Annotated in this window: 158 protein-coding genes and 4 pseudogenes (1 of these 162 running past the window's edge); 85 read left to right on the forward strand and 77 right to left on the reverse strand. The window is 71.8% G+C overall.

Features of this window, described 5'->3' with window-relative positions; all coding sequences use genetic code 11:
• From B7C62_28780 to B7C62_28805, 6 genes are all read left to right on the forward strand, one after another.
• Positions 1-1860 carry the 3' portion of a DNA-binding protein gene (locus B7C62_28780; protein ARF75813.1) on the forward strand. It extends 189 nt beyond the left edge of the window, so 1860 of the gene's 2049 nt are visible here — the last part of the coding sequence; its start codon lies off the left edge, out of view; the stop codon is at positions 1858-1860.
• 109 nt (positions 1861-1969) lie between these two features.
• Positions 1970-3298: an RNA methyltransferase gene (locus B7C62_28785; protein ARF75814.1), complete on the forward strand. Its 1329-nt coding sequence runs from the start codon at positions 1970-1972 to the stop codon at positions 3296-3298.
• Positions 3299-3546: 248 nt separating this feature from the next.
• Positions 3547-3885: a hypothetical protein gene (locus tag B7C62_28790; protein ARF75815.1), complete on the forward strand. Its 339-nt coding sequence runs from the start codon at positions 3547-3549 to the stop codon at positions 3883-3885.
• The gene (locus B7C62_28795) at positions 3875-4531 is read left to right on the forward strand and encodes a hypothetical protein (GenBank protein ARF75816.1); all 657 of its coding nucleotides are present in this window, start codon (positions 3875-3877) and stop codon (positions 4529-4531) included. Before B7C62_28790 ends, B7C62_28795 begins: the two co-directional genes overlap by 11 nt.
• A 2-nt stretch (positions 4532-4533) precedes the next feature.
• Positions 4534-9297 (forward strand): type IV secretion protein Rhs, encoded by a 4764-nt coding sequence (locus B7C62_28800; GenBank protein ARF75817.1) that lies wholly within the window; start codon positions 4534-4536, stop codon positions 9295-9297.
• Positions 9298-9310: 13 nt separating this feature from the next.
• Positions 9311-10060 (forward strand): hypothetical protein, encoded by a 750-nt coding sequence (locus B7C62_28805; GenBank protein ARF75818.1) that lies wholly within the window; start codon positions 9311-9313, stop codon positions 10058-10060.
• Positions 10061-10452: 392 nt separating this feature from the next.
• Here B7C62_28805 and B7C62_28810 read toward each other — a convergent pair whose 3' ends face one another.
• Positions 10453-11814, reverse strand: coding sequence for a 3-deoxy-7-phosphoheptulonate synthase class II (locus tag B7C62_28810; protein ID ARF77414.1), 1362 nt, complete (start codon positions 11812-11814; stop codon positions 10453-10455).
• A 254-nt stretch (positions 11815-12068) separates the two neighbouring features.
• On the opposite strand from B7C62_28810, the gene B7C62_28815 reads away from it, so the two are divergent.
• Positions 12069-13619 carry a 2-amino-4-deoxychorismate synthase gene (locus B7C62_28815; protein ID ARF75819.1) on the forward strand — a complete coding sequence of 517 codons (1551 nt, stop codon included), beginning with the start codon at positions 12069-12071 and terminating at the stop codon, positions 13617-13619.
• Positions 13616-14260 (forward strand): aminodeoxychorismate/anthranilate synthase component II, encoded by a 645-nt coding sequence (locus tag B7C62_28820; GenBank protein ID ARF75820.1) that lies wholly within the window; start codon positions 13616-13618, stop codon positions 14258-14260. Before B7C62_28815 ends, B7C62_28820 begins: the two co-directional genes overlap by 4 nt.
• Here the strand turns inward: B7C62_28820 and B7C62_28825 are convergent.
• A complete protein-coding gene (locus B7C62_28825; protein ARF75821.1) occupies positions 14247-15638 on the reverse strand; it encodes a GntR family transcriptional regulator in 1392 nt (463 codons plus the stop codon). The two genes, B7C62_28820 and B7C62_28825, sit on opposite strands and share 14 nt — an antisense overlap.
• A 150-nt stretch (positions 15639-15788) precedes the next feature.
• Between B7C62_28825 and B7C62_28830 the strand changes: the two genes are divergently transcribed.
• On the forward strand, positions 15789-16853 hold the full coding sequence (locus B7C62_28830) for an anthranilate phosphoribosyltransferase (GenBank protein ID ARF75822.1): 1065 nt from the start codon (positions 15789-15791) through the stop codon (positions 16851-16853).
• A gap of 96 nt (positions 16854-16949) precedes the next feature.
• On the opposite strand, the gene B7C62_28835 is transcribed toward B7C62_28830, so the two are convergent.
• The 10 genes from B7C62_28835 to B7C62_28880 form a co-directional block, all read right to left on the reverse strand.
• Complete coding sequence (locus B7C62_28835) at positions 16950-17759, reverse strand: indole-3-glycerol phosphate synthase (GenBank protein ID ARF75823.1); 810 nt, start codon at positions 17757-17759, stop codon at positions 16950-16952.
• Positions 17756-19387: a hypothetical protein gene (locus tag B7C62_28840; GenBank protein ARF75824.1), complete on the reverse strand. Its 1632-nt coding sequence runs from the start codon at positions 19385-19387 to the stop codon at positions 17756-17758. Before B7C62_28840 ends, B7C62_28835 begins: the two co-directional genes overlap by 4 nt.
• Positions 19384-20043: a hypothetical protein gene (locus B7C62_28845; protein ID ARF75825.1), complete on the reverse strand. Its 660-nt coding sequence runs from the start codon at positions 20041-20043 to the stop codon at positions 19384-19386. Before B7C62_28845 ends, B7C62_28840 begins: the two co-directional genes overlap by 4 nt.
• On the reverse strand, positions 20040-21314 hold the full coding sequence (locus B7C62_28850) for a flavin-dependent oxidoreductase (protein ARF75826.1): 1275 nt from the start codon (positions 21312-21314) through the stop codon (positions 20040-20042). Before B7C62_28850 ends, B7C62_28845 begins: the two co-directional genes overlap by 4 nt.
• Positions 21311-22462: a monodechloroaminopyrrolnitrin synthase PrnB gene (locus B7C62_28855; GenBank protein ID ARF75827.1), complete on the reverse strand. Its 1152-nt coding sequence runs from the start codon at positions 22460-22462 to the stop codon at positions 21311-21313. The genes B7C62_28850 and B7C62_28855 overlap by 4 nt, the downstream gene beginning before the upstream one ends.
• A gap of 101 nt (positions 22463-22563) precedes the next feature.
• Positions 22564-24285 carry a hypothetical protein gene (locus B7C62_28860; protein ID ARF75828.1) on the reverse strand — a complete coding sequence of 574 codons (1722 nt, stop codon included), beginning with the start codon at positions 24283-24285 and terminating at the stop codon, positions 22564-22566.
• 83 nt (positions 24286-24368) lie between these two features.
• Positions 24369-25286, reverse strand: a complete 918-nt coding sequence (locus B7C62_28865; GenBank protein ARF75829.1) for an NmrA family transcriptional regulator — start codon at positions 25284-25286, stop codon at positions 24369-24371.
• 92 nt (positions 25287-25378) lie between these two features.
• Positions 25379-26833, reverse strand: a complete 1455-nt coding sequence (locus tag B7C62_28870) for an MFS transporter (protein ID ARF75830.1) — start codon at positions 26831-26833, stop codon at positions 25379-25381.
• Positions 26820-28322, reverse strand: a complete 1503-nt coding sequence (locus B7C62_28875; protein ID ARF75831.1) for a 4-hydroxyphenylacetate 3-monooxygenase — start codon at positions 28320-28322, stop codon at positions 26820-26822. The genes B7C62_28870 and B7C62_28875 overlap by 14 nt, the downstream gene beginning before the upstream one ends.
• A 68-nt stretch (positions 28323-28390) precedes the next feature.
• Complete coding sequence (locus tag B7C62_28880) at positions 28391-29686, reverse strand: hypothetical protein (GenBank protein ID ARF75832.1); 1296 nt, start codon at positions 29684-29686, stop codon at positions 28391-28393.
• A gap of 121 nt (positions 29687-29807) precedes the next feature.
• Here B7C62_28880 and B7C62_28885 point away from each other — a divergent pair, with 121 nt between their 5' ends.
• The gene (locus B7C62_28885) at positions 29808-30743 is read left to right on the forward strand and encodes an AraC family transcriptional regulator (protein ID ARF75833.1); all 936 of its coding nucleotides are present in this window, start codon (positions 29808-29810) and stop codon (positions 30741-30743) included.
• A gap of 166 nt (positions 30744-30909) precedes the next feature.
• Here the strand turns inward: B7C62_28885 and B7C62_28890 are convergent, their stop codons facing one another.
• From B7C62_28890 to B7C62_28910, 5 genes are all read right to left on the reverse strand, one after another.
• Entirely contained in the window at positions 30910-32166 is a 1257-nt protein-coding gene (locus B7C62_28890; GenBank protein ARF75834.1) for a cytochrome, read from the reverse strand.
• Complete coding sequence (locus B7C62_28895) at positions 32097-33287, reverse strand: hypothetical protein (protein ARF75835.1); 1191 nt, start codon at positions 33285-33287, stop codon at positions 32097-32099. Before B7C62_28895 ends, B7C62_28890 begins: the two co-directional genes overlap by 70 nt.
• Positions 33284-33811: a regulator component gene (locus B7C62_28900; protein ID ARF75836.1), complete on the reverse strand. Its 528-nt coding sequence runs from the start codon at positions 33809-33811 to the stop codon at positions 33284-33286. Before B7C62_28900 ends, B7C62_28895 begins: the two co-directional genes overlap by 4 nt.
• A gap of 258 nt (positions 33812-34069) precedes the next feature.
• Entirely contained in the window at positions 34070-34525 is a 456-nt protein-coding gene (locus B7C62_28905) for a Secondary metabolite protein (protein ID ARF75837.1), read from the reverse strand.
• A 260-nt stretch (positions 34526-34785) separates the two neighbouring features.
• Positions 34786-35019 (reverse strand): hypothetical protein, encoded by a 234-nt coding sequence (locus tag B7C62_28910; GenBank protein ARF75838.1) that lies wholly within the window; start codon positions 35017-35019, stop codon positions 34786-34788.
• 164 nt (positions 35020-35183) lie between these two features.
• Here B7C62_28910 and B7C62_28915 point away from each other — a divergent pair, with 164 nt between their 5' ends.
• On the forward strand, positions 35184-35810 hold the full coding sequence (locus B7C62_28915) for a TetR family transcriptional regulator (GenBank protein ARF75839.1): 627 nt from the start codon (positions 35184-35186) through the stop codon (positions 35808-35810).
• Positions 35811-35950: 140 nt separating this feature from the next.
• Here the strand turns inward: B7C62_28915 and B7C62_28920 are convergent, their stop codons facing one another.
• Positions 35951-37696 (reverse strand): ABC transporter, encoded by a 1746-nt coding sequence (locus B7C62_28920; protein ID ARF75840.1) that lies wholly within the window; start codon positions 37694-37696, stop codon positions 35951-35953.
• Complete coding sequence (locus B7C62_28925) at positions 37693-39453, reverse strand: ABC transporter (GenBank protein ID ARF75841.1); 1761 nt, start codon at positions 39451-39453, stop codon at positions 37693-37695. The genes B7C62_28920 and B7C62_28925 overlap by 4 nt, the downstream gene beginning before the upstream one ends.
• Positions 39454-39548: 95 nt before the next feature.
• On the opposite strand from B7C62_28925, the gene B7C62_28930 reads away from it, so the two are divergent.
• The 4 genes and pseudogenes from B7C62_28930 to B7C62_28945 all read left to right on the forward strand — a co-directional run bounded on the left by B7C62_28930 (position 39549) and on the right by B7C62_28945 (position 43498).
• Positions 39549-40604 carry an ABC transporter substrate-binding protein gene (locus B7C62_28930; protein ARF75842.1) on the forward strand — a complete coding sequence of 352 codons (1056 nt, stop codon included), beginning with the start codon at positions 39549-39551 and terminating at the stop codon, positions 40602-40604.
• 8 nt (positions 40605-40612) lie between these two features.
• A complete protein-coding gene (locus B7C62_28935; protein ID ARF75843.1) occupies positions 40613-41716 on the forward strand; it encodes an ABC transporter permease in 1104 nt (367 codons plus the stop codon).
• Positions 41713-42592: pseudogene (locus B7C62_28940) on the forward strand (histidinol phosphatase). The gene B7C62_28935 and the pseudogene B7C62_28940 overlap by 4 nt, the downstream one beginning before the upstream one ends.
• Positions 42593-43063: 471 nt before the next feature.
• A complete protein-coding gene (locus B7C62_28945; protein ARF77415.1) occupies positions 43064-43498 on the forward strand; it encodes a helix-turn-helix transcriptional regulator in 435 nt (144 codons plus the stop codon).
• Between the two features lie 99 nt (positions 43499-43597).
• Here the strand turns inward: B7C62_28945 and B7C62_28950 are convergent, their stop codons facing one another.
• On the reverse strand, positions 43598-44656 hold the full coding sequence (locus B7C62_28950) for a methyltransferase (GenBank protein ID ARF75844.1): 1059 nt from the start codon (positions 44654-44656) through the stop codon (positions 43598-43600).
• Between the two features lie 4 nt (positions 44657-44660).
• On the reverse strand, positions 44661-46232 hold the full coding sequence (locus tag B7C62_28955; protein ARF77416.1) for an FAD-linked oxidase: 1572 nt from the start codon (positions 46230-46232) through the stop codon (positions 44661-44663).
• A 279-nt stretch (positions 46233-46511) separates the two neighbouring features.
• On the opposite strand from B7C62_28955, the gene B7C62_28960 reads away from it, so the two are divergent.
• Both B7C62_28960 and B7C62_28965 read left to right on the forward strand, forming a co-directional pair.
• Positions 46512-48095 carry an aspartate aminotransferase family protein gene (locus B7C62_28960; GenBank protein ARF75845.1) on the forward strand — a complete coding sequence of 528 codons (1584 nt, stop codon included), beginning with the start codon at positions 46512-46514 and terminating at the stop codon, positions 48093-48095.
• 33 nt (positions 48096-48128) lie between these two features.
• Positions 48129-49154, forward strand: coding sequence for a methyltransferase (locus B7C62_28965; protein ARF75846.1), 1026 nt, complete (start codon positions 48129-48131; stop codon positions 49152-49154).
• An 86-nt stretch (positions 49155-49240) separates the two neighbouring features.
• Here the strand turns inward: B7C62_28965 and B7C62_28970 are convergent, their stop codons facing one another.
• Both B7C62_28970 and B7C62_28975 read right to left on the reverse strand, forming a co-directional pair.
• Positions 49241-50629, reverse strand: a complete 1389-nt coding sequence (locus B7C62_28970) for an aldehyde dehydrogenase (protein ARF75847.1) — start codon at positions 50627-50629, stop codon at positions 49241-49243.
• Position 50630: 1 nt separating this feature from the next.
• Positions 50631-51740 (reverse strand): phenazine antibiotic biosynthesis protein, encoded by a 1110-nt coding sequence (locus tag B7C62_28975; protein ID ARF75848.1) that lies wholly within the window; start codon positions 51738-51740, stop codon positions 50631-50633.
• Positions 51741-51982: 242 nt separating this feature from the next.
• On the opposite strand from B7C62_28975, the gene B7C62_28980 reads away from it, so the two are divergent.
• Positions 51983-53182: an oxidoreductase gene (locus tag B7C62_28980; protein ARF75849.1), complete on the forward strand. Its 1200-nt coding sequence runs from the start codon at positions 51983-51985 to the stop codon at positions 53180-53182.
• 154 nt (positions 53183-53336) lie between these two features.
• On the opposite strand, the pseudogene B7C62_28985 reads toward B7C62_28980, so the two are convergent.
• From B7C62_28985 to B7C62_28995, 3 genes and pseudogenes are all read right to left on the reverse strand, one after another.
• Positions 53337-54566, reverse strand: a pseudogene (locus B7C62_28985) (amidohydrolase).
• A 4-nt stretch (positions 54567-54570) separates the two neighbouring features.
• Positions 54571-56250, reverse strand: a complete 1680-nt coding sequence (locus tag B7C62_28990) for a 2,3-dihydroxybenzoate-AMP ligase (protein ARF75850.1) — start codon at positions 56248-56250, stop codon at positions 54571-54573.
• Complete coding sequence (locus tag B7C62_28995; protein ARF75851.1) at positions 56247-56480, reverse strand: hypothetical protein; 234 nt, start codon at positions 56478-56480, stop codon at positions 56247-56249. Before B7C62_28995 ends, B7C62_28990 begins: the two co-directional genes overlap by 4 nt.
• A gap of 513 nt (positions 56481-56993) precedes the next feature.
• Between B7C62_28995 and B7C62_29000 the strand changes: the two genes are divergently transcribed.
• The 6 genes from B7C62_29000 (at position 56994) to B7C62_29025 (ending at position 72282) form a co-directional block, all read left to right on the forward strand.
• On the forward strand, positions 56994-58271 hold the full coding sequence (locus B7C62_29000; GenBank protein ID ARF75852.1) for an aminotransferase DegT: 1278 nt from the start codon (positions 56994-56996) through the stop codon (positions 58269-58271).
• Positions 58268-59437 (forward strand): FAD-dependent oxidoreductase, encoded by a 1170-nt coding sequence (locus B7C62_29005; GenBank protein ID ARF75853.1) that lies wholly within the window; start codon positions 58268-58270, stop codon positions 59435-59437. The genes B7C62_29000 and B7C62_29005 overlap by 4 nt, the downstream gene beginning before the upstream one ends.
• A gap of 196 nt (positions 59438-59633) precedes the next feature.
• Positions 59634-67124 carry a non-ribosomal peptide synthetase gene (locus B7C62_29010; protein ID ARF75854.1) on the forward strand — a complete coding sequence of 2497 codons (7491 nt, stop codon included), beginning with the start codon at positions 59634-59636 and terminating at the stop codon, positions 67122-67124.
• Between the two features lie 58 nt (positions 67125-67182).
• Positions 67183-70398: a non-ribosomal peptide synthetase gene (locus B7C62_29015; protein ARF75855.1), complete on the forward strand. Its 3216-nt coding sequence runs from the start codon at positions 67183-67185 to the stop codon at positions 70396-70398.
• The gene (locus B7C62_29020; protein ARF75856.1) at positions 70395-71570 is read left to right on the forward strand and encodes an acyl-CoA dehydrogenase; all 1176 of its coding nucleotides are present in this window, start codon (positions 70395-70397) and stop codon (positions 71568-71570) included. The genes B7C62_29015 and B7C62_29020 overlap by 4 nt, the downstream gene beginning before the upstream one ends.
• A complete protein-coding gene (locus B7C62_29025; GenBank protein ID ARF75857.1) occupies positions 71563-72282 on the forward strand; it encodes a thioesterase in 720 nt (239 codons plus the stop codon). The genes B7C62_29020 and B7C62_29025 overlap by 8 nt, the downstream gene beginning before the upstream one ends.
• A 73-nt stretch (positions 72283-72355) precedes the next feature.
• Here B7C62_29025 and B7C62_29030 read toward each other — a convergent pair whose 3' ends face one another.
• The 4 genes from B7C62_29030 to B7C62_29045 form a co-directional block, all read right to left on the reverse strand.
• Positions 72356-74008: a pyruvate, phosphate dikinase gene (locus B7C62_29030; protein ARF75858.1), complete on the reverse strand. Its 1653-nt coding sequence runs from the start codon at positions 74006-74008 to the stop codon at positions 72356-72358.
• 33 nt (positions 74009-74041) lie between these two features.
• Complete coding sequence (locus tag B7C62_29035; protein ID ARF75859.1) at positions 74042-74674, reverse strand: transcriptional regulator; 633 nt, start codon at positions 74672-74674, stop codon at positions 74042-74044.
• Positions 74675-74865: 191 nt separating this feature from the next.
• Entirely contained in the window at positions 74866-75255 is a 390-nt protein-coding gene (locus B7C62_29040; protein ID ARF77417.1) for a cold-shock protein, read from the reverse strand.
• Between the two features lie 118 nt (positions 75256-75373).
• A complete protein-coding gene (locus B7C62_29045; GenBank protein ARF75860.1) occupies positions 75374-76021 on the reverse strand; it encodes a lysine transporter LysE in 648 nt (215 codons plus the stop codon).
• A gap of 186 nt (positions 76022-76207) precedes the next feature.
• Between B7C62_29045 and B7C62_29050 the strand changes: the two genes are divergently transcribed.
• The gene (locus B7C62_29050) at positions 76208-77545 is read left to right on the forward strand and encodes a GntR family transcriptional regulator (protein ID ARF75861.1); all 1338 of its coding nucleotides are present in this window, start codon (positions 76208-76210) and stop codon (positions 77543-77545) included.
• Positions 77546-77559: 14 nt separating this feature from the next.
• Here the strand turns inward: B7C62_29050 and B7C62_29055 are convergent, their stop codons facing one another.
• Positions 77560-79167, reverse strand: coding sequence for a transcriptional regulator, PucR family protein (locus B7C62_29055; GenBank protein ID ARF75862.1), 1608 nt, complete (start codon positions 79165-79167; stop codon positions 77560-77562).
• Positions 79168-79391: 224 nt separating this feature from the next.
• On the opposite strand from B7C62_29055, the gene B7C62_29060 reads away from it, so the two are divergent.
• The 5 genes from B7C62_29060 to B7C62_29080 all read left to right on the forward strand — a co-directional run bounded on the left by B7C62_29060 (position 79392) and on the right by B7C62_29080 (position 86526).
• A complete protein-coding gene (locus B7C62_29060) occupies positions 79392-80219 on the forward strand; it encodes an FAD-binding molybdopterin dehydrogenase (protein ARF77418.1) in 828 nt (275 codons plus the stop codon).
• Positions 80216-82960 (forward strand): aldehyde oxidase, encoded by a 2745-nt coding sequence (locus tag B7C62_29065; protein ID ARF75863.1) that lies wholly within the window; start codon positions 80216-80218, stop codon positions 82958-82960. The genes B7C62_29060 and B7C62_29065 overlap by 4 nt, the downstream gene beginning before the upstream one ends.
• 337 nt (positions 82961-83297) lie before the next feature.
• Positions 83298-84353, forward strand: a complete 1056-nt coding sequence (locus tag B7C62_29070) for an iron ABC transporter substrate-binding protein (GenBank protein ARF75864.1) — start codon at positions 83298-83300, stop codon at positions 84351-84353.
• A gap of 50 nt (positions 84354-84403) precedes the next feature.
• Complete coding sequence (locus tag B7C62_29075; protein ARF75865.1) at positions 84404-85459, forward strand: iron ABC transporter permease; 1056 nt, start codon at positions 84404-84406, stop codon at positions 85457-85459.
• Entirely contained in the window at positions 85456-86526 is a 1071-nt protein-coding gene (locus B7C62_29080) for a ferrichrome ABC transporter permease (protein ID ARF75866.1), read from the forward strand. Before B7C62_29075 ends, B7C62_29080 begins: the two co-directional genes overlap by 4 nt.
• Here B7C62_29080 and B7C62_29085 read toward each other — a convergent pair.
• The 4 genes from B7C62_29085 to B7C62_29100 form a co-directional block, all read right to left on the reverse strand.
• On the reverse strand, positions 86523-87326 hold the full coding sequence (locus B7C62_29085) for an alpha/beta hydrolase (GenBank protein ID ARF75867.1): 804 nt from the start codon (positions 87324-87326) through the stop codon (positions 86523-86525). The genes B7C62_29080 and B7C62_29085 overlap by 4 nt on opposite strands.
• Before the next feature lie 68 nt (positions 87327-87394).
• Entirely contained in the window at positions 87395-88090 is a 696-nt protein-coding gene (locus B7C62_29090; GenBank protein ARF75868.1) for a TetR family transcriptional regulator, read from the reverse strand.
• On the reverse strand, positions 88087-89859 hold the full coding sequence (locus B7C62_29095; GenBank protein ID ARF75869.1) for an ABC transporter: 1773 nt from the start codon (positions 89857-89859) through the stop codon (positions 88087-88089). The genes B7C62_29090 and B7C62_29095 overlap by 4 nt, the downstream gene beginning before the upstream one ends.
• Positions 89856-91712: an ABC transporter gene (locus tag B7C62_29100; protein ARF75870.1), complete on the reverse strand. Its 1857-nt coding sequence runs from the start codon at positions 91710-91712 to the stop codon at positions 89856-89858. The genes B7C62_29095 and B7C62_29100 overlap by 4 nt, the downstream gene beginning before the upstream one ends.
• A gap of 218 nt (positions 91713-91930) precedes the next feature.
• Here B7C62_29100 and B7C62_29105 point away from each other — a divergent pair, with 218 nt between their 5' ends.
• Positions 91931-92479, forward strand: coding sequence for a hypothetical protein (locus tag B7C62_29105; protein ID ARF75871.1), 549 nt, complete (start codon positions 91931-91933; stop codon positions 92477-92479).
• A 28-nt stretch (positions 92480-92507) separates the two neighbouring features.
• Here the strand turns inward: B7C62_29105 and B7C62_29110 are convergent, their stop codons facing one another.
• On the reverse strand, positions 92508-93164 hold the full coding sequence (locus B7C62_29110) for a hypothetical protein (protein ARF75872.1): 657 nt from the start codon (positions 93162-93164) through the stop codon (positions 92508-92510).
• A 193-nt stretch (positions 93165-93357) separates the two neighbouring features.
• Here B7C62_29110 and B7C62_29115 point away from each other — a divergent pair, with 193 nt between their 5' ends.
• The 11 genes from B7C62_29115 to B7C62_29165 all read left to right on the forward strand — a co-directional run bounded on the left by B7C62_29115 (position 93358) and on the right by B7C62_29165 (position 106043).
• The gene (locus B7C62_29115) at positions 93358-94155 is read left to right on the forward strand and encodes an alkaline phosphatase (GenBank protein ARF75873.1); all 798 of its coding nucleotides are present in this window, start codon (positions 93358-93360) and stop codon (positions 94153-94155) included.
• A gap of 203 nt (positions 94156-94358) precedes the next feature.
• Positions 94359-94763, forward strand: coding sequence for a cell division protein SepF (locus B7C62_29120; protein ID ARF75874.1), 405 nt, complete (start codon positions 94359-94361; stop codon positions 94761-94763).
• 71 nt (positions 94764-94834) lie between these two features.
• Positions 94835-95194, forward strand: a complete 360-nt coding sequence (locus B7C62_29125; GenBank protein ARF75875.1) for a nucleotide pyrophosphohydrolase — start codon at positions 94835-94837, stop codon at positions 95192-95194.
• 124 nt (positions 95195-95318) lie between these two features.
• Positions 95319-95819 carry a hypothetical protein gene (locus B7C62_29130; GenBank protein ID ARF75876.1) on the forward strand — a complete coding sequence of 167 codons (501 nt, stop codon included), beginning with the start codon at positions 95319-95321 and terminating at the stop codon, positions 95817-95819.
• Positions 95820-95913: 94 nt separating this feature from the next.
• The gene (locus B7C62_29135) at positions 95914-96837 is read left to right on the forward strand and encodes an LLM class F420-dependent oxidoreductase (GenBank protein ID ARF75877.1); all 924 of its coding nucleotides are present in this window, start codon (positions 95914-95916) and stop codon (positions 96835-96837) included.
• Between the two features lie 39 nt (positions 96838-96876).
• Complete coding sequence (locus B7C62_29140; GenBank protein ARF75878.1) at positions 96877-97794, forward strand: homocysteine S-methyltransferase; 918 nt, start codon at positions 96877-96879, stop codon at positions 97792-97794.
• Between the two features lie 59 nt (positions 97795-97853).
• Positions 97854-99332 carry a 3' terminal RNA ribose 2'-O-methyltransferase Hen1 gene (locus B7C62_29145; protein ID ARF77419.1) on the forward strand — a complete coding sequence of 493 codons (1479 nt, stop codon included), beginning with the start codon at positions 97854-97856 and terminating at the stop codon, positions 99330-99332.
• Complete coding sequence (locus B7C62_29150; GenBank protein ID ARF75879.1) at positions 99329-101908, forward strand: polynucleotide kinase-phosphatase; 2580 nt, start codon at positions 99329-99331, stop codon at positions 101906-101908. Before B7C62_29145 ends, B7C62_29150 begins: the two co-directional genes overlap by 4 nt.
• Positions 101909-101974: 66 nt before the next feature.
• Positions 101975-103207 (forward strand): arginine deiminase, encoded by a 1233-nt coding sequence (locus B7C62_29155; GenBank protein ID ARF75880.1) that lies wholly within the window; start codon positions 101975-101977, stop codon positions 103205-103207.
• 168 nt (positions 103208-103375) lie between these two features.
• Entirely contained in the window at positions 103376-104380 is a 1005-nt protein-coding gene (locus B7C62_29160; protein ID ARF75881.1) for an ornithine carbamoyltransferase, read from the forward strand.
• Between the two features lie 175 nt (positions 104381-104555).
• Entirely contained in the window at positions 104556-106043 is a 1488-nt protein-coding gene (locus tag B7C62_29165; GenBank protein ARF75882.1) for an amino acid permease, read from the forward strand.
• Here B7C62_29165 and B7C62_29170 read toward each other — a convergent pair.
• Entirely contained in the window at positions 105994-106443 is a 450-nt protein-coding gene (locus tag B7C62_29170) for an ATP-binding protein (GenBank protein ID ARF75883.1), read from the reverse strand. The genes B7C62_29165 and B7C62_29170 overlap by 50 nt on opposite strands.
• Positions 106444-106816: 373 nt before the next feature.
• On the opposite strand from B7C62_29170, the gene B7C62_29175 reads away from it, so the two are divergent.
• Positions 106817-107644: an enoyl-CoA hydratase gene (locus B7C62_29175; protein ARF75884.1), complete on the forward strand. Its 828-nt coding sequence runs from the start codon at positions 106817-106819 to the stop codon at positions 107642-107644.
• Between the two features lie 128 nt (positions 107645-107772).
• A complete protein-coding gene (locus B7C62_29180; GenBank protein ARF77420.1) occupies positions 107773-110034 on the forward strand; it encodes an oxidoreductase in 2262 nt (753 codons plus the stop codon).
• Here the strand turns inward: B7C62_29180 and B7C62_29185 are convergent.
• The 3 genes from B7C62_29185 to B7C62_29195 form a co-directional block, all read right to left on the reverse strand.
• A complete protein-coding gene (locus tag B7C62_29185; GenBank protein ID ARF77421.1) occupies positions 110021-110464 on the reverse strand; it encodes a hypothetical protein in 444 nt (147 codons plus the stop codon). The genes B7C62_29180 and B7C62_29185 overlap by 14 nt on opposite strands.
• An 85-nt stretch (positions 110465-110549) precedes the next feature.
• Positions 110550-111371, reverse strand: coding sequence for a PaaX family transcriptional regulator (locus tag B7C62_29190; GenBank protein ID ARF75885.1), 822 nt, complete (start codon positions 111369-111371; stop codon positions 110550-110552).
• A 9-nt stretch (positions 111372-111380) separates the two neighbouring features.
• Positions 111381-113075, reverse strand: coding sequence for a 2-aminobenzoate-CoA ligase (locus B7C62_29195; protein ARF75886.1), 1695 nt, complete (start codon positions 113073-113075; stop codon positions 111381-111383).
• A 145-nt stretch (positions 113076-113220) separates the two neighbouring features.
• On the opposite strand from B7C62_29195, the gene B7C62_29200 reads away from it, so the two are divergent.
• The 9 genes from B7C62_29200 (at position 113221) to B7C62_29240 (ending at position 122477) form a co-directional block, all read left to right on the forward strand.
• Positions 113221-114387 carry an acyl-CoA dehydrogenase gene (locus B7C62_29200; GenBank protein ARF75887.1) on the forward strand — a complete coding sequence of 389 codons (1167 nt, stop codon included), beginning with the start codon at positions 113221-113223 and terminating at the stop codon, positions 114385-114387.
• A complete protein-coding gene (locus tag B7C62_29205; GenBank protein ID ARF75888.1) occupies positions 114384-114785 on the forward strand; it encodes an enamine deaminase RidA in 402 nt (133 codons plus the stop codon). Before B7C62_29200 ends, B7C62_29205 begins: the two co-directional genes overlap by 4 nt.
• A 294-nt stretch (positions 114786-115079) precedes the next feature.
• Complete coding sequence (locus B7C62_29210; GenBank protein ARF75889.1) at positions 115080-117983, forward strand: Na+/H+ antiporter subunit A; 2904 nt, start codon at positions 115080-115082, stop codon at positions 117981-117983.
• Positions 117980-118600, forward strand: coding sequence for a Na(+)/H(+) antiporter subunit C (locus tag B7C62_29215; GenBank protein ID ARF75890.1), 621 nt, complete (start codon positions 117980-117982; stop codon positions 118598-118600). The genes B7C62_29210 and B7C62_29215 overlap by 4 nt, the downstream gene beginning before the upstream one ends.
• A complete protein-coding gene (locus B7C62_29220) occupies positions 118597-120249 on the forward strand; it encodes a Na+/H+ antiporter subunit D (GenBank protein ARF75891.1) in 1653 nt (550 codons plus the stop codon). Before B7C62_29215 ends, B7C62_29220 begins: the two co-directional genes overlap by 4 nt.
• On the forward strand, positions 120246-120872 hold the full coding sequence (locus tag B7C62_29225; GenBank protein ARF75892.1) for a Na+/H+ antiporter subunit E: 627 nt from the start codon (positions 120246-120248) through the stop codon (positions 120870-120872). The genes B7C62_29220 and B7C62_29225 overlap by 4 nt, the downstream gene beginning before the upstream one ends.
• The gene (locus tag B7C62_29230) at positions 120869-121228 is read left to right on the forward strand and encodes a hypothetical protein (GenBank protein ID ARF75893.1); all 360 of its coding nucleotides are present in this window, start codon (positions 120869-120871) and stop codon (positions 121226-121228) included. The genes B7C62_29225 and B7C62_29230 overlap by 4 nt, the downstream gene beginning before the upstream one ends.
• Positions 121225-121614 carry a Na+/H+ antiporter subunit G gene (locus B7C62_29235; GenBank protein ARF75894.1) on the forward strand — a complete coding sequence of 130 codons (390 nt, stop codon included), beginning with the start codon at positions 121225-121227 and terminating at the stop codon, positions 121612-121614. The genes B7C62_29230 and B7C62_29235 overlap by 4 nt, the downstream gene beginning before the upstream one ends.
• Positions 121615-121745: 131 nt before the next feature.
• Positions 121746-122477, forward strand: coding sequence for a CDP-alcohol phosphatidyltransferase (locus B7C62_29240; GenBank protein ID ARF75895.1), 732 nt, complete (start codon positions 121746-121748; stop codon positions 122475-122477).
• On the opposite strand, the gene B7C62_29245 is transcribed toward B7C62_29240, so the two are convergent.
• Positions 122446-122895 carry a cytidyltransferase gene (locus B7C62_29245; GenBank protein ID ARF75896.1) on the reverse strand — a complete coding sequence of 150 codons (450 nt, stop codon included), beginning with the start codon at positions 122893-122895 and terminating at the stop codon, positions 122446-122448. The two genes, B7C62_29240 and B7C62_29245, sit on opposite strands and share 32 nt — an antisense overlap.
• Before the next feature lie 153 nt (positions 122896-123048).
• Here B7C62_29245 and B7C62_29250 point away from each other — a divergent pair, with 153 nt between their 5' ends.
• Genes B7C62_29250 through B7C62_29260 form a run of 3 tightly spaced genes read left to right on the forward strand, consistent with a single transcriptional unit; the run spans position 123049 to position 127237 of the window.
• The gene (locus tag B7C62_29250; GenBank protein ID ARF75897.1) at positions 123049-124311 is read left to right on the forward strand and encodes a glycosyltransferase WbuB; all 1263 of its coding nucleotides are present in this window, start codon (positions 123049-123051) and stop codon (positions 124309-124311) included.
• Entirely contained in the window at positions 124308-125996 is a 1689-nt protein-coding gene (locus B7C62_29255; GenBank protein ID ARF75898.1) for a lipopolysaccharide biosynthesis protein, read from the forward strand. Before B7C62_29250 ends, B7C62_29255 begins: the two co-directional genes overlap by 4 nt.
• Positions 125993-127237, forward strand: a complete 1245-nt coding sequence (locus B7C62_29260) for a hypothetical protein (GenBank protein ARF75899.1) — start codon at positions 125993-125995, stop codon at positions 127235-127237. Before B7C62_29255 ends, B7C62_29260 begins: the two co-directional genes overlap by 4 nt.
• On the opposite strand, the gene B7C62_29265 is transcribed toward B7C62_29260, so the two are convergent.
• Complete coding sequence (locus B7C62_29265; GenBank protein ARF75900.1) at positions 127206-128747, reverse strand: hypothetical protein; 1542 nt, start codon at positions 128745-128747, stop codon at positions 127206-127208. The two genes, B7C62_29260 and B7C62_29265, sit on opposite strands and share 32 nt — an antisense overlap.
• Positions 128748-128857: 110 nt before the next feature.
• Here B7C62_29265 and B7C62_29270 point away from each other — a divergent pair, with 110 nt between their 5' ends.
• Positions 128858-130021: a glycosyl transferase gene (locus tag B7C62_29270; protein ID ARF75901.1), complete on the forward strand. Its 1164-nt coding sequence runs from the start codon at positions 128858-128860 to the stop codon at positions 130019-130021.
• Between the two features lie 13 nt (positions 130022-130034).
• Here the strand turns inward: B7C62_29270 and B7C62_29275 are convergent, their stop codons facing one another.
• The 5 genes from B7C62_29275 to B7C62_29295 are packed head-to-tail and all read right to left on the reverse strand — an operon-like array spanning position 130035 to position 137697.
• Positions 130035-130874, reverse strand: coding sequence for a glycosyltransferase (locus tag B7C62_29275; GenBank protein ID ARF75902.1), 840 nt, complete (start codon positions 130872-130874; stop codon positions 130035-130037).
• On the reverse strand, positions 130871-131629 hold the full coding sequence (locus B7C62_29280; protein ARF75903.1) for a hypothetical protein: 759 nt from the start codon (positions 131627-131629) through the stop codon (positions 130871-130873). Before B7C62_29280 ends, B7C62_29275 begins: the two co-directional genes overlap by 4 nt.
• 4 nt (positions 131630-131633) lie before the next feature.
• A complete protein-coding gene (locus B7C62_29285; GenBank protein ID ARF75904.1) occupies positions 131634-133895 on the reverse strand; it encodes a hypothetical protein in 2262 nt (753 codons plus the stop codon).
• Positions 133892-136687 carry a hypothetical protein gene (locus B7C62_29290; GenBank protein ARF75905.1) on the reverse strand — a complete coding sequence of 932 codons (2796 nt, stop codon included), beginning with the start codon at positions 136685-136687 and terminating at the stop codon, positions 133892-133894. The genes B7C62_29285 and B7C62_29290 overlap by 4 nt, the downstream gene beginning before the upstream one ends.
• The gene (locus tag B7C62_29295) at positions 136684-137697 is read right to left on the reverse strand and encodes a GDP-mannose 4,6-dehydratase (GenBank protein ARF75906.1); all 1014 of its coding nucleotides are present in this window, start codon (positions 137695-137697) and stop codon (positions 136684-136686) included. Before B7C62_29295 ends, B7C62_29290 begins: the two co-directional genes overlap by 4 nt.
• 116 nt (positions 137698-137813) lie before the next feature.
• On the opposite strand from B7C62_29295, the gene B7C62_29300 reads away from it, so the two are divergent.
• The gene (locus tag B7C62_29300; protein ARF75907.1) at positions 137814-138797 is read left to right on the forward strand and encodes a GDP-fucose synthetase; all 984 of its coding nucleotides are present in this window, start codon (positions 137814-137816) and stop codon (positions 138795-138797) included.
• Positions 138798-138868: 71 nt separating this feature from the next.
• On the opposite strand, the gene B7C62_29305 is transcribed toward B7C62_29300, so the two are convergent.
• The 9 genes from B7C62_29305 to B7C62_29345 all read right to left on the reverse strand — a co-directional run bounded on the left by B7C62_29305 (position 138869) and on the right by B7C62_29345 (position 153836).
• On the reverse strand, positions 138869-140377 hold the full coding sequence (locus B7C62_29305) for a glycosyl transferase (GenBank protein ID ARF75908.1): 1509 nt from the start codon (positions 140375-140377) through the stop codon (positions 138869-138871).
• A 417-nt stretch (positions 140378-140794) separates the two neighbouring features.
• The gene (locus tag B7C62_29310; protein ARF75909.1) at positions 140795-143092 is read right to left on the reverse strand and encodes a hypothetical protein; all 2298 of its coding nucleotides are present in this window, start codon (positions 143090-143092) and stop codon (positions 140795-140797) included.
• A 78-nt stretch (positions 143093-143170) separates the two neighbouring features.
• Positions 143171-143710 carry a hypothetical protein gene (locus B7C62_29315; GenBank protein ID ARF75910.1) on the reverse strand — a complete coding sequence of 180 codons (540 nt, stop codon included), beginning with the start codon at positions 143708-143710 and terminating at the stop codon, positions 143171-143173.
• A 133-nt stretch (positions 143711-143843) separates the two neighbouring features.
• Positions 143844-146420: a protein phosphatase gene (locus tag B7C62_29320; GenBank protein ARF75911.1), complete on the reverse strand. Its 2577-nt coding sequence runs from the start codon at positions 146418-146420 to the stop codon at positions 143844-143846.
• Positions 146421-146555: 135 nt separating this feature from the next.
• Positions 146556-147185 (reverse strand): alpha-ketoglutarate-dependent dioxygenase AlkB, encoded by a 630-nt coding sequence (locus B7C62_29325; protein ID ARF75912.1) that lies wholly within the window; start codon positions 147183-147185, stop codon positions 146556-146558.
• A gap of 103 nt (positions 147186-147288) precedes the next feature.
• On the reverse strand, positions 147289-148869 hold the full coding sequence (locus B7C62_29330) for a choline oxidase (protein ID ARF75913.1): 1581 nt from the start codon (positions 148867-148869) through the stop codon (positions 147289-147291).
• 14 nt (positions 148870-148883) lie between these two features.
• A complete protein-coding gene (locus B7C62_29335; GenBank protein ID ARF75914.1) occupies positions 148884-150458 on the reverse strand; it encodes an amino acid permease in 1575 nt (524 codons plus the stop codon).
• Complete coding sequence (locus tag B7C62_29340) at positions 150455-151924, reverse strand: betaine-aldehyde dehydrogenase (GenBank protein ARF75915.1); 1470 nt, start codon at positions 151922-151924, stop codon at positions 150455-150457. The genes B7C62_29335 and B7C62_29340 overlap by 4 nt, the downstream gene beginning before the upstream one ends.
• A 235-nt stretch (positions 151925-152159) precedes the next feature.
• Positions 152160-153836: an MFS transporter gene (locus B7C62_29345; GenBank protein ID ARF75916.1), complete on the reverse strand. Its 1677-nt coding sequence runs from the start codon at positions 153834-153836 to the stop codon at positions 152160-152162.
• A 312-nt stretch (positions 153837-154148) separates the two neighbouring features.
• On the opposite strand from B7C62_29345, the gene B7C62_29350 reads away from it, so the two are divergent.
• The 7 genes from B7C62_29350 (at position 154149) to B7C62_29380 (ending at position 163821) form a co-directional block, all read left to right on the forward strand.
• Positions 154149-157538, forward strand: a complete 3390-nt coding sequence (locus B7C62_29350; GenBank protein ARF75917.1) for an AfsR family transcriptional regulator — start codon at positions 154149-154151, stop codon at positions 157536-157538.
• Between the two features lie 317 nt (positions 157539-157855).
• Entirely contained in the window at positions 157856-159016 is a 1161-nt protein-coding gene (locus B7C62_29355) for an FAD-dependent oxidoreductase (protein ARF75918.1), read from the forward strand.
• A 71-nt stretch (positions 159017-159087) separates the two neighbouring features.
• On the forward strand, positions 159088-159372 hold the full coding sequence (locus tag B7C62_29360) for a proline dehydrogenase (protein ARF77422.1): 285 nt from the start codon (positions 159088-159090) through the stop codon (positions 159370-159372).
• The gene (locus B7C62_29365; GenBank protein ARF75919.1) at positions 159365-160888 is read left to right on the forward strand and encodes an FAD/NAD(P)-binding oxidoreductase; all 1524 of its coding nucleotides are present in this window, start codon (positions 159365-159367) and stop codon (positions 160886-160888) included. The genes B7C62_29360 and B7C62_29365 overlap by 8 nt, the downstream gene beginning before the upstream one ends.
• A 9-nt stretch (positions 160889-160897) precedes the next feature.
• A complete protein-coding gene (locus B7C62_29370; protein ID ARF75920.1) occupies positions 160898-161794 on the forward strand; it encodes a dihydrodipicolinate synthase family protein in 897 nt (298 codons plus the stop codon).
• A 1-nt stretch (position 161795) separates the two neighbouring features.
• The gene (locus B7C62_29375) at positions 161796-162797 is read left to right on the forward strand and encodes a proline racemase (protein ID ARF75921.1); all 1002 of its coding nucleotides are present in this window, start codon (positions 161796-161798) and stop codon (positions 162795-162797) included.
• Between the two features lie 25 nt (positions 162798-162822).
• Positions 162823-163821 carry an ornithine cyclodeaminase gene (locus B7C62_29380; protein ID ARF75922.1) on the forward strand — a complete coding sequence of 333 codons (999 nt, stop codon included), beginning with the start codon at positions 162823-162825 and terminating at the stop codon, positions 163819-163821.
• Between the two features lie 194 nt (positions 163822-164015).
• On the opposite strand, the gene B7C62_29385 is transcribed toward B7C62_29380, so the two are convergent.
• Positions 164016-164726 (reverse strand): GntR family transcriptional regulator, encoded by a 711-nt coding sequence (locus B7C62_29385; protein ARF75923.1) that lies wholly within the window; start codon positions 164724-164726, stop codon positions 164016-164018.
• Between the two features lie 423 nt (positions 164727-165149).
• On the opposite strand from B7C62_29385, the gene B7C62_29390 reads away from it, so the two are divergent.
• On the forward strand, positions 165150-167444 hold the full coding sequence (locus tag B7C62_29390; protein ID ARF75924.1) for a protease: 2295 nt from the start codon (positions 165150-165152) through the stop codon (positions 167442-167444).
• A 190-nt stretch (positions 167445-167634) separates the two neighbouring features.
• On the opposite strand, the gene B7C62_29395 is transcribed toward B7C62_29390, so the two are convergent.
• On the reverse strand, positions 167635-167907 hold the full coding sequence (locus B7C62_29395) for a DNA-binding protein (GenBank protein ID ARF77423.1): 273 nt from the start codon (positions 167905-167907) through the stop codon (positions 167635-167637).
• 8 nt (positions 167908-167915) lie between these two features.
• A complete protein-coding gene (locus B7C62_29400; GenBank protein ARF75925.1) occupies positions 167916-168680 on the reverse strand; it encodes a hypothetical protein in 765 nt (254 codons plus the stop codon).
• A gap of 683 nt (positions 168681-169363) precedes the next feature.
• Between B7C62_29400 and B7C62_29405 the strand changes: the two genes are divergently transcribed.
• Entirely contained in the window at positions 169364-172111 is a 2748-nt protein-coding gene (locus B7C62_29405) for a hypothetical protein (GenBank protein ID ARF75926.1), read from the forward strand.
• A gap of 30 nt (positions 172112-172141) precedes the next feature.
• On the opposite strand, the gene B7C62_29410 is transcribed toward B7C62_29405, so the two are convergent.
• Positions 172142-173137 (reverse strand): hypothetical protein, encoded by a 996-nt coding sequence (locus tag B7C62_29410; protein ID ARF75927.1) that lies wholly within the window; start codon positions 173135-173137, stop codon positions 172142-172144.
• On the opposite strand from B7C62_29410, the gene B7C62_29415 reads away from it, so the two are divergent.
• From B7C62_29415 to B7C62_29445, 7 genes are all read left to right on the forward strand, one after another.
• Positions 173085-174650 (forward strand): hypothetical protein, encoded by a 1566-nt coding sequence (locus B7C62_29415; protein ID ARF75928.1) that lies wholly within the window; start codon positions 173085-173087, stop codon positions 174648-174650. The genes B7C62_29410 and B7C62_29415 overlap by 53 nt on opposite strands.
• On the forward strand, positions 174614-175795 hold the full coding sequence (locus tag B7C62_29420; protein ARF75929.1) for a hypothetical protein: 1182 nt from the start codon (positions 174614-174616) through the stop codon (positions 175793-175795). Before B7C62_29415 ends, B7C62_29420 begins: the two co-directional genes overlap by 37 nt.
• Entirely contained in the window at positions 175788-179282 is a 3495-nt protein-coding gene (locus B7C62_29425) for a hypothetical protein (protein ARF75930.1), read from the forward strand. The genes B7C62_29420 and B7C62_29425 overlap by 8 nt, the downstream gene beginning before the upstream one ends.
• 97 nt (positions 179283-179379) lie before the next feature.
• The gene (locus B7C62_29430; protein ID ARF77424.1) at positions 179380-182073 is read left to right on the forward strand and encodes a hypothetical protein; all 2694 of its coding nucleotides are present in this window, start codon (positions 179380-179382) and stop codon (positions 182071-182073) included.
• Positions 182074-182130: 57 nt separating this feature from the next.
• Positions 182131-186666 (forward strand): hypothetical protein, encoded by a 4536-nt coding sequence (locus B7C62_29435; GenBank protein ARF75931.1) that lies wholly within the window; start codon positions 182131-182133, stop codon positions 186664-186666.
• Positions 186667-186823: 157 nt separating this feature from the next.
• The gene (locus tag B7C62_29440) at positions 186824-187978 is read left to right on the forward strand and encodes an arabinose ABC transporter permease (GenBank protein ID ARF77425.1); all 1155 of its coding nucleotides are present in this window, start codon (positions 186824-186826) and stop codon (positions 187976-187978) included.
• Positions 187975-189078, forward strand: a complete 1104-nt coding sequence (locus B7C62_29445) for a sugar ABC transporter permease (protein ARF75932.1) — start codon at positions 187975-187977, stop codon at positions 189076-189078. The genes B7C62_29440 and B7C62_29445 overlap by 4 nt, the downstream gene beginning before the upstream one ends.
• On the opposite strand, the gene B7C62_29450 is transcribed toward B7C62_29445, so the two are convergent.
• Entirely contained in the window at positions 189065-190279 is a 1215-nt protein-coding gene (locus B7C62_29450) for an acyl-CoA dehydrogenase (GenBank protein ARF75933.1), read from the reverse strand. The genes B7C62_29445 and B7C62_29450 overlap by 14 nt on opposite strands.
• Positions 190280-190422: 143 nt before the next feature.
• Between B7C62_29450 and B7C62_29455 the strand changes: the two genes are divergently transcribed.
• Both B7C62_29455 and B7C62_29460 read left to right on the forward strand, forming a co-directional pair.
• Positions 190423-192225, forward strand: a complete 1803-nt coding sequence (locus B7C62_29455; protein ID ARF75934.1) for a CoA transferase — start codon at positions 190423-190425, stop codon at positions 192223-192225.
• Positions 192222-193901: a pentalenene synthase gene (locus B7C62_29460; protein ARF75935.1), complete on the forward strand. Its 1680-nt coding sequence runs from the start codon at positions 192222-192224 to the stop codon at positions 193899-193901. The genes B7C62_29455 and B7C62_29460 overlap by 4 nt, the downstream gene beginning before the upstream one ends.
• Before the next feature lie 55 nt (positions 193902-193956).
• Here the strand turns inward: B7C62_29460 and B7C62_29465 are convergent, their stop codons facing one another.
• From B7C62_29465 to B7C62_29495, 7 genes are all read right to left on the reverse strand, one after another.
• Positions 193957-194760 carry an ABC transporter substrate-binding protein gene (locus B7C62_29465; GenBank protein ID ARF75936.1) on the reverse strand — a complete coding sequence of 268 codons (804 nt, stop codon included), beginning with the start codon at positions 194758-194760 and terminating at the stop codon, positions 193957-193959.
• Positions 194718-195542 carry an ABC transporter gene (locus B7C62_29470; GenBank protein ARF77426.1) on the reverse strand — a complete coding sequence of 275 codons (825 nt, stop codon included), beginning with the start codon at positions 195540-195542 and terminating at the stop codon, positions 194718-194720. The genes B7C62_29465 and B7C62_29470 overlap by 43 nt, the downstream gene beginning before the upstream one ends.
• A 175-nt stretch (positions 195543-195717) precedes the next feature.
• Positions 195718-196353, reverse strand: a complete 636-nt coding sequence (locus B7C62_29475; GenBank protein ARF75937.1) for an ABC transporter — start codon at positions 196351-196353, stop codon at positions 195718-195720.
• Between the two features lie 249 nt (positions 196354-196602).
• Complete coding sequence (locus B7C62_29480) at positions 196603-197472, reverse strand: chitin-binding protein (protein ID ARF75938.1); 870 nt, start codon at positions 197470-197472, stop codon at positions 196603-196605.
• A 215-nt stretch (positions 197473-197687) separates the two neighbouring features.
• The gene (locus B7C62_29485; protein ID ARF75939.1) at positions 197688-198275 is read right to left on the reverse strand and encodes an RNA polymerase subunit sigma; all 588 of its coding nucleotides are present in this window, start codon (positions 198273-198275) and stop codon (positions 197688-197690) included.
• 138 nt (positions 198276-198413) lie between these two features.
• Positions 198414-199193, reverse strand: a complete 780-nt coding sequence (locus B7C62_29490) for a hypothetical protein (protein ID ARF75940.1) — start codon at positions 199191-199193, stop codon at positions 198414-198416.
• 92 nt (positions 199194-199285) lie between these two features.
• Positions 199286-199501: a transporter gene (locus B7C62_29495; protein ARF75941.1), complete on the reverse strand. Its 216-nt coding sequence runs from the start codon at positions 199499-199501 to the stop codon at positions 199286-199288.
• Between the two features lie 281 nt (positions 199502-199782).
• Here B7C62_29495 and B7C62_29500 point away from each other — a divergent pair, with 281 nt between their 5' ends.
• From B7C62_29500 to B7C62_29510, 3 genes are read left to right on the forward strand one after another with little or no spacing between them, the layout of a single operon-like run.
• Positions 199783-200007, forward strand: a complete 225-nt coding sequence (locus B7C62_29500) for a hypothetical protein (GenBank protein ARF75942.1) — start codon at positions 199783-199785, stop codon at positions 200005-200007.
• Positions 200007-202334 carry a copper-translocating P-type ATPase gene (locus B7C62_29505; protein ARF75943.1) on the forward strand — a complete coding sequence of 776 codons (2328 nt, stop codon included), beginning with the start codon at positions 200007-200009 and terminating at the stop codon, positions 202332-202334. The genes B7C62_29500 and B7C62_29505 overlap by 1 nt, the downstream gene beginning before the upstream one ends.
• Entirely contained in the window at positions 202331-202828 is a 498-nt protein-coding gene (locus tag B7C62_29510; protein ARF75944.1) for a hypothetical protein, read from the forward strand. The genes B7C62_29505 and B7C62_29510 overlap by 4 nt, the downstream gene beginning before the upstream one ends.
• 78 nt (positions 202829-202906) lie before the next feature.
• Here the strand turns inward: B7C62_29510 and B7C62_29515 are convergent, their stop codons facing one another.
• The gene (locus B7C62_29515; protein ARF75945.1) at positions 202907-203401 is read right to left on the reverse strand and encodes a hypothetical protein; all 495 of its coding nucleotides are present in this window, start codon (positions 203399-203401) and stop codon (positions 202907-202909) included.
• A gap of 396 nt (positions 203402-203797) precedes the next feature.
• On the opposite strand from B7C62_29515, the pseudogene B7C62_29520 reads away from it, so the two are divergent.
• From B7C62_29520 to B7C62_29535, 4 genes and pseudogenes are all read left to right on the forward strand, one after another.
• Positions 203798-203977, forward strand: a pseudogene (locus B7C62_29520) (hypothetical protein).
• A gap of 93 nt (positions 203978-204070) precedes the next feature.
• Positions 204071-204991, forward strand: coding sequence for a hypothetical protein (locus B7C62_29525; GenBank protein ID ARF77427.1), 921 nt, complete (start codon positions 204071-204073; stop codon positions 204989-204991).
• A 782-nt stretch (positions 204992-205773) separates the two neighbouring features.
• Entirely contained in the window at positions 205774-206226 is a 453-nt protein-coding gene (locus B7C62_29530; protein ID ARF75946.1) for a hypothetical protein, read from the forward strand.
• Between the two features lie 230 nt (positions 206227-206456).
• The gene (locus B7C62_29535; protein ARF75947.1) at positions 206457-207545 is read left to right on the forward strand and encodes a hypothetical protein; all 1089 of its coding nucleotides are present in this window, start codon (positions 206457-206459) and stop codon (positions 207543-207545) included.
• Positions 207546-207627: 82 nt separating this feature from the next.
• Here B7C62_29535 and B7C62_29540 read toward each other — a convergent pair whose 3' ends face one another.
• The 8 genes from B7C62_29540 to B7C62_29575 all read right to left on the reverse strand — a co-directional run bounded on the left by B7C62_29540 (position 207628) and on the right by B7C62_29575 (position 228624).
• Positions 207628-209769 (reverse strand): ATP-dependent helicase, encoded by a 2142-nt coding sequence (locus B7C62_29540; protein ID ARF75948.1) that lies wholly within the window; start codon positions 209767-209769, stop codon positions 207628-207630.
• A gap of 68 nt (positions 209770-209837) precedes the next feature.
• Positions 209838-211190, reverse strand: a complete 1353-nt coding sequence (locus tag B7C62_29545) for an ATP-binding protein (GenBank protein ARF75949.1) — start codon at positions 211188-211190, stop codon at positions 209838-209840.
• Between the two features lie 70 nt (positions 211191-211260).
• Positions 211261-214182 carry a phage resistance protein gene (locus B7C62_29550; GenBank protein ARF75950.1) on the reverse strand — a complete coding sequence of 974 codons (2922 nt, stop codon included), beginning with the start codon at positions 214180-214182 and terminating at the stop codon, positions 211261-211263.
• Complete coding sequence (locus B7C62_29555) at positions 214182-218084, reverse strand: phage resistance protein (protein ARF75951.1); 3903 nt, start codon at positions 218082-218084, stop codon at positions 214182-214184. The genes B7C62_29550 and B7C62_29555 overlap by 1 nt, the downstream gene beginning before the upstream one ends.
• 26 nt (positions 218085-218110) lie before the next feature.
• Positions 218111-221884 carry an SAM-dependent methyltransferase gene (locus B7C62_29560; protein ID ARF75952.1) on the reverse strand — a complete coding sequence of 1258 codons (3774 nt, stop codon included), beginning with the start codon at positions 221882-221884 and terminating at the stop codon, positions 218111-218113.
• 67 nt (positions 221885-221951) lie between these two features.
• The gene (locus B7C62_29565) at positions 221952-226664 is read right to left on the reverse strand and encodes a protein kinase (protein ARF75953.1); all 4713 of its coding nucleotides are present in this window, start codon (positions 226662-226664) and stop codon (positions 221952-221954) included.
• A gap of 339 nt (positions 226665-227003) precedes the next feature.
• Positions 227004-227213, reverse strand: a complete 210-nt coding sequence (locus tag B7C62_29570) for a hypothetical protein (protein ARF77428.1) — start codon at positions 227211-227213, stop codon at positions 227004-227006.
• Positions 227214-228144: 931 nt separating this feature from the next.
• A complete protein-coding gene (locus tag B7C62_29575) occupies positions 228145-228624 on the reverse strand; it encodes a hypothetical protein (protein ARF75954.1) in 480 nt (159 codons plus the stop codon).
• A 358-nt stretch (positions 228625-228982) separates the two neighbouring features.
• On the opposite strand from B7C62_29575, the gene B7C62_29580 reads away from it, so the two are divergent.
• Together B7C62_29580 and B7C62_29585 are read left to right on the forward strand one after the other, a co-directional pair.
• Positions 228983-229285: a DNA-binding protein gene (locus tag B7C62_29580; GenBank protein ARF75955.1), complete on the forward strand. Its 303-nt coding sequence runs from the start codon at positions 228983-228985 to the stop codon at positions 229283-229285.
• 83 nt (positions 229286-229368) lie between these two features.
• Positions 229369-230588: pseudogene (locus B7C62_29585) on the forward strand (site-specific integrase).
• Positions 230589-230686: the final 98 nt, after the last annotated feature.

Here is a 230686-nt window from a genome sequence, read left to right on the forward strand (position 1 = left end):
CACTTCAGCCCCTGGATCGCGCTGGCCGTCGTGGTCCTCATGTTCACGGTCGTCGCCTCCTACCGGCAGAACGTCCGCGCCTATCCGAGCGGCGGCGGCGACTACGAGGTCGCCACCACCAACCTCGGCCCCCGGGCCGGACTGACCGTCGCCAGCGCGCTGCTGGTCGACTACGTCCTCACCGTGGCCGTGTCGGTCTCCGCCGGGGTGGAGAACCTGGGCTCCGCGGTCCCCTTCGTCATCGAGAACAAGACCCTCTGCGCCGTCGGCGCGATCGTCCTGCTCGCCCTGATGAACCTGCGCGGGGTCAGGGAGTCGGGGAAGCTGTTCGCCGTCCCCACCTACCTCTTCGTGGCGGGCGTCTTCGCCATGATCCTGTGGGGCGGGTTCCGCTCCCTGGTCCTCGGCGACACGATGCACGCCCCGACCGCCGAGTTCGAGATCAAGCCCGAGCACCAGGGCCTGGCCGGTTTCGCCCTGGTCTTCCTCCTCCTGCGCGCCTTCTCCTCCGGCTGCGCCGCCCTCACCGGGGTCGAGGCGATCAGCAACGGGGTGCCCGCCTTCCGCAAGCCGAAGAGCCGGAACGCCGCGACCACGCTCGCCCTGATGGGCCTGCTCGCCGTCACCATGTTCTGCGGGATCATCGCCCTGGCCATGGCCACCGACGTCAAGATGGCCGAGAACCCGGCGAAGGACCTGATCCGCGACGGCGTCCCCGTCGGCGAGGGATTCACCCAGGACCCGGTGATCGCCCAGGTGGCGGAGGCGGTCTTCGGCCACGGATCGTTCCTCTTCATGGTCCTCGCCGCGGCCACCGCGCTGGTCCTCTTCCTGGCCGCGAACACCGCGTACAACGGCTTCCCGCTGCTCGGCTCGATCCTCGCCCAGGACCGCTACCTGCCGCGCCAGCTCCACACCCGCGGCGACCGGCTCGCCTTCTCCAACGGCATCGTGCTGCTGGCCGGGGCCGCCGTCCTGCTGGTCTGGATCTACGGCGCCGACACCACGCACCTGATCCAGCTGTACATCGTCGGCGTCTTCGTCTCCTTCACCCTCAGCCAGACCGGCATGGTCCGGCACTGGAACCGCCTTCTGGCCGCCGAACGCGACCCCGCCCGGCGCCGCCACATGGTCCGCTCCCGCGCCATCAACGCCTTCGGGGCCTTCTTCACCGGCCTGGTCCTCGTGGTCGTCCTCGCCACCAAGTTCACCCACGGCGCCTGGGTCGCCCTGCTCGGCATGGTGATCTTCTACGGCACGATGACCGCGATCCGGAAGCACTACGACCGGGTCGCCGCCGAGATCGCCGCGGACGACGCCTCCCCGGACGAGAGCGCCCGCCCCTCCCGCGTCCACGCGATCGTCCTGGTCTCCAAGCTCCACCGCCCGACCCTGCGCGCCCTCGCCTACGCCCAGCTGATCCGCGCCGACCACTTGGAGGCGCTCTCCATCAGCGTCGACCCGGCCGAGACGAAGGCGCTCCGCGAGGACTGGGAGCGGCACGGCGTCAACGTACCGCTCAAGATCCTCGACTCGCCCTACCGCGAGGTGACCCGCCCGGTCATCGAGTACGTCAAGGGCCTGCGCCGCCGCAGCCCGCGCGATGTGGTCAGCGTCTACATCCCGGAGTACGTGGTCGGCCACTGGTACGAGCACCTGCTCCACAACCAGAGCGCCCTGCGCCTCAAGGGCCGCCTCCTCTTCACCCCCGGCGTGATGGTCACCTCCGTCCCGTACCAGCTCCAGTCCTCCGAGGCCGCGAAGAAACGGGCCCGCAAGCGCGCGGACTGGAGCGCGCCGGGTTCGGTACGCCGGGGCCCGGTGGAACGTCGGCACAAGGAGCCGAACCGCAAGGGGTGAGGGCGCCGCGGCTCCCTGGCCGTCACCCCGGCCGGACCCACGTAGACTGGTGGGCTGTTGTCCGGCCGCGTTCCCGCCCCACCCCCCTTCCTCCCTGGAGCCTCCCCTCATGCAGAACGAACCCACGTCGTCGCTGGTCGGGGAGGAGTACGAGGTCGAGGTCGGGCCCGTCGCACACGGCGGCCACTGCATCGCCCGTACGGCGGAGAACCAGGTCCTCTTCGTCCGCCACACGCTCCCCGGCGAGAAGATCATCGCGAAGGTCACCGACGGCGACACGGACTCCCGCTTCCTGCGGGCCGACGCGGTACGCATCCTGGAGCCGTCCAAGGACCGGATTCAGGCCCCCTGCCCGTACGCGGGCCCCGGCATGTGCGGCGGCTGCGACTGGCAGCACGCCAAGCCCGGCGCCCAGCGCCGCCTCAAGGGCGAGGTGATCGCCGAGCAGCTCCAGCGCCTGGCGGGCCTGACGCCCGAGGAGGCCGGCTGGGACGGCACGGTCATGCCCGCCGACGGCGACAAGCTCCCGGCGGGCGAGGTCCCGGCCTGGCGCACCCGGGTCCAGTACGCGATCGACGCGGACGGCCGGGCGGGCCTGCGCAAGCACCGCTCGCACGACGTCCAGCCGATCGACCACTGCCTGATCGCCGCCCCCGGCGTATCCGAACTCGGCGTCGAGAAGCGGGAATGGCCGCAGATCGCCGCCGTCGAGGCGATCACCGCCACCGGCTCGAACGACCGCCAGGTCATCCTGACCCCCCGCCCCGGCGGCCGGCTCCCCCTGGTCGAGCTGGACAAGCCGGTCTCCGTACTCCGCGTCGACGAGAAGGACGGCGGCGTCCACCGCGTCCACGGCCGCGCCTTCGTCCGCGAACGCGCCGACGACCGCACGTACCGCGTCGGCTCCGGCGGCTTCTGGCAGATCCACCCGCAGGCGGCCAACACCCTGGTCCGCGCGGTCATGCAGGGCCTCCTGCCCCGCAAGAACGACACGGCCCTCGACCTCTACTGCGGCGTCGGCCTCTTCGCCGGAGCCATCGGCCAGCGCATCGGCGAGAAGGGCGCGGTGCTCGGCATCGAGTCCGGCAAACGCGCGGTCGAGGACGCCCGCCACAACCTCAAGGACCTGGACCGCGTCCGCATCGAACACGGCAAGGTCGACCAGGTCCTGCCCCGCACGGGCATCACCGAGTGCGACCTGATCGTCCTGGACCCGCCCCGCGCGGGCGCGGGCAAGCAGGTGGTCAAGCACCTGGTGTCGCTGGGGGCGCGTCGTATCGCGTACGTGGCCTGCGACCCGGCGGCGCTGGCCCGGGACCTGGCGTACTTCGCGGAGGGCGGGTACCGGGTGCGGACGCTGCGGGCGTTCGACCTGTTTCCGATGACGCATCATGTGGAGTGCGTGGCGATTCTGGAGCCGGTGAAGAAGGACGCCTGACCTGGGGGTTTGAGCGGGCCGGTCCCTGAACCCGTGGTCGCCACGGGTGCAACGCGTTCTCGTGTCCGCTTGCCGCGCCGTGCTCACCTTCACAGGAACTGCTGCTCCATCAAACGCGTCTCGACGTACGAAGCCGAGTTCGCGATGAGAGCGGGGGAGGGGCCGTGGAGCAGGCAGGAACAGCGCTCGCCGAGCGCATCGCCGAGCGGAGAAGGGGAGTCGGTGACCCTCGTGCGCTGGTCGGTGAGATGCGGCGATCGGGCCTTCTGGTGCCGACTACCGGCAGCGGCCTCTGGTCGGCGCGGTCGGGCGGGGTGCGGTGGATCTGCGGGTTCACCGACGAGGCCGCCCTGGCCCGCTTCGCCCTGCTGCACGCACCCGGTGACCGGCCCATGGAGTATGCGGCGCTGCTGGGCGCGCGCATCGTCGACGAGATCCTGCCGTCCCTGGACGAGCCCGCCGGCCTCGCCGTCGACATCGCCACCGAGGGCGGGTCGATGTTCTTCCCGCCGGTCGTCGGCATCGTTCCGGACGGCGTCGCCGTCGACTCCGCTGAAGAGATGGAGAGGCGTGGCCATGGGGGGTGACGGGGCTGACCTGCGATTCGACAAGGTGTCCGTCGCGAAGTTCACGCAGGGTGTGGGGTCGACGATCGACCAGCTCGGTGACCTCGGCGGGGCGACCGGCTCGAAGATGGGCAAGGGCTTCTCGGCGCTGTCGATGACGGGGATGGAGGCCGGGTCCCACGGGCTGTCGGCCGACTTCGAGGACTTCTGCGAGCGCTGGGAGTGGGGCGTGCGCGCCCTGGTGAACGACGCCAGTGCGATCGCCAACCGTCTCGGCCTGGCCGCGGGCACCCAGTGGGAGCACGATCAGTACGTGCAGGGCACGCTGAAGGTGGGCGTCAACTCCGTGATGGGCGGCAGCCCGCACGCCACGGAGGAGGAGATCATCCAGCAGGGCTGGGGGGAGGTGTTCACGCCCGACTACCTCACCCCGGACTGGAGCGCGGAGTCCTTCGAGCAGGCCGGTCAGGAGATGGGCCAGACGTGGAAGGACACCGCCCGCACCGTCCTCACCGAGGGGCAGGGCGGCCAGCGGTCCGAGATACTCAAAGACAAGCTCGGCATCTCCGACGACCAGTGGGACCGGGCGCTGGACGACACCTTCGGCCCGTCGCCGGAGGAACGCGCCCGGCAGGCGCGGGAGCAGGGTGAGTCCGGGGGGAACTGACCATGGGAATCGGCGACTTCATCAAGGACATCACGCCCGACGCGGTAGAGGACGCGGTCGAGGACGGCGTCGAGTGGGTCGGGGACCGGGTCGAGGACGCGGGGAACTGGACCGCCGACCGGCTGGACGACGCCGGGTGGGAGTCCGGTGCGGACTGGGTGCGTGAGCAGTCCCGTTCGGTCGCCAACCGGATGGGCGCCGAGGTCGACGAGATGGACCTCGGGCAGACCGAGGACAGGACCAAGCTGGTCTACGGGAGTCCGGAGAAGATCCGCTCCACGGCCAAGCAGCTCCGCGCCTTCCAGCAGTCCTTCGACAACGCCGGTGAAGGTCTCAAGGGCCTGGACTCGTCCCGGCTCAAGGGTGAGGCAGCCGAGGCGTTGCGGGCCGCCGTGCGCACCCAGCCGCCCAAGTGGTTCACCGGCGCCGACGCCTGCGAGAAGGCGGCCGCCGCGCTGGAGGGTTTCGCCTCCACCGTCACCTGGGCGCAGGGGCAGGCACAGACGGCGATCGACAAGTGGAAGGAGGGCGTCAAGGCATCCGAGGACGCCGCCGATGCCCACCGCAAGAAGGTCGACGCTTACAACAGCGCGGTGGATCGCTACAACGCTCAGCCCGCCGACGAGCGCAACCCTTCCACCCTCCCGCCCCGTCCCGCCTCGACGTTCGCCGACCCCGGCATGAAGCTGATGCGGGAGGCGCAGGAGATCCTTGCCGAGGCCCGTAAGCAGCGGAACACGGCCGCGGAGACCGCGCGCACCGCAGTCCGCGCCGCCCGCGACGAGGCCCCGGAGAAACCCTCGTACGCCCAGCAGTTGGGTGACGGGGTCCAGGAACTGCGGTACATGGGCGACCACATCGGCGGCGGCGCCGTCAAGGGCACCGCGGGGCTGCTGAACTTCGTGCGCCAGGTCAACCCCCTGGATGCGTACAACATCACGCACCCGGCCGAGTACGTCACCTCCCTCAACAGCCTGGCCGCAGGGCTGGTGGTCGCCGCCAACGACCCGGTGGGCACCGGCAAGCAGATGATCAGCGACTTCATGAAGGACCCGTACGAGGGCTTCGGCCGCCTGCTGCCCGACGCCGCGCTGACTGTGGCCACCGGCGGGGGCGGCGCGGCGGTGAAGGGCGTACGCGTCGTCAAGGAGGCCGCCGACGCCGCGAAGGCCCGCAGGCTGGTCGACGACTCCCCGGACGGCACCCACAACACCCCGGACGGCGACCGCGACGCCGGGGGCGACCCGGTGGACTTTGCCACGGGCCGGATGTACCTCCCCCAGACCGATGTCGAGCTGCCCGGCATCCTGCCGCTGGTCTTCACCCGCCGCACCGAGTCCGGTTGCGCGGTCGGCCGGTTCCTTGGGCCCGCCTGGACGTCCACCGTCGATGAGCGGCTGGAGATCGACGCCATCGGCGTCGTCCACGTCACCGCCGAAGGGCTCCTCGTCCCCTACCCGCACCCGGTGCCCGGCGCCCCCACCCGGCCGGAGACGGGCCGGGCCCGTACCCTGCTGGCCCGCGACGCCCACGGCGACTACACGGTCACCGACCCCGACAGCGGCCTGGTCTTCCACTTCACCGCCCCGTACGGCAGCGGGCCGGGCGGTGACGGCGACGCCTGGCTGTCCGGGATCAGCGAACGCAACGGCCACTCCCTCACCGTCGACCGTGCCGAGGACGGCCTGCCGCTGGCGCTGGTCCACTCGTCGGGCCGACAGGTGCGGCTTTCGTCCGCCGACGGCCTGGTCACCGCGCTGTCCCTGACCGGTGCAGGGGAGGGCGGCGCGGACCTGCCCCTGATGAACTACGGCTATCAGGACGGCAACCTCACCACCGTCACCAGGCCCTCCGGCGCCACCACCACCTTCGTCTACGACGACCGCCGCCGTGTCATCGCCTGGATCGACTCGAACAACAGCCGCTACGACTACGTCTACGACGACCGCGACCGTGTCGTGGCGGAGGGCGGCGAGGCAGGCCACGTACAGATCACTCTCGCCTACACCGACCCGGACCCCGAGACCGGCCACCACGTCACCACCGTCACCACCGCCGACGGGCACACGGCCCGCCACCTGTTCGGCCCCGGCTGCCGTCTCCTGGCCATCACCGACCCGCTCGGCCACACCACCCGGTTCGCCCACGACCCGCGCGGCAACCTCCTGAGCCGTACCGACCCGCTGGGCCTCACCACCGTCTTCTCCTACGACGAGCACGACCGTCTCATATCCGCCACCCGCCCCGACGGAAGCGAACTGCGCACCGTACGCGGCCCGTTCGGCCTTCCGGTGGAAGTCCTCGGGCCCGACGGCGCCCGTACGGTCCACGAGTTCGACGAGCACGGCAACCGTACGGCGGTCACCGATCCGGCGGGCGCGACCACCCGTTACACCTACGACCGCTCCGGTCGGCTCACCTCCGTCACCGACGCCCTCGGGGCCACGGCACACGTGGTGTGCGACGCGGCGGGGCTGCCCGTCGAGGTGACCGGTCCGGCCGGGGCCACCACCCGCACGGAGCGCGACGCCCTGGGCCGCCCGGTCCGCGTCACCGACCCGGTGGGAGGGGTCACGCACCTGGAGTGGAACGCCGACGGCCTCCTCGCCCGCCGTACGGGCCCCGACGGCGCCACGGAGTCATGGACCTACGACGGCGAGGGCAACCGGCTCACCCACACCGACGCGTCTGGTGGCGTCTCCCGCTTCGAGTACACCCACTTCGACCTGCCCCTCGCCCGTGTCCAGCCCGACGGCGTGCGCTACGAGTTCGAGCACGACGCCGAGCTGCGCCTCACCCGCGTCATCAACCCGCAGGGGCTGACCTGGACCTACACGTACGACGCCGCGGGCAACACCGTCTCCGAGACCGACTTCGACGGCCGCACCCTCACCTACCGGGTGGACCCCGCAGGCCGGCTCGCCGCCCGCACCGACGCGCTCGGCGGAACGATCTCGTTCGAGCGTGACCGGCTCGGCCAGGTGATCCGCAAGGATGTCGACGGCCAGGTGACGGCGTACGCCTACGACAAGGCCGGACGCCTGCTGGAGGCGGCCGGACCGGACGGCGAACTCCGGTACCAGTACGACCGCCGCGGCCTCACCAAGACGGAACTGGTCGACGGCCGCCCCATCGTGTACGCGTACGACGTCCTGGGCCGCCGTACGCGCCGCACCACACCCACCGGCCATGTCACCTCTTACGCCTACGATGACAGCGGACAGGCTCACCGCCTCACCACCGGTGACCGGCGCATCGACTTCACGTACGACGCCGCCGGACGCGAACTGGCCCGCGCCCTCGGTGACACGATCACCATGACCTCCGCCCGCGACGAGGCCGGAAGGCTCTCCGAGCAGCACATCACCGCCGCAGGACGCACCGTCAACAGCCGCGCCTACTCCTACCGCGCCGACGGCCAGCTGACCTCCGTCGCTGACCGGCTGACGGGCACTCGCACCTTCGACCTTGACGGGGCGGGCCGCGTCACCGCCGTCCACGCCAAAGGCTGGACGGAGCGGTACGCCTACGACGACGCCGGCAACCAGACCTCGGCGTCCTGGCCGTCCGGCCACCCCGGCCATGAAGCCACCGGGCCACGCACCTACACCGGCACCACCGTCACCCGGGCCGGCGATGTGCGCTTCGAGCACGACGCCCTCGGCCGGGTGATCCTGCGTCGGAAGGCCCGCCTCTCCCGCAAGCCCGACATCTGGCGCTACACATGGGACACGGAGAACCGCCTCACCTCCGTGACCACCCCCGACGGGACCCGGTGGAGGTACCGCTACGACCCGCTGGGCCGACGCACCGCGAAGCAGCGCATGGCGGACGACGGTGAGAGCGTGGTCGAGGAGGTCCGGTTCACCTGGGACGGCCTAACCCTGTGCGAACAGACCAGCCACGGACCCGACCAGTTGAGCACGGTCGCCCTGACCTGGGACCACCGCGGCCACACCCCCCTGGCCCAGACCGAGCGCCTCCTCACCGCCGACGATCGGCAGAACGAGATCGACCGCCGCTTCTTCGCCATCGCCAGCGACCTCATCGGCACTCCCACCGAACTGGTCGACGAATCCGGCGACATCGCCTGGCGCTCCCGAGCCACGTTGTGGGGCACCACGGCATGGGCCCGCGACGGCAGCACCTATACCCCTCTCCGCTTCCCGGGCCAGTACTACGACCCTGAGACCGGCCTCCACTACAACTACCTCCGGCACTACGACCCGGAGACCGGCCGCTACACCTCCCCCGACCCCCTCGGCCTCGCTCCCGCCCCGAACCCCGTCAGCTACGTGGACAACCCGAACACCGAGTCGGACCCGCTGGGGCTCATGCCCAAATACCCGAAGGAGGAGAAAGCACAGAGGCGGATCGACAAGGTTCTGGACGGGATCGCAGAGAGGGCAGAGAACGGTGAGATCAACAAGCATCCCAAGTACCACGGGGACACCCGACATGCCTTCACCGACGAACGGGTCCTGGACATCCTGAAGAACCCCGATGCTGTGTACCACTCGTCGGGCACGGCAGGTAACTTCATCTTCCGGAAGGACAACGACATCGTCGTGGCCTACGGGCCCGGCTCCAAGCAGGGCCAGGCCATCACGGCGTACGGAGAGTCGGGTATCAAGGGTGACTCCGGCGCGCAGGCGCTCGGTGGCAAACCGACGGATCCCGGTAGGCCGGTTACCCATGAGGACATCGTGGAGGGCAGGATTCCGACCGATGGCGGCTACTTGGCCCCAGCACAGCAAATCAGATGAGGCAGGAATGGCCATGAAGCTGTCGTTTGACGGAGGCTGGTGTGCGACGGTGACGGACGATCCGCTGCATATCACCCCCCGCTTCACGGGCGACTCCCTGGACGTGGCTCAGTACGTGGGCGTGAAGGAGCGTGAGCGGTTTCTCTCGCACACCTTCGGTAGCCAGGACTGGCTGTGGGACGCCCCCGACGTCCTCCGGTTCGATCCGGACAGCCGGGAACTGGCCGGGACCGAATTCCGGATGCCGTACGTGTCCGCGAACGCCGAGACCGTGCCTCACGTTCCCGTCCTGCCCGAGGTTCGTCCGGGCGGACTCCGTGCGGACGAGGTCCGGGACTTCCGCCACGAGATGTGTACGGTGCTGTGTCGGGCTCCCGGCGATGCCGTTCTGGCCTGCTTTCGTGACCTCGATGTCCTCGATAGACCCCTGGATGCCTGTGTCGGCATCGCACCCGATGTGGCGCTTCTCGTCCAGGACGGTACCGTCGTCGGCTGGAGCATCACCGACCCCGCGCGGTACCTCACCGCCGCGCACACCGTTCCCGACTCGGGCTCGCCTTCCGCGGCCACCCGTCGGCTGCTCACGGAGTGCCTGGACCTCGTCACCTCGCCGCTGGTGGACGACCTGGTGGAAGGCGAACCGGCCGCCCTGACGCGCCTCCGGGTCGCCGACGAGGCCCTGCGCGTCCAGCGCGAGGACCGGCACCGGGCCGACGCCCTGCTCAGCCTGATCGCCACGTACGTGGAGGACTACGCAACCTGATGGTGAACCGGCCGGGGATGGATGTGTGCGCGTCGCGGAGTACGCGGACGTGAAGGAAAGGCAACAGTCCCTCGGGGGACACCTTCAACGGCCAGGAGCGACTGTGGGGCGGCCTCGACGGGCTCCGGTCGGACCCGGACAGCCGGGAACCGGTCGCTGCCGGGTTTCCGCCTGTCCACGAGGCCGTCGGCACCGAGGGCTGTGACCGTGTTCCCGCCCCTGCCGTGACGCTCGTCCGACGCTCCGAGCCCTGGAAGCCCGCTTGCAGAGCCGAACAGACGCATCCGGCCTGCAGTTTCTTTCGCGTCGACTGTCGGCGACGTCTTTCCGATGACGCATCATGTGGAGTGCGTGGCGATTCTGGAGCCGGTGAAGTAGGGAGCACCTCGGTATCAACCGGTGGGCGGTCGGCGGTACATGTCGGCCAGGCGGAAGGCCAGGTCGATCGACTGCTCCTGGTTGAGTCTCGGATCGCATGCCGACTCGTAACGCCTTCCGAGGTCCTGCGCGCCTACCGGGCGGCCGCCCCCGAGGCACTCCGTGACCTCGCTCCCGGTCAGCTCGACATGGATGCCTCCCGGGTGGGTGCCCAGGGCCCGGTGGACCGCCATGAATCCGCTCAGCTCGTCCAGGATCGTCTCCACGTGGCGGGTCTTGTAGCCGTCCGGCGTGGTGAAGGTGTTCCCGTGCATGGGATCGGACAGCCAGCACACCTGGGCGCCCTCGGCGGAGACCTTCTCGACGAGGAGCGGCAGTACGTCACGCACCCGGTCCGCGCCTGCCCGCATCACGAAGGTCAGACGGCCGGGCTCCCTGTCGGGGTCGAGTCGGTCCAGATAGCGGAGCACGGTCTCGGGGCCCACCGTCGGGCCGAGTTTGACCGCGATGGGGTTCCGGACCCGGGAAAGGAATGCGATGTGGGCGCCGTCCGCCTCCCGGGTGCGTTCGCCCGCCCACAGCAGATGCCCGCTGGTGGCGTACAGCCGTCCCGTCCGCTCGTCCACCCGGGTCAGCGGAGTCTCGTAGTCGAGCAGCAGGGCCTCATGGCTGACGAAGAACTCGGTGGTCGCGAGCGGGGCCGTATCGCCGCCGCAGGCTCGCAGAAAGGCCAGCGCACTCTCGATCTCGTCGGTCAGCCGTCGGTAGCGTTCGCCCGCGGGCGACGAGGCGACGAACTCCCGGTTCCACGTGCGGACCTCGGCCAGGTCCGCGAAACCGCCGGTGGTGAGCGCGCGGACAAGATTCAGGGTGGCCGCCGACGCCTCGTACGCGCGGTTCAGCCGGGAGGCGTCCGGTGTCCGGGAACCGCTGGAGAACTCCAGCCCGTTGACGGCGTCCCCCCGATAGGACGGGAGCCGGACACCGCCCCGTTCCTCGAAGGCGGTGGACCGCGGCTTGGCGAACTGGCCCGCCATGCGGCCGATCTTGACCACGGGCAGCGAAGAGGCATGGGTCAGGACGACCGCCATGTGGAGCAGAGTCCGCAGGGTGGCGCGCACCGTGTCCGCGCCGACCCCGGAGAAGGTCTCCGCGCAGTCCCCGCCCTGCAGGACCAGTGCCTCGCCCCGCGCGACCGCCGCCAGACGGCGGGTCAGCAGATCGCACTCGGCCGGCAGGACCAGCGGAGGTGAACCCGCCAACTTCCGGCCCGCTGCCCGGAGCGCGTCCGGGTCCGGCCAGTCCGGCTGCTGCGCGGCCGGCAGCCCGAGCCAGGGGGCCGTGGAAAGGCCGCCGTCAGCGGCTTCTGCGGTCATCTCGGAATTCCACCCGTTCTCGCTCGTACCGAACACCAATGCCCGAGCGTGAACCTCTCGTGTGCTCCGGGCTTTTCCCCTGCCAACTTCAATTCGCGGCGCGGGGCCGCGTCAAGCGATTCGGGATTGGTCCGCTTCAGCCGTTCCCGATTGGTCTGGTGCCGGCCCGGGCCCGCCTGGTTCGCTGGGGGAGGCGACGTGGAGTGAAGCGTGGCCGTGAGACCCATCGCAGATAAACGACAGGGGAATTCTTCATGGTGGGTAATGTTCCGCTTCCGGTCACGGTGACCCGTACCGAATTGGCACCGCACGACCCGCTCGACCTCTACTCGGCGCTGCGCCGCACCCTGCCTGCCGACGGGGTGTTCCTCTTCGAGAGCGTCGAGGGAGCCGACGAGGACCGGCGTTTCGCGGTTGTCGGATTCGGCCGCCTCGCGGAACTCCGGGTCTTCGGGGGTGACGGCCGGGCCGGGCGCATCGAGGCGGAAGGGCCGCCCGTGCTCGTGAGGGCGATCGAGGCGGAGGCGCGACGGGCGGGCCTGACCGTGGCCGGACCCGAGGGGGCACCGCCGGGCCCCGGAACGGCAGCCATGGAATTCGTCGGCAACGACGCCCTGTGGACCGTACTGGACTCGGTGCGGGGGCTGTTCACCGTCGAGACCGATGTGCCACGGACCACGTACGCCTTCGGGTTCCTCTCCTCCTTCGCCTACGAGTCGATGTGGAACATGGACACGCCGGGGCGGCGGACGAAGCCGTCCCAGGCGCCCGACATCACGCTCACCCTCTTCCGGGACACCCTCTGGTACGACCTGGGAACGGGCGCCGTCCGCCTGCACCACGCGGCGAGCCCGGCCTTCACCGACCCGGCCGGGCCACCCGCCGACGCGCTCCCCGACGTCCGGGCCCTGGCCGAGGAGGCCGCCCGCGCCGACGGCCCTCGCCCGGAGATGCCGAGCGCGCCGCGGCCGCACTGGGTGCGCGACAGTGTGGACCGGGACACGTTCCTGCAGTGGGCCGACCGCTGCCTGGAGCACATCAGGGCCGGGGACATCTACCAGATCCAGATCGGACACCGGCTGGACGTGCGGACCGACTTGGCGCCCGAGGACGTCTACCGGCGGTTGCGCCGACGCAATCCCTCGCCCTACATGTACGTGATGCCGAGTGCCGGGCAGTTGCTCATCGGCGCGAGTCCCGAGCTGTTCCTCCGGATCGAGGACGACACGATCGTCATGCGGCCCATCGCCGGAACGGCCCGCCGGGGCCCGGACGACGAGGAGAACCAGCGGCGGATCAAGGAGATGCGCGAGAGCACCAAGGAACAGGCCGAACACATCATGCTGGTGGACCTCTGCCGGAATGACATCGGCAGGGTCAGCCGCCCCTCCACCCGGCCGGTCGACGAGCTGATGGCGGTGGAGACGTTCTCCCATGTCTTCCACCTGGTGTCGACGGTCAGCGGCCGCCTCAGGAGCGGGACCAGCCCGCTGGACGCCGTACGGGCCACCTTCCCGGCCGGGACGATGACGGGAGCCCCGAAGCTGCGTGCCATGGAGATCATCGACAGTCTGGAGCAGGAGCCGAGGGGCAGCTACGCCGGTGCCGTCGGGCTGATGGACGTCCGTGGCTGGACCGAACTCGCCCTGTGCATCCGGACGATCGTCCACGACGGGACGGTCTACTCCACCCAGAGCTCGGCGGGCATGGTCGCCCAGTCCCGGCCCGCGGACGAGTGGCAGGAGACGCTGGCGAAGATGGGAGCGGCCCACTGGGCCCTGACCGGTGAGGAGTTGCTGTCATGAAGGTGCTGTTGATCGACGCGTACGACAGCTTCGTGCACATCATCGACCAGTACGTGCAGACCCTGGGCGCCGAGACGACCGTCGTACGCTCCCGTACGCGGACCCCCGCCGAACTCGCCGCGCTGGAACCGGACGCCGTCGTCCTCGGTCCCGGCCCCGGTCATCCCGCGGACTCCGGACACGTCGAGCTGGTGCACCACTTCTCCGGCGTGGTGCCCGTGCTCGGTGTCTGCCTCGGCCATCAGGCCATCGCCCTCGCCCACGGCGGCACGGTCGAGCGGGCCGAGCAGGTCATGCACGGCAGGGTCAGCGCCGTCCGGCACGACGGTGCCGGAGTGTTCCAGGGGCTCGGCAACACCCTGGAGGCGACCCGCTATCACTCCTTGATCGTCGGGGACCCGCTGCCCGAGGAACTGGTGACGACCGCGGTCTCCGTCGACCACGGATACGTGATGGGCCTGCGTCACCGCACGCTGCCCGTCGAGGGCGTGCAGTTCCACCCGGAGAGCATTCTGACGACGGGCGGGCTCCAGCTCTTCCGTAACTTCCTGGGATTCGCACAGGGCGCCGACGTACGATCCCGTCCGGACGTGAACATCGCGGAACCCCGGCCGGACGTCACCGCGGTCACCTCCCGCTGAGTGCGGCCCCCACCTCCCGGACGGCCTCCGTCACACCGGACTTGGGGAGATGCGCGAAGCCGACCACCAGGCCGGCGTCGCCGGGGCGGGGGAGAGCGCGATAGCCGCCCCCGCCCCGGACCAGCACCGAGCGACGCAGCGCGCCGCCGACCACGGCCGTCTCGTCGGTGTGGGGCGGCAGCCGTACATAGGCGTGGACCCCGGCGGCGGAGCCCAGCACCGCGGCGCCGGGCAGATGACGGCGCACCGCCTCGTCCAGGGCGCTCCGTCGGGCCGCACAGGTCTCCGTGAGCCTGCGCAGATGCCGGTCGAAGAGGCCGCTGCCCAGGAACTCCGCGAAGGCCGCCTGGGTGAACGCGTCCGTGCCCAGGTCCTGGCGGCCACGCAGACGCAGCAGCCGGTGGAGCAGCTGTTCCGGTCCGGCCAGCCACCCCAGCCGCAGCCCCGCCCCCAGCACCTTGCTCGCCGTCCCCGCGTAGACCACATGGTCGGGAGCGAGCCGCTGGAGGGCGAGGGGGCGCGCCGCCCGGTCGTACCAGAGGGCCCCGTCGTAATCGTCCTCGATCACCAGCCCGTCCACGTCCCGCGCCCAACGGGCCAATGCTTCCCGACGGGACGCGGAGAGCGTGTACCCGACGGGGAACTGGTGCGCCGGAGTCACCAGCACGGCCCGCGCGGAGGTGGCCGCGAGCGCTTCCACATCGATCCCCTCGGCGTCCACCGGCACCGGGACCGGCCGCAGTCCGTTCTCCGCGACGAAGTGGCGCTGCCCGGGGTGCCCGGGCTCCTCCACGGCCAGCTCCCGCTGTCCCGACGCGACCAGGTCGGCGCAGAGCAGGCTCAGCCCCTGGGCGAAACCGGCCGTCACCATCACCTGGGACGGAGTGGCGCGCACACCCCGTAACCGTCCCAGATGACGGGAGAGTTCGGACCGCAGCTCGGGCACGCCGGCGAGCGGCGGATAGCCGTCCGGCACCGCCCCGGGCGACCGCAGCACCCGCTGGTACGCGGTGAGCCACTCCTTGTGCGGAAAGGCCGGAGCTCCCTGCCCCGAGACCCGCAGGTCCCAGCGGGCGACCGGAACGTCCGAGGAGTCCAGCAGGCACGGCACGACGGGCTCGCGGGGCAGGTGGCGGACCACGCGCGTGCCCGCGCCCCGCGCGGCTTCCAGGAACCCCTCGGCCACCAACTGCCCGTACGCCTCCACCACCACGCTGCGGGAGACCCCGAGGTCCGCGGCCAGTTGGCGGCTGGAGGGCAGACGGGTACCGGGCTGAAGAATTCCCCCTTCGATCTCTTCGCATATCGACGTTCTTATCTGCGCATTCAGGGACTGTTCCGCTGAGCGGGAAATCGCGACCGACAGATGCAGGGGCATCCGCTCCTCCTCACGACGATGTGGACTGCAATAAAGGGCACGAAGTGGTCTGTCGGCGAGATCCGTTGCCGCGAACAATGAGGCACGACAGCCGCACGTGCCCTTCCGGCACACACATTCGGGCACCCGGACTCGGGAAAGGAAAAACACATGTCCGCGAAACCGCCAGAACTCCGTTGGCCCGCTCTGATCAACACCCTGGTGGCAGGCCGGGACCTGACCTCCGACGAGGCGGCTCTGGCGATGGAGGACATCATGACGGGGGCCGTCGGCGGCCCCCGTCTCGCGGGATTCCTGATGGCGCTGCGGTGCAAGGGCGAGACGGTCCAGGAGATGGAAGGGCTGACCCGCACCATGCGGGCGCACGCGGTGCCGCTGCGGATACCGGGCCCCACCCTGGACATCGTCGGCACCGGTGGCGACGGCTCGGACAGCGTGAACATCTCCACCATGTCGGCGATCGTGGCCGCCGGGGCCGGGGCACGGGTCGTCAAGCACGGGAACCGTTCAGCCTCCTCGCAGTGCGGTTCGGCGGACGTGCTCGAGGAGCTGGGGGTCACGCTCGATCTGCCGCCCTCGTCGGTCGAGGCCGTCGCCCTGGACACCGGGATCACCTTCTGTTTCGCTCCCGCCTTCCACCCCGCGATGCGCCACGCCGCCCCGACCCGAAGGGAACTGGGCGTGCGCACGGCGTTCAACCTGCTGGGCCCGCTCTCGAACCCGGCGTCCCCCACGGCACTGGCAGTCGGGGTGGCCGATGCCGATGCCGCGCCCCTGATCGCCGGTGTGCTGGCCCGCCAGGGCGTGTCGGCACTCGTCTTCCGGGGCGACGACGGGATGGACGAGCTGACGGTCACCACATCCTCCACGGTCTGGTCGGTCGGCGACGACGCCGTGCACCAGGAGGTCTTCGACCCCCGCGAGCTGGGAATCCCCCTCGCCGCACCGGACGCGCTGCGCGGCGGCGACCGGAGACACAACGCCCGGATCGCACGGGAACTGCTGGCCGGAGCACGCGGGCCGGTACGGGACGCGGTCCTGCTCTCCGCCGCCGCCGCGCTGGCAGCCGCGACACCGGTCGCGGGGCGGAGCCGGGTGGCCGAACGTATCGCCGCCGAACTGCCCCGAGCGGCCGAGGCCATCGACACCGGTGCGGCGGCCGACGTACTGGAGCGCTGGGCCGCGGTGAGCACCAAACACGCCGCAGGCGGCTGACCCGCGTGTGCCCCGCCCCGTGCCCGACGCACACAGGCCAGGGCCACGCCCGGTGACCCGGAAGCGATCCGGGTCACCGGGCCCGCACCACCGGCCTCAGCGAGATCCGGGGCACCCGGCACGGCTGCCCGCCGCGATCAGCCCGGCCACGGCAGCACGCGGGTCACCGCTGGTCACCAGGGACTCACCGACCAGCACCGCGTCCGCCGACGCCTCCCGGAGCCGGGCCGCGTCGGCCGGCGACGCGATACCCGACTCGGCGACCCGCACCACATCGGCCGGTATCCGCGGGGCGAGCCGGCCGAACACCGTGGGGTCCACCTCCAGCGTCCGCAGATCCCGTGCGTTCACCCCGATGACCCGGGCCCCGGCGGCCAGCGCCCGGTCCACCTCCGCTTCGTCGTGCACCTCCACCAGCGGGGTGAGCCCCGCATCCGAGGCCACGGCCAGCAGATCCGTCAGCCGCGCCCCGTCCAGCGCCGCCACGATCAGCAGGACGAGGTCGGCCCCGTGGGCCCGCGCCTCCCACAGCTGGTACGGCTCCACGACGAAGTCCTTGCACAGCACCGGCACCGACACCCGCGCCCGTACGGCGGCCAGGTCCTCGACCGAACCGCCGAAACGGCGTCGTTCGGTCAGCACGCTCACCGCGGTGGCACCGCCCGCCTCGAACTCCACCGCCAGAGCGCCCGGGTCGGTGATCGGGGCGAGGGCGCCCCTGGAAGGGCTGGCCCGTTTCACCTCCGCGATGACATGCAGGCGCCCCTTCACCCCGAGCAGCTCAGCCGCCGGGAGCGGCGGGGACGCGGCCGCGGCCAGCTCCCGCATCTCCCGCTCGGGGAGAGCCGCACGCCGTCCGGTGAGTTCGGCCCGCACCCCTTCGATGATCCCGTCGAGTACGGTCATCGCCTGCCTCCTCGGAGGCCGGGCAGCTCCACCGAGAGCGCGTGCCGGAACACGTCCCGTGGGTCCCAGCGCTTCTTGACCTGCTGGAGCCGGGGGTAGTTGCCGCCGTAGTAGAGCTCCTGCCATCCGGTGCGGGACCGGTTGCGGGAGGTGTCGCGCAGGTCAATGTCCGGGTAGTTGATGTAGGCGCCCCCGGTGGAGGCGCCGGGAACCGGCACCCCGCCGGTCGGCGCGTACACGTCCTCGTACAGGTCCCGGAGAAAGGCGATGTGCCGCTCGTCCTCGGCCGGGTCGGTCCACTCGCTGATGTACATCAGCATCAGGGCGCTGTCCCGGTGGACCAGCGCCGTCGCGTCCGCCGCCACGGTGTTGACCTGCCCCCCGTAAGGCGCGATCAGCACACCGCTGCCCGGGTGCGCGTAGTCGGTGCGGGTCAGGTGCCGGTACAGCGCGGCGGTCTGAGGCGCGTCGAACGTCCGCCGGTGGTAGGCGGACTTGCCCTTGATCCGCTTGCCGGTGGGCCGGTCGGCGAAGCCCGCCCACTGCGTGGACAGGAGCCACGGGAACCGGCCGCGTTCCACCGTCTTCGGCGCGACGCCCACCCCCCGGCCCACCTCCGCGAGGAACCGCTCCAGCCGCCGTTCAGGATTCCCGCGTTGCGTGGACAGCTGCACGTTCAGCGCCACCGCGCCCCCGGAGCGGTGGAAGACGGCGAGATGGCTGTAGAGATCGCTTTCGGGATCGCCCGCTCCGTTGTGGGCGACGTGCCAGGCACCGTAGTTGCGCAGCAGGCGGCTGAACGAGGACTCGTCCAGGGCGTCCCACGGCCAGACCACGCTGCTGACGAGCAACTCCTTCGGAGGGACGGGCAGGAGCCGGCCGGCATCGGCACCCGCCGCACCGGGAGAACGGAACCAGTAACGGGTCACCACACCGAAGTTGCCTCCGCCACCGCCGGTGTGCGCCCACCACAGATCCCGTCGCGGATCGTTCTTGTCACGGGTGGCGATCACCGCCCGTGCCCTGCCCGAGCTGTCGACCACGACGACCTCCACGGCGAGCAGATGATCGACCGTCAGGCCGTGGAGCCGGTTCAGGGGGCCGTAGCCGCCCCCGCTGATATGACCACCGATGCCCACCGTCGGGCAGGCACCCGCCGGGAGCGCGACGCCCCAGCGTTTGAAGAGCTGCTCGTTGACCTGGCCCAGCCGCGCGCCCGCACCCACGGCCAGGGCACGCCGCCGTGGGTCGTGTTCGACGGAGTCCAGGGCGGACAGGTCGATCACGGCGCGCACGCCCGGGCCCGACACGAAGTCCTCGAAGCAGTGCCCGCCGCTGCGCACCGCGATCCGGCGGCCCGAGTCGACCGCCTTCTGCACGGCCGCCACGACCTGCTCGGTGGTGCGTGGCACCCTGATCCAGTCGGGGGTTCCGGCCCAGCGCCGGTTCACCCCCCGGGAGAGATCCTCGTACTGCACGCTGCCGGGGACGACCGGAGGCCCGGCATCGGTGGCCGCAGGGCCCCGGCCCTGTGCCGAGGAGGCGGTGGCACCGGCGACACCGGTGGCCGAGGCCGCCCCCACCAGCGCGGTCGTGCCGAGGAACCGTCGCCGCGTCGTGGAGTTCATTCCTGGTCCTTCCTGGTGGTGCCGGCCGTATCGGATGTGCGCGCGAGTGCGCTGCGGTACACCTCGGGGTCCTCCTGCGCCCCCTCGACGCGTCGCGCGCCGCCGAAGACGATCAGGGGGACCTGGGTGACGCCCGCGGACCGGGCCGCCCGGATCTCCTGGCGGACCTCGGCCAGCCCCTCGTCCGAAGCGAGCAGATCCGCGGCCCGTGCCCGGCCGAAGCCGGAGCGCACCGCGCGGTCCAGGAGCAGAGCCGGGTCCGAGACATCGCCGTTCTGCGTGAAGTAGGCCGCGAAGAGCAGCTCCTCGAGCCGGCTCTGCACGCTGCGGCCGTACTCACGGCCCGCGTACCACAGCATCCGGTGCGCCTGAAGCGTGTTCGCCGCCAAGCCCGTGCGATTGCGGAAGGCGATGCCGTGCCGGTTGCCGGCCTCGGTCACCTCCTTGCTCATCGTCTCGGCCGTCTCCCGCCCGTACTTGCCCGCCAGCCAGTCGAGCATCGGCATCGGCTCGGCCGGCCGCTCCCCGTCGATCTGGTACGGGTGCAGCACGATGTCGAGATCGTGACGGCCTGCCGCCGCCAGGCCCAGTTCGAAGGTGCGCTTGGTGATGTAGCACCACGGGCAGGAGATGTCCGACCAGATGTCGACTCTCATCGGTGAGCCCTCACTCCTGTCGCCGCGCCCGGCGGCATCGTCGTGTTCACGGCGTTCGGATCGAAGCCGCCCAGCCGCGCGAAGCCGGCCGAGATGTCCTCCAGTTCGGTGCCGGGGAAGACCTCCCGTACGTCGGAGAATCCGCCCGGCGCCCGCTCGTGCGCCAGATCGATCACGACCTCGGGCCCCCGCCTGCGCGTGCTGTGCTGGAGGCGGGTGAGCACCGGCAGCCGTTCGGCCTCGTACGCGGCGAACGCCTCGGTCACCCCGGCCCGGGCCAGATGCCCCGCCAGCACCCGGGCGTCCACGATGGCCTGGGTCGCTCCGTTGGACCCCATCGGGTACATGGCGTGAGCGGCGTCGCCGATCAGGGTGACCGCCCCGTGGCTCCACCGGGGGAGAGGGTCGCGGTCGACCATGGGATAGACGTACGCCTCGGTCGCCGAACGGATCAGCGCGGGCACATCGAGCCAGTCGAAGGCCAGATCCTCGAAATGCCCGACGAAGGACTCCGGCGGCACGGACCGGTTCCAGTCCGCGGCCTCGAACTCGGCATCCGGCTCGGCAGCCTTGGCGACCGCCCAGTTCATCAGGGTCAGGCCGCGCTCGTCCGCCGCCGACATCGGGTAGACGACGGCACGGCGCCGGTCGTCACCGGCGATCACCATCGACCGGCCGTCCAGGAAGGGCGGCGCCCAGGCCGTGCCCCGCCAGACCACCAGACCGTTCCACGGCGGTGGCCCCTCGCCGGGGCCGAGCACCGCGCGGACCGCGGAGTGGATGCCGTCGGCACCGATCAGTCCGGCCGCGTCGACCGTCGACACCGTGCCCGCCACCGGGTGACGAGCCATCACCCGCACGCCGCCGTCGGTGGGGACGACATCCACGACCCTGGTGTCGGTGACGACGGCGTCCGGCCCCAGTCGCTCGCGGACGGCCTCGGCCAGCACCGCCTGGAGCCGGCCGCGGTGGATGGAGAGCTGCGGCCATCGGTGGCCGGCGGCCCGGCCCCGCGGTTCACGCCAGATGAGCTGGCCGTGGCGGTTGTAGTAGCTCAGGTCGCCGGTGGCGACCGAGACTTCGGCGAGTCGCGACAGCAGGCCCAGCCCGTCGAGTTCCTTCACGGCGTTGGGAAGGATGTTCAGGCCGACGCCGAGCGGACGGATCTCGGGTACGGCCTCCAGGACGCGCACATCCCTGATGCCCTCGGCATGCAGGCTGAGGGCCGCGGTGAGACCGCCGATGCCACCACCGGCGACGAGGAGCGTCACGCGGTCCTCCCATGGGCGTACGCGGCCTCGCCCTTCGGCGCCTGGCCGTCGGGCGGCCGGTGGCCCTGGCGTGTGCCGGTGAGCCGGGCGGTGGCACGAGTCAGGTCGATGATCTGCTTCAGCAGGTCGACACTGGCCCCGCCGCTGCCGACCGGGAAGAGGCGCAGGTCGGCGTCGTACGCCTTGCGCGCGATGCCCAGATGGCGGCCGCGGAACACGACGATCACCCGCAGCAGCCGGGCGAGCGCCTCGGCTCCGTCCCGGAGGTCGGGCATCCGGCGTTCGGCCTCGGCCGGGTCGTCCCCGTACGCCTCGACCAGCCGGGACACCACCGACGGCACCCGGGTCCAGTCCTCGTACAGTTCACGCCAGCGCGGCAGGCTGTACGGCACCGAGTCGCGGACGAACTCCTCGTACGAGGGCTCGCTGAGGTCCGATGCCCAGATGGCCTGGTCGATCAGCCACAGCGGGACCTGGGCCGCGGCCGGTCCCAGCAGGACCTCTCCCCCCACGGTGATCTCGTCGAAGTAGGCGCGCAGTTCCCGGGCGAAGAACTCGGGTGTCACGTTGGCGACCACCATGCTGATGGAGGTCACCATGGTTTCCACATGGTCGGTCAGCGCCTGCGTCAGCAGGGCGAACTTGGGGTCGTGGACCTCGGTCCGGCTGAGGATGGCGCACAGTTCGAGGCCCTCGCGCAGATGCGGGAAGACCATGCGGACCGATTCCTGGAGGTACGCCTCCTGCACATCACCGAGATACATGCGCTGACGGCCGCCCGTCGGGTTCCAGGTGCAGTAGTGGTGCACGACGTCGCGCGGCACCATGTCGGTGCGGTGCCCCAGGATGCGCAGGACGGGCAGGACCTCGGGGACCAGCTCCAGCGGCTCCGGTCCGTGGCGCTTGATCGAGCCGAGGAACATCCCCAGGTCGCGCATGGCCGCGACGGACTGCTGCGGGTCGAATCCCTCGGCGGTGTCCAGACGCGGCACCAGCCTGCGCAGTTCGGCGGCCATGGCCGGGACGTCCGCGCGCGCGTTCTGCTCGCGCAGCACGAAGCAGGCTCGGTCGGCGGCCAGCGGGTCGAGTTCCCGGATGGCCGCCACGCGTATGGAACTTCCCAGATCCAGGTCGGTGATCATTGTCATTGCTCTCTCCAGCTGTACGGGCCAGGGGTATGGCACATGGACACGGCGAGGTCCGGCAGGTCTCGGGGACATGCCGCCGCCGTGCGCGTGGGAGTGGTCTGTCAGTGGTCCGTGGAGTTGATCAACGGGTGGCGAACGGGCTGCCAGGGATGAGCGGGCAGGCTCACGACCGCTCCGGCCGCCGGGAAGGCGGCCGCGATGTCCTCGGCGCTCGCTTCCGCGGACGCCGAGACCCTGTCGTCCGGTGTTCCGAGCAGGCTCAGCAGGGCGCCGCGCAGCTCCGCGTGATCGCTGCCGTGCACGGTCAGCCGGTGGGCGTGGCGCGTGCGGCGGGTGGTGGCGGTCCAGCAGATGTCCCGCGTCCGGTCGTGCCGGCCTGCCCCGTCGGGTGCGAGATGGGCGATGTACGACCGGACGAGGCCGTCGAGCGCGGCACGGCTGGGCGCGGAAAGGGTCAGCGGCCATGGACCGTCGTCCCGCGCCGCGCCGTCCGGTGTGTTCGGCGTGTCCAGGCGGGTGAGCACGACATGGGCGTTGACCCCGGAGATGCTCTGGCCGTTCACCGCGGCCGTCGGCCGGCGGCCCGGCGTGCCGAGCGGCTCCACGGAGGTGGGAACGGCCAGCGGGACCCGGGCCCAGTCCACGCCCGGCGACGGCTTCTGGAAGTGCAGGCTGGGCGGGACCTGCCCGTGCTCCAGACACAGGACGGTCTTGATGACCCCGACGATTCCGGCCGCGGCCTCGGTGTGGCCGATGTTGCTCTTCGCCGAGCCGACGAGGCAGCGGTGTCCGGGGCGGCGCCCCTCGGCGAGGACGTCGCCGAGCGCACCGAGTTCGACGGCGTCGATGCGGGTTCCCGTGCCGTGGGCCTCGACGTAGTCGACCTCCCCGGGGGCTACGCCCGCGTCCTCGTACGCCCAGCGCATCGCCCTCGCCTGGCCGACGCGGGACGGGTCGAGCAGGTGGCCCTTGTCCGCGCCGTCGTGGCTCAGCGCGCTGCCGAGAATCACCGCGCGCACCCGGTCGCCGTCGGCCAGCGCCCGGTCCAGCCGCTTCAGCACGGCGACGGCGACGCCGTCGGAGCGTACGAAGCCGTCCGCACCGGCGTCCCCGAAGGCGCAGCGACCGGCCTCGGAAAGCACTCCGGCGCTGTCGAACATACCGGTCGCGTCAGGCCCCAGGATCAGGTTCGCGCCGCCCGCGAGGGCAAGCGCCGACTCGCCTGCCCGCAGACTCAGGCAGGCCAGGTGCAGGGCTGCCAGCGAGGATGCCTGGGCCGCGTCGACCGTCACGCTCGGTCCGTGCAGACCGAGGTGGTACGAGAGCCGTCCCGCGAGCATGGACCTCTGATGGGTGCCGACCAGGCAGCCCAGGTCGAGGGAGCCGCCCCGGCCGTCCCGTGTCCGGTCCCAGTTGTCGCCGTGTGCCTGGCCGACGTAGACGGCTGTCCGGGCCCCACCCCACTCGGCGGGCAGGATGCCCGCGTCCTCCAGCGCCTCCCAGGCCACCGGCAGCAGAATGCGCTGTTGCGGGTCCATCACCTCGGCGTCCTGCGGCGCGATGCCGAAGAAACCGGCGTCGAACGATTCGACGTCGTCGAGGAAGCCGCCGCGCCATGTGTCGTACGCGGGCCCCTCCGCACCGGAGAAACGATCCTCCGGGACGCGGCGGATCGCGTCGGTGCCGCCGAGCAACTGCTCCCACAGAGCCTCCGCCGAGTCGGCCCCGGGCAGTCTGCATCCGATGCCGACCACGGCGATCGGGGTGTTCCGTTGCTGTGAGTCCTCTGTCCAGGGCAGCGCGGAGCCACCGAAGTACGTCATGATTCATTTCCCCCGTGGTGCACATCATCTTCGTTGACAGCCAGCGGGAGGGCACGCGCTCGTGTCCTCCCGCCGGGCGTGTGTCAGGCGGCGCCGCCCGACCAGATGTCCCAGTTCCGCGTCTTGACCCACTCGACCGTGGACGTCAGCCGTACGCCGAAGACGCGCTCCGTCGTCGCGGGTTCGGCTGCCAGCAGCTCCTGGTCACCGGCTGCCACATGGTGGTAGATGCCTGCCACCCCGGCCGCCGATTCCGCGCCGAGCAACTGGCCGAGACCGGCCTCGAAGTCCTCGACGGCGAGCGGGAGATAGCGGACCTCGCGTCCCAGCGCGTCGGCGAACACAGCCGCCAGCTCGGGGCCGGTGAGGACATCGGCGCCGCCGACGTCCACCGCCCGCCCCACGAGCTCCTCCGTCTCCGCCGCCGCGGCGAGCACCTGCGCCAGGTCCGTGTGCGACATCCAGGCCACCCGCTGTCCGGCGGGCAGCGGGTAGGCCAGCACGCCGTCGTTGACGAGCGCCGGGCCGTTCCACGGGCTGAAGAGGTTGTCGAGGTAGACGGGCGGCCGGACCGACACCGTGGGCACCGCGCTGTCGAGGAACACCTGCTCGGCCAGGCGCCGGGTCTCGAACCCCGCACGCTCGGTCCGTTCCACCGGCAGAGGCGTGTTGACGTTGTAGACCAGGCGGCTCACCCCGGCCTCGTGGGCGGCCTCGACGATGTTGCGCGCATAGGCGAGCACGGTGTCCGCCTCGTAGACGAGCGGCAGGGTGACCACCGTGTGCGTGACGCCCTCGAAGGCGTGCCGCAGGTCCTCGGCGCTGCCGAGGTCGCCCCGGACCGGGGTCCAGGCGCGTCCTTCGTCGCCCGCCGGCCGGTCGGCGTCGCGTACCAGACCACGCACCTCATGCCCGCGCGCGGCGAGCAGCCGGGCCACGGCCCCGCCCTGGAAACCGTTGGCACCGGTGACCAGGTACCGCTTCGGCTGGTCCTCACTCATATGGCGTCTGCCTCTCTGCGTTCATTGCTTCGTCCGTGCCACATCGCTCGGCACGGTGGGGGCGGCCGCGGCGGGTCGTCCGCCGGGCCGGTTCAGGGGAGGGCCGGGTCGCGGTCAGTGCTGCGGTCGTCGGCGCCCGTGCCGCCCGGCCCCTTCTCGGGGGCGGGCGCGGCCGGTACGACCAGCCGCAGTGCGAGCAGGGCCGCCACCCCAGCGAGGGCGGCACCGGCCAGGAACGCGGCGCTGAACCCTTCGGTCAGCGCGACATCACGTGGCCCGGAGACCGCTGAGGTCCGGGCGGCCGCCACACCCGACAGCAGGGCCAGTCCGATCACGGAGCCGAACTGCTGACTGGTGTTGACGAGCCCGGAGGCGAGCCCGGTCTCGTCGCGTTCCGTGCCGAGGGTCGCCGCGACGGCCGTGGTGACGGAGACCAGCGGCAGGGCGATACCCAGCAGCAGACTCGGCGGCAGTACGTCGGCGACGAACGAACCCGACGGCGAGAGCAGCGACTGCCACACCAGCCCGATCGCGACCAGCACGAACCCGGCGCACATCACCGTCCGCAGACCGAACCGGCCGATCAGCCGGTCGGTCGTGGACGCGACCAGGACGACCACGACCGACAGCGGGAGCAGCCCGAGACCGCCCATCACGGGTTCGTACCCCAGTACTGCCTGGAGGTAGAGACTCACCAGGAAGAACATGGGGAACAGGGACATCTGCCACATCCCCGCCAGCACATTGGCCAGCCGCAGGGTACGTCGGCGGAAGATGGCGGGCGGGACGAGCGGATGCCGCACCCGGCGCTCGACGAGGACGAACACGGTCAGCAGGACGACGGCCAGGGCCCCGGTCACCAGCGTCACCGGGTCCCGCCACCCGGACTCGCCCGCGTTGACCAGGGCGTACGCCAGCAGTGCCAGCCCGCCGGTGACGGACACGGCCCCCGGCAGGTCGAAGCCGCCCTCGTCCCCGGTGCGGCTCCCGGCGGGCAGGAGCCGACGGGCCGGGAGGATCAGCCCGAGCCCCACGACGACGTTCAGCGCGAAGGTGGACTCCCAGCCGAGCCAGCTGGTGAGGACACCGCCGAGGACCGTACCCGCGGCACCACCGGCCCCGGCCATCGCGGCGAAGATACCGAGCGCCTTGTGGCGTTCCGGGCCGTCGTCGAACAGCGACAGCAGCAGGGCGAGCGCGGCGGCGGCCGCCATCGCGGCGCCCATGCCCTGGACGACGCGTGCCGTGATCAGGAGCTGAGCACTGCCGGCCAGCGCGCCCAGCAGTGAGGCGGCGGCCAGCGTGCCCAGACCGGCGACGAAGAGTCTGCGCCGGCCGATCAGGTCAGCCGCCCGGCCGCTGAGGAGGAGCAGCCCTCCGAAGGAGACCAGGTAGGCGTTGGCCACCCAGGAGAGTTCGGCGGGCGAGATGTCGAGGTCACTGCCGATCGACGGCGCCGCGACGTTGATGATCGAGGTGTCGAGGATCAGGACGAACTGGGTGCAGGCGAGCAGCGCGAGCGCCCTCCAGCGGTCAGGCGCTGCCATCTGCCGTCCCCCGCTCCATGAAAGGCTCTTCGTCGAGCTGATAGCCGTCCAGGCAGGACTGGGTGAAGGCTGCGAGCAGATCCGGATTGCCGTCGCGCACGATGCCGGGAAGGTAGACGTGCGGAGCGCCGTGGTAGAAGCGTTCGTACTGCTCGTGCCGGGAGGCGAACTCGGAGCCGAGGGCGTCCCAGGCGAGCTTCATCAGCTTGATCCGCTGCTCGGCCGGGTGCCCGGGTGAACGGACGTACTTGGCGACGAGAGGCCCCAGTTCGGGGTGGGTCAGGTCGTATCCGGAGGCGGGCAGCTGAATCAGCCCGCCGCCCGCCAGCATCTTGATCTCGGCCAGAACCTTCGGATAGAGGTCGCCCGCCATGGCGCGGTGGGCGGAGGCGATCTCACGGTTGATCTGGACGACGCCGCCCGAGCCCGGAACCTCCTCGTGCGCGGCCTCGGCCGCCAGCACCATCGACTTGGCGATGTTGAGCCAGCCGATGAGCCGGCCCAGCTGCATCCGCACGGGCGGCAGGTCGTAGGTGTTGTTGGCCCGGGCGATCAGGATGGCGAGCCCGGTGAGGAACTCCAGCTTGGTCCAGAACCGGGTCGCGGCCTGATGGACGAAGTTGTTGTACGTCGGGGTGAGCCACCACATCCCGAACGTCGACTCGACATTGCGGTAGGTGAGGACGTTCTCCCACGGTACGAAGACGTCGTCGCAGACGAGCAGCGCGTCGTTCTCGTCGAAGCGGGAGGAGAGCGGATTGTCGAACACGCTCCGCGCCGAAGCCTCGTACGAGGTGCGGGAGATGAACTTGAGCCCGGGAGTGTTCACGGGGACCGAGAAGCACAGGGCGTACTCGACGTCCTGCGGGGCCAGCGGCTCGATGGTGCCGACGATGATCTCGTCACCGAACACCGCGGCTGTGCCGATCATCTTCGCTCCGCGGACGACGATGCCTCCGTCGAGCTCCTTCACCACGCGGACGAAGAGGTCGTCCTCCTCCTGCTCCGCCGCGGACTTCGTACGGTCGATCTGCGGGTTGGTGATGGTGAACGACTGGTACAGGCTGCCCTGCGTCATCCGGCGGTAGTACGCGTCGAGATTGGCCCGGCCGTCGAACTCCGCTCCGGCGAAGACATCGGGGGCGCTGACGAATCCGGCGATCCCGGCGGCCATGTAGTCGGGGGAACGGCCGAGGAACCCGAAGCTGGCCTCGGACCAGGTCTTGAACCCACGTCGGCGCGCGACCAGCTCGGCATGCGAGCGCGGCGCGTGGAACGCGCGGAGCACCGGCTCCCCGGAGCCCTCCGGCCGCACGGTGAGCGCCTCCCGGTGCTCGCCCTCACACGCCATGTCGTACAGACGCGCGATGGAGCGCGCGGTGTTGCGGAACGCGGGATGCTCGGTGATGTCGTCCACGGGCTGACCGTCTATCCAGACGGCCCGCCCGTCGCGCAGTGCGTCGAGGTAGTCCTGGCCGCTGCGGTTCATGTCTCTCCTGAATCAGAGGGGTGAGATGCGTGAAGGTGTGCGGACGGCGATCCGGGGGACGGCCCGGCTCAGCCGTGGACGGCTCGGCGCGATCCGCGCAGGCCGAGGCCGCCGTCGACGGTGTAGGGCGAGGGCCGGTTGACGCTCGCCCGGTCGGACCCGGCGGCACGGGCGTAGGAAGCGGTCACCCGGGCCAGGTCCGCCGCTGGTACGGCCCGCCGGGCCCGGCAGGTCGTACCACCGGCGGCGCGCCCGTGCGCCATGTCGATGACGACCTCGGGGCCCTTGGCCCGGTTCAGCACCTGGAGCCTGTTCATCGCGGGCCGCCGCCGCCGGTCGTAGGCGGCCAGAGCGCGGACGGGATCGGGATCGGCCGCGAGCGCGTGGGCCAGCGTGCGGGCGTCGACGATGCACTGCGTGGTGGCGTTCGACCCCATCGGGGCCATCGCGTGGGCCGCGTCGCCCAGCAGCGTGACCCTCCCGAAGGACCACCGGGGGAGGGGATCGCGGTCGATCATGGGGAACTGCCGCACCCGCTCCTGACCGGCCAGCACCTCGGCGAGCGCGAGATCCCCGCAATGCCAGTCGGGCACAGGCCCCAGCTGACGGCCGGCCGCGGCGTCCGCGCTCCGGGCTTCGCCCGATGCGGCGGACTCCCGGGACACGGCCCAGTTCACCGGCACCGTGCCGTCGTCATCGGGCCGGTCGGCGAGCGGGTAGACGACGGCCTTCCAATCGCCGTCACCCATCACGACCATGGAGCGTCCGCCCAGGAACGGACGGCAGCGGGACACTCCCCGCCACACCACCGCACCGCTGGACGACGGCGGGCCCTCCTGCGGGTAGAGCAGGCCGCGCACGGTGGAATGGATGCCGTCGCAGCCGATCAGCACATCGGCCCGGAGCTCCGTCGGCAGGGCGCTCTCCCGGTGCGAGAAGCCGATCCGCAGCTCCGGCCCTTCGGCCTCGCCGAACGAACAGAGCCGGGCGTCCGCGGTGACGGCGTCCGCACCCAGCCGGTCACGCACGGCCTGCGCCAGGATCATCTGGAGGGCGCCGCGGTGCACGGCGAGCTGGGGCCAGTCGTAGCCGGCGGGCAGCCCACGGGGTTCGGTCCAGATGTCCTCGCCGAGGCCGGTGAGGTATCCGAGCCGTTCGATCGGTACGGAGACCGCGGCCACGCTGTCGTACAGCCCGAGGGCATGGAGTTCGCGGACGGCGTTCGGCAGCAGGTTCACACCGGCGCCCATCGGGCGGATGGCGGGTGCCGCCTCCGCCACACGTACAGCTGTGAATCCGGCGGCATGGAGGCACAGCGCTGTCGTCAGCCCGCCGATACCACCTCCGGCGATCATGATGTTCATCGGAAAAGCTCCCCCGTTGTTGCTCTGTGCCGTCCCGTCCCCGGGACGACTCAGCACAACTGTCCGACACGCAGGAACTACGATCAATTAACGTCCAACCGTCCTGGCTTAAGGATCGTCTGTGGCTGATGACGTGCTGAGTGAGCTGCTGCGGCCTCTGCGGCTCAGCGAGATCTTCTACAGCCGGTGGGAGGCCGGCGGTGAATGGGGTGTCCGGGGAGAGGAGGACTCCTGCGCGGTACTCCACTACATGCTGAGCAATGAGTGTTTCGTCGACTTCCACGACGACTCGCCGCTCATCCGCCTGGGCACGGGAGACCTCGCGGTCTTTCCCTACGGCACCGCGCACACCTTCGCCAGCCGGCCGGATGCGGTGGCCATCCAGCCCTTGAAACTGGTACTGCCGGAACGCGCCCCCGGTTCCTCGGACGTCGTGACGATCGGCAGCGAGCCGGCCGACACCGAAATGCTCTGCGCGAGCCTGCGCTACGACAAGGCGGGCGAGCCTGCCCTCTACCGCGCCCTGCCCCGGGTGATCGTCCTGCGCCGGGAGATGCTCACCGAGGAACCGCTGCTGCACGGCACCCTGTGCTCCCTCGCATCGGAGATCGCGCGCACGTCCCCCGGATCGGGACTGGTCACCCTGCGCGCCTTCGAAATGGTCTTCGTCCTGGCGCTGCGTACCGCCCTGGAACGGCTCACGGAACTCTCCCCGGCCCTCCAGGCCCTGCGCCACCCCGGCATCAGCACGTCCTTGGTGGCGATCTACCGCGACTACGCCCGCCCGTGGTCGGTCGAGGCACTCGCCCGCATGGCGGGTATGTCACGGTCCGCGTTCTCCGAGACCTTCAGGGCACTGGTCGGCGATTCGCCCGCCCACCACCTGACGGTACGTCGGCTCCAGGAGGCCCGTGCGCTGCTCTCGGACGGCTCGGTGGCTCTGGCCGACATCCCGGCCCGGGTCGGCTATCAGAGCAACGTCGGCTTCCACCTCGCCTTCCGCCGTGAATTCGACACCACACCGGGGGCCTACCGCCAGGCGCTCAAGTCGGCCTGAACCCCTGGGCGTCGGCACACGCGGTGTGCGAGGCGGCGGGGCAGAGACGTCCGCTTCGCGTACGGCGCCCTCGGCCGGGTCACCCTGCGCCCCAGGACCCGGCTCTCCCGCAAGCCGTATGTGTCCGCAAACGCCGAGACCTTCGCAGCCGTTCACCCCCTGCCGCTCAGGCGAGCCTGAGCGGCAGGGCGGTCAGGCCGCGGGTGAGGCGGGTTCGGCGCCAGGTCAGGGAGTCTTCGGGGACGGCCAGGCGGGTGTGCGGGAAGCGGGTCAGCAGGGTGCGGAGGGCGATTTCCGTCTCGGCGCGGGCCAGGGGGGCACCCGGGCAGCGGTGGATGCCGTGGCCGAAGGAGAGGTGGGCGGTGGCATCGCGGTCGAGGTCGAGGCGGTCCGGGTGGGGGAAGGGGGCCGGGTCGCGGTTCGCGGCTCCGGGGGCGATGAGCACCGGGAAGCCCGCCGGGATGTCGAACCCGCCGATCCGCAGGTCCTCCGTGCTGTACCGGAAGGTGGCCACGCCCACCGGGGAGTCGTAGCGGAGCAGTTCGTCGAGGGCGCCGGGGATCAGGTCCGGGTCCCGGCGCAGCCGGTCGAACGCCTCGGGGTGCCGGAGCAGGGCCAGGACCGCGTTGCCGATGAACTGGGTGGTCGTCTCGTGCCCGGCGACCAGGAGGAGGGCGGCCAGGGAGACGGTCTCGTCCCGGTCGAGGCCGCCCTCGTCGCAGTCGCGCAGGAGGGAGTGGAGCGGGCCGTCGCCGGGGGTGGCGCGGGCCGTCTCCACGAGGTGGGTCAGATAGTCGCCGATCCGGTGCGATGCGGCGTCGACGCGGTGGGTGTCGGTCGCGTCGAAGAGCTCGTGGGACCAGCCGGTGAGCGTGGCGCGGTCGGATTCCGGCACCCCCAGCAGCTCGCAGACGACGGTGACGGGCAGGGGCACCGCCAGTTCCGCGACCAGGTCCACCTCCGTGCCCGGCCGCCACGCGGCCATGAGGCCGTCGACGACCCGGGTGAGGTACGGGCGCAGCTCCCGTACGCGTCCGGCGGTGAACAAGGGCGTCGCCACCCGCCGCTGGCGGGTGTGCGCGGGCGGGTCGCTCGTCAGCATGGTGCGGGAGACCGCCGGGTGCAGGTCGCGGTCGGAGGGCCGGTCGGCGAAGAAGCGGGCGGTGTCCTTGGACAGGCGGGGGTCGGTGAACGCCGCGCGGGCCTCGGGGTGACCGGTGATCAGGTACGCGCTGTGCCCGCCGGAGCCGGTGGGGACGCGCTGGACCGGGCAGCCCTCGCGCAGCCGGTCGTAGGCGGGGTAGGGGTCGGCGAAGAAGCGCGGGTCGCGCAGGGGGTCCTGCCGCGGGGCGCTCACGAGGCCGCGCCCGCGTTCTCGGGTGCCGGACGGAGCACGTACGCGTCCGCCACGAGCAGCAGCCACGCGGTCTCCGCCGGGAGGTCGCCCTTGCGGGAGCCGGTGCCTGCGGCGGGCGGGGCCTCGTCGCCGTCGACGGGGCGTCCGGCGCGCTTCGCGGCGACGGCCGCGGCGATGACCGCCGCCTCCACCTCGGCCTCGCCCTCGGGGGTGCCTGCGGTGCCCCGCCGCGCGGCCTCGGCCGCCGCGGCGTCCCGTACCGACGCCTGCCGGTACGGGCGCAGGGCCAGTACGCAGTCGTTGATCTCGATGACCCGGCGGTGCAGGTGGAAGTCGAGGTCGTGGGCGTCGACCTCGGTGCCGCCCGGGTCGAGGACGACCTCGGGGACCGCGGAGGTGACCTCCCGCCACAGGGGCTCCAGCGCGGTGAACGACTTCCGTTCCCAGCGGCGGCGGCGCAGCCGGCTGAGAGGCCAGAGCAGGGCGGGGAGAGTGAGCCCGACGGTGATGAGGAGGACGGAGACGGCGGGCGCGGTCACGCTGAACGCGCAGCGGAAGGGGGTCAACGGGCTTGAGCACCGGGCGTGGTCGGGAACGAGCCCCAGACCGAGGCCGATGGAGACCAGGGCGAACAGCTTGTACGCGGCGTAGACGAGGGCGAAGCCGCAGCCGACCGAGGTCGTGCGCAGGCCCCAGCGCTGGCTGCGGCGGGTCGACCGCTTGGAGTGGGCCCAGGTCTGAAGGAGGAAGTCCTTGGCCGTGTACGCCAGGTAGGAGATGTAGATGAGTACGTAGCACGCGTACAGCACCGGGTTGCGTCCGGTGAGTTGCTCGGCGACGAAGAAGACGGTCATGCCCGCGACGGAGATCGCGAGGGCGATGACGCGCAGCCGGATCTGCCGACGGGCCCGTTCGCGGTCCAGATTGAGCTGGAAGAGGAAGGCGAGGACCGAGGTGGCCGCCGTCAGGGTGAAGGTGTTGCTGAGGAGCCGGGCGACGTGAGGGACCACCGATTCGACCGCGCGCTCCACGGCGGGGGCGTAGGAGGCGAAGGCGAGGGCGAACGAGGTCAGCAGCGCCGCCACCGCCCAGGTGCCCGTGGGGCGGTGTCCGCCGCGTCCTCGCACCCAGTAGGCGGCGAAGCACAGCAGCACGACAGCCGTGCCCGTGAACAGGATGTTGATCATTTCCGGTGGCGTTTCTTCCTGTGTGGCTCGGCGAACAGCGCGTCCCAGCTCTCGGCGCCGCTGGCGGGCCGGCTCGGCGGGCCTTCGCGCCCCCGGTACATGAACTGCCGGATCACGCTGGCCATCACCTCGGCCTCGCGCTCGTCCTCGCTCGTGTAGCTGGTCCGGCCGGACATGCGCTGGACGAGGGTGGGGTCGAACCCGATCGCGCGCAGGGTGTCCTGGTCCAGTTCCAGGCTGCCGGGGTGGTCGCAGATGATGTGGCTGATCTCGTGGGCGAGGATGTGGTTCTGGTGGAGGGGGGAGGTGGCCTCCTCGTAGAACAACAGGTCGGCGTCCTGGGTCTCCAGACGGATGCCGCACGGGGCGTCCAGGGCGCCCAGGGTGCTCAGGGGGCGCAGGATGATGGGGCGTCCGCGCTGTTCGGCCACGGCGTCGCGGAGGTCGCGGGTGCTGAAGCGGTGCGGGAGCCGAAGCGCCTCGACGCGCGCCTCGCACGCGGTGCGAAGCTGCTCAAGGTCCATGTCCTCACTCTGGTGACGCCGGTCGGGGGTGGTCGGCCGTGGCGGATCTTCCCCGGCAGCCCGGTGCGAGCGCCTCAATGCTGGCATGTCCGCGACTCTGCTTCGAGGGCGGGGTACGGCCGCGCGGCGCCCTGCGGACCGGGGTGCCCGGCTTTGTCCCGGGAAACGCCCGATGCCCCCCTGGAGATGAGCGGTGAGCGGTCACAGGGGGGTGTTGTGCCGGGGGAGGGGGCGTACGTCCCCGCTCGGTGCGCGGTATCAGTCGTCCAGGTTCAGGTCCTGCGGGCTGTCGTCGGTGGTGAGCCCTTCGAGCCTCCGGGCCTGTTCGATCACGGTGGACAGCATCCTCAGGCTGTCCACGCTCAGCCCGTTGGCGCGCAGGGCCACCTTGCGGACGTCCTGGTCACGCATGGCGGCCAGGAGCCCGATCTCCGCCTTGGTGCGCTCGGCAGCCGCACTGTCGACGAAGTAGCCCGCCGGTACGCCGAAGAAGTCGGCCAGGGCCTTGATGGTGTGCCGGGTCGGGTTCCGCTTGGCGCCGGTACGCAGCTGCTGGATGGCGCTCGCCGTCACCCCGCGCCCCTCTCCGGTCGATGCCTTACGGATTCCCTCGGCGACCTCCGCGTAGGTGTAGGGGCCCCGGGAAGGGGGGTGCACCTCGCGGAAGAGGTGGTCCAGGAGCTGGGCGAAGCTGGGTGACTGGTCATCCTCCATGCAGTACGACCTCCTTGATGTGATGCCGAGCCTTGGCCCACCACAGTGTTTCTCGAAGCTCATCGGGTCGGCCCCGGCAACACTTTGGTTGACGAGGGGCAGCCACTCTGGTGTACGTTACCAATGCTCCGTCGCCACTGAAGTGTTGAGGGGTGGGGTGTGGCGGCAGCGGGGCCGGGGTCGAGCTTCACGGGGGTGAGCTCGGCCCCGCTCGAGGCGGGATGTGCCGCTCCGGCTGTGCCGTTGGGGACGGGCGGAGCTCAACGGGACTGCTCCGACCGGTCCTCGGCCGTGGCCCGCATCAGCTCGCGCGGCCGGTAGGAGCGCCCGGCGGACCGCAGAGCGTTCGCCGCCACCGGCCGGGCGATCCCGTCGAGCCAGGGCAGGCACTCGCCCCTGACCTCGTGCCGCCCGCGCCACGCCGTCAGATACGCCTCCGACAGCGCGTCCTCGGTGGGCTGGGCCGGGAGCCTGCGGCGCGGAATGCGCAGCACGGGAACGGAAGCGAGGGCCGGGAGTCGGCGTCGGCGGGCAGGCGTCCGCGTTAAGTGCCCCGCTTCCATAGGCAGTTGGTGAGCGTTCTTCCGGGGCGGGACCCGGTGGTGAAGGCGCCACCCCACTGGCACCCCGCGCCCGCCCCACACGTAGAATCCCTGGAATGAGTGTGCGCCGATCCAGCCCTGGCCGCCCGCGAACCAAACCCGCCGAGGAGCGGCGCGCCGACCTTCTGGACGCGGCCGAGAGCGTGTTGGCCGAGCGGGGAATCGACGCTGCTCGGATCGATGAGATCACGGAGCGCGCGGGTGTCGCGATCGGCACCTTCTATCTGCATTTCAGCTCCAAACGCGACCTCATGCTGGCTGTTCAGGCCCGCTTCATCGACCGGCTGGTGGAGCGTCAGGAAGCGGCGGTGCAGCGCCTGCCCGCCGATGACTGGATCGGGCGCGTGGACGCCTGGCTCAGCGACGCGGTCCGGGTCTATGTGGAACATGCCGAACTGCACGATGTGCTGTACGGCCACACTCCGATCAACGCCAAGACGGAGATCCAGGTCAGCCCCGAGAACGCGCATGTCGAAGCGTTCCGGCGGCTCATCACCGAGCGGCCGAACCCGCCGGCGGACGCCCCGAACCCGGCCATGGCGGCGAATCTGATCTACAGCGCCTGGTACGGCGCCACCCACGCGCTGCTGCACCACGAAGCCGAGGACATCGACCGGCTCGCCGATGAGCTCATCGCCGACATCACCGACCTCGCCCATCGCTACCTGCGCACCGAGAGCTGAGCCCGGCCGCACCGAGCCTGCGCTGAGCCGACCTGCGCTGAGCCGGGACTGCCGACGACCCTGGGTGCGGATCGTCGGCAGTGGAGTGACGCGGAGTGTTTCGGTGGTGCCTGTCTCCCGTCAGCGGTATCGGTCGCCCGTCAGCCGCTCATATCGGCGATCCGCCAGTGACGGGCCCGCTCGTACTGTGAGCTCAGACGCGAGAACGCCCCGCCCGTGAGCAGCAGTTCCTCTCGCGTGCCGGTCTCCATGACCCGGCCGTCCTCGAGCGAGACCACGTGGTCCGCGGCGGCCAGGGTGGCGGGGCGGTGGGCGATCACGATGACCGTACGGTCCGGGTCGTCGCCGAGGTTGGCGATGGCGCGGGTGATCGCGGCCTCGTTCTCCGGGTCGAGAGCTGAGCTGGCCTCGTCGACGAGGACGATGCGTGCCCGCTTGAGCATCGCCCGGGCGATCGCGACGCGCTGGCGTTCGCCGCCCGACAGCTGCGCGCCGCCCTCACCCACCCGGGTCTGCCAGCCTGCGGGCAGCCGCTCGATCACTTCGTCGAGCCGTGCCGCCGTGGCCGCTTCCCGCAGCTCGTCCCAGGTCGCCTCCGGGCGCGCCAGGCGCAGGTTGTCCTCGATGGTGTCGTCGAACAGGTAGACGTCCTGGAAGACGATGGCGATCTCGTCGAGCAAGGTGCCCGGGTCGAGTTCGCGCACATCGACGCCGCCGACGCGCAGCGCTCCCGAGTCGATGTCGAAGAACCGGGCGATGAGCCGGGTCACCGTCGTCTTCCCGGACCCCGACGGTCCCACCAGGGCGGTGGTGGTGCCCGCGCGGCAGTGCAGGGACACCTCCTTCAGGGCGGGGGTGTCGCCGCCCGGGTAGGTGAAGGTGACGTCCGAGAACTCGACGTCGGCCTCGGCGATCCGGCGTACGGGCTCGGCCGGAACCGGCAGTGTGGGCGTGGACAGCAGCTCCTCGATGCGCGCGATCTGGTTCCGCAACGCGCGCAGGGCACCGATGAGTTCGATGAGGTTGCCGAGCGGCTCCAGGAAACGGGCGGCCAGCACGAGGAGCACGATCGCCGTGGCGGCCTCGACGCGCCCGCTCAGCATGAGCTGGGCGGTCAGTGCGAGCACCGCGACGAAACCTGCCATGATCACACCGGTGTAGACGAAGAACGGCTGCCGTGCGCGGCGCATGCCCTCCCGGTAGGTCTCGCGGTGGTCCTCGAGCGCGGCCCGCATCCGGGGCGTGCCCTCGGCGTGACCGGCGGCGCGCAGGACCGGCTGGGCCTGGCCGAGCTCGATCGCCCGGCTGGCGACCCCGGCCGCCGCCCGCTCCAGCTCGATCTCGGAGATCTCGGCGATCCGCGCGGCCCGCCGCAGGGCCAGGTAGGCCACCAGCGCGATCGCGCACAGCAGCAGCGCCATCCGCCAGTCGACCGTGAACGTCACGATGACGACCGTCGCGGGCAGCAGGGTCGAGGTGATGACGGGCCCGCCGATCGTCACGGCCAGGTGTGCGGCGCTGCCCACGTCCGCCGTCACGCCCCGGGCGAGCCGGGCCTTGTGCTCGGCGGTGAACCAGCCCAGCGTCAGCGTGCTCACGTGGTGCATCAGCTTCCGGCGCAGCTGCGCCGCGAGCGCGCCCGCCGCCGCGAAGCCCACCGGGGTGGCGATGACGCTCAGCACCGCGTACAGCAGCGCGCCGGCCGCGCCGAGCACGAGCCACGGTGTGGCCGCGCCGATGTCCGGTTCGGGGCGCACGAGGGCGTCCAGAATCGGGATGAGCAGAGCGAGCAGCAGGCCCTGGAGGACGGCCTGCCCCGCCGTGAGCAGCCACAGCCGGGCCAGCAGCTTCGGGTTCGGCCAGAGCCGGTACAAGCGGCGGATCACGCGAGGACCCCTTCCTGAGCGGCCCACATCCGGGCGTACAGCCCGTCGCGCGCGAGCAGTTCTTCGTGGCGGCCCTGTTCGACCAGCCGTCCGTTCTCGAGTACGAGGATCTGTGCGGCGCCCGCGATGGTGTGCAGCCGGTGGGCGATCACGATCACCGTCTTGCCCACCGCCAGGTTGGCCAGCGCCTCCTGGACGGCCGACTCGCTGTCGGCGTCCAGTGCGGCCGTCGCCTCGTCCAGGACGACGATCGGCGCCCCGGACAGGATCGCCCGGGCGATCGTCAGCCGCTGGCGCTCACCGCCGGACAGACTGCCGCCGCCCGCGTCGAGCAGGGTGTCGTACCCGTCGGGCATGGACTCGATCACATCGTGGATGTGCGCGGCGACCGCCGCCTCGCGCACCTCCGCGTCGCTGGCGCCGGGCCGGCCGATGCGGATGTTCTCCGCCACGCTGTCACGCAGCAGGGTGACGTCCTGGAAGACCAGTGACATCGATGCCAGCAGCTTCGCGGAGGGGATCGAGCGCACGTCGACACCGCCGATCCTGAGCGATCCGCCGGTCACCTCGTAGAAGCGCGGCAGCAGGCTGGCGAGGGTCGTCTTGCCCGCGCCCGACGGACCGACGATCGCCGTCACCCGGCCCGGCGGGCAGACGGCGGTGATCTCCTCGACGGCGTTGGTCTTCCCGTCGTAGGAGAAGGAGACCCGGTCGAACTCGACGCCGTGGTCGACGGGCGTCTGCGGGTTCTCCGGCTCGGGCAGCGGGGTGCGGGCCAGCAGCTGCTCGATGTTGGCCGCGCCCATCCGGCCCTTGCGCACCCCCTGGGCGGCGGTCACGGCGGGGAGGACGGAGTTGGGCAGGCCGATGGCGACGACCAGGAACGCCACCAGGTCCGCGACGCCGAGCGACCCCCGGTCGACGAGGAACAGCCCGACGGCCGCCACGGCGGTGAGGACGGCCATCTCCGAGCCGAACAGCCGTGAGGCCGCCGAGCTGTAGCGCACCTCGGAGACCCAGACCCGGAACGCCTCGGTGTGCTCGTCCACGGCCTCGTCGAAGCGGCGCAGGACGCGGCCCCCGGTGCCGAACGTCTTGACCACCTGGATGCCGTCGGCGTACTCGACGCTGGCGGCGCTGATCCGGGCGTCGGCGGCGACCAGCCGGTTCATATGGGTCGTCATGGACCGCATCGAGACCCGGAAGAAGATCCCCATCAGCAGAAGGACGCCCAGCACGACGAAGGCCATGCGGACATCGACGAAGAGCAGGTAGCCCGTCGCGACGGTCATCACGGTGACCGCCCCGACCAGCTGTCCCAGGGCGTGCGCGATGACCTCGTGCATCTCCTCGAGGTCGCCCGTCATCGCCCGCTTGACCTTGCCCGAGCCCGTGGCGCGGAACCAGCCGAGCGGCAGTCTGCCGAGGTGGGTCACGATCCGCACGCGCATGTCGTGCAGGATCGCCGCATCGGCGTAGTGCCCCACCCGGGAGGACTGCACGAACAGGACGAGCCAGATACCGGCTCCCGCGGCGCCGATGCCGACCCAGGTCCAGATGGCGGTGTGTGACTCCGCGGGGTTGTCGAGCATGAGCCGCGCGATCTCGGCGACGGCGATGTAGGGCACGATGCCCGCCGCCGCGCTCAGGCACGACAGGGCCGCACAGATGACGAGTTGGGTCCGGATCGGGGCCAGCAGGCGCAGTAACGCGCCTGGTCCGGCCAGCCCCGGAGTCTGCGATGTTGATGGTTTCATTAGGGTACCCTAACATGGCGACTGAGGCTCATTCAATAATGCCTGCGCCGCCCGGTGGTGCCTATCAAGACGTTTACTGAAGGGAACTTCTGCCCATGTTCCAGCCGCATCCTGACCGTCCGTCACCGCGTCGTGGATTAACTGCTGTTCCGAACCGGCCCCGGGCCGCCGTGCTCAGCACCCTCGTCGCGCTCGCGGCCGTCGGGGTGACCGGGTGCGGCGGCACCGACGCGGGCTCGCGCCAGGAGAGCGGGGCGAGCAGGATCACCTTCGAGTCCTGTAGCCGTACGGTCGAGCTCGACCGGGTCCCCGAGCGCGTGGTCATCACCACCGACGCCATAGCCGACACCCTCTTCGCGCTCGGTGTCGGCGACCGGATCGTCGCCAAGACACGCGGCGAGTCCGCCCCCGCGCCCGAGCTGAAGGACCGTCTCGCGGCGCTGCCCAGCCTCGGGACGCGCAACCCGAGCGTGGAGGCCCTGGTCGCCGCCAAGCCCGATCTCCTGATCACCGATCAGGTCGAGAAGGTCTCCGGCAAACTGGGCAGCCCGAGCATCGCCGAACTGAAGAAACTGGGCATCGCCACCTATGTGGTCGGCGGCGGCTGCGCGGCCGACCTGCGCTCGGACACCTCCGGGCTCGACGCGCTCGACACCGACATCCAGCAGCTCGGCACGATTTTCGGGGTGAAGGCCGACGCGCGGAAGCTGGCCGACAAGCTGCGCGGCAGCCTCGACGACGTACGCCGCCGGACCGCCCAGGAGCCCCGGCAGGAGGTCGCCGAGATCTCCCAGGTGGCCGGTCAGCTCTACGTGACCTCCGGCGGCCTCTCGAACGACGTGCTCCAACGGGCGGGCGGCAAGAACGTCTTCGCCGACCTGCCGGGCCAGTTCGCCCCGGTCAGCCCCGAACAGGTCGTCGCGCGCAACCCCCGGGCCATCATCGTCGACAACTTCACGGCGACGACGAAGGGCCGGAACGAAGCGGTCGCCTTCCTGAACCGTACGTTCCCCACCGTGGACGCGGTCAAGGAGGGACGGGTCCTCGTCATCGACGCGGCCAAGACCGGCGCGCGCGGCAGCACGAGGCCCGTGGAGGGCGTCACCGAGATAGCGCGCTTCCTCCACCCGGGCGCCTTCCGCACTCAGTAAGGCTGGCGATGCACAAGCAAACACCCACCGCCGTCGCCGCCCGTGCCGAGGAGCGCCCACCGGGCGGCCGCCGGCCGCCACGGCTCCGCGGCGGCCGGCACGCCCCCCTCTCCCTCATCGCGCCGCTGCTGTTCGCCGCCCTCCTCGTGACGGTCTGCGTGGCCGTGTCGGTGGGGTCCGTCAGCGTCCGGCTGGAGACCGTCACCAGGGTCATCGCCGACCATCTGACCGGCGCCGGGACGTCCGCCAGTGTCATGGACGACCAGATCGTGTGGAACCTGCGGCTGCCGCGCGTTCTGCTGGCCGCCGTCGTCGGCGCGGGGCTCGCCCTCGTCGGTGTCACCCTCCAGGCGACCGTCCGCAATCCGCTCGCCGACCCCTATGTGCTCGGTGTCTCCGCCGGTGCCGGGCTGATGGCCTCCATCGTGATCACCCTCGGGTCGGTGGCGGTGGCCGGTCTGTCGACATCGGCCGCCGCCTTCGTCGGAGCGCTCATGGCGATGGTCGCGGTCCTCGGGCTGTCGCGCCGCGCAGGCCGTGTCGTCCCGGGCCGTCTGATCCTCGCCGGGGTGACGCTCTCCTATCTGTTCAGCGGCGCCACCAGCTTCGTCATCTTCCGCAGCGGCAACGCGGAGGCGGCGCATTCGGTGCTGTTCTGGCTGCTGGGCTCCCTGTCGGAGTCGTCGTGGTCGAACCTGGCGCTGCCGGCGGCGGCCGTGCTGGTCGTCGGCGTCCATCTGATGGTGCAGACCCGGACGCTCAACGCGCTCGCGGCCGGTGACGACGCGGCGCTCTCGCTCGGCGTCTCCGTGCACCGCGTCCGTATCCGCCTCCTGGTCGTCGCCTCCCTCCTGACCGGCGTCCTCGTCGCCGTGTCCGGCGGGATCGGCTTCGTGGGGCTCATCGTTCCCCACCTCGTACGCCTGGTCGTGGGCCCGGACCACCGCCGTCTGCTCCCCATCGCCATGCTCGTCGGCGCGATCTACCTCGTCGTGGTCGATGTGCTCTGCCGTGTTCTCGTCCGCCCCGAGGAACTCCCCATCGGGATCATCACCGCCGTGCTCGGCGCGCCGGTCTTCCTGTGGCTGCTGCGGCGCTCGGAGGCGTCATGAAAGTCGAACTGTCCGGTGTGAGCGTCCGCATCGGCTCCACCCCGATCGTCGCTGACTGCGACCTCACCGTGAGGGACGGCGAACGCGTCGGCCTCGTCGGCCCCAACGGCAGTGGCAAGACATCCCTGTTGCGTACGATCTACCGCGCGCTCGACCCCTTCGCCGGCCGTGTCGCGCTCTCCGGCGACGATGTGACGACGCTCGGTCAGCGCGAGGTCGCACGGCGCGCCGCGCTCGTCGCCCAGGACAGCACCCCGGACTTCGACTTCACCGTGGAGGAGATCGTCGCCATGGGGCGCGGGCCGTGGCTCCGGACCTTCGAGTCGGCCACCGGCCGCGGGGACGCGCCCATCACCGCCGCACTGGAGCGGGTCCGCCTGGCGGATCACCGCAGACGCAGGCTCTCCACCCTGTCCGGCGGTGAGCGGCAGCGCGCCCTGGTGGCCCGCGCGCTCGCCCAGGAGAGCCCGCTGCTCCTTCTCGACGAACCGACCAACCACCTCGATGTGTACGCGGCCCTCGAACTCCTGGAGCTCGTACGGGATCTGGGGCGCGCGACGCTGTGTGTGCTGCACGACCTCAATCTCGCCGCCACCTACTGCGACCGGATCTATGTCCTGCACCGGGGGCGGATCGTCGCGGACGGCCCGCCCGCGGAGGTGCTCAACCCCGAACTCGTCGAGACCGTCTTCGGAGTCGCCTGTACGCATCTGACCCATCCGGCCACGGGCGGTCTGCTCCTCGCGTTCTCCCCGCGACAGACCGCCCCGGTCACCGCGCTCGGTGAAGGGACGAAACGATGAGCGGCCGTGCCCCCGTCGGCCGGAAGTCCATGGCGGTCAATATCACATGCCGTCGGCCCGGCCATCGGGGTAAGAATGACGAGGGAAAGCGGGTGTGATCGAAAGGTCCTGACCAATCCCGCCCGTCCATGGCTGCCGCCAAGAATTCCATTCGCATGAGAACTATTCGCATGGTGGCTACATGTATTTTCTCCGCGGTCAATCGTGGTCAATCGCGGAGGCGGCGGGCGGCTGAGTGACGGAACGTCACGGCCGCCCCGGTCGGCCGCTGTCGCAAAATCGTTTCACTGGTTGACGGCGGCCGGGACCGCGGTAACAATCTCATATAGGTGCCGGACTCATATTTGGATGAATATCACCGCATTGACCTTCGGGTGATCGTCAGATTTCGCGGCGCCATCGGCATCACGAAGCGACCCCCCGGAGTCAGCAGCGCTCGTTAAATGCCTCGTCCAAGCGAAAGGCGAATCACCCGGTGATTGATCGTGTGAATGTCATGCCGTTAACGGAACGCCAGGATGAAGACGAAGCCCAGGCGGCCATCATCCAGATCGACGAAGTGCTGACCCTTTTGCAGGAGCTCGGCGATGTCGCGCGCCGCGCACGCAAGAACCTGGTCGCCCCGCGACACCGGAGCGCCCGTGGCGTCCCGGCTCAGACAGCGGCGGCGGTACCGCGCACTCCGGCGCGCTCCGAGGACGACTCCGTCGGCGAAACCGGCGCCCGGGACGCCCGGCCCGGTGGCGCCCAGAAGCCCCTGCCGCTCACCCGGCGCCAGAAGGAAGTGCTCAACCTGCTGGCCCAGGGTCTGTCCAACCGGCGGATCGGCCGCGCCCTGCACATCACCGAGCAGACGGTGAAGGCCCATCTGCACATGGTCTACCACAAGCTCGGTGTGGCGGACCGTACGGAGGCCGTGGTCATGGCCATGCGCCAGGGGCTGGTCCAGCAGCAGCGCCGGGAGGACCCGTCCTCCTGACCGGCCCGCACGCCGTGCGTGGCTGAGCGCGTGCGGGCCCGGCCCAGGGGCGGTGGGCCGGACCCGCACGCGGTCGCGCCACGCGGTCGCGCCACGCGCTCAGGCCACGGTGTCGGGTACGACCTCGATGAGCGAGGCGTTGAGCTCCTGGGCCAGCGGCACGACCTCGGTGACCCGCAGCCCGGCCCGCGCGCAGAGCGCGGTGTACTCCGCCCGGGTGCGCTGCCGGCCGCCGATCGTGACCAGCATGTGCAGATCCGTCAGATACGGGTTCTCCAGCGCCGCGTGGTTGATGGTGTCCGCATCGGCCGTGTCGGGCAGCACCGGCTCGGCGATGAGCAGCCTTCCGTGGTCGGGCATCGCCGCCCGGACCCGGCGCAGAATCGTCCACGCCCTCTCGTCGTCCCAGTTCAGCACGACGTTCTTGATGAGATACAGGTCGGCGCCCTTGGGCACTTCGGCGAAGAAGTCCCCCGCGACCGCCCGGCACCGCTCCTTCAGCCCGGACGCGGCGATCGTCTCCTCCGCCCGTGCCACCCCGGCCTCGGTCTCGAACACGGTGCCCGTCAGATGCGGGTACCGGTCGAGGAACGCGGCGAGCAGCGTCCCGTCGCCGCCGCCGACATCGACGACCGTGCTGAAACGGCCCAGGTCGTAGGCCGCGGAGATGGCCGCGGCCATCTCCAGCGGCAGATGGCGCTTGCTCATGGCCGAGTGGAACAGGGCGGCCAGCTCCGGCCGGTCCGACAGATAGTCGTACACCGGCTCGCCGAACTCCGTGTCGAAAGCGGGCCGGCCGGTGCTCAGCGACTCCTCCAGATTCAGCCAATTGCGCTGGAAGACGTCATGGGTGAGGAATTTCGCGAAGGCCAGCAGCGACGCCGGGGTGTCACGGCGCAGCAGCGCCCCCGCCGGGGTGAGCGCGAACCGGCCGGGCCTGGGCTCGGCACACAGGCCGAGCGAGGCCAGGGCGCGCAGCAGTCTGCCCAGCTGCTCGGCGGGCATACCGCAGGCGAGAGCCAGTTCGTCGGTGTCGGCCTCGCCGTCGCCGATACGGTCGGCCAGCTCCAGCCGCGCGGCGGCGCCGACGGCCTGGGTGGCCAGTGTCCCGAAGATCGCTGATATCACGGTGCGGCGGGCGTCGGCCTCGGTCGCCATGAACTCACCATTCCTTCTGTGTCGGTGTACGGGGATGCGTTACGGACAAGGTGTGGTGGAAGATGTTCAACGGGTCCCACCGCGCCTTCACTTCCTGCAGCCCGGGATAGTTGTCTCCGTAGTACAGCGCATGCCAGGGAACGCCGGACGTATTCCATTCCGGGTCCGCCAGATCGACATCCGCGTAATTGATGTAGGCGCCGGTGTTGACGTCGTTCGGCACCGGTACCCCGCCCGTCGAGGAATGCATGTCCCGGTACAGCTCGCGAATCCACCGCATATGCCGGTCGTCCTCGGCGGGGTCCTGCCAGGTGACCATGTAGAACGTTTTCAGCAGGGCGTCCCGAGGTATGGCCGTGGCGGTGGAGGGTACGGTGTTCACCTTTCCGCCGTACGCTATGTACTCCACCGCCGCATAGGTGGCCCGGTAGTCGTCGCCGGTGAGATGGCGATAAAGGGTGGCGCGCTGTTCCGGGCTGTGCGGGGCGCGCAGATCCGCCGACTTGACCTTGCACCGCAGCCCGATGGCGGTCGGTCCGGTGTCGGGCACCGCCAGATACTGGCTCGCCGCCAGCCACGGCAGGGACTTCCGCCGGACGGCCGGTGCGGTGGCGACGCCGACGCCGAGCGCTTCGAGGAACGCGTCCATACGGGCCCCGGAGTCCGGTGCCTCCACGGGCACTTGGGCGTGGAGGGTGATGTTCCCCGCCGAGCGGTGCAGACAGTCGAGCAGGGCGTACAGATCGGCGTTCGGGGAGCCGGGCGCGCTGTTCGCCAGCTGCCAGTCCATGAAGTTGCCGGTCAGCCGGACGAAGTCCGCCTCGGTCAGCCGGTCCCACGGCCAGCTCACCTCCGCGATGTCCAGGGCGCCCGGAGGGCGGGGCAGCAGGCCGGCCGGGTCGGTGCCGGACGCCTCCGGGGACCGCATCCAGTACCGGGTGATCACCCCGAAGTTGCCCCCGCCGCCCCCGGTGTGCGCCCACCAGAGGTCTCTGTTCGGGTCGGACTCCTCACGGGTGGCCACCACCGTCGACACGTTCCGGTCCTGGTCCACGACCACCACTTCGACCGCGTACAGGTGGTCGACGCTGAGCCCCAGCATTCTGGAGAGCGGCCCGTAACCACCGCCGCTGATGTGCCCGCCTGCGCCCACGCCCATGCAGAAGCCGACGGGGACGGTGACCCCCCAGCGGCGGAAGAGGGCACCGATCATCGTTCCCACGGAGGCGCCCGCCTCGACGACGAAGGCGTTGCGCTCCCGGTCGAAATCGACGCGGGACATGGGGGAGAGGTCGAGAATCACCTGTACGTCGGGCGCGGCCACGAAGTCCTCACCGCAGTGCCCGCCCGAGCGCACGGTGATCCGCTTTCCCGCCGCCACCGCCTCGCGGACCGCCTCCTCGGCCTGCTGCGGTGAATGAGCGAGACGGAAATAGTCCGGCTGCGCGATGAACCGGTAGTTGTAGGCGTGGCACAGGTTGTCGTAGCGAATGTCGTCGGGCGTGACAAGAGTGGAAACCGGCGCCGAACGGGCCGGGTTATTTTCTTCTTCACCATAACTGACGTCATGTTTCATGAACTTGTCCGTCATCTCTGCTGTCCGGTCCGCACGGTTCAGCGGCCGTGAACGTGAGCGGTCGCCCTGAACGTACCTCTGGTCGTCCGGCGACCCTACCCCGGAACTGAGGCCCGCCATGGGGAACATAAACGAAGGTTCGAGCCGATTAGACCCCGAGGTTTAGACCCGTTGCCGGTGCCGGATACGCGCCTGTAAAGTCGGGCACCACAAAAACAAAAAGGCGCTTGCACGCCCCCGGAGCGGGATTCCTCGACAGTTACACGAAAGAGGCACGGTATGAGCAGTGCAGCCAGCGAACCCATCTTTGCGGACCGCCTGCTGAACGACTGGCTGGCCAGTGTGGGGCTCGGAATCGAGTATTCTCGGGCGGAAGCCAACACACTGTACTTCCGGGACGGGAGCGGTCGGGAAGTCCCGGTGCTCGACCATGTCTGCGGATTCGGTTCGCTGATCTTCGGCCACAACAACCCGGACATCATCGAGCACGCCAAGTCCGTGCTGGACGAGCAGATTCCGGTGTACGTCCAGCTGTCCCGGCAGTCGCACGCCAATGCCCTGGCCACCGTGCTCAACGCGATACTGCGGCGGGAGACGCCGAGCGGGGACGGCGACTACGCGGCGATATTCGCCAACAGCGGGGCCGAGGCCGTCGAGATCTGTGTGAAGCACGCGGAGCTGGAGCGCCGGGCGCGGATCGTGCGGCTCACGGACGACGTCCTCCGGCATGTCGAGGAGGCGCGGGAGGCGGTCGGCGCGGGGCGGGCGACCGTCGCCGAGACCCCGTACGTCCAGGTCGGCGCCGCACGCGACGACCGGGAGAAGCTCGAGCACCTGATCGCGGAGATCGGCCGCAGGAACGCGGAGCTGGTCGCGAAGGGGCCGGTCCATCTGGCGCTGGAGAACGCCTTTCACGGCAAGCTGGTCGCCACGGTGCAGCTCACCCAGAACCCGCACTGGCGGATGCCTTTCATCGCGCTGTCCTCCTCGACCCGTTTCCTCCGCGCGGACCGGCCGGAAGAGATGAAGGGGGCGATCGAGGATCTCCGCGAGAGCCTGCTCGACATTCTGGTGGCCGACGGTGCGGTGACCGTGGTGGAGCGGGACTTCCCCGTCATCGGCGCCTTCTTCGTGGAACCCGTTCAGGGGGCGAACGGTATGCGGCCCCTGACCGAGGCGGCGGCCCGCGAGATCAGGGCGGTGTGCGACGCGGTCGGCTGCCCCTTGATCGTCGACGAGATCCACAGCGGCATGGGGCGGACCGGTGCGTTTCTCGCCAGTTCGCACATGGGGTTGCAGGGCGACTACTACACCCTGGCGAAAAGCATCGGCGGAGGAATCGCCAAGAATTCGGTGGCCCTCTTCTACCAGGACCGCTTCCGCCCGGAGTTCGAGGTCCTGCACAGCTCGACCTTCGCCAAGGACGGATTCTCCGCGGCCATCGCCATGAAGGTGCTGGAGATGCTGGAGGCCGACGACGGCCGGGCGTACAGGGTGGCCGCCGAGCGGGGGGAACGGCTGATGGAGATGCTCAGCTCGGTCAAGGCCGATTTCCCCGGGGTCGTGGACGCCGTCGACGGTATCGGCCTCATGGTCGCGCTGGAGTTCACGGACCAGACGCGGGCCACCTCCGACCTGATCCGGGAGAAGGCCGGCTCGGGCATGCTCGGATACGTCGTCGCGGGATACATCCTGCGCGAGCACAGGATTCGTGTGCTGCCGGTCGGGCCCGCGGGAAATTCGGTGCGGTTCGAACCCTCCGTCCATCTGACCGACGAGGACATCGCCCGTACGGAATCCGCGCTGCGCGATGTCTGCGCGATCATCCGGGACCAGGACGGAGACCGTCTCGCTCCCCGATGACCGTCCCGCGCCCGATGAGAGAGGTGTCCGATCATGAGCAGTGCCATGCCGAGCGAGTCCCTGGTGTCGGACGTGATGGAGCACGCGCTCAGCGCGGCCTGCGCGGCCTCGGTGCGCGCGGCCGTGACCCTGGGCCTGGCCGAGGCCCTCGGCGACGATCCCGCGACGGCCGATGAGCTCGCGACGGCGGTCGGCGCGCATCCGGCGGCCCTGCGGCGGCTCCTGCGGTCGCTGACGTCCTACGGGGTCTTCGCGGAGAAGCCCGCGGACTTCTACGTCCACACCGAGAAGTCGCTGGCCCTCCGCGAGGACGCACCGGACAGCGTCAAGTACCTGGTGCTGTGGTGCACCGAGCCATGGCTCTGGCCGCTGTGGGGGGATCTCGGCGAGTCCGTCCGTACCGGGAGCGAGGTCTTCACCAGGACGCACGGCCGGAGGTTCTACGAGCAACTGCACACCGAGTGGCCGGAGTCCGCGCGGATATTCGACCGGGCCATGACCCAGCAGACCCGGCTCTCCGCCACGGCCGTCGCCGACATGCTCCCGCTGTCCGGGGCCGCCACGATCGCCGATGTCGGCGGAGGGCAGGGGCTCGTCCTCGGTACGCTGCTGGAACGCCACCCGGAACTGCGGGGGTTCCTGCTCGACCTCCCCGATGTGGTGGCGAACGCCGACGCCCGGCTGCACCCGGGCGGTGAACTGGCCGACCGGGTGCGCCTGGTGCCCGGTGACTGCCTGAAGGAGGTCTCCGCCGAGGCCGACGTCTACCTCTTCAAGAACATCCTGGGGGTGGACGACGACGCCTCGGTCCGCATCCTGCGCAACGCGATGAAGGTGGCACGGCCGGGAGCCCGGATGGTCATCGTGGAGAACTTCGTCGACGACGGCCCCGGAAGGAAGCTTGCCGCCGCGATGGACCTCCGGATGCTGCTCGTCATCGGCGGGCAGAAGCACACCCGGGCCGGGCTGTTGAAGGTCGTGGAGCGGGCCGGTCTGACCGTGCGGAGCGTCCGCCCGGTGGACTCCTCACTGCACATGATCGAGGCCACGGAAATGTGACGGACAATCAGAGAGCTCCTTGAGCGCATGTGTTGGGCCTCCGGCATCAGATGCCGGAGGCCCAACACATGTGGATACGCCTACGGTCAGTTGACGATGACCGCCTTGGTCTGCATGAGGAACCCGCCGAGATATCCCTCGTGCGGAAGGCCGGGCCGCGTCCAGGTGGTCGGATGGTCCCCGACATGGATCTTGTTGATGGTCGGCTCGGCGACCAGCGATTCGATGAGCTCGGCGTCGTCGGTGAGAGCGGTGAGCGACAGGGTGTCGCGCAAGGGCGCCATCCAGTCGCCCTCGCGCCGCCACGGCAGCACCCATACGCAGGGGAAGCCCATCTCGATACGGGCCTGCGGGGCGTCCGGGCGGTCGAGGAGGAACACCGCCGGACGCAACACCGCCGAGCCGTCGCCGAGTTCGTCGACGATGGTGTCCGCGCTCAGCAACGCCCGGGCGTCGCCCGCCTCGGCCCGCAGGTACCGGTCCAGGGCGCGCGCGGTGGCGGTCAGGCGGACCGGCAGCCTGGCGCGCTCGTCACCCGGCGGGAGCGAGGGCAGCCTGCCCAGCCGGTCGGCGATGGCCTCGGCGACCGGCTCGGGATCACCCTCCACGAACACCGCGGTTGCGTTCACACAACCGGTCCCGGCGTGACCGGCGACGGACTCCGTGATGGTGTCCAGGTGCCGCCCGGCATCCACACCCGAGGTGAGGAGGATCTTCGACCGGCCGGGCCCGAACGGCATGACGAGGGTGCTGGACCCGTACTTCCGGGCCACCTCGTCGGAGCCGAACGCCAGGGCCACGTCCGCCTCGGCGACCAGCCGGTCGGCCGTCGGGTGGTCCGTGGGCAGCAGGACGACCTGGTCGTTGTCGTAGCCCACCTGGCGCAGGGCCGAGACCAGCCTGTGGGCGGTGAACGGCTCCCGCTGCGACGGCCGCACCGCCACGCGGTACCCGAGGGCCAGGGCGTCGAGCCACGCGGTGTGCACCACAGGGGAGTTGGCCGGGGCGTGGACCATCAGCACCTCACCGCGCCGGGTCCACACCCCCGAGCCGCGCCTGGCCCGCTGGTCGCGCCAGCTGTCCGCCGCCCCGACCGGGCGCGCCTGGCTCACGCTCTCGTACGCGGTCGCGGCGTACTCCCCGACCTGCTGGGCCAACTGCCGTACGGTGGACACCGGGATGCCCGACACCTCGGCCACGGTCCGGTGGTAGGAGTCGGGGGAGACCCCGTCGACCGAGCCGCTCGCGAAGAGCCAGCCCGCCCGGGTCAGGAGCTTCCTGCGCCGTTCCGGGTCCGGCGGTGTGGCCCTGCGCAGCGCCCGGATGTTCCGCTGGGCGAACAGCCAGGGAACCAGGCTCAGTTCGGCCACCGGTTCGCCCCGGACATCGCAGACCACTTCCTGGTTACGGCTCCGGTAGGGCCCTGCGGCACCGAGCGCGTGGAGCCCCGCCGGTGCGGAGGATGTGCCCCGCACGTCAGTAGACCCCTTCGACGACGGGGGCCGCGCCGAATTCCCGTACGGGCTTGAACTCGGCCACCGCGTCGCCCGGGAGGCCCAGGCGGTGCGGGTGGCGGACCCCGGTGTCCCGGTCCAGGTTGTTGGGCAGGAACAGGTTCCGGGTGATGTGGTGGGTGAGGACCTGGCCCCGTTCCCCGTACGCCACGTTCCTCCCGGTCTCGGGGTCGATCACCGAGAACATGGAGAACGGCGACGGCGGGTCGAAGACCGGGGACTCGTCGGCCGGTGTCCCCGGCCGTTCCGGCATCGCGCAGAAGATCATCGTGCTGCCGAAGATGCTGACGAAGTCGATCTGCGGGAAGAGCTCGGTCCGGAACAGGTGGCGCGTGTCCTCGTCCATCGACGTGCCGCCGTAGATGACCGTGTTGACCTTCTCGTTGATGAGGTCCACCAGGTGGTCGCGCCGGCAGACTGCCTCCAGGAGCGGCGGCGTGATGACCATCACCCGGATGTCCTGGCTCCGCAGAATCCATTCGATCTGGTCGACCAGGTGGGTGATGTAGCCCTTCGCCTCGTCGACGGCGCCGCGGCCCATGAGGAGTTTCGCCCAGCGGGGGTCGAAGTCCACGGTGTAGAAGATGCTTCCGAACCGCCGGGCGGTGTCCTGGGCCAGGATGCCGGCCATGTGCGGACCGGCCGGCATGATCCCGAGCCAGCTGTCACCCGCCGCGATGCCGTGCTCCAGCAGCCTGTTGTAGTACCAGGCCCACGACTGCTCCCGGACATCGGGCAGGACGAACACCCGCTTGGGCGCCCCGGTCGTTCCCCCGCTCTCGCCGACCACCGGCGGGACGGGCAGCCGGTCGACGCTTCCGTAGCCCCGGGGGACCAGGTCCTCTATGCGGGTGTCGCGCAGTTCGTCCACGATGTTGGGGAACAGCGACAGGTCTTCCACGGTCCGCACGTCCGTACGCGGATCGAAGTCCAGTTTTCTGCTCTGCTCCTGCCAGAACGGCGATCCGGTTTTCGGGTCGAAATGCCATGCCATGGCTTCCTGGATGAGTTCCTGCGCCTCCGGCGGACTGTCCCACGGAGTATCGAGTGCGGATGCGGAACGTGAGGTCATGGCCTTGCTCCTCGGCATTCTCTTTCGGCGGTCGGCCTTTCGAAGGTACAAGGCCGGATGCTCCCCCGGCCATACCCGCCCTCTCATCCGATGGGTTGCCTGGTTTTACAACCGTGGATCTAGTCTCATTGCCGCCCGGCTGAGAGCGTGATTAGTCTCCTGGCTGCTGTTCCGATTTCCGCCGGATGTGCGAACGGACTCCATCCGGTGAACCGTCACATGAGTGCGGGCAGGAGTGGGCGATGGGCAAGAGCCGCTATGACGTGATCGTCGTGGGTGCGCGGTGCGCGGGGGCGCCGACCGCGATGCTGCTGGCGAGGAAGGGGTACCGGGTGCTGGTCGTGGACCGGGCGACCTTCCCCAGCGACACGCTGTCGACCCATCTGATCCACCCGCCGGGCGTCGCGGCGCTGCGCAGGTGGGGCCTGCTCGACAGACTCGTGGCCACGGGCTGTCCGCCCATCCATACCTACGAGTTCGACTTCGGCTCCCTCGTCCTCCCGGGCGCCCCGGGCACGCCCGCCGAACCGTACGCGTACGCGCCCCGCCGGACCGTCCTGGACGAGATGCTGGTGGGCGCGGCGGTGGCGGCGGGGGCCGAGGTCCGTGAGGGGTTCACGGTCTCCGGGCTCGTCCTCGGCGAGGCCGGCCGGGTGGTGGGGGTCCGGGGGCGGGGGCCCGACGGCGCGGAGGTGACCGAGCGGGCGTGGGTGGTGCTGGGCGCGGACGGTCTGCATTCGCTGGTCGCGCGTGCGGTGGGTGCGCCGCAGTACAACGAGAATCCGAAATTGATGGTCGGTTACTACAGCTATTTCAGCGGGCTGGAGATGGACGGTGTCTTCAAGGCCCATTCCCGTCCCCACCGGAGTTTCGGTGCCTGGCCGACGCACGACGGTCTGACCCTGGTCGGTGGCTGCTGGCCGTTCGCGGAGTTCGGTGAGATAAAGAAGGACATCGAGGGGAACTATCTCAAGAATTTCGAGCTGGCACCGGCCTGGGCGGAACGGGTGCGCGGTGCGCGGCGTGAGGAGCGCATCGTCGGCGCGGCTCTGCCGAACTTCTTCCGTAAGCCCTTCGGTCCCGGCTGGGCGCTGGTCGGTGACGCCGGTTACTGCAAGGACTTCTTCACCGCGCAGGGCATCAGCGACGCGTTCATCTCCGCCGAGCTGTGCGCCGGGGCCCTCGACGAGGCGCTGTCCGGGCGGCAGCCGTTCGACACGGCGATGACCGGCTACCAGTCCGCCCGCGACCGGCATGCGCAGCCCGTCTACGACTTCACGCTCCAGGTCTCCACGCTGGAACCCCTCTCCCCGGAGTTCGAAAAGCTCCTGGAGAACATTGACGGGAATCAGCGGGCCATGGACGCCTTCGCCCAGGTGAACGCGGGCGTGCTGCCGATGGCGCAGTTCTTCTCCGACTGGGACCCTTCCCGCACCGGCTGAGGGAGCCGGTGCGGAACGAAGGGGAACCGTCCGCGACCGAGCGGACGGTTCCCCTTCGGCCGTTGCGGCAGGCCGCCGTCCGGACCGCTCACCCGGACCGGACGGCGGCCTCACCGGCAGCGGGGGCGACGGGGGCGACGGCGGAGCCCCGGTGCACGAGCTCCCCGGACTTCCACACCCGCGTGATGCGGGCAGGGTCGGCCAGCACGGTGATGTCCGCCAGCGGGTCCCCGTCCACCGCCAGGAGGTCGGCGTCGTACCCGGCTGCCAGCCGGCCGGACCGGGGCGCCCGGGGGCCGAGCGTGCCGGGGCCGTTGGCGGTGGCCGCCGTGATGGCTTCCAGCGGGCTCAGCCCCGCGGCGGTCAGATGGGCGAACTCGCTCGCGTGCCCGCCCCAGGAGAGCGGGCCGCCCCGGTCGCTGGTGCCCAGATCGGTGCCGAGCGCGATGGTGACACCGGCCCGGTGCGCGATGCCGATCGCCGTGAGATGCCGTTCGGCCATGACCTCGAAGCGGTCCCGCCAGGCCGGGGGCAGCGCGGCGGCGTTCTGCCGGAACGCCTCGTAGATGGTGCGCGTGGGCACCAGCGTCATGCCCCGCTCGGCCATCAGGTCCGCGGTCTCCTCGTCGATCTCCGTACCGTGCTCGATCGTGTGGCAGCCCGCGCGGATCGCGGCCAGGATGCCCGCCCGGCCGTGGCAGTGCGCCGCGACGATCCGGTCGGCCCGTGCGGCCTCGCTGACGATCGCGTTCAGCTCCTCGCTCCGGTACTGCTGGTGCACCGGGTTGTCCACCTCGCTCAGCACACCGCCCGAGGTGCAGATCTTGATCAGCTCGGCCCCCGCCCGGAGTTGCAGGCGTACGGCCCGCACGCACTCGTCCACCCCGTCGGCGATGCGCAGCGTACCGCCGCTCCGGCAGGGGTCGGTCACCCAGCGGTAGGGCAGGCGGTGCGCGTCGCTGTGCCCGCCCGTCTGCCCGATGACCTGGTTCGCGCTGTAGATGTTCGGACCGGTGAAGGTCCCCTCCCGGACGGCCTCCGCGAGGACGCAGCCGTGGCCGCCCATGTCGCGCAGGCTGGTGAACCCCGCCCGCAGCGCCGTCTCGGCGTCCTTGACGCCGCGCGCGACGGCCAGCGTCTCGGGGGTGAGCATCAGCTCCTCGGTGCTGACCCGGCCGCGGATACCGGCGAAGTGCACATGGCAGTCCCACAGGCCCGGCAGCAGGGTGGTCACCCGCGTCGGCTCCAACGCCCGGTGCGCGTCGCTCAGTTCGGCCGTCGGCCCGGCGAAGCGGATACGGCCGTCCGCGTGCACGACACTGCCGTTCACGGTGGGTTCGCCGGAGCCGGGGACGAGCAGGTCCGCGTCGATACGCCTTTCCATGTGCCTATGCCTCCACGGCCGTTCGTCGCGCGATGTCGGCGCGGAGCGCCTTCTTGTCGATCTTGCCGATGGCGGTGGTCGGCAACTCCGTCACGGTCTCCATCAGTTCGGGCAGCTTCCAGGCGGCCAGCCCCAGTCCGCGCAGGAACCGGCGCAGCTCCAGCAGGGTGGGATCGTGGCCCGGCTCCGGGACGACGTACAGGCAGACGATCTCGCCGTACAGTTCGTGCGGCGCGCCCACGGCGGCGGAGGCGCGCACACCGGGATGCCGTGCCACCGCCATCTCCAGGTCCTCGGCGGGGATCTTCTCGCCGCCGCGGTTGATGATGTCGCGCACCCGGCCGTTGACCACGAGACCGCCCCCGGGCGTCCGGGTCGCCAGATCGCCCGTGCGGTAGAAGCCGTCCGGTGTGAACGCCTTCGCGGTCGCGGCCGGGTCCCGGTAGTACCCCGCGACGGTGTAGGGCCCCCGGGTGAGGAGCTCGCCCGTGGTGCCGTCCGGCACCGGCCGGCCCTGTCCGTCCACGATGAGGACCTCGTCCACCGGGGAGGCGGGGCGGCCCTGGGTGCCGACGATCACCGTCTCGTCGTCGTCGAGACCCGTGTAGCAGAGCAGGCCCTCGCTCATCCCGTAACACTGCTGGAGGGTCGCCCCGAGGACGGGGCGGATGCGGCTCGCCAGCTCCGGGGAGGGGCGGGCGCCACCGGTCTGGAGCACCCGCAGGCTGCCGGTACGGCTGTCCGCCCCGGCGGCGGCCAGCCACTGCATGGCCACCGTCGGGACGACCGCGCAGTGCGTCACGCGTTCGCGCCCGATCAGTTCGAGGGCCTGCCGGGGGTCGGTGGTGCTGCCGAGCACGACCGTGCCGCCCTGGGCCAACGTGCCCAGAACGCCGGGGCAGTTGAGGACGAATCCGTGTGCGGCAGGCATCACGGCCAGATAGACCGAGTCGCGTGAGACCTCCGCGATGTCGCAGGCCGTCCGGATCATGTACGCGTACCCGGCGTTGCCCCGGGGGATCACCTTCGGCGGACCGGTGGTGCCGCCGGACAGCAGGAACACGGCGGCGTCGGTCATCGCGGAGCCGCGCACCGGCCGGTCCGCCCCGGCGGGCCCGAGCGGTCCGTCCCACGGCGCGTGCGGGTCGCACAGCGCGGCGAGGTCGACGTCATCGGCCGTGACATCGCCGAGGGAGAGGACATGGCCGAGGGACGCGTGCTCCTTCCGCAGCCGCCGGGCCGACTCCACCGGGCCCGCCGCCCTGCCACCGGCACTCACCGCGAGGGCGACCGGCCGGGCGGCGCGCACCACATGGCCCAGCTCGTAGTCGCCGAACCCGGGCAGGACCAGGACCGGCGGCGCCCCGATGTCGAGCAGCGCCAGCACCAGTACCACGAACTCCGCGCAGTTCGGCAGCTGCACCACCACCCGGTCCCCGGGCCGGACACCGAGCCCCGCCAGCCGCTGCCCGGCCACGGTGACGGCCGTGTGCAACTCGCCGTGCGTCAGCCGTACCGTCCCGCTCACCACGGCACAGCGGTCGGGGGAGCGCAGCCGCGCGGCGCGCAGCAGATCGGCGATCCGCTCCTCGCGCCACAGCCCGGCCCGCACATAGCCCTCGGCCCGCTGCCGGTCGATCACGGGTACGTCCGGATCGAGCGGCCGGGCGCCGGACCGGCTCATCGGGGCGTCTCCGGTATACCGCCCGCCAACTGCTCCACCGTGTAGTCCACCTTGTCCCACAGATTGACCCTGATACCGAATCGTTCGCGCAACTGAATCTCCAGATCGGTGGTCTCGACCGAGCTGAGGCCGAGATCGGCACGGAGCCGGGTATACGGTTCGATCTCGGTCAGCGTCTGCTCCGCGATACCGATATCGAGCAACAACTGCTTGAGTACGTCCACGGACACGGCGGCTCCTTGAATTCTGGTGACGAGGATTCCGGGTGGGTGGCGTTTTCGCGGTGGTGTTTCCGCTTTTCTCGCGAAACCCCTGTCGCGGAAGCCCCGTTGCGGCGGCGCAGGCCGAGGCTAATCGACGCCTCTCGGCCTGACAATGGACTAGTACGTCGGTACTAACCGCCCGGTACGGGACCGCCCCGCGGCCGGAAGCGGGTTTTCGGCGGGACCGCCGGGGGTGCCTCATCTTCCGGGTACGGACGGTCCGATGGTCTTCCACCCCTGGTACAGGTCCGTTGTGCCGAAGTCGTACAACGGCGTTAGAACAAGCGTTGTATTCCCGATGCCGGTGGGATTTGAGAGTGTTGCGCCCATGCCGGACGAATATCGAAAGTCTGCGGTGCGCAGAGGCGGCCGCAGAAAATTCGAGCTGGTTTTCAGGGCGGTACTGTCCCGGATAAGCGCATCGATGCCCGGACTTTCGGGTGACATGGTGTTTCAGGCGGTCGGGAGTCTTGGAGGTGGATGGTGGAGAAGTCGTACGAGATTCCCTACCCGGAACTCGGGTCCGTGCTCGGTGAGCAGGAGATCGGCGTGCTCACCCGGCTGGTCAACTCCGGTGAGAACCTGTCGGGGGGACGCTGCCGGGAAGAGTTCGAGCGATGTTTCCGTGAGTACCTCGGCGTACCGCACGCGCTTTCGGTGACCAGTGGGACCGTGGCACTGGAGATCGCGATACGGCTGCTCGACCTGAACGACGGCGATGAGGTCATAGCCACCCCGCAGACCTACAAGGCCAGTGTGCAGCCGCTGCTGAACTACCCGGTGAAGGTCCGCTTCTGCGATGTCGAGCCGAACACGCTGAACCTCGACCCCGGGCACTTCGCATCGCTGATCACCAGCCGTACCAAGGCGGTGATCCTCGTGCACTACGGCGGTCTGCCCTGCGACATGGACGCCATCATGCCGATCGCCCGTCGGCACGGAATCACGGTGATAGAGGACTGCGCGCATGCGCTCGGCGCGGATTACCGGGGGCGCAAGCCCGGTGCGCTGGCCGATATCGGCTGTTTCAGCTTCCACTCCAGCAAGAACATCACCACCCTCGGCGAGGGCGGAATGATCACGCTGTTCGACCGGACGCTGGCCGAACGGGCGGACCGTATCCGGTCCAACGACGCCGACGCGGTCTACCGCGAGCAGGCACGGGCCATCGGGGAGAGCACGAGCGCGCATCCGTGGATGATGCACCCCGGTTTCGCCTTCACCCATGACTGCTCGGCGATCCGGTACGGCGGTACGAACGCCACCCTCGCGGAGCCGAACGCGGCGGTGGGCACCGTACAACTGGCCAAACTGGAACGGCTGGTGAGCAGACGGGCGGATATCGCGGGCGCTTATACGGAGGTGCTCAAGCAGTACTCCGGGGTACGGATGCACGGCGGCCCCGAGCCGGTCCGCCACGGACACCATCTGTACACGTTCTTCGCCGACCCGGCCGACGGCATCCTGCGGGACCGGCTGGTCTCCCGCCTCGACGCCCTCGGTGTCCAGATGCAGCTGCGCTACTTCCCCATGCACCTGCTCGCCGAATGGCGGGCCAGGGGCCACCACGCCGGGGAGTGCCCGGTCGCCGAGCGCATGTGGTTCGAGCAGCAGGTCAACCTGCCCTGCCACCCGGGCATGACCGACTGGCAGGTCGACCAGGTCGCGTCCCGGCTGGACACCGTCCTCGGCCAGGAGGTCCGGGGCACACCGATCGCGGCGGGAACGGCGCGGAAGACGAAGGGCTGGACCCAGTGACCGAGACGGAGCACTTCGACATCGTCGTGATCGGCGGCGGCCCGGTCGGGCTCGCCTCGGCCTGGCACGCCGCCCGCCGGGGCCAACGCGTCGCGGTCTTCGAGCAGTTCGCGTTCGGCAACGAACAGTGCGGCACGAGCGGGGCGGAACGGCACTGGCGGTTGCAGTACACCGAGCCGGACCTGTGCCGGCTGACCGGGGAGGCCCTGCCGCTGTGGCGCGAGCTCGAACGGGCCACCGGACACCAGCTCCTGCACGCGTTCGGCAGCCTCTGGTTCGGCGATGTCGACGTGGCCACCAACGAGGGGAAGATCTCGGCGACCGCCCGGACCATGGACGACCTGTCCATCCCCTACGAGTGGCTCACCGCCGCCGACATCGAGCGCCGCTACGGCTTCACCCGTCTGCCCGGCCACTTCGAGGGGTTCGTCCAGCCCGACGGCGGGGCCGTCGATGTGCGGGCCACGGTGGACGGCCTGCTGCGGCTGGCCGAATCCGCCGGTTGTGCGCTGCGGCCGGGGGAAGCGGTGCTGGAGCTCGTACCCGACAGCGACGGCGTACGGCTGCGCACCCCGCGCGGCTGGTGCCGGGCGGGCAAGGTGGTCCTGGCCAACGGCGCGTACGCCAACACGCTGCTCGAACCGCTCGGTACCCGGCTCGATCTCCAGGTGTTCGAGATGGCGCTCGTGACCATGCGCCAGCGCGATCCCCGGGTGCGCTACCCGTTCTGGTTCGTCTTCCAGGAACCCACCGAGGAGGACACCAACCTCTTCTACGGGTTCCCGCCCAACGCCTGGCAGGACACCGACCAGGTCCGGGTCGGCCCGGTGTTCGAGGTCAACGCACTGGCCGACCCCGCCCGGGCGACCGGTACGGCCGATCCGCGCCATGTGGCCAGGATGTCCGAGTGGGTCGAACGGCATCTGCCCGTCGTCGACCCGCGGCCGCTGGCCCGCGAGACCTGCCTCGCCGTGCTGCCGTCCGACCCCGAGCGGCAGTTCTTCCTCGGCACCGCCGAGGGCCGGTTCCACGGCGGGGAGAACGTCGTGATCGCGACCGGCGGGTGGGGGTTCAAGTTCGTCCCGCTGCTCGGCAAGGTCTGCGCCGACCTGTGCGTGGACGGCTCGACCGGCTACCGCGTCGACCGTCTGATGCTGCCGAAGTGACCCACCGTAAACCCCCGAAGTGACCTGCCCGTAAGGGGTGTTCACCCGTAAGACCCGAACCCGCACACCCGTCGGGGGTGTCCGGCGATCCCGCACGGGCGGACGACGCCCGCCGAGCCGCGCGGAGTCGCCGGACACCCCTGGACGATCCCCGCCGACGCGTGGCCGACCCTTCCTCTGCAAAGGAGATTCCCCGGTGGTTTCCGAAGTGCCCGCCTCGGGTGTTCATCACGACGGTCCGTCCGTCGACATCGCCGTCGTCGGGATGGCGGGCCGTTTCCCCGGCGCCCCCGACCTCGACGCCTACTGGCACAACCTGCGCTCCGGCACCGAGTCGGTCGAGCGGCTGACCGAGGACGAACTGCTGGCCGAGGGGATCGGCCGGGACGTCATCGACGCGCCCGGTTACGTACCGGCCGCGCCGACCCTCGAAGGGATCGAGCTCTTCGACGCCAGGTTCTTCGGCTTCACCGCCCGGGAGGCGGCGCTGCTCGACCCGCAGCAGCGGCTCTTCCTGGAGAGCGCGTGGCACGCGATGGAGCACGCCGGGATCGATCCCGGCCGGTGCGGGAGGGCCGGGGTGTTCGCGGGCGGCAACATGCCCGCCTATCTGATGTCCAACCTGCTCGGCGGGGCCCGGATCGTGCTCGACTCGACGATGTTCGAGCTCCAGATCCACAACGACAAGGACTACCTGGCCAGCCGCACCGCCTACAAGCTCGGTCTGACCGGGCCCGCGGTGAACGTGCAGACGGCCTGCTCCACCTCGCTGGTGGCCGTGCACCAGGCCGCCGCCTCCCTGCGCTCCGGCGCCTGCGAACTCGCCCTCGCCGGAGGAGTGTGTGTCCGGGTGCCGCACCGGGTCGGATACCGCTACGAACAGGGCCTGATCTACTCACCGGACGGGCGGTGCCGCCCCTTCGACGCCGAGGGCGCGGGCACGGTCTTCGGCAACGGGGTCGGCGTGGTCGTGCTCAAGCGGCTGGCCGACGCCCGCCGCGACGGCGACCGGGTCCTCGCCGTGCTCAAGGGCTCCGCGGTCAACAACGACGGTGCCGACAAGGTCGGTTACACCTCCCCGAGCGTCAGCGGACAGGAAGCGGTGGTCGCCGCCGCGATCGCCGACAGCGGGGTGCCCGCGCGGTCGATCACCGCGATCGAGGCGCACGGCACGGGCACCCACGTCGGCGACCCCATCGAGATCACCGCGCTCACCAGGGCGTTCGGACAGCACACCTCGGACACCCAGTTCTGCGCGGTGAGCTCCGTCAAGTCGAACATCGGCCACCTGGAGTCGGCGGCCGGTATCGCCAGCTTCATCAAGGCCGTGCTCCAGTTGCAGCACCGCACCCTGGTGCCCAGCCTGCACTACCGGCGCCCCAACCCGCGTATCGACTTCGCCTCCACCCCGTTCTTCGTCAACGCCGAACTCCGCGAGTGGCCCGAGGGGGATTCCCCCCGCCGGATCGGGGTGAGCTCGTTCGGTATCGGCGGCACCAACGCCCATGTGGTGCTGGAACAGGCGCCGGACCCGGAACCCACCCCCGACCGACCCTCGGGCGGGCCCGAGCTGGTCGTCGTCTCGGCCAAGTCCCCGGCCGCCCTGGACGCGGCGGCCGAGGCGCTCTCGGAGCGGCTCACCGGACTCGGCGGGCGCCCGCTGGCCGACATCGCCCACACCCTCCAGACCGGCCGTACCGCCATGCGCTACCGCAGGGCCGTCGTGGCCGCCGACACCGCCGAGGCGGCGGCGCTCCTCGCCGGGGCCGACCCGGGCCGGGTGCGCAGCGCCGACGCGGGCAACAGCCCGGCCAAGGTGGTGTTCCTCTTCCCCGGCCAGGGGGCGCAGTACCCCGGGATGGGCCAGGGACTGTACGGGAGCGAACCGGTCTTCGCCGACGCCATGGACGAGTGCGCCCGCCTGCTGGCCGGGCCGCTCGGCCTCGACCTGCGGACCGTGCTCTACCCCGACGTACCCGCCGAGGACGGGCTGACCCACACGACGCTCGCGCAGCCCGCCCTGTTCGCCACCGAGTACGCGCTGTCCAGGCTGCTGCTGTCCTGGGGCGTCGAACCGGACGTCATGGTCGGGCACAGCATCGGTGAGTTCACCGCGGCGGCCCTGTCCGGGGTGCTCTCCCTGGCGGACGCGGCACGCCTGGTCGCGGTCCGGGGCAGGCTCATGCAGGACCAGCCGACGGGGGCCATGATCTCCGTCGCCGCCGCCGCGGCGGACATCGAGCCGCTCCTGCCGCCCGGGGTGTCCATCGCCGCCGTCAACTCCCCCACCCTGTGCGTGGCCTCCGGGCCGCACGAGGCGGTGGCCGCGTTCGGCGCGCTCCTGGCGGACCGGGGGATCACCGTCCGCCCCCTGCACACCTCGCACGCCTTCCACTCGGCCATGATGGACCCGGTCGTCGAGCCGTTCACCCGGGCCGTGACCGAGGCCCAACTCGCCGCCCCCACCAGGCCGTTCGTCTCCTGCGTCACCGGGGAGCCCATCACCGCCGGGCTGGCCGCGGACCCGGAGTACTGGGGCACGCACATGCGCCGCCCCGTGCGCTTCGCCGACGCGGTGCGTACGGCGGTCGGCGACGGCCCCGCCGTCCTCGTGGAGGTGGGCCCCGGCAACACCCTGAGCACCCTGGCCCGGGCGGGCACCGGGACCGGCGGACCCCGTGCCGCCGCCGTCACCACCCTGCGCAGGCCGGACGAGTCCGCCGAGGACGGCCGGCTGCTGCGCACGGCGGTCGGGGACATCTGGCTCTTCGGCGGCGCGGTGGACTGGCCCGCCCTCCACCAGGGCCCGCGCGACCGGGTGGAACTGCCCGGGTACCCCTTCCAGCGCGACCGCTACTGGATCGAACCGCGCGGCGCGGCGACCGGTGCTCCCGCGCTGTCCCAGGTCCCCGAGCACGAGGAGCCCGAGGACGGGCAGCTCACCCGGGCGACCCGGCCGAGCACCCTGGTGACCGCCTACGTGGAACCGGCGGACGAGCTGGAGCGCACGATCGCCGGGATCTGGGAGGAGATGTTCGGCATCGCGCCCATCGGCACCCAGGACAACTTCTTCGAGCTCGGCGGCCACTCGCTCCTCGCCATCCAGGTGCTCAACCGCCTCCAGGACACCTCCGGCGTTACCGTGGAGCTGGGCAGGCTGCTGGCCACCCCCACCATCGGCGGCATGGCCGGGCAGCTGCGCGCGGCCGGAGCGTCGGCCGGGGCCGGGGCCGGGGACCGGCTCGCCACCGTCGTCCCCCGGCCGGACCAGCGGTACGAACCGTTCCCGCTCACCGAGATGCAGCAGGCCCAGTGGATCGGCCGGCTCTCCAGCTTCGACATGGGCGGGGTCGCCCCGCACCTGTACTTCGAGTTCGACAGCCGCACCATCGAGACCGGCCGGCTGGAGCGGGCCTGGCAACGGGTCGTGGAGCGGCACGACATGCTGCGCATGGTGGTCCTCCCCGACGGGCGGCAGCGGGTCCTCGAAGAGGTGGAGCCCTACCGGTTCGAGGTGCTCGACCTGCGCGATACGGAGGCGGGGGAGGCCGGACGCCAACTGGCCGAGATCCGCGACCGGATGGGCACCGAGGTGCGCCCCGCCGATGTCTGGCCGCTGTGGGAGGTACGCGTCAGCCTGCTGCCCGACCATCAGGTGCGGGTCCACATCAGCTTCGATCTGCTGGTCGCCGACGTCTCCTCGTTCTTCTACCAACTCCTGCCGCAGTGGCGCGAGTTCTACCACGAGCCCGGGCACGACCCCGCGCCCCTGACCCTCACCTTCCGCGACTACGTCCTCGCCGAGGAGGAGCTGCGGCAGACCCCCCGGTACGAGCGTTCGCTGGATTACTGGCGCAAGCGGGTCCGCGAGCTGCCCGCCGCACCCGAACTGCCCACCGTGCAGGCCACCGGGGGCGGCGAGCGGCTGGGCTTCGTCCGCAGGCACGCCCGGCTGGACGCCGAGCTGTGGGGCCGGATCAAGGCCAAGGCGGGCGAGTTCGGCGTCACCCCCTCCAGTGCCATGCTCGCGGCGTTCGCCGTCACCATCGGCACCTGGAGCAAGTCCCAGCGGTTCACCCTGAACTTCACCGCCGTCAACCGGCTGCCGGTCCACGAGGAAGTCGACGACCTGGTGGGCGAGTTCGCCTCCTTCGACCTGCTGGAGGTGGACGCGGTCTCGGCCCTCGACTTCGCCGAGCTGGTGCGCGAGCTGCAACGGCAGAGCTGGGCGGACTTCGACCACCGCTACGTCAGCGGCGTACGCATCCTGCGCGAGCGGGCCCGGGCGCGCGGCGGCGCCGGGGACGTCATGCCGGTCGTGTTCACCAGCGCGCTCGGCAGCGATGTGGACGGCAAGCCCGCGCCGTCCCCGGTGGACTGGCTCGGTGAGCAGAGCTACTTCATCTCGCAGACCCCGCAGGTGACGATCGACCACTTCCTGCTGGAGTTCGGGGGCAACCTGGAGCTGGCCTGGCACGCCGTCGACGGGCTCTTCCCCGAGGGGATGATGGCCGAGATGTTCCAGGCGTACCAGGACTTCGTGGTGGGACTGGCCGAGACCGAGGGCTGGCACCGCCCCCCGGTCCTCGACCTGCCCGCCGCGCAGCTCGCCCCCCGGGCCGCCGCCAACGACACCGCCGGAGAGCTGCCCGACGACGTGCTGCCCGCCCGGGTGCTGGCCCGGTCCGGCTCCGCCGAACCGGCGGTGATCACCGAGGACCGTACGCTCGACTTCGCCGAACTCACCGGCCGCGCCGTCGCGCTGGCCCAGGAGCTGACCGGGGCGGGCTTCGGCCGGGGAGCCGTGGTCGGCATCGGACTGGCCAAGGGGTGGCGCCAGACCGTGGCGGCCCTCGCGGCCTCCGCCGCCGGGTGTACGTACGTACCCCTCGACCCCGGCCTCCCCGAAGCCCGCCGCCGCTGGCTGGTCGAACAGGCCGGTATCGCCTGCGTCCTGGCCGAACCGGACACGGAGGCGCACTGGCCGAACGCGCCGCGGGTGCTGCCGGTCCCCGAGGACGCGCGGTGGGACCCGGCGGACGTGCCCGCGTGGACCTGCCCCGCCCGGCCCGACGACACCGCCTACGTCATCTACACCTCCGGCTCCACCGGGACGCCCAAGGGCGTCGCGGTCAGCCACCGGGCCGCGCTGAACACCCTGGTGGACATCGAGGAGCGGTTCGGCATCCGGCCGGGCGACCGGGTGCTCGGGCTGTCCGCGCTCAACTTCGACCTCTCCGTCTTCGACGTCTTCGGGATGCTCGCGGCGGGCGGGGCCCTCGTGCTGCCCGGGACGGCGGACCGCCGCAGCCCGGACCGCTGGACCGAGCTCTGCCGCCGCCACGGGGTCACGGTGTGGAACTCGGTGCCCGCGCTGATGCAGATGCTGGTCGAGCACCTGGAGAGCGCGGGGGACCGGCTCCCCGCGCTGCGGCTGACCATGCTCAGCGGCGACTGGATACCGCTGTCCCTGCCGGACCGGCTGCGGGCGGTGGCCCCCGCGACCGAGGTGATCAGCCTCGGCGGCGCGACCGAGGCCGCCGTCTGGTCCATCGCCCACCCGATCGGCGAGGTCTCTCCCGACTGGTCGTCCATCCCCTACGGACGCCCCCTGCGCAACCAGCGCTTCCACGTCCTCAACGACCGGCTGCGGCACGCGCCGGTCTGGGTGCCGGGCCACCTGCACATCGCGGGAGCCGGTCTCGCCGAGGGGTACTGGAACGACGAGCAACGCACCGCCGAGTCGTTCATCACGCACCCCGGGACGGGGGAGCGGCTCTACCGCACCGGCGACCTCGGACGGTATCTGCCCGACGGCACCATCGAGTTCCTCGGCCGCGACGACTTCCAGGTCAAGATCGGCGGCTACCGGATCGAGCTGGGCGAGATCGAGCACGTACTCGGCGGCCACCCCGGCCTCCACAGCGCCGTGGTCTCCGCACTCGGCCCGCGCACCCAGCAACGGCTGGTCGCCCATGTCGTCCCCGCCGACCCGGCGATGCGGGACGACCCGGACTTCGCGGGCCGGTTGCGCGCCCACCTCGCCGACACGCTGCCCTCGTACATGATCCCGTCCGACTTCGTGCTCATCGACGAGATGCCACTGAGCGGCAACGGCAAGGTCGACCGCTCGGCCCTGCCCGACCCCCGGCGGGCGGGCAGCGCCGAGACGGTTGCGAAGGCGCCGGACGACGACGGGGAGGAGGCCACCGGGGCGCTGCGCACCCTGCTGGTCCTGGCCGCCGACCTCCTCGGCGTGGACCGGCCCGGGGCGCGGGACAACTTCTTCGAGCTCGGCGGCGACTCCATCATGGGGGTGCAGTTCGTCGGCAGGGCCAACGCCGAGGGCATCCCGGTCACCCCGCAGAGCCTCTTCGAGAGCGCCGACTTCCTCGAACTGGCCCGGGCCGTACCCGCCGACGCGGGCATCGGTGACATCGGCGCGGCGGTGGCGCTCACCCCGCACCAGTCGCTGGCACACGCCCAGACGGGCTCGGTGCTGCTCGACGTACCGGACACGTTCGACCCGGTACTGGCAAGCCGCGCGCTGAACGCCCTGGCCGACCGCCATCCCGCCCTGCGCACCCGGGTGCGCACCGAGGACGGCCGGCGGTTCGCCGTACGGCCGGACGGCGGCGAGGACCTCGATGTGCCGGAGATCGACCTCGGCGCCCTGCCCGACGACGTACGGGCCGAGGCGGTGGAGCAGATGCTCGGCGAGATGGCCGGGGAGCTGGACACCGAGGCCGGGCCGACCGTCAAGCTCGCGGTGTTCCGGCTGGGGGAGCGGGGCAGCGCGCTGGGCTGCGCGGTGGCCCAGGGGCTGATGGACGACGCGTCGGTCCTCCTGCTCTGCCGCGAACTGGCGCTGACGTACGAGCGGTTGGCGGCCGGGCGGCCGGTGGTGTGGAGCGCGGGCGCCGGTTCGCCGCTGGCCTGGAACCGGGGGCTGCGCCGGGAGCTCGCGCACCCGGCGGGCCTCGCCGGGACCCCCGGGGCGCCGCGGGCCCTGCCCCTCCGGCGGACGGTCGAGCTGGACGCCGTACGTACCGCCGAACTGTTCTCCGCCGCCGCGGGCAGCCACCACCTGGACCCGGCCGAGGTGCTGGCGGCGGCGGCCTCCGCCGCGCTGGGCAGGGCGCTGGAGGAGCCGCCGCAGCTTCTGGTGGAGCGTTCGCTCCGGGACGACCTGGCCGCGGGCGACGAACCCGCCGGACGCCTGGTGGGCCGGGTGACCGAGCTGCGGACCGTGGAGCCGACGGCGGCAGAGGCACCGCTCGGCGACGCCCTGAGCCTGGTCAAGAGCAGGCTCCGGACCGGGGAACCGCTCCCGGTGCGCGGGGCGACGGTCGCGGTCAGGGAGCTGGTGACCTGGGACCGCACCGAGGGCGCGATCGGGGTGCCCGCGGACTTCACCGGGGTGACCGGGGCCGCGGGCTGGCACGAGGGGGCGGTGGGGCAGCTGAGCGCCGCCGTGGTGGACGGCGCGCTGCGGGTCCGCTGGCAGCTGGACGCCTCCGTGACCGAGGACGGGGCGACCCGCCTGGCCGACGCGTTCGGCGCGGTGCTCGGGGAGATCGCCGAGCACTGCCGGGGGGCCGAGGAGGGTTCGTACGAACCGTCCGACTTCCCCCTGGCCGACCTGTCCGCGGAGGAACTCGACGCGTTCCTGGACGAACTGCGATGACCGGTGACAACGGCGGACGGGGCTTGGTGATGACGGACAACGGCGGACGGGGCTTCTGATGACGGACAACGGCGCAACCGGGCGGCCTGTCCGCGATATCGCGGACATCTACGAACTCTCGCCGATCCAGCAGGGCCTGCTCTACGAGCAGCTGGCTCAGCCGGGGCTCGGTATCTATGTGGAACAGCTGGAGCTGGAGTTCTCCGGGACGATGCACCCGGAACACTTCGAGCGGGCCTGGCAGCTGGTCGTCGACCGGCACCCGATCCTGCGCACCTCCTTCCACTGGCGCAAGAACGGCACCGCCGTGCAGGTCGTGCACGGCTCCGCCGAACTGCCGCTGGAGACGCTCGACTGGCGCGATCTCGACGGACGGACCCAGCGGGAGAGGCTGCGGGCCTCCCTGGACGCCGAACGGGCCGAGGGGTTCGACCTCGCCGATGTGCCGTTGATGCGCAGCACGCTGATCCGGCGGGCCGACGACCGGTGGACGTTCTCCTGGCGGTTCTCCCACCTGCTGATGGACGGCTGGTCGTTCACGCTGGCCATCCAGGACTTCATCGACCACTACCGGACGCTGTGCCGGGGAGGGCGGCCCGCCCCGCCGCCGGGCCGCCCCTACCGCGACTACCTCTCCTGGTGGCGCGACCGGGACCCCGAGAAGGCACGGGAGTTCTGGCGCGAGGAGCTGGCGGGCTACCGGCCGGTCGAGCAGGTGGACCTGGGCGGGACCGACGTCCCCCCGGGCGAGCCCACCCATGCCCACTTCGAGCACGTCCTCGGCGATCTGGCTCCCCGGCTGACCGCACTGGCCCGCTCGGAACAGCTGACACTCGCCACGCTGGCCCAGGGCGCCTGGTTCGTCGTCCTGGGCCGCTTCCTCGGCCGTACGGATCTGGCCTGCGGGATCACCATGGCGCACCGGCCCGCCGACCTGGTCGGCTCCGAGGACATCCTGGGGCCGATGATCGCCACCCTGCCGCTGCGCCGGAGGCTGGAACCCACGGCGGTGCTGCGGACCTGGCTGCGGGAGTTCGGCACGTACGTCATGGAGGCGAGCGGACACAGCGCCGTCCCGCTCACCGAGATGCAGTCCCTGCTCGGTACGGACTCCGCGGTCCCGGTCCTCCAGAGCAGCGTCTCCTACGAGAACGTGCCGATGCCGGACTTCGACCTCGCGGACGTCGGGGCGGAGATGACCGGACTGAGCTACGACGGCAGGCCCCATTTCCCCATCACCATGGTGATCATGCCGGGCGCCGACATGCCGCTGCGGGTCGTCCACGACCGCCGGAAGGTCTCCGACGAGATGGCGGAGCGGTTCGCCGCCGAAGTCGTCGCCGTACTGACGCAGATGATCGAACGCCCCGAAGTGACTCTGGGAGAGCTGACCTTCCTCAGCACCCCGGAGCCCGCGACCACCCCTCTCACCGAGCCGGGCACCGAACCCCTCCACGAGACCTTCCGGCACCACGCGCGGCTGCGCCCGGAGGCGGTCGCCGTACGCTGCGGAAGCCGTACGCTCACCTACCGGGAGCTCGACGCGTACTCCGACCGGATCGCCGCCGCCCTGCGTGAGCGGTGTCCGGACGCGGCCCGCGTGGGCCTGTGCCTGCCCCGCTCCGCCGAACTGGTCGCCGCCATGATCGGGGTGCTCAAGGCCGGTGCCGCCTACGTCCCCCTGGACCCGGAGTACCCGGCGGACCGGCTGGCCGACGTGCTGGCCGACTCGGGGGCGGAACTGGTGCTCACCGACGGCGCGCCGGACGGCTCGCTCACGACGGGCGGGGCCCGGGTGGTCACCCTCGCCGACGTGGACCGGCAGCCGTCCGGTGACGTTCCACCGGTGGCCTGCGGCCCCGGCACGCCCGCCTACCTCCTCCACACCTCGGGCTCGACCGGACGGCCGAAGGGCGTGCCGATCACCCACCGCCACGTACAGAGCCTGCTGGCCGCGGGCCGCGAGGTCTTCGGCTTCACGGCGGAGGACGTGTGGACCTTCGCGCACTCCTTCGCCTTCGACTACTCGGTGTGGGAGATCTGGGGCGCGCTGGGCAACGGCGCCTCGCTCGTCGTGGTGGACCGGGAGACCGGACGCGATCCGCGCGCCCTGGCCCGGCTGGTCGCCGAGGAGCGGGTGACGGTGCTCAGCGAGACCCCCTCGCTCTTCGAGCACCTGGTGCCCGAACTGCCCGACGACACCGCGCTGCGCCGGGTCTTCCTCGGCGGCGACCGGCTGGACCCCGCGCTCCTGCGGCCCTGGTTCGCCCGGTCCGGCGGCCGGGACATCGAGCTGTACAACCTCTACGGGGTCACCGAGGCCACCGTGGTCTCCACCTACCACCTCGTGCGCGAGGAGGACGTACGGACCGACCGGCCGGTCCCGATCGGCCGCGCGCTGCCCAACCAGCGGGTGTACCTCCTGGACGAGCACGACCGCCCCGTACCGGTGGGCGCCACCGGCCAGTTGTGCGTGGCCGGTCCCGCGGTCGCCGCGGGCTACCACGACCGGGACCGGCTCACCGCGGAGCGTTTCGCCGTCGACCCGCTGAGCGACCCGCCGACCGGCCCCATGTACCGCACCGGTGACCTCGCCACCACCACCCCTCAGGGGGAGCTCCGCTTCCTCGGCCGCGCCGACGCGCAGGTCAAGGTGCGCGGCTTCCGCGTCGAACCGGGCGAGATCGAGGCCGCGTTGCGCGAGGCGCCGGGGGTGCGGTCGGCGACGGTGGCCGTCCACGGAACCGGTGGAGCACAGCGGCTCGTTGGTTACGCCGTACCTCATGGCCCGCTCCAGGAACCGGACTTGGGCCCGGACCGGAGCGACGGACGTGACCCGGACCGGGCCGCCGGTCCCCGGCTCGCCGAACCGCTGCGGGAGCTCCTGCGCGCACGGCTGCCCGAGCACATGGTGCCGGTCGCGGTGTACTGGATCGACCGGATTCCCACCACCCCGGGCGGCAAGGTGGACATCTCCGCCCTGCCGGTACCGGACACCGCGACGGCCGCCCGGTTCATCGCCCCGAGGACCGGGACCGAACGGCTGCTCACCGGGCTGCTGGCGGAGCTCCTCCAGATCCCGGACGTGGGCGTGGGCGACGGGCTGGGCGAGCTGGGCCTGAACTCGCTCGGCGCGATGCGGCTGACCGCCCGGCTGCGCGGTGAGCACGCGCTCGACCTGGCGGTGAGCGATCTGCTGGCCGCCCGTACGGTCGGGGAGCTGGCGCGTGCGGTGGAGGCCGTACGCCCGGTCGCGGCGGAGGAGGCCCGGTGAACGCGGCACCCGGACAGCCCGCGACGGACCACCCCGGCAGCCCGGAGAACCAGCGGTGGCGGGAGCGGGTCCGGCGGTTCGCCGAGGAGGAGATCGCCCCGCTCTCCGCGAAGATGGACCGGACGGCCGCACTGGACGCCACCCTGCGCGAACGCCTGTTCTCCGAGGGGCTGATGTCGGTGGAGATCCCGCGCGGCTACGGAGGTACGGGCGGGACCCTGTGCCAGCTGATCCTCACCGTCGAGGAGGTGGCCCGGGTCGATCCCGGCGTCGCCGTCGGGGTCCATGTGCACAACGTCCTCGTCGCCGGAACGCTGCTCCGGCACGCCTCGGGCGACCAGCGCAGGCAGTACCTCCCGCAGCTGGCCACCGGGAGGATCGGCGCCTTCGCCCTCTCCGAGGAGCAGGCGGGCAGCGACGCGTTCGCCCTGGCCACCGTCGCCCGCCAGGAGGGCGCGGGCTATGTGCTCAGCGGCCGCAAGCGGTGGACCAGCAACGCGCGCAACGCCGATCTGCTCCTCGTCTTCGCCCTGGCCGACGACGGCGGCCCGACGGCGTTCGTGGTCCCCGCCGACGCGCCCGGGGTCTCCCTGGACCACCGGGTGGAGCAGATGGGGGTGAGGGCGGCGGCCACATCGGACGTGGTCCTGGACCGGACCCCGGTCCGTACCGCCCAGCGCATCGGCCCGCCCGGCGGTGGCCAGACGGTGGCGATGGCCGGACTGGACCTCGGGCGGCTCGGTATCGCCGCGCAGATGGTCGGGCTCGCCCAGGGCGCCCTGGACGTGGCGGTCGGCTACAGCAGGGTCCGCGAGCAGTTCGGCAGCCGGATAGCCGACTACCAGGGCGTCCAGTTCCCGCTGGCCGATGTGGCCAGCAGGCTGGCGGCGGCCAGGGCGCTGCTGTACCAGGCGGTCGGCCTCTGCGGCCGGGGCACCGACCCCGTCGAGCTGATGCGGCTGACCGCCATGGCGAAGTACATCGCGTCCGACGTGGCCGAACGGGCGGCCTCGGTGGCCGTGGAGACCCTCGGCGGGAACGGCTACACCGACGCCTACCCGGTCGAGCGGTTCTACCGGGATGCCAAGGCCGGAAAGATCTACGAGGGCACCTCCAACGTCCTGCTCCGCACCATCGCCTCGATCATGACGGGGGTGAACCCGGGTGACTGAGCCCCTGCGCCTGCTCTGCTTCCCCTACGCGGGCGGCAACGCCCAGACGTACGTCCGGTGGCGGCGGCACCTGGGGCCGGACATCGAGGTGTGCCCCATGCAACTGCCCGGCCACGGCGAGCGGATCGGCGAGACGCCCCGGCACCGCTGGGACGATCTGCTGGCCGACGTCCGGACCAGGCTGGCCAGTCGGACGGACCGGCCGGTCGCGCTGTTCGGGCACAGCCTCGGCGCCCTGCTGGCCTTCGAGTGCGCCCGGATACTGGTGGCCGAGCACGGCATCCAGCCGGTGCGGCTGCTGGTGTCGGGCCACCGGGCGCCCCATCTGCCCCTGCGCGAGGAGGTCCTGCACCACCTGCCGGACCCGGAGTTCCTGGCGAGGCTCAGTGAACGGTCGCGCACGCTAAGGGCGTTGACCGACCCCGAGTTCCGCAAGCTCCTCCTGCCCATGCTGCGGGCCGACTTCACCGCCTCGGAGACCTACGCGTACGTGGAGAGACCGCCGTTGAGCTGCCCGGTCACCGCCCTGGGCGGTGAGCAGGACGCGGATGTGAGCCTGGCGGAGCTCTCCGCCTGGCAGCGGCACACCACGGGCCCGTTCGAGCTGGCCGCGTTCGAGGGGGACCACTTCTTCGTCGACGACGCCTGGAAGACGGTGGTGGCCACGGTCGGCGACCGGCTGAACCCCCGCACCGGGAGCACGCGGAGGTGAGGGGCGGGTGGCCGGGGGCCGGGCGGCCCCTGGCCGTCCGGAGCTGCCCGGACGTTCCGGGCGGCCCGCGCGGTCACCCCGGGGACGTGGACCCGTGACCGGTCCGCCGGAGGACGGCCTGTGCCGAGGCGAGGCGTTCGGATGCCTCGCGGCCCGGGGCCGTATCGCCCGTGACGTCGTCGGCCCAGGCCAGCAGCCGGTCCAGCTGTGCGTCGGCCGAGGACGCGGCGATGCGGGGTGTGCCGACGACGACCTCCCCGCCCGTCCCGTCGAGGGCGATCAGCGTGCCCTCGGCCAGCGTCCGTCCGCCCGCCCGGACAGAGCCGGCGGCGGCATCGACCGTGAGGCCCGCGGCACCCACGACGGCGGGTTTCCCCATCGACCGCGCCACGACGGCCGCGTGGCTGGCCGGGCCGCCGCGCGCGGTGACGACCCCGGCGGCGGCCGCCAGGCCGTGCAGGTCGAGCGGGGAGGTCTCGGGGCGCAGCAGGACGACCGGGCCGCCCGCCGCCAGCCGCACCGCGCGGTCGGCGGTGGTCGCCAGCCGGCCGACGGCGACACCGGGGGAGGCGCCCAGCCCCCGGGTGAACAGGGCGCCGGGTCCGACCGCCGTGATCCGGGGCGTACGTACGTGGGCGAGGTGCCCCGGTGCGACGCGGAGCAGCGCCTCGTCGCGCCCGATCGTGCCCGCGTCGGCGAGGTCGACCGCGACCCGGACCCCGGCGCGCCCGGTGAACCGCCCGGGCCGCACCTGGAGCAGCCACAGTTCGCCCGCCTCGTAGGTGAACTCGACGTAGCACGCGTCGTGGTGGTGCTCCTCCAGCCGGTGCAGGGCGGACAGCAGACGGTCCCACACCGCGGGTTCGCGGACGGCCAGTTCGCCCAGCGGTTCGGTCAGTGACGCGCCCGAGACGACGTCGCTGCCCTGGCGGCCGAACAGGGCCTCGCCGTAAGGGACATGCTCCCCGGTGGTGGGATCACGGCTGAACGCGACGCCCGTCCCGCTGTGCCGGTCGCGATTGCCGAAGACCATCGCCTGTACGGTCACGGCGGTGCCCAAGTCGTGCGGTATGCCGTGCAGTTCGCGGTAGGTCCGGGCGCGCGGGGTGTTCCAGGACGAGAACACGGCCGCGACGGCCAGCTCCAACTGCCGGGCGGCGTCGTCGGGAACGGGGGCGCCGCCGTGCTCCGCGACGATCCGCCCGACGTCCTCGATCGCCTCGGCGAGGCGGTCCGTGCCAGTGTCCGGTCCGGCGGGCGTACGGTCGACGCGCGCCAGGCTCTCCGGGCCCACCCCGACGACCTCGGAGGCGAAGCCGGTCAGGAACCTCAGCCGTGCGTCGAGCGCGAACCGCGGGTCGCCCGTCTCGTCGGCCAGGGCGGCGGTCGCGGCGGTGGTGAGCCCGAGGTTGAGGACGGTGCTCATCATGCCGGGCATCGACACCCTGCCGCCCGAGCGGACGGACACCGCGAGCGGCCGCCGGAGGCCGCCGAGTCTGCGCTGCGTGGCGGTTTCGAGAGCGGCGACGGCCGCCGCCAGTTCGGCGCCGAGGCCGTCGGGCAGCCGTCCGGTACGGAGGAAGGCGCGGCACGCCCCCGTACCGATGACGAACCCCGGCGGCACCGGCAGCCCCAGGCGGCGGAGCGCGATCAGCCCGTGCGCCTTGCCGCCGAGGACGTCCGCCGTCTCCTCGACCTCGGCCGAGAGCGGGTGAATCCAGGTCATGGCGCGGTCCTCTCCGGGGGGTGCGGGCGGGAGTCAGTGGCGCGGGATGCCGAGCGTGGCCAGCAGGTCCTCGTGCAGGTGGAACCAGACGGTGTGGTACGAGGAGGTGCTGTCCGCCACCGCCGCCGGCTCGCCCGCCCGCGCGCGGGCCAGGGCGTCGGCGAGCCGGACGGGGTAGCGCCCGAAGCGGGCCAGCGCCCCGGACAGCTCGGCGCAGACCGGCTCGGCGCGCCGGTGGAACTCCGTGAACAGGCCGAGCACCCGGGCGTCGTAGGACGGGTCACCGTGGTCGTTCATCGTCAGGGCGCCGTCCACGGTGCGGGTCTGCCAGGCCGTGCAGAGGTCGAGCAGCTCGGGGTTGAGCACCATGAACCGGTCGAACGCCGAGGTCAGCCGGGTCCGGACCCCGGCAGCCGCCACCTCCTGGGCGATCCGCCCGGCGTCCGCCGCCCGCCCGGCCTCCGTAAGCCCCCATCCGCCGAAGTCCCCGGCGGTACGGGTGACGAGTCCGGCCACGGCGAGATCGATCAGCTCCGATTCGACGTCGGCCTCGGGGAGCCCCGTCGCCCCGGCCACCCCGGCGATTCCGGAGAAGCCGATGCAGCGGAGGGCGTGCAGGACCAGCAGGTCGGTGCTGGTCGTACGGGGCGGAACGGACTGGGTCATGGCGCGGCCCCATCGGGTGCGAGAGATGCGAGAGGTGCGGGATGTGGAAGAGAGGCGGGAGAACGGGGGCGGCCGGAGGTGGCCGCATCGCCGCTCGACGTACAAGATACACAGAACATCTGGATGACGAGAACATCTGAATGTGGGCGGACGGGTCCCCTTCCCCCGGAAGGGAAGAGGGGGCCCCTGACTCAGTCCTCGGTCCAGCCGTGGTTCTTCGCGAACTGGGCCAGCCCGCTGCGGACCTGGAGGATCTGCTGCCCGGTGAGCGAGGGCGCCGCCGCGAGCAGGGCCTCGGTGACCTCCCGCGTGAACTCCGCCGTGCTGAGCACATCGCAGAGCGAGTCGTCGTACGGGGCGGCCTGCCTGCCGCTCTCCCCGGGGGCGAGGCGGACCTCCGACGCCTTCGGGCCCCGCTCGCCCTCCTCGATCCGGAACTCCACCATCACACCGGCACTGATCAGTGCTTCGGGCACCTGCATATCGTTCACGTGCAGGAATACATCGTCCCCACCGGTTTCGGGGGCGATGAACCCGTACCCCCTCGTACTGTCGAAACGCACCACACGACCAGTCACCATGCCGACCCCCACCGGGAAACGCTCACTGTCCACACCCGGGCACCTCGCCCGCCGCATCGGGTCGAGCGTAGCCGTGAGAACACCGGGGAGGCGACCCGTCGCGGCGGGTCCTCCGGCCTCAGGCCGAACGGGCCGGGGCCGAGGTGTCCATGGCGACCGAGACCGCGAGCAGCCCCAGTGCCGTGCCCATCAGATAGCGCTGGACCCTGAGCCAGGAGGGGCGGCGGGCGAGGAAGACGGCGATGGTCCCGGCGGCCAGGACGATGGACAGGTTGACGGTGAGGGCCACCACGATCTGGACGGAACCCAGCACGAGCCCCTGGAGCAGCACGTTCCCCGACTCCAGGGCGATGAACTGGGGGATGAGGGAGAGGTACATGATGGCGATCTTCGGGTTGAGCAGATTCGTCATCAGGCCCATCGTGAAAAGTCTGCGCGGGGAGTCGTGCGGCATGTCCTGAGGGGCGAAGACGGAGACGCCGCCGGGCCGCAGGGCGCTCCACGCGAGGTACGCCAGATAGGCCGCGCCCGCCAGTTTCACCGCGACGTACAGCTCGGGCACCGCGATGAAGACCACCGACAGGCCGAGGTTCGTCGCCAGCAGGTAGACCAGGAAGCCCACGGCGACACCGCCGAGGGAGACGACCCCGGCCCGTCTGCCCTGGGTGATGCTGCGGGAGACGAGATAGATCATGTTCGGGCCGGGGGTGAGCACCATTCCCAGGGCCACCATCGCGACCCCCAGCACTCCGGCCGGCTCAACCATGACGGGGTCCGCTCTCTGTTCGTGATGCGTACGGAAGGGGCAGGGGTGCACCGCGTACGTCGGGGCAATGCGAGTGTATGTTCCTCTCCAGCTCGGTTCAATGTGAATATTGAACTCGGTGCAATAGGATGGTGTGCTCGATACCGACGGATACGGCCGGTACGGCGGGTGCGAGGGGTGAGACGTGTGAAGGAGTACCGCGGCGTTGCCGACACGGTGGCGGAGGAGATCGATGCGGGCAGGCTGAAGGCGGGTGAACGGCTGCCCACCCAGAGGGAGTTCGCCCGCGAGTACGGCATCGCCAACTCCACGGCCACCCGGGTCTACCAGGAGCTCGCCCGCCGGGGTCTCGTCGTCGGCCACGTGGGCCGGGGCACCTTCGTGCGGGACATCTCGGAGAGCGCCGCCCCCGCGCTCTCCGAACCCGCCGACAGCCGGGTGGACCTGGAGCTCAACTACCCGGTGGTGCCCGGCCAGGCCGAGCTGCTCGCCGCCGGGCTGGGCAGGCTGGCCCGCCCCGGCGCTCTGGAGTCCGTACTGGCCCCGGTCGGAGCGGCCGGGACCGCCGCCACCCGCGAGGCCGCCGCCGATCTCCTCGCCCGGGGCGGCTGGCGCCCCGATCCGGCGCGGATTCTCTTCGCGGGCGGCGGCCGTCAGGCGATCTCGGCGGCCGTCGCGGCGCTGACACGGCCGGGCGCGCGGCTGGGCGTCGAGGAGCTGACGTACCCGGTGCTCAAGGCGATCGCCGCCAAGCTCGGCGTCACCCTGGTGCCGCTCGCCATGGACGCGGCCGGGCTTGTCCCCGAGGCGGTGGAGGAGGCGCACCGGGCGGAGCCGCTGCACGCCGTCTACGTACAGCCCGTGCTGCACAATCCGCTGTCGCTCAGCATGCCCGCCGACCGGCTGGACCGGCTGGCCGATGTGCTGCTGACGTACGGCATCCACGCGGTCGAGGACGCCGTCTGGTCCTTCCTCCGGGGTGATCTGCCGCCCCTCGCGTCCCGTGCGCCGGAGCGGACGGTCCTCGTCGACAGCCTCTCCAAACGGCTCTCCCCGGGGCTCTCCCTCGGGTTCGCGGTGACGCCCGCCGCCGTGACGGGCCGGGTCGCTGCCGCGCTGCGCTCCGGGGGCTGGATGCCGATGCGCTTCCCCCTGGCGGCGATGGCCCAGTGGCAGGCGGACGGTGCCGTCGAGACGCTCGTACGGGCCAAGCGGCGGCAGGCCGAGGCGCGGCAGGGGATCGCGCGGAGCCACCTCGGCGACTTCGTGACCCGTGCCGACTCCGCCTCGTACTACTGCTGGTGGGAGCTGCCGCGCCCCTGGCGGGCCGACACCTTCGTCGCCGCCGCCGCGCGGCAGGGCATCGCGGTGACCCCGGCCGCCGCGTTCTCCGTCGGCCGCCACCGCACACCGCACGCCGTCCGTATCGGCCTGGCCTCGCCCACGGAGCAGACCCTCACCCGCGCCCTCGCGACCCTCGCCGATCTCGCCCGGTCCGCCCCGGACGATCTCGCCCAGGACTGATCCCCGGGGACGCCCTAACGGCAGAGCAGCGCCGCCTTGAGGTCCAGTTTGTGGTCCAGGCGGGCCAGATCGCGGCCGGTGAGCAGCTCCACGCGCTGGATGCGGTAGTGCACGGTGTTGACGTGCAGATGCAGGGCCTCGGCCGTCCGCGCCCAGGAACCGTTGTGCGTCAGGAAGGTGTCGAGGGTCTCCAGCAGCATCCGGTGGGAGGGGTTCGCGGCATCGGCGAGCGGGCCGAGCGCGTGGATGCCGAAGGCCGTCCGTACGTCGTCGGGGACGCCCGCGAGCAGGGCGCCGAGGGTCGTGAGCTCCTCGATCGCTGTGAGCCGCGCGCCCCCTGACCTCCCGGCGGCCGTCAGCGCGTAACGGGCCTGCACCAGCGCGCCGTTGAGCCCGGCCGGGGTGGCGGCCGGAGCGCTGATGCCGCCGTGGGGGAGGGGTGCGGCCCTGTCACAGGCGTGCAGCGTGGGCCAGAGCGCCTTGAGCACGGCGACGGCCGCGTCCGATGACTCCGGGCCCGTGGAACCGGTCGCGCCCGCAGCCGCCGGGGCCGCCGGAGCCGTGGCGGCGGACGCATCCGCGCGCTCCGGGGCCGGGGCCGGGGCGATCACCGCCACGGATTCACCCCCCGCCGACCGCGCCACCGCGAACCGGCACCCCGTCAGATGCCGCAGCACCTCCTCCAGCGCCTCCGTGCCCTCCTCCGCCCCCGCCGACAGGGCGATCACCGTGTACGGGCCGTGGTCCGGGAGCCCGCAGGCGCGCAGGGCCGCCGGGAGCGGCGCGGAACCGGCATCCGGGGCGTCGAGCAGGGCCAGGAGCTCGCCCGCCGGACCGCGCGCGGCGGCCTCGCGGCGCAGCAGCCCCTGCCGGTGCTGGGCGAACACCTCGGCTATCTCGTGCAGCATGCGCGGCGGGGCGTCCACCGCCTCGGGCAGATGCAGGAACCACTGCCCGTACGGGGACGCGTCCGGGTCCACCCGCAAGGTGGTCGACGGCGGGGAGGGCGCCGCCGCCCGCAGCCGCCGGGCCGCCTGCGGTGCGGGCAGCGGCCGGGCGGCGGGCGTGCGGGCGACCGTCCGGCCGGTGGCGCTGAACACGTAACAGGGCGGCGCCCCCAGATGGCCGGTCGCCCGGGTGAGCAGGGTGTCCGCGTCCGCGCCGTCCGCGAGGAGGCGGCTGAGCTCGCCCCGTACGTTCTCCGGCAGCGCGTAGTGGTCGGCGGGCCGTCTGCTGAGGTCCCCCCACTGCCGCAGGTACACCGTGTCGGTGACGGCCCGGAACGAGGTGTGCACCGGGACCGAGAGCAGCGCGATGTCATGGCGGCGGCACGCGTCCACCAGCACGTCCGGAACCCTCCCGTGCGTCTCCTCGCCCGCCAGCAGCGCCGCCGCCCCGGCCTCCCGCAGGGCCGCCACGAACCGGTCCGCCGTCGCCTCCTCGTCCGCCGCGCTCCACCACACCAGGCCGCTGAGCACGATCTCGCCCCGCTGGAGGAACCGCCCCGGGTCCTCCAGATCGGTCGCGGTGACCCCGCTGATCTCCCGGGCCAGGAGCGGCGGGCCGCCCCAGAGCAGGGTCAGGTCCAGGGACTCCAGCCGGAGGAGGTCTTCGACGTGCATGAGCGGTCTCCTAGGGCCTTGCTTCTGGATCATGCCGGGGCTGCCGGGCGCCACACTCGCCGTAGCGCATTCACGAGGTCAATGCGTGTTACCGCATCGTAAATGCCAGGCTGGAAGAGGAAAACACCTCTTGGTTGATCCTCCAGTGTTACGGCTTCGGCCTGGTGTATTTCCGTACGGTGAACCAGTCGTGCGGGCCCCCGCCCCGGCGCTTCACTGACGCCATGGACCTCAACACGGTGCTCGAAGTGCGGGACGCCCGCAGCCGCGTTCCCTGGCGGCCGGGCGACGCCTGGCTCGGCGGGGGCACCTACCTCTTCTCCGAACCGCAGCCGCACCTGCGGCGGCTGGTGGACCTGAGCCGGACGGGCTGGGAGCCGGTGCGCGAACTGCCGGACGGTTCGCTGGAGCTGGCGGCGACCTGCACGATCGCGCGGCTGTCCCGGTTCGGGCGCGCCTGGGGCGCCCCGGCCGCCCCGCTCGTCGAACAGTGCTGCCGGGCCTTTCTCGCCTCCTTCAAGATCTGGAACATGGCGACCGTCGGCGGCAACCTCTGCAACGCCCTGCCCGCCGGACCGATGATCTCGCTCACCGCCGCCCTGGACGGCACCTGTCTGCTGCGTGCCCAGGACGGTTCGCTGCGGCGGGTGAAGGTGGCCGACTTCGTCCTCGGCGCGGGCCGGAAGGACCTGGGCGAGGGCGAGCTGCTGCGCTCGGTCACCCTGCCCGCCCGCGCCCTCGCCTCCCGTACGGCGTTCCGCCAGGCGTCCCTCTACGGGCTCGGGCGCTCGGGGGTGCTGGTCATCGGGGCCCTGGACCCGGCCGACGGTTCGCTGGCCGTGACGGTGAGCGCGGCGACGGTCCGGCCCTTTCGCCTCTGGTTCCCGCTGCCGCCGGACCGGGACGCGCTGCGCGGTGCCGTCGACTCCGCGGTCGGCGCCGACGGCTGGTTCGACGACATCCACGGACTGCCCGCGTGGCGGCGGTACATGACGCTCCGCTTCGCGGAGGAGATCCGCCGGGAACTGACTTCGGGGGGAGCGGCGGGATGAGCTACGGCATCCACATCAACGGCAGGCCCTTCGCGGACGAGCCGCGCGCCGGTCAGTGCCTGCGCACCTACCTCCGCGAGCGCGGCTGGTTCGGCGTCAAGAAGGGCTGTGACGCGGGGGACTGCGGGGCGTGCACGGTCCATGTGGACGGGGAGCCGGTGCACAGCTGCCTCTACCCGGCCGTGCGCGCCGAGGGGCGAGCCGTCACCACGGTCGAGGGGCTGGCGGACGAGGACGGCGAACTCCACCCCGTACAGCGGAAGTTCCTCGAAGCGCAGGGCTTCCAGTGCGGCTTCTGCACCGCCGGGTACCTGATGACGACGGCCGCCCTGGACGACGAGCAACTGGCCGATCTGCCCCGGGCGTTCAAGGGCAACATCTGCCGCTGTACCGGCTACCGGGCCATCGAGGACGCGGTGCGCGGCGTACGGCACACCGAGGAGCCGGACGCCGGACGGGCCGTCGGCCGCAACCTGGGCGCCCCGGCCGGGCCCCAGGTGGTGACCGGGACCGCGCGCTACACCTTCGACCTCGACGTCCCCGGCCTCCTCCACATGAAGCTCCTGCGTTCCCCGCACCCGCACGCCCGCGTCCTCGCCGTCGACACGGCCGCCGCCCTCCGCGTCCCCGGCGTCCACCTGGTCCTGACCCACCACGACGCCCCCGAACGCCTCTACTCCACCGCCCGCCACGAACACCCCACCGAGGACCCCGACGACACCCGGCTGCTCGACGACACCGTGCGGTACATCGGCCAGCGCGTCGCCGCCGTGGTCGCCGACAGCGAGGCGGCGGCCGAGGAGGGGTGCCGCCGCATCGAGGTGACGTACGAGCAACTCCCTTACGTCACCGACCCGGAGGAGGCGATGGCCCCCGGCGCACCGGTCGTCCACGACAAGGGGCCCGAGTCGCGCATCGCCCGCCCCGGGAACAACGTCGTCGGTGAGGTCCACGGCGAGATCGGCTCGGTGGCGGACGGCTTCGCCGAGGCGGACGCCGTCCACGAGGAGACCTTCCGCACCCAGCGCGTCCAGCACGCCAGCCTGGAGACGCACGGCGCGGTGGCCTGGTACGAGAACGGGGAGGACGGTGAGGAACGGCTCACCGTACGCTCCAGCACCCAGACCCCCTTCCTCACCCGCCGCGCTCTCTGCGCCCTGTTCGGGCTGGAGCTGAAGCAGGTACGGGTGCTGGCGGGCCGGGTCGGCGGCGGCTTCGGCGGAAAGCAGGAGATGATCGTCGAGGACATCGTGGCGCTCGCCGTGATGCGGCTGCGCCGCCCGGTCAAGCTGGAGTACACCCGCGCCGAGCAGTTCTACGGGGCCACCACCCGCCACCCCTTCACCGTCCATGTCCGGGCGGGCGCACGGGCGGACGGCACGCTGACCGCGCTCCAGCTGCGCGTGGTGGCGAACACCGGGGCGTACGGCAACCACGGCCCGGCCGTGATGTTCCACAGCGTCGGCGAGTCGATGGCCGTCTACCGCGCCCCGCACAAGAAGGTGGACGCCTACTCCGTCTACACCAACTCCGTTCCCGCGGGCGCCTTCCGGGGCTACGGCCTCGGCCAGGTCGTCTTCGCGGTCGAATCGGTGATGGACGAACTGGCCCGGCGCACGGGCGTCGACCCGCTGGTCTTCCGGGAGCGGAACATCATCGGCCCCGGCGAGCACATGGTCAGTCCCGGCGGCGAGGAAGAGGACCTGGAGATCGCCAGTTACGGTCTCGACCAGTGCCTCCAGGTCGTACGGAACGCCATCGAGCAGTACGGGGACGGGCCCGGCGACGACGTACCGGAGGGCTGGCTCGTCGGTCAGGGCACCGGCATGTCGATGATCGCCACCGGTCCGCCCGGCGGCCACTTCGCGGACGCCACGGTGAAGTTGCTCCAGGACGGCACGTACGACATCGCCGTCGGCACCGCCGAGTTCGGCAACGGCACCACGACCGTCCACCAACAGATCACCGCCGGGGCCCTCTCCACGGCCGTCGACCGGATCGCGATCCGCCAGTCCGACACCGATGTGGTCCGGCACGACACGGGCGCCTTCGCCTCGGCCGGAACGGTGGTGGCGGGCAAGGCGGTGATGAAGGCCGCCGATGAACTCGCCGTACAGATACTGGACTTCGCGGCGCACCATCTGGGGGCGGCGGTGGGCGACTGCCGGCTGACGGCGGAGGCGGTGGAGTGCGCCGGACGGGAGGTCAGCCTCAAGGAGCTGTTCCAGGCGGCCCGTTCGGCCGGGCGGGAGCTTCTCGCGGACGGTCACTGGGGCGGATCGCCGCGCTCGGTGGCGTTCAACGCGCAGTGGTTCCGGCTCGCGGTGGACCCGGGCACGGGGGAGATCCGCATCCTGCGCAGCGTGCACGCCGCCGACGCGGGCAAGGTGATGAACCCGATGCAGTGCCGGGGCCAGGTCGAGGGCGGGGTGGCGCAGGCGCTGGGCGCCACGCTCTTCGAGAACGTACGGCTCGACGGGCGCGGCGAGGTGACCACGGCCGCGTTCCGCCGCTACCGGCTGCCGCAGTTCGCCGATGTGCCGCGCACCGAGGTGCACTTCATGGAGACCTCGGACGCGATCGGCCCGCTGGGCGCCAAGTCGATGAGCGAGAGCCCGTTCAACCCGGTCGCCCCGGCCTTCGCCAACGCGCTGCGCGACGCCACCGGGATCAGGTTCACCGAACTCCCGCTGACACGCGACCGGGTGTGGCTGGCGCTGCACGAGGCCGGGAGGGGGTGAGGGCCGCTTCCGGCGGCGCGTCGGCGGAGGGGCCGGGAGGCGGCGGGCCGACCGGAACGCGGGCCCCCGGGAGGTCCGGCGTCGCGAAGCGCGGCGGAAGATCGGGGGTGAGCAGTGATCGCGTCTGGGTCATGGGTCCCACCTGCCGTGCGACGGGAGTCCGGACGGGCTCTCACCAGTGATTCGGAGCCGCCCGGCGGGAGGATTGGCCGCGGCCCGGGGGCCGTGGGCCGTGCGGCTCTTCCGAGGCGGTGGGGGAGGGGGGCGTGGCGAGCCCCCGCACGTTTAGCTTAGGCTTGCCTAACTCTCACTGCTCGTCCAACCATGAGGAACACCCATGCTCGGCTTCACCCGCGTGCGTCGCCACACCCTCGCCGCTTCGGCCACCGCCGTCGCCCTCGCCGTCGTCCTGACCGGCTGCTCCTCGGACGGCGACAGCGGCAAAGACGCGGACGCGGCGAAGGACACGGGCAAGAGTGCCGGCGCCTTCCCCGTCTCGATCAAGAGCTCGCTCGGCACCGCGAAGATCGAGGAGCAGCCGAAGCGCATCGTGACCCTCGGCCAGGGTTCCGCCGAGACCGCGATAGCCCTCGGCCAGACCCCCGTCGGCATCGAGAGCTACCCGTGGGGCAGCGACAAGTCCGGCTACCTTCCGTGGATCAACGAAGCCGTGAAGAAGTCCGGCGACAAGCTCCCCAAGCAGTTCACGGGCGGCGAGGAGATCGACTTCGAGGCCATCACCGAGCTGGAGCCGGACGTCATCCTGGCCCCCTGGTCGGGCATCACGCAGAAGCAGTACGACGTCCTCAAGGACATCGCCCCCACGGTCGCCTACCCGGACCAGGCGTGGAGCACCGACTGGGACCAGCAGATCGACATCATCGGCAAGGCGCTCGGCCGCACCAAGGACACCGACGCCCTCAAGACGAAGATCGAGAAGCAGCTCTCCGACGCCGCGGCCACCCGGCCGAACTACAAGGACGTCACCTTCTCCTACATCTACAACTCGGGCCCCGGCACCCTCGGCGTCTTCAAGCCCGAGGAGCAGCGCGTCAAGATGGTCTCCTCGCTCGGCCTGAAGGTCGACCCGGTCGTCAACGGCTTCAAGGAGACCCCCGGCACCGACTCCGCCCTCATCGGCCTGGAGAACGCCGAGAAGCTCAAGGACAGCGATGTGATCTTCACGTTCTACACGGACGCGAAGAACCGCAAGGAGATCGAGGGCCAGAAGCTGTACGGCGCGATCCCCGCGATCAAGAAGGGCGCCGTCGTCGCGAGCAACGACAACTCCTTCGTCACCGCCTCCTCGATCATCAACCCGCTGACCGTGCCGTGGACGATCGAGCGCTACCTGCCGATCATCGACGAGGCCGTCAAGACGGCCGGCAAGTAACCCCGGCCGGGTATCCGGACCGCCGAGGTCACCAGGCACACTTCACTCCCATGGCAACCACCACGGCCGCACCGCCGAGCGGCGCCGGAACCTCCCGTTCCGGTGCCGCTCGGCCGGCGTTCCTCCTGCTCATGACGGTCGCGGCGGTCGCCGCACTGGCGGTCGCGCTCTGCGCGAGCGTCATGTTCGGCAGCCGCTCCACCTCGTTCGGCGATGTCCTCGGCGTGCTCGGCCTCTTCGGCGGAACCGCCGACGACAACGTCACCACCATCATCGAGAGCCGCTACCCCCGTACCGCCCTCGGTGTCCTCGCCGGACTCTGCCTCGCCGTCGCGGGCACCCTCATGCAGGGCGTCTCCCGCAACCCGCTGGCCGAACCGGGCCTCCTCGGCATCAACGCGGGCGCCTCCGCGAGCATCGTCGCCGCGACCGCCTGGCTCGGCGCCTCCGGGGCCACCGACACCATGTGGTGGGCGCTGCCCGGCGCACTGATCGCCGGAGTGCTCGTCCATGTCATCGGCTCCGCCGGTACGGGGACGAGCGTGGTGCGCCTGGTGCTCGCCGGGGCCGTGCTCACCGCCGTCCTGATGGCGTTCATCCAGGCGGTGACCCTCAGCAAGCCGCAGGTGTTCGACAGCTACCGCTACTGGGTCGTGGGGGCGCTCGGCGGCCGGGACTTCGACGTGTTCTGGTCCGTGCTGCCCTTCGCCGCCGTGGGCTTCCTCCTCGCCCTGGCCCTCGGCCCCGGCCTCAACGCCCTGGCCCTCGGGGACGCGACCGCCGTCGCCCTCGGCTCCAACCCGGCCCGCACCCGGGGCGGCGGGCTGCTCGCCGCCACCCTGCTCAGCGCCGCCGCGACCGCCGCCGTCGGCCCGATCGCCTTCGTCGGCCTCGCCGTGCCGCACGTCGTACGGGCCCTGGTCGGCGTCGACTTCCGGGTCCAGCTCCTCTTCTCCGCGCTGCTCGGCCCGACCCTGCTGCTCCTCGCGGACGTGATCGGCCGGACCGTCATGCGCCCCACCGAGCTGATGGTCGGCGTCGTCACCGCGTTCATCGGCGCACCCGCGCTGCTCATCGCCGTACGCAGGATGCGGGGCACGACATGACCGTCACCACCGAACCCCTCCGCAAGCCCGTCAAGGCGCCCCGCGGCTATCTGGTCGTCGGCCGCGCGGTGGCCGTGCCGATGCGCCGCGCCTCCGTGTTCGCGTTCGCCGGGCTCCTGGTCCTCCTGCTGGCCGCCGCCGTCGCCACGCTCACCTGGGGGCGCCTCGGTCTCGACCTCGCTGACCTGCCCGCCGCCCTCCTCGGGGACGCCCAGGGCAAGGACCGCTTCGTCTTCAACCGGCTGCGCGGCCCCCGGCTCACCGTCGCCATCGGGGTCGGCGCCGCGCTCGGCCTCTCCGGCGCGCTGTTCCAGTCCGTCACCCGCAACCCGCTCGGCAGCCCCGACGTCATCGGGCTCTCCGCCGGAGCCGGTGCGGGCGCCGCGATCTGCGCGCTGATGTTCCCCGGCACGGTCCCGGTCGCCGTCGGCGCGCTCATCGGCGCGGTCGCCGCGATGGCCCTCGTGTACGTCTCCACGGGCACCGGCTTCCGCAACCCCGTCCGGCTCGTCATCGCCGGTATCGGGGTCGCCGCGATGAGCGCCGCCGTCACCCAGTACGTCGTCTACGCCCTGGAGCGCGACAAGGCATCCGTGCTCACCGCCTACGTCAACGGCAGCCTCACCGCCCGCTCCTGGGCCGACGCCACCACCATCTGGCTGGTCCTGCTCGCCGTCGCCCCGCTGACCGCGCTGATCTCCCGGCGGCTCGACATCGGCGAGATGGGCGACGACATCTCCGAAGGGCTCGGCGCCGAACCGAAGAAGGCCAAGACCCTCGCCGTGGTCCTCGCCATCGCCCTCTCGGCCGCCGCCGTCAGCGTCTCGGGACCCATCGCCTTCATCGCCCTGACCGCCCCCCAGATCGCCAGGCGCCTCACCCGGGGGTCGGGCCCCCACCTGCTGCTCTCCGCCCTCACGGGCGCTCTGCTGCTGGTCGCCGCCGACCTCTGCGCCCAGCAGCTGCCGCTCTTCGAGGACCTGCCGGTGGGCATCTACACCATGGCGATCGGCGGTGCGTACCTCGGCTATCTGCTGATACGGGAGTGGCGCAAGGGAGTGCTCTAGAGGCTCGCGGCCTTCAACTCCCCGAACAGCTGCCGCAAGGTCTCCTCGCTCGGGAGGTGGTCCGGCGCCTCCTGCTTTGTCAGCCGGGCCGCCGGGAGGAGCGCGGCGGTCGCCTCCGCCGCCGGGAACGGAACCTCCCCGTCCCCCGGTGCGTGCCACAGCCGTACGGGCTGCGCCACCTCGCCCGGGACGAACCCCCACGGGCGGGTCTGGAGCCGCACCTCCCGGGCGGGCCCCCGCCAGCCGTGCGCGGCCAGGCCCGGCAGCGAGGCGAGTACCCAGGGCGACCCGGCGAACACCTCCGCCATCCGCTCGGCCGCCCCCGCGAACCGGGCGACCACCTCGGCCTCGGGCGCCTCGCGGTAGAACGTCCAGACGGGCTCGGCCTCTTCGGGGTAGCGGTGGCGGACCGCGTCGTCGGGGACGTACGGCAGCCCGCTGAGCACCCACACCCGCCGCACCCGCTCCGGCAGACCGGCCGCCAGGGCGTACGCGTACGGCGCCCCCGCCGAGAGGCCCAGCACATCGAACGCGTCCACCCCGCACGCCTCCAGCACCGGCAGCAGATGCCCGGTCCAGTCGCCCACGGCCGACATCGGGGCCGGGTCGGACGCGCCGTACCCGGGGCGCTCCACCGCGATCAGCCGGACGCCCGCGTCCCGGGCCAGGGTGTCCCAGACAGCGGGCAGCCCCGCGTCCCCGAGCAGCCCGTGGTGCATCACCACCGGCCGGCCGTGCGGATCGCCGTACTCCGCGAGACCGCGGGCCAGGGAGTCGAAGGTCAGGACCGTACGGTTCACACGTTCTCCTCAGGGGGGTGCGCGGCGCCTACAAGGGGCTGCGCGGTGACTTCAGGGGTGCGCGGGGTCTACAGGGGGGTGCGCGGGGTCTCAGGGGTGATCCGGGTGGCCAGGCCGTCCAGGAAGATGGCGAGCTTGTCGTCGAACCAGCCGCGCCCGTGCCAGGTCTCCTCGGCGGCGAACTCGGCCTCGAACGGGCGGGCCCCGGGCGGCGCCGCCGCCCAGGCGTCCCGGTACTGCTCCCGGGCCGTGCGCGGGGTGCCCGCCGCGTCCGGCACCGTACGGTCCAGGCCCCGCATCGCCACCGCCGAGGAGAGCACCAGGTCCCCGACGAAGTCCACGGCGACCGCCGCGTCCCGGGTGGAGAGCCCCGCCCGGACGAGCGCCACGCCGTACCCGCCCAGCCGGTCGACCATCACGGGCGGCGCGGCCGGGGTGGTGAGCAGCACCTCCGCCAGCCCGGGGAACGCGTCGCAGGCCGCCCACACCGCGTCGGCGAACGCGGTGAGCAGCTCGCGCCAGGGCAGGTCCGCCGGGGGCCAGCCGGTGCGCGCCGCGGCCCGCTCGATCGCGGCGCGCACCAGATCGTCCCGGCTGTCGACATAGCGGTACAGCGTCGAGTGGCTGACCCCCAGCCGGGCCGCGACCCCCGGCATGCTGAACACCGCCAGGCCCTCGGCGAGCGCCGCCTCGGCGACCGCGTCCCGGGTCAGCGAAGGGGCCCGCCCGGGACGCCTGCCGGGCCTGCCGGGGGTCTGTTTCATGAGGTGCCGCTGCCGTTTCCACCGGCGGTGGTCGCGATTCGCCAGCCCAGCGCGCGGCGGCGCTCGTTCCAGAACCGGGCGTACCGCCCGTCGAGGGCCATCAGCTCCTGATGGGTCCCCCGCTCCGCCACCCGTCCTTCGTCCAGGACGACGATCTGATCCGCACCGGTCACGGTGGACAGCCTATGGGCGACGACCAGCAGCGTGCTCGTCGCCCTCAGCGCGTCCATCGACCGCTGGACGTACGCCTCGTTCTCCGGGTCCAGCGCGGCCGTCGCCTCGTCGAGCAGCACGATCGGCGCGCCCTTCAGCAGCGCCCGCGCGATGGAGACGCGCTGCCGCTCCCCGCCCGAGAGCGAGGTCCCCGCCTCCCCGACCCGGGTCTCCCAGCCGTCGGGCAGCCGTTCCACGATCTCGTCCACCCCGGCGAGCCGGGCGGCCTCCAGCACCTCCTGCTCGTCCGCGTCCGGGCGGCCCACCCGGATGTTGCCGATCAGGGTGTCGTCGAACAGGTAGACGTCCTGGAAGACCAGGGAGAGCTGCTCCATCAGCGCGGCCGTGGACTGGTCGCGCACGTCCACCCCGCCGACCCGTACCGTCCCCGCGTCCACGTCGAAGAACCGGGCGATGAGCCGGGTCAGCGTGGTCTTGCCCGAACCGGACGCCCCGACCAGGGCCGTCACCGTACGCGGGGCGACCGTGAACGAGACACCGTCCAGGACCACGTCACCGGACTCCCCGCGGCCCGGGTAGCCGAAGCGCACCCCGTCCACCTCCACCGCGCCCGGGACCGTCACCGGCGCCGAACGCTCCGGCTCCGGCAGCGGCGGCTCCTCCAGCACCGCCCGCACCCGGCCCATGTCGTTGCGGGTCGTCCGCACCACCGCCGCGAGCTCCCCGACCTCCGCCAGCGGTCCGGCGAAACGGGCCACCAGGGCCAGCAACGCCACCAGTTCGACCGGGTCCACCGCACCGCGCAGCGCCAGCGACGCACCCACACCGATCAGCGCCGAGAAGCACATCTGCACCGCGAAGCCGCCGAGCAGCATCCCCGGCACCGACATCCACACCTGCTTCCGGGACGCCGCCCGCTGCCTCTCCAGCGCGGCCTCCAGCGGCGCGTAGCCGTCCGTGGTCCGGCCGAAGGCGCGCAGCACCGGCTGGTTGCGGGCGAACTCCAGCACCCGGCCGGAGGCTTCCACCCCGGCCGCGTCGTCGATCTCGTCCATCCGGTTCAGCAGCCGTACGGAGAGCCGGGCGGCGAACAGGATCAGCGGCGAGCACACCAGGGCCGCGAGCCCCAGGCGCCAGTCCAGGAAGAGCATCACCACGACCACCGCGGCCGGGGTCACCACCCCGGTCACCAGCGGTTGCAGCAGATGGGCGCAGCTCCCGGCGATCGACAGCACCGACTTGGTGCCCATCCGGGTCAGCCGCCCCACCGTCGTCCCGTCGAACCACCCCACCGGCAGGGACGCCACATGGTCGCCCAGCCGGTGGTGGAGCGTGGTGAGGATGACGAGCGCCACCCGGAAGCCCAGCATCGCCTGCACGTAGTGCAGGCCCAGCGTGACGAGGACCGCCCCCGCCAGCCACGCGGTCCAGCGGGCCGCGCCCCCGGTGTCACCGGTCAGGAGGTCGCCGAGGACCGGCACCAGGAGGGCGACGGAGAGCCCCTGCGCCACCGCGTAGGCGAAGAGGGCGGCGAGATAGCGGAAGAGGACGGCGCGGTGGGCGCTCCCCAGGACCGCGGTGAGGTCGCGGATCATACGACTGCCCTTTCGTGCGTGGCCCACATCCGGGCGTAGAGGCCGTCCTCGGCGAGGAGTTCGGGGTGGCGGCCGAGTCCGACGAGCCGGCCCTCGCGCAGGACGGCGATCAGGTCGGCCTCGACGATCGTGGGGAGCCGGTGCGCGATCACCAGGACGGTCCGGCCCCGGACCAGCCGGGCGATGGCGTCCTGGATGGCGGCCTCCGACTCGGGGTCCGCGAAGGCGGTCGCCTCGTCCAGGACGAGGACCGGGGCGTCGGCGAGCAGGGCACGCGCGATGGAGATCCGCTGCGCCTCACCGCCGGAGAGGACGGCCTCCTCACCGACGACGGAGTCGTAACCGCGGGGCAGTGCCTCGATCCGCCGGTCGATCTGCGCGGCGCGGGCGGCCTCGCGCACCTCCTCCTCGCTCGCGTCCGGCCGGGCGAGGCGGATGTTGTCGCGGACGCTGGTGCGCAGCAGCTGGACGTCCTGGAGGACGAAGCCGATGTGCCGGTAGAGCCGTTCGGACGGGATCTCGCGCACATCGGCGCCGCCGATCGTGATCCGCCCGCCGGTCACATCGTGGAACCGGGTCACCAGGGAGGCCAGCGTCGACTTCCCGGAGCCGGAGGGCCCGACCAGCGCGGTGACGGTCCCGGGGGTGAGGCGCAGGTTCACCCCCTTGAGGACGTCGGCGGTCCCGTCGTAGCTGAACGACACGCCCTCCAGCACCACTTCGTGCCCCTCGGGCTCCCGGGGGCGGACCGGCTCGGGCAGCACGGGCGTCTCCAGGACGGCGGCGATCCGCCGTGCCGCCGCCGTGGCCTCGCGCCGGGCCTGCGCGCCGAAGCCGAGGGTGACGAGGACGCTGGGGATGACGAGCGCGACCATGGAGGCGGTGAGCACGTCGACGGGGGAGACCCAGCCCGCGTGCACGAACCACACCCCGCCCGCCAGGTTCACCAGCAGCACCACCGGCGGCGAGACCGCCATCGAGGAGTACGCCTCCAGCTTCAGCATCGGCCGCACCCATCCGCTGTAGTGCTCGCCGAACCGCGTCGCCGCCTCCCGGTACCCCGCGTGCGCCTCGCCCGCCCGGCCGAAGGTCTTCACGACCCCGATACCGGCGACGAACTCGACGATGGCCTTGTTGATCGCGGCGATCCCCGCGTTGAGCCGGCCCATCTGCGGCGCGAAGTCCTTCATCATGTACGCGTACGCCCCCGCGTAGACCGGCAGCGTGGCCAGGGCCAGCAGGGCGAGCCGCCAGTCGAGCCAGAAGAGGTAGCCGAGCCCCACGACGGGCACGGTGAGCGCCGCCGTGGTCTCCACCGCGCTGTGGGCGACCAGGTAGTGCAGGTCGTGCACGTCGTTCTGGGCCGCCTTGCGGACGGTGGCCGAGGAGTTGGCGGTGAACCAGCCGAGCGGGGCGCGCCCCAGCCGCTCCACGATCCGGCGGCGCAGGGACGCCTGGAGCGCCACGTCCGCGAAGTGGGTCAGCGCGAGCGCCACCCCGCCGAACAGGGCCCGTACGGAGAGCCCGAACACCGCGATCAGCACGGCCGCGCGCACCGCGTCGGCGTCGGTGGGGCCGGGGGCGAGCAGCGCCTTGGCCAGCTCCGCGATGGCGATGTACGGGACGACGGTGGCCGCCGCACCGATGATCTGGAGCCCCATGGCGAGGCGGGTGCGCGCCCGGACCGGCGCGAGCATGGCGGCGAGCGCGGCCCGCCCCCGCGCCTGTTCCTCCTTCTCCCGCTTCCTGTCCGGTTCCGGCTCCTGCTTCCTGTCCGGCTCCGGCTGTCCCTTTTCGCCGTCAGGTCCCGGTGCCGGTCCCGGTTCCCGCTGCGGACCGTCGTCGTGTTCCATGCGCACGCGCCTCCTCCGGGCATGCTTCCGCACAGCCCCGTTACAGACAGGCTGTCTTAATTAGGTGAGCCTAACCTTAATTATCTGTGTGTGGGCAGAGCTTTCTCCCGTTCAAAGGAAGGGAGTTCGGCCGCGGAGCGTGGAAGAGGGGACCGGAACGCGGTGCCGGAGACGGTGACGACTGGTCACGTACAGGTTCGTGGACCATACTGCCCGCCGTGGAGCAGAGCATAGATTCGAACAAGAAGCCCGAGTTCGCCGCAGGCATCGACCCGGCGTTCATCCCCCTTCCCGGCCTGACGGCAGCCGCCGGGCCCCGGAAGGCCGAACCGGAAGCGGAGGCCGGACCGGAGACGGACCCGGAGCTCGACGAAGCTCCCGAAGCGTCCGAGAAGGCAGACGCGGCGGCTCCCGGTGCCGACGCCGATGCCGACGCGGAAGCGGAAGCAGGCACCGAAGCGGAAGCGGAGGAGAAGGAAGCCGGGGAGGGGCCGGTCTTCGAGGTCAGCGACCGTCGCGGCTCGATCCGGGTCGCCGCCGAGGGCATCACGTTCCGGCTGGACGACCAGGAGGCCGAGTTCGGCTGGGACGAGATCGGGGCGGTGGAGATCACCCCGGCCCGCTTCGGCCGCCGGTTGACCGTGACCGTGCACCTGCCCGGCCCGCGCTGGTTCAACGCCGAGGTCGAGGCGGAGAGCCGGGCCCGGCTCAAGGAGTGGCCGGCCGAGCTGGACGCCGTCCTGGACGCCTACTTCGAGGAGTCCTGAGCGCCCGTCCCCGGCTCCCGGCACCGCCTCACTCGCGGCGCCGGGAGCCGTCGCGGCCCCGGACGCGCATCACCACGTAACAGATCAGCGCCAGCGCGGCGAGGCCCAGCACGACCTTCGACATGATGCCGATGTACGTCCCGACGACGTCCCAGCGGTCGCCGAGCCAGTAACCCGCCAGTACCAGCACGGTGTTCCACACCAGGCTGCCCACCGTCGTCAGCCCGACGAACAGCGGCAGCGGCATGCGCTCCACACCCGCGGGCACCGAGATCAGGCTCCGGAAGACCGGCACCATCCGGCCCAGGAGCACCGCCTTGGTGCCGTGGCGGGCGAACCACTCCTCCGTACGCACCAGGTCGGAGGGCTTGACCAGCGGCAGCCTGGCCCACAGGGCGTGCATCCGCTCCCGGCCGAACACGGCCCCGAGCCCGTACAGCGCGACCGCCCCCACGACCGAGCCCAGCGTCGTCCAGAACAGGGCGGAGGCCAGGCTGAGCACGCCCTGCGCCGCGGCGAACCCGGTCAGCGGCAGGATGATCTCGCTCGGCAGCGGCGGGAACAGGTTCTCCAGGGCGATGGCCAGGCCCGCGCCGGGCCCGCCGAACGTCTCGACCAGGTCGGTGGCCCAGCCCGCGATGCCGCCCTGCGGTTCCTCGGCGGCGGCTGTCAGTGCGAGCTGCATGGGGGGTCTCCGGCGGTGCTGGTCGGGTGCGCGGAGGGAGGGCAGGCCGCGTCCTGCCCGTCCATGATCCCTCAGGCCCCGCCGGGCACCACCGGCCGGGCTCCTGTGCGAGGCTTGCGGCGGTCCGGCCACCGGCGACCGCGTTCCCGGGAAGCGTGGCGCCCGGCACCGGACGGCGGAGGAGGAGACGCACGTGGCCAGGGACGCCCGGTGGGACGCGCTGCTGGAGCTGGTCGGCAGGCACGGCAGGGTGGAGGTCGAGGAGGCGGCGGCGGAGCTCGCCGTATCGCCCGCCACCATCCGCCGCGACCTCGACCAGCTCGCCGAACAGCACCTGCTCACCCGCACCCGGGGCGGGGCGGTCGCGCACGGGGTCTCCTACGAGCTGGCGCTGCGCTACAAGACCGGCCGCCACGCCCCCGAGAAGCAGGCCATCGGCCGCGCGGTCTCCGGACTCGTCGCCGTCGGCGAGGTGGTCGGCCTGACCGGCGGTACGACGGTGACCGAGGTGGCCCGCGCGCTGGCGGTACGCCCCGACATCGTCGGCGAGACGGCGGTGGCGGGCGGCGCGCCGACGCTCACCGTCGTCACCAACGCGCTCAACATCGCGAGCGAACTGGCGATCCGGCCGCAGATCAAGATGGTCGTCACGGGCGGGGTGGCGAGGCCCCAGTCGTACGAGCTGACGGGCCCGCTGGCCGTCGGGGTGATGAACGAGATCACGCTCGACGTCGCGGTCCTCGGGGTGAACGCCATCGATATCGAACGCGGCGCCTACGTCCACCACGAGGGCGAGGCGAGCGTCAACCGGCTGCTCGCGGAGCGGGCGCAGCGGGTGGTGGTCGCCGCCGACTCCTCGAAGATCGGCAAGCGGGCCTTCGCCCGGGTCTGCGACCTCGGTCTGGTCGACGTCCTGGTCACCGACTCCCATGTCACGGCCGAGGCGAGGGACCGGTTCGGGGAGGCGGGCGTCCAGGTGATCACGGTGTGAGTGATCATGGTGTGGGTGATCACGGGTTCCGGGTGACGGCGGTCCGTGTGATGACGGTCCGTGTGATGACGGTGTGAGACCGACCCGATCCGGTCCTTCGCCGTGTCGTTGGTACGCCGAACGGGTGAGGGGCGAGAGGATTGGCCGATGAACAGTGAGTGCAGCCGGCGCGGACCCGCCCGGCTCGACGACGGGGTGGCCCTGTGAGCAGGTACGACAGGTACGACAGATATGACGCCACCGACGAACAGTGGGAGGGGCTGGCCCAGGTCGTACCCCTGCGCGGCCGCGACGAGTGGCCGTCCCGGATCGACCACCGCACGGTCCCGGACGAACGTGCGGCCGAGCAGCGCCGCCTGGTGGTGCTGCGGGTGCAGGTCTTCGCGGACGCCCGCGAGGTCGCGGAGTACCTGGTCGCCCAGGTGCCGGTGCTGCTCGACCTGACGGCGGCGGAGACGGACGTGGCCAAGCGGATTCTCGACTTCAGCAGCGGTGTGGTGTTCGGGCTCGGCAGCGGTATGCACCGCGTCGACCGGAACGTCTTCCTGCTCGCGCCGGAGGGCATGGAGGTCGAGGGGGTCACCCCCGCGGGCCTCACCCAGGCGTAGGACTCCCGGTGCCCCTCGCCTTTCCGGACGCCCCTCGGGGCGTCCGGGGCGGCGGTGGTAGACCTGGGGCCGTGACAGAACTCGATGTGGCAGAACTCCAGCGGCGGCTGGCCGCGTTCGCGGCGGCACGGGACTGGGGGCAGTACCACACCCCGAAGAACCTGGCGGCGGCCCTCAGCGTCGAGGCGTCCGAACTGGTGGAGATCTTCCAGTGGCTGACGCCCGAGCAGTCCGCGCGGATCATGGACGACCCCGAAGCGGCCCACCGCGTCGCCGACGAGGTCGCCGATGTGCTCGCCTACCTCCTCCAGTTCTGCGAGGTGCTGGGCATCGACCCGCTGCGGGCGCTGGCGGCCAAGATGGACCGGAACGAGCGGCGCTTCCCCGTGCCGAACCCTCCGGAACCCCAGGATCGTCACTCTTCGGAGTGATCAACTTATCCACAATCGACTTGGTGTCCACAGATTTCCGATTTCCTCTGGCCTGACGGTGCCTTATCCCTCACTGTGGGTAATGAATGAGGTGAGCGGGTTTTCGTACGGACGGGGGAAACGCATGGAAGCGGAGCGACTCATCGAGACGGGGCGGCGGGCCCTGGCGGAGAGCCGGGGCGCGCTGGACGTGATGGCGGAGGCATGGCAGGCGCAGGCCCTCGCCCGGACGGTCGGCAGCAGGCTGGCCCTGGACGGCCCGAGGGAGTTACGGGGCGAGGCGCGGGCCCTGGGGGAGATCGGCGGCGGCTGCTCGGCGCCGGACCACCCGGCGGTCCTCTCCCGGGGCGCGAGGGCGGCGCAGCTCTCCGGGATCGCCGATGTGCGGGCGGCCCTGACGGGGCTCGCGCTGCTGCTCGGCGAGGCCGGGATCGCGCTCGTCGGGGTGGCCTGCGACACGGGGGAGGACGGTCTCTACTGGCAGTGCATCGAGGCCATGGACGCCGCCGACGAGTCGCTGGACCGGGTGCACGGGCTGCTGAGACGGCTTGCCGAGCGGGAGAGGGAGCGCGACGGACCCTACGGCGGGATACGCGGCCCCGCCGCGTCGGCGACGGGGCTCTGAGGCGGGACCCGCCGCTGAGCTCCGAGGGAAGGACCGCTGTCGGGGAAGGCCCGTGCTGAGGGAGGACCCGCCGGTGAAGGGGCAGGATGGGGGCATGGATCTTCGCATCTTCACCGAGCCCCAGCAAGGGGCCGACTACGACACCCTGCTCACCGTCGCCAAGGCCACCGAGGACCTCGGCTTCGACGCCTTCTACCGCTCGGACCACTACCTCCGCATGGGCTCCGGCGACGGTCTGCCCGGACCGACCGACGCCTGGATCACGCTGGCCGGTCTGGCGCGCGAGACCCGGCGGATCAGGCTCGGCACACTGATGACGGCGGGCACGTTCCGGCTGCCCGGCGTGCTCGCCATCCAGGTGGCCCAGGTCGACCGGATGTCCGGCGGCCGGGTCGAACTGGGGCTGGGCGCGGGCTGGTTCGAGGAGGAGCACAGGGCCTACGGCATCCCGTTCCCGAAGGAGAAGTTCGGCCGCCTGGAGGAGCAGCTGGCGATCGTCACCGGCCTGTGGGCCACGGAGATCGGCAAGACCTTCAGTTACGACGGCACCTACTACCAGCTCACCGACTCGCCCGCGCTGCCGAAGCCTGCCCAGGCCAAGGTGCCCGTCCTGATCGGCGGCCACGGCGCGACCCGCACCCCGCGCCTGGCCGCGCAGTACGCGGACGAGTTCAACATCCCCTTCGCCTCCCTGGAGGACAGCGAGAAGCAGTTCGGCCGGGTCCGGGCGGCGGCCGAGGCGTTCGGGCGGCAGCCGGACGACCTGGTGTACTCCAACGCCCTGGTCGTCTGCGCGGGCAAGGACGACGCGGAGGTGGCCCGGCGGGCGGCGGCCATCGGCCGGGAGGTGGAGGAGCTGAAGGCCAACGGGCTGGCCGGCTCGCCCGCCGAGGTCGTCGACAAGATCGGCCGGTACGCGGCGATCGGGTCCTCCCGGATCTACCTCCAGGTCCTGGACCTGGACGATCTGGACCACCTGGAGCTGATCTCCTCACAGATCCAGTCCCAGCTGAACTGACACCGCGTCCGGCCCCGGCAGGGGCGAGGAGGAGATGACATGAGCTCCGGCCGTACGCTCGCCGAAGCGCTGGCGGAGGGACCCGTCCTGCTGGACGGCGGCCTCTCCAACCAGTTGGAGGCACAGGGGTGCGACCTCTCCGACGCGCTCTGGTCGGCCCGGCTGCTGGCCGACGCGCCGGAACAGATCGAGGCCGCCCACCTGGCGTATCTGCGGGCCGGGGCACAGGTGCTCATCACCTCCGGCTACCAGGCCACGTTCGAGGGGTTCGCGCGCCGGGGCATCGGTCCCGAGCGGGCCGGGGCGCTGCTCGCCCGCAGCGTGGAGCTGGCCCGGCGGGCCTCCGCGGCGGCCCGCCGGGCCGGTCCCGGGCGGGAGGTCTGGGTCGCCGCGTCGCTCGGCCCGTACGGGGCGATGCTCGCGGACGGCAGCGAGTACCGGGGACGGTACGGGCTCACCGTCCGGGAGCTGGAGCGCTTCCACCGCCCCCGGGTGGCCGCGTTCGCCGGGGCCGGGCCCGATGTGCTGGCGCTGGAGACGGTGCCGGACGTGGACGAGGCCGAGGCGATGGTGCGGGTGGCCGAGGAGACCGGGCTGCCGTTCTGGCTCTCGTACAGCGTGGCGGGCGGCCGGACCCGGGCCGGGCAGCCGCTGGAGGAGGCGTTCGCGGTGGCCGCCGGGCGGGAGGCGGTGGTGGCCGTCGGGGTCAACTGCTGCGATCCGGCCGAGGCGGAGGAGGCCGTGCGGACGGCGGTGGCGGTCACGGGGAAGCCGGCCGTGGTCTACCCGAACAGCGGGGAGGGCTGGGACGCCGGTGGCAGGGGGTGGACCGGGCGGAGCACGTTCGACCCGGGGCGGGTGCGGGCCTGGACGGAGGCCGGGGCGCGGCTCGTCGGAGGCTGCTGCCGGGTGGGGCCGGACCGGATCGAGGAGCTGGCGGCGCTGCTGGAGCGCTGAGCCGGAGGGCGTCGAAAATGCCTGGTGAGGGGTGGGAGGTGGAGACCATACTCGGACAGGTGTTCCTGACCATCAGTACGACCGGCATCCCTGAACGTCCCGCCACGGACCTCGGTTTCCTGCTGCACAAGCACCCCGACCGGGCGCAGACGTTCTCCACTTCCCACGGCACCGCGCACGTCTTCTACCCCGAGGCGTCCGCCGAGCGCTGCACGGCCGCACTCCTGCTGGAGGTGGACCCGGTGGCTCTGGTGCGGCGCGGCAAGGGCAAGGGCCGGGGCGGCGCCCCCGACGCGGCGCTCGCGCAGTACGTCAACGACCGCCCCTACGCGGCCTCCTCGCTGCTCTCGGTCGCCCTCGCGGCCGTGTTCAAGTCCGCGCTGGGCGGGGTCTGCCGGGCCCTGCCCGAGCGGGCCGGGGCCCCGCTGCCGCTGCGGATCGAGGTGCCCGCGCTGCCTGCCCGGGGCGGTGCGGAGCTGGTGCGCAAGCTGTTCGCGCCGCTCGGCTGGGAGCGGGTCGAGGTGGCGGCGGTGGCGCTGGACGAGCGGTTCCCCGAGTGGGGCGACTCCCGCTACGTACGCCTGGAGCTGGCGGGGGAGCTGCGGCTCGCCGACGCCCTGCGCCAGCTCTACATCCTGCTGCCGGTGCTCGACGACGCCAAGCACTACTGGGTCGCGCCCGACGAGGTGGACAAGCTGCTGCGGGCCGGTGAGGGCTGGCTGGCCGACCACCCCGAGCGCTCCCTCATCACCCGGCGCTACCTCTCCCACCGCTGGGGGCTGACCCGCCAGGCCGACCAGGCCCTGGAGCTCGTCCGGCTCGCGGAGTCGGACGACCTGGACGTGGAGAGCGTCGACAACGCGGTGGACGAGAGCACCGACACCGAGGAGAAGCCGGTCCCGCTCGCAGAGCACCGGCGCACCGCGATCCTCGAGGCGCTGCGTACGGCCGGGGCGCACCGGGTGCTCGACCTGGGCTGCGGCCAGGGCCAGTTGGTGCAGGCGCTCCTCAAGGACGTGCGGTTCACCGAGATCGTCGGCGTCGACGTGTCGATGCGCGCCCTCACCATCGCCTCGCGCCGGCTCAAGCTGGACCGGATGGGGGAGCGGCAGGCGGACCGGGTGACCCTCCGGCAGGGCTCCCTCACCTACACGGACAAGCGGCTCAAGGGGTACGACGCCGCCGTGCTCAGCGAGGTGATCGAGCACGTCGACCTGGACCGGCTGCCCGCCCTGGAGTACGCGGTCTTCGGCTCGGCCCGCCCGCGCACGGTGCTCGTGACCACGCCCAACGTGGAGTACAACGTCCGCTGGGAGACCCTCCCGGCCGGGCATGTGCGCCACGGGGACCACCGCTTCGAGTGGACCAGGGCCGAGTTCCGCCGGTGGGCGGGGAAGGTCGCCGAACGCCACGGCTACACCGTCGCGCACCTGCCCGTCGGCCCGGACGACCCCGAGGTCGGCCCGCCCACCCAGCTGGCCGTCTTCACCCTGACCGACACGGAGACCTACAAGAAGAAGGAGGCGAAGGCCGCATGACGAACGACGACAGCACCAGCACCGACACCACCACCGGCACCGCCTCCCGCACCCTGCCCGTGCCCGACCTCTCCCTCGTCGTCCTCATCGGCGCCAGCGGATCGGGCAAGTCCACCTTCGCCCGCAGGCACTTCAAGCCCACCGAGATCGTCTCCTCGGACTTCTGCCGGGGCCTCGTCGCCGACGACGAGAACGACCAGAGCGCCAGCGGCGACGCCTTCGACGTGCTGCACTACATCGCGGGCAAGCGCCTGGCCGCCGGGCGGCTCACCGTCGTCGACGCCACCAGCGTCCAGTCCGAGAGCCGCAAGCAGCTCGTCCGGCTGGCCCGCGAGCACGACGTGCTGCCCGTCGCCATCGTCCTCGACCTCCCCGAGGAGGTCTGCCTCGCCCGCAACGCGGCCCGCCCCGACCGCGCGGACATGCCCCGCCATGTCGTCCGGCGCCACCGCAGCGAGCTGCGCCGCTCGCTGCGCGGCCTGGAGCGCGAGGGCTTCCGCAAGGTGCACATCCTGCGCACCGAGGAGGAGGCCGAGCGCGCCGAAGTCGTCCTGGAGCGCCGCTACAACGACCTGCGCCACCTCACCGGCCCCTTCGACATCATCGGCGACATCCACGGCTGCCGCTCCGAGCTGGACACCCTGCTCGGCAAGCTCGGTTACGTGGACGGTGCCCACCCCGAAGGGCGTACGGCCGTCTTCGTCGGTGACCTGGTCGACCGGGGCCCCGACAGCCCCGGTGTGCTGCGCCGCGTCATGTCCATGGTGGCGGCGGGCACCGCCCTCTGCGTCCCCGGCAACCACGAGAACAAGCTCGGCCGCTATCTCGCGGGCCGCAAGGTCCAGCGGACCCACGGCCTCGCGGAGACCATTGAGCAGCTGGAGCGCGAGGACGCCGAGCACCCCGAGTTCCGGCAGCAGGTGCGGGAGTTCATCGACTCCCTGGTCAGCCACTACGTCCTGGACGGCGGCGACCTGGTGGTCTGTCACGCCGGGCTGCCCGAGAAGTACCACGGCCGCACCTCCGGCCGGGTCCGCTCGCACGCGCTGTACGGGGACACCACCGGCGAGACCGACGAGTTCGGCCTGCCCGTGCGCTACCCGTGGGCCGAGGAGTACCGGGGCCGCGCCGCCGTCGTCTACGGCCACACCCCTGTGCCCGCCACCTCCTGGATCAACAACACCATCTGCCTGGACACCGGTGTCGTCTTCGGCGGGAGGATGACCGCGCTGCGCTGGCCGGAGCGCGAACTCGTCGACGTACCGGCCGAGAAGGTCTGGTACGAGCCCACCCGGCCGCTGACCACCGAGGCGCCCGGGGGCCGGGAGGGCCGTCCGCTGGACCTCGCGGACGTGCAGGGCCGCCGGTTCGTGGAGACCCGGCACATGGGCCGGATCGCCGTGCGCGAGGAGAACGCGGCCGCCGCGCTCGAAGTGATGAGCCGGTTCGCCGTCGACCCGCAGCTCCTGCCGTACCTCCCGCCCACCATGGCCCCCACCGCCACCTCCCGCGAGGACGGCTTCCTGGAGCACCCGGCCGAGGCGTTCGCGCAGTACGCGGCGGACGGCGTCGGGCGGGTCGTGTGCGAGGAGAAGCACATGGGCTCCCGGGCCGTCGCCCTGGTCTGCAAGGACGCGGCCGCCGCCACCGCCCGCTTCGGCACGGACGGTCCGGCCGGTGCCCTCTACACCCGTACGGGCCGCCCCTTCCTGGACGACCGGGCGATGGCCGAAGGCGTCCTGGACCGGCTCCGTACGGCCGTCACCGCCGCCGGGCTCTGGGAGGAGTGGGACACCGACTGGGTGCTGCTCGACGCCGAGCTGATACCGTGGTCGCTCAAGGCCGGTGGACTGCTGCGCTCGCAGTACGCCGCCGTCGGCGCGGCCTCCGGCGCGGTCTTCCCCTCCGCCCTCGCCGCCCTGGAGACGGCCGCCGCCCGTGGTGTCGACGTCGGCGACCTCTCCGTACGGCAGCAGGGCCGGGCGGCGGACGCGGCCGCGTTCACCGAGGCGTACCGGCGCTACTGCTGGACCACCGAAGGACTGGACGGGATACGGATCGCCCCGTTCCAGGTCCTCGCCGTCCAGGGCCGCTCGCTGGCCGCCGTCCCCCACGACGAGCAGCTGGCCTGGCTGGACCGGCTCGCCGAGCACGACCCGACCGGGCTGCTCCAGGTCACCCGCCGGCTCGTCGTGGACCCCGCCGACGAGGCGTCCGTCCGCGCGGGCACCGACTGGTGGCTGGAGCTGACCGGGCGCGGCGGCGAGGGCATGGTCGTCAAGCCGCTCGGCGCCCTGGTCCGGGACGCCAAGGGGCGGCTGGTCCAGCCCGGCATCAAGGTGCGCGGCCGGGAGTATCTGCGGATCATCTACGGCCCCGAGTACACCCGCCCGGAGAACCTGGAGCGGCTGCGCTCCCGCTTCCTCGGCCACAAGCGCTCGCTGGCGCTGCGGGAGTACGCGCTCGGCCTGGAGGCGCTGGACCGGCTGGCGGAGGGCGAGCCGCTGTGGCGGGTCCACGAGGCGGTCTTCGCCGTCCTGGCCCTGGAGTCGGAGCCGGTCGACCCCCGGCTCTGAGGCAGCGCTGCCAACCCATGGGCGGTTCGCGGGGTGAACGGCGCTCCGCCCGGTGAGGATGAGGACATGGGATTCCACGTCGACTCCGAAGCCGGGCGGCTGCGCCGCGTCATACTGCACCGCCCCGATCTGGAACTGAAGCGGCTGACCCCCCGCAACAAGGACGCGCTCCTCTTCGACGATGTGCTCTGGGTGCGCCGGGCCCGGCAGGAGCACGACGGGTTCGCCGACGTCCTGCGCGACCGGGGCGTGGAGGTGCACCTCTTCGGCGACCTTCTCCAGGAGGCCCTGGACATCCCCGTCGCGCGGCGGCTCGTCCTCGACCGGGTCTTCGACGAGAAGGAGTACGGGCCGCTCGCCACCGAGCATCTGCGCGCCGCCTTCGAGGAGCTGCCCTCGGCGGAGCTGGCGGAGGCGCTGGTCGGCGGGATGACCAAGCGGGAGTTCCTGGAGCGGCACAGCGAGCCCACCTCGGTCCGCTTCCATGTGATGGACCTGGACGACTTCCTGCTCGGCCCGCTGCCCAATCACCTCTTCACCCGGGACACCTCGGCCTGGATCTACGACGGGGTCTCCATCAACGCGATGCGCTGGCCCGCCCGGCAGCGCGAGACCGTCCACTTCGAGGCGATCTACCGCCACCACCCGCTGTTCACCGGACCGGAGGCGGGGGTCTTCCACCACTGGTCGGAGGGGCAGGACGACTACCCGTCCACCATCGAGGGCGGGGACGTCCTGGTCATCGGGCAGGGGGCGGTGCTGATCGGGATGAGCGAGCGCACCACCCCGCAGGCGGTCGAGATGCTGGCGCGCGGCCTCTTCGACGCCGGTTCGGCGCGCACGATCGTGGCGCTCGACATGCCCAAGACCCGGGCGTTCATGCACCTGGACACGGTGATGACGATGATCGACGGCGATACGTTCACCCAGTACGCGGGGCTCGGCATGCTCCGCTCGTACACGATCGAACCGGGCAGCGGCCCCCGGGAGCTCAAGGTCACCGACCATCCGCCCGAGCACATGCACCGGGCCATCGCCGCCGCCCTCGGCCTCGACGCGATCCGGGTCCTCACCGCCACCCAGGACGTGCACGCGGCCGAGCGCGAGCAGTGGGACGACGGCTGCAACGTGCTGGCGGTCGAGCCGGGCGTCGTGGTCGCGTACGAGCGGAACGCGACCACCAACACCTATCTGCGCAAGCAGGGCATCGAGGTCATCGAGATCCGGGGCAGCGAGCTGGGCCGGGGGAGGGGCGGACCGCGCTGTATGAGCTGCCCGGTGGTGCGGGACCCTGTGTAGTACCAGCACTTTCGGGACAGGGGGGGGCGACGGTTTCCGGCCCGAGGGGGCTGTATAGGGATGCGGTTATGTGTATAGACTTCCATTGCTGATCGCCGCCCCCTCGGCAGATCCGCGCATCCTGCCGCCCTGCCCCGTCCCACCCCGTCCCACCCTGGAGCAGTCATCATGGCCATCGACCTCACCGGCCGCCCCTTCCTCAAGGAGCTGGACTTCACCGCCGAGGAGTTCCTCGGCCTGGTCGCGCTGGCCGGAGAGCTGAAGGCGGCCAAGAAGGCCGGGGCCGAGGTCCAGCGGCTGCGCGGGCGGAACATCGCGCTGATCTTCGAGAAGACCTCGACCCGTACGCGCTGCGCGTTCGAGGTCGCCGCCGCCGACCAGGGCGCCTCCACCACCTATCTGGACCCCTCCGGCTCCCAGATGGGCCACAAGGAGTCGGTGAAGGACACCGCCCGGGTGCTCGGCCGGATGTTCGACGGGATCGAGTACCGGGGCGACAGCCAGCAGGTGGTCGAGGAGCTGGCCGCGTACAGCGGGGTCCCCGTCTTCAACGGGCTCACCGACGACTGGCACCCCACGCAGATGCTCGCCGACGTGCTGACCATGACCGAGCACGGCGGGCGGCCCGTTGCCGGGACGGCCCTCGCCTACCTCGGCGACGCCCGCTTCAACATGGGCAACTCCTACCTGATCACCGGCGCCCTGCTCGGCCTGGACATCCGGATCGTCGCCCCCGAGATGTACTGGCCGGCCCCCTCCGTCGTGGACCGGGCGAAGAAGCTCGCCGCGGTCAGTGGCGCGCGGGTGACGCTCACCGACGACATCGCCGAGGGCGTCCGGGGCGCCGGGTTCGTCGCCACGGACGTCTGGGTCTCGATGGGGGAGCCCAAGGAGGTCTGGGACGAGCGCATCGCCGCGCTGGCCCCGTACGCCGTGACGATGGACGTGCTGCGGGCCACCGGTAACCCGGACGTGAAGTTCCTGCACTGTCTGCCCGCCTTCCACGACCTCGGCACCCAGGTCGGCCGGGACGTCCACGCCGCCCACGGCCTCACCGAGCTGGAGGTCACCGACGAGGTCTTCGAGTCGGCGCACTCGGTGGTCTTCGACCAGGCCGAGAACCGGATGCACACGATCAAGGCCGTGCTGGTGGCGACGCTGGCGGGGGAGTAGCCGCCCCCTCGGGCCGGGGGTCCGTATGGCCATTCGCCCGATTGGGTGAACATGCGAGGTGGTGGCTACGATGTCGCCTCTGGTGGGGTTCGGGCACGCCCGGACCCCTTTCCCGTGCCGCCCGCGCGCACGGGGCCGTCCCCCCACTGCACCACCAGAGAAGAGAACGTCCCGCATGAGCACCGGTCTGCCGTCCTCCGGCACCCCGAAGCGCCCCGGCCCCGCCCGGCCCGGTCTGCGCCGCAAAAGCCCCGAACAGCTCATCGCCGAGTCCGGCGGCGACCTGGAGGGCCACGGCCTGAAGCGGACGATGGGACTCTTCCAGCTCGTCTGCTTCGGCGTCGGCGCGATCGTCGGCACCGGTATCTTCGTCGGCCTCTCCGACACCGTCGCCGAGGCCGGGCCCGCCGTGGTCATCTCGTTCGTCCTGGCCGCGATCACCTGTATCTTCACCGCGTTCTCCTTCGCGGAGCTGGGCAGCGCCATCCCGGTCTCCGGGAGCTCGTACTCCTTCGCGTACGCCGCCCTCGGCGAGCGCACCGCGTTCCTCGTCGGCTGGTGCCTGATGCTGGAGTACGGCGTCTCGGTCTCCGCCGTCGCGGTGGGGTGGAGCCAGTACGTCAACGAGCTGCTGAACAGCCTGATCGGCTGGCAGCTGCCCGCCGCCCTGTCCGCCGGGCCCGGTGACGGCGGCGTGATCAACCTCCCGGCGGTCGTCGTGATCGCCATGGCCGCCACCCTGCTGGTGCGCGGCGTCCGGGAGAGCGCCGGGGCGACCGCCGCCATGGCGGTCCTGAAGATCGGCATCCTGCTGGCGTTCTGCGTGATCGCGTTCACCGCGTTCCAGGACGACAACCTCGTGCCGTTCGCCGGTCACGGGCTGGGCGGGATCACGGCGGGCGCCTCGCTGGCGTTCTTCTCGTACATCGGCTTCGACGCCATCACCACGGCGGGCGAAGAGGTCAAGAACCCCCGCCGGAACATTCCGATCGCCATCCTGATCTGCATCGGCGTCGTCACGCTGCTCTACTGCGCGGTGGCGCTCTCGGCCATCGGCGCGCTCGGCGCGGACGCCGTGTCCGACAAGCCCGCGGCCCTCTCGCTGGTCGTCAACCAGGTCACCGAATCCTCGGTGGGCGGGGGCATCATCGCCTTCGGCGCGGTCGTCGCCATCGCGTCCGTGGTGCTCGCCGTGATGTACGGGCAGACCCGCATCCTGATGTCGATGTCCCGCGACGGGCTGATCCCGCGCGTCTTCGAACGCGTCTCGCCCCGGACCCACACCCCGGTCGCCAACACCTGGATCGTGGCCTGCGTCTTCGCCGTACCGGCCGCCTTCGTCTCGCTGGACGTCGTCGTCAACCTGACGACCATCGGCACGCTCGCCACCATGCTCGCGGTCAACGCGGCCGTCATGGTGCTGCGCCGCCGCAACCCCGAGCTGGAGCGGTCCTTCCGGGTGCCGCTCTACCCGCTGAGCCCGCTGCTCGGCATCGCGTTCTGCCTGTATCTGATGTACGGGACCGGCTGGACGACCTGGCTCCAGTTCGCGGTCTTCCTCGCCGCCGGTTCGCTGCTCTACGCCGGTTACGGCCGTAAGCGCTCCCGGCTGGTCAGCTCTCCGGAGACGGACCCGGCTGGGACGGTATCGCCGGAAGCGTGAACCAGACGGCCTTGCCGTGCTCCGTGGTGCGGTGACCGCAGGCGGAGCTGAGGGTCCGGATCAGCAGCAGACCGCGCCCGTGCTCCTGCCAGGGGTCCACCTCGAAGCCGGGCTGGGGCCGGGACAGATCGCCGGGCGGAGCCGGGTCGTGGTCGTGCACCTCGACCTGGCAGCCGGTGGGCAGCAGCTCCACGACCAGCTCGATGGGCTCGCTGCTCACCGTGTGCTCGACCGCGTTGGCCACCAGCTCGGCGGTGAGCAGCTCGGCGGTGTCGCTGTCCGCCGGGGCGTCGATGTCCGACAGGGCGGTACGGACGAGAGCGCGGGCGATCGGCACGGCTGCCGTGGAGTGCGGCAGGGCGATGCGCCAGGAGGCGGGAACAGGTGGGTCGGGCGGCACGGCGGGGTTCCGTTCAGGTGCGGGACTTCCTTGTTGCGGGACTTCTCGACTCATCGGGGTCACTCGACTTGTCATGGGGGTCACTCGGCCGGTCGTCGAGCTCTCCCGAACCGTCGTCGGGGTCTCTCGGCTCACTCGGCTCTCTCGACTCATCGGCATCGCGTATCGAGACTTCCTGGGGTCAACCTTACGAACCGCACGGCGCTCGCCATAGAGGCGGTCGGCCGGTGCAAACAGGACTTTCGACACAACGGTCTCATGGTCGGCGTATCGCGACCTCGTGACGACGGTCACGTACGGGTGATAACTTCGGGGGTGGAACGCGACCCGCGCACGGTCGGCAACCCGCCCGAATGCTGAAGGGAACCCCTTCATGAGCTCGTTTCCCAGCTCCGCCCCGCGCGTGGAGGAGTGGCGTCATCTCCGGGTCACCCGGGACGACGGTGTGGTGACCGTCACACTCGACCGCCCCGAGAAACTCAACGCCCTCACCTTCGGTGCCTACGCCGATCTGCGCGACCTGCTCGCCGAGCTGACCCGGGAACGCTCCGCGCGCGCCCTCGTCCTCGCCGGTGAGGGGCGCGGCTTCTGCTCCGGCGGCGACGTCGACGAGATCATCGGCGCCACCCTCGCCATGGACACCGCCGCGATCCTGGAGTTCAACCGGATGACCGGCCAGGTCGTACGGGCCCTGCGGGAGTGCCCCTTCCCCGTCGTCGCGGCGATCCACGGGGTGGCCGCCGGAGCCGGTGCCGTGCTGGCCCTCGCCGCCGACTTCCGGGTCGCCGACCCCTCCGCCCGCTTCGCCTTCCTCTTCACCCGGGTCGGCCTCTCCGGCGGCGACATGGGCGCCGCCTACCTCCTGCCCCGGGTCGTCGGCCTCGGCCACGCCACCCGGCTGCTCATGCTGGGCGACGCGGTCCGGGCCCCCGAGGCGGAGCGGATCGGGCTGATCAGCGAGCTGGCCGACGAGGGGCAGGCCGACGCCCGCGCCGCCGGGCTGGCCCGCCGCCTCGCCGACGGCCCCGCGCTCGCCCTCGCCCAGACCAAGGCGCTGCTCACCGCCGAGCTCGACATGCCGCTCGCCGCCTCCGTCGAGCTGGACGCCAACACCCAGGCCCTCCTGATGCATGGCGAGGACTACGCGGAGTTCCACGCCGCCTTCACCGAGAAGCGGCCGCCGAAGTGGCGGGGGAGGTAGTCGTGACGCGCGAGGGCTCTCCCGCGCGCCCGCCCGCGCCCGACCCGGCGCCCGCGCCCGACCCGGCGCCCCCGCCCGGCCCCGGCCCGGCGCCCGCGCGGACGCCCGCGCCCTCGTCCGCACGGCGGATCGCGGTCATCGGCGGCGGCCCCGGCGGCCTCTACGCCGCCGCCCTCCTCAAGCGCCTCGACCCCGCCCGCGAGATCACGGTGTACGAGCGCAACGCCCCCGACGACACCTTCGGCTTCGGCGTCGTCCTCTCCGACGAGACCCTCGGCGGCATCGAGCACGCCGACCCCGAGGTCTACCGGGCCCTGAGCGCCGAGTTCGTCCGCTGGGACACCATCGACATCGTCCACCGGGGCCGCACCCACACCTCCGGCGGCCACGGCTTCGCCGCCCTGGGCCGCCGCCGGCTGCTGGAGATCCTCCACGAGCGCTGCACCGCCCTCGGCGTCGGCCTCCGCTTCCGTGCCGAGGCCCCGCCCGCCGCCGAGCTGGCCGCCCACCACGACCTGGTCATCGCCGCCGACGGGGTGCACAGCGCCACCCGCCAGGCGCACGCGGACGCCTTCCGCCCGTCCCTCGCCGAGCACCGCAACCGCTACATCTGGCTCGCCGCCGACTTCGCGTTCGACGCCTTCCGCTTCGAGATCGCCGAAACCCCGTACGGGGTCATGCAGTTGCACGGCTACCCGTACGCGGCCGACGCCTCCACCGTCATCGTCGAGATGCGCGAGGAGGTGTGGCGCGCCGCCGGACTCGACACCTGCACCCCCGCCGAATCCACCGCCCGCTGCGCCAAGTTCTTCACCGAGGCCCTGGACGGCCATCCCCTGCGCGCCAACAACTCCAGCTGGATCGCTTTCCGTACGGTCACCAACTCCCGCTGGTCGCACGGGAACACGGTCCTCATCGGGGACGCCGCCCACACCGCGCACTTCTCCATCGGCTCCGGCACCAAGCTCGCCGTCGAGGACGCCCTCGCGCTCGCCGCCGCCATCGAGGAACAGCCGGACCTGCCTTCCGCGTTGGCGGCGTACGAGGCCGAGCGCCGCCCGGTCGTCGCCTCCACCCAGCGGGCGGCGGCGGCCAGCCTGCGCTGGTTCGAGGAGCTGGCCGTCTACACCGACCAGCCACCCCGCCGCTTCGCCTTCAACCTCCTCACCCGCAGCCGCCGGGTCACCCACGACAACCTGCGGCTGCGCGACGCCTCCTTCACCGCCGCAGTGGAGGAGGAGTTCGGCTGCCCGCCCGGCACCCCGCCGATGTTCACCCCGTTCCGGCTGCGCGGCCTGGAGCTGCGCAACCGGGTCGTCGTCTCCCCCATGGACATGTACTCGGCCACCGACGGCCTCCCCGGCGACTTCCACCTCGTCCACCTCGGCGCCCGCGCCCTCGGCGGCGCCGGGCTCACCATGACGGAGATGGTCTGCGTCAGCCCCGAGGGCCGGATCACCCCCGGCTGTACGGGTCTGTGGACCGATGAACAGGCCACCGCCTGGCGCCGGATCACCGACTTCGTCCACACCTCCGCCCCCGGCGCCGCCATCGGCGTCCAGCTCGGCCACTCCGGCCGCAAGGGCTCCACCAAACTGATGTGGGAGGGCATCGACCAGCCCCTGGAGACCGGCAACTGGCCGCTGTCCGCCGCCTCCCCGCTCCCGTACCGCCCGGGCGTCAACCAGGTCCCGCAGGAGCTGACGCGCAGCCAACTGGCCGACATCCGCGACCAGTTCCTCCAGGCGGCCCGCCGTGCCGCCGACTCCGGCTTCGATCTCCTCGAACTCCACTGCGCCCACGGCTACTTGCTCTCCGGCTTCCTCTCCCCGCTCACCAACCACCGCACCGACACCCACGGCGGCCCGCTGGAGAACCGGCTCCGCTTCCCCCTCGAAGTCTTCGACGCCATCCGCGAAGTCTGGCCCGCCGAGCGGCCGATGACCGTCCGGATCTCCGCCACCGACTGGGCCGAGGGCGGCACCGACGCCGAGGACGCCGTGGAGATTGCCCGCGCCTTCGCCGCCCACGGGGCCGACGCCATCGACGTCTCCACCGGCCAGGTGGTGCCCGAGGAGCGCCCCGAGTACGGCCGCTCGTACCAGACCCCGTACGCGGACCGTATCCGCAACACCGTGGACGTCCCGGTCATCGCGGTCGGCGCCATCTCCTCCTGGGACGACGTCAACTCCCTGCTCCTGGCGGGCCGCGCCGACCTCTGCGCCCTGGCCCGCCCCCACCTGTACGACCCGCACTGGACCCTCCACGCGGCGGCCGAACAGGGCTACTCCGGCCCGGGCGCCCCCTGGCCTCTCCCGTACGGCGCGGGCAGCCGCCCCCCGCCCACGGGCCGCACGGACGCCCCGAAACCCCGGCTCAGGCTGGACTGAGGCCGCCGGGCCCGGCCACCGTCAGGCAGGTGTGGCACCGGCACGGCGTGGGGTGGGGCGCGCCGTGGTGGGTCTCGCGGTACTCGGCGGCGAGCCGCTCCAGCAGACCGGCCAGCTCCTCGGCCTCCTCCCGGGTGTGCGGGCGCGCCGCGAGCGCCGCGTGCCGCAGCACGGCCGGGGTGTGCACGAGTTTCGGCCGGAAGGTGTGCAGATGGCGCGAGCCCGTGTCGATGGTGATCCAGCGCCCGGAGGCGCGGCCCCGTCCGACGGTGGTCACCTGCTCGTGCCCCATGCCCGGGTAGGTACCGAGGACGTACACCTTCGCCCCGCCCCGGTACGCCTTGGTCCCCGGCCGCAACTCCTGCCCGCCGTCCCCGTACCGCCGCCATCGCACCACGTTGGCGGCGACCAGCCAGAGCGGCTCGGGCAGCGGGGGAGCGGTGGGCGAGGCCACGCCGCATCGTCCCGTCCGGGACGCTCCCGGTCCACCGGGATTTCCCGGGCGGGCAGCGCCCTCACCCCCGTACGAACCGCTCCCCGGCGTCCCGCAGCCGCTCGTGCAGCTTGCCGAAGACCTCCGCCGAGCGGGCCCCCGGCCACCCCTTCGGCAGCAGCTCCGGCGGCAGTCCCGGGTCCGCGTACGGGAGCTGGCGCCAGGAGTCCAGGGCCAGCAGATAGTCCCGGTAGGCGTCCTGCGGGCGCGGGTCCTCCGCCGTCTCCGGGGACGCCTCCCACTCCCGGAGCACCGGGGCGTGCAGTTGCAGGAAGTCGTGGTGGAGGCGGGCCACCGCGTCCAGGTCCCACCAGCGGGCCACCGCGTCACGGGTCGCGGCGAAGCCCAGGTGGTCGCCGCGGAACAGGTCGACGTACGGGGCCAGTCCGAGGCGCTCCAGGGTGTGGCGGGTCTCCTCGTAGAGGCCGGCCGGGGCGATCCACACCCCGGGTGCCGCCGTGCCGAAGCCGAGGCGGGCCAGCCGGGAGCGCAGCAGATGGCGCTTGTTGCGCTCGGCCTCGGGGACCGAGAACACCGCGAGAACCCAGCCGTCGGCCTGCCGGTGCGCGGGCCGCCCGTAGATGCGCCCGTCGCCGTCGTCGAGCATCTGGCGGGCGTCCGGCGACAGGACGTACCCCGCCGAACCGTCCGCCGCCCGGGCCGCGACCAGCAGCCCGCGCCGCTTCAGCCGCGAGACGCACGAGCGTACGGACGGGGCGTCGACGCCCACGGCGTGCAGCAGGCGGATCAGCTCCGCCACCGCGAAGGGCGAGCCGTCCGCCGGACGGCCGTAGGCGCCGTAGAGGGTGATGATCAGGGAACGGGGGGTGCGCAGCTCGGCCACGTGATCACTCTAGGGGGTGTCCGGCCCCGGCCCGCCGGACGTCTCCCAGGGGTCCTGCCGGAGCAGGAACCGCTGGAGTTTGCCGGTCGCGGTGCGTGGCAGGGACTGCTCGAATACGAAGAGGCGCGGGCATTTGTGCGGGGCCAGGCTGGCCTTCATATGGGCGCGCAGCGAGTCGGCGGTCTGCTCCGCGCCCTCCGTCAGCACCACGTGCGCCACCACGATCTCCCCGCGCAATTCGTCCGACCGGCCCACCACCGCCGCCTCCGCGACCTCCGGATGGCGCAGCAGGGCGTCCTCCACCTCGGGGCCCGCGATGTTGTAGCCGGAGGAGATGATCATGTCGTCGGCGCGGGCCACGTAACGGAAGTAGCCGTCCGGCTCACGGACGAACGTGTCACCGGTCATGTTCCAGCCGTGGCGGACGTACTCCGTCTGCCGGGGGTCGGCGAGATAGCGGCAGCCGACCGGTCCGCGTACGGCGAGCAGCCCCGGTTCGCCGTCGGGCAGCTCCTCGCCGTGCTCGTCGACCACCCTGGCCTGCCAGCCGGGCACGGGCAGGCCGGTGGTGCCGGGGCGGATCGCGTCGTCGGCGGCGGAGATGAAGATGTGCAGCAGCTCGGTGGCCCCGATGCCGTTGATGATGCGCAGCCCGGTCGCCTCCCGCCAGGCGTGCCAGGTGGCGGCGGGCAGGTTCTCCCCGGCCGAGACACAGCGGCGCAGCGCGGAGAGGTCGTGGCCGTCCAGTTCCCCGAGCATCGTGCGGTAGGCGGTCGGCGCGGTGAAGAGGACCGAGACCCGGTGGCGTACCAGCGCGGGCAGCAGCTGCCGCGGCCCGGCCTGCTCCAGCAGCAGCGCCGAGGCCCCGGCCCGCAGCGGGAAGACCAGCAGCCCGCCGAGGCCGAAGGTGAAGCCGAGCGGCGGGCTGCCCGCGAAGACGTCGTCGGCGACGGGCCGCAGGATCTCGCGGGAGAAGGTGTCGGCGATGGCGAGCAGATCCCGGTGCAGATGCATACAGCCCTTGGGCTGCCCGGTGGTCCCCGAGGTGAACGCGATGAGCGCGACCTCGTCGGCCGCCGTGCCGACCGCCCCGTACGGGCCGGAGCCGGAGTGCGCGGCGGCCAGCCGGGTCAGGTCGCCGGGGCCGTCCCCGCCGAACAGGACCGTCCGCAGGCCCGCCACGTCCGCCTTCGCCAGGTCCTCGGCCGAGCGCGCGTCGCACAGGGCGTGGCTCACCCGGGCGAGCGAGCAGACGGTGGCCAGCTCACCCGCGCGGGCCTGCGCCAGTACGGTGACGGCGACCGCGCCCGCCTTCATGACGGCGAGCCAGCACGCGGCCAGCCAGGGGGTGGTGGGCCCGCGCAGCAGCACCCGGTTGCCGGGCACCACGGCCAGGTCGTCGGTGAGCACATGGGCGATGCGGTCCACCGTCTCCAGCAGCTCGCCGTAGCTCCAGACCGTCCCGTCGCCGGAGCGCAGGGCGGGCCGGTCGGGCCCGCGCTCCGCCACCGTACGGTCCAGCAGCTCGTACCCGCAGTTCAGCCGGTCGGGATAGCGGAGCCCCGGCTGGTCCAGGAGCAGCTCCGGCCACTGGTCGGGCGGGGGGAGGTGGTCGCGCGCGAAGGTGTCGGTGTGAGCCCCGGGGACGCGTACGGACGCGTCGGCGGCGGCTGCGGGCGTGTTCGGCGAGGTATTCGGCTCCATGAAGGATCGCCCCCTTGTCGCTTCTGGAGCGTATCGTTTGGGTGACGGTAGTCAACGGTCCGCGATAAGACAGTGGCGCGACAAGGCGGGCACCGACAAAACAGAGACGCGACAGGACGAGAGACGCGACAAGAGAGGCGCCGCCATGACGGCATTCTCCCTCGAACCGGAACAGACCGCCTGGTGTGAGGAGGTGCGCACCCTCGCCGAGCAGCGGCTCCGCCCGCTGGCGGAGAAGGGGGAGGAGGGGCGCGTCAACCGGCCGCTGCTGGCCGCCCTCGGCGAGCTGGGCCTGCTGGAGCGGATGTTCTCCTCCGGGGCGCTGGACCTGTGCCTGCTGCGGGAGTCCCTGGCCCGGGGCTGCACCGAGGCCGAGACCGCGCTCGCCCTCCAGGGGCTCGGCACCACCCCGGTCGTCCGGTCCGGCACCCCCGCCCAGCGCGAGCGCTGGCTCCCCGGGGTCCGGGCGGGGCGGGCCGTCGCGGCGTTCGCGCTGAGCGAGCCGGGCGCCGGGTCCGACGCGGCGGCTCTCTCCCTGGCCGCCGAGCCCACCCCCGGCGGCTGGCGGCTCACCGGCGAGAAGTGCTGGATCTCCAACGCCCCCGAGGCCGACTTCGCCACCGTCTTCGCCCGCACCACCCCGGGCGCGGGCGCGCGCGGGGTCACCGCGTTCCTGGTCCCCTCCGACCGGCCGGGGCTCACCGGCCAGCACCTCGACATGCTCTCCCCGCACCCCATCGGCACCCTGGAGTTCGACGGCGTACCGGTCACCGCCGACGACATCCTCGGCGAGCCCGACCGGGGCTTCCGGGTCGCGATGGACACCCTCAACCTCTTCCGCCCCAGCGTCGGCGCCTTCGCCGTCGGGATGGCCCGCGCCGCCCTGGACGCCACCGTCGCCCACACCGCCCGCCGCACCGCGTTCGGCGGCCCCCTCAGCGACCTCCAGGCCGTCTCCCACCAGGTCGCCGAGATGGCCACCCGCACCGAGGCCGCCCGCCTCCTGGTGTACGCGGCGGCAGCGGCGTACGACGCGGGGGAGAGCGGCGTGCCCCGCCGCGCCGCGATGGCCAAGCTGTACGCCACCGAGACCGCGCAGTACGTCGTCGACACCGCCGTCCAGCTGCACGGCGCCCGCGCCCTGCGCCGCGGCCATCTGCTCGAACACCTCTACCGCGAGGTCCGCGCGCCCCGGATCTACGAGGGCGCCAGCGAGGTCCAGCGCGCCATCATCGCCAAGGAGCTGTACGCGGCCGCCGCCACGGCCTCCGAGGAGCCCGCCGCCGAGAAGACCCAGGAGCCGCCCGTATGAGCCCGTCCCACCGGATCAACCCGGCCGAACTCTCCCCGCCCACCGGCTTCTCGCACGCCGTCGTCGCCACCGGTGGCCATCTGGTCTTCCTCGCCGGGCAGACCGCCCTCGACCCGGACGGCAAGGTCGTCGGCGCCACCCTGCCCGAACAGTTCGCCACCGCCCTGGGCAATCTGCTCACCGCCCTGCACGCGGCGGGCGGCGCCCCCGCCGACCTGGCCCGCGTCACCGTCTACGCCACCGATGTGGCCGACTACCGCTCCCACGTCGCCGAACTGGGCCGGATCTGGCGCCGGCTGGCGGGGCGCGACTACCCGGCGATGGCGGTCATCGGGGTGGCCCGGCTCTGGGACGAGCAGGCGATGGTCGAGATCGACGGCATCGCCGTCCTGCCCTGAGGCGGGCGCGCGGCCCCGGAAAAGCCGAAACAACCACCCCGTAAAGAAACCGTCAAGAAGGTCACGTTAGGCTCTCCGGGTGCGGCACCACATGAAACACCTCCAACGGCAATCACAGCGGCCCCTGCGCCCTCGGCTGACGACTCTTCGCCACCGACCCCGGCCCAGGCGGGCCGGATCGCGCGCGGCGTGCCGGTCCGGTGAATCCGCTGGGGCGATATATCTGTATTTGGTGCCCCCTATCCCGGCTGTCCCCCTTTCGGCTGTCGCGCCGCCCGACCTGGACACTGCCCTGTGATCGCGCTCATCATCGGCCACTTCGTCCTGGCGGCCTGCGCGGGCCCGCTGGTGCACCGGCTCGGCCGCCGCGCCTTCCTCGTGCTCGCGCTGCCCCCGGCCGCCGCCACCGTCTGGGCGTTCACCCAGTGGAGCACCGCCGCCTCCGGTGACGCGGTCACCTGGACCTGGCAGTGGATTCCGACCTACGACGTCTCCCTCGACCTGCGCCTGGACGCGCTGGCCGAACTGATGGTCCTGATGGCCGCCGGGGTCGGCGCGCTCGTCCTGATCTACTGCGCCTCCTACTTCCGCGACGACACCCCGCAACTGGGGCGGTTCGCCGGGAACCTGCTCGCCTTCGCGGGCGCCATGCTCGCCCTGGTCCTCGCGGACGACCTGATCACGCTCTATGTGTTCTGGGAGCTGACCACGGTCTTCTCCTACCTGCTGATCGGCCACGGCAGCGAACACCGGCACAGCCGCCGCTCCGCGCTCCAGGCCCTGACGGTCACCACGCTCGGCGGCCTCGCGATGCTGGTCGGCTTCCTGATCATCGGTCAGGCCGCCGGGACGTACCGGATCTCCGCGATCGTCGCCGACCCGCCCGAGACGACCCTCGCCATCTCCGTCGCCCTCGTGCTGATCCTCTGCGGGGCGCTGTCGAAGTCCGCGATCTGGCCGTTCTCCATGTGGCTGCCGAACGCGATGGCCGCGCCCACCCCGGTCAGCGCCTACCTGCACGCCGCCGCGATGGTCAAGGCCGGTGTCTACCTGGTCGCCCGGCTCTCCCCGGCCTTCGCCGACGTCCCCGTGTGGAAGCCCGTCATCCTGGTGCTCGGCGGCGCGACCATGCTGCTCGGCGGCTGGCGGGCGCTGCGCCTCAACGACCTCAAGCTCGTCCTCGCCTACGGGACCGTCAGCCAGCTCGGCTTCCTCACCCTGCTCGCCGGTACCGGCAACCGGAACGCGGCCCTCGCCGCCGTGGCCATGATCCTCGGCCACGCCCTGTTCAAGGCGCCGCTCTTCCTCGTCACCGGCATCGTCGACCACTCCACCGGCACCCGCGACCTGCGGAAACTCTCCGGAGTGGGCCGCTCCCTGCCGTACGTCGCCGCCGTCGCCGTCCTCGCCGCCGCCTCCATGGCAGCCCTGCCGCCGCTCCTCGGCTTCGCCGCCAAGGAAGCAGCCTTCGAGGCGCTGCTGCACGGATCGGCCGCCGACCGCTGGGCGCTGGCCGTCGTCGTCCTGGGCTCGGCGCTGACGACCGCGTACACCCTGCGCTTCGTCTGGGGCGCCTTCGCCCGCAAGCCCGGCGTCCCCGACACCCCCGTGCACCGTGTGGGCTGGGCCTTCCTCGCCCCGCCCGCCCTGCTCGCCGCCCTCGGCCTGGTGCTCGGCCCCGGCGTCGGACTGACCGACCGGCTGTTCAGCGCCTACGCCGACACCTACCCGGCCGCCGACGACCCCTACCACCTCGCGCTCTGGCACGGGTTCGGCATCGCCCTGCTCCTGTCGGCGCTCGCCTGGGCGGGCGGTGTCGGCCTCTTCCTGGCCCGCTCCACCGTCACCAAGCTCTCCCGCCGGATCGCCTGGCCCACCGCGGACTCCGTCTTCGGCCATCTGCTGCTCGGCCAGGAACGGCTCGCCCTCCAGGTCACCGGCTTCATCCAGCGAGGTTCGCTCTCCGTCTACCTGGCCACCACCCTGCTGGTGATGGTCGGCGGACAGCTCGCCGTGCTCCTCACCGACGCCCCGTGGCAGGGCGCCCCCGCCCCCCGGGTCTGGGACTCCCCGCTCCAGGGCGGTGTGGCCGTGCTCACCTGCGTCGCCGCCCTGCTCTGCCTGACCGTACGGCGCCGGATGAAGGCCGTCGTCCTGAGCGGTGTGATCGGCTACGGGACGGCCCTGCTCTTCGTCGTCCAGGGCGCGCCGGACCTGGCGCTCACCCAGTTCTGCGTCGAGACCGTGGCGATGATCGTCTTCGTCCTGGTGCTGCGCCGGATGCCGGTCCACTTCGAGGAGACCGTCTCCCCGTGGCGGCGCGCGATCCGCATCCCGGTGGCCCTCGTCGCCGCCGCCACCGTCGGTGTCGCCGTCTGGGTGGCCGCCGCCGCCCGCATGGCGGAACCCGCGGGGGCCGCCATGGTCAGGGAGGTCGAGGAACACGGGTACAAGGACGTGGTCGCCACGATCCTCGTCGACCTGCGCGCCTGGGACACCCTCGGCGAGTCCGCCGTCCTGGCCGCCGCCGCCATCGGTGTGACCAGCCTCATCTACCTGCACCGCCGCAGCGACGGCCCGGCGCCGCAGGACGAGCTGAAGGGCCGCACCGCCTGGTCGCTCGCCGCCAAGCACACCATCCGCCTGCCGCAGGGCGACGAGGTGGCGCCCGAGCGCTCCTGGCTGGCCGCCGGTTCGACCCTCGCGCCCGAGCACCGCTCGATCGTCTTCGAAGTGGTCGCCCGGCTGCTCTTCCACCCGATCCTGATCCTCTCCGTCTACCTGCTCTTCTGCGCCGAGAACATGCCCGGCGGCGGCTTCGTCGCCGGACTCGTCGCCGGAGTCGCGCTCATCACCCGCTATCTGGCGGGCGGCCGGTTCGAACTGGCCCAGGCCGCGCCCCTGCAACCCGGTCTCTTCACCGGACTCGGCCTCTTCATCTCCACCGGGGTCGCGCTCCTCGGCCTGGTCGACGGAACCGTGCTGCACGCTTTCACCTACTACGGACACCTGCCGGTCTTCGGCGACTTCCACATGAGTACGCCCGTCCTCTTCGACTTCGGCGTGTACCTGCTGGTCCTCGGCGTCGTCCTGGACATCGTCCGGGCTCTCGGAGCCAAGATCGACCGGCAGATCGAACGGGCCGCGGGCGCCCTCACGCCATCGGGCGCCCCCGCGGCGGGAGGGGACCCCCGATGACCGTCAGCGCCTCACTCCTCGCCACCGCCGTGGTGCTCTGCGCCGTGGGCGGCGTCCTGATGCTCACCCGGCCGCTGACCCGCATCCTGCTGGGCGCCGTCATCCTGAGCAACGGGGTCAACCTGCTGATCCTCGCCTCGACCGGCGCGGCCGGTGCCGCCCCCCTCCTCTACGGGGTGGACCTGGACCTGGTCACCGACCCGCTGCCGCAGGCCATCGCGCTGACCGCCATCGTGATCACCCTCGGCACCACCGCGTTCCTGCTCTCCATGGCCTACCGCAGCCACCAGATCACCGGCACCGACGAGGTGCACGACGACCTGGAGGACCGGCGCATCGTGCTCCGCGCCGAAGTGCTCGGCGAGCGCGCCCAGCTGCGCGAGGCGTTCCGCTCGGGCGCCGAACCCACCGCCGACGAGCGCGAACGCTACCGGGAGGAGCGCCGCAGACTCCGCGACCGGCTCCGCGCCGACCGGGCCCGCCAGGCCCGGGGCCGCGACGCCTCCGGTGACCTCTGGAACGACGTCATCGGCGCCGACCCCGAGGACTACGAACGCGACGGCGACGCCAAGGCGGACGACCGTTACCCCCGAGACGAAAGAGGAGCCGCCGGATGAACGCGCTCGTCCCGCTGCCGGTGCTCCTGCCGCTCTGCGCCACGGGCATCAGCCTCACCTTCGGTACCCGGATGCAACGGTTCCAGCGCTTCATCAGCGTCGCCGTGCTCACCGCCGTACTGGGCCTGTCCATCACCCTGATGATCGCCGCCGACCGCCAGGGCCCGCTCTCCGTCCACCTCGGGGACTTCGCCCCGCCGCTCGGCATCACCCTGGTCGCCGACCGGCTCTCCGGGCTGATGCTCACGGTCTCCTCGGCGGTCACGCTCTGCGTGCTGATCTACTCCCTCGGCCAGGGCATGACCGACCGGGACCGGGAGACCCCGCTCGCCGTCTTCCACCCCGCCTATCTGATCCTGGTCGCCGGGGTCTCCTGCACCTTCCTCGCGGGCGACCTCGTCAACCTCTTCGTCAGCTTCGAGATCATGCTCGTGGCCAGCTTCGTGCTGCTCACCCTCGGCGGCACCGGACCCCGTATGCGCGCCGGTTCCACGTACGTGATCATCTCGCTGGTCTCCTCGATGCTCTTCCTCATCGCCATCGCGATGACGTACGCGGCCCTCGGCACCGTCAACTTCGCCCAGCTCGCCGAGGGGCTGCCCAAGCTGTCCATCGGTGTGCAGACCCTGATCCAGGCGATGCTGATCACCGTCTTCGCCATCAAGGCGGCGGTCTTCCCGCTCGCCGCCTGGCTCCCCGACTCCTACCCGACGGCGCCCGCGCCCGTCACCGCCGTCTTCGCCGGACTGCTCACCAAGGTCGGCGTCTACTGCATGATGCGGACCGAGACGCTGCTCTTCCCGGGTAACCGGATCGGCGACCTCCTGATGGCCGTCGCGCTGGCCTCGATGGTCATCGGCATCCTCGGCGCGGTCGCCCAGACCGACCTGAAGCGGCTGCTCTCCTTCACACTGATCAGCCATATCGGCTTCATGGTCTTCGGGATCGGCCTCGCCACCCGGGACGCGTACGGCGGCGCCATCGTCTACGTCGTCCACCACATCACCGTCCAGACCACGCTGTTCCTCGTCGCGGGGCTCATCGAGCGCCGGGGCGGCACCACGGAGCTGACCCGGCTCGGCGGGCTGGCCAAGGCCGCGCCGGTGCTCGCGCTCCTGTTCTTCGTCCCCGCCATGAACCTTGCGGGCATCCCCCCGCTCTCCGGGTTCATCGGCAAGCTCGGGCTGATGCGCGCGGGCGTCGCCGACGGCTCCACCTGGGCCTGGGTCCTGGTCGCCGGTTCGGTGGTCACCAGCCTGCTGACGCTGTATGTCGTCGCCAAGGTGTGGAACCTCGCGTTCTGGCGGGCGGCCCCGCCCGGACAGGCCGAGACGGGCACGGTCCTGGAGTCCGGCGACGACAGCGACGACGACATCGACGAGGGCCCCGACGGACTCCCCGGCACCGGTGACGAGCGCGTCGCGCCCGCCCCGGCCACGGCCGGCGGCCCGGTCGCGGCGAAGCTGCGGGAGAAGGCCGTCACCACCACCAGCCGACTGCCCTGGCCCATGACCGCGGCCACCGCGGCGACCGTCGTGCTGGCCCTGGCCTTCACCGTCTTCGCCGGACCGCTCGCCGCCTACACCGACCGCTCGGCCGTCGAACTGCTGGAGCGCACGCCCTACATCGAGGAGGTGCTGGGCCGGTGAGCCGTTTCCTGCGGTTCTCGTACCGCAACGCCGACCTGCCGCCGTTCAGCTGCAAGATCGGCCGCCGCGGACGCGTACTGGACCTGCCGCTGATCGCCTGGCTCACCCTCATCTGGGTGCTGCTCTGGTCCACCTTCAACCTGGCCAACATCATCACGGGCGTGATCGTCGCGGCGGCCGTCTGCCTGGCCTTCCCGCTGCCCCCGGTCGACCTCGGGCTCCGGCTCCACCCCTGGGGCATCATCCGGCTGGCCGGATACCTGCTCTACGACATGTACACCTCGGGCGTGAAGGTCACCCGGCAGATCTTCACCGGGCTGCCGCACCAGGCCGCCGTCATGGGCGTACCGCTGCGCTGCCGGAGCGACCTGATGCTCGCCGCCGTCGCCGTGGCCGTCTCCAACGTGCCGGGCGGCTCCGTCATCGAGGTGCGCCGGGCCACCGCCACCGTCTTCGTGCACGTCCTGGACGCGGACCGGCCCGAGGAGCTCGAAGCCGCCCGCCGCCAGGTCTGGCGGCTGGAGGAACTGACCGTACGCGCCTTCGGCACCCCCGACGAGATCGCCCGCGTCGCCGAACCGCCCCCACCGCCGCAGCTCGCCGCCGGGAGGCCCGCACCGTGAGCGTCTTCGAACAGATCGACCGCATTCTGCTGATCGCCGCCGTCGTCCTGGTCCTGATCGCGGGTCTGCTGCTGCTGGGCCGGATCTGGCGCGGCCCCTCCATGCTGGACCGGGCCATCTCGCTGGATGTGATCGCCGCACTGATCATCGCCGGTCTCGGCGCCAAGTCCGCCCTCGCGCTGGACTCGTTCTACTTCCCGATCATGCTGGTGCTCGCCTTCCTCGGCTTCACCGGCTCGGTGGGCATCGCCCGCTTCATCGCCGTACGCGACCGGCCCGCGGTCACGTCCCCGACCCCGCCCCAGCCCCCGGCTCCGGCCGCCGGCTCCGGTGAGACCAAGGAGGGCCCGCGGTGAACGCCTGGCTCCAGATCCTCGACACGGCCGGAGCCGTGCTCGTCCTCCTCGGCGCGGCGATCTGCCTGCTCGGGGTGATTGGGATGCTGCGGCTGCCCGACGTGCTCTCCCGCAGCCACGCGGCGACCAAACCGCAGACCCTCGGCATGATCCTGGTGCTGGCCGGGGTCGCCCTGCGGCTGCGCACCGGCATGGACCTCGCCACCCTCGTGCTCATCGGGTTCTTCCAGATGCTCACCGGGCCGGTCGCCTCGCACCTGGTCGCCCGCTCGGCCTACCGCACCGGGCAGGTCGACCACGACGAGCTGCTCTTCGACGAGCTGGACGAGCAGCTCACCGACGAGAAGTACCCGCCGCCGGCCCGCCGTTCCGACTCCAAGGGCTGACCACAGGCACCGGGCGGCGGGGCCGGGCAGCGCCCCGCCGCCGGATCGTGATGTCACGTCCCGGCCGATCACGCCACGGCTCCGGTGCCCGCATGCCATGATGCGGGCACATGCCGGACGCTGGGGGGCGTATGGGAAGCACGGGCACGGTGCTGCGCGAACTGCGCGGCGCACAGAAGAGCGCCAAGGGTGTCTCGCTCTACTCGCGGTACGTGAACCGCCCCGCCGGGCGGGTGCTCGCGGCGGGCGCCTACCGGGCCGGGCTGACGCCCAATCAGGTCACCCTGATCAGCGCCCTGTTCACCTACTCCGCCCTCGCCGCGGTGGCGCTCGTCGAACCGTCCTGGACGCTGGCCCTCGCGGTCTACGCGGCCCTGGCCCTCGGCTTCGCCTTCGACTCCGCCGACGGCCAGCTCGCCCGGCTCACCGGCCGGGGCGGACCCGACGGGGAGTGGCTGGACCACGTCGTGGACTGCGGCAAGCTGCTGCTCGTCCACACCGCCGTACTGATCTCCTTCCACCGCTTCGGCGAACTGCCCTCGGACGGCTGGCTGCTGCTCCCGCTGGGCTTCCAGTTCGCCGCCGTGGTCACCTTCTGCGCGGGGCTGCTGCGCGAACACCTCGGCAAGGCAGCGGCCGCCGCCGGACAGCCGACGGGGGCTCCCGCCGCACCCGTCTCCCGGGTACGGGCCATCGCCCTGCTGCCCGCCGACTACGGGGTCTTCTGCCTGGTGTTCCTGCTGCTCGGCGCACCCGGTGCCTTCCGGGCCGGGTACGCCGTGCTCGCGGTCGTCCACGCGCTCTTCCTGGCCGCGTTCCTCACCAAGTGGTTCAGGGAGCTGAGAGCGCTCCGTCCCGGCTGACGAGCACGTCCAGCGCCCGGCGCAGCTGGGTGCTGGACGTGTGCACGGTGTACGGGAAGTAGACGACCTCCACGCCGACCTCGGCGAAGTCGCGCTCCAGCTTCTTCCCCTTGTCCGTGCCCCGCCAGTCGTCGCCCTTGAAGATGACGTCGAACCGGACCTGCTGCCAGGTCTCCACCTTGTCCGGCACGGTCTCCACGAACGCGGCGTCCACGAACCGGACGCTGCGCACGATCTCCAGCCGCTCGCGCAACGGGATGACGGGCGTGTGGCCCTTGGCGAGGGCGGCCATCTCGTCCGAGACGACCCCCGCGACCAGGTAGTCGCACTGACTGCGGGCGTGCCGCAGAATGTTGAGGTGGCCCACGTGGAACAGGTCGTACACCCCGGGTGCGTACCCCACCCTGTGCTGCACCATCCGTATCTCTCCCCCCACGGTCGATGTGATCCGGTGATGTTCCAACGACCTTACTGTGAAGAACACTTGTGCAGGCCGTGAACGGATAAGCTCAGTCACGGGGCTGTTCCCCGCCGGGGGCAGCGGCTGTTGTGGGGGGAAGGCGATCGTCCGATGTCCGATGTCGAACGGCACAGGCCGTTGCAGAACCGCCGCCTTCTGGTGGTGTCGACGAACTACGCGCCGGAGGTCACGGGCATCGGCCCGTACGCCACTCAACTCGCCGAGCACTGGGCCGCGTCCGGTGCCCGGGTCCGGGCGCTCACCGGGATGCCGCACTACCCGTCCTGGCGGCTGGACGAGGCGTACCAGCAGGTGTGGCGGACCGTGGAGATACGCGGCGGCGTCGGCGTCCACCGCCGCCGCCACTATGTGCCGCCCCGTCAGACGGCCCTGCGCAGAGCCGCGTTCGAGGCGAGCGTCCTCGCCACCGGGCTCTTCGCGCCACCGCCGGGGAGACCGGACGCCGTGGTCTCCCAGATGCCCAGCCTGGCCGGCGGTGTCATCGCGGCCCGCCTCGCCCGCCGCCACCGCGTTCCCCACATACCCGTCGTCCAGGACCTGATGGGCTCCGCCGCCGCGCAGAGCGGCATCCGGGGCGGCGGCAGGGCTGCATCCGTGGCGGCGGCGGCCGAGCGGTACGCGCTGAGCGGCGCGGCCCTCGTCGGCGTCATCCACGAGAGCTTCGTCCCCGGCGTCACCGCCCTCGGTGTCGACCCCGGCCGCATCCGCCTCGTCCCCAACTGGACCCATGTGCACGGGCCCACCGCCGACCGGGCCGCCACCCGGGCCCGGCTCGGCTGGCCCCCCGGCACCCCCGTCCTGCTGCACTCCGGCAACATGGGCCTCAAGCAGGGGCTCGACGTCCTGGTGGACACCGCCCGGCTCGCCCCGGACGTCAAGGTCGTCCTCATGGGCGACGGCAACCAGCGCGACGCCCTGCGCGCCCGCGCCGAGGGGCTGCCCAACGTGGACTTCCTGGAGCCCGCGGGCGCCGGGGAGTTCACCGACGTCCTCGCCGCCGCCGATGTCCTCGCGGTCACCCAGCGGGCCTCCGTCCTCGACATGAGCGTCCCCTCCAAGCTCACCTCGTACTTCGTCTCCGGCCGCCCGGTCGTCGCCTCCGTCGCCGACGAGGGCGGCACCGCCGACGAGGTCCGCCGCTCCGGGGCCGGGGTGCTCGTCGCCCCCGAGGACCCGGCCGCCCTGCTGGAGACCGTACGGAAGCTGGCCGCCGACCCCGCCGCCGCCGACGCCCTCGGGGCCGAGGGGCCGCGCTACGTCGCACGCCACCTGAGCCGGGAGGCGGGCCTCGCCCGCTTCGACGCCCTGCTCGCCGAGGTCCTGGCGGACGGACGGGGGGGCTCGGCCCGATGACCCCGGTGAACCGCGTCCCGGACGACCACGACGAACCGGCGCTCCTGCGCGACCAGTTCCGCCAGCTCCTGCGCTACCGGGCGCTGCTGGCGCTCGGCGTCGTCATCGGCCTCCTCGGCGGCGGCTTCCTCGCGCTCAGCGGCGAGGACACCTACACCTCCACCGGTGAGGTGCTCGTCCGCTCCGCCATCTCCGATCCCTTCGCCAGCGGGGCCACCGCCGACAAGGGCATCAACATCGGCTCCGAGCGCCAGACCGCCGTCAGCGACACCGTCGGCACCCTCGCTGCCGCCACCCTCCTCAAGGCGGGCGACGACGTCACCGCCCGCGACCTCCTCGCCGGGCTCCAGGTCACCAACCCGCCCAACACCCTCACCCTCCGCTTCGCCTACACCGGCGCCACCCCCGAGCAGTCCCGGGCCCGCGCCGAAGCCTTGGCCAACGCCTATCTGACCCACCGCAAGGCGCGCACCGAGGACAGCATCAAGAACATGTCCGACGGCTACCGGGCCCAGCTCGACCCGCTGGAGGAGAAGCGCGACCTGCTGGAGAAGCAGATCGGCGTGGGCGCGGACAACGACGTCACCAGCGCCCGCGCCAACATCATCGTCTCCATCTCCGAGCTGAGCCGGAAGATCTCCGAGCTCAAGGCCCTGGACACCACCCCCGGCTACCTCAACAAGAAGCCCGTCGCCCCCACCTCGCCCACCGGCCCCGGCCTGCCCCTGCTGCTCGGCCTCGGCGGGGTCGTCGGCCTCGCGCTCGGCCTGCTGCTCTCCTGGGTGCGGCTCGTCTTCGACCCCGCCGTACGCTCCACCCGCGAGCTGGTCCGCTCCCTCGGCGCCCCGCTGCTCGGCACCCTGCCCCGCGAACGCGCCGCCGCCACGGGCGTGCTCGCCATCGGCCGCAGCGGCTCCCGGCTCGCCGAGGAGTACCGGGCGGTCGCCTTCCGGCTCGCCTACGACCCCTCGTTCGCCGAGAGCCGCCGCCTGCTGGTCACCGCCCCGCGCGGCGACAACGCCGAAGCGGCCGCCGCCGCGGCCAACCTGGCCGCCGCCTTCGCCGAGATGGGCCGGGACGTCCTCCTCGTCGAGGCCGATCTCCGTACGCCCTCCCTCGCCCGGGCCCTGGGCTCCGCCGCGCACGAGGTCCGCCCGCCGCGCTGGGCGGCGGAGGAGGGCGACGGCAGCTGGCCCACCGGAGGCCGCTCCAACGTCGACGTCCCCGGCTCCGGCGCCTTCGCCCTGATCCCCGGCACCACCGTCGACAACGTCCCGCGCGCCCTCACCTCCACCCCGGTCGGCCGCATCGTCGCCGAGGCCGACCGGCCCGGCAGCGTCGTCATCGTCCTCGCCCCGCCCGTCCTCTCCTACGCGGACGCGGTCGCCCTGGTCGACCGGGTGGAGGGCGTCATGATCGTCTGCGACCCGCGCGAGGTCCACCGCAGCGACCTGGAGCGCATCCGCGAGATCATCGGCGCCTCCGGCGGCTCCGTCCTCGGCGCCCTGCTCCACCCGGGCCGGCGGCGGCTGCTCCGGCCGGAGCGCCGGACGAAGTCCGCCCGCCGCCGGGGCGGGAGCGGCGGCCCCACCCCCGCCGCCGAGCCGGACACACCCGAGACCACCGGAGACCCCACCGAGACCCTCGGCCTGCGTTCCTTGACGCTTCCGGCGGCGCGGCGGTGAGAGCCCGCACGGCCGTCCTCTGCTCGGTCGCCGACCAGGGCGTGGCGGCGCTCACCAACATCCTGGTGCTGGTGGCCGCCGCCCGGCTCTCCACCCTGGCCGACTTCGCCCGCTTCTCCGCGGTCTACCTGGTCTTCACGGTGCTGCTGGGCGTCTCGGGCGCGTACACCGGGCAGCCGCTGGTCCTCAAGCGCGGCGGCGGCGCGGAGACCCGGGGCGCCTGCCGCTCGGCCGTCGCGTTCACCGTGTCGGCCGCCGCCGTGCTCGGCGCGCTCCTGGCCGCCGTCTGCTTCCTGATCCCCGGGGACACCGCCCGGGCCCTGCTGATGCTCGGCCTCGTCCTGCCGGTGGTGCTCGGCCAGGACGCCGTACGGTACGCCTTCTCTACCCTCCAGCAGCCCCATCTCGCCCTGTTCTCGGACCTGTTGCGGCTGGCCTGCGTCCTCGGCGCGCTCGGCACCCAGGCGTACGGGGTCTCACCCGCCCGCCTGATCGCGCTCTGGGGCCTCTCCGCCCTGCCCGCGCTCCTGCTCTCCGCCGCCCTGCTCCACCGCGCCACCGCCGGGACCCCGCTCCTGCTGCGGCCCCTGCTCCGGCGCGGCCACCTCGGGCGGCGCTTCACCGTCGAGTTCGGCGTGGGCAACGCCACCAGCCAGCTCTCCGTCCTCGGCCTCGGCGCCGTCGGCAACCCGCTCCTGGTCGGCGCCCTGCGCGGGGCCACCACCCTGTTCGGCCCGCTGAACGTGCTGTTCACCTCCGCCACCTCCTTCGGCCCCCCGCTGCTGGGCCGGATCGCCGACGAACGGAGCCGGGTACGGGCCACCGCCGCGCTCGCCGCCGTACTCGCCACCACGGCAGGGCTCTGGGCCACCGTCCTGGCCCTCCTCCCCGACCGCGCCGGGCGCCAGCTCCTGGGCGACACCTGGCCGGTGGCCGCCGCCCTGCTGCCCGCCACCGGCAGCCAGTACGCGGCGATGGCCGTCAGCACCTGCGGGCTGCTCGCCCTGCGGATGCTCGACCCGCGCACCACGCTCGCCATCCAGGTCGTCTTCTCGCTCACCGCCGTGGCGTTGCTCGCGGGCGGTTACGCCGTCGGGGGCGTCCTGGGAGCCGCCTGGGGGCTCTTCCTCGGCTCGCTCTGCAAGGCCGCCGCCACCTGGATCAGGGTGGCCCGGCTGCGCCGCCGCGGACCCGGACCGGAGAGGGCCGTCAGCGCCGACGCGCTGCCCGCCGCTCCCTGAACGTACTGATCGCCAGCAGACAGAGCGCCGCGATGGCCAGCTTCCCCGCCGCCTGGAGCAGCGGGCCGCGCAGCAGGATGAAGGTGTACCCGGCGATCAGTGGCGCCGCGATGGCCAGCACGCTCCCGGGGCCGGGCCCCGCCCGGGTGACGGCCAGCGCGTACCGGCGGTCGGTACGGGCCGCCGCGTAGCCGATCAGCGCGAGCCCGCCGATCACCCCGGACACACCGAAGTCGACCCAGAACTCCGTCCACAGCGGGGCCGACAGATTGGTCATCCGCAGCCCCATCCACTGCCCGACCCGGACCCCGGTGTCCTCCGGCTTCCCGCTCCACACCGCGCGCGGCACGAAGAACAGCGCGGAGCCCGCCAGTTGGCGGCCGTAGGTATGGCCCCGGGTGTCCACCCACGAGATGGTGTTGGCGAACATCACCATCTGGTCGTAGTCCTTGGTCACCAGCGGATCGAAGACCGAGGCCGACTGCGCGGGCCGCTGCGCCGCGTCGTCGTACCGGAACTTGTCCGCGTACGGGAACACCACCAGCGCCCCCACCACCCCCGCGGTCAGCACCGTGCGGTAGATCGCCGCACTGCTCGGGAACGCGGTGAACACGAACGCCATCAGCACCGTCAGGAACCAGTAACGGGCGTTGGAGATCGGGTTGTTCACCACCAGGTTCAGCGCGATCAGCGCCACCCACACCAGCACCGTCGACGGGGTGCGCCGGGCCCGGTAGGAGGTCGCCAGGCGGCGGGTGTAGAACAGCAGCGCCAGCAGCGCCGGGACCTGGCCGAACCCCTTGATGAAGGCCGAGCCCACATTGGACCCCTCCGTGACCACCCCGCTCGCCGCGACGGTCTCGTTGATCTCCTGGCGGCTGGTGAAGAAGACCGCGGGCCCGCCCAGCTTCAGCACATAGAACGCGCTCGCCAGGAACGCCAGCGCCACCAGCAGCCGCAGCCGCACCGGATGCGCCACGGCGGGCCCGCCGCCCGAGCCCCGCGCGGAGGGCGTACGGCGCCGCAGCGGCCGGCGCGAGGCCAGCAGCGCCCCCAGGTCGAAGGCCGCACACCCCACCAGGACCATCGCGGTCGCCGTGATCAGATCCTGGCGCGGCCCCACCATCGGCGTCGGCGTCTGCCCGATCACCACCTGGGCGAACGGGGCCACGCCCATCGCGATGTACACGAACATCCAGAAGACGCCCTGGAGCAGCCGCCGCCGGGTGGAGAGGATCATCGTCGCGAGCCGGGCCCCCGCATAGCAGGTCAGGACCAGCTGGAGCCAGTACCCGGTGTCCCGGACGCCGTTGCCGGGTTGCCCGGCGATCACCGCGGGCAGGAAGCAGACCAGACCCAGGATGAGCGGCACCGACAGCGCCCGCGACAGCATCGACCAGGCGATCGGCCGCTCGGGCGGCTCCGGAGGGGTGCCCCGGGCCCCGGACCACTCCACGGGCGCGACCCCGTCGGCGGTCTTCTCCTGCGCCGACGTGTGCACCGACGTCATGCGCCCCCCCCCGGGATCAGTGAACCGCTGAACACTCTAACGAATCAGCCCACTTGAGGGGGGCCGATGACTACCCTGTGAACAAGCGGCCGCAGTCGAGGGGAACTCTGGTGAAAATCCTGCACGTTGTCACGCTCCACACTCCGGACCACGCCTTCGGCGGTCCGACCCGGGTGGCGCTCAACCTGTCCAAGGTGCAGCGGGCGGCCGGGGACGACGCCCGGATCATGGCCCTCGGCGACGGCTTCCCCGACGGCGAACTGCCCAGCCATGTCGAGGGAGTTCCCGTCCACCTCTTCCAGGCCCGGCATGTGCTCCCCATGTTCGAGGTCAGCGGGATCACCTCCGCCGCCCTGCTGCGCACCGCCCGCCGCATGATGCGCGGCGCCGACCTCGTCCATGTCCATCTGATGCGCGACCTGGTGACCCTGCCCGCGGCGCTGCTCGCCCTCGCGACCCGTACGCCCCTGGTCGTCCAGACCCACGGCATGATCGACCCGACGGAGAAGAGGGTCGCCCAGCTCACCGACCTCCTCGGGGTCCGCAAGGTGCTGCGCGAGGCGGACGCCGTCCTGCATCTGACCGAGATGGAGCGGCTCGATGTGAACGCCGTCGCCGCCCCCGTCCCGCTCACCCGCACCGTACGGCTGGTCAACGGCGTCCGCCCGCAGGAGCGCAAGCCCGCCCGCGAGCCCGGCAGGCCGCCCACGGTGCTCTACCTCGCCCGCGTCCAGGAGCGCAAGCGGCCCGAGGACTTCGTCTCCGCGATGCCGCACGTCCTCGCCCGCCACCCGGACGCCCGTTTCGTCCTGGCTGGACCGGACACCGGGGCGCTGGCGGGCACCCTCGCGCTCGCCCGGAAGCTGGGCGTCATGGACTCCCTGGACCACCGGGGCCCGCTGGAGCACGACGAGGTGCTCGCCGCCGGGCGCGAGGCCGATGTGTATGTGCTGCCCGCGATCGAGGAGCCGTTCCCGGTCTCGGTCCTGGAGGCGATGTCGGTGGGCACCCCCGTCGTCATCACCCGCACCTGCGGGCAGGGCCCCGATGTGGCGGAGGCCGGGGCGGGCCGGGTCATCGACAGCCGGGTCGGCGAGGACGCGGCCAACGCCCGCAAGGTCGCCGACGCGATCCTGGAGCTGCTGGAGCCGGAGGCTGCCGAGCAGGCGGGCAAGGCCGCCTGGGAGCTGGTCAACGAGCGGTTCACCATCGACGCCGTCACCGCCACCCTCCGGCGGACCTACGAGGACGTGGTCCGCCGGAGGCGAGGGTGAGCGGTAAGGCTCGTCAACGTACGGGCTTCTCGCGGGACTTGAGCGCGATCTGCCAGCGGTAGAAGCTCATCGCCAGCGCGAAGTCGAACCCGGCGCGGCCGTCCAGGAAGCCCCGCCGGTAGAGGTACATATAGGCGAAGGACACCACCGGCTTGAACGGCGCCTTGTGGAACAACTGCCCCTGGCGCGACTTGACCTGACGCACCTGCTCCTTCACCTCGGGGTGCTGTTCCAGCCATGCCTCCCAGTCCGAGTAGCGGTTGTGCCGCTCGAACCAGGCGGTCACCGGGTCGAGGTCCTGGTGCTCGATGGAGTTCTTCAGCGTCCCCACGCTCGCCGCGACCGGCTGGTAGTGGCCCTCCACCTCCCCGATGCCCGGCGCGTCCAGGTCCCCGACCTCCGGGTAGAAGGAGCGGGTCCGGTCGGTCAACGACCGCTTGCGGATGGTGTATCCGTGCCGCAGCCGCTTCCCCGAGAACCAGTACCCGAGCGGGATGTCGTACGCGGCGGGCTTCGGCGCGGAGGGATCGCGGAAGGTCTCCCGCAGCTCGGCCAGCAGCCCGGGGCTCAGCCGCTCGTCGCCGTCGAGCAGCAGAATCCAGTCCAGATCGGTGCGGACGTTCTCCAGGCACCACTGCTTCTTCCGGGGGTGGCCCCCGTCCCAGGTGTACGTGACCACCTCGGCCCCGCACTCCTCGGCGATCTTCACGGTGTCGTCGGTGCTGTGGGAGTCCACCACGACGACCGCCTCGAAGTGCCCGAGCACCGACTTCACCGCCTCGGCGATGTTCAGGCCCTCGTTCTTCGTGGGGATCGCCACGGCTATGGGCAGTTTCGTCTTTCCTGCGGTCATCCCTTGGCTCCTTCGGCCAGCCAGGCGTAGCAGCCTGTGGAGGTGAACGTGCGCGCGGACTTCGGAAGGGTGATCGTGCGCGACTTCCCGGTGTCGGAGGTGCCGGAGGCCAGCTCTTTCCCGCCCGCGCCCTCGATCTGCCACGAGCAGTTCGTGCTGGGGGAGGCGGAGCGGTAGACGCCCGGCCGCAGCGTCTTCCCGGTGTGGGTGCCGTCCGGATAGGCGTACGCGGCCTCGTCGACCAGGTCCTGGTGTTCGGGGCAGAGCCCCGCCACCGCGGCCGGTGCGTCGGAGATGTCCTCGGCCGCGATGGCGCCCACGGCGGTGTCCCGGTCGGCCTTGACCAGATAGCGCAGCTTGTCGCAGGTCTCCTGCCCGGTCTGGAGCACGGCGGCCGGGTCCATGCCCTGGGGCACGCGGTCCTTCAGGTACTCCTTCTGCTTCTTGGTGAAGCTGCCGGTGGCGGGGGTGAGTTGGTCGGTGGGTGTCTTGGGGCCCTCGGCGGTCGCGGCCGGAGCGGACGGTCCGCTGACGGCCGGCTCCTCGGTGGCGGGCGCCGTGGGCGCTTCGGGCGTCGTGGGTGCGGTGGGCGTGGCGGCCGCCTCGGTCGACGGGCCGGGGACGGAGGGCCCGGAGGCCGCGGGGCGCTGGGCGCCCGCGGCCTCCGGGTCGTTCCCGTCCGCGGACGAGCCGCAGGCGGCCAGCGCCGCCACCGTCAGGACGACGGCGGCGCGGGCCAGGAACGGGTACCTCATCGGATCAGCTGTTCCTCAGGGCGTAGTGCGCGCTGACCTGGGAAGCGGTCAGCGCGGTCGGGTAGACGGCGGTCTCGTCGATCTCTCCGGCGAAGAAGTTGCTCGTCGGACGGTTCGGCCAGCCGGAGAGGTTGTCCCCGCCGACCCGCCAGTACCCCGGGGTGCTCTCGCTGCTGGAGTACAGGATGTTCGAGGCGCGCAACTGGCCGTCGACGTAGAGCGACATGCCCTGGCCCAGCGGGCCCAGGGTGGCGACGACGTGGTGCCACTGGCCGTCGTTGTAGGCGGCCGAGGTGGTCACCGTCCGGGCGGAGCCGCTGTGGACGCCGAACACGAGACGTCCGTCGTTGCGCATGTAGATGTGCTTGTCGTGGCGGGTGCTGTTCTGCTGCGTCAGGTTCCCGAAGCCGATGATCTTCCCGCCGCGGGTGGTGGTGGTCTTGATCCAGGTCTCCAGGGTGAACCTGCTCGGTGCGGGGTGCAGCCGGTTGCTGTAGGCGTACTGGTTGGTCCCGTTGAACCCGATCGCGGTGGACGGTCCGGCGACGGCCGCCGGGGTCTGCCGGTAGGAGGGGGCGTTGCGCAGGAAACCGTTGTTGAGGTTGTCGCTGCTGTCGTGGGCGAAGGTGGAGGTGCCCTCGTCGTACCGCCAGTAGAGCGAGGCCCCGTCCGCCCTGACCCGGGCCGGGTACGCCTGGGTGGTGGTCGCCACGGTGGCGGACTGGGCGGGGGACCGGTTGCTGGTGTTGGTGCCGTCGCTCGCGGTGATCCGGTAGGAGTAGGTCTGGCCCGGTACGACGTCGGTGTCGGTCCACTTCAGCTGCGGCCGGTTCCAGAAGACGGAGTAGCCGGTCGTGGTGTGGACGGGGGTGTTCGAGCCGTCCTTGTAGATCCGGTAGGTCAGCTCCCCGTCGTCGGTGTCGAAGCTGGTCTGCCAGTTGACGTCGATCTGCCCCGGGGTCAGCGTGGACAGGCTGACGTTGGGCACCCACGGCGCCCCGGTGTCCGGGCCGTCCGCGAACCGGGTCAGCCCCTGCTGGGGGGAGCTGTTGACGGTGGTGAACTCGCCGCCCACCCACAGGTAGTGGCGGTCGCCCTTGCCGGTCTGGGCCATGACACGCGGGCCGACCGGCTCGCCGATGCCGTCATTGGTGTCCGGGAACCACGGCAGCAGCGTCGGGTCGTCGACCGACTGGGCCAGCAGGTGCTTGCGCGGCTGGTCCGGGAAGGCGCCCATGGAGGCGCAGTCGTGGGCGTGGCTGCCGCTGTAGAGCACCCCGGAGTAGACCGCCACGGCCTGGGTGGCGCCCAGGCAGGTGTCGCGCCACCGCTGCTCGAAGTTGCTCAGGTTGAGGGCGATGCGGCCGTCGAACACCCCGCCGCCGGTGCCCTCGTTGGCGGTGTAGAACCCGGTGGCGTCGGTGGTGATGTCCATCACCGTGGAGTTGTTGTGGATGAACCCCGGGTAGGACTTGGTGAGTTGGCCGGTGGTGGCGTTGACCACGGCCAGGGCGTGGGTGTTGGTGCCGTTGATCCGGAAGAAGTCACCGCCGAGCAGCACGTTCTGTCCGTCCGGGGTGACCTCCACCGCCCGGCCCACCTCGTCGGCGTTGGCGGTGAACGGCAGCAGGGAGGCCCCGGCGGTGGTGACCGCCGCGAACCGGGTCCGGCTCTGTCCGCCGACGCTGTTGAAGTCCCCGCCCAGATAGACCGTGTCGGACGTGACGGCGAGCGCCCGCACGGTGGCCGAGACAGCGATCTTGAAGTCGTTGCGGACGGTGCAGGTCGCGGTGTCGATCGCCGCGATGTTGCTGACCCCGATCCCGTTCACCGCCCCGAACTGGCCGCCCGCGTACAGCGTTTCCCCGTCGGGGGAGAGCGCCAGCGACCGTACGGTGGCGGTCCCCGAGGAGATGGTGAACGACAGCGAGCAGTCGGTGGGTGCCCCGGTCGCCGCGTCGAACGCGGCGAAGTTCACCGCGGGCTGTTCACTCGTGCCGGGTGCGGCCTTGGGGGGCCGCAGGGTGGAGAAGGTGCCGCCCGCGTAGACGACACCGTCGCCGGCCGCCATCGCCCAGACGATGCCGTTGGTCTGCCAGGTGGAGAGGTCGTCCGCGGTGAGGGCCACCGGATGCGTCAGCGCCGCTGCCGGGGAGGCGCCGACGGCGGTCGCGGAGAGGGCTCCGGCGAGCAGGCCGAGAGCGGCGGCGACGGCCCGTACACGGCCCCGCCTTCCGGTTCTCTGCCCCGTACTTCCGTTCATCATTCAGCTCCGAAGGTGAGAACGAGCTGCGGCCGGGAGGCCGCCGATCCTGCCTCGCTCGACCAGACGCGCAGACTGTCCGTCCCGCTGCTGGTCAGGGCGAGTGAGTAGGCGGAGCCGAGGGCCCCGCCCAGTGCCGGCGCGGTGAGCTCCACCGAATAGTCGGTGGAGACGGCGGTTGCGCCGGTGATGGTCCCCAGCACGGACGCGGCGAGCGCCGGCCGGGTGTTGTAGGTGACCGCCGACTCGGTCCAGGCGCCGGTGACCGGCACCACGGTGTGGCTGTCGGTGGAGCCCGCCGTCGCGTCCGAGGACGTACGGAACGTGAGGCGGGCCCCCTTTAGGACCTGCCCGGCCGGGGCGGCGGGCAGGGCGAAGCGCAGATAGCTCAGATAGGCCGTCGTCCCCCGTGAGGCCAGCTGCTGGTCGTTGTAGTTCGTGTTGGCCGCCACGCTGTTGACGTAGGCGTCCTCGGTGGGCAGGAGGCTCACCGTGGTGTCCCCGGGCGGGGCGGGCGCCTGGGCCAGCCGGTGGTGGGCGGCCACCCGGTCGGCGGTCAGCGCGGTGGGGTAGATCGCCGTCTCGTCGACCTGCCCGGCGAAATAGGTGCTCGAAGGGCGGTTGGGCCAGGCGTTGTTCATGGCGTCACCGCCGACCCGCCAGTACCCGTTGTACGAGCGGTTGCCCGCCGTCGTGTTGGAGGCGACCCGCACCCCGTCCACGTACAGCGCCATACCGCCCGGCCCCTGGGTGGCGACGGCGTGGTGCCAGCGGCCGTCGTTGTAGCTCGCCGGACTGGTCAGGGTGGGGCGGCTGCTGGTGCTGCCCACCTGGACACCGAAGGCGAGCCGCCCGTTGTTCGTCAGATACAGCAGCTTGTCGGAGATGGAGCTCGTATGGCCCTGTGCCGTACCGATGTTGTTGCCGAACCCGACGATCCGCCCGCCGCTCGTCGACGTCGTACGGAACCACGTCTCGATGGAGTACGGGGTGGGGGAGGTGTAGCGGTGCAGCCGGTCGCTGTACACGTACTCGTCGCTGCCGTTCAGCGAGAGCGCGGCCGAACCGGCGACGGCCGAGGGCGTGAAGCGGTACGTCGGTGTGTTCACGTACACCCCGCCGTTCCGGCTGTCCGAGGCGTCCGCCGCGAAGGCCCCGCCGGGCTCGTCGTAACGCCAGTACAGATCCGCCCCGTCGGCCAGCACCCGTTCCTGGTACGGGGAGGCGGCCGAGGCCGCCGTCACGGCGGCGGCAGGGGAAAGCGCGCTGGTGTTGCCCGCGCCGTCGGTCGCCGTGATCCGGTAGGAGTACGTCTGCCCCGCGACCACGTTCCGGTCGGTGAAGGTCAGCTGGGGGCGGCTGAAGAACAGGGACGAGCCGGTCGTGGTGTGGACCGGAGCCGAACTCCCGTTGCGGTAGACCCGGTATGTCAGCAGGCTGTCGTCCAGGTCCAGTGAACTCCGCCAGCTCACCCGCACCTCACCGGCGCGCGGCGCCGACACACTGGCGGCGGGCACGCTCGGGGAACCGGTGTCCGGGCCGTTCGCGAACCGGGTCAGCGCCTGCTGCGCCACCCCGTTGACCGTGGTGAACTCCCCGCCCACCCACAGGAAGTCCCGGCCGTCGCGGGAGGAGACGGTCAGCGCGCGCGGCCCGACCGGCTCCCCGATCCCGTCGTTCGTGTCGGGCAGCCAGCCCAGCAGCGCCGGATCGTCGACGCTCTGCGCGGTGAGGTGCTTGCGCGCCTGGTTGGGGAAGCCGCCCATGGTCGAGCAGTCGTGCACATGGCTCGCCGCGTACAGCACTCCCTTGTAGACCCGCACCGCCTGTGTCGCGCCCTGGCAGGTGTCCCGCCAGCGCTGGCCGAAGCCGTCCAGCTCCATCGCGAGCCGGCCGTCGAAGGAGTTGCCGCCCCGGCCCTCACCGGCCGCGTACCAGCCGCCGGACGCGGAGTCCGTGACGATGTCCTTGATGACGGCGGTGGACGGGATGAAGTTGTCCGGATAGCCCCGGGTGAGGGAGCCGGTGGTGGCGCTGACCACCGCGAGCGCATGGGAGCCGGTCCCGCCGACGGTGAAGAAGTCCCCGCCGAGCAGCACCGACTGCCCGTCCGGCGTCACCTTCAGGGTCCGCCCCGGGTCGTCCGCGTCCGGATTCCACCCGGTCACCGCGCCCGCCGGGGTCAGCGCGCCGAAGAAGCGCCGGGTCTGCCCGTTCACCGACTGGAAGTCCCCGCCCGCGTAGACCGTGCCGTTCGCCGCCACGTCCAGCGCGCGGACCGTCGCCGAGAAGCTCGGCGAGAACCCCGCCCGCCGGGTGCAGGTGGCGGTGTCGACGGCGACCAGCCCGCCCGCGCTCGTCCCGTTGACCGCGTTGAAGTAACCCCCCACGTACAGCGTCGACTTGTCCGGCGAGACGGCGAGTGCCCGTACGGTGGCGGTGCCGCTGGTCCGGGTGAAGGAGAGCGAGCAGCCCGCCGGGGCGCCCGTCGCCGCGTTGAACGCCGCGAAGTTGACGGCGGGCGTGGAGCCGCCGCCCGAACCCGCGGGGCGGACGGCGGAGAAGGTGCCGCCCGCATAGACGACCCCGTTCGCCTCCGCCAGCGTCCACACGATCCCGTTGGTCTGGTAGGTGGGCAGCTGGTCGGCGGTGAAGGCGACCGGTGCGGTCAGCGCGGCGGCCGGGGGCGCGGCGGCCACCGGGGCGAGCACCCCGGCGGCCAGCGCGAGGACCGCGGTGAGGACCCCGCCGCGCAGTCGGCCCAGGGGCCCGGGAGGGCGCCCTGGCCTCCTCATCTGTCCACCCGCACGGCGGCCCCGGTGAGCTGGTCCGAGAGCAGGCGGATGTCCGCGTCGACCATGATCCGGGCCAGCTCCCGCGACTTCACCTCGGGCTTCCAGCCCAGCAGCTCCTCCGCCTTGGACGCGTCACCGATCAACGCGTCGACCTCGCTGGGGCGTTCGTACTTCGGGTCGTAGCGCACATGCTCGGCCCAGTCCAGGCCCGCGTGCTCGAAGGCGAACTCCAGGAACTGCCGGACGCTGACCCCCTCGCCGGTCGCCACCACGTAGTCGTCCGGGGTGTCGCACTGGAGCATCCGCCACATGGCGTCCACGTACTCCGGCGCGTACCCCCAGTCCCGGACCGCGTCCAGGTTGCCCAGGTGCAGCCGGTCCTGGAGCCCGGCCTTGATCCGGGCCACCCCCCGGGTGATCTTCCGGGTCACGAAGGTCTCCCCGCGGCGCGGCGACTCGTGGTTGAACAGAATCCCGTTGACGGCGAACATGTCGTACGCCTCACGGTAGTTGACTGTCGCCCAGTACGAGTAGACCTTCGCCACGCTGTACGGGCTGCGCGGGTGGAACGGGGTCTTCTCGTTCTGCGGCGGCGGGCTGGCGCCGAACATCTCGGAGGACGACGCCTGGTAGATCCGGGTCTCGATCCCGCTGGCCCGGACCGCCTCAAGCAGCCGGATGGTGCCGAGCCCGGTGACGTCACCCGTGTACAGCGGGGCGTCGAAGGAGACCCGCACATGGGACTGGGCACCCAGGTTGTAGACCTCGTCGGGCTGGATGTCGCGCAACAGGTTCACCAGCGCCACCCCGTCGGAGAGGTCGGCGTGGTGCAGGACGAAGGAGCGCTCCGGCTCCTCGGGGCCCTGGTAGATGTGGTCGATCCGCTCGGTGTTGAAGCTCGACGAGCGGCGTATGAGGCCATGGACCGTGTATCCCTTGTCGAGCAACAGCTCCGCCAGGTACGAGCCGTCCTGGCCGGTCACTCCGGTGATGAGCGCGGTCTTCGCCACGATTCCCCCTTCTCTGCTGTCCGTCCGTGCGACGAACAGGTCACCGACATATCGGAATTGGAGCGTTCTGCGGCAAAACATCACCGCAGTCCCTTACTGCTGGCACAATCCGAGCCATGACGACCGAACTCCCCGTCCCACCCCAGGAATCCGCCCGCCCCCTACTGCGCCCGGGCTCCCGCATATTCGTCGCGGGCCACCGCGGTCTGGTCGGCTCGGCGGTGGCCCGCCGCCTCGCCGACGACGGCCACGAGGTCCTCACCCGCGGCCGGGATCTCCTCGACCTGCGCGACGCCGCGCGGACCGAGACGTATCTGAAGGACATCCGCCCGGACGCGGTCGTGCTGGCCGCCGCCAAGGTGGGCGGGATCATGGCCAACAGCACCTACCCGGTGCAGTTCCTGGAGGACAACCTGCGCATCCAGCTCAGCGTGATCGCCGGGGCGCACGCGGCGGGAACCGGGCGGCTGCTCTTCCTCGGCTCGTCGTGCATCTACCCCCGGCTCGCCCCCCAGCCGATCCGTGAGGAGTCGCTGCTCACCGGGGAGCTGGAGCCCACCAACGAGGCGTACGCCCTGGCCAAGATCGCGGGCATCGTCCAGACCCAGTCCTACCGGCGGCAGTACGGCGCCTCCTACATCAGCGCCATGCCCACCAATCTCTACGGGCCCGGCGACAACTTCGACCTGGAGACCTCGCACGTCCTGCCCGCGCTGATCCGCCGCTTCCATGAGGCCCAGCGGGACGGCGCGCCGGAGGTCACCCTCTGGGGCTCCGGCTCGCCGCGCCGCGAGTTCCTGCACGTCGACGACCTGGCAGCCGCCTGCGTACGCCTGCTGGAGGCGTACGACGGTGACGAGCCGGTCAACATCGGCTGCGGCGAGGACCTCGCCATCCGCGAACTCGCTGAGACCGTGGCCGAAGTGACGGGCTATCAGGGCCGGATCGGCTGGGACACCTCGAAGCCCGACGGGACCCCCCGCAAGCTGCTCGACGTCTCCCGGCTGACCTCCCTCGGCTTCAAGCCGCAGATCCCGCTGCGCGACGGCATCGCCCGCACCTACGCCTGGTGGCTCGGCCAACTCCCGCCCACCGCCTGACCGTTCGCCACCGCGCACGTCTGGCGCGCGGTGGCGCACCGGGGTTCCTCGCATCGCCCCGCCCGCCGTTCTCAGTAGGCCCCGCGGCCGTCGGCGACGGCGCGCACCGTACGGGCGAGGAGCCCCATGTCCGTGGCCACCGACCAGTTGTCGACGTACCAGAGGTCCAGCGAGACGGTCTCCTGCCAGGACAGGTCGGAGCGCCCGCTCACCTGCCACAGCCCGGTCAGACCCGGTTTCACGGCCAGCCTGCGGTGCTCCCGTTCGTCGTAGCGGGACGCCTCCTCCGGCAGCGGCGGCCGCGGCCCCACCAGGGACATCTGCCCCAGCAGCACATTGAACAGCTGCGGGAGTTCATCGATCGACGTCCGGCGCAGCGTCCGCCCCACGGGCGTCACCCGGGGGTCCCGGCGCATCTTGAACAGCGGCCCGTCGACCTCGTTCTCCTCGGCGAGCTGCGCCTTGCGCGCCTCCGCGTCCGCCACCATCGTGCGGAACTTCCACATGGTGAAAGGCCGGTTGTGCTGGCCCTGGCGGACCTGCCGGTGGAAGACCGGGCCGCGCGAGGAGAGCCGTACGCTCAGCGCCACCGCGAGCAGCAGCGGCGCGAGCACCAGCAGCCCCACCAGGGCGCCGACGCGGTCCAGCACCGCCTTGAGCACCCCCTGCGGGCCCCCGCGCAGCGGCGGGGCGATGTGCAGCAGGGTGAGCCCGGCCGCCGTCACCGGGCGCACCCGGGACGCCGCGACCCCCGAGAGCTCGGAGAGCACGCACAGGGCGACGCCCGCCTCGTGCAGCCCCCAGCCGAGCCGCCGCAGCCGGTCCCCGGTCAGCCGGGGCCCGGGAGCCACCAGCACCAGGTCCGCCTCATGGGCGTACGCACCGCCGAGGACCGTCGTCACGTCGTCGTCCGCCGGGCACGAGGCGAGCCGCCCCGGCACCTGGACGCCCTCGTGCGCGGGCCGGTCGGGCCCCACCGGGATCGCGGCCACCAGCTGATAGCCGTGGGCCGTACGGGAGCCGAGCTCCTCGGCCGCCCGGTCCAGGCCCGCCGCCTCGCCCACCAGCAGCACCCGGCGCACCGACCGGCCGCGCCGCGCGGTGCGGAGCCGGCGCCGCAGCCCCTCGGCGGCGACGGCGGCGGGCAGCCCCGGCGCCACGGCCACGACGGCCGTCGCCGGGTCGACGGAGCCCCCCGCCGCCGCGTGCAGGACGGCCAGCATCCCGAGGAGCACCAGCCAGTCCCCGAGGGCACCGAGCGGGCCGCCCGGCTCGGACCGCACCGGGTCCGCGTACCGGCCGCGCGCACCCCGTAAACCCGTCCACACCAGCCCGGCCGCCGTGGCGGCGAGCCACGGGCGGGGCTGCCCTCCCAGGTGCAGCAGCAGCCAGGCGGGGCCCGCCAGGCCCACCAGGTCGGTCAGTGCGGCGAACGACGGGCGGTGCCCCGGCTTCCTGCGGGCCGGAGCCTTCCCGGCCGGGTCGCGCTGTGCTGTCGGGGCCCGCCACAACTGCTCCAGGGCCGCCGTACGATTCCGGGACGCGGCGGTGCGGGGGCGCGGCGCGCCCCGGAGCCCCACCGGCCCGGATATCTCGGTCTCCGGTATTTCGACATGCCCCATGAACCCCCCAGTCACAGTCGCACCCCACAAACGGGACGCATCCGCCGATCCCATGGACAGACGGATGCGCCCTCGCTCGGTGCACGATATCCACACACGTGCCATTTCGCTGGAGTTCTCGTGAAGTTCAGACGCCCCGGACCAGACACCCGCGATCCGCCGGAAGCGCCCGATCTCGCCTGCGGTACACGGTTGCTGACGGCTCAGCAGATCCGCAAGCGCTTGTGCGGCGCTGCTCCTGGTTGCCGGGGGCGGAGGCTCTCGCTCCGGCGTACGCCGGTCCCGACGCGCGAACCCCCTGGCAGCGACCTGCGCAGCCAGGGGGTTCGTGGTCCGTGGGCGGCCCGCCCGGGGTGGTAGGGGGCGCCCACGGGGTCAGGCGAGGCCGGTCGTGCGCCTCTTGGCCTGTCGGTGGAGCAGCAGCCCGCCGCCAAGGAGCGCCGCCGCAAGGAGAGTTACCGAGATCACAGTGAGCCCGGTCGCCGCGAGGCTGCCGCCGGAGGTCGTCTGGGCGCCGTTGCCGCCGACGGAACCGCCGCCCACCGTTCCTCCGGTGGAGCCGCTGTCGCCGCCCGTGGAGGTGCCGCCCGCGGAGGTGCCGCCCGCGGAAGCACCGCCCGCGGAGGTGCCGCCCGTGGAGGCGTCACCCGTCGAGCCTCCGACGGAGGAGGCGGCACCTGTCGAACCGTCACCACCGCTGTCGGAGCCGCCGCTTGTGGTGTCACCCGGACCGCCGGTGTCGCCTCCGGTGTCGCCGCCACCGTTGTCCCCGCCGCCCGTGGCCTCGGTGACCGTCAGCGTGATCGGGGCCGTACGGGTGGTGCCGACGTCGTTGCGGAACTCGGCGCGGTAGCGGTAGCCGTCCTGGGACGTGCGCGCGGTGAACGTGAGCACCGGCTCGGCCGCCCCGTCCAGCTCCCGCCAGGTCTGCCCGTCGTCGGTGGAGACCTGCCAGCGGACCGTGGGCTCCGGAGTGCCCTCCGCCCTTGCCGTGAGGGCCACTTCGTCCCCGGCCCGCACCGAGCGGTCGGCGGGCGCCTGGGTCACCAGGGGCGAGACCTGGCGGGTGAGCCGGGTGATCTTCCCCTCGGCCGGGCTGGTCACGAAGACCGTGGCCCCGCCCGGCTCGACGGCGAGCGAGGCGGCGCCGGACTGCGAGTGGTTCCCGGGCAGCGACAGCTCCTTGGCGGCCGGGGCGAAGTCCTCGGTGCCGTACACCGTCAGCGTTCCGTTGTTGTCGTTGGCCGGGTCGGAGAGGTCCCCGCCGTCCTGCCAGACGACGAAGGCGCGCCCGGTCTGCGCGTCGAAGGCGGCGTCCCGGGCCAGGTCCTTGCCGACCAGCGTCTTCACGAGCTTGCCCGCGGCGTCGAAGACCAGCACGGACCGGTTGACCCCGACCCAGACCGCCCCGGTCGCCGGGTCCGTCTCGGTGAACCCGGTCATGCCGTCGGCGCCGGGCAGGTCGAAGGTGTCCGTCACGGTGAAGGTGACGAGATCGACCCGGTGCAGCTTCCCGGCGGCGAAGTCGCTGAACCAGACCGCGCCCCGGGCGTGGTCGGCGGCGAACTGGTTGCCGCCCGGCAGGGTGAGGCTCCGGGTGGCTGTGCCGGTCGCGGTCTCGATCTCGGAGAGCCTGGTCCCCTGGGCGACCAGCACCGTGCCCGGGGCCGTACCGGGGGCGATGTCCGTGATCGTCGTCCCGGCGAGCCAGACGCCCGAGGCCGCCTTGTCACCCGGCTTGGCGCTTCCGAGGCCCCGCAGCGGGTAGTTGTAGACGACGCCGTCGCCCGGCAGCGGGCCGGAGATCCGGGCCGCCGCCGAGGCGCGCAGCGCGCCGGTGGGGCCGGGGGCGTCGGCGATCCAGCTCTCGGCCTTCCCGTCCTCGGGGTTCAGCACGTACAGCCCGCGCTCGTCGACGTCGGCCGTGTCGGGGAGGTTGTCCGCACCGACGTACAGCTTCTTGGAGTCGGGGTGCAGGAGCAGGTCCAGCGGCTTGCCCGCCGAGGTGAAGTCGGCGGCAGGCTTGTACGAGACGGTCCCGGCGGGTACGTCGACGCCCTCGCCGCCCCCTTCGCCGGGCTCCTGGTCCGAGAAGACCACCGGGATGCGCACGTCCTGCGTACGGTCGCCGCTCGCGCGGTGGTCGGCGCGGGTGACGACGGAGCACGGGACGTCGGCGCAGTCCAGCCCGTCGCCCTTGGAGCGGATCTCGATCTCCACGTCGAAGGAGCCGCCGGGGCCGAACGGCACGGCCAGCTCACCCTCGTACGGGTCGCCCGGAGGCACGATCCACTGCGAGTTCTTCGAACCGCCGCTCATGTCGGCGCCGCCGAGGCAGGGGGAGGGGACCCGGTTCGCGCCGTTGTCCTTGCAGAGCGCGACGTAGATGCCGGTCGTCGGCCCGTACCCCTCGCCGGTGACCCGGATCTTCTCGCCCGCCGGGTCGAGCCCGGTGGTGGCGGAGACGGTGAGCTTCTGGCCCTTGGGGCCGGTGGCGCTCTTCGGGGCGGAGGCGTCGGCGCTGCTCGCGGCGCCCGCGGGGACCGCCGCGAGCAGCAGGGCGGCGACGGCCGCCGCACCGGCCCGGCGGCCGAGTCCGGCGGCTCCGCGGGGACCATGGGCGCCGCGCGGTCTGCCGGGGCCGGGGGGCGGGGTGCCCGGAGTGGGTGTCATGTCATTCCTCGTCACGACGCGGGGAGCCCGGCCCCGGCGAGGAGCGCCGGGACCGGGCGGATGGCTGGTGGTGGGGTCCTATACGAAGTCGATCGGGGCGTGGACGTCGTACTTGCGGTCGTTGGTGTCGGTGTGGTCGGCGCGGGTCACGACGGCGCACTCGACGGTGTCGCCGCAGATGTTGCCGCCGCCGAGGTCGGCCTTGACGTGGATCTGCACGCTGAAGGTGCCGCCGGTGCCGAAGGTCGAGCTGTTGGGGAGGACGCCGCCGCCGAAGTTGGAGACCCAGTGGGAGGCGCCGGTGGTGCCGGCCTCGTCCTGGCCGCCGAGACAGGGGGAGGGCTTGTTGGCGCCCTGGGCCCCGTCGACCACGCAGAGGCTGACGTAGACGCCCTGCGTGGTGTTGTAACCGCTGCCGGTGACGGTGATGTTCTGCCCGGAGGCGTTCGCCGTGTCGGGGGCGGTCAGCGACAGGTTGTAGGTGGTGCCCCCGTCGGTGATGGTGCGGGTCCCGGTCGCCGCGGCGGCGGGGGAGGAGAGGGAGAGCGCCAGGGCGGCGGCGGAGAGGACGGCGAAGCCCGTGCGGGCGAGGGTACGGGTGGAGGGAACAGCACTCATCGGATGAGCACCTTTCTCGGCATCGGAACCAGGACCACGGACACCCAGTCGACTTAAGTAAGGCACACCTAAGTCCAAAGATGATTGGGTTGTCAACAAAAGGGCCCACGGAGGCCGGGGGAAGTGATCGAAATCAGTCGAAGTCGGCCGAGGGAAAGGCTTGTTCGGTCCAGATGGTCTTTCCGGCCGGGGTGTAGCGCGTACCCCACCGCTGGACGAGCTGGGCGACGATGAACAGCCCGCGCCCGCCCTCGTCGTCCTCCGCGCTGTGGCGCAGGTGCGGCGAGGTGTGACCGGTGTCCGCCACCTCGCAGAGGAGCGTACGGTCGCGGATCAGCCGCAGCCGCAGCGGGCCGCCCCCGTACCGGACCGCGTTGGTGACCAGCTCGCTCACGACCAGTTCGGTCGCGAAGGAGAGCTCCTCCAGCCCCCAGTCGGCGAGTTGACGGGTGGTCAGCTCACGGGCCCGGCCCACGGTCACCGCCTCGGCGGGCAGCTCCCACTCGGCCACCCGTGAGGCGTCCAGCTGCCGGGTGCGGGCCAGGAGGAGGGCCGTGTCGTCGGCGGTCGTGGCGTCCGGGACCAGCGTGGAGACGGCCCGGTCGCAGAGGTCCTCCAGCGCGGCGGCGGGATCGCCGAGCACCCGGCCCAGGGCGTCGAGCCCTTGGTCGATGTCGTGGTCGCGCGCCTCCACCAGGCCGTCGGTGAAGAGCGCCAGCAGGCTTCCCACCGGCAGCTCGATCTCCATGGACTCGAAGGGCAGCCCGCCGAGGCCCAGCGGCGGCCCGGCCGGCAGGTCCGGGAACGTGACCTGCCCGTCGGGGTGCACGACCGCGGGGGGCAGATGCCCGGCCCGGGCCATGACGCACCGCCGCGAGACCGGGTCGTACACCGCGTACAGGCAGGTCGCCCCGGTGGTCAGCTCGTCGTACGCGTCCGACGCCGGGCCGCTGCGGGGGCCCGGCCGCTCCTCCAGCGGCTGCCCCACCAGGTCGTCCAGCCGGGTCAGCAGCTCGTCGGGGGCCATGTCCAGCTGGGCGAAGGCGCGCACGCTGGTGCGGAGCCGCCCCATGGTGGCGGCGGCCTGGAGACCGTGGCCGACCACGTCCCCGACCACCAGACCGACCCGGGTCCCGGAGAGCGGGATCACGTCGAACCAGTCCCCGCCGACCCCCGTCACATCGTCCGACGGCAGATAGCGGTAGGCGATCTCCACCGCCGACTGCGGCGGCACATGGTGGGGCAGCAGCTGGCGCTGGAGGGCGAGGGAGGCGGAGCGCTCCCGGGTGAAGCGGCGGGCGTTGTCGATGCAGACGGCGGCGCGGGCGGCCAGCTCGTCCGCCAGGGCGACCTCGCCGTTGTCGAAGGTGGTGGCCGGACCGTGGGCGACCGCGCGCTCGGACGGATCGGGGGCCGGACTCCGTACGAAGGTGACGAGCCCCAGCACGCTGCCGCCGACCCGCAACGGGACGACCAGGACGTTGTCGTCGAGGACGAGGCCGCCGGAGGCCAGGCTGCGGTCCTGCGGCGAACCGGGCGGATAGGTGACCGGGGGATAGCGGTGGGCCGGGCTCCCCGGAGCCCCCGGGTGCAGCGGCTCGGCCGCGTCGGGCACCCCCGGGGGCACCGCGTGCTCCCCGACCCGCAGGAGGTCCATGGCCGCCGTGCTCCCGGTCGCCGGGATCTCCCCGGTCATCACCGTCGCCCGCGCGACATCGACCCGTACGGCGGCGGCGAACTCCGGCACGGTCACCTCGGCGATCTCCTCGGCGGTGGTGACCACGTCCAGCACGGTCCCGATCCGCCGGCCGACCTCCACGAGCAGGGCGAGGCGCTGCTGGGCGCGGTGCCGGTCGGAGATGTCGAAGGCGTCCTCGCAGACCCCGAACACATGCCCGTGGGCGTCCTCCAGCCGGTAGTAGGAGCAGGACCACAGGTGCTCGGTCCCCGGGTCGCTGGGCGGGATGCCCTGGAAGTGCAGATCGAGAATGGGCTCCCCGGTGTCGAGCACGTGGTGCATCACGGCGTCGAGCGTCGGCGGGTACCCCGGGGTGACGAAGCGGCCCCCCGAGTAGAGCTCGTCGGCCCGCATCCCCAGGTACTCGGCGAGCGGCTTGCCGATCTCCCGCTCGTAGGCGGTGTTGCTCCAGGTCAGGCGGAGATCGGTGTCGTAGATCGCCAGCCCGACGGGCGACTGGGTGGCGAGCCCCTGGAGCAGGGCGAGCCGGCTCTCCCACTGCCGCAGCGCCCCCAGCTCCGCCGCCACGAGCACCCGCCCCGGCGCCGCTGCGCCCGGACCGGTGTCCGCCGTACCCGTCGTACCTACCGTACTCGCCATCGGGCACATCGTGGTGGCCACCAGCAGCTCACGGCCGTCCCGGTGACGCGCGAGCCGGATCTCGTTGCCGGGGGGCGACGATCCGGGGCCGGGGGCGGGGGCCGGGCGGTCCGGGGGGCCTGAAGGATCTGAGGGGCCTGATGGGTCCCGGCGGTCGGAGGCGGCCGGGAGGGGGCCCTCGGTGGGCAGCGGGGACAGGAACGCGCTCAGGGGCCGCCCGACGGCCTCCCGCGCCTCGTAGCCCAGCAGCTCGGTGGCGGCGGGGCTCCACCCGACGACGGTGTCCTGGCCGTCCAGAACCACCGTGGCCGCCCTGGCGATGTCCAGGGGGCCACGGAAATCGGCGGCATCCGCCGCTCTGGTCGCGCTCACCGCGCCACACCGGCCTGGTCCATGGTCTTCAGAATCCGCCCTGGCCCCGGTCGGCACAACTGCGGTACGCCCGTGGCACGGCCGATCGGGGCGCCCGGCGTGCGCGGGGCGGCTTCCGGGGGCGGTCCGGTGCGCTCAGCGCACCCCGGCCGGCCGGAACTGGACGCTGATCCGCGGCCCCACCGCCCGGGCCGTCTTCGGGACCGCGTGCTCCCAGGTGCGCTGGCAGCTGCCGCCCATGACGACCAGATCGCCGTGGCCGAGCTGCCGCCGTACGGGGACGGGCCCCGGGCGGCGGGGCCGCAGCGCGAGGTGGCGCGGGGCGCCCAGGGAGAGGATCGCCACCATGGTGTCCTCGGTGGAGCCCCGGCCGGACGAGTCACCGTGCCAGGCGACCCCGTCCCGCCCGTCCCGGTAGTAGCAGAGCCCCGCCGTGGTGAAGGGCTCACCGAGCTCGGCCCCGTAGTGCGCGCTCAGCGCCGTACGGGCGGCCTCCAGCGCGGGGTGCGGCAGGGGCTCCCGCTCCCCGAAGAAGGCTTGCAGGCGCGGCACGGCCACCACGCGCTCGTACATGACCCGCTCCTCCGCCCGCCAGGCCACCCCGTCCGCCAGCGCCCCGAACAGGGTGTCGGCCCCCTGGAGCCACTGCGGGAGCACATCGATCCAGGCACCGTGGCCCAGATGCTCACGGCGCAGCCCGCCCAGGGGGCGGACAGCGATCTCGTCCCCCTGGTCGAAGAGCGAGGACTGGAGGTGTACGGCCATGGGGCGAGCGTAACGCTATTCGTACGTGTGTGCGAACAAGGGTTCGCGGGCCCTCAGCTCTTCTCGGTCCTCGGGCTGCCCGGTTCCTCAGCTCTCCTGGTCCTCAGCTCCCCTTGATCAGATCCGCGCACTTCTCACCGATCATCATCGTCGTGATGCACGGATTGGCCGTGGTCAGCACCGGCATCACCGACGCGTCGGCCACCCGCAGCCCGGTGACCCCCTTGACCCGCAGCTGCGGGTCGAGCGGCGAGTCCGGGTCGTCCACCGCCCCCATCCGGACCGTCCCCGCCGGGTGGTAGACGGTGTTGTGGGTCTCGCGGATGTAGTCGAACAGCTCCGCGTCCGTGGTCGCGCCGGGGCCCGGAGCCAGCTCGGTGCCCGCCCAGGCGGCCATCGCGGGCCGCGCCACGATGTCCCGGGCGAGGCGGAGCCCGTACGTCATCACCCGTACGTCGTGCTCGTCGGTGAAGTAGCGCGGATCGACCCGGGGCTTGTCCCGGAAGTCCCGGGTGCGGAGGCGGACCGTGCCCCGGGAGCGGGCCCGGGTGACGTTCGGGGTGAGGCAGAAGGCGTTCTCCGACGTGGGGTAGCCGCGCCGGTAGGTGTTCAGGTCGAACGGCACCGAGCCGTAGTGGAACATCAGGTCCGGCCGGTCCAGGCCCGGTTCCGTGTCGGCGAAGATGCCGATCTCCCACCACTGGGTGGAGGCGGTGACCATGGGCTGCCTGGCCTCCCACATGATCACGCCCTCGGGGTGGTCCTGGAGGTGCGAGCCGACCCCGGGGGAGTCGGCCCGGACGTCGATTCCGGTCTCCCGCAGATGACCGGCCGGGCCGATCCCGGAGAGCATCAGCAGCTTGGGGGAGTCGATCGCCCCGCAGGCGACGACCACTTCGCGCCGGGCGTGCACCCTGCCGCTGTGGACGGTGTCGGGCTCCAGGTACTCCACCCCGGTGCACCGGTCGCCGTTCTCGTCGTCGAAGAGCAGGCGCTTGGCCTGGAGCCCGGTCCGTACCTCCAGGTTGGGCCGCTTCCCCAGGACGGGATGGAGGTACGAGACCGAGGCCGAGGAACGGGTCCCGTCCTCGCGGGCGTTGATCTGGAACCAGTGCGCGCCCCGGACCACCGTGGTGCCCGTGTTGAACGGGGTGGTGGGGATGCCCGCCTCGGCGCAGGCCGCCAGCAGGGCCCGGCCGCACGGGTCGTCCGGCGGGACCGTGCGGAGGGTGACCGGGCCGGAGCGGCCGTGGTGGTCGCCGGGCGCGTCATTGGTCTCCAGCCGCCGGTAGAGCGGGAAGCAGTCCGCCGCGCTCCACCCGGTGCAGCCCAGCGCGCCCCACTCGTCGAGGTCCTCGGCCGGGGCCCAGAAGGCGATGCACGAGTTGTGCGAGGAGCAGCCGCCGAGCACCTTGGCACGGGCGTGGCGCATGAAGCTGTTGCCGTACTCCTGCGGCTCCACCGGGTAGTCCCAGTCGTAGCCGGACTCCAGCAGCGCCATCCACCGGTCCAGCCGCAGGATGCTGTCGTCGCCCACGTCCGAGGGGCCAGCCTCCAGGACGCAGACGGTGGTGGCGGGGTCCTCGCTCAGCCGGGCGGCGACGACGGCACCCGCCGTACCGCCGCCGACCACGACGTAGTCGAACGTGGGCACAGGGTTCCGCACAGGGCTCTCTTCGGGCATCGCGTCTCCAGGGCTCAAGGATTCGGCGGGGGAGCGGTGGGGTCCTCGGGCAGAAAGCGGTGCTCGGCGAGCACGCCCGTACGGTGGCGCTGGACGAACCAGTAGTAGGCGAAGCCGCCCAGCGCGACGACCCCGATGAACAGGAACGCGCCCCACCGCAGATACCAGTGCTGCGGCCCCGTCGCGTTGTAGACCTCGGCGCGCGGCCAGGCCAGGTTGAGGGACATCGCCGTGCCCCACAGCACCGCGAGCACGTTGACCGGCAGCCCCCAGCGCCCCAGCGAGAACGCGCCCTCGCGCGGCTGCCACGTACCGCGCAGCCTCCGCAGCAGCATGGGCACGGTGACCAGCAGATACGCCAGGTAGATCATGATGATCGCGATGCTGGTGATCACCGAGAAGATCTGCGGCTGGTTGATGTTCACCACCAGGATCACCACGCCCACCACCCCGATCAGCACGGCGGGCACCACGGGCGTCTGGAAGCGGGGGCTGACCTTGGCCAGCTTCGAGCCGGCGGGCAGGTTGTTGTCCCGGGCCATGGCGAACATCAGCCGGATACCGGCCGCCTGCACCGCCAGGACGCAGACGGTGATCGCGACGACCACCGACCAGAGGAAGATCTCCCCGACGGTCTCCCCGAGCGTCGCGAGCACCACGTACTGGAGTCCGCCCGTCGACAGCTCCTCCGCCTTCAGGTCCGGCACCGAGAGCAGAGCGAAGAGCAGGATGAAGGCGCCGATCAGGAACGACGCGATGAGCGCCCGCAGGATGGCGCGGGGCGCGTTGCGGCCCGGGTTGTGCGACTCCTCGCCGAGGGAGGAGGCGGTGTCGAATCCGTACATGACGTACGCGGAGGCGAGCGACGCGGTGAGGAACGCGCCGAGGTAGCCGAGGTTCGTACCGCTGCCGAGGCCGTACGTCTCCGTCAGCGCGGTGCTGGGCCCCCGGGTGATGTGGGCGCCCAGGAAGACGATCAGGGCGACGGCGGCGATCAGCTCGATGAAGACGCCCGCCGAGTTGATCCGGGCCATCAGCTTGATGCCGAACGCGTTGACCAGGGTGGAGAAGAGGATGAGCACCGTGCCGAGCAGGACGGCGTTGGCCGCCTGGTCGTTCTGCCCGCTGCCGTCCCCGATGAACTGGAACCAGCCGTCGATCTGCGGCAGCGTGATCTGGTAGGCCAGCGCCACCGCCGAGAGCGTGACCATGGTGGCCGTCATCATCATCCAGCCGCCGAGCCACCCCACGTGCGGGCCGCCCATCTTCTTGGCCCAGTTGTAGACCGAACCGGCCACCGGATAGCGGGCCGCCAGCTCGCAGAAGCACAGCGCCACCATCAGCTGCCCGCAGAAGACCATCGGCCAGGACCACCAGTAGGCGGGGCCGCCGAAGGTGACGCCGAAGTAGAACAGCTGGAAGGTGCCGGTGAGGATCGAGATGTAGCTGATCCCGGCAGCGAAGGTGTGGAAGTTGCCGAGGGTGCGCTTGAGTTCGGGGCGGTAGCCGAGCTCTCCGAGCGCGTCGTCGTCGTGGCCGCTGTCCACCGTACGGCCGTCGGGACCCTCGGCCCCCTTGGTCCGGCTCACTCGAACCACCGTTGCGGAACGGCGGCCACGTTGCGCCAGACGTGCTTGGCCTCCTGGTACTCCGCCAGCCCTGTCGGCCCCAGCTCACGGCCGAAACCGGACTGCTTCATACCGCCCCACTCCGCCTGCGGTACGTAGGGGTGGAAGTCGTTGATCCACACGGTCCCGGCGCGCAGCCGCGCGGCCACCCGGTGGGCGCGCCCGCCGTCCCGGGTCCAGACCGCTCCCGCCAGCCCGTACACCGTCCCGTTGGCCAGCCGGACCGCCTCGTCCTCGTCCTGGAACCGCTCCACCGTGAGCACCGGCCCGAACGACTCGTCCCGCACCACCGACATGGCGGAGCGGCACTCGTCCAGCACGGTCGGCGGGTAGTAGAAGCCGTCCGCCAGCGCCGGGTCGTCGGGCCGGGCGCCCCCGCAGCGCAGTACGGCGCCTTCGGCGATGCCCTCGGCCACGTACGCCTCGACCTTGTCGCGGTGGGCGGCGGAGATCAGCGGGCCGCTGCGGGCGTCCTCGTCGAAGGGGCCGCCCAGCCTGATCCGGCGGGCCCGCGCGACCAGCTCGTCCACGAACCGGTCGTGCAGCTCGTCCTGGACCAGCAGCCGGGCCCCGGCGGAGCAGACCTGGCCGGAGTGGAGGAAGACCGCCATCAGCGCGTAGTCGACGGCGGTCTCGAAGTCGGCGTCGGCGAAGACGATGTTCGGGTTCTTGCCGCCCAGCTCCAGGGCCACCTTCTTCACCGTGGGCGCGGCGGCCGCCATGATCGCTCGGCCGGTGACGAGCCCGCCGGTGAACGACACCATGTCCACCCGGGGGTCCTCGGTGAGCGGAGCCCCCACCGCCGCCCCCGCCCCGAGCACCAGATTGGCGACCCCTTCCGGCAACTCGGCCTCCACGAGCAGCCCCATGAGGAGGACGGCGGTGTGCGGGGTCAGCTCGCTCGGCTTGAGCACGAACGTGTTGCCCGCCGCGAGCGCGGGGGCGACCTTCCAGGCGGTCTGGAGGAGCGGGTAGTTCCACGGGGTGATGAGCGCGCAGACGCCGACGGGCTCGTACACGATCCGGCTGTCCACGTCCGGCATCCCGGTGTCGACGACCCGGTCGGTGGTCCCGGCGGCGACGAGGTTGCCGAAGTAGCGGAAGCAGTTGGCGATGTCGTCCATGTCGTACGCGCTCTCCACCAGCCGCTTCCCGGTGTCCAGCGACTCCGCCCGCGCGAACGTGTCCTTGTCGCGCTCCAGCAGCTCGGCGACCCGCAGCAGCAGCCGCCCGCGCTCGGCGGCAGGCGTACCGGGCCAGGGCCCGTCGTCGAAGGCCCGGCGCGCGGCGGCGACGGCCGCGTCGGCGTCCTTCGGCCCGCCCTCGTCGACGGTGGCCACCAGGGAGCCGTCGGCGGGGCAGCGGATCTCCCGCGTCCCCCCGTCGGCGGCGGTGGTCCACCGGCCGTCGATGAACAGCTCCGGCATGGGCTCCTCCTGTACGGGGGCGGGGCGGGCGGCCCGCCGCCCTTCTGGCACATCGGCACCTTCTGTGGCGACTTCAGGACAGACAGTAAGGTCGCCGGGGTGCGCGCGCAGCGTGGGCGGGGCCGATCCGGGGGCCGGTCGTGCGGGGCGGGGGCGGTCGGGGGCCGGTTGTGCGGTGCGAGGCGGGCCCGGTCGTGCGAGGCCGGGGGCGGTCCGGGCCGCCCCCGCCCGTCGGTCACGTACGCGACGGCTCCGGGGCCTCGGCTGTCCCGTCGGCTGCCTTGCCGCCGGTCTCGCCGTCCGTTTCCGCGGCCGTTCCCGCATCAGGCTCCCCGGCCGGGGCCTCGCCCCCGGCCGGTATGTGCCGCAGCAGCACGATCGCCGCGACGGCGAGCACGGTCACGATGACCCCGGCGAGGCCCGCCGCGAGGTTCAGACCGCTGGTGAACGCCTCCCGGGCCTGCTCCAGGAGCTCGGCGCCCGCCGGACCGGACAGGTTCCGGGCCACGGATTCTGCACCGGCGAGCGTGTCCCATGCCGTGTCCGCCGCCGAGGCGGGCAGGTCCGACGCGAGGGCACCGCTGAGCTCGTCCCGGTACACGGCGGTAACGACACTGCCGAGGCCCGCGATGCCCAGCGCGATGCCGAACTCCATGCCCGCCTCCGACATGGCGGCGGCCGAACCGGCCTTCTCCGGCGGCGCGGAGCCCACGACCAGGTCCGTACCGAGCACCATCATCGGGCTGATGCCCGTGTAGATGAGCACGAAGCCGGTCACCAGCAGCGGCAGCCCGCCGACGCTCCCGACCTGGCTGACCAGCCCGTACCCCAGCACCGAGAGGAACAGGGAGCCGCCGACGACATACCCGGGACGGACCCGCTGGGCGACGGCGGGCGTCAGCGAGGAGGCGATGATCAGCGCCCCGGCCGCGGGCAGCAGCCACAGCCCCGCCTCGATCGGCGACAGCCCCTCCACCAGCTGGAGGTACTGCGTGATGAACAGGTAGAGCCCGCCCATCAGGCCCAGCCCGAGCAGCAGCACCAGCAGGGCGGCGCCGAACGCGCGGTCGGCGAACAGCCGCAGGTCCAGCAGCGGATCGGCCAGACCCCGCTGACGCCGGACGAACACCACCCCGAAGAACAGGCCGACCGCGAGGGAGCCGAACGCCAGGGGTCCCACCCCGTACTCGGCCAGATGCTTGACCCCGTAGATCACCGGCAGCACCGCCACCAGGGACAGCACCACGCTGGCCAGGTCCAGGCGTCCGGCGTCGGCGTCCTTGTACTCGGGGAGCAGGACGGGCGCGACGACCAGGAGCAGCACCATCACCGGCACGGCGAGCAGGAACACCGAGCCCCACCAGAACCACTCCAGCAGCGCCCCGCCCAGGACCGGGCCGACGGCGACACCGACGGAGAAGCAGGTCACCCAGACACTGATGGCGACCCCGCGCTGCCGGGGGTCCTTGAACATGTTGCTGATCAGGGCCAGCGTCGAGGGCATCAGCGTGGCGCCGGTGATACCGAGCAGCGCACGGGCCGCGATCAGCATCTCCGGACCGGTGGAGAACGCGGCGAGGACCGAGGAGAGGCCGAAGCCGAACGCCCCGATCATCAGCAGCCTGCGCCGGCCGATGCGGTCGCCCAGTGTGCCCATGGTGACCAGCAGCCCGGCGATCATGAAGCCGTAGATGTCCACGCTCCACAGCACCTGCGTGCCGGTGGGCCGCAGATCCGCGCTGATCTGCGGAATCGCGAGGTTCAGCACGGTCGCGTCGAGGGCCAGCAGGAGGGTGGGGAGCATGAGCACGAAGAGGCCGAGCCACTCCCGCCGCCCGGCTCTCCGGGGTGGTTCCGCCGGGGCAGGGGAGGCCCCTGCGGGGATCGGGGACTCTGTGGTGATGTCGGGCATCGGACGCTCCTGCTCGGGTCGGCCCGGGGCCGACGGTGACGGTATGTGCCCCGGAGGGGTGGGGATGTGTCCCGGCCGTGGTGCGGGGACGTGATTCTCAGAGACGGTGGGGACGTGTCCCGGCGGTGGTGGGGCGCGCCCTCAGACGGTGGGGACGTGCCCCGGCCGTGGTGGGCCGCGCCCGGAGGTGATGGGGGCGCGCCCCGGAGGTGATGGGACGTGCCCAGAGTGCGGTGGGCCGCTCACGGCCCGCTCTCCACTCGCTGTCGGCCGACTCACCGCACGTCACAGCCCTGCGTTACGGTGACGCCCATGCGATTCGGGGTGCTGGGGCCACTGGCCGTGTGGACGGCGGACGGCGGCCCCGTCACGGTGCCCGGAGCCAGGACCCGGGCGCTGCTGGCCGCCCTGCTCGCGCACGAGGGCCACCCGGTGAGCGCGGACCGGCTCGTGGACGAGGTGTGGGGCGAGGAGGAGCTCCCCGGCAACCCCGCCGCCGCGCTCCAGACCAGGATCTGGCAACTGCGGAAGGCGCTCGGCGACGCGGAGCCGGGAGGCCGCGACCTGCTGACCTTGCGCGATGAGGGCTACCTGCTGCGTACGGGGCCGGAGGCCGTCGACATGGCCCGGTTCCTGGCCCTGGTGGCGCGCGCCAGGGCGGCCGGCGATCCCCGGTCCCGCGCGGCCCTGCTGGTCGAGGCGCTCGGTCTGTGGCGAGGCGCCCCGTTCTCCGGGTTCGAGGACGCCGCCTTCGCCCGCCCGGTCGTCACCCGGCTGGAGGAGACCCGCCTCGCCGCCGTCGAGGAGCTCGCCGAGGCCCGGATCGAGCTGGGCGAACATGTCGCCGTGGCCGAGGAGTTGCAGGAGCTCGTCGGGCGCCACCCGTTGCGCGAGCGGCTGTGCGGCCTCCGGATGCGCGCGCTGTACGCCGCCGGGCGGGCGGGTGAGGCGCTGGCCGGTTACCAGGAGCTGCGGACCCGCCTCGCCGCCGAACTCGGCCTGGACCCCGGCCCCGAACTCACCGCCCTGCACCAGGCGATGCTGGAACAGGACCCGCGGCTGACCGCCCCCTCCACCGCTCCGGACCGGCATCGGCCCACCACGAACCTGCCCGCCCCGCTCACGCGGCTCATCGGCCGCGAGGGGGCGTTGGCCGAGGTGGAGCGGCTGCTCACCACCGCACGCCAGGTGACCCTGACCGGTTCCGGCGGTGTCGGCAAGACCCGGCTGGCGCTGGAGGCGGCGGCCCGGCTCGCCGACGGCTTCCCCGACGGGGCCTGGCTGGTCGAGCTCGCCGCGCTGAGCCCTGCGGGCGGCGCGAACCCGGTGGACCCCGTCGCGGAGGCCGTCATGACGGCGCTCGGCATCAGGGAGGACGGGGGGCCCGCGTCCCCCGCCGCGAACGCCCCCTCCTCACCCGGCTCTTCGTCGCCCGATCCTTCTTCCCCCCGTCCTTCCTCACCCGCCGGACGGCTCGCCGAGGCGCTGGCGAACAGACGTCTCCTGCTGCTCCTGGACAACTGCGAGCACATCGTCGACGCGGTCGCCGAACTGGCGGCGCTGCTGCTGAAGCGCGCCCCCGGCCTGCGAATCCTGGCCACCAGTCAGGAGCCGTTCGGGGCCCTGGGCGAGGTGGTGTGGACCGTACCCCCGCTGGAGGTGCCTTCACTGGGGACGCCTTCACGGGGAGTGGGGACGCTTTCACGGGAAGCGCTCGAGCTGGAGGGGACTCCGCCGGACGAGGCGACCCCGGCCCGCGACCCGGCCCCCACCCCGCGGCTCGACGACGTGGCGCGCTCCAGTGCCGTCGAGCTGTTCACCGCCCGTGCCGCCGCCGCCTCGCCCGGCTTCACGCTCGACGCTCACAACGCGCGGGACGTCGCGGTGATCTGCCGTCGGCTCGACGGAATCCCCCTGGCGCTCGAACTGGCCGCCACCCGCGTACGGGCCCTCGGCGTACGGGGGTTGGTCGCGCGGCTGGACGACCGCTTCCGGCTCCTCGCCACCGGCTACCGGGGCGCCCCGCCCCGCCAGCAGACGCTCCGGGCGATGATCGACTGGAGCTGGGACCTGCTGACCGGGCCCGAACGCGCCGTCCTGCGCCGCCTCGCCGTCCATGCCGACGGATGCACCCTGGAGGCGGCGGAAGCGGTCTGCGCCGGGCGGGGAGTGGACCGGGACGAGGTGCTGGACCTGCTGGCCCGGCTGGTGGACCGCTCCCTGGTCGTCATGGCCGACAGCGGCGACGAACCCCGCTACCGGCTCCTGGAATCCGTGGCGCAGTACGGGCTGGCCCGTCTGGACGAGGCGGGCGAGAGCGACGAGATGCGCCGGAGCCACCGCCGGTACTACACGGAACTGGTCGAGCGCACCGCGCCGTTGATCCACGGCCCCGGCCAGCGGCGGTGGCTGCGCGCCCTGGACGCGGAGACCGCCAACGTACGGCGGGTGCTCCAGGACGCGGGCCGCGAGGGCGGGGCCGAGGACGCCCTGCGCCTCGTCAACGCGCTGACCTGGTACTGGTTCCTGCGGGGCAGGCTCCGCGAGGCGGGCCGCTCCCTGGAGGCGGCGCTCGAAGCGGCCGGCCCCGGGGCCCCGGCCTCCCCGCTGGCCCAGGCCCGGGCCTGGCGGGCCGGGTTCGCCGTGCTCGTCGGTGACGGGACGGAGCGGGCGCGGTACGGCCGGGCCGCCGTGGAGAGCGCCCAGGGTGTCACGGACCGGCGGGAGCGGGCCAGGGCCCAGTGGTTCCTCGGCTTCGCCCTGTTCGGCGTCGGGGACCAGGCCACCAGCGAGGAGCTCGTCGAAGGGGCGCTGGAAGGGTTCCGGGAGCTCGGCGACGCCTGGGGCACCGCCGCCGCCCTGAGCGTACGGGCCAACCAGGCCCATGTCCGGGGCGATCTGGACCGGCTCGCGCGCGACGGGCACCGCAGCGCCGAACTCTTCGCCGAACTGGCCGACGAATGGGGCCAGTTGCAGACGGTCGAGCCGCTCGCCGCGCTCGCGGAGATGGCCGGTGACTACGACCGGGCGGCCGAGCTGCACCAGGAGGGGCTGCGCCGGGCGGAGGGCCTCGGGCTCTGGCCGGAGGCCGCCGACCGGCTGACCGGTCTGGGCAGCACCGCCATGCTCACCGGGGACCACGCCCGGGCGCGCGCCTTCCACCAGCAGGCGATGCGCCTGGCGGCCGAGCACAGCTTCAAGCCGGGGGAGATCCACGCCCGGATCGGCCTCGGCCTGGGCGCCCGCCGCGAAGGCCGGTTCGACACCGCCGAGACCCATATGCGCCGCGCGCTGGAGTGGCAGTCCGCCCTGTCCTTCGAACCCGGCCGCGCCCTGGTCCTGGCCGAACTGGGCTTCATCGCCGAACAGCGGGGCCGGGCGGACGAGGCCCTGCGCCTCCACCTGGACGGCTGGACCTCCGCACGCAGCACCGGCGACCCCCGGGCCATGGCGCTCGCCCTGGAGGGCCTGGCCGGAGCACACGCCCTCGCGGGACGCCCGGCGTACGCGGCCCTGCTGCTCGGCGCCGCCCACACGGCCCGGGAATCGGTCGGTATGCCGCTGCCCCCCGCCGAACGCGGCGACGTCGACCGCATCACGGCGGCGGTACGGGCCCACCTGGACGAGGACGCCCACCGGGCCGCGTACCACCGGGGCACCGGCCTCACCCCCGAGGAAGCGCTCGCCGCGGACGGGCGATGAACCGCGCACCGGTCCCGAGCCGCGTACCGGTGCCCTGTCCGGAGCCGCCGACCACCCCCGCAGAACGGCGTGAGGCGCGAGGGGCTGCGTGGCCTCGACGCCGAGGGAACCGTCTGACGGACCCTCACTTATGGACATGGGACAGGCGCCAAGCGGTCGTTGACCGCCGACCGATCGGTGAGCGGCGAGCAGCGAGCAGCGGGCGACGATTAAGGGTTGCGCGCCAAAGTCACCCCGTCGGCGCCGTTGTCTTCGGATCGGGCGGATGTATAGCCTGAGCAATGGCATGTGACATTGCACTAGCCGCTGGGGGTGACATGGAAGTCGTCGTCGTGGGCGCGGGCATCGTGGGTGCCGCATGCGCGTTCCACGCCGCCTCGGCGGGTCTCGGCGTCACGGTCCTCGACCGGGGCCCGGTCGGCGCGGGCACGACCAGCCGGGGCGAGGGCAACATCCTCCTCTCCGACAAGGCCCCGGGCCCCGAACTGGAGCTGGCCCGCCTCAGCCGCACCCTGTGGGACGAGGCGGGCGAGGAACTCGGCCCGGAATCCATTGAGTTGGAGGCCAAGGGCGGACTGGTCGTCGCGAGTACGCCCGACGCCCTCACCACCCTGCACGCGTTCGCCGCGAGCCAGGCGGCGGCCGGTGTCCGCACCGAACCCGCCGACCGCGTCCGCGACCTCGAACCGCACCTCGCCCCCGGACTCCCCGGCGGCGTCCACTACCCCCAGGACGCCCAGGTGCAGCCCGTCCTCGCGGCGGCCGGACTGCTGCGCGCCGCCGTCCGGCGCGGCGCGCGGGTACGGACCGGCGAGGCCGCCGCCGGGGTCACCGGACCCGATGGCCGGATCACCGGAGTCCGTACCGCCGACGGCGCGGTGCTCCCCGCCGACGCCGTGGTGAACGCCGCCGGGACCTGGGGCGGCGAGGTCGGCCGACGGCTCGGCGCCCCCGTCGAGATCCTGCCCCGCCGGGGCTTCGTCCTCGTCACCGAACCGCTGCCGCCGATGATCCGGCGCAAGGTGTACTCCGCCGACTACGTCGCCGATGTGGCCTCCAGCAACGCCGGGCTGGAGACCTCGTGCGTCGTCGAGGGCACCAGGGCGGGCACCGTCCTGATCGGTGCCAGCCGTGAACGCGTCGGCTTCGACACCGCCATGAACCCCGCCGTCGTCGCCGCGCTCGCCGCCCAGGCGTGCCGCCTGTTCCCGTTCCTGCGCACCACCCACCTGATCCGCGCCTACCGGGGCTTCCGCCCGTACTGCCCGGACCATCTGCCGGTCATCGGCCCGGACCCCCGGGTCCCCGGCGTCGTCCACGCGTGCGGCCACGAGGGCGCGGGCATCGGCCTCGCCCCCGCGACCGGCGCCCTGGTCACCGCCCAGCTGCTCGGCCGCCCCTGGCGCGGCGCCGACCCGGCCGCCCACACCGGCCTCCTGCCCGACCGTTTCCTCACCACCGGAGGTGTGCCGGGATGAACGAGTCCACCGCGAGTGAAGGCTCCGTGAGCGAACGCGCTGTGAGCGCAGGCACCGTGAGTGAACGCACCGTGAGTGAACGCACCCCGAGTGATTGCGCCGCGAGCCAGTTCACCGTGGACGGCGAACCCCTGCCGTTCGTCCCGGGCCAGACCCTGGCCGCCGCGCTCGTCGCCTCGGGCCGGGTCGCCTGGCGGACCACCCGGACCGGGCGGCGGCCCCGGGGGATCTTCTGCGGGATCGGCGTCTGCTTCGACTGCCTGGTGACGGTCGACGGGACGGGCGGGCAGCGCGCCTGCCTGGTACGGGCCCGTACCGGCATGGCCGTCACGACGGGGGAGGACGACGATGAGTGAATCCGCTGACCTCGTGGTGGTGGGCGCGGGCCCGGCCGGTATGGCGGCCGCCGCCACCGCCCTGGACGGCGGACTCCGCGTCGTCCTCGTCGACGCGGGCGCGGCCCCCGGCGGCCAGTTCTGGCGCCACCCCCCGGACCACGCACGGCAGGCCCTCCCCACCGCCGGACTCCACCACGGCCTGCGCACCTACCGGTCCCTGCGCGCCACGCTCTCCGCCCACGAGCGCACCGGCCGGCTCACGCTGCTGCTGGACCACCACGTGTGGACCACCGCCCGCGAGGAGGACGGGTTCGCCGTCCACGCCGTGGACCGGAGCCGGGCGCCCGAGGAGCGGGCCGTCGTCCTGCGCGCACCGGCGCTGCTGGTGGCGACGGGTGCGTACGACCGTCAACTCCCCTTCCCCGGCTGGGATCTGCCCGGCGTGCTCACCGCCGGGGGACTTCAGGCGCTGCTCAAGGGCGGGGGAGCCGTCGCCGGTCGCCGGGTGGTCCTGGGCGGTACGGGCCCCTTCCTGCTGCCGGTCGCCGCGGCCCTCGCCGCACGCGGGGCCGAGGTCCTGGCGGTGTGCGAGGCGGCGGCGCCCTCGGCCTGGCTGCGCCACCCCGTACCGCTGCTGCGCAACCCCGCCAAGTGGGTGGAGGCCACCCGGTATGCGGCCACGCTCGCCCGGCACCGGGTCCCGCTCCGCACCCGTACGGCGATCATCGCCGCCGAAGGAGCTGCCCAAGGAGCCGCCGAAGAAGGCGAGGGAGAGGCCGAGAAAGGAGTCGGGCGAGGGGCGGGGCGGGTCGCCGTCGTGCGTACCGCCTCCCTCGGCGCCGACGGCAGCCCGCTCCCCGGAACGGAACGCCGGATCGAGGCGGACACCGTGGGCGTCGGCTGGGGCTTCGTCCCTCAGCTCGACCTCCTCCTCACCCTCGGCTGCGGCCTCGCCGACGCGGGCGACGGCACCATGGCCGCGGCCGTGGACGACGGACAGCGCACCCGCGTGCCCGGCCTCTACACGGCGGGCGAGACCTGCGGTGTGGGCGGGGCGGCCCTCGCGGTCGCCGAGGGCCGCGTCGCCGCCGTATCGGTGCTCACCGACCTCCGCCCGTCCGGTCGGCCGAACCCCCGGCGCCTGGCCGCCGAGCGCCGGGCGGTGGCCGGACACCGTGCCTTCGCCCGGGCGATGGCACGGGCACACCCCCTCCCGCCCGCCTGGTCCGCGTGGCTGACCGACGACACACCGGTCTGCCGGTGCGAAGAGGTCACCGCCGGGGCGGTCCGGTCCGCCCGCGCCGACGGACCGGCCTTGGACCACCGGCAGGCCAAACAGCTGACCAGGGCAGGTATGGGCTGGTGCCAGGGCCGGATGTGCGGCCCCGCCGTGCACTGCCTCGTGACCCGCGACCAGCCGTACGCGCCCGCGGAACGGCTGATCGCGACCCCCGTCACCCTCGGCGCGCTCGCCGACCCCGTCACCCTCGGCGGGCTCGCCGCCCCCGGCGAGCCCGCATCCGATCCCACCTGAGGAGCTCCCATGGCCCACCACTGCCCGCCCTGGCACGGCGTCATCGTCGCGACGAGCCTCCCCTTCGACCGGAACCTCGCCGTCGACCTCGGCGCCTACGGGGACAACGTCGCCTGGCTCGCCGAACAGGGCCTGCACGGCGTCGCCCCGAACGGCTCGCTGGGGGAGTACCAGACCCTGACGTACGAGGAACGCGACCGGGTCGTCGAGACCGCCGTCGCCCACGCCCCCGACGGCTTCACCGTGATGCCCGGCGTCGGGGCGTACGGCGCGCTGGAGGCGAAGCGGCACGCCCTGTTCGCCAGGGACGCGGGCTGTCAGGCCGTCATGTGTCTGCCGCCCAACGCCTACCGGGCCGACGACCGGGCCGTCCTGGAGCACTTCGAGACGGTCGCCTCGGCCGGACTCCCCGTCACCGCCTACAACAACCCCGTCGACACCAAGGTCGACCTGCGCCCGGAGCTGCTGGCCAAACTGCACGCCGAGGGGTTCATCGTCGGCGTGAAGGAGTTCTCCGGGGACGTACGGCGGTGCTACGCCATCAACGAACTCGCCCCCGGGCTCGACCTGATCATCGGCACCGACGACACCCTCCTGGAGGTCGGCATCGCCGGGGCCAAGGGCTGGGTCGCAGGCTACCCCCAGGTCTTCCCGCGCACCTGCCTCGCCCTCTACAACGCCTCGGTGGCGGGCGACCTCGGCACCGCGCTGCCGCTCTACCGCCGGCTCCACTCCGTCCTGCGCTGGGACAGCCGGACCGAGTTCGTCCAGGCCATCAAGCTCGGCCAGGACCTGATCGGCCGGACCGGCGGCGCCTGCCGCCCGCCCCGGCAGGCCCTGGACCCGGAGACCGAGGCCACCGTGCGCGCCGCCACCCAGGCCCTCATCGACGCCGGAGTGAACTGACATGCGGTCGGTCGTCTGCTACCACGCCGTCGACTCGCACACCGAGGGGATGCCGACCCGCGTCATCACCGGCGGGGTCGGGGTCCTGCCGGGCGCGACGATGGCCGAACGGCGGCAGCGGTTCATCGAGGACCGCGACCATCTGCGCACCCTGCTCATGTGCGAGCCGCGCGGGCACGCGTCCATGTCCGGCGCGATACTCCAGCCTCCGACCCGCCCCGACGCCGACTTCGGAGTCCTGTTCATCGAGGTCTCCGGCTGTCTGCCGATGTGCGGCCACGGCACCATCGGCGTGGCGACGGTCCTCGTGGAGACGGGCATGGTCCAGGCGGTCGAACCGGAGACCGTCGTCCGCCTCGACACCCCCGCCGGTCTGGTCACGGCCCGGGTCGCCGTGCGCGACGGCCGCGCCGAGTCGGTCACCCTGGAGAACGTCGCGTCCTACAGCCACGCGCTGGACCAGATCGTCGACGTCGAGGGGTTCGGCCCGGTCCGCTACGACATCGCGTACGGCGGCAACTTCTACGCCGTCGTCCGCACCGAGGACCTCGGCATCCCCTTCGACCGGGCGGAGAAACAGCGGCTGCTCGACGCGGGCCTGGCCGTCATGGACGCGGTCAACACCCAGAACCCGGTGGCCCATCCGGAGGACCCCGCCATCGACGTCTGCCACCACGTCTACCTGGAGGCGCCCGGCTCGACCGCCGAGCACTCGCGGCACGCCATGGCGATCCACCCCGGGTGGTTCGACCGCTCGCCCTGCGGTACGGGAACCAGCGCGCGCATGGCCCAACTGCACGCGCGGGGACTGCTGAAGACCGGGCAGGACTTCGTCAACGAGTCCTTCATCGGCTCCCGCTTCACCGGCCGCGTCCTCGCGGAGACCACGGTCGGCGGCCGTCCCGCCGTCCTGCCCTCCGTCACCGGCCGCGCCTGGATCACCGGGACCGCGCAGTACCTGCTCGATCCGACGGACCCGTACCCGGCGGGGTTCACTGTGTGAACCACGTGGAGGAGAGGGAGCGGCGATGACGGAGACGCTCGACGAGAAGGACGTGTTCGCACTCGGCCCGGTGGCCGCCGTCGCGGCGGTCCGCCGGGCCCTGGCCGACGGGCTCGACCCGGACGCCGGAGTACCGCGCTCGGTCGTCCCGCTGACGCGGGGGCAGGCGCTGCTCATGCCCTGCGAGTACAGCGGCTGGTTCGGCGTGAAGGTCGCCACCGTGGCGCCCGGCAACGCCGCGCGTGGCTTGCGCCGGATCAACGCCACGTACCTCCTGCACGACAGCGCGACCCTGAGGCCGGTGGCGCTCCTGGACGGGGTGGCGCTGACGACCCTCCGTACCCCCGCCGTCTCGGTCGCGGCCTGCCTGGAACGGCTGCGCGCACTCGCGGACGGCGGTACGGGGCTGCGCCTGGTGGTCTTCGGCGCGGGCCCCCAGGCCGAGGCGCACGTCACCGCCGTCCGGGCCCATGCCCCGGTGGCCGACGTCACGGTCGTCACCCGGCGCGGGGGACCGGCCCCCGGCTGGGCGGACCGGCACATGACGGCGGACGGTACGCGTACGAGCAGGGGAGCGGGGACAGCGGGTGGTACGGGAACGGGGGCGGAAACAGCGGGCGGCTCGGGTACCGACACGGCGGCCCTGGTGCGTCGCGCGGACGTGGTCGTCACCGCGACCTCAGCCCGCGAACCGGTGGTCGACGGACGCCTGGTGCGCGACGGCGCGGTGGTGCTGGCGGTCGGCTCGCACGAACCGGCCGCGCGGGAGCTGGACAGCGCGCTGATGGGGCGGGCGACGGTGCTCGTGGAGAGCAGGGAGACCGCCCTCCGCGAGGCGGGCGATGTCGTCCTGGCGATCCGCGAGGGCGCGCTCGCCCCGGACTCCCTGGTCACACTGGCGGAGTCGGCGGGCGAAGGGGCCGCCGCCCTCCCGGCGGACCGCCCGCTGGTCGTGAAGACGTGCGGGATGGGCTGGCAGGACCTGGTGGTGGCGGTCGCGGCCTACCGACGGGGGCGGGGCTGAGCGCCTGCGGAGCCTACGTCTGCGGCACAGGCACTGCCATGGGTGTCACCGGCCCTGCGTCTTCGCCACCGAGATGGCCACCGCCACGGCCATCGCCACCGCGACGGCCACCGCCTTGGTCACCGCCACGGCCATCGCGACCGCCGACCGCGACCGTCGCCGCCACCAGCATCACCATCACCATCGGCATCGCGTCAGCGGGCGCCGAGCCGCCGGGCCGGAGGGACGCGCTCGGCCTCCCGCTTCCGCGCCGCCCACAGGGTCCGCACATGCGCGAGATGGCGGCGCATGTGCTCCTCGGCCCCCTCCGCATCCCCGGTGATCATGATGTCCAGGAGCGCGATGTGCTCCTGCGCCGAACCCACCAGCGACCCTTCCTGGGAGAGGTCGGTGAGCCCGTAGAGCCGGGAGCGCTTGCGCAGGTCGGCCACTGTCTCGACGAGCCGGGCGTTCCCCGCGAGGGCGAGCAGGTCGAGATGGAAGCGGCGGTCCGACTCCAGGTAGGCGATCAGATCACCGCGCTGCGCGGCGGCCACGATCTCCTCGGCCACCGGCCGCAGCGCTTCCAGTTGCTCCCGGGAGGCGGACCGGGTCACGCGGCCGATGGTGGGGATCTCGATGAGCGCGCGGATCTCGGTGTACTCGTCCAGGTCGCGTTCGGAGAGCTCGGTGACGCGGAACCCCTTGTTGCGCACCGCCTCGACCATGCCCTCCCGGACCAGGTCCAGCATGGCTTCACGCACGGGCGTGGCGGAGACGCCGTACTCGGCGGCGAGGGTGGGCGCCGAGTAGATCACGCCGGGCTGGAGCTCTCCCGCTATCAGCGCGGCGCGCAGGGCGCCCGCCACCTGGTCGCGCAGATGCTCCTGAACCGAGATGAGTTTGCGGGACTTCAGCTCACTCATGCGTTCCCCTCCCAGCGATTTGTCACCGCACTATACAATGTCACGTTGCGCTGAGCGGCTCAGCTGTCACGCCTGGGGTAGGGGGCGTTCCGTCATCAGCTCCGGGAGAGCTCTCCTGCGAGGTGGGCGCCGGCCGAGATGAAGCAGGCCGCAGTCATGGGCGAACTGAGGCCACTCAAGCGGCCGTTCACCGGGAAGCCGCATCGGATTCGGTCCCACGTCTTCCCTGCGCCATGTGCCCTGTGACATTGTACATAGCACAGGGCGTGGGCATGCCAATTCTGGCCCCGGCCTCGTTCCGCGCGGCCGCTGTCGGCACAACACCACCTGATCCACGGCCTGTTCATCCCATCGGTCACGCCTGCGCGTGCCCCGATCCCTCATGGGAGGAAACACGTGAGAACCACACTCGTCCGCCGAGGTGTGGGTGCCGTTCTGCCCCTGGCTCTGGCCGGGGTGATGGGCGTCGCGCTGCTCGCGCAGCCGGCCCAGGCGCAGCCGGACTCCCCACCGGCCGCCACGGCATCGAACGCGTCCCAGCCGTCCCGCCCCGCGGCGAAGGCCGAACCCGCGCCGCAGGCAGGGCAGTTCTCCGCCCCGGAGAGCGACGGCCATGCCCTCAAGGACCGGCTCGACGCACCCCGAATCCCCCCGCTGAGCGCCGACAAGTCCCCGCTCACGACGGCCTACGACCACGACGACGCCCCGCAGGAGCCGGAGGCGGGGGCGAAGGGGTCGGCGAAGGCCGCCGCATGCGACCCGGCCGACTTCACCAGCCGTACCGGAAGCGAACTGGTGCGGCAGATCAAGGCGTCCACCACCGCGTGCGTCAACACCTTGTTCAGCCTGACCGGTGAGAACGCCCGACTGGCCTTCCGCGAGAGCCAGATGACGACCGTCGCCCACGCCCTGCGCGACAACTCCGCCTACTACCCCGGGGACGCGAGCACCGGCACCCCGCAGCTCGTGCTCTTCCTGCGGGCCGGGTACTACGTGCACTGGTACCACCCGGACGCCGTCGGGCCGTACGGCAGCGGTCTGCGGACCGCCATCCGCGCGGGCCTGGACACCTTCTTCGCGAGCCCCCGTTCACGCGACGTCAACGACGACAACGGCGAGACGCTGGGCGAGGCGGTCATCCTGATCGACAGCGCCGAGGAGAACGCCCGCTACCTGTACGTGGTCAAGCGGCTGCTGGCGGAGTACGACTCCAGCTGGAACGCGTACCCCCGGATGCTCGGCGCCGCCAACAACGTGTACACGGTGACCTTCCGGGGCCACTACTCACCCGAGTTCGTCAGGGCGGTCGAGGCGGACCCGAGTACCGTCGACGCCCTGCACCGCTTCGCCGCCGACCATCTCTCCCTGCTGGGCGGCGACCAGGCGTACCTGACGTCCAACGCCGGTCGGGAGCTGGCCCGTTTCCTCCAGCACGCGAGCCTGCGCGCCAAGGTCCGCCCGCTGGCCGCCGCACTGCTGGAGCGGAGCGCCATCACCGGCCCCACGGCCCAACTGTGGGTGGGCGTCGCGGAGATGGCCGACTACTACGACCGGGCGAACTGTTCCGCGTACGGCATCTGCGACCTTCAGGAACGCCTCAAGCGCGAGGTCCTGCCGGTACGTCATACCTGCAGCCCCAGCATCCGCATCCTGGCCCAGCAGATGACCTCCGCCGAGCTGAACGCCAGTTGCGCCAGCCTGCTGGGGCAGGACGCCCACTTCCACCGGATCGCGCGGGACAACGGCCCGGTCGCGGACGACAACAACACCACCCTGGAGGTGGTGGCGTACGACTCCAGCGCCGACTACCAGACGTACGCGGGCGCGATGTACGGCATCGACACCAACAACGGCGGCATGTACCTGGAGGGCAACCCCGCCGCCGTCGGCAACCAGCCCCGCTTCATCGCCTACGAGGCGGAGTGGCTGCGCCCGGATTTCCAGATCTGGAACCTCAACCACGAGTACACCCACTACCTCGACGGCCGCTTCAACATGTACGGCGACTTCGCCGCCAACATGACCACCCCCACCGTCTGGTGGGTCGAGGGCTTCGCGGAGTACATCTCCTACTCCTACCGCGGCCTGCCCTACACCGCGGCGATGACCGAGGCGGGCCGGGGCACCTACGCCCTGAGCACCCTGTTCAGCACCGACTACAGCCACGACTCCACCCGCGTCTACCGCTGGGGCTACCTCGCCGCGCGGTACATGCTGGAGAAGCGCCCCGCCGACATGGACCGGGTGCTCGGCCACTACCGCGCAGGCGAGTGGAACGCCGCCCGGACCCACCTCACCACCACCATCGGCACCCGCTACGACAGCGACTGGCGCACCTGGCTCGCGGGGTGCGCGGCCGGTGACTGCGGGGAGGGCGGTCCCGCGGTCACCGAGTGCACCGGCGAGGACCCGCGGACCCTGGGCAGGAACTGCCGCCGCGGCAACCTGGCGGCCACCACCGGCAATTACGCCTACCTCTACCTGTACGTCCCGGCCGGTACCGCCCAGCTGAAGATCACCACCGCCGGGGGTACGGGCGACGCCGACCTCTACTACAGCGCCTCCGGCTGGGCCACCACCACAACCCACACCAGCCGCGCCACCGGCCCCGGCAACACCCACACCCTGACCGTCACCGCCCCACCCGCGGGCGCCCACTACATCAGCCTCCACGCCGCGACCGCCTTCACCGGGGCCACGGTCACGACGTCCTACTGACCGGCCGCCCCGCCAGCACGACGCACTGATCCGCGACCCCGGCAACCCCAACGATCCCGGCAACCCCGACGACGCGACCCGGGACCGGCGCACCCTGCGCCGGTCCCGGGCCTGTCGGCAGGTCGGCCGGTCATGCGGTCCTGCCGGAGAGCGGCGGCTCCCCGGCAGGCGAGGGCGTATCCGGACGCGGTCAGAAGAGCGTGTGCGGCCCGTCCGGGCCCTCATCGTCCTCATCGGGGTCGACGTCGTACAGGGGCCGTTCCTCGATCCCCAGCACGCGCATCAACTCGGCGGTCGGAACGCGGTACCTGCCGCCGAGGCGGAGGACGGGGCAGGGGAACTGGCCCCTGCGGATCAGCCGGTACGCGGTCGTCGGGTGCACCCCGAGCGCGCGGGCCGCCGTCCGCAGATCCACCGCCACGGGCAGTTCGAACATCTCGGTGAAACCGAGCCCCCTGTCCATCGGCCCCTTCACGGCCGCCTCCCGATACGCCGCATCGGCAGGGTGCCGACGCGGCGCCTGGTCCGTCGCTTCCGGGGCACGTGACGCGTCGTACGGTCCGTCCCTCCGTACTCGGCGTAGCCGAAGACCTCTTCGCGCAGATGCTCCGGGCGCACCCGGAAGCGCAGCGAGGCACGCAGTCCGTCCGGCCCGTCCGGGCGGTCGACCCGCACGTCCAGGCCCTCTCCCGTCGCGGGTTCGTCCGCCGTTCCGTCCACCGGGATGACGGCACGGTCCTGCGTGATGCGCTCGACCCGGGTGGAGGGGATCTCCCGCAGACCGGCACGGGCGAACCGCCATGCCCTGGTGCGCGCCGTGTGGATCAGCGAGGAACTGTGGAGAGGGCTCGCCGCGTCCAGGTCCGCCAGCCCTTCGAGGAGGGCCAGGACCATCTCGGCCTCCACGTCCGACCGGTCGGCGCGCAGCCGGGTGCAGACGCGGTGCACCGTGCCGGTGAGCCTGGGCAGAGCCAGCCAGACCAGCAGGAGTTTGCCGGTGCCGTGCGGGGTGCGGTCGGCCAGCGCGGCGGAGAGCACCCCTTCCCAGATCGAGGGGGAGAGCCCGGGGTCGGCGGCCGGCCCGTACAGGGCCTCGTGCGCCTCGGCGGCGGTCAGCCGGACGGGCTCCGTCCCGTTCCCGTCGGCGGGAACGGTGAGGTAGACCCCTTCCCTGACCTGCGGCTCGTCGAAGTGCCGCCTCACCGAGGCGAACATGCTGCTGGAGGGTGCGTTCATCACGAAATTTCCTCTTCTTGGCGTTGAGGATGTCCGGGGTGCTTGCTGAACGGAGGTGAGCGGGCTGCTGCCGACTTCTCCTTTGATTCGGACAAAACGGGAAGCAGTCACAGCAGCCCCATCGGTCCCACTTTTATGCGTCTGTATGCGGTGTCGACCCCGTTGGCCGGGAAGTGTCACCACCGGTTATGAGCAGGTGGAAGGCGTCGAACGGCCGCCCACCGGGCGGCACGGCGCGGGGTGGTGGCCTGAGGGAGCCCGCCCGGGCGGGCTCCCTCAGGACCGCGGGGTTCAGGCGGTTTCGGAGGGCGGGGAGTCAGGCGCCTCGCTGCGCGGGTTCGCCGGGGTCGTTCCCTCGGCCGGGCCGACCGTCCTGCGGCGGCGGGACGGCGGGAAGTCGGGGGACTGCCGCAGGCGGCTCGCCCGGCGGTTTCGCTGACGGTTGTTCATCGGCCTTGAGTGTCCTTCCTGGTGCGGTCGCCGTTTCGCTCCTCTGCGAGCGGCTGATGCCATCGTGCCCGCGCGTCGAGGGGCGCCGGGGAGCGGAAACTGAGGGAAATCTGAGTCCTGGGGGGCGTGAAGGAGCGTGTGCGTGTGAAGGGGGGTGCCGTTGCGCACAGATCAAGGCGATGCCGCCGAGGGGACCGGCTCACCGCCGGACGGTGCGGAGCAAGGGGAGGGTGATGGAGGGGTACGTACTGGGCCCGGTCAGAGCCGAAGGGGCCGATGGCGGAAGGGTCTTCGGGAGCTCGAAGGCAGCCGCGCTGTTCGCGCTCCTGATGACATCACCGGGCTACCGGTGCACCAGGAAGGAGATCGCCGAAGTCCTCTGGGAGGGGGACGGGAACGCCGGTGGCCGGGTGGACCGTGCCATCTCCGACCTGCGGAAGCAACTGGGCCGGGAGATCGTGCCCCAGGGCAGGTCGGGCTACTGCGTGCTCCGTGTCCCGGAGGGCGGAAGCGATCTGCACCGCCTCCGCGCCGGGATGGCGCGGGCCGCCGGGCTCAGCCCTGCGGAGCAGTTCGAGCAGATCGGTACGGCCCTGGGGGGCTGGGACGGCGCCGAACCGCTGGAAGGGCTGACCGGGCGCGGATTCCGGCTGCGCCGCGAGGAGTTGCGGGCGGAGCTGATGGCCGCCGTGTATGCCCGGATGAACGCCGCCTGGCGGTCGCGGGAGGAGAAATGGCTCCGCGAGGAGACGGAGAAATGGTTCGGGCGCGCACCCGGACAGTCCCCGGTCTTCCGGTTCTACCTGCTCGCCCACGAAGACCTGCCGGAGCGCCGCCGTGAACAGCTCATCGGGCGGTGGACGGAGCGCAACGGAAAGCCGGACGCCGACCTGCAGAGCGCCATCGACCAACTCCGGGGAGTCGCCCACCGGTCGGCCGGGACACTCCTTCCGCCGGTGCCCGACCAATTGCCCGGCAGCAAGCGCGAGGCGATCGGGCAGGAAGAGCTGATCCGTGGCCTCGTCGACGCCGTGTGCGCGGAACAGGACGCCGGGAACCTGGCGCTGGTCCTCATCAGCGGTATGGCGGGGGTCGGGAAGAGCATGGTGGCCCACCACCTCGCATGCCGACTGAGGGAGCGCTTCCCCGACGGGGTGCTCTACGCGGGCCTGAACGGGTTCGCCGAGGGAGACGTGCGGCCCGCCGAACCGGACGAGGTCCTGGACGGGTTCCTGGCCGTGCTGCCGCCGTACACCACGGTGACCGGGCCGGAGAGCAGGAGCAAGGCACTGCATTCGGCGCTGGCCCACCGCTCCGTGCTCATCGTCCTGGACGACGCGCTCAACGCCCGGCAGGTGGTGCCGCTGCTCCCCGGGGACGGCACCTGCGCCGTGATCATCACCAGCCGCAACGACCTGGTGAGTCTCCAGTCCGAGAGAAGGGTGACATTCCGCAAGATGGAGCCGCTCAGCGAGGCGGACGCCCTGGAGGTGCTCCAGGAGAGGGTGTCGCCGAAGGACCGGCAGACGTACGACCGTGCCTTCCGCGAGCTGGTCCGCCTCTGCGGCCGACTGCCGCTGGCCCTCACCGTCGTGGCCCGCCTCCTGGCGGGCGGCGCACGTCCGGTGCGTACCATCCCCGCCCTGGTACGGGAGATGGAGCAGGAGCGGGCGAAGCTGGACGTGCTGGACCTGCCGCAGGGCGAACGGTCCGTCCGTGCGGCGCTGAACTGCTCCGTCCGCGTGCTCGGCGACGAGGCCCGGCTGCTGCTGTGGCAGCTCGCCGTCCACCCCGGGCCCACCGCCTCCTGGGAGGCGGTGATGGACCTCGGACGGGCGGCGGGCGAAGCGACACGTACCGACCTGGCCCTGATGGAGCTTCTGGAAGCGAACCTGGTGGAGTGCCACGGCGAGCGCTACGGGCTGCACGACCTCGTGCGGGCCTTCGCCCGTCAGCACGCACGGCCGGGCCCGGACGGAGAGACGGCGGACATCGAGCGGGCGACCGTACGGCAGGTGCTGGAGCACCAGTTGCACAACGTCCGCGCCTGCGACCGGGTGATCGACCACGAGCGCACTCTGCCCGTCGGTGAGCCCGACGGGGTCACGGTCGCCGACCCCGCGGGGCTGGGAAAGGCGATGGCGTATTTGGACGAGGAGTACGCCACCGTGCAGCAAGGCATCCGGCTGGCCGTCGGCCAGGGCATCCAGCGGTACGCCTTGCTGCTTCCCATGGCCCTGGTCACCTACCAGTGGCGCCGCCACCTCCTCGGCGACGCGCTGAAGAACCTCCATTACGCCGTCGACACGGCGGAATCCGTCGCCTCACCGGTCGACTGCGCCATGGTCCATCGGATGCTGGCCGGGACGAAGTGGCGGCTCGGCACGTACGACGCGGCCGTGGGCCACCTGCGCCGGGCCGTCCGGCTCAGCGCGGAGGACCGCAGCGAGGAGGGCCGGCTCAGTCTGGCCCGGTCGCTGCACCGGCTCGGTCTCACCCTGCGCAAGCAGGAGGACTGGGCCGGGGCGGAGGAAGAGCTGTGCCGGGCACTGGAGTTGTTCCGGGAGCTGGCCGACCCGGTCGGGGAGGCCGCCACTCTGAACGCCCTGGGCGCGCTCCACCACGACCGGGGCGACCACGAGCAGGCGCTCCGCCGGTGCGCGGACGCCCTTGAGGCGGTGGAGCGCACCGCGGAGCGCAGCGGCCTGGCCGACGTGCTGTTCACCCTGGCCAAGGTCCACCTGTCCCGCTCCGAGCGGGACGAGGGCATCCGCCTGTACCGGCGGGCCTGCGCCATCTACCAGGAACAGGAGAACCGGCCCAGCGAGGACAAGGCCCGGCTGCTCTTCTCGGACGTCCTGGTCTCCGCAGGCGAGACCGGAGAAGCGGTGCGGGAGCTGGAGAGGGTCATCGTGCTGCGCGAACTGATGGGCGGCGCAGGCGTACGGGAGATCCGGGAGCGGCTGGAAGGGCTGCGGTGACCCGTCCCGTCGGCGCCCGCCGGGCCACCGTCACAGCCGGGGCGGGTGCGTGCGGTAGTACTCGGTCGGGTCGGGGCGCAGCCGCTTCGACGGCCGCCGCGAGCCCACCTCGGGCAGATACGGGCGGAGCCGGTCGAACACCTCACGGACATCCGCCGGGCGCTCCTCCGCCTCCCACCGGACCATCCACAGCGCGAGGGAGGCGAACTCCGGGGGAAGCGCGGCAAGCCTGTCGGCGGGCAGCACCGGACCACCCGGCTCCGCCCGCTCCTCCAGTCCGCCGTAGGGCAGCCGCATGACGGTCATCTCCAGCAGGATGCAGCCCAGTCCGAAGATGTCCGCCCGCCGGGTCAGACCGGCAGCGCTCGCCTCGCACTGCTCGGGAGAGGCCCAGCCGAGCGTGCCGTGCGCGTCCTCCGTCGGCGAGCCCGCCCTGACGGCGTGCCCCATGTCGATGAGGCGGAGACGGCCGTCCGGCTCCACGATGATGTTCTCCGGCTTCAGATCGCAGTGCACCACATCCCGGTCGTGCACTTCCCGCAGGATCTCGCAGAGCTGGCCGATGACGGAGGCCACGGTCCCGGGATGCCTGACCGGCCGGGCCGCCAGCAGGACGTCCTGGAGCTGGCGTCCCCCGACGAACTCCATGACCAGGCATCCACGGCCTTTGTACGTACCCGAAGCCATGACTTCGGGGATCGCCTGAATTCCCGCCAGCTTCAGCATCCGGGAACCCTCTTCGAGGAGATTCTCACCGGCCCAGTGGAAATCGCTCCTGGGCCCGAGCCTCCAGGGCTTCTGGACCTTCAGAGCCATCCTCTCCCCGCTTCGGCGGTCACGGGCGAGAAAAAGGTCGCCCTGACCGCCGTCACCGACCATGTCCAGCACGTCGTAGCGCTTCTCCACATCGCCGATCTCCTCGATTCCCCTCATGGCCGCCTTTCTTTCCTCCGTACAGAAATGGAGCAGGAAAATGTCCCAGCCATGGCTGCCCCCCGACGGGGTGACCCGCACTTCCGAAGTCATCACGGTATCCGCCGGAATGTTCAAGGGAGGCGCCTTCAGATGCCCCGCCGCCGACGCCCTCAAGACCCGCGGCTACCGCACCGCCGACCCCGCACCGCGCCGCCGCGAGCGGCTGGAGCACTTCGCCCTCGGCCCTTTCATGGCCGCCTGCGACGCCCGCTCCCGGCCCCTCGGCTCCCCGCCCCGGCCCCGTACCGCACCCCCGCACGACGGCCTGAGGACCTGGTCGGACCATGGCGTGGAAGCGTACGAAGCGGCCTTCCCCACCGACCCGGAACGCCCCCTGGCGGAGGTGCCCGAGCCCTGGACGTACCGCTACCGGCCCTCCGGCCCCGACCCGCGGAACGCCGGGGAGTACCGCTTCACGGTATGGGGCCGCTGCCTGGCCTCCGCCGACGGCGCCAACCGTGAACTCCGCCTGCCCGTACACCGGTTGAACCAGGAACCGCCGCCCGACGGGTTCACCGCCGCCGTCGCCCTGGTGCTGGCCGAAGGCACTCCCGGGCCGCCGCCGGAGCACGTACGGATCGTGGAGTTCGCCCTCCTCGACGGCCGTACGCGGGAACTCTTCGCCGGTACCCGGGCGCAGGCGCTCGCCCGCTACCGGGAGCACGGCCCCGACGCCCTGGCCGCCGTCCTGGACGGACGGGAGTACCGGCCCGGTCCGGCCTGCGGCGGATGCTCCTATCTGCCGGTCTGCCCGGCCCTGCGCGCGGCGCCCGGACTGCTGGGTGTCGAGGCGCGGAACCGGCCGCGCCGCACCTGGTCGGTGACCAACGGGCGCAGCTACCGCGCCTGCCCGGCCCGCGACCACATGCGCCGGCTGCACCTGCCCCTGGCGGACTCCGTCGAGCGGGAGGTGACGGCCGAGCGCGGCCGGGCCCTGCACGCCTACCTCGCCGACCGGCACGGCCACGGATCGCCCCGGCCGTGCACGGTCGAGGTCCCCGAGGACTGGGTGCCGGACGGATTCGACCTGCCCGGCCATGAACGTCACCTCGGCGCAATCCTGTTGCGGCGGCATGCAGCCGTGTGCCCGCTGCGGTGTGTCGGGGACGGCACGGACGTGCGGACCGAACCCCGGGTGGTGCGGCACGACACCGCCGCCGATGTGGTGGTGATCGCCGCACCCGATCTGCCCTACCGGGACGGCGACTCCTGGGTGTGGCGCGAGACCAAGACCTCCGCCACCGACCGGCGGTCCTCCCGCCCGCTGCTGGAGCGCTACCCCCAACTGGCCCTGGCGGTGGTGCTGATCGCCCGCGGCGACCTGGGCGGCACTCCGTCCCGCGCCCGGGCCGAGCTGGAGGTGCTGCGCCCCGGCGGCGCCGACCTGGAGATCATCGACCCCTTCGCCCCCGCCAACCGGGACGCGGCCGAGAGCGTCCTGCGGACGATGGTGGCCGACTGGCACGGGGACGACCGCTACGAGGCCGTGCCCGGGCGCTCCTGCGAGCGGTGCGAAGTGGCCCGCTGGTGCTCGGCGTCACCCGTCACCGGAGCCGCGGCATGAGGGCGGGAGCGACGGCCCCCGGGAGCGGCCGGACGGAGACCGGGAAGGCGCCCGAAGGCGCGGGCAGCAGACTCTTCCGCGAGCTCGCCCGCATGGTGGCGGCCCTCGCCGAGACCGAGGGCCTCCGCTCGTTCACCCTGCCCTACCCCCGTCTCGCCCAGCGGACGCTGGACCGTACGGTGATGCACTGCCTCGACATCGGGGAGGCACCGCCGAAGAGCCTTCCGGAGCTGTGGGAGTGGTGCCTGACCCGGCCGGCCGGAGATCCGCTCTTCGCGGTCTCCCCCTCCCTGGTCGCTCCGGACGTGACGCTGGTGCATCCGGTCGGCCGGATGCCGACCCGGTCGTGCCTCGAAGTCGCCTCGCACGGGCCGGACGGGGGCGTGGCGGCGCAGGCCCGCGCACTTCTGGGCGACCTGGAGGCACGGTCCGGAACGGGCGAGCGCTACCGGCGGTGCCGGAGGTTCCTGGCCCGCCACCCGGTGGTCCAGCAGCAGGACCGCTTCGGGCCCGGCTGGAGCAAGTCCGTCTGGAACCAGGTCAAGGACCTCTACGGGCCGGTGCCCGAATCCCTGCTCGCCGACGGCGTCTTCCTGCGCTGCCCCTCGTGCGGGCTCCCCGCGCTGCCCCGGGACGGGGCCGTGCCGCTGCCCGGGCCGTCCGCCACCGCCGACGACCTCTGGTGCGAGGGGGAGGAGTGCCCGCGCGACGCGCCCCCGGAGCTGATCCGCGAGCCGGAGCAGGCACGGATGCTGCGGCGTCCGCTACGGACCTTCCTCGCACTGCCGTACCGGACCGAAGAGGCTGCCCTGAACGCACTGGACCGCGCCGGGATCACGCACGTGCCCCTGCCGGGGCCCCTGCCCGCCCACCGGCTGAGGGGCACCGGTCCCGGAACCGCGCACCTCCAGGTGTACGACCGTCTGCAACCGGCCCTCCTCGCCGCCCACCTCACCGACAGCGCACTGCCCGGGGACCGCACCTTCGTCGTGGTCCCCCGGGAACTCGCCGGGCGGGACGGCTACCGGAAGGACTTCACCGACGCCCTGCCCGCGCCCCTGCGGCACCGGCTGGTGCTCACCACACCCGTGGACCTCGTGCCCGACCTGGGGCAGCCCCGGGGAGAGGAGAAGGACGATGCGTAGCATCACCCCGCCCCTGACCGACGTGCTCCGCACCCTGAGGGCCTTCCTGGGGGAGTCCGGCCGGGGGCCCGCGCTGGAGGCCCTCTGCCAGGTGGAACTCGGCCTGTACCTCCAGGAGAAGCTGATGCCCGGCAGCCCGGCGGGCAGCGCCTGGGTGCTGTTCAGCGGATACGGCTTCGCCGAGGCGTACGGGACGCCGCTGCCCCCGGACGCCGAGCGGACCCTGCGGATCGCCCGGTACTCGCTGTGGACGCTGCGCAGAAGCCGTACCTGGCGCGAGGCGCTGGAGGGCTACCAGCTGTTCGACCCCAGGGTGCGCGGCTACGACGTACCGGACACCGAAGCCCCCGCCACCCGCCGCGAACTCTCCGTCGCCACCGACCGCTTCCCCGTCTACGAGCAGCTGCTCCGCGCGGCGCCGCCGCTGGCGGGCAAGCGCATGCAGGTCGCGGGCCAGGGCCCGCACGCCTTCCCCGTCAGCCGCACCCTGGCGGTCGTCGACCTGCCGCCCGTACCCCACACCCCCCTCGTCGCCCACGACCTGGGCCTGGAACCGGCGGGCGGCGGAGAGCCCCTGGTCTTCACCCGGAGGAGCCTGGAGCGCACCGCGGCGGAGATGGACGCCACGCACGCCCGCACCGGTGAGGGAAGGCCGCGCTGGCTGGAGCGGCTGCGGGCCTTCGACCTGTCCGCCAAGGAGAACGGGACGTTCCACAAGGCCGGGAAGGGCGAGGACTTCACGTTCACGGTCGACGGCATCCAGCATCTGCTGGGCATCGTCGGCGCGGGCAAGAGCACCCTGCGCGACATCATCGCCGTCCACCTCGCCAAGCTCGGCAGGCGCACCACCATCGTGGTCACCGATGTCGCGGAGGTGCTGAAGCTCGTCCAGCTCTACAACCTCCACACCGGCGGCGCCGCCGCACCCGTGCTCGGCTCCTCCGGCCGGGAGCGGCACGCCCAGCGGCTGCACCGCCGTCTTGCGGGCCGGGGCGAGCACCGGCTGCTCGCCCACGACGACCCCGCCTTCGCCTACCTCGGAACCTCCTGCGTGCTCAACACCATCCGCCAGGGGGCGACTTCCTCCACCGAGCAGCTCGCCTTCGGCGAGGCACCCTGCTCCCGGCTCCGGCCGCCGTCGGACCCGCGGCGCGGCAGGGGCGGCGGACCGGACCCCGAGTGGCAGAAGAAGGCCCGGACCTGCCCGTACTGGTCCGTCTGCCCCCGGCACCACGGAGCCCGCACCCTGGCCGGGGCCCTGATCTGGGTGGCCACACCGGCCGGGCTGATCGACGCCTCGCCGCCCCCGCCCCAGAACGGCGAGCGCATCCGCTACCTCGAACTCGCCTGCCGCCGCAGCGATCTGGTGATCATCGACGAGGCCGACCGGGTGCAGATGCAGCTCGACCAGACCTTCGCGCCCGCCGTCGTCCTCGCCGGTGACGAGGACGAGGGCCTCATCGACCAGCTCAGCCGGCACAAGATCCGGGAACTCGCGGCGAGCGGACGCACCCAGCTCTCCGAACGGGACGTGGAGACCTTCGCCGCCGCCCTCAACACCGCCGGATCGGCCACCGACCGGCTGTACGCGATGCTCGTCGCCGGATACGAGCTGCGCGACTGGGTCCGCACGGGCTACTTCAGCGCCTGGACACTCCAGCTCAAACTGCTCGACGAACGCTATGAACTCCCCGACGGCAGCGGCCCGGAGCACCGCGACCACGCCCCCCGGCAGGCGCTCGGCAAACTCCTCGACGCCTTCCGCGACAACCCCTTCGGCGACCGCCGCCGCAGGACGGAGGAGGACTTCGGCAAACTGACCGCCCTGCTCAACGAAGTGCTCCACACCGGCAACCCGGAGAACACCCGCCGCCATCTGACCGAGGTCATGAACGAGGTCTTCGACATCGACGTGACGTACATGGCCGCGCGGAGGCAGACGTACAAGGAGGAGTACGCGGAGTGGCAGCGGAAGGAGGAACAGCGGCAACAGAAGCGCGGGCGCCGCAAGAAGCCCGAGCCGCCGCCCGTCACCCCCGAGCAGTGGCGGCAGAGCCTCGCCGAACGCTTCGAGTTCACGCTGCTCCTCAGCGCCCTGGAACCCCGGCTCGCCATGATCAACGCCATGTGGCCCCGCGTCGAGGCCGCCCTGAGCCTCGGCTACAACACGATGTACCGCCGCCCGCTCGACTACGGCCCGATGGTGCCGGAGGCCCCGATGGGCAACGTACTCGGCTTCCAGTTCCGGGTCCCGGGCGAGGACGAGGGCGGAGTCCGCAGCGGCGAGCTGACCTTCTTCCGCTGCAACGGCGTCGGCCGGGAACTGCTGCGCGCCCTGCCCCACCTCGCCTCCGTGGACGGCAGGCCGGGCGCCCACCTGCTGCTCATGTCCGGCAGCAGCTGGGCGGGCGCGTCCAGCCGCTACCACGTCCGCGTCCCGGTCGGCGTCATCATCGAGCCACCGGCCGAGGTGACCGAACGCATCGCGGACGAGAGCCTGATGCGCTTCGAGCTCATCGACGACGGCGACGAGAAGCTGCGCCTGTCGGGAACCCACCCGGACGACCGCCCCGAGAAACTGCGCCGCATCGCCACCCACCTCGGCGCGGGGGAGTACGACGCCCTCGAAGGCGGCCCGCTGGAACGGGAGCTGCTCTCCCTCCCCTCGGGGCGCGACCAGATCCTCCTGCTCGTCGGCAGCTACGCCGAGGCCCGCGTGGTGGCCGACACCCTGCACAACCTCAACTCCCGCTGGCGCGACAGCGTGCTCTGCCTGGTCTCGGACGACGAGGAGATCGCCCCGGAGGACGAGGCGCCGTCCGCCTACCGCGCCCGCTCGCTGCGCCGGGGCGACGTCGAACACCTCAAGGACCTCGGCGCGGACATCCTCGTGGCGCCCCTGCTGGCCGTGGAGCGGGGCCACAACATCCTCAACGACGACGCCGAAGCGGCCATCGGCACCGTGTACTTCCTGGCGCGGCCCAACCCGCACCCCGAGGACCTGCACCTGGCCGTCCACGCCGTCAACGACTGGATCGTCCGTGCCGTCACCGGGGGCGACTTCGCTGCCTGGGTACGGAGAGGGGACAGCGTCGAGGCGGGCGCGGACGAGGTGCGCCGCCTCGCCCGCTCCCGCTGGTACCGGGTGCTCGAACGCTCGATGGCCTGGAGCCGACTGGACGACACCGAACGGGAGCAGGTCACCTGGGACATGCTCGTCCTGATGTGGCAGGTGATCGGGCGGCTGGTGCGCGGCGGCGTACCGGCCCGGGTGGTCTTCGTCGACGCCGCCTTCGCCCCCAACCGCGGGGCCGCACCACCCCGCCCCGACACCCCCAGGTCCAGCCTGCTGCACAGCGTGCTCGACGTGCTCGACCCGTACTTCGACGGTGACACGAAGACCGCGGAGGAACAGTTCATCGCCCGCGCCCTGTACGGACCGCTGCGGCGCATGCTCACCCGCCTGCTCGCTCCGGCCCACCCGTAGCAGCCCCACCCCATCCACCAGGAGGCATTTCGTGTACCACACCATTCGCGTCGCGGCCTACGAACCCGACCCGCTCCACGGACCGTGGCGGGAGGAGATGCGGGTCCTGCGGCTCGGCGAGGACCTGCACGCCGAACTCACCCGGATGCACGCCGAGGCCAACAAGGGCTCCGCCCGCCCCGACCGGCTCCCCGTCCGCAGGCTCAACTCCCTGCTCCGGGCCATGGCCCCCGGTGTCATGGCGACCGGCCGCAACGCCGGAACGGACGGCGGCCTGCCCTGGCTCTACGCGCGAGAGGCCGTCCCGCCCCAGGTGCTGGCCCCGGTGATCGGCACCTGGGCGGCGGGCATGTACCGGGAGGACGACGACACCGAGGGCGCCGACCTGGAGGACAGGCTCCGCTCCGAGGACCCGGCCGAGGCCGTCCGGCTGCCGGACTGGGAGACCGAAGCGGTCGACCTGACCGAGACCGTCACCTCGCCGGGCGGTACCGCCGAACCCGCCGCCCGGCTCTACGGCCTGCTGCCCGAGTGGGTCGCCTTCCGGCTGGCCGCCCGGACGTTCCGTACCGGGGGCAGCACGCTCCACTTCCGCGTCGAGAGCTCCGGCAACGGCGCGCGACTGGTCTCCTGGCCGCCCCAGCGCTACGAGAGCCGGGGCCGGACCTGGTACTACTCCGCCTGCCTCAGCATCACCGTGCACACCGTGCCGTTCGCCCCGCGGTTCCGCGTCCATGTCTCCGCACAGGTACGCCGGTGGGCCACCCGGCTGGAGGTGCGCCCCCACCAGCTGGGCGGTACGACGGTCCTGCTCGACGCCCCGCTGCCCTGGCCCGGAGGACCCGACCGGAGCCACCGGCTGATGGTGAACACCCTCGGCTACGACCGGCGGGCCAAGCAGCCGGCCTGGCGCCACCACAGCCCCGCACCGCTCGTGCCCGAACTCGACATCGTCCGCAACTACCCCGATCCCACAGAGCTGTTCACCCATCCGGAACGCTGGATCAACGGGTGCGGAGACGTGGCCGCGGGCATCGTCCACCACCCGTCGAACGGACCCCACCAGGTCGGCCCCGGGCTGATGCCGCGGGAGCGGGCCGACCTGGACGCCTGGGTCGAGGAAGGGCTGCGCCCCCTGCTCACCCGGGTCCCCGACCTCACCCGGGTCACCCGGAGCAACACCCCCTCGCTGCTGCCCCGTTCGGGCGCCGGACGCGAACCGGGCGTCCGGGAGGCGCAGCTGGCCCTGCAACGGCGGGCGGCGCTGGCCCGCGCACTGGACGGCCGTCCCCTGGAGGTCGAGGTCCTCTGGCAGTCCCCGCAGACCCGGGCCGCACTGCTCGCCCAGCTGCCGAAGCTCATCGGCCTCCCGGCCGGGGAGAGGACGGGGGCGGCCGGAGACGACACCTGGCGGTGGGAAGGGGAGGGCGTCGAGATCCGGGTACACGCCCGGCCCGCCGGACCCCTCGCCGATGCCCTGCCGGTCTCCCGGGAGCGCGGACGCCCCAGGGCCGTCCGGCTGGCCGAAGCCGTCGAAGGGCGCTGCCGACTGGTGGCGGACCGGTCGGCCCCGCGACCCGGAGGGGCCTCTCTGGTGATCGCGGAGATCGCGGGCAAGGAGCGCTTCGCCGCCGTCCCCGACTCCGACCCCAAGCACGCGCTGCGCATCGCCTGGGCGCGGCAGGGCAGGCTGAGCCAGTTCGTCAACCTGCCCGACGACACCGACGGCAGCCTGGAGCACCGGGCCAGGTGGACCTGGCTGGACGCCTTCCGGCAGCTCGGCGCGATCAGCCCGCCCGCCCACCGGGTGGGGGCCGGAATCCCCGGCGACCTCCAGTACGCGGCGCTCTGGCTCGTACGCCACACCAGGAAGGGGCCCACGCGGTACCCCGCCCACCGGCTGGTCGCGGTGCGGGTCCGCCCCGGGGAGGGACCGGGCGCCATCGAGGGGTGGGACGCCGAGCGCGCCGAGTGGGTGCCGTACCCGAAGCTGTTGCTGATGCTCTCCCGGGCGGAGGGACCGGCGGCGGAACCGGCGGAGGAACCGGTGGCGGAGGAGGCCGCGGAGGGCTCCGGCGAGGGCGCGGCCGCCGGAGGAGAGCCGCTCCGGAGCGCCGCCCGGCCGGGGGTGGAGCAGCACAGGCGGCGGGAGACCGAACGGCAGATCCGCGCGCTGCTCTTCCAGCTCCGTGACCGCCCGACGCTCCTGCTGGCGGACGCGGCCAATCTGCGCCAGTGCTGGCCCGCACTGCGCAACGGCGCGCTGGCCCGCGACCTGCTCGGCTTCGGCACCGAGCCCGCCCAGCGCCACACGGTCTACGGGGACGGCCTGCGGACGGTGCTCGTACGGGACGCCAACGCGCGGGAGGAAGTGGCGGAGTGGTACGCCCACGACGCCCGGGGCAGGGTCGGCTTCGCCGAGGGGGTGTGGGGGACGGCGGACCCGGAGAGCCGCGTCTTCGCGAGCACGGCCTCGACCCCGCACACGGTGGCGAAGCTGCCGAAGGGGCTCATGAAGCTCGTGCCCACGGCGCAGGGCCGCACAGCGCCCGGGAAGACCGCGTGGAACCCCGGGCAGCTGGAGGTCACCGTGCTCTGCTGCCTGTCGGAGAAGGCGTTGGCGGACTCGGGGCGCGGAGGCGATACGCCCGACCGGCCCGCGGAGTGGGCGACGCTGACGCACCAGCTGCGCTACCACGACGACTACCCGCCGCTCGCCCGCCCGCTCCCGCTGCACCTGGCGCGTCTCGCGGGCCAGTACGTCCTTCCGCTGGCCGGTCCGGCACGGTGACTCCGGCGCCGGGGATACCCTGGGCGCATCCCCTGAGGCGGAGGTGCGGCGGTCATCGTGGGCGGGCTGAGCTTCAGGACGCTGCGTACCTGGAACGGCGAGCAGAGCCGGGCGTTCGAGGAGCTCTCGTACCAGCTCCTCAAGGGCCGGGTGCCGCCCGGTACACGGGCGGTCCGGACCGGAAACCCCGACGGCGGTGTGGAGTGGTACGCCTCGCTGCCTGACGGTACGGAGTGGGGGTGGCAGGCCAAGCACGTAGAGGGCATCGACGCCCTGCTGACCGCGATGACGGGCTCGGTCGAGCGGGTCGCGAAGGAACGGCCGGGGCTCCGCAAGCTGGTCTTCGCGATCTCCTGGAACCTGGCGACGGGGACGAGCGGGGGCCGGCGCAAGTCCCAGCGGCAGAAGTACGAGGACAAGACCGCGACCTGGAAGAAGACGATCCCCGGCGCCGACAGGATCGACTTCGAACTGGTGCAGGAGAGCGACCTGCTGGACGAGCTGTCCAGGCCGGAGCACCGCGGCCGCCGCTGGTTCTGGTGGGACCACATGGTCCTCGGCCCCGACTGGCTCGAACAGCGCTACCGGGAACAGGCCGATGCCGCGGGCGAGAAGTACCGGCCCGACCTCCAGGTCGACGTGCCCATCCAGCAGGACCTGCTGGCGCTCGGCCACGACCGGTCGGTCCTCGCCGCCTTCGAGCGGTTGTGCCGCGATGTCGTCGCCGCGGTGGACGACCTGCAACCGCTGCCCGGAGCGGGCCGCGAGGCGGGAACCGGTGTCCACCGAGCCGTCCAGGACCAGGCACATGCGCTCAGGTCCACCGTAAGCACCCTCGACCTGCGAGCGGGCGCCCCGCCGACCGTGCTCGACGCGCTCGCACGGCAGCTGCGGGCCTCCGCCGAGGCCGTCGACGCCGCCACGGAGTACGAGCGGCGGCTGAAGGCCGAGTGGCGGGAGCTGCCCGAGGACGATCCCCGGAGAGGGGACGCCCCACCGGAACGGACCGACCGCTACAGCGTGAGAGCGCTGCACAGGGCGGTCGGCGAACTGCTCTCCTGGCTGGAGTCCTCCGTCGGCCGGGCCTTCGAGCGGCGCGTCTACTTCCTTACGGGGCAGGCCGGTTCGGGCAAGACCCACCTGCTCCTCGACGCGACCCACCGGGCGCTGCTGGCCGATCGCCCCGCCGTGTTCCTGGCCGGAGCCCAGTTCGGCAGGGGAGACCTCTGGGCCAGCGTCACGGACCAGCTCGGCCTGGAACCGGTCGGCGGCGACGCCCTGCTCAGCGCCATGGACGCGGCGGGCGAAGCCGCCGCCACGTCCGGGAGCCGGTTCCTGATCCTGGTCGACGCGCTCAACGAGACGGTCCCGGCCGACTTCTGGCGGACGTACCTGCCGAGGCTCAGGGCCGCTGTCGCCCGGTACCCGCACGTGGCCCTGGTGGTCTCCTGCCGTGACACCTATCGCGATCTCGTGCTGGAGGGCAACGAGGAGAAGCACTACGTCCACCGGACCCATCCCGGATTCGTCGAGCGGGAAGTCGAGGCAACACAGCGCTACTTCGAGCACTACGGGCTCGAAGCCCCGAGAATCCCGCTGCTCACACCGGAGTTCACCCTCCCGCTGTTCCTGCGCCTCTACTGCGAAAGCCTCTGCCGGACGGATGCCGGACCGGTTCCGACGGGACACCAGGGCCGCGTCGCCATCTTCGAGCGCTACGTCAGCGCCAAGGTCACCACGGTCGCCCGCCGCCTCCGCCCCGATGTGAGTTCCAGCTACGAACTCGATGCGGTGAAGACCCACGTCCGGCACGGCCTCGACGCCGTCCTCGACGCGCTCTCCCGGCTCGGCCGCGAGGGCATGAGCGCCACCGCCGCCCATCAGGAGGTGACGTCGAAGCTCAACGGCTCCGGTATCGACACGGCCAGGCTTCTGGGCCTCCTCCAGGAGGAGGGGGTGCTGACCCGTGAGCGGCTCCACCTCGGGGACCAGGGGACCGGGGAAGGCATCCGGATCGTCTTCCAGGCGTTCGCCGACTTCCTGCTCCTGCAACGACGGCTGGCGCTGTCCGAGGACCCGCTGACCGACGAGGCGGTCAGGTCCTGGCTGCTGGAGGAGAGCAGCTGGGGGATCGGCGAGGCGGCGACCACGCTCTTCCCCGAGGTGTACGGAGTGGAGCTGCCGGACCTTCTGGGTGTCAGGATGCCCGGGAGATCCGACCGGAACCAGGACAGAGCGGCCCGCGACCGGTACCAGCGCGCCCACCGGCTCTACCGGTCGCTCGTGCGGACCCTGCCCCACCGGGCCTCGGAGGCGATCACCCGCCGGACCGTCGACCTGCTGAACGAAGCGCAGCCCCACATCTCCCGCACCGAGCTCTACGAGGTGCTCTTCGCGCTGGCGCCACAGCCCGGCAACCGCCTCAACGGCGACGGGCTGCACGCGTATCTGCTGAGAAGGAAGATGCCGGAGCGCGACAGCGACTTCGGGTTCGCCACGTACCACGCCCTGTCCGACACGTCGGGCCCCGCCGCCCGGCTCGCCCGCTGGGCGGCGGAAGGCCCGTACCCCGCGTACGACGCCAAGGTCCTGGAGCTCGCCTGCGTCCCGCTGTGCTGGCTTCTCTCCTCTCCCAACCGCTTCATGCGGGACTGGACGACCAAGGCCCTGGTGGAACTCCTGCGGGGACACCTCGATGTGATGCGCGCCCTCGTCGAGCGCTTCTGGACCGTCGACGACCCTTACGTGGTCCAGCGCGTCATCGCGATCTCCTATGGTGCCCTGCTGCGCAGCTCGCCCGAGCACACCACCGCGGCCGGGGAACTCGCCGGGTCGGTGCACCACTTGGTCTTCACCCCGCCCGTACGACCGGACGAGCTCCTTCTCGACGCCGCCCGTGGTGTCGTCCGCTGGGCCGTGGCCCACGACCTGCTGCCCGCATCGGCGCTGGAGACATCCCGGCGTCCCTACGGCCTCACCGTGCCCGGCCCGCCCCCGACAGAGGCGTCGATCGAGGCCACGTACGGACGGCGCGAGGGGCTGCTCCCGAGCGAGAGCTATTCATCGGTCCTCTTCTCCCTCATGGGCCTGGGCGACTTCGCCCGCTACGTCGTGCGGCCCGGGGTCCATCACTTCTCGCGTCACCGCGTGGGGCGGCCGTTCCCCGGGCGGGAGCGCCGCGAGCCACGGTTCGTCAGGAGCCGCTGGACGAAGTTCCTCGCATCGCTGACCGAGCGTCAGAAGACCGAACTCGCCGACCGGTTGCGCAACCCCGAAGAGCAGGCCCTGAGCCAGTGGGAGCTGCTGATCCACGGTGAGGACGACCCGTTGAGCGGAGAACAGCGAGAGCTCTGGGAAGCCGCTTTCGTGCTCCCGAAGCCGGTCGACCACGACTACCCGGCCGACATCGCCTGCCGCTGGATCTTCCGCCGTACGATCGGCCTCGGCTGGACACCGGAACTCTTCGGGGAGCAGGACCGCAATATCGGCCATGGGCGTGGCAGGGAAGGGCACAAGGCCGAGCGCTGGGGAAAGAAATACCAGTGGATGGCCTATCACGAACTGCTGGCCCGTATCGCGGACAACTATCAGGCATCGCGGCGCTTCGACGACAGTCAGCCGTATGAAGGGCTGCACCAGATCATCGGCGATCGTGAGATCGACCCCAGCCTTCCTCCGATCGCCTTCCGCGTCTTTGACGAAAACGGTGGGAACGGCGCCTCCGCATGGGGCCGGCCGCTGATCGCTCTGGACGCATGGCCCCCGGCCCGAATCCAGTTCGACCGGTACCGGGGAGACATCGTGAGGTTCCTGGCCGACACCGATTCCGAACCGACCGTCGCCGGTTCCCTGTTCCTCCGCGACCGGCAGGGCGACGACTGGGTGGTACTCGAAAGCTTCGTGCGGAAGACCGACCCTCTGGCCGAAAAGGGCTGGCGCGGGCTCCAGGAGAAGAGCGCCGTCGACACCCTGCTGGTCAGGGCGGGCTCCTCCCGGAGACTCCTGGCCGCCCTGAAGGAGGAGACACGTCACGACTTCCGGGACCTTGTCGAGTCGAACGGCCATACCGACTGCTGTTACGTCGGTGAAGTCGGGCGCTTCGGCCCCTCCTGCCCGCACCGGCACGGCGAATTGCGTGCGGTGGAGATCGGCGGAGAATCCCTGGAGATCGTTCCCGCCGTCGAGCAGTACACCTGGGAGGGCAACATCCTGGACTGCTCCATCGGAGAAACCGCGACCGCCGTCCTGCCTTCGAGCTTCATCCAGCAGACCGCGTCACTGACATTCGACATGCGGGGCCCCAGCTGGCTGGATGCCGCGGGCGTCCCCGTATTCACCTACTACGAGGAACCCGGGGACAACAGCCGGGCCTTCCTGACCAGGAAATCCTTCCTCCGGGATTTCCTGGCACAGCACGGACTGGAACTGGTCGTGTGGCACTGGTACGAGCGGATGCGGGTGAGGAGCGATGACCACCGGGGCAGTCACCCCTATGTGGAGTCGAGTCTCGTGGCCCGGCTGACGGCGGACATGCAGATCCACCCCGGCCCTCCGCGACGGGTGGAACGCGACCTGAACGGATCGGTGGGGTAACCCGGCACAGGAGAAGCTGGAACCAGCAAGCCGGTTCATCCGACTGTCTTCTCGACAGTCTGTCATTTCCGCGCGAGGAACGGAGACTTCTGTGGTGGCGGAGAGGAAGACGGCGGCGGCGACGGCGCCGGGTGCGCGGGACCGGGAGTCCCGCACCGTGACCGCCCTGCTCACCTGCGCCATGGCGTTCTCGATGATGCAGTTGTTCCTCATCGGTGCCCTGGGGCCGCGCATGGTCGGGGCGCTGGACCTCTCGCCCGCCGTCCTGGGGCTGACGGCCACGGTCGGTTTCGGGACGGCCGCCGTGCTCTCCCCGAGCGGGGGCCGGATGGTGGACCGTATCGGGCCCCGGCGCACGCTGGTGTTCCTGTTCCTGGTCTCCGCCCTCGCCCTCGCGCTCATCGGGGCCGCTCCCGGTGCGGGGCTGCTGCTGGGGGCCGTCGCGCTGGGGGGAATTCCGCAGGCCCTGGCCAACCCGGCCACCAACAAGGCGATCCTGGCCACGGTCCGGCCGGACCGGCGGGGTGCGGTGACCGGGCTCAAGCAGTCCGGTGTGCAGCTGGGGGCGTTCGCCGCCGGGCTCCCGCTGGCCGCGCTCGCCGGTGGGGTCGGCTGGCGCGGTGCCGTGTGGACCGCTGCCGGGGTGGCCCTGCTCGCCGGGGTGTGGGCGTTCCGCGCGCTGCCCGCGGACCCGCCCGCGGCGTCGGCCGCGCCCGCCCCGGCCTCGTACGTCCCGCGGGGCATGGTGGCCTGGCTGGCGGGGTTCTCCCTGTTCCTGGGAGCCGGTATCGCCTCCGTCAACACCTACCTGGCCCTGTACGGGGTGGACCGTCTGGGGATGGGCCCCACCCTGGCCGGTGGTCTCGTCGCCGTCCTCGGGGTGGCGGGCGTCCTCGGGCGGATCGGCTGGTCGAAGGTGGCCGGCCCGGGGCGGGCCGAGTGGCTCCTGGGGCTGCTGGCCTGTGGTGCGGTCGGTGCGGTGGCCCTGCTGGCGGGCGGGGCCCTCGCGGTGCCGCTGGTGTGGGCCGGGGCCGTCGCCATCGGGGTGTTCGCGGTCTCCGGCAACGCCGTATCGATGGTGCTGGTCATGCAGCGTGCCGTGCCCGGCCGGGCAGGGACGGACTCGGCGCTCGTCGCGGCGGGGTTCTTCGCCGGGTTCGCCGTGGGGCCGCCCCTGTTCGGCCTGCTCGCGGGGGACGGCCGGTACGGGGCGGGCTGGTCGCTCGTCGCGGCGGAGTTCGCCGTGGCCGGAGCGGTCGCCTTCCTCTGGTGCGTACGGGACCGGCGTGCGCGGGCGGGTAGGGCGGCATGACCGCCGACGCCTGGGCGGGCCGTGCCCTCGCCGCCGTCATCGGCCGGGTCACGGTGACCGAGGCCGAGGTCGGCGAGCGCTTCCCGTTGTACGCCGACCCCGGTGACGGGCGGTGGACGACGACCGGCCGGGGCTCGTGGACCGGTGGCTTCTGGGCCGGACTGCTGTGGCTGCGGGCCCGCGGTACGCGCACGGAGGCGGACCGGCTCGCCGCTGCCCGGTGCACCGCCCGCCTGGCGCCCTGGGCGACCGCCGACACCGCCACCCGGGGGCTGATCCTCTGGTACGCGACGGCTCCTGCCTTCGATACGGAGGAAGCCGCCGCGCTCCGGGGAGCGGCGGGCCGGGCCTGCCTCGCTTCGTACGACCCCGGGCCCGGGATCGTGCCCTGGGGTGCGGCGTTCGGCGGGCCCCGGCTGCTGGCCCGGGCCGACGGCGTACCGGGTCTGGTGCCGCTCCTGGCCCGGGCCGGTGGCGAGGGACCGGCCGTGGCGGCGGCCCATCTGCACCGGCACCTCGGCCTCTTCCTGGGCGAGGAGCACGAGGAGCGTTCCGGCAGCGGTGTCCGGCCCCGGCCCGCCTGGCGGTTCGACGCGGCGACGGGGTGGCGCCCCTGCCCGGACCCCGCACCGGGCTGGAGCAGGGGCGAGGCGTGGATGCTGCTGGCCGTGGCCGACGCGCTGCTCTGCCCGGAGGTGGCCGGGCGGCGGCCGGAGCGGCTCACCCTCGCCGCCGAGCGGCTGCTGACCCGGACGGAGGCGCTGACCGGGCGACTTGTCCCGCCCGCTCATGTGTCCCCGCCGCAGCCGGTGCTGGACACCTCGGCCGCCGCGATCACCGCCGTCGCGCTGCTCAAGCTGGCGCGTACCGGGGTGCCCCGGGCCGCGCTGTGTTCGCTCCGGGCCCGGGCGGTCCTGAAGCGTCTCGCCGAGGACCATCTCACCGGGCCGGGCCCCGGGCGTCCGGCGGGCATGCTCCTGGACGGCTGCTACGACGCCGCCAAGGGCGTCGCGGTGCGCCATGAACTGATCTGGGGCGACTTCTTCCTGGCCCTCGGGCTGGCCGCGCTCGACGGGCTGGTCGACATCACCCACGTATAGGGGAATTGTTTCCCGGGCTGTAGCCGCGCAGGACCCGGGCGGCCACCGAGGTGATGTGCAGCTCGTCCGGGCCGTCCAGGATGCGGGCCGCCCGCCCGCCCCGGAACAGGGACGGCAGCGCGGTGTCGGGGCCGAGCCCGGCGGCCCCGTGGACCTGGATCGCGGAGTCCGTGACCCGCTGGAGCATCCGGGCGGCGGCGACCTTGGCCAGCCCCACTTCCGTACGGGCGTCCTCTCCCGCCGCGATCAGCGCCACCGCCTCGTGCACCAGGGGACGGGTGGTGCGCAGGGCGAGGAGCGCGTCGAAGACGTGCTGCTGGACCAGCTGGTGGCCGGCGAGCGGCCCGCGCGATCCGCCGTGGGTGGCGGCCCGTTCGCACATGAGGTCGAAAGCCCGCTGGGCCTGGCCGAGCCAGCGCAGACAGCGCAGGGTGCGGCCGAGCGCGAGCCGTTCACCCGCGATGGCCAGCGCGTCGCCTCCCGCACCGAGGAGGTGGTCGGCGGGGACGAGGACCCGGTCGAGCTCGATCTCGTACTGGCCCGTGGCCCCGAGCACGGGGAGTTCGCGTACGACACGGAACCCGGGTGAACCGGTCGGCACGACGAACAGGGCCAGCCCGTCACGGTCGGGTGCCGTTCCTCCGGTGCGGGCCAGCACGGTGACGAGGTCGGCGTCGGCCGCTCCGGAGGTGAACCATTTGCGGCCGCTGACCAGCCAGTTGCCGTCGGTACGGGCCTCGGCCCGGGTCCCGGTGAGGAGCGGGGCGGTGCCCGGTACCCCCGGTTCCGTCATCGCGTAGCAGCTGCGCAGTCCGCCCGAGACCAGTCCCTCCAGATACTTCTCGCGTACCCGGGGGGAGCCGTGGCGGGTCAGCATGGTGACGTCGAGCAGCGCGGCGGAGCCCAGCGCGGCGGGGCCGTGGTCGCTGGCCCCCTCGGCCTCGGCGAGCGCCGCGTACGCACGGAAGGACAGGCCGCCGCCGCCCAGCTCCGCGGGGAGCGGCAGGGCCCACAGTCCGGCGGCGCGTGCCGCCGCCCGCAGCTCCGCCAGGGCGGCCGCCGCCTCGCCTCCTCCCGCGTCGAGCACCGGCTCGGCGGGGATCACCCGGGTACGGACGAAGGCGGCGATCCGCTCCCTCAACTCGGCTTCACCCACTTCTGGTTGATCCGGGCCGATGGGGGCGATGGCCGCATTCTTCATCGTATTCCTCCTCATTCCCGGGAACCCGTGGGAACTGCTGTCCGACTCTCTGTCTGTGGAACTGGTCGGGTCAGCACCTCTCCGAGTTCCCGCGTCCCGTTCGACCTGGGCGACGGCCACCGCCGCGCCGGGAGAGGAGAGGCATGGCGTTTCCCGTCACCACGCAGCCGGTCCAGCCGCTCGACACACTGAGTTTCCGCACGTCAGGACCCCCGCAGCTGACCGAAGTCGTGGCCCGGCACCTGAGACTGCTCGGCGCGGATGCGGAGCAGGCGGCGGGGTCCGGTGAGGCGGCCGGCCAGGACCCCTCGGGCCGTATCACGCTCACCGGCGGCGGCTTCGACCCGGCCGGGGCGGCCGTCACCTGGGCCGACCCCACGAGCGGGCTCGTCGACGAGGCGACCGTACAGGCCGCGACCGGCATCATGGCGGTGCACGGCCGACGCGACGGAAGCCCCCGGGGCCTGGCCGTCGACTACGTGGCGACGGCCACCGCCGTCCTCACCGTCCAGGGGCTGCTCGCCGGTCTGCTCGGCCAGGCCCGGGGCGCCGGGCCCGCGCACCTGAGCGTCCGGGCGGACCGGGCCGGGCTGCTCGCCGTCTCCCAGTACCTGGCGGCCGCCGGTGCCGACGAGGGCGAATCCACCGAACTCGCCCCGGGCGGACCGCCCTTCACCTCGGCCGAAGGCGTGCTGTTCGAGCTGGAGACCCTCGACCCGGAAGCCTGGGCCGCGTTCTGGCGGGCCCTGGCGGCCCCGGCCGACGCCATGCGGGCCGGGTGGCGGCCGTTCCAGTTCCGCTACGCCACCGCCTGCGCGCCCTTCCCCGAGGCCCTCCACGCCGTGACCCGGGCGCACCCCCTCCCGCGCATCCGGCGGGCGGCGGCGGACTCCGGTGCGGAGGTCTGCGTCCTGCGCACCCTGGCGGAGCGGGCCCGGGAAGCCGACGGCTCAGCCCCCTGGTCGCTGCGCCCGCTCCATCGCCTTACTGGACAGGAGAGTTACGGGAAGGGGGCCGCGCCCTCCTCCACCCGGCCGCTCGCCGGGCTGACCGTCCTGGAGGCGGGGCGGCGCATCCAGGCACCCCTGGCCGCCCACCTCCTCGGTCTGCTGGGGGCCGAGATCATCCGGATCGAGCCCCCGGGCGGCGATCCGCTGCGGGGCATGCCACCCACCTGCTCCGGGACATCGGCCCGCTGGCTCGCCCTCAACCGGGGCAAGAAGGCCGTGGAGATCGACATCAAGGCGGCGGGCGACCGGCGCCGCCTGCGGGAACTGGCCGCCGAAGCCGATGTCTTCCTGCACAACTGGGCTCCGGGCAAGGCCGCCCACCTCGGCCTCGACGCCGACGACCTCGCCCCCGTCAACCCCGCCCTGGTCTACGCCTACACCAGCGGCTGGGCCGACCGGCTCCAGGACGCCCCCATGGGCACCGACTTCATGGTGCAGGCCCGCACCGGGGTGGGCGAGGCGGTCCGGCCGGAGGGCGAGGCGCCCGCCCCGTCGCTGATGACCCTGCTCGATGTGCTCGGCGGGCTGCACGGCACCGAAGCCGTCCTCGCGGGACTGCTGCTCCGCGAACGCACCGGCCGTGGCGTGCGGGTGGACTCCTCGCTCCTCGGCGCCGCCGACACCCTGACCCGCCCCGCGCTCCGGCGGGCGGCCGCCGGGGGCAACGCCAGACGGCCCGCCGGGTTCCGCCATCCGCTGCCGACGGCCGACGGCTGGGTCGCCCCCTCCGACGCGAGCGCCCCGGCCACGTCCCCGTACGACCTGCGCGAGCTCTCCACCCGTGACGCCCTGGCCCTGCTGCGGGAGCGGGGCCTTACCGCCACGGCCGTCACCACCGACCTCTCCGCCCTCCACCACGACCCGCGCTTCCCGGGCGCCGTCAGCCGTGACGCGCACGGTGCCCCCGCCGTTCCCGACCCCTGGAGCTTCGTATGACCGTCGCCCTGAACGATCTGCTGCCCGCCGAACTCCGCCGGTCCTGGGTGGTCGACGGAACCTGCCCCGGACTCGACCTCTACAGCCTCTTCCGGGCCCGCCAGATCGCCGACCTGCACCGCACGGCCGTCCTGGACGCCAAGGGCAAGCTCTGTTACACCGCCCTGGACCGCAAGGTCCGATGTCTGGCCACCGGGCTGAGAGACCTCGGCATACGCGAGGGCGATGTGGTCGGCGTGCAGCTGCCGAACAACCGGAACGCCGTCATCGCCGATCTGGCCCTGGCCGCCCTCGGTGCCGTCGCCCTCCCCTTCCCCGTGGGCCGGGGTCCGAAGGAGGCGGAGTCGCTGCTCGGCCGGGCCGAGGCCGTCGCCGTCATCGCCCCGGTCGACCACCGCGGCTCCTCCCACGCGGCCGACCTGCTGGCCCTCTCCCCGCGCTTGCCCTTCCTCCGGGATGTGGTGGCGGTCGGGCCCGGCACCGCACCCGAGGGGGCGGTCCCCTGGGCGGATCTCCTGCGGAGCGACCCCGGGGGGTTCGTCCCCGCCCGTCCCGACCCCGACAGCGCCGTACGCATCCTGGTCTCCTCCGGCTCCGAGGCCGAGCCGAAGATGATCGCCTACTCGCACAACGCGCTGGCGGGCGGGCGCGGGAACTTCCTCGCCTCGCTCGTCCCCGACGGAAGACCGCCGCGCTGCCTCTTCCTCGTCCCCCTCGCCTCCGCCTTCGGCTCCAACGGCACCGCCGTCACCCTCGCCCGGCACGGCGGCACCCTGGTCCTGCTCGACCACTTCACGCCCGAGGCCGCGCTCGCGGCGGTCCGTGAGCACGAGCCGACCCATGTCCTCGGGGTGCCCACGGCGGTCCGCATGATGCTGGAGCGGCTGGACGGGGCGGGCGAACGGCTGCCGTCCCCCACCGCGCTGGTCCTGGGTGGCGCCCCGCTCGACGAGATCACCGCCCGCGCCGCCGCCGAGGTCTTCGGCTGCCCCGTGGTCAACCTCTACGGCTCCGCCGACGGCGTCAACTGCCATACGGGACTGGGCAGTACGGTTCCACCGACCAGCGCGTCGGGGATCGTGGCGGGCCGCCCCGACCCCCGGGTCGCCGAGATCCGTATCGCCGCCCCCGTGACCCACGAGCCCCTGCCCGACGGGGAGATCGGCGAGATCGTCTCCCGGGGGCCCATGACACCGCTGTGCTACGTGGGCGCCCCCGACCTCGACGCCCGCTACCGCACCCCCGACGGCTGGGTGCGCACCGGAGACCTCGGCCGTCTCGACGCCGACGGGGTCCTGCATGTCGTCGGACGGCTGAAGGACATCGTGATACGCGGCGGTGCCAACATCAGCCCGGCCGAGGTCGAACGCGAACTCCGCTCCCACCCGCAGGTCCGCGATGTGCTGTGCGTGGGCGTCCCTGATCCCCTGATGGGCGAGCGGCTGGCGGCCTGTGTGGTCGCGCGGGGCCCGCAGGCCCCGACGCTGGACGTCCTGGGCGACCATCTGACGGCCCGGGGTCTTGAGCGGCGCAAACACCCCGAACGGCTGCTCGTGGTAGGGGAGTTGCCCCTCACGCCCGCGGGCAAGCCGGACCGGGCCGCCCTGAGGGAACGGCTGGCGGGGAGCTCTCGGGCCGGCGTTCCCGAGGACGCGCCGCTCACCCAGGCGGGATGACCGGCGGGGCCCGGCGGCCGATGACGGCTGCCGGGCCCCGTGGGGGGTGGGACGGTCAGGAGGCGCCCATGGCCTTCTTCAGCCCGGCCGCCGCGTCACGGTAGACGGCCAGCAGGTCCAGTTCGTCGCCCGGGTAGTTGACGATCCCGACCTGCTCGGCGCCGGAGTCCGGCAGCACGGTCCCGGTCGACATATGGGCGTTGTCCAGCACCAGGTCCGGCTTCTTCGCGGAGAGTTCGGCGAGCTGAGCCGGTGTCACCGCCTCCGGCCCGTACGTCCCCGCCACAGTGGCCCCCGCGAGCTCCGCGGCCCAGACGGTGAAGACCTGGGAGACGGCGGAGGGGGCCTTGCCGCCCGGCCACGCGGCCCGGACGTCCTTGTTCAGCCGGTCGTACTCGGTCTCGAACCCGGCCTTCCACTTCGTCGCGGCGTCCTCCGTACCGAAGAGGGCTCCGAGTCTCTCGACCTCCGCCGTGACCTTGGCGGGATCGTTGTCGAGGTTGACCTCGACCAGCTCCGCCCCGGAGCCCGCCGCCTCCTTGATCTTCGCCGCGTACGGTTCGAAGGGCGCGTACAGCACGAAGTCCGCCGCCGCGACGGCGGCGAGGTCGGAGGGCTTGGGGTCGTAGTCCGGGGCGTGGTGGACGGACTGCGGCACGATGACCTTGATGTCCTCGGCCCCGGCGGCCTTCGCGAACGCGCCTTCCCAGGTGGTGGTCACGACCACCACGGGCTTGCCCTTCGCGCCGCCCGGGGTGTCGGAGTTCTTGGGGTCGCCGCTGTCTCCGCAGCCGGTGACGAGTCCGAGTGCCGCGCTCAGTGCGAGGAGGGAAGTGATACGGACGCGGGTGCGCGCCATGAGCTGATTCTCCGTTCGGGTATGAAGTGCACGGCGAGGACCACGGCCCCCGCCGTCAGGACGAGTACGGGGCCGGGCGGCCAGTCCAGCCACAGGGCCAGCAGGAAGCCGGTCGTGTTGACGACGACCCCGATACCGATCGCCCAGAAGGTGATCGACTTCAGTGAGGTGCCCAGCCGACGGGCGGCGAGCGCGGGCAGCAGCGTCAGCGCGTCGACGAGGAGGGCACCGGTGAGCTTGATCGCCCCGGCGACCGCGACCGCGACGAGGACGAGGAGGACCGCGGTCAGCGCGCGGACGGGGACCCCGGAGCACTGGGCGAGCTCGCGGTCGTGGAGGAGCAGGCCGATGTCGCGCCGCCGCCACCAGAACAGTCCGGGTACGGCGACGGCCAGCGCGCCGAGCACGACGAGGTCGGACGTCGAGACGGAGAGGATCGACCCCCACAGCAGGGCGAAGGCCCCGGACGCGTTGACCCCCGAGACGGCGAGCAGCAGCAGCGCGGCGGCGATGGCCAGGCTCATCAGCAGCCCCATGGCCCCGGACAGCCCGTCCGGGGTACGGGCGAGCGGGGCGACCGAGGCCCCGGCGAGCGCACAGGCGACGAGAGCGCAGAGCATCGGGTCCAGACCGGTGAGCAGCCCGACCGCGATGCCGAACAGGGCCACGTGCATCATCGCGAACCGGACCGGCATGATGTCGAGCCCGACGATGACCACCCCGATGACGGGCAGTCCGACCGCCGCGAGGAGCAGGGCGAGACCGGCCCGCTGGACGGGCATCAGCTGGAGCAGCGCACCCAGGTCGGCGGTGGCGAGATGGACGGCGGTCACCTGGCCTCCCGCGGCTCGACCGGATCGGGTACGGCGGTGGGGTTCCCCGGGCGGACGGCGGTCACCGGACCTCGCGGCTCGGCCGGGTCGAGTACGGGAGCGGCGCTCCCCGGCCGGACGGCGGTCACCGGACCTCCCGCAGTCGGCCCGCCGCCATCTCCAGGACGCGGTCGCAGCGGTCCGCCAGGGCCCGGTCGTGGGTCACCACGACCAGGGTGACGGGCAGCGAGGTGAGAACGTCCGCGGCCTCCTCCTGGCCGTCGAAGTCCAGGGCGGCGGTGGGCTCGTCGGCGAGCAGGACCTGTGCGCCCGCCGCGACGCAGCCGATCGCCCGGGCCAGGTACATCCGCTGGAGCTGGCCGCCGGAGAGCGTGTGCAGAGGGCGCCCGGCCAGCTCCCCGACGCCGAGCCGGGAGGCGGCCTCGCCCGCCTCCACCGGCGCCGTACTGCTGGCGAGCAACTCGGCGCCGAGGAGGGGGAACCGCCCCGCCGCCGGTTTCTGCGGAATCCAGGCGCAGGCCCGGCGCCGCCAGGCCCACTCGGCGGGGGAGCCGGTCTCCCGGCCGCCGACCGCGATCGAGCCGGTCACCTGGCGGTGCAGGCCGAGCACCGCACGCAGCAGGGTGGTCTTGCCGGAGCCGTTGGTGCCGGTCAGCGCCACCCGCTCACCGGCGGCGATCTCCAGATCGACCTCGGACACCGCCTCGACACGCCCGTGCCGGCAGCCCACCCCCCGCATGCGTACATCCAGCCCGCCCATCCCGCCCCTTCTCCTGGCCCCGAGCCGTGCGGAGCGACGGGTGTCCGCCGCTCACGCCCCAGTAGTCGGGTGACCACGGGCCACAGTTCCCGTGGTTCCGGGGGGATTTCGGGGGCGTACGCATATCAGGGGCGTACGGACCGACCGACGGACCTCCCCGACCGACGGACCTCCGACCGACGGACCTCCGGCCGGGCCCGCCGTCTGCGGGGCCCGGCCGGAGGCGCGGTGGTGCGGGGAGCCGGGGGGTCAGCTCTCCCGGCGGCGGTTGCGGCCGAAGAGGAGGGCGCCCACCGCGAAGAGGGCGGCGCCCCCGGCCCAGGCCATGCTGCTCGCCAGCGGGGAGCCGGCGGGCTGCGAGGAGGCGGAGACCAGTGCGGGCGGCTGCTCGTCGCCGCCGTGGCCGTGGTGGCTGACGGACGACCGCTCCGTGCCCGCCTCGATCTTGCCCTCGGTCGGAGCCTTGGCCTTGGCCGCGGCGGCCGTGCCGAAGGTGACGTCGGAGCAGCCGTAGAACGCCTCGGGGCTGTCGTGGCGCTGCCAGACCTTGTAGACGATGTGGCGGCCCGTACGGTCGGGGAGGGCGCCGGTGAAGTTGTAGTAACCGTTGTCGCTGGTACGGGGAGTGGCGTAGGTGCCCACCGGCGTCGGGTCCAGGTCCGACCACTTCAGCGGCTGCGTCGGGTCGAAGCCCTCCTTGGTGATGTACATCGTCATCGTGCCCAAGTGGGGTGCGGTGACGCGCACGTTGAAGTCGTAGGAGCCCGCGGCCACGGCCGTGGCGGGCCAGTCGGTGCGGGCCCAGTCCAGGGCGCGGTACTTCTCGCGGTTGGCGGAACAGAGCTTGCCGTCGGGAATGATCTCCTGGTGTCTGCCGTCGGCGTTGGCGATGTTCACCTCGTTCCAGTCGTAGAGCGGCTGGGTCCCCGAATCGGCCACCAGGTCCTTGCAGACCTGGGACTTCGGGGCCTCCGGGCCCTCGGCGAAGCAGGCGCTCACCCGGCTGACCGGGCCGAAGACGGAGCCGTGCGCGCTCGCGGGCGTAGGCGTCAGGGTCATCAGGGTCGCGGCGGACGCGACTACGGAGGCTGCGGCGAGGCGGCGCCGGGCAGAGGACATAGGTGCTCACTCCCATATAGATGAAGCGGTAAGGCCGTTGCTGAGGCTTTCCGGCAACAACACCCCTAATAGGGCGAGTTGGGGTGGTGGTCCGTGTCAGTAGGATGGCATTGGTCCATACCAATCCACAAGAGATGCGCGTGGCCCGATCCGCCGCCCGGGGCGCGGTCGACGCCCCGGGCGGTCACCCCCGTACGCCGGGAACGGCTGCGCCCTCAGCGCGCCGGAACCGGCTCCGCCCCCTCCTCCAGCAGGGCGCAGAGCGTGGTGCGGGCCCGGGAGACCCGGGACCTGATGGTGCCCACGGGGCACGCGTTGGTCCGGGCCGCGTCGTCGTACGGCATGTCCAGGAGCTGGGTCAGCACGAACGCCTCGCGGCGGTCGTCCGGCAGCGAGTCGACGAGCGCCATCAGGGCGACGCCCTCGTCGAAGCCGGGGAGGCCGCGCGGCTGGCTGCGCTCGGCGGCGTACTGCCAGTCGGAGGTGTCGGCCAGGCGCGGCCGGGAAGCGGCGCGCCGCAGGCTGTCGACGACGGTCCGGCGGGCGATGGTCAGCAGCCAGGAGCGGGCCGAGCCCCGGCCCTGGAAGTGGTGGACGGAGGTGATGGCGCGCAGGAAGGTCTCCTGCACCAGGTCGTCGGCCAGCTGGGAGTCGTCGGCCAGCGCGGTGACGTACCGGCGTACGTCACGGTGCAGGGCGCGGAAGACGTGCCCGAAGGCGTCGGCGTCGCCGGACGCGGCGCCGAGGGCCCAGGCGGTGACATCGTCGTCCGTCACCTCGGGCTGTCTCTGGACGGGAAGCATGGGAACAGCGGTCCTTCCGGGTGTCCGGACAAGGGCGGGCCCACGGCCGTGCCCCGGCCCGGAAAAGGGGGAGATCGCGCCCGTACGTCCTGCGTACGGGCGCACGTCGGCGGCGAAGCGGCCGACGTGATCCGGCTGTCAGCGGAAGCGGACAGCGGTCTCCGCCGGAGGACCCCGGGTGACGAGCGTGTGGACGAGCAGACGCGTACGCGGGCGCGCGGCGGTGCGGTCGGGCGCGGGCGCGGGCGGCGCGGACGGGAGGGGGCGGAGTGCGCCGAGCAGGACGAGGGGGAAGGGGAAGCGCGCCGCCAGGGCCCGCAGGATCTGGAAGGCGGCGTACTCGCCGCGGGCCAGCCACAGACCGCACAGCAGCGCCGCCAGCGCGTGGGCCGCCGCCATGCCCCAGGAAGCCGTGCCGGTCATCGCCGCCATGTCGTGCACGGGCTGGGCGGCGTGGGCGCCGTGGGCGGTGTGCCCGAGCGCCGCTATGGCGGCGGAACCTCCGGCGAGCGGGGGCAGCGGCATGCTGTCGGTGAGACCGGCCTGCGCGGCCACGTCGTAGGCGCGGGCAGCCGCCGCCGAATCGGTGTGCGGGCCGCAGAGCAGGGCGTCGGCCCAGCTCAGGGCGAGGGCCCGGTCGCCGGACCCGGTGGCGGGCCCCCGCGTCTGCTGGACGAACGTGAACGCGTGGTGGAGTACGGCCTGTACGGCGACGGTGAGGGCGACGACGGAGACCTGGCCCCGTTCCCGTCCGGTGAAGGCCCAGGCCAGCGCGGAGACCCCCGCCGCGGACAGGACCGGGACCCACCAGGGCAACGGGGCGTCCGACATGAGGAGGTGGCCGAGGGCAGCGAGCGTCACGCACACGGCCGCGAAGAGCGCGGACCGTGTGGCGCGCAGACGCCAGCCCACCGACATGAGGCCCGATCCTGGCACTCCCATCGCGGCACCTCCGGGCCGGGGCCCTGTTCCGTCCTCGTTCCGTTCTCGTTCCGTCCTCGGCGGTCCGTTCAGACGGCCGCAGGCTCCGACACGGTGTACCCGGCCTCGGCGACGGCCGCGCGGATCGCGGCGTCGTCCAGCTCCTCGCCCCGCACCAGGACCGCCCCGCCGGGCAGGTCGACCTCCGCCCCGTCGACGCCGGGGAGCCCGGTGACCGCCTTCGTGACGCTCGCCGCGCAGTGACCGCATGTCATTCCGGTGACGCCGTAACGCTTCTCGCTCATGCTCTGCTCCTCGTGTGGGCTGTCGGCTCCCACCGGTCATACGGACGGTGGGGGAGAGGTGTTCACCGGTCCGGGGAGTCCCGGTCCGGGCGGCTTCGGGCCGTCGGTCATCACAGGGGTCGTCCGCCGCCTTCACTCCGTTCCCGGCTTCACCCGTATGGGCGCTGTGACCCTGTTCACCCGTACGCCGGGGAACTCCCACAGGGGCGCCCTCGACTTCTCGATCACCGCGAGCCGTGCACCACGGCACGGCTCGCGTCCGGACCATCGAGGAGCACGCTGTGGAGCGGACGACAGGACCCGAACCCGGAGCGAAGGCCGCCGGGTTCGCCGTGCCGCTCGTGCTGTGGGCGTTCCTGTTCCTGCTGGGCGCCCTGTTTTTGGGGGCGTACGCGGTGGGGCAGGCGGTGGGGCCGGTCGCGCCCGGGATGCACGGTCCGGGCATCACCGGCGAGGCGCCCGCCCGGGACGGGGAGACGCCGATGGAGCACGGGGGCGGTCACTGATGGCGGCCGGGGCGGTGCCCGCGGGGGTGGTGACGGACATCGCCGTCGGCGGGATGACCTGCGCGGCCTGCGTCCGGCGGGTCGAACGCGGGCTGGGCGGGCTGGACGGGGTCACGGCGGAGGTGAACCTCGCCACCGGCCGGGCCAGGGTCAGCCATCCCGCCGGGGTGACCGCCGGGGAGCTGACGGACGCGGTCGAGGCCGCCGGGTACACGGCCCGCCCGCTGGCCGTGGCGGCGGACGACGCCCGCCGCGAACAGGAGCAGGAGCAGGAACAGCAACGGGAGCGGGAACGGCTGGTCGTCACCACCGCGCTGTCGCTGCCCGTCCTCGTCCTGTCGATGGTTCCTCCGGCGCAGTTCGACCACTGGCAGTGGCTGTGCTTCGTACTGGCGGCCCCCGTCGCCGCCTGGAGCGCCGGGCCCTTCCACCGCCGGGCCCTCAGCGGCCTGCGGCACGCCACCGCGACCATGGACACGCTGGTCTCCCTGGGCGTGCTGGCCTCGTTCGGCTGGTCGGCGTACGCCCTGTTCCTGGGCGGGGCGGGGGCGCCCGGTATGCGAATGCCGTTCAGCCTGCTGCCCTCCGCCTCCGGAGGCGCGACGCACGTCTACCTCGAAGCGGCGGTGGGCGTACCGCTGTTCGTCCTGCTGGGCCGGTTCCTGGAAGGCCGCGCCCGGCGCGGGACCGGGGCGGCGCTGCGCTCGCTCGCCCGGCTCGCCGCGAAGGAGGTCATGGTCCGCCGGAACGGCGTGGACGAACTCCTGCCGATCGAACGGCTGCGGGTCGGCGAGACCTTCGTGGTGCGGCCGGGCGAACGGGTCGCCACCGACGGGGAGGTGGCCGAGGGCAGCTCCGCCGTCGATCTGTCCCTGGTCACCGGTGAGTCCGAACCCGTCGAGGCGGGCCCGGGGACCCCGGTGACCGGAGGGGCGGTCAACGTGGGCGGTCTGCTGCTGGTGCGGGCGACGGCGGTGGGCGCGGACACGCAACTGGCCCGGATCACGCGGCTGGTCGCGGACGCCCAGGCGGGCAAGGCGCGGGCCCAGCGGCTGGCCGACACCGTGGCGGGCGTCTTCGTGCCCGTGGTCCTCGCGCTCGCGGTCACGACGCTCGGCTTCTGGCTCGGCGCGGGCGCCGACCCGCAGGCCGCGATCACCGCCGCCGTCGCTGTCCTCGTCGTCGCCTGTCCCTGCGCGCTCGGGCTCGCGACCCCGACGGCGCTGATGGCCGCCACCGGGCGCGGCGCGCGCCTGGGCGTCCTGGTGAGCGGGGCGCGGGCGCTGGAGGGGCTCCGGCACGTCGACACCGTCGTACTCGACAAGACCGGAACCCTCACCTCCGGGCGCATGGGAGTCGGCCGGGTCACGGCGGCGCCCGGCGGACCGGACGCGGCCGAGGCCCTCCGCCTGGCGGGCGCGGTCGAGCAGGGCTCGGAACACCCGCTGGGCCGGGCGATCACGGCCCACGCCCGCCGCGCCGCCGGGGACGCGCCCCTGCCCGCCGTGACCGGGTTCCGGGCCACCGCAGGGCAGGGCGTGAGCGGGACGGTGGAGGGGTGCGAGGTGGAGGTGCTGGCACCGGACGGCGCCGGACTGCCCGCCTCCCTCACGGAAGCCCGCGAGCGGGCCGACGCCGCAGCCCGTACAGCGGTGCTGGTGCGGGTGGACGGCGCGCCCGCCGCGGTCGTCGAGGTGGCCGATCTCGTACGGCCCGGCAGCTACCGCGCCGTCGACCGGCTGCGCAGGCTCGGCGTCCGCCCCGTGCTGGCCACCGGCGACCGGCCCGCCGTCGCGCGGGCGGTCGCGGACGCGCTCGGCATCACGGAGGTCCACGCCCGCCGCACCCCGCAGGAGAAGGCCGAACTGGTGCGCCTGCTGCGGGCCGAGGGGCGGCGGGTCGCCGTCGTCGGGGACGGGGTCAACGACGCCGCCGCACTCGCCGTCGCCGACCTCGGCATCGCCATGGGCACCGGGACCGACGTGGCGATCGACGCTGCCGACGTCACCCTCGTACGGGGCGACATCGAGGCACTCGCGGACGCGGTCCTGCTCGCCCGGCACACGCTGGGCACCATCCGCGCCAACCTGGTGTGGGCCTTCGGCTACAACGCCGTGACCCTGCCGTTGGCCATGGTCGGCCTGCTCACCCCCATGATCGCCGCCGCGGCGATGTCGCTCAGCTCGGTCCTCGTGGTGGCCAACAGCCTGCGCCTGCGCACCTGGCAGCCGTCACGGGCCGGGCGCCCCCGTACGCGTACCCGTACCCGTACAGATGTACGGAGCCCGGGACCGGACACCCGTACCGCCTCCCGGAGCCTGGTGTGACGCGCTTCCGCCGCGCCCGGGAGGCGGCCGGGACGGGCGCGGCGGTGGTCCTCGCCTCCCTCGGCGCCGTTACGGGTCTCTCCGTCTGGAGCACCGCCGGATACGCGGGCAGCCCCGCGAGGATCGAGATACAGGAGGGCCGCGTCCTGCTGCCGGTGATCGCCGGGCGGACCACCAACGCCTACTTCCGGATCGCCAACACCGGCGGCGCACCGGACCGCCTCCGCTCGGTCACCTCCCCGGCCGCCGCTCCCCGGCTGACCGCGCACCGCATGAACACGGCGAACGGGGCTCACCGCGAGCCGTCCGGCCCCGTGGACATCCCGGCGTACGGGGAGGTGGACATGGGCCCGCACGGCACGGCCGTGACCCTCGCCGCCGACGCGTCATGGCGCCCCGGGGACCGCGTTACGTTCACCCTCGACTTCGAGCGGTCCGGGACCGTCACCGTGGACGCCGTCGTCCGGCCCGTCACCTCGGGGTCCGCGCCCTGAGCGGTGCCGGGGGCGTACTCCGGCGACCGAGGTCTCAGGGTTCCCGGCCGCCGGTACCCCGGCAGATGACCCGTCGGCTCAGACGCGCACCTCGGCGTCGTGGAGCAGGCCCGGGGCGAGCCTCCGGTGGACGGCGGACACCGGGGTCCACACCGTACGGCCCAGCCGACGCCGGTAGTGCATGAGCGTCGTGAGCGACACCTCGGCGTCCCCGCGCTCCACGACCAGCTCGCAGGCGATGAACCACGACTGAGCCCACAGCCGGATCACCCGCTCGTCCTGGGCCACCACCCGCCACCCGGCCAGCGTCCCCGGCGCCCGCCCGGAGGCCAGCCGCAGCCCCAGCACGCCCTGCCAGACGATCCTCTCCCCGAGGTCGGGCACGTCCCCGAACAGGGCCCTGGCCCACGCCTCGGCGGTCGTACCCTCGACGGCGCCGGTCGCCAGGGCGAACCGGTCCGCGTACTGCACGGACGGCAACTCGGTGGTGGCGCACAGGACTTCGGGCAACCGGTGCCGGTAGACCGTACTGGTGACGCGTTCACCGGCCTGTTGCGGCTGGGTGGGCGGCATGGGGTCCCGTCCTTCTTCTCCGACCGTCGTCCCGCGCGGCGGGCTCGCCGTCCCGCTACGCGGGGGAGGGCCGAGTGTAGTTCTTGCTCGGGGCGGACGGGCGGGGCGGGCGGGACGAGGCGTGCCGCCGGGGCCCGACGGGACCCCGGCGGCACGCGCGTACTCAGATGTCCCGGAAGAGACCAGCGAGCGCGGTGACCTGCCGCGATGAGTGGCTGATGGTGGCTGACCTGGGCGAATGGCCTTTCAGCTGTTTCACGTTCGTGCCGGTTGATGGGTCCGGAAGTCCCAGGAAAGTCCCAGGGGACTCCCACCGCTGACGGGCGTCTTTCGGCTCTATACGGCGGTACGGGTTCGTAGAACGGCCTCGTTTCGAGCGCGGCCAGTGGAGCCAAGATGTCGAGTGACTGGCGTTCGGCCGATACCTTGCGGGATGGTGGGGTCCTTATGATCGACGACGACTCTGTGGTCGCAGTTGGCAGTGAGCCGGCGGCGCCCACCCACCCTCGGACGCCCTACAGCGAGAGGCCCGTCGCGCGAGCCCGGCGGGCGAAGGCTCATGAGTTGATCGAGCGGCTCGTCGCCGAGGGCCGCGTTCGGATCACTGACCCTGATGACGATGAGGTCGCGGAGTGGCGGCGCGTTGTCAACTACGCGAAACGGCACGGCCTGGAACCAGCGGGCAAGCGCATCGAGAAGGTTCCGTACGGCGGGCCGGGGCTGGAACTGTTCCTTGCGGACGGCCCGCATCCCAACGCGCGGAGTCAACGGCCGAAGGAGAACGGGGATCCGGTTCCCGTTCCCTCACGACTGCGGAACCTCCATCCGATCGTGACCGCGCTCAAAGACGACGAGCGCCGACTCGTCATGCCGTCCGGGCTCCGCCGAAGGTCGCTTCTGCTCCTGCAGGGACTGTCGGCTGAGGCGGTCCGGCGAGGGTACGAGGTGCGGAAGGCCCACTCGTTCTTCCACCCACGAGAGGGCGGAGTGGACATTGCTGTCGACGGCCTCGCTTACACCGTCAGTGTCAGGCAGGAGTTCCCGCAGTCCACGGATCCCGACCGCTCCTCTCGCCTCGTCGTGGAGCTCGCTCATGGCCTGACCGACCGGCCCGGTCGCTGGCGGGATCGGACGACCCGGACGCTCGAAGAGGCCCTGGACGCGGTCCTTGGAGAGATCGAGGTACGAGCGGCACAAGACGCCCGGCGCAGGCAGGACGAGCAGCAGGCCACTGTGGAACGCGAAGTTCGCTGGCGAGCGGCCGTGGAGGCGGCGAAAGAACAGGCTGTTCGAGAACAACTTGCCCAGGCCCTACGCGAAGAGGCCGGGCGCTGGCAGGAGTCTGCTGCCCTCAGCGCGTACTGCACGGCATTGGAACATCGTATTGGCGAGCTTCACGGAGTTGTAGACGAGCCGACTCTAAGTCAGACCCGGCGCTGGTTGGAGTGGGCAAGGGCGTACGTGAGGTCGATCGACCCCTTGAGTGAGCTGCCGAAGATGCCAGACGTACGAGAGCCCATGCCGGAGGAACTCAAGCCGTATCTCAGGGGATGGAGCCCTGACGGGCCGGAACGGCGGGGCGATCGGTGACGCGCGCATGAGCAGTTCGCCGACCTGCTGCCGATGACGCATCATGTGGAGTGCGTCGCGATCCTTGAACCGGCCGCGAAGGGCTCCTGATCTGCGGTTCTGTGTGTGCGCATTATGTGCGGTGTGGGCGTTACGGGCGATATCTTGACGCTGAAATGACGCTCGTGACGCTCATTTGACGCTCGTTCTGATGGGGTGTCAGGCGGCTCTTCATGCACGTGGCGATGGGTCAGACCGAGGCTGCAGGGAGCTGGACTTTACTGTCTCTTGGTGAGCAACTGCGAACCGTGAGCAGCGACGGGCCGGTGCGTCGCGTGACCTGACTGAGCCTGCTGGTGCATGGCGACCATACGAGCCACTCTGGCCGAGTCCCGCCCTACCTGGGGTTCCGCTCATCTGATGCCATGTCTGGACAGGGGCGGGGCGGCATCGGCGAAGGGGGCGTCGTGGGCACATCGACGCGGTGGAAGGGGCCCAACGGGCACAGATGGAGTTCCGCAGCGAGACGTCTGGCGCGGTGGGATGGTGAATCGCGCAATGCGGACCAGCGGCTGGAGGAGATCGCAGCGGATCACTTACGTGCGCTGCATGAGACGCTCCGTGACGACCGGTCTGCTTTCGGCCTGTACGACACTGCCTGTGCGGCTGGTGAACGGCTCGCCGGAGCGCTGGGGTCCTTGGCCGTGCAAGGCGCACAGTCGGAGAGCGAACTCATTGCCCGTCTTGCCTCGGAAGTCGGCGGTGGCGGGGGCACGCTGGCTGACGCAGCAGTGCGAAGGGGAGTGGCGGAGGCCGTCCGCGATCTTCGAGGCCGACACCCCGAGCTGGACGACGCCATGGAGGCGGCATCAGCAGGGGGCGGCTTCGCCTGGGACATACTCTGCGATCTCTATCAAGTGTTCTTCGCCGACATGGTGGGGGAGTTTCTCCGGTCGGCTGTCGCCGAGCACGTGAAGCTGGCCGTGCCGGTGCTCGTCGCGACCGATCCGGAAGGCAGGATCGCAGACTGGGTCGCGGAGAAGCTGGTGGATCTGGTGCCGAACCCGTGTGAGGAGTCCGCCGAGGCAGCGGAACTTGCGAAAGCCGTGGACACCGCTCAATCGGTTGTAGGCGCTGTGGAGGATCCGTCCGCCGTGCTGTCCAAGGTCGCCGAGGGCTTGGTTCCGAAGGCTGTTGGCAGGGTGCTCGGGTTGATCACTGATGAAGTCATCGGCGAAGGGGGAGCCGCGGCATGACGTCTTCCGAGCACTTTGTGTGGTGGCGCGGCCACCATCGGGACCGGCCTCTCGATGGCCGCTGGACGGATGCCGGTGAGGACGCATTCCAGGAGGACGAACACCGCACTCATGGTCGCCACCGTCTGCCCGGCCCAGTTCCCGACTGGGCCGAGGATTTCCTCCGGATCGCTCGGGCCGCGTTCATTGCGGACAAGTACATACGCCGGACTGGAGCAGGAGACAGGTGGATGCGACACATCCACCTGTCCGTGCCTGTCACGGAGTACGAGCGATGGCACAGCAAGACGGTCCGCAACCAGCTTGTCGGGCTGCTCCAGATCCTCACAGGGGATCTGTGGAACTTGGAGTTTCGCCCGCTCACAGGTCATCAGGTTAACGACGCGATGGTTTTCCCCGACGCTCCGCGTGCCTCAGAAGTCGCCTTGTTCTCCGGGGGCTTGGACTCCGTCAGCTGGGCGGCAGCGCGCTCCCGCGCTGCCGACTCGCGTCCGCTCCTTCTGGTGATGTTCCGTGAGATTGGACTGCTGCGCCTGCAGAAGCGGGTGTACAAGGCTGTCGAAGAACTGAGTGAATCACGACCGGTGACGCTGCTGCAGATGAGCCAGACCCCAAGGGGTGACGGATCTGGGCTCAGGCTCGAAACCTCTTCCCGTACCCGCGGCTTGTTATATGCAGCGGGTGCGATACGTGCTGCTGCCGCGCACGGCGTGGCCACCGTCCACATCCCTGAGAATGGCCAGCTTGCTCTCAACCCACCTTTGACCCCCGCACGTTCGGCTGCCTGCTCCACGCGCTCTGTTCACCCGCGGACGCTTTCTCACCTGAACGCCGTGGTAGGCGCCGTTGGCGAGTGCAGCGGCGCGGTGAGGGTGATCAATCCCTGGGCGCAACTGACGAAGGGCGAAGTGTGCGCGATGGGAAGGGACGCCGGTCTCGCACGGTCCGATCTGGAAGCCACCCTGAGCTGTGGCAAGCCGCCCACCCGGCGAAGCGGCGGACCGCCGATCGCCAACTGCGGTGTCTGCTTCCCCTGCCTGGTTCGTCGTTCCGGACTGCTTCATGCCCATGGCGCCGACGGCACCCAGTACGAGACGGACCCTTGGGCCAACGATCTCCCCTTCGACCGGGGCACCGACTGGCGGGCCCTGCAGCGGTGGCTGCTCGGCCGGTACACCCTTACGGACCTGGTGACTGATACTCCGTTGCCGCCGGGTGCGGATCCTGTGGCGGCGTTCGACTTGATCGAACGTGGAAGGGACGAACTGGCCCGGCTACTGCCGCCATTGGATACGGTCGAGGCTGCCGACGCGGCGTAGGGAACGACGACGGCTCCCAGTCCGGTTCCTGCCCCTCACCAACGCGGTTCGTTCGCGTCGCGGGTGTCCACTGGCCCAACCTTCAGGCAGGCCACTCGACGCGTACGGGCTCCTTGGCCGTCCTGAGCGCGCCGTCGAAGTCGGCAAGCCGCTCGGCGAGGGTGGCCGTGGCGATGCGAGGCGGCAGGGCCACCGAGAACTTCAGGCCGCGGACAGCCCGTGGGTCGACCGTCGGCAGGGTGAGGGAATCAGGGAGTTCGGCGCGGGCGGCTTTCCAGTCTGCGAGGGAGAGGTCCTGGCGGAGCCGGATGTGGGTGTCGGTGGGGCGCTGCACCGGGTCGGCTAGGTTACCCAGGGACGACGCGAGGGTGGCGTTGGCGCGGTAGCCGGCCCAGGTCCACCAGCGGCCGGCATCTGCGTCGCGGACCAGCAGGGTGCCCGCCGGGTGCACTTCGTGGGGTGCGCGGTCCATACGGAGTTCGGCGAGTGCGGCTGTGGCGCGACGGGTGAGTTTGACGTCGGGGTCGGTGCCGAGCAGGACCTCGCGCATCGCGCGTGTCAGCGAGTACGACAGGCCGCGGGCCTCGCTGCCCTGCCACTTGGCGACGCCCCCGTCCTCGACGGGCTCGACGAAGGCGCGGCGCCGGGCCCAGTCGATGAAGGTGACCTGCCAGCTGCGGCCGGCCAGGAGCAGACGGCGCGGGCCCGGGCGCTCTTCCGTGAGGACGGATGGGTCCGTGGTGCCGATTTCGGTGCGCCCGGCGAGCACGGTGAACTCCGGGGGCGCGGTGAACGACGCCGTGAGTTCCATGAAGTGCCGTCGGCCGAAGTGCTTTTCCGCTTCGGGGCCGATGAACAGCATGCCGCCGTCGCTGTCGAGGAAGCCCTCGGAGACCAGATGCGACAGGAGAGGGGAGGCGGAGCGGTCGAAGGGAGCGAGGCCGTTCCACTGCTCGGGCCACAGTCGGTCGCCGATGCGGTGTTCCTGCAGGGTGACGGCGAGGATCTGTTGTGCGACGAGGTGGCGGGGCGAGGGCGGCGGAGTGACGGGTTCCACCCAGCCGCGGGCCCATAGGGAGAGCATGCCGGCTGCTTGGAGCAGCATGTCGGGGCGGGTGGCGAGGAAGAGGCAGTTACGGGAGGTGCCGGCGCGGCGCCCGGTGCGGCCGATGCGCTGCAGGAAGGACGCCACGCTGCTGGGGGAGTCGATCTGGATGACACGGTCGAGGTCACCGACGTCGATGCCGAGCTCCAGTGTGGAAGTGGAGACGATGACGCAGTCACGCGCCTCCGCGAACGCCTGCTCGGAGCGGGCGCGTTCGTCGGTGGAGAGCGAGGCGTGCGAGAGGAACACGGTGACGTCGCGGGCGCGGAGTGCGGCGCCGAGCTCCTCCACCTGTTTCCGGGAGTCGCAGAAGACGAGCCGCTTCTCGCCCTGGTGCAGGGCGGAGATCACCTTTGCGGCGTTGGCGAGGGAACCGACGTAGTCGAGCTCCACCTCCCCTGCGGGGCGCGGGAGTTCGGAGGCGCTTGCGGGCAGGATGACGCCGGGTGCGACGACTCGGCCGGGCCGTTCGGACGGGCAGGCGCCCTGGAGCCAGGTGAGAAGCGTGTCGGGATTGCCGACTGTCGCCGAGAGGCCGATGCGTTGGATGCGATGGCCGGTCAGCCGCTCCAGGCGTTCCAGTACGGCGAGCAGGTGCCAGCCGCGGTCGTCCCCTGCGAAGGCGTGCACCTCGTCGACGACGACAGCCCGTACCCCTCCCAACATGTGGGCGTGGTCGGTCTTGACGCTGATCAGCATCGCTTCGAGTGACTCAGGTGTGGTGAGGAGGAAGTCGGGGGAGTCGGTGCGGATGCGGCGGCGTACGGACTCGGGGGTGTCGCCATGCCAGAGGGCGGCTCGGCGTCCCAGCCACTGGGCATAGCTGTCGACCCGGTGCACCAGATTGTTGAGGAGCGCCTTGAGCGGGGCAAGGTACAGCACGGAGGTGCCAGTCCAACGGTTCTCCCGCATCGCGGAGAGCAGGGGGAACGTGGCGGCCTCGGTCTTCCCGCCCGCGGTCGGCGCAAGCAGGATGGCGTCCTCGCCGTCCATCAGGGGGCCTACGGCAGCCTTCTGAAGGGGCCGCAGATCGGGCCAGCCAAGCGTGTTGACGATGTGGTGCAGTACCACTGGGTCGAGGCGGTCCACCGGGTCGGTGCCGCTCGGCTGCTCCTGCACGTCGGTGACTCCTGTGCTGGTCGGCGTAGTTTCGTACTACGGATGCTGGAGCTGTGCCCGATCGATCCTCAGAGATCCAGGTCGAGATCGTCAGCCGAGGCAACCGGCGTGGGCGCGGCGAAGTTCCGCTCGGTCTCGGTCAGATCACCGGAGCCCACGGTCAACTTGTAGTGCGTACGCGGATCGAAGTCATCGAACTGATCGATCCGGTCCAGTACATCTCCGACCAGCTTCTTCAGGTACAACCGCGGTGCGATCCCGACCTTCCCACCCAGAGCCCCGCCCACCGCGCGCGCCAGGTCAGTGAGGTACGTGTCGTCTGCGAGCTGCTCGATCCGGTCGGGGGACTGGGAGCCCTCGGCGTACAAGTCACGGATGGTGGAGCCGAGCCCGACCAGCGATTCCTCGGTGAATCCCGGCAAGCGGATCTGGACAGCCCGAGGGTTGTCGAAGCGCGGGTCGGTGGTGAAGTCCGTGGCCAGGCGCTGGGCGAGCGGGGCGAGACGCTGAACGCCCTGCTGGCCGTCGTAGAAGGCGGGTGTGCCGGTGATGACCAGGTACAGGCCGGGGAAGCGGCCGGAGTGGACCTCGTCGATGAGCTGGCGCAGGGCGTTGAGTGCCTTGTCGCGGGCATCGGAGCGAACCCGTTGCAGTGTTTCCACCTCGTCCAGGACGAGGATGAGCCCCGCGTGTCCGGCATCCCGCAGCACGGTGAGCAGGCCCTGCAGGAATCCGAAGGCACCGAAGTGGTCGAGGTCACCTCGGACGCCTGCGCTGCGCCGGGCGGCTGCGGCGACGTGTGGCTGTCCGCCGAGCCACGACATCACCGCAGCCGCGGTGGCCTCGTCGCCGGCGTCCAAGGATTGTTTGTAGCCGCGCAGGGCGGTGGCGAAGGCGGGTGCGTGCCGGGACACCTCGGCCAGGCGTGCGGTGAGCAGCCGGTCGACCACCTGTGCCAGTTCTTTCTCGCTGGCGCCGTCGTCGAGGGCGTCCTCCTCCAGGGCATAGAACCAGGCGTCGGCGACCGGGCGCAGGGCGCTGGGTGGGAAGCTCGCGGTGGTCAGCCGTTCGGTGAGGCGCCGGTAGACGGTCTCGAGCTTGTGCAGGGGCGTCTCGGTCTCCGACACCTGAACCTCAGCCACGGCGAACGTGCGCCGCTTGGCGCGCTCGCCGAGCCACCGAGTGAAGAAGGTCTTGCCGGAGCCGTATTCACCCCGTACGGCCTTGAACACCGAGCCGCCGGCAGCGACCGTGTCGAGCTCCTCATCGATGGCCTGCTCGAATCGGCCGAGTCCTGTGGCAAGCAGATCGAGTCCGCTCTCGGGGACGGCGCCGCGCCGCAGTGCGTCCACCACGGCGCGTCGGCGTACGGCCCCGACGGGGGCGGCGGCACCGGAGGCTGAAGATCCAAACCCGTTCACCAGAACAGTCTCCCATCCGGCAGGACACGTCCCCGCTGGTTCGCAGGCCGGTCGAGGTGGTGACGCCGGCTCACAGGCCGAACTGCTCGATCAGCTGAGCCCGGTGAAGGCGCAGCGTCCGGTTGTCCGGGAGAATCTCCAGGATCTGGGCTCCGTCGTAGTTGAGAAGCTGGGCAAGCGTCGCAGCGAAGCCGGGGGCGCGGGTGGCAGGCTGGCCGGCCCGCTCGGCAAGGGCAGTCATCGACAGGGTGCCTGCCTCGACGAGCGCGGTCAGCGCCCTCGGGAGGATCGTCTTGTCGCGCGGCGGGCGGGCGAGCAGGCCCAGCTGCGCCTGGTACAGCTCGGTGGACATGAGCCGCTCCACCAGCGCCATGGCGGGGTCCGTTGCCGGGGCGGATGGGGTCGCTGTCTCCTTCGCTTGATCGGTAGTCGTCTGCTGCGAAGGTGCGGCAGGTGCCTGCGGCGCCGGGGGCTGAGGCACCATCTCTTCTTCACCGAAGAGACCGATGACGCCCTCGGGTACGGCCGGGGCGGACTTCTTGGACTGCCTGCGCTGCGGGCGTGCTGCGGCGGCGGCGTGGGTGGGAGCAGCCTCCGCCTCCAATTCGACTGCGGCCTCGGTGTCCTCCTCCCACCACACGGGAGCTGGGTCGCCCAGCTCGCGCCACCCCGCGGGTGGCTCGGCGCCGAACGGCAACAGGGCGAGCAGCGGGATGGAGAACTCGGCGAGTGTCGCGCCGCCGTGATAACCCGCCTTCAGCGCGGTGTACCGGGCGTCGTGGTCGCGCAGCGCGACGATCCGCGCTCCTGGTTCCGGCCAGACCACCCGGGGCCCGGACAGCTCGATCTCGTCCGCTGCCACAGGCCCGCCAGGGGTGCGATGACGTGCCGAACCGACGGTGCCGCCGACCGCATCGAGCTTGCGGCCGCGTCGTTCCACGACATGACCGTGGTCCGACGTGATGAGCACGGTCATGTCGTTCGCACGGGCGGCGCGCAGCAGCGGTTCCAGGCCGCCGATCTCCTTCGCGGTCCAGGCACCGTCGCCGAGCTTCTGCTCCTTGCCGAGTCGGTCGTCCACGGTGTTGAGGACGACCGCGACGTGGGTGCGCTCGTTGGACAGCGCCTCGCTGAGAGCGGTGGAGAAGGGCGAGCCGGTATCGGGGCCGCGCAGGTCGTCCTTGTGGAATACGGCAGCCGGGGCCCCGTTCCAGCAGGGATGGAGAGGGAAGAGCCGCTTCTCGTCGTTCTGGTCGCCCTTCATTAGGGTGCCCGCGAACAGCGAGGTGCGGGAGATGGTGGTCAGGGTGGGCAGCGCCGCAGCCACCGCGCGTCGGACCGGTTGGCCCGTCGCGTCGGTGAGGGGGTCGAACTCGGCCCACTGGCCCCGCAGTTCTTCGCCGAGATCGGCGGCGATCGCCGCGCTCATGCCGTCGACGAGGAGCAGCAGAACTCGTCGGCCTGGGCTCTGGACGACAGGCGTGACGATGCGGTTGAGGAAGCTCTCCACGGTGAGCATGGAGCGGGGATCGGTGCCATCCGAGGTCCACACCGCGAGCCGCTCGGAAAACGCCCGGCCCAGCTTCCTGCGGCGCTCGCGCACCTGATGGCCGATTCGGCTGTACGCATCGGAGAGTGCGGTGTTGGTGTCGCCGCCTGCTTCGAGGTGTTCCAAGGCCCGGTCTGCCCAGCCGAGTTCGCGGATCTGATAGGAGATTCCGTCGGCGACCGAGGCGATCGTGGCGGGCCGGGCCTTGAGCCACCGCTGCAGCCGGGCGGCCATGCGTACGCGCTCGATCCTGGCCTGCGCGGCGCCGTCCGAGGCGAGTGCGTGCTCGGTCAGTGCGGTGATCGCGGCTGTGACCTTCTCTGCGTCGCCGCCGGACACTGCGTGGCCCGCAGCTGTGAAACGCGCGTCGAGCCCTGCTTCGAGCAGCGGGCTGGCCGAAGCGGCGGCATGCGCTCCGAACTGCGTGACGAGCTGTGCGGCCCGCGTCAGAACGGGGTCGGCGAGCCGGTGCTCCCCCCGGTCGACCAGGCCCCGGACGTACGCCTCGCCGCTCTGTCCGAAGGAGGTCAGGAGCCTGTCGAGAGCGTCACCCTGGGCGGGCGGGGTCTCGCCGAGCCATCGCTCGGCGCGCCCGCGCGCCCGGTACAGGTCGTGGTCGGCTTCCGCATGGCCCCACAGCGCCGCGCACACCACCGCGTACGCGGCAGCGTCCGGCCCGTGTTCGGCGTCCACCAGGGCAGTAATGATCCGGCCGGTGGACCCGCCCTGCTCGGGTTCTGAGAGGAAGCGGGCCAGACCGGCCCTCTCCGGACCTCGCAGGGCGCGCAGCAGGTCCGGTCCGCCAGGGGTGAGGGTCCACTGGAACAGTGCGACGGGATCGATCCGGTCTCCGTCGTCGTGTGCGGCCGGCCGACCGAGTGGACCTGTGTCGTGGCGGCCGATCCGCAGGCGCCGCCGAGCCAGCCGGGTGAGGGCTTCGTCGCGGGAGAGCAGCCCCCGACCGAGCGAGGGCCAGCCACGGGTTGCTGCCGCGTCGAGGAGTGCCTCGGCTGCCCACTTCTCGCCGCGCAGCCGTGCGTCGAGGCCGCGGGCGTCGAACGCCTCCTGTACGACCTCCCAGTTGTCCACGGATCGGATCCTGCCGCCGTAGACGCGGGCCAGAAGGCCGGGATCGAGGTCGGTGTCCTCGCGGTCGGTGAGGACGACGAGGACCTTGGGATCAGCGGGTTCCGCCGCGTCGAGGTGGCCCAGGATCTGCTCATGCACGGCGAGCACTGACGGGGCCACGGCCACCCGCACCTGCAGCCCGCCCGCCGTCCGCTGCACCGCGGGCGCATCCCAGGACGGAGCTGCCCGCAGCAGCAGTACGCGGGGCGTGCCGTCGCCGAGCCGGCTGCGGGCAGCTGCGTACTGACGGACGGTTCCCGCGGACAACCGGGCGGGGCCGACGGCCGCAGGGGCTGTGGTGACCGTGTCGGACATCAGTCGACTACCTTCCAGACGACCTCGACGGTGGCGTTCGGGTTCTCGGCCGCGAGCGCCGCGATCTCCTCCTGCAGCTCGGCGGCTGCCCGGGCTGCGGTCGTACGCCCGCCGCCGGAACGGGCCACGGACCGCGAAGGAGCCCGAGCGCCCGCCCCTGGCCCTGGCTCAGGGAGTACCTGCGGGTGGGCTGAACCGGTGTTCAGGTCCACACTCTCGGAGCTGGGCGGAACTTCGGCGGGAGGCTGGGGCTGCTGTTCCGGGGTCTGCCGGGACCGCAGCAGAGACAGCACCTCCCGGCCGGCGGTGGTCAGCACTCCGGGCAGGTCGGGGTAGTCACCGGGATCGCCGGCAGCCGCGTTCCGCACCCGCTCCAGGACGGCGGCACCGTCCACCCCGAGGGTGTCGGCCAGGCTCAACTGGTCCCAGACAGTGTTCTGCAGAGCGCCGGCGACCTTCCCCGCGCTCATCAGCGACATGCCGAAACGGTGCGGGGTGAAGTCGCCGAGGCCGAAGCGGGCGAGCCGGTCCACCACGGACTTCGCATCGATCCCGGCCTCGGTCACCTCCTTGACCAACTCCTGCGCCCGTCGGGCGAGCACAAGCCGGGGCGAGGCGTCGCTGAGCCGAAGAAAATCGCGGTGTTTCTCCAGCTCCCCGACGAGCCGTCCGGCGTCCTGCGCGAGCGCTCCTGCGACCTGCCCGATCTGCCCGGCGAACTGGTTGACGATCCGCCCACGCCGCAACTGCGGCGCCCGCTTCCCGAGCATCGGCTCGAAGCGCTTGCGTGCCTCCTCCCAATCGCTCTCGCTGGGCAGCTGCTGCTCGCGCAGCGCGTAGTCCCGCTTCAACTCATGTGGTGCGGGAGCGGGTTCGATGGGCATCCCACCGCGCACCCACACCCGGTCGGTCATCTCCGCATACGCGGCGGCAACCAACCGCTGCAAAGGCTCCGGCAGTCCACGCCGCTCGGGCAGTTCACTCCAGTCGGACAGCTTGACGAGCGTCGGCTCGGCGACGCCGTCCCGGCGGGCCTGGGCGTTGAAGTGGTCGGGCCACGCGGGGGACTGCCGGTAGTACGCCTCCCGCATGGCGCCGAGCCCGAGTCCGCCCGCGATCCGCGCCATGACCTTGCGGTCCTTGGCCTCGACCTCGACCTGCCCGTCACGGTCCTCGGCAGCCTTGCGTACGTACTCGAAGACTGTCTTGATCTCGGCGGGCTTCACGGGCCTGCCTGTGCCCTCGGGGTCCAGATCGGGATGCGCGGGGTACTGGTGGGCGAGCAGCTTGCCGACCAGGTCGCGGGCGGCGGAATCCAGTGGCGCGCCGAGCGGCGGCCGCAGATCGGATACGTCCTGCTGGGCGACCAGGTGGTTGTCGAAGCTGAGGTCGACCACGCCCTCCTGCTTCTGCGCGAGCCCGTATGCCTGCCTCAGGGCCTGGTGGACGCGCTCGGTGAGGACGACGAGCTGGGACTGGAGCATGCCCTTGGCGCGCTCCTTGTCGTCCGCGTTGAGGCTTCGTGCGTATTCGGCGTCGAAGCGGGCTTCGTCCGCGAGGGCCTTGTCGATGACGACGAGACGCTCGAAATCGGCGCGCGAGGCGTCCGTGAGGTGGGTGGGAAGCCAGGCGAGAGTCCGGGAGCCACCGCCCGGCTTCTCCCGCAGGGAGCGCAGCCGCTGCAGGTCGTCCATGGGGCCGAACTCTCCCTCGTCGTAAGGGAAGTCGACGACGAGGCGCCAGGCGTCGTCCTGGCTGGGGCGCAGCGTGGTCTCGGGCAGGGAGTCAGAATCGGCGACGTTTCCGAAGACCACCTCGACCTGCCGCTCGGTCCCCTTCCACACCAGGCTGAGCACGTCGTACGCGTCGAATCCGCCAGGTCCGTCGCTGACGCCGAGCGCGTCCTTGAGCAGGGCGCGCATCTTGGCTCGGCGGTTGCCCTGGTTGTTGTGCACCTGCGCGTTGGCGAGGACGGCGTCCAGGTCGACGCCGGTGAGCTCAAGGCGCACCACCGCGCCCGGTCCGGTGCCGGTGACCTTTATCTCCGGGAAGTTCACCGCCCATTCCTTGACCTTGTGCTCAAGGCGGCCGACCTCGGTACCCGCGATACGGGTGGTGATGGAGCCGTGGTTGAGGGCGTGCAGCCGCGCGAGCGTGAGGTCGGTGAGAGCGGGCACACTCGGCGCCAACGCGGAAAGCAGCAGTGTCTGCAGCAGCCGATTGTCACCGGTGAAATCCCGGCAGCGGGCCGCGAGTTGGGGATCATCCTTGAGGTTCTTGGGACGGCGGCGGAACGCCTCGACCTGCTCCTCGGTGACCTGGTTGGCCTTCAGCAGGTACGGGCGCAGTTTGTCCCGGTACAACTTGTCGGCAGCCTCGAAGTGAACACTGGTCTCCCCGCTGAACGCCTTGTCACCACCCCCGGCGATTGCCGGATACAGATCACCCAGCGGAACGAGCTGCCCGAGCCGCCAGTCGTCACGGTGATCGACGAGCAGCTGGCTCATCAGCTTCAGACCGGTACGGGAACGCTGCAACGCGGCCGAGATGTGCACCAGTGTGTCCATGAACGCTGGCGGGAACGGATACGTCCGCCGGAACGCGGTCTCATCCGCCCCGGTGGTCGACTTGTCGTGGCCGAGGAGCGTGTCCCACACATCCGGGCCGAGCTTCTTCGCCTCGGCGAACGCGGCCTCCACCTTTGCCTCCGCCTCCGGAGAGGAGGGCTTGAGCAGGCGGGCCTGGGCGATCTGCGGCAGGTTCCGGTCCTCGAGCACCACCTTGTCGAAGCGGCCGCCACTGAACTTCAAGGTGTCCTGCACGGCGGCCTCTGCGGCACCCGACATCTCCTCGCCGACCAGCTCACGCAGATCGCGCTGGCGGGCGATGAACGACACCACCGGGATGGCGCGCCGCTCGTCCGCGCCCTCCACAAAGTTCGTGATCTTGTCAGCCTCGCGGGAGACGAACTTCTGGTCGTGGATCCGCGATGCCAGCCACAGGATCAGCTCGTCCATGAACAGGACGAGCCCGTCGTAGCCCAGCGCCTTGGCGTGCGCGGCGATGGTGCCGAGTCCCTTGTCCAGGGAGACGAACCCGTCGGCGTCCTCGGAGGCGTTCCGCGCGAACGAGGGGAACAGGGTCTGGGTGAGGTCCTGAACCAGACGCGCCCTCAGCTCCTGCGGCGTCGAGGGGCTGTCCAGGTCGAGGCTCTTGGTGTTGTCGTGCTCCTCCTGAGCGGCGACCGCCTGATCAAGCAGTTCGCTCGTCCAGGCGAAGGAGTCACCCCACTCGTCCTCCAGGCCGTCCCCGGCGTCGGCGAGCTGCTCGATCACCCGAGCATCGCCGTTCCGCCGACGCTGCTCGGCGAAGTCCTCGAAGAGCCCGTCGGTCAGATAGACCTGCGGCAACGGGCAGCCGGGATGCAGCTTGCGCACGTGCTCCACGTACTTGCCCAGCACGCGCTGCTCCAGGGACTTGGAGCCCAGCATGTGGTACGGCACCAGCAGAAACTTGCGATCGTCCGAGTCCAGCCAGGAGTGCCGGGTCCGCACGGGGTCGAGTTCAGGGCGGGCCCGAGCGGCCGGATTCCGCGACAGCAGCGCGTACAGCACCGCCATGAAGTGCGACTTACCGGAACCGAACGAACCGTGCAGATAGGCGGCCTTGGACGAGTGGCTGTCCAGCGCCGACTTGATCAGATCGAGGGCCTCGTCGAAGTTCCCGAGCAGCCGGTCGGTGACGACGTAGTCCTTGAGTGCGGCCTCGGCCCCCTCGGGGGTAACCGCCTCGTTCAGCTTCAAGACGAAGTCGGAGGTGGACACCGACTCCGGGATGTCGATCAACTCGCGCAGCAACGGCCGGTCTTCGGGGCGAGAGTTGTTCCTGCTCATGAACGCCATGGTGTGTCTGCTTCTCCTCGCCCTGCTCAGTCGGACTCGGTGCCGGCGGCGGCATCGGTCGTCGTGTCGATGATGGTGTCCGTGTCGGCCGGCTGGGCGGCGGCCTTCGCGCCCGCGCTCTTCTTCGGGGCGGCAGTCTTCTTCGCCGCGCCGCGTCCGCGAGTGGCGGCCGCCGGGCGCCAGGCGCGCAGCGCGTCGTCCGTCAGCCCGAGCTCACCCTGCTTCGACTGCCGGAAGGCAAGGATCTCGGCGGCCGGCGAGGCCCCGAACTCCGGGTCGTACTCGCCGTACCACTGCTCCAGCCACGGCTGCAGCTCCAGCAACCCGGCCAGATACGGAACGAGTTCGTGCTCACCGAGCCCAGCCTGCTGGATGTACGAGGCGAGCGCGAGTGCCTGCTCCAGGTGATCCCAGCCGGCCCACCCGTACAGCTCCGGCGACTGCGCGTTGACCGTGCCGTACGACACGAACCGTTCCTTGGGTACGTCGAGCTTGCCGCGTGCACGCCAGTAACTCGGCTTCAGGAAGTCCGCGGAGGTGTACTTCGGCGGTACGGGAGTCCGCTCGCGGATCTTTTGCTTGGCTGGCTCGTCGGGCGCCGTGTCCTCTTCGCGCTGGAGGTCCCAGACGTGCTCCCAGTCGGCGCGCTTCTTCAGCCCGGCGGGCTTGTAACGAAGGGCGGAGATGAAGGGCACGTGCTCCTCGGCGAGCAGCTCCCGCACGGTCTTCGCGAGGTCCTGCCGGGGTGCGTACAGCTCGGCTACGGAGGCGAAGTCCTCGTCGGCGGACAGGCTTTCGGTGAGGCGGGGGATGGTGGTGACGGTGGGGTTGCCGTTGACGTCAAACCAGTGGGCCCGGTCCTCGATCCGGTCGAGCAGCCAGGACTTCAGCGCCTTCTGCTTCATCGCATCCCAGCCCTCGGTGGCCCAGCGCCGCTTGTACTCGGGGCGCTCGATCATGCCGATGGCCCGGTTGGACTCGATGACGTCGATGCGCTTCTGGACCAGGGCGCGGTAGTCGGCGGGCCAGTGGGTGGGGATCTCGGTGATGGGGGTGGACCCGTGCCGCTTGAACCACTCGCCGCTGGCCTCGCCGGCGGCGACGCGGCGGGCGAGCACGATCTCGAAGGCGCGCTCGCCCAGGGCGAGTTCGGGGACGGCGGAAGCGTCGGGGAGGCGGAGGTCCTCGGAGTGCAGGTTGTAGAGGGAGTAGACCTGCCAGTCGAGTTCCTCTTGGAGGGCGATCATTCGGGCGCGGGTGGAGGTGTAGTGGGCTTTAGTTTTATGGAGGGCTGGGGCGGTGGGGATTGTTGAGGCCGCGAGGGCGGTGGGGGTTGTTGTAGAGAGGCGCTGGGCCAGGGTGTCCAGTTCGGTTGCGAGATCGGTGGGGAAACTAGCGGGAATGGGGAACTCGCTGATTTTATTTCCGTTGAATTGATAGAATTGCTCCCACTGTTCTGCGGCGATGCCGCCTCCAATTCCACCAGCACCCATGTTGTGGCTTACCATGGCGAGCCACATTCCCGCCGTGGAGCTATTGAGCAGCCCGAGGAGATTTACGTGATCCTCCTCGGTTGCATCCTTCTGTAGCTTGATTACCAGTGCAGACTGCTTGAAGACCTTTTCGCCTCGGTCTAGCACGAAATGATTTTGAGTCGCGACGAATGCGTAGGAAATTGACCAAGTGTGACTGTCGGGACTAGACGTTACCTGGTGCCATTCATACCAAGGTCGACCGTCGGAAAAGTAGGTTCCCTTTGAGAATGTTGCGCGGCTACCTAGTGTGGTGCGTCCGGGCCACATCCACTTATAGGCGGCGGACCTCTCTTTCAATGGGGAAAGCTTGAATTTTCCGTCCACCTCTTCATACGGGAAGAATGTGTAAGTTTCCTCTGTGTGTGACCAATCGCGCAACTCATCGCCTAGCACCACGGTGCAGCCGAGCTCCGGCTCGCAGCCTCGCCGAATCCAGCTTTTTCGGGTGGTGAGCATGATGCTGTCCGCATTTGTCTGGCCCGTGTAGCCGATTCGCTGAGCGATCGTATGGAGCCTTACTCCACTATTCTCAAGCGAAGTCGCGAGCTCCTGGCCGCCGGCGCTGAGAATCCAAGGGTGCTTCGCGAAATTCTCTTCACGCTCTAGATCGTCAACCGATACCCACTGGCTCGTGGAGCGAGGAGAGTCAATCTGCTCAACAATTGCCCGCCACACCAGTCCTTCCTCTGCCCGCTCCGGTGTCACTGGCTCGCCCTGGACGCTTCGCACAGTCCGGATCGTTGGCTGCCGACGTGAACCTTGCAGTGGTCGTCCTACGAGGATCACTGTGGGCGTCCCGTGTCCTGGGATGTGCGCACCTGATGTGTCGATGACCTCGACAAGTTCGGTCTTGTGCGCAAAGAAATCCTCGATGAGTTTTGCGCCGAATTCTCGCTTCATGAACGACCTGGCGGTGATTTGCCCTACCATGCCGTAGCCGTCGGCGTTGTTTCCGCTCCGCTTAGCAAGCTCAAAGAATCGCTGGGCGAAGGGAACGGAAAGTGCGTACGTGCCAGCGCACGCGTCGTACAGTTCCCGGTATAGCTGGTTAAGTCCCTTGTCCTTGACCGTGATATATGGAGGGTTCCCCACCACCACGTGATAACGCCCCTGCTGCAGAATCTCCGGGAACTCGTGCACATCTTCCGTGGCGTACGAGAACTCGGCCAGCGGATCACCAGCACCCTGTTCCTCGTGACCTAGGCCGAGCTGCAGTTCCAGCTGCCGGTCCTTGATGAGGGAGTCCCCGACCGCGACCTGGATCGGCCAGTCGCCTTTCTTTGCCTCTTCGAACGTCCGAATATTGCTCGCTGCCATTGCCGCGACCAAAAGGCGGAAACGGGCCACTGCGACCGCGAACGGATTGAGGTCCACCCCATGGACCGAACTCAACGCCGCCCGCACCCGCTCATACGGCTCCACCTCGGGCCGCTCCTCAGCCCACATCCGCGTAAGCCGCCGGAACGCGCCCAGTACGAAGTGTCCCGACCCACAAGTCGGGTCAATCATCTTCAGCTCTTCGAAGCCAAACTCCCGAATCGCGGGTGTCATCGTCCGGTCAAGGATGAACTCCTCCACGAACTCCGGCGTCTGGAGCAGCGCGTACGTCTTTCGGGCCGCCTCGCTCAAGTCCTGGTACAGGTCACCCAGGAACCGGGTGTCCCACCCCGTCGTGCCGTCCTCGCTCAGCGGATCGGTGAAGTCGTGCACGAGCACGGGGCTGCTGGCGCCACCGGACTCGACCTCCCCTGCGTCCGCGCCCTCGCCAGCCCGCTGCTCCCGCCAGAACGCGAGCAGCGCGCCTGCCCCATCATGCGACAGCGGAATCTGATACAGCGGATTGTGCTCCCGATCGAAGAGCAACCGCCCCGCCTGCCCAGCCCCCAACTCGGCGAACGCCGTCTCCAGCCACCCGCGATACGTCGGATCCGGATCCTTCTCCAAGTACTCCTCGTACCGTGCCTGCGCGATTTCCCGCCCCGCCACATCCGGCGCCGTGATGTACGGCTCGGCGATCAGCTTGTTGTCCTCGCTGAAGCGGACGAAGACCGTGCCGAGCACCCACGCCACGGCCACCTGCGTGATCCGCTCACCGAGCCAGGCGTTCCATGTCGCTGCCGTACGGCCCAGCTTCCGGGCCTGGTCGTACTCGCCGCGCAGCCGCGTCCCGACCTCGGGGACAGCCTTGACCTGCTGTTCGAGGTCGGTCTCTGCCGCCTTGACCTGCTTCTGCAGGTCGGCGAGGAGGCTCTTGCGGTCGATCACGTACGGCTCCTGTGGAGAGTGGGAGAGTGCGGAAGAAGATCAAGGAATGACGGTCAGGGAACGAGGGTCAGGCGTCAGGCGCGAGGTGTTTGCGGGAGACCCAGGCGTCTGGGACGACGATCCACTCGTCGAACCCTGCCTGGTAAGGAACACTCTGCCCGGCCAGCCGCGGGGCGCGTGCCGGATCGGACTGTGCGACGAGAAGCCACAGCGGGTTGCCGCCCTGCCGTGCCTCCTCCGCGAGCCGCCCGAGCAGGTCCAGCGCGTCGTACCGGCCCAGGACCGCGGTGTCAGCGAGGAGCAGCGGGCCACGTGCTTCCGCCAGGCGCTCGCGGAGTCGCGGCTCGATCCGCCCCCAAGCCTTGTCGGTGCGGATGCGCAGCTGCTGATGAGGGCGGCTGCCCCGTTCGGCGGCGTCCGCCTTGAGGACGGTCTCCCAGGTGGGACGAGCCGCCTCGCCGACCACGGCGCGGAGCTCCTCCACGAACAGTCCGGTCAGCGACACCGGCCGGGCACCGAACGGCTCGCCGGCCAGTGCTCGCACCGCCTCCTCGGCCCGCCGCTGCGGAACGGTCAGCACGCGGAAGCCGTCCTGCCGCGCCGAGTGCGTGAGCCGCTGGTCCGCCTTGACCGCCGCGGCGACTGCCGCGTCCGCGTCGTATTGGGTGGGTGCGGAGCGACGTGCGGCTGAGGCGCCCCAGCTTGCCGAGGTCAGGCCGGCGGTGGCGTCCCCGGACCGGCGGTCAGGGACGAGGCGCAGGACCCCGTCGTAGCGGGTGGCCAGCTTCAACTCGAAGCCGGCCTCCTTGAGGGCGCGGACGAGGGTGCTGCCCGTGGGCAGCTCGCGCGGCACCAGCGGATCCGTGCCCAGGTCGGGGAAACGGGTCGTGACCCGCTTGTGCAGGGCGTCCACCGTCAGACCCGGCAGGCGCTCCTCCTCGACGCCGGGCTGCACGGCGACCACACCGGCCTGGGTGATCCGCAGCGCGCGCACCAGGTCCAGGCCGCGCGGGTAGATCTCCAGGCGGGGGGTGAGCGCGGCCCGGGTGGAGGCGGCGACCGCGATCTCGGCGGTGCGCCGCTCGTCCCAGCCCAGGTTGCCCGGCGGTCGGCGTACAGCGTCCAGTTCGGTGAGAACCGTGCTTGCTGTCGGAAGAGACTCGAGCGCCGCGAGCCGATCGGCCCGTGCGCCCAGGTTCAGCGCGTACTCCTGCAAGGCAGGCAGTGAGGGGGTGTCCGGTCCATCGATGCCCTCCCGGACGTCCAGGGCGATCAGGCCGATCACCGGGTCGGAGCCCTTGGGCATTCGGGCGTGGAAGTAGCGGAAGAGCTGCGGGGATTCGTCGTCCCCGCTCTGGCGCTCCACGAGTGCCCGGCTTTCGCGCTCCACCAGGGCCCGCAGAAGGGACAGTGCGAGCGCACGCCGGTCGCGCCGTTCCACGTGCTGGGTGCCGCGCCGGGCGATCAGCGCATCGGCGAGTTCGATGACCGGTGCGACCCGTCCGCGCTCGGCGAGGAGCTCCACCAGTTCCTCGCGCAACAGCCCGAGGGCGGCATCCTCGTGCCAGCGCTCGCGTGCCTTCTTCACGATCTGCGGGATACGGCCGGCGGTCAAGCCCACGGCTTCGGCGACGTCCCGCTGGCGCACCCACGCGAGGCCGTCGGGCAGGCGGCCCTCCTCGTCGGGGAGGCGCAGCAGGAGGCGTACGGCTTCGCGCTCCTTGGCGTTGGAACGGGCGTTGCCGCCGGACGGTCTCGGCACCAGGCGAGCAGCGAGCGCGTCCAGACTCAGGCCACGCAGCACATTCGGGTCGGTGGCACCAGCTGTGGCGACCGCGTCGGCGGCTGCCCGTTCCAGGGCGCTGCGCTCCTGGTTCGCGGCTTTGAGGGCCGCCGCGCTGAGCGGCGAGGGCGCGGCCTTGCCGAGCCGGAGATTCCACTCCTTCTGCCGGCGCTGGATCTCCTCACGGGTGCGCGAACCCATGCCCGGTGCGGTGAGGAACTTCTTGGTCGAATAGTCGAGCACGTCGCCGACGGTGTTCAGGCCCATCGCGAAGAGCTGCGACTGCGCGGAGACCGTCAGGCCGGCCACCGACAGCGGAGTCTTCCGGTCGGCGCGTTCCGCCTGCTGATCGCGGATCTGCTCGGCGGAGACATCGTCGTCCTCGCGCCCGATCCGGGGCTCGGCCACGGGATCGGCGATCGCCGCGTCGGCACCGCTCTTCGAGCTGCGGCCCGGCTTCTCACTGTGCCCGGAGCTGGGCGCGGTCGTGCGCTGCGCGTCGAGGAAGATGCGTTGCCAGGCACGCTCCATCGGCTTCAGGTCCGAGAAGCGGTCCTTCACGTCCCGGGCCAGGGCCTTGCGGAAGAACGCCACCAGGCCGTCGCGGATGGCCGGTTCGAAGGCGTCAGCCGCGAGCTGCGGATACGGCCACTCCTTCGGGTCCGTCTGCCGCGCCGTGACCGAGCCGTCGCCCCAGCGGGGCAGTTCGTTCGACGCCATCTCGTGCAGCGTCACGGCCAGTGCGTACCGCTCGGCATGTGCGTCGTACGAGCCGCGCGTGATGATCCCGACGAAGGGGTCGAGGTAGCCCTCGGTGCCGGCCTCGATCTCCTTCGCCGGATACCCGGCCAGTGAGAAGTCGATCAGCACCAGCTGGCGGGTGCCGTTGGGGCGGATCCGGATCGCGATGTTGTCCGGCTTCAGGTCCCGGTGCCAGATCCCCTCGGCCTCCAGGTGCTCCACCGCTCCGAACAGGTACTTCCCGTACGCCTCCAGCTGGTCCATGCCCAGGCGGCCGTTGTCCCGCAGCTGGCGAGCCACGGTGTCCTCACGGCGGCGCGGCCCCTTGTCGGCGCTCGTGTCCTGGTCCTTCAGCTCCCGGCTGTCGCCGACGTAGTCCAGGACCAGAACCCGGCGCCCGGCCAGGGTGAGCGGCTCCCGCTCGTACAGCGCGATGATGCTGGAATCCCGGTGGATCCGGCCCAGGACTTCCGCCTCACGATCCAGGACCGTGTGCTTCGCCTCGCTCAGGGCGACCTTCAGGACCGCTACCGGCAGGGCGCCGCTGCGCCGCGACTCGCCCTCAAGGTCGCGTACCAGGAAGGCCCGCGACGTCGAGCCGGTGCCGAGCCGGCGCACGACCTCCCAACGCCTGGCCAACACGTCGCCGGCCACCGCCTCCAGCGGATCCTTCTCCGGCTCGTCGTGCTCCTCGCCGTCGTCCGCAGCCGCCTCGCTGCCCCCGCCTGCACCAGCCGCAACGTCAGAGCTGCCCGAGACCTCCTCGGCGAACGCTTGCTCGACGTACTCCAGCATCTCCAGGAAGTCGTCGACGGTGGACAGCCGCCGGCCCGGCTCGTACGCCGTGGACGCCTCCACCAAATCGTCGATGTCAGGATGGAGGCCGTCGACCAGCGCGCTCGGACGCAGCGTCTCGGCGCCCTCCAAGCGCGCCATGACCTCGCTCTGGCTCGCTCCAGGTGCCTGCCCTGTCACCAGCAGATACGTGAGAACGCCGAGCCCGTACACATCGAGCCGCACCGAATCGGCCTTCGGAATCCTGAGTTCCGGCGCCAGATACGGATCGGCCGCGTCCGAGACATGTACCCCCGACACGTTGGTCGGCGCCAGGGTCAGTGGCCGACCGCGGCTCGCGCTCTGTCCAGTGGCGATCTGCCAGTCCGCAATCTGTGGCCACGGCCGCAGCCACCGCTGTTCTTCGCCGAGCTCCCGCCCGCGGGGACCGCGGTCACGCGGAATCACATGCACCGAGTGAGCGGACAACGTCCGGTGATGGACCCGCCGCGAATGCGCGGAACGCACCGTCTCCGCCAGCTGCCGCACCAGAGCGAGCCGAGCCCGCAGGTCCAGGTGCTCTCCGTGCTGCACCAGGTAGTCGTCCAGGCGCAGGGTCTCCGGATGGTAGTCGAAGAGAATCGCCGGACCGGCCGGATGCCCCGAAGGCAGATACGTCTTCAGCTGCACAGCGCCCGGGTGTTTGAACCGGCTGAGAATCGCGGCCTCACGGGCCGCAGCCCGCTCCACCGAGCGGCGCTCCTCGTCGGATGCCCCGCGCTCACTCAGGAAGACCCGCACCCGTGCCAGGTCCTGCAGCTGGGAGTGGCGGCCAAGATAGTCGGCCCAGGTGGGCCCGGAGTCGAACGCTTTCGCGTCCAGCAGATACGAGCCCACTTCGTGCTGGCGGCGGATCGGCGCGATGCGAAGCTGCTTCAGCGCCGAGTCGACTCGGCGGGACGTCTCGGCAGTGATCCGCCGACGGACGTCGCCGGGCGGCACGGTCAGCATCTTCACCAGCTTCTTGACGGTGAAGACCCCGTTCATGTCGGCTGTCGGCAGCTGCACCTGCAGCTGGTCGTCGGTGAAGCAGACGGCTTCACCGACCCAGATCCGCGACCGGTCCCCTGGACGGCCGGCGACCCCGTTGATCAGGCCCGCGAGTTCCTTGGCCTTCTGGTTCGCCAGATGCAGTGGATTGCCATGACGACGGGTGGTGCCGTTGGGCGTGCTCTGCACCCACTCGTTTCCGCCGCCATGGACGGAGCCGTGCCAATCCTTCAACTCGACCAGGAAGACACCGGCCGGAGCGACCACCAGAAGGTCTACTTCGCGGACGTGTCCGCTGTTCGCGGTGAACGTGAAGTTCGACCAGGCCCGCCACGGCTCCTCGTCCGGCATCCGCCTGCGGATCGCCTCAAGGCCGCGACGTTCGTGCTCGTACCCGGACTCGGTGACCGTCGTCCACCGACCATCCAGCATGCGGCTCCCGTCCCTGTCTCTGTCACCTTGCGGGTGCCTTGCCAGCTGCCTTCTCGTTGATGAGTTCAGGAAGCCACGCTCGACCCTCGGGCCCGATTCTAGTGGGCGGGACTGACAGCCAGAGAATAGGGCGAATTCGTTCCGGCAAAGGACTTTCGGCCAGGCCGATCGGCCCTCGGGGTTGTCGTGTGGAGCTTTGCCTCCCGTTTCATGGCGAGTGAGACATCGCACAGTAGCGTTACAGCTTCGTGGGCCACAGCCGATAGCACCGGCTGTGGGGACCGTTCCGGCTGAGCGCTCCCAGGGCGGCCGCGACGGCCGCCCTGGGCGAGGGCGCTGCTACGGGTGCCGGCTTACGTGCGCGACCACGCTCATGCCGGCACCAAAAGTGAATGCCAGAGCAGCTGCACCGGAGGCGGCAGCGGTGGACGCAGCCTGCCCGAGAGCAGCGGAGCCGATCCCGAACGCGAGTCCGGCGATGATCGACGTCAGAGCGACGACGACAACGTGGTAGATGCGGTGGTCGCAGGAAGAAGCGGGTGCAGTCAAGGGGGCCCTCCAGAACATTCGAGAGAGCGCCGTCACAGAGCCAGAGCAGGTGCCAACCCGCTACCAGATCGAGGTCACGACGTCGCCGCCCGACGGGCGTCGCCATAGGAGAGCGCCGGCCAGGCGCCCCTATAGGTTCGCAGCCGTCCCGTCGTCATAGCTGACTCCCTGCACAAGTGCACCCTGCCTTCCGAGGTCTCGAGAACTGCAACCATCGTAGCCAACCCCTCTGACAATGAAGCAGATTGGTGACAGCCGCCTCAGGGGAGGTCCCATCTCCAGCGTGGCTTCCGACGAGCCGACGCCTGACGGTCGGCCTACCTGAACCGGCCTCCTTGTGCCTTCGAGAGGCTGATTTGCGTCTCATGCAGGGAGCGGCTGACAGTAGGCCATGGCTTGCCTATTTGTGTATCTGCTAGGTGTATTCAGCCGACTTCCGGGCGTGACGCAATCACGTCGATGCGTGTACCTGGGTCATTGTGCATTCTTCGATGCGCTGCCGAAATTGAGGCAGTAGTCCGGGCTGCAGAGAGAATGGCACCAGTGCGGAGATGGGTTGGTCCTGAGTTCCCTGGTGGGGGATTGGCCTGCGGCGACCATGCACGCGATAGAGCAGGCGCTTAGAAGACACCTGCACTGTTCTGGTGCTTCCACTCGTTCAGGGCTGACTATTCGAGAGGCTGACCTCTGTGATTCCGGCGCCAGCATGGTGGTTCGCCGATGGTAGACACATTGACCCGGGAAAGGACTGGAATCGTGCGGTGAAGCAAGCGAACCTAGATCAGCTGCGGAAGAGTACGCGAGAGCGGCGCAAGGTAGCACGGGATCGCCGGTTACCTAAACCGGCGATTCTTCGGAGTATTGATGGTGTTCGGTCGCCGTGCGATTCGCCTGGGATGGCCGAACTACTGTGTCTATCCATGCCTCACCCTCAAGGAGCTCTTCCATGACCGCAATCGTCAATGAACAAGCGTCCTATCTGTCCGATCGGCAGTGCTTCGCGATCCTGGACCGGGTCAGCGAAGATCCGTAGAACGGCCTCGCCCTGCGAGCCTTCCTGGCTTCCATCGCTCTCGCGGCTCTGCGCCCGGAGGAGGCCCGGGTGCTGCGCGTGCGAGACGTGGAGCTCGGGGACGACGGCACCGGTTGGCTCATGGTCCGCCCTCAGGCACAAGAGCGCCGCGAGGAGGATTCGGACAGCGCCGGTACCGTACGGCGTGTTCCCGTCTGCCGTGAGTTGGCGGCGATCTTGAAGGAGGAGACCACCCGGCGTGATCTCCGCCCTGACGACGCGATATTTGTCCTCGACAACGGACGACCGCTGACCGCTCAGGTCTACCGAAAGACTTGGCAGCAGGCACGAGCAGCGGCCCTGCAAGCACATGAACTGAACTCGCCGCTGGGTAGGCATGTCTCGGCTCTCCGTGACGCGCGAATTGCGGCGTGGCTGAAGAACGGCGACCAGACGGTGGGCCACATCCTTGCGCTGGCCGAATGCGCCGGAATGGACGCTCCTCGCCTCGCCGAACGCTTCGCGAGCTGCCTTCGCAAGCCGACCCGGGACGAAATCCCTTGGGATCGACTCGAAGCCGCCTTGGCCCTTCCTGAGCCGAGCCAGCCGACTTCGACCGCACGGCGTCCGTAGCGGCACACCGGGTTGTGGCTTGTCCGCGATTCTTGCCTGCCTCACGACAGGCAAAGGCTGGGCGGACCAATGGGTTTCCGCCCAGCCGGGCTCGCCTCTCCCGTCCCTCACAGAGAAACCCCAGATGCCTGCACGACCCTTGCCTGCCCCCACTACTTCCTCCACGGCGGTACGCGCGGCGTTCCTGACCGTGAAGGACGCCGCCGATTACCTCGGCCTCTCACCCCACACCCTCTACGTCTGGCGCCACCGCCGTCAGGCACCGCCGAGCTTCCGCATGGGCCCCCGCGGTCGCGTCATGTACCGAGTGGAAGCCCTTGACGCCTGGGTCAGCGAACAGGAGCAGGCCGACTCCCGCTCCAACCTCGCCCTCAACCCACTCAGCGTCCGCCCGCAGGAGCGTTCCGCCCGCTTTACCACCGCCTGACATAGCCTCCTGCGCCGTAGAACGCCGCCGTCACCCTCATCACAAAGGAGTTCCACCTGGCCGGCTACATAGAAGACCGATGGCTGAAGAAGCGCCCGAACCCGAAAACCGGCAAACGCGACCACACCGCCATGTACGGCAAGTGCACCCGCTACCGAGTCAAGGGCATCCCCGGCGTCAAGGACCGATCCTTCGACGCGCTTCAGGACGCCAAGACCTGGCTCGCCCAGGCCCAGACCGATGCACGCCGAGGCGAGTTCGTCGATCCCCGCGACGGGGCAATCTCCCTCAAGGACTACATCGCGACCCACTGGTGGCCCACCCAGAGCGGCGACCCTTCCACGATCGAGCGGATCGAGCAGAGAGTGCGCCGCCACATCGTTCCCCGCCTGGGTGCTCAGCCGCTCAATGCCATCGGCACGGAAGTCCTGCGGCACTGGAAGAAGCGGCTGGAGAAGGCCTCGGTCCGACCTCGATCCGTCTGGTCTGGGCGACGCTCTCCAGCGTCCTTCAGGCTGCGGTCGAGGACCGTCGCCTCGGACGCAACCCATGCCGGTCCAGCACGGTCGGGCCTCCGCCCGCGGCCCCTGGCAGAGTTGAGGCGTGGCCGCCCGAACGGGTCCTGGCGGTTCGGGAGGCCCTGCCGGACCGCTACCGGATCCTCCTCGTGATCGGAGCAGGTCTCGGGCTCTGCCAAGGGGAAGCGCTCGGACTCTCAGCGGACGATATCGACTTCGAGAAGAAAGTCGTCCACGTCCGGCGGCAGATCAAGATGGTGCGAGCGAAACTGTGCTTCGCGCTTCCGAAGGGCCGCAAGGTCCGGGACGTGCCGCTGCCGGCCAGCGTGGCCCGGGCAATCCGGCAGCACATGGAGCAGTTCGCGCCGGTGCCGGTCACGCTGCCCTGGGACGACCCAACTCCGGCGAAGACGCCGGTGGAGGCCAAGCACCGACGGCCCAGGACCTACAGCCTCCTGGTGACAGGACGCGAGCGGAAGGCTATCAACCGGAACTACTTCAACTCCTACGTGTGGAAGCCCGCTCTGGCCAGGGTAGGTGTGATCGCCGCGCTGGACGAGGGCAGCGCAGACGGGGCTCGCGTGTGGGAACCGTCCCGGGAACACGGCTTCCACGCCCTGCGCCACTTCTTCGCCTCCGAAGAACTGGAGGCCGGCGAGTCGGTCGTCTCCCTGGCACGTTGGCTGGGGCACTCCGACCCCGGGTTCACGCTGCGGAAGTACTCCCACTTCCTGCCCCGTGCCGGCGCCCGGGGTAGCGCCGCCATCGACGCGATCTTCGCGTAGCCGCGACCGGTGCGTTGGGCTCGTAGCCCGGCGCAGGCCCAAAGTCCCAGAGAAGTCCCAGACATGCCGCCGCACCCCTCCCTGACCCGCCAAATGGC

Source organism: Kitasatospora albolonga (assembly GCA_002082585.1).
GTDB classification, from domain to species: Bacteria; Actinomycetota; Actinomycetes; order Streptomycetales; family Streptomycetaceae; genus Streptomyces; species Streptomyces stephensoniae.

Coding starts and splice junctions, on each gene's coding strand:
- B7C62_28785 (ARF75814.1), top strand. CDS start 1,970: ATGCAGAACGAACCCACGTCGTCGCTGGTCGGGGAGGAGTACGAGGTC.
- B7C62_28790 (ARF75815.1), top strand. CDS start 3,547: ATGCGGCGATCGGGCCTTCTGGTGCCGACTACCGGCAGCGGCCTCTGG.
- B7C62_28795 (ARF75816.1), top strand. CDS start 3,875: ATGGGGGGTGACGGGGCTGACCTGCGATTCGACAAGGTGTCCGTCGCG.
- B7C62_28800 (ARF75817.1), top strand. CDS start 4,534: ATGGGAATCGGCGACTTCATCAAGGACATCACGCCCGACGCGGTAGAG.
- B7C62_28805 (ARF75818.1), top strand. CDS start 9,311: ATGAAGCTGTCGTTTGACGGAGGCTGGTGTGCGACGGTGACGGACGAT.
- B7C62_28810 (ARF77414.1), bottom strand. CDS start 11,814: ATGACCGCAGAAGCCGCTGACGGCGGCCTTTCCACGGCCCCCTGGCTC.
- B7C62_28815 (ARF75819.1), top strand. CDS start 12,069: ATGGTGGGTAATGTTCCGCTTCCGGTCACGGTGACCCGTACCGAATTG.
- B7C62_28820 (ARF75820.1), top strand. CDS start 13,616: ATGAAGGTGCTGTTGATCGACGCGTACGACAGCTTCGTGCACATCATC.
- B7C62_28825 (ARF75821.1), bottom strand. CDS start 15,638: ATGCCCCTGCATCTGTCGGTCGCGATTTCCCGCTCAGCGGAACAGTCC.
- B7C62_28830 (ARF75822.1), top strand. CDS start 15,789: ATGTCCGCGAAACCGCCAGAACTCCGTTGGCCCGCTCTGATCAACACC.
- B7C62_28835 (ARF75823.1), bottom strand. CDS start 17,759: ATGACCGTACTCGACGGGATCATCGAAGGGGTGCGGGCCGAACTCACC.
- B7C62_28840 (ARF75824.1), bottom strand. CDS start 19,387: ATGAACTCCACGACGCGGCGACGGTTCCTCGGCACGACCGCGCTGGTG.
- B7C62_28845 (ARF75825.1), bottom strand. CDS start 20,043: ATGAGAGTCGACATCTGGTCGGACATCTCCTGCCCGTGGTGCTACATC.
- B7C62_28855 (ARF75827.1), bottom strand. CDS start 22,462: ATGACAATGATCACCGACCTGGATCTGGGAAGTTCCATACGCGTGGCG.
- B7C62_28860 (ARF75828.1), bottom strand. CDS start 24,285: ATGACGTACTTCGGTGGCTCCGCGCTGCCCTGGACAGAGGACTCACAG.
- B7C62_28865 (ARF75829.1), bottom strand. CDS start 25,286: ATGAGTGAGGACCAGCCGAAGCGGTACCTGGTCACCGGTGCCAACGGT.
- B7C62_28870 (ARF75830.1), bottom strand. CDS start 26,833: ATGGCAGCGCCTGACCGCTGGAGGGCGCTCGCGCTGCTCGCCTGCACC.
- B7C62_28875 (ARF75831.1), bottom strand. CDS start 28,322: ATGAACCGCAGCGGCCAGGACTACCTCGACGCACTGCGCGACGGGCGG.
- B7C62_28880 (ARF75832.1), bottom strand. CDS start 29,686: ATGAACATCATGATCGCCGGAGGTGGTATCGGCGGGCTGACGACAGCG.
- B7C62_28895 (ARF75835.1), bottom strand. CDS start 33,287: ATGATCAACATCCTGTTCACGGGCACGGCTGTCGTGCTGCTGTGCTTC.
- B7C62_28900 (ARF75836.1), bottom strand. CDS start 33,811: ATGGACCTTGAGCAGCTTCGCACCGCGTGCGAGGCGCGCGTCGAGGCG.
- B7C62_28905 (ARF75837.1), bottom strand. CDS start 34,525: ATGGAGGATGACCAGTCACCCAGCTTCGCCCAGCTCCTGGACCACCTC.
- B7C62_28915 (ARF75839.1), top strand. CDS start 35,184: ATGAGTGTGCGCCGATCCAGCCCTGGCCGCCCGCGAACCAAACCCGCC.
- B7C62_28925 (ARF75841.1), bottom strand. CDS start 39,453: ATGAAACCATCAACATCGCAGACTCCGGGGCTGGCCGGACCAGGCGCG.
- B7C62_28930 (ARF75842.1), top strand. CDS start 39,549: ATGTTCCAGCCGCATCCTGACCGTCCGTCACCGCGTCGTGGATTAACT.
- B7C62_28935 (ARF75843.1), top strand. CDS start 40,613: ATGCACAAGCAAACACCCACCGCCGTCGCCGCCCGTGCCGAGGAGCGC.
- B7C62_28950 (ARF75844.1), bottom strand. CDS start 44,656: ATGGCGACCGAGGCCGACGCCCGCCGCACCGTGATATCAGCGATCTTC.
- B7C62_28955 (ARF77416.1), bottom strand. CDS start 46,232: ATGAAACATGACGTCAGTTATGGTGAAGAAGAAAATAACCCGGCCCGT.
- B7C62_28960 (ARF75845.1), top strand. CDS start 46,512: ATGAGCAGTGCAGCCAGCGAACCCATCTTTGCGGACCGCCTGCTGAAC.
- B7C62_28965 (ARF75846.1), top strand. CDS start 48,129: ATGAGCAGTGCCATGCCGAGCGAGTCCCTGGTGTCGGACGTGATGGAG.
- B7C62_28975 (ARF75848.1), bottom strand. CDS start 51,740: ATGACCTCACGTTCCGCATCCGCACTCGATACTCCGTGGGACAGTCCG.
- B7C62_28980 (ARF75849.1), top strand. CDS start 51,983: ATGGGCAAGAGCCGCTATGACGTGATCGTCGTGGGTGCGCGGTGCGCG.
- B7C62_28990 (ARF75850.1), bottom strand. CDS start 56,250: ATGAGCCGGTCCGGCGCCCGGCCGCTCGATCCGGACGTACCCGTGATC.
- B7C62_29000 (ARF75852.1), top strand. CDS start 56,994: ATGGTGGAGAAGTCGTACGAGATTCCCTACCCGGAACTCGGGTCCGTG.
- B7C62_29015 (ARF75855.1), top strand. CDS start 67,183: ATGACGGACAACGGCGCAACCGGGCGGCCTGTCCGCGATATCGCGGAC.
- B7C62_29030 (ARF75858.1), bottom strand. CDS start 74,008: ATGACCTGGATTCACCCGCTCTCGGCCGAGGTCGAGGAGACGGCGGAC.
- B7C62_29035 (ARF75859.1), bottom strand. CDS start 74,674: ATGACCCAGTCCGTTCCGCCCCGTACGACCAGCACCGACCTGCTGGTC.
- B7C62_29040 (ARF77417.1), bottom strand. CDS start 75,255: ATGGTGACTGGTCGTGTGGTGCGTTTCGACAGTACGAGGGGGTACGGG.
- B7C62_29045 (ARF75860.1), bottom strand. CDS start 76,021: ATGGTTGAGCCGGCCGGAGTGCTGGGGGTCGCGATGGTGGCCCTGGGA.
- B7C62_29055 (ARF75862.1), bottom strand. CDS start 79,167: ATGCACGTCGAAGACCTCCTCCGGCTGGAGTCCCTGGACCTGACCCTG.
- B7C62_29060 (ARF77418.1), top strand. CDS start 79,392: ATGGACCTCAACACGGTGCTCGAAGTGCGGGACGCCCGCAGCCGCGTT.
- B7C62_29065 (ARF75863.1), top strand. CDS start 80,216: ATGAGCTACGGCATCCACATCAACGGCAGGCCCTTCGCGGACGAGCCG.
- B7C62_29070 (ARF75864.1), top strand. CDS start 83,298: ATGCTCGGCTTCACCCGCGTGCGTCGCCACACCCTCGCCGCTTCGGCC.
- B7C62_29075 (ARF75865.1), top strand. CDS start 84,404: ATGGCAACCACCACGGCCGCACCGCCGAGCGGCGCCGGAACCTCCCGT.
- B7C62_29080 (ARF75866.1), top strand. CDS start 85,456: ATGACCGTCACCACCGAACCCCTCCGCAAGCCCGTCAAGGCGCCCCGC.
- B7C62_29090 (ARF75868.1), bottom strand. CDS start 88,090: ATGAAACAGACCCCCGGCAGGCCCGGCAGGCGTCCCGGGCGGGCCCCT.
- B7C62_29095 (ARF75869.1), bottom strand. CDS start 89,859: ATGATCCGCGACCTCACCGCGGTCCTGGGGAGCGCCCACCGCGCCGTC.
- B7C62_29100 (ARF75870.1), bottom strand. CDS start 91,712: ATGGAACACGACGACGGTCCGCAGCGGGAACCGGGACCGGCACCGGGA.
- B7C62_29110 (ARF75872.1), bottom strand. CDS start 93,164: ATGCAGCTCGCACTGACAGCCGCCGCCGAGGAACCGCAGGGCGGCATC.
- B7C62_29130 (ARF75876.1), top strand. CDS start 95,319: ATGGAAGCGGAGCGACTCATCGAGACGGGGCGGCGGGCCCTGGCGGAG.
- B7C62_29135 (ARF75877.1), top strand. CDS start 95,914: ATGGATCTTCGCATCTTCACCGAGCCCCAGCAAGGGGCCGACTACGAC.
- B7C62_29140 (ARF75878.1), top strand. CDS start 96,877: ATGAGCTCCGGCCGTACGCTCGCCGAAGCGCTGGCGGAGGGACCCGTC.
- B7C62_29150 (ARF75879.1), top strand. CDS start 99,329: ATGACGAACGACGACAGCACCAGCACCGACACCACCACCGGCACCGCC.
- B7C62_29155 (ARF75880.1), top strand. CDS start 101,975: ATGGGATTCCACGTCGACTCCGAAGCCGGGCGGCTGCGCCGCGTCATA.
- B7C62_29160 (ARF75881.1), top strand. CDS start 103,376: ATGGCCATCGACCTCACCGGCCGCCCCTTCCTCAAGGAGCTGGACTTC.
- B7C62_29165 (ARF75882.1), top strand. CDS start 104,556: ATGAGCACCGGTCTGCCGTCCTCCGGCACCCCGAAGCGCCCCGGCCCC.
- B7C62_29175 (ARF75884.1), top strand. CDS start 106,817: ATGAGCTCGTTTCCCAGCTCCGCCCCGCGCGTGGAGGAGTGGCGTCAT.
- B7C62_29195 (ARF75886.1), bottom strand. CDS start 113,075: ATGGAGCCGAATACCTCGCCGAACACGCCCGCAGCCGCCGCCGACGCG.
- B7C62_29200 (ARF75887.1), top strand. CDS start 113,221: ATGACGGCATTCTCCCTCGAACCGGAACAGACCGCCTGGTGTGAGGAG.
- B7C62_29205 (ARF75888.1), top strand. CDS start 114,384: ATGAGCCCGTCCCACCGGATCAACCCGGCCGAACTCTCCCCGCCCACC.
- B7C62_29215 (ARF75890.1), top strand. CDS start 117,980: ATGACCGTCAGCGCCTCACTCCTCGCCACCGCCGTGGTGCTCTGCGCC.
- B7C62_29220 (ARF75891.1), top strand. CDS start 118,597: ATGAACGCGCTCGTCCCGCTGCCGGTGCTCCTGCCGCTCTGCGCCACG.
- B7C62_29240 (ARF75895.1), top strand. CDS start 121,746: ATGGGAAGCACGGGCACGGTGCTGCGCGAACTGCGCGGCGCACAGAAG.
- B7C62_29245 (ARF75896.1), bottom strand. CDS start 122,895: ATGGTGCAGCACAGGGTGGGGTACGCACCCGGGGTGTACGACCTGTTC.
- B7C62_29250 (ARF75897.1), top strand. CDS start 123,049: ATGTCCGATGTCGAACGGCACAGGCCGTTGCAGAACCGCCGCCTTCTG.
- B7C62_29255 (ARF75898.1), top strand. CDS start 124,308: ATGACCCCGGTGAACCGCGTCCCGGACGACCACGACGAACCGGCGCTC.
- B7C62_29265 (ARF75900.1), bottom strand. CDS start 128,747: ATGACGTCGGTGCACACGTCGGCGCAGGAGAAGACCGCCGACGGGGTC.
- B7C62_29275 (ARF75902.1), bottom strand. CDS start 130,874: ATGACCGCAGGAAAGACGAAACTGCCCATAGCCGTGGCGATCCCCACG.
- B7C62_29280 (ARF75903.1), bottom strand. CDS start 131,629: ATGAGGTACCCGTTCCTGGCCCGCGCCGCCGTCGTCCTGACGGTGGCG.
- B7C62_29285 (ARF75904.1), bottom strand. CDS start 133,895: ATGATGAACGGAAGTACGGGGCAGAGAACCGGAAGGCGGGGCCGTGTA.
- B7C62_29290 (ARF75905.1), bottom strand. CDS start 136,687: ATGAGGAGGCCAGGGCGCCCTCCCGGGCCCCTGGGCCGACTGCGCGGC.
- B7C62_29300 (ARF75907.1), top strand. CDS start 137,814: ATGACGACCGAACTCCCCGTCCCACCCCAGGAATCCGCCCGCCCCCTA.
- B7C62_29310 (ARF75909.1), bottom strand. CDS start 143,092: ATGACACCCACTCCGGGCACCCCGCCCCCCGGCCCCGGCAGACCGCGC.
- B7C62_29315 (ARF75910.1), bottom strand. CDS start 143,710: ATGAGTGCTGTTCCCTCCACCCGTACCCTCGCCCGCACGGGCTTCGCC.
- B7C62_29325 (ARF75912.1), bottom strand. CDS start 147,185: ATGGCCGTACACCTCCAGTCCTCGCTCTTCGACCAGGGGGACGAGATC.
- B7C62_29330 (ARF75913.1), bottom strand. CDS start 148,869: ATGCCCGAAGAGAGCCCTGTGCGGAACCCTGTGCCCACGTTCGACTAC.
- B7C62_29340 (ARF75915.1), bottom strand. CDS start 151,924: ATGCCGGAGCTGTTCATCGACGGCCGGTGGACCACCGCCGCCGACGGG.
- B7C62_29345 (ARF75916.1), bottom strand. CDS start 153,836: ATGCCCGACATCACCACAGAGTCCCCGATCCCCGCAGGGGCCTCCCCT.
- B7C62_29350 (ARF75917.1), top strand. CDS start 154,149: ATGCGATTCGGGGTGCTGGGGCCACTGGCCGTGTGGACGGCGGACGGC.
- B7C62_29355 (ARF75918.1), top strand. CDS start 157,856: ATGGAAGTCGTCGTCGTGGGCGCGGGCATCGTGGGTGCCGCATGCGCG.
- B7C62_29365 (ARF75919.1), top strand. CDS start 159,365: ATGAGTGAATCCGCTGACCTCGTGGTGGTGGGCGCGGGCCCGGCCGGT.
- B7C62_29370 (ARF75920.1), top strand. CDS start 160,898: ATGGCCCACCACTGCCCGCCCTGGCACGGCGTCATCGTCGCGACGAGC.
- B7C62_29375 (ARF75921.1), top strand. CDS start 161,796: ATGCGGTCGGTCGTCTGCTACCACGCCGTCGACTCGCACACCGAGGGG.
- B7C62_29380 (ARF75922.1), top strand. CDS start 162,823: ATGACGGAGACGCTCGACGAGAAGGACGTGTTCGCACTCGGCCCGGTG.
- B7C62_29385 (ARF75923.1), bottom strand. CDS start 164,726: ATGAGTGAGCTGAAGTCCCGCAAACTCATCTCGGTTCAGGAGCATCTG.
- B7C62_29395 (ARF77423.1), bottom strand. CDS start 167,907: ATGGACAGGGGGCTCGGTTTCACCGAGATGTTCGAACTGCCCGTGGCG.
- B7C62_29400 (ARF75925.1), bottom strand. CDS start 168,680: ATGAACGCACCCTCCAGCAGCATGTTCGCCTCGGTGAGGCGGCACTTC.
- B7C62_29405 (ARF75926.1), top strand. CDS start 169,364: ATGGAGGGGTACGTACTGGGCCCGGTCAGAGCCGAAGGGGCCGATGGC.
- B7C62_29415 (ARF75928.1), top strand. CDS start 173,085: ATGTCCCAGCCATGGCTGCCCCCCGACGGGGTGACCCGCACTTCCGAA.
- B7C62_29410 (ARF75927.1), bottom strand. CDS start 173,137: ATGACTTCGGAAGTGCGGGTCACCCCGTCGGGGGGCAGCCATGGCTGG.
- B7C62_29425 (ARF75930.1), top strand. CDS start 175,788: ATGCGTAGCATCACCCCGCCCCTGACCGACGTGCTCCGCACCCTGAGG.
- B7C62_29430 (ARF77424.1), top strand. CDS start 179,380: ATGCGGGTCCTGCGGCTCGGCGAGGACCTGCACGCCGAACTCACCCGG.
- B7C62_29445 (ARF75932.1), top strand. CDS start 187,975: ATGACCGCCGACGCCTGGGCGGGCCGTGCCCTCGCCGCCGTCATCGGC.
- B7C62_29450 (ARF75933.1), bottom strand. CDS start 190,279: ATGAAGAATGCGGCCATCGCCCCCATCGGCCCGGATCAACCAGAAGTG.
- B7C62_29455 (ARF75934.1), top strand. CDS start 190,423: ATGGCGTTTCCCGTCACCACGCAGCCGGTCCAGCCGCTCGACACACTG.
- B7C62_29460 (ARF75935.1), top strand. CDS start 192,222: ATGACCGTCGCCCTGAACGATCTGCTGCCCGCCGAACTCCGCCGGTCC.
- B7C62_29465 (ARF75936.1), bottom strand. CDS start 194,760: ATGGCGCGCACCCGCGTCCGTATCACTTCCCTCCTCGCACTGAGCGCG.
- B7C62_29470 (ARF77426.1), bottom strand. CDS start 195,542: ATGCCCGTCCAGCGGGCCGGTCTCGCCCTGCTCCTCGCGGCGGTCGGA.
- B7C62_29475 (ARF75937.1), bottom strand. CDS start 196,353: ATGGGCGGGCTGGATGTACGCATGCGGGGGGTGGGCTGCCGGCACGGG.
- B7C62_29480 (ARF75938.1), bottom strand. CDS start 197,472: ATGTCCTCTGCCCGGCGCCGCCTCGCCGCAGCCTCCGTAGTCGCGTCC.
- B7C62_29485 (ARF75939.1), bottom strand. CDS start 198,275: ATGCTTCCCGTCCAGAGACAGCCCGAGGTGACGGACGACGATGTCACC.
- B7C62_29490 (ARF75940.1), bottom strand. CDS start 199,193: ATGTCGGTGGGCTGGCGTCTGCGCGCCACACGGTCCGCGCTCTTCGCG.
- B7C62_29495 (ARF75941.1), bottom strand. CDS start 199,501: ATGAGCGAGAAGCGTTACGGCGTCACCGGAATGACATGCGGTCACTGC.
- B7C62_29505 (ARF75943.1), top strand. CDS start 200,007: ATGGCGGCCGGGGCGGTGCCCGCGGGGGTGGTGACGGACATCGCCGTC.
- B7C62_29515 (ARF75945.1), bottom strand. CDS start 203,401: ATGCCGCCCACCCAGCCGCAACAGGCCGGTGAACGCGTCACCAGTACG.
- B7C62_29535 (ARF75947.1), top strand. CDS start 206,457: ATGCGACACATCCACCTGTCCGTGCCTGTCACGGAGTACGAGCGATGG.
- B7C62_29550 (ARF75950.1), bottom strand. CDS start 214,182: ATGTCCGACACGGTCACCACAGCCCCTGCGGCCGTCGGCCCCGCCCGG.
- B7C62_29555 (ARF75951.1), bottom strand. CDS start 218,084: ATGGCGTTCATGAGCAGGAACAACTCTCGCCCCGAAGACCGGCCGTTG.
- B7C62_29565 (ARF75953.1), bottom strand. CDS start 226,664: ATGCTGGATGGTCGGTGGACGACGGTCACCGAGTCCGGGTACGAGCAC.
- B7C62_29575 (ARF75954.1), bottom strand. CDS start 228,624: ATGCCTACCCAGCGGCGAGTTCAGTTCATGTGCTTGCAGGGCCGCTGC.
- B7C62_29580 (ARF75955.1), top strand. CDS start 228,983: ATGCCTGCACGACCCTTGCCTGCCCCCACTACTTCCTCCACGGCGGTA.